Origin of the sequence: Paenibacillus sp. GM2FR, from assembly GCF_002803325.1 — a bacterium.
Lineage (GTDB): Bacteria > Bacillota > Bacilli > Paenibacillales > Paenibacillaceae > Paenibacillus_AQ > Paenibacillus_AQ lautus.
Genome location: NZ_MKZM01000011.1, coordinates 57,672 through 288,357 on the forward strand (window position 1 = coordinate 57,672; position 230,686 = coordinate 288,357).

General features: G+C 50.4%; 197 protein-coding genes and 3 riboswitches (2 of these 200 only partly in view). Of the genes, 37 read left to right on the forward strand and 160 right to left on the reverse strand.

Annotated features, from left to right (window positions below; genetic code table 11):
• Nucleotides 1–502 carry the 5' portion of an ABC transporter ATP-binding protein gene (locus PAEVO_RS28645; RefSeq protein ID WP_243390978.1) on the reverse strand. Its footprint begins 473 nt before the window's first position, so only the first 502 of its 975 coding nucleotides appear in the window; it begins with the start codon at nucleotides 500–502; the stop codon falls past the left edge of the window.
• Between the two features lie 161 nt (nucleotides 503–663).
• On the opposite strand from PAEVO_RS28645, the gene PAEVO_RS28650 reads away from it, so the two are divergent.
• Nucleotides 664–1,824 (forward strand): sensor histidine kinase, encoded by a 1,161-nt coding sequence (locus PAEVO_RS28650; protein WP_243390979.1) that lies wholly within the window; start codon nucleotides 664–666, stop codon nucleotides 1,822–1,824.
• Nucleotides 1,825–1,877: 53 nt separating this feature from the next.
• Nucleotides 1,878–2,528, forward strand: coding sequence for a response regulator (locus PAEVO_RS28655; protein WP_100540899.1), 651 nt, complete (start codon nucleotides 1,878–1,880; stop codon nucleotides 2,526–2,528).
• A gap of 80 nt (nucleotides 2,529–2,608) precedes the next feature.
• Here PAEVO_RS28655 and PAEVO_RS28660 read toward each other — a convergent pair whose 3' ends face one another.
• The 5 genes from PAEVO_RS28660 to ftsE form a co-directional block, all read right to left on the reverse strand.
• Nucleotides 2,609–3,931, reverse strand: a complete 1,323-nt coding sequence (locus tag PAEVO_RS28660; RefSeq protein ID WP_100540900.1) for a PDZ domain-containing protein — start codon at nucleotides 3,929–3,931, stop codon at nucleotides 2,609–2,611.
• Nucleotides 3,932–4,022: 91 nt separating this feature from the next.
• Nucleotides 4,023–5,492, reverse strand: a complete 1,470-nt coding sequence (locus PAEVO_RS28665; protein ID WP_100540901.1) for a S41 family peptidase — start codon at nucleotides 5,490–5,492, stop codon at nucleotides 4,023–4,025.
• A gap of 131 nt (nucleotides 5,493–5,623) precedes the next feature.
• Nucleotides 5,624–6,892 (reverse strand): murein hydrolase activator EnvC family protein, encoded by a 1,269-nt coding sequence (locus PAEVO_RS28670; protein WP_100540902.1) that lies wholly within the window; start codon nucleotides 6,890–6,892, stop codon nucleotides 5,624–5,626.
• Between the two features lie 27 nt (nucleotides 6,893–6,919).
• Nucleotides 6,920–7,828: a permease-like cell division protein FtsX gene (gene ftsX, locus PAEVO_RS28675; RefSeq protein ID WP_100540903.1), complete on the reverse strand. Its 909-nt coding sequence runs from the start codon at nucleotides 7,826–7,828 to the stop codon at nucleotides 6,920–6,922.
• Nucleotides 7,818–8,504: a cell division ATP-binding protein FtsE gene (gene ftsE, locus PAEVO_RS28680; protein ID WP_071219774.1), complete on the reverse strand. Its 687-nt coding sequence runs from the start codon at nucleotides 8,502–8,504 to the stop codon at nucleotides 7,818–7,820. Before ftsE ends, ftsX begins: the two co-directional genes overlap by 11 nt.
• Nucleotides 8,505–8,710: 206 nt before the next feature.
• Here ftsE and PAEVO_RS28685 point away from each other — a divergent pair, with 206 nt between their 5' ends.
• Nucleotides 8,711–10,147 (forward strand): VanW family protein, encoded by a 1,437-nt coding sequence (locus tag PAEVO_RS28685; RefSeq protein ID WP_100540904.1) that lies wholly within the window; start codon nucleotides 8,711–8,713, stop codon nucleotides 10,145–10,147.
• Nucleotides 10,148–10,221: 74 nt separating this feature from the next.
• Here the strand turns inward: PAEVO_RS28685 and PAEVO_RS34030 are convergent, their stop codons facing one another.
• Together PAEVO_RS34030 and PAEVO_RS28690 are read right to left on the reverse strand one after the other, a co-directional pair.
• Entirely contained in the window at nucleotides 10,222–10,368 is a 147-nt protein-coding gene (locus PAEVO_RS34030; protein ID WP_165789772.1) for a hypothetical protein, read from the reverse strand.
• A gap of 59 nt (nucleotides 10,369–10,427) precedes the next feature.
• Nucleotides 10,428–11,156, reverse strand: a complete 729-nt coding sequence (locus PAEVO_RS28690; protein WP_100540905.1) for a polymer-forming cytoskeletal protein — start codon at nucleotides 11,154–11,156, stop codon at nucleotides 10,428–10,430.
• 414 nt (nucleotides 11,157–11,570) lie between these two features.
• Between PAEVO_RS28690 and PAEVO_RS28700 the strand changes: the two genes are divergently transcribed.
• Nucleotides 11,571–12,344: an alpha/beta hydrolase gene (locus PAEVO_RS28700; RefSeq protein WP_100540907.1), complete on the forward strand. Its 774-nt coding sequence runs from the start codon at nucleotides 11,571–11,573 to the stop codon at nucleotides 12,342–12,344.
• 203 nt (nucleotides 12,345–12,547) lie between these two features.
• Here PAEVO_RS28700 and argH read toward each other — a convergent pair whose 3' ends face one another.
• From argH to fni, 83 genes are all read right to left on the reverse strand, one after another.
• A complete protein-coding gene (gene argH, locus PAEVO_RS28705; protein ID WP_100540908.1) occupies nucleotides 12,548–13,963 on the reverse strand; it encodes an argininosuccinate lyase in 1,416 nt (471 codons plus the stop codon).
• Between the two features lie 131 nt (nucleotides 13,964–14,094).
• Nucleotides 14,095–15,327: an argininosuccinate synthase gene (locus PAEVO_RS28710; RefSeq protein WP_100540909.1), complete on the reverse strand. Its 1,233-nt coding sequence runs from the start codon at nucleotides 15,325–15,327 to the stop codon at nucleotides 14,095–14,097.
• Between the two features lie 107 nt (nucleotides 15,328–15,434).
• Nucleotides 15,435–16,391: an ornithine carbamoyltransferase gene (argF, locus tag PAEVO_RS28715; protein WP_100540910.1), complete on the reverse strand. Its 957-nt coding sequence runs from the start codon at nucleotides 16,389–16,391 to the stop codon at nucleotides 15,435–15,437.
• Between the two features lie 58 nt (nucleotides 16,392–16,449).
• The gene (locus PAEVO_RS28720; protein ID WP_100540911.1) at nucleotides 16,450–17,670 is read right to left on the reverse strand and encodes an acetylornithine transaminase; all 1,221 of its coding nucleotides are present in this window, start codon (nucleotides 17,668–17,670) and stop codon (nucleotides 16,450–16,452) included.
• 237 nt (nucleotides 17,671–17,907) lie between these two features.
• The gene (gene argB / locus PAEVO_RS28725; RefSeq protein ID WP_100540912.1) at nucleotides 17,908–18,744 is read right to left on the reverse strand and encodes an acetylglutamate kinase; all 837 of its coding nucleotides are present in this window, start codon (nucleotides 18,742–18,744) and stop codon (nucleotides 17,908–17,910) included.
• Between the two features lie 31 nt (nucleotides 18,745–18,775).
• The gene (gene argJ, locus PAEVO_RS28730) at nucleotides 18,776–20,002 is read right to left on the reverse strand and encodes a bifunctional glutamate N-acetyltransferase/amino-acid acetyltransferase ArgJ (protein ID WP_100540913.1); all 1,227 of its coding nucleotides are present in this window, start codon (nucleotides 20,000–20,002) and stop codon (nucleotides 18,776–18,778) included.
• 18 nt (nucleotides 20,003–20,020) lie between these two features.
• Complete coding sequence (argC, locus tag PAEVO_RS28735) at nucleotides 20,021–21,076, reverse strand: N-acetyl-gamma-glutamyl-phosphate reductase (RefSeq protein WP_100541349.1); 1,056 nt, start codon at nucleotides 21,074–21,076, stop codon at nucleotides 20,021–20,023.
• A gap of 392 nt (nucleotides 21,077–21,468) precedes the next feature.
• Nucleotides 21,469–22,038, reverse strand: coding sequence for a GNAT family N-acetyltransferase (locus PAEVO_RS28740; protein ID WP_100540914.1), 570 nt, complete (start codon nucleotides 22,036–22,038; stop codon nucleotides 21,469–21,471).
• A 276-nt stretch (nucleotides 22,039–22,314) separates the two neighbouring features.
• Nucleotides 22,315–23,220 carry a YitT family protein gene (locus PAEVO_RS28745; RefSeq protein WP_100540915.1) on the reverse strand — a complete coding sequence of 302 codons (906 nt, stop codon included), beginning with the start codon at nucleotides 23,218–23,220 and terminating at the stop codon, nucleotides 22,315–22,317.
• Between the two features lie 26 nt (nucleotides 23,221–23,246).
• Nucleotides 23,247–24,360 (reverse strand): peptide chain release factor 2 gene (gene prfB / locus PAEVO_RS28750; RefSeq protein ID WP_100540916.1). Its coding sequence is split into 2 segments (ribosomal slippage): nucleotides 23,247–24,287 and nucleotides 24,289–24,360, totalling 1,113 coding nucleotides; the frame shifts between segments, so codons are not numbered across the junction.
• A gap of 380 nt (nucleotides 24,361–24,740) precedes the next feature.
• On the reverse strand, nucleotides 24,741–27,254 hold the full coding sequence (gene secA / locus PAEVO_RS28755) for a preprotein translocase subunit SecA (protein WP_100540917.1): 2,514 nt from the start codon (nucleotides 27,252–27,254) through the stop codon (nucleotides 24,741–24,743).
• Between the two features lie 715 nt (nucleotides 27,255–27,969).
• Nucleotides 27,970–28,533, reverse strand: a complete 564-nt coding sequence (gene hpf / locus PAEVO_RS28760; RefSeq protein WP_100540918.1) for a ribosome hibernation-promoting factor, HPF/YfiA family — start codon at nucleotides 28,531–28,533, stop codon at nucleotides 27,970–27,972.
• A gap of 198 nt (nucleotides 28,534–28,731) precedes the next feature.
• Entirely contained in the window at nucleotides 28,732–28,929 is a 198-nt protein-coding gene (locus tag PAEVO_RS28765; protein WP_009594275.1) for a cold shock domain-containing protein, read from the reverse strand.
• 361 nt (nucleotides 28,930–29,290) lie between these two features.
• Complete coding sequence (locus PAEVO_RS28770; protein WP_100540919.1) at nucleotides 29,291–31,861, reverse strand: fibronectin type III domain-containing protein; 2,571 nt, start codon at nucleotides 31,859–31,861, stop codon at nucleotides 29,291–29,293.
• Between the two features lie 135 nt (nucleotides 31,862–31,996).
• The gene (locus PAEVO_RS28775; RefSeq protein WP_100540920.1) at nucleotides 31,997–33,097 is read right to left on the reverse strand and encodes a glycosyltransferase; all 1,101 of its coding nucleotides are present in this window, start codon (nucleotides 33,095–33,097) and stop codon (nucleotides 31,997–31,999) included.
• Nucleotides 33,094–34,350, reverse strand: a complete 1,257-nt coding sequence (gene fliB, locus PAEVO_RS28780) for a flagellin lysine-N-methylase (RefSeq protein WP_100540921.1) — start codon at nucleotides 34,348–34,350, stop codon at nucleotides 33,094–33,096. Before fliB ends, PAEVO_RS28775 begins: the two co-directional genes overlap by 4 nt.
• 128 nt (nucleotides 34,351–34,478) lie before the next feature.
• On the reverse strand, nucleotides 34,479–37,634 hold the full coding sequence (locus PAEVO_RS28785; protein ID WP_165789775.1) for an IPT/TIG domain-containing protein: 3,156 nt from the start codon (nucleotides 37,632–37,634) through the stop codon (nucleotides 34,479–34,481).
• Between the two features lie 28 nt (nucleotides 37,635–37,662).
• Nucleotides 37,663–37,986 (reverse strand): hypothetical protein, encoded by a 324-nt coding sequence (locus tag PAEVO_RS28790; RefSeq protein ID WP_100540923.1) that lies wholly within the window; start codon nucleotides 37,984–37,986, stop codon nucleotides 37,663–37,665.
• The gene (gene fliS, locus PAEVO_RS28795; protein WP_243390980.1) at nucleotides 37,983–38,369 is read right to left on the reverse strand and encodes a flagellar export chaperone FliS; all 387 of its coding nucleotides are present in this window, start codon (nucleotides 38,367–38,369) and stop codon (nucleotides 37,983–37,985) included. Before fliS ends, PAEVO_RS28790 begins: the two co-directional genes overlap by 4 nt.
• A 32-nt stretch (nucleotides 38,370–38,401) precedes the next feature.
• On the reverse strand, nucleotides 38,402–39,862 hold the full coding sequence (gene fliD / locus PAEVO_RS28800; RefSeq protein ID WP_100540924.1) for a flagellar filament capping protein FliD: 1,461 nt from the start codon (nucleotides 39,860–39,862) through the stop codon (nucleotides 38,402–38,404).
• Nucleotides 39,863–39,875: 13 nt separating this feature from the next.
• The gene (locus tag PAEVO_RS28805) at nucleotides 39,876–40,223 is read right to left on the reverse strand and encodes a flagellar protein FlaG (protein ID WP_165789776.1); all 348 of its coding nucleotides are present in this window, start codon (nucleotides 40,221–40,223) and stop codon (nucleotides 39,876–39,878) included.
• 70 nt (nucleotides 40,224–40,293) lie between these two features.
• Nucleotides 40,294–41,136, reverse strand: coding sequence for a flagellin N-terminal helical domain-containing protein (locus tag PAEVO_RS28810; protein WP_100540926.1), 843 nt, complete (start codon nucleotides 41,134–41,136; stop codon nucleotides 40,294–40,296).
• Nucleotides 41,137–41,297: 161 nt separating this feature from the next.
• Complete coding sequence (csrA, locus tag PAEVO_RS28815; RefSeq protein ID WP_100540927.1) at nucleotides 41,298–41,534, reverse strand: carbon storage regulator CsrA; 237 nt, start codon at nucleotides 41,532–41,534, stop codon at nucleotides 41,298–41,300.
• Complete coding sequence (gene fliW, locus PAEVO_RS28820) at nucleotides 41,512–41,976, reverse strand: flagellar assembly protein FliW (protein WP_100540928.1); 465 nt, start codon at nucleotides 41,974–41,976, stop codon at nucleotides 41,512–41,514. The genes csrA and fliW overlap by 23 nt, the downstream gene beginning before the upstream one ends.
• A 69-nt stretch (nucleotides 41,977–42,045) precedes the next feature.
• Nucleotides 42,046–42,618: a DUF6470 family protein gene (locus PAEVO_RS28825; RefSeq protein WP_100540929.1), complete on the reverse strand. Its 573-nt coding sequence runs from the start codon at nucleotides 42,616–42,618 to the stop codon at nucleotides 42,046–42,048.
• Nucleotides 42,619–42,632: 14 nt separating this feature from the next.
• Nucleotides 42,633–43,526: a flagellar hook-associated protein FlgL gene (gene flgL / locus PAEVO_RS28830; RefSeq protein WP_100540930.1), complete on the reverse strand. Its 894-nt coding sequence runs from the start codon at nucleotides 43,524–43,526 to the stop codon at nucleotides 42,633–42,635.
• A gap of 13 nt (nucleotides 43,527–43,539) precedes the next feature.
• Nucleotides 43,540–45,114 (reverse strand): flagellar hook-associated protein FlgK, encoded by a 1,575-nt coding sequence (flgK, locus tag PAEVO_RS28835; protein WP_100540931.1) that lies wholly within the window; start codon nucleotides 45,112–45,114, stop codon nucleotides 43,540–43,542.
• An 18-nt stretch (nucleotides 45,115–45,132) separates the two neighbouring features.
• Nucleotides 45,133–45,633 carry a flagellar protein FlgN gene (locus PAEVO_RS28840; protein WP_100540932.1) on the reverse strand — a complete coding sequence of 167 codons (501 nt, stop codon included), beginning with the start codon at nucleotides 45,631–45,633 and terminating at the stop codon, nucleotides 45,133–45,135.
• On the reverse strand, nucleotides 45,630–45,926 hold the full coding sequence (gene flgM / locus PAEVO_RS28845; RefSeq protein WP_006213058.1) for a flagellar biosynthesis anti-sigma factor FlgM: 297 nt from the start codon (nucleotides 45,924–45,926) through the stop codon (nucleotides 45,630–45,632). The genes PAEVO_RS28840 and flgM overlap by 4 nt, the downstream gene beginning before the upstream one ends.
• Nucleotides 45,927–46,013: 87 nt before the next feature.
• The gene (locus tag PAEVO_RS28850) at nucleotides 46,014–46,424 is read right to left on the reverse strand and encodes a TIGR03826 family flagellar region protein (RefSeq protein ID WP_100540933.1); all 411 of its coding nucleotides are present in this window, start codon (nucleotides 46,422–46,424) and stop codon (nucleotides 46,014–46,016) included.
• Nucleotides 46,425–46,537: 113 nt separating this feature from the next.
• A complete protein-coding gene (locus PAEVO_RS28855; protein ID WP_243390982.1) occupies nucleotides 46,538–47,182 on the reverse strand; it encodes a ComF family protein in 645 nt (214 codons plus the stop codon).
• A 305-nt stretch (nucleotides 47,183–47,487) separates the two neighbouring features.
• A complete protein-coding gene (locus tag PAEVO_RS28860) occupies nucleotides 47,488–49,383 on the reverse strand; it encodes an ATP-dependent helicase ComFA (RefSeq protein WP_100540935.1) in 1,896 nt (631 codons plus the stop codon).
• 416 nt (nucleotides 49,384–49,799) lie between these two features.
• Nucleotides 49,800–50,222 (reverse strand): hypothetical protein, encoded by a 423-nt coding sequence (locus PAEVO_RS28865; protein WP_100540936.1) that lies wholly within the window; start codon nucleotides 50,220–50,222, stop codon nucleotides 49,800–49,802.
• A 404-nt stretch (nucleotides 50,223–50,626) separates the two neighbouring features.
• Nucleotides 50,627–51,349 (reverse strand): response regulator, encoded by a 723-nt coding sequence (locus tag PAEVO_RS28870; protein ID WP_071219809.1) that lies wholly within the window; start codon nucleotides 51,347–51,349, stop codon nucleotides 50,627–50,629.
• 4 nt (nucleotides 51,350–51,353) lie between these two features.
• Nucleotides 51,354–52,508, reverse strand: a complete 1,155-nt coding sequence (locus PAEVO_RS28875; protein ID WP_009594214.1) for a sensor histidine kinase — start codon at nucleotides 52,506–52,508, stop codon at nucleotides 51,354–51,356.
• Between the two features lie 45 nt (nucleotides 52,509–52,553).
• Entirely contained in the window at nucleotides 52,554–55,256 is a 2,703-nt protein-coding gene (locus tag PAEVO_RS28880; protein WP_100540937.1) for a phosphodiester glycosidase family protein, read from the reverse strand.
• Nucleotides 55,257–55,711: 455 nt separating this feature from the next.
• Entirely contained in the window at nucleotides 55,712–56,917 is a 1,206-nt protein-coding gene (gene metK, locus PAEVO_RS28885; protein WP_100540938.1) for a methionine adenosyltransferase, read from the reverse strand.
• A 224-nt stretch (nucleotides 56,918–57,141) separates the two neighbouring features.
• Nucleotides 57,142–57,429 (reverse strand): alpha/beta-type small acid-soluble spore protein, encoded by a 288-nt coding sequence (locus PAEVO_RS28890; RefSeq protein ID WP_100540939.1) that lies wholly within the window; start codon nucleotides 57,427–57,429, stop codon nucleotides 57,142–57,144.
• A gap of 187 nt (nucleotides 57,430–57,616) precedes the next feature.
• The gene (locus PAEVO_RS28895; protein WP_100540940.1) at nucleotides 57,617–58,102 is read right to left on the reverse strand and encodes a hypothetical protein; all 486 of its coding nucleotides are present in this window, start codon (nucleotides 58,100–58,102) and stop codon (nucleotides 57,617–57,619) included.
• A gap of 78 nt (nucleotides 58,103–58,180) precedes the next feature.
• The gene (locus PAEVO_RS28900) at nucleotides 58,181–61,141 is read right to left on the reverse strand and encodes an Ig-like domain-containing domain (protein WP_100540941.1); all 2,961 of its coding nucleotides are present in this window, start codon (nucleotides 61,139–61,141) and stop codon (nucleotides 58,181–58,183) included.
• 368 nt (nucleotides 61,142–61,509) lie between these two features.
• Nucleotides 61,510–61,854 (reverse strand): hypothetical protein, encoded by a 345-nt coding sequence (locus PAEVO_RS28905; protein WP_100540942.1) that lies wholly within the window; start codon nucleotides 61,852–61,854, stop codon nucleotides 61,510–61,512.
• Between the two features lie 252 nt (nucleotides 61,855–62,106).
• A complete protein-coding gene (locus tag PAEVO_RS28910) occupies nucleotides 62,107–65,745 on the reverse strand; it encodes an S-layer homology domain-containing protein (RefSeq protein WP_100540943.1) in 3,639 nt (1,212 codons plus the stop codon).
• 217 nt (nucleotides 65,746–65,962) lie between these two features.
• The gene (locus PAEVO_RS28915; protein WP_071219817.1) at nucleotides 65,963–67,087 is read right to left on the reverse strand and encodes a glycosyltransferase family 4 protein; all 1,125 of its coding nucleotides are present in this window, start codon (nucleotides 67,085–67,087) and stop codon (nucleotides 65,963–65,965) included.
• Nucleotides 67,088–67,200: 113 nt separating this feature from the next.
• Complete coding sequence (locus PAEVO_RS28920; protein WP_100540944.1) at nucleotides 67,201–67,959, reverse strand: WecB/TagA/CpsF family glycosyltransferase; 759 nt, start codon at nucleotides 67,957–67,959, stop codon at nucleotides 67,201–67,203.
• A 5-nt stretch (nucleotides 67,960–67,964) separates the two neighbouring features.
• Nucleotides 67,965–69,209 (reverse strand): polysaccharide pyruvyl transferase CsaB, encoded by a 1,245-nt coding sequence (gene csaB, locus PAEVO_RS28925; RefSeq protein WP_100540945.1) that lies wholly within the window; start codon nucleotides 69,207–69,209, stop codon nucleotides 67,965–67,967.
• On the reverse strand, nucleotides 69,185–71,203 hold the full coding sequence (locus tag PAEVO_RS28930) for a DUF5693 family protein (protein WP_100540946.1): 2,019 nt from the start codon (nucleotides 71,201–71,203) through the stop codon (nucleotides 69,185–69,187). The genes csaB and PAEVO_RS28930 overlap by 25 nt, the downstream gene beginning before the upstream one ends.
• Nucleotides 71,204–71,327: 124 nt before the next feature.
• Nucleotides 71,328–73,046 (reverse strand): phospho-sugar mutase, encoded by a 1,719-nt coding sequence (locus tag PAEVO_RS28935; protein WP_100540947.1) that lies wholly within the window; start codon nucleotides 73,044–73,046, stop codon nucleotides 71,328–71,330.
• A gap of 45 nt (nucleotides 73,047–73,091) precedes the next feature.
• The gene (fabZ, locus tag PAEVO_RS28940) at nucleotides 73,092–73,523 is read right to left on the reverse strand and encodes a 3-hydroxyacyl-ACP dehydratase FabZ (RefSeq protein WP_007133270.1); all 432 of its coding nucleotides are present in this window, start codon (nucleotides 73,521–73,523) and stop codon (nucleotides 73,092–73,094) included.
• Nucleotides 73,524–74,026: 503 nt separating this feature from the next.
• Nucleotides 74,027–74,227, reverse strand: coding sequence for a DNA-directed RNA polymerase subunit beta (locus PAEVO_RS28945; protein ID WP_009594210.1), 201 nt, complete (start codon nucleotides 74,225–74,227; stop codon nucleotides 74,027–74,029).
• 9 nt (nucleotides 74,228–74,236) lie between these two features.
• Nucleotides 74,237–75,061, reverse strand: a complete 825-nt coding sequence (locus PAEVO_RS28950; protein ID WP_100540948.1) for a flagellar hook-basal body protein — start codon at nucleotides 75,059–75,061, stop codon at nucleotides 74,237–74,239.
• A 57-nt stretch (nucleotides 75,062–75,118) separates the two neighbouring features.
• Nucleotides 75,119–76,000 (reverse strand): flagellar hook-basal body protein, encoded by an 882-nt coding sequence (locus PAEVO_RS28955; protein ID WP_100540949.1) that lies wholly within the window; start codon nucleotides 75,998–76,000, stop codon nucleotides 75,119–75,121.
• A gap of 270 nt (nucleotides 76,001–76,270) precedes the next feature.
• Nucleotides 76,271–77,269: a rod shape-determining protein gene (gene mreB, locus PAEVO_RS28960; protein ID WP_100541351.1), complete on the reverse strand. Its 999-nt coding sequence runs from the start codon at nucleotides 77,267–77,269 to the stop codon at nucleotides 76,271–76,273.
• 196 nt (nucleotides 77,270–77,465) lie between these two features.
• Nucleotides 77,466–77,750, reverse strand: coding sequence for a sporulation transcriptional regulator SpoIIID (gene spoIIID, locus PAEVO_RS28965; protein ID WP_009594246.1), 285 nt, complete (start codon nucleotides 77,748–77,750; stop codon nucleotides 77,466–77,468).
• Between the two features lie 263 nt (nucleotides 77,751–78,013).
• Entirely contained in the window at nucleotides 78,014–78,751 is a 738-nt protein-coding gene (locus PAEVO_RS28970; protein WP_100540950.1) for a M23 family metallopeptidase, read from the reverse strand.
• 60 nt (nucleotides 78,752–78,811) lie between these two features.
• Nucleotides 78,812–79,804 carry a stage II sporulation protein D gene (spoIID, locus tag PAEVO_RS28975; protein ID WP_207797552.1) on the reverse strand — a complete coding sequence of 331 codons (993 nt, stop codon included), beginning with the start codon at nucleotides 79,802–79,804 and terminating at the stop codon, nucleotides 78,812–78,814.
• A 903-nt stretch (nucleotides 79,805–80,707) separates the two neighbouring features.
• Nucleotides 80,708–82,054: a UDP-N-acetylglucosamine 1-carboxyvinyltransferase gene (murA, locus tag PAEVO_RS28980; protein WP_165789777.1), complete on the reverse strand. Its 1,347-nt coding sequence runs from the start codon at nucleotides 82,052–82,054 to the stop codon at nucleotides 80,708–80,710.
• 498 nt (nucleotides 82,055–82,552) lie between these two features.
• Nucleotides 82,553–82,807, reverse strand: a complete 255-nt coding sequence (locus tag PAEVO_RS28985; RefSeq protein ID WP_100540952.1) for a DUF1146 family protein — start codon at nucleotides 82,805–82,807, stop codon at nucleotides 82,553–82,555.
• 333 nt (nucleotides 82,808–83,140) lie between these two features.
• Nucleotides 83,141–83,425, reverse strand: coding sequence for a hypothetical protein (locus tag PAEVO_RS28990; RefSeq protein ID WP_100540953.1), 285 nt, complete (start codon nucleotides 83,423–83,425; stop codon nucleotides 83,141–83,143).
• Nucleotides 83,426–83,790: 365 nt separating this feature from the next.
• On the reverse strand, nucleotides 83,791–84,195 hold the full coding sequence (locus tag PAEVO_RS28995; protein WP_100540954.1) for a F0F1 ATP synthase subunit epsilon: 405 nt from the start codon (nucleotides 84,193–84,195) through the stop codon (nucleotides 83,791–83,793).
• A 99-nt stretch (nucleotides 84,196–84,294) separates the two neighbouring features.
• Entirely contained in the window at nucleotides 84,295–85,695 is a 1,401-nt protein-coding gene (atpD, locus tag PAEVO_RS29000) for a F0F1 ATP synthase subunit beta (RefSeq protein ID WP_100540955.1), read from the reverse strand.
• Nucleotides 85,696–85,813: 118 nt separating this feature from the next.
• A complete protein-coding gene (gene atpG, locus PAEVO_RS29005) occupies nucleotides 85,814–86,674 on the reverse strand; it encodes an ATP synthase F1 subunit gamma (RefSeq protein WP_100540956.1) in 861 nt (286 codons plus the stop codon).
• Nucleotides 86,675–86,860: 186 nt separating this feature from the next.
• Complete coding sequence (gene atpA / locus PAEVO_RS29010) at nucleotides 86,861–88,375, reverse strand: F0F1 ATP synthase subunit alpha (RefSeq protein ID WP_100540957.1); 1,515 nt, start codon at nucleotides 88,373–88,375, stop codon at nucleotides 86,861–86,863.
• 18 nt (nucleotides 88,376–88,393) lie between these two features.
• Nucleotides 88,394–88,939, reverse strand: a complete 546-nt coding sequence (locus tag PAEVO_RS29015) for a F0F1 ATP synthase subunit delta (RefSeq protein ID WP_100540958.1) — start codon at nucleotides 88,937–88,939, stop codon at nucleotides 88,394–88,396.
• A complete protein-coding gene (gene atpF / locus PAEVO_RS29020; protein ID WP_100540959.1) occupies nucleotides 88,936–89,424 on the reverse strand; it encodes a F0F1 ATP synthase subunit B in 489 nt (162 codons plus the stop codon). The genes PAEVO_RS29015 and atpF overlap by 4 nt, the downstream gene beginning before the upstream one ends.
• A 95-nt stretch (nucleotides 89,425–89,519) precedes the next feature.
• Entirely contained in the window at nucleotides 89,520–89,732 is a 213-nt protein-coding gene (gene atpE / locus PAEVO_RS29025) for a F0F1 ATP synthase subunit C (RefSeq protein WP_007128780.1), read from the reverse strand.
• A gap of 105 nt (nucleotides 89,733–89,837) precedes the next feature.
• Nucleotides 89,838–90,599 carry a F0F1 ATP synthase subunit A gene (atpB, locus tag PAEVO_RS29030; RefSeq protein WP_100540960.1) on the reverse strand — a complete coding sequence of 254 codons (762 nt, stop codon included), beginning with the start codon at nucleotides 90,597–90,599 and terminating at the stop codon, nucleotides 89,838–89,840.
• A 35-nt stretch (nucleotides 90,600–90,634) separates the two neighbouring features.
• Nucleotides 90,635–91,012: an ATP synthase subunit I gene (locus PAEVO_RS29035; RefSeq protein ID WP_100540961.1), complete on the reverse strand. Its 378-nt coding sequence runs from the start codon at nucleotides 91,010–91,012 to the stop codon at nucleotides 90,635–90,637.
• Nucleotides 91,009–91,239, reverse strand: a complete 231-nt coding sequence (locus PAEVO_RS29040) for an AtpZ/AtpI family protein (RefSeq protein WP_076323976.1) — start codon at nucleotides 91,237–91,239, stop codon at nucleotides 91,009–91,011. The genes PAEVO_RS29035 and PAEVO_RS29040 overlap by 4 nt, the downstream gene beginning before the upstream one ends.
• Before the next feature lie 175 nt (nucleotides 91,240–91,414).
• Complete coding sequence (gene wecB, locus PAEVO_RS29045) at nucleotides 91,415–92,572, reverse strand: non-hydrolyzing UDP-N-acetylglucosamine 2-epimerase (RefSeq protein ID WP_100540962.1); 1,158 nt, start codon at nucleotides 92,570–92,572, stop codon at nucleotides 91,415–91,417.
• Nucleotides 92,573–92,636: 64 nt separating this feature from the next.
• Entirely contained in the window at nucleotides 92,637–93,266 is a 630-nt protein-coding gene (gene upp / locus PAEVO_RS29050; RefSeq protein ID WP_006213103.1) for a uracil phosphoribosyltransferase, read from the reverse strand.
• A gap of 343 nt (nucleotides 93,267–93,609) precedes the next feature.
• On the reverse strand, nucleotides 93,610–94,860 hold the full coding sequence (locus PAEVO_RS29055; RefSeq protein WP_071218864.1) for a serine hydroxymethyltransferase: 1,251 nt from the start codon (nucleotides 94,858–94,860) through the stop codon (nucleotides 93,610–93,612).
• A gap of 90 nt (nucleotides 94,861–94,950) precedes the next feature.
• A complete protein-coding gene (locus tag PAEVO_RS29060; protein WP_100540963.1) occupies nucleotides 94,951–95,535 on the reverse strand; it encodes a TIGR01440 family protein in 585 nt (194 codons plus the stop codon).
• An 85-nt stretch (nucleotides 95,536–95,620) separates the two neighbouring features.
• Complete coding sequence (gene rpiB, locus PAEVO_RS29065; protein ID WP_071218862.1) at nucleotides 95,621–96,085, reverse strand: ribose 5-phosphate isomerase B; 465 nt, start codon at nucleotides 96,083–96,085, stop codon at nucleotides 95,621–95,623.
• A gap of 114 nt (nucleotides 96,086–96,199) precedes the next feature.
• Nucleotides 96,200–96,281, reverse strand: a riboswitch (ZMP/ZTP riboswitch).
• A 101-nt stretch (nucleotides 96,282–96,382) separates the two neighbouring features.
• Nucleotides 96,383–96,970, reverse strand: a complete 588-nt coding sequence (locus PAEVO_RS29070) for a low molecular weight protein arginine phosphatase (protein ID WP_100540964.1) — start codon at nucleotides 96,968–96,970, stop codon at nucleotides 96,383–96,385.
• A 54-nt stretch (nucleotides 96,971–97,024) separates the two neighbouring features.
• Nucleotides 97,025–97,588 (reverse strand): manganese efflux pump MntP, encoded by a 564-nt coding sequence (locus PAEVO_RS29075; protein WP_100540965.1) that lies wholly within the window; start codon nucleotides 97,586–97,588, stop codon nucleotides 97,025–97,027.
• Nucleotides 97,589–97,669: 81 nt separating this feature from the next.
• Nucleotides 97,670–98,830 carry an L-threonylcarbamoyladenylate synthase gene (locus PAEVO_RS29080; RefSeq protein WP_100540966.1) on the reverse strand — a complete coding sequence of 387 codons (1,161 nt, stop codon included), beginning with the start codon at nucleotides 98,828–98,830 and terminating at the stop codon, nucleotides 97,670–97,672.
• Nucleotides 98,831–99,027: 197 nt separating this feature from the next.
• Nucleotides 99,028–99,723, reverse strand: coding sequence for a stage II sporulation protein R (spoIIR, locus tag PAEVO_RS29085; RefSeq protein WP_100540967.1), 696 nt, complete (start codon nucleotides 99,721–99,723; stop codon nucleotides 99,028–99,030).
• A gap of 248 nt (nucleotides 99,724–99,971) precedes the next feature.
• Nucleotides 99,972–101,150 (reverse strand): FtsW/RodA/SpoVE family cell cycle protein, encoded by a 1,179-nt coding sequence (locus tag PAEVO_RS29090; RefSeq protein ID WP_100540968.1) that lies wholly within the window; start codon nucleotides 101,148–101,150, stop codon nucleotides 99,972–99,974.
• A gap of 309 nt (nucleotides 101,151–101,459) precedes the next feature.
• Nucleotides 101,460–102,647, reverse strand: coding sequence for an FtsW/RodA/SpoVE family cell cycle protein (locus tag PAEVO_RS29095; protein WP_100540969.1), 1,188 nt, complete (start codon nucleotides 102,645–102,647; stop codon nucleotides 101,460–101,462).
• A gap of 133 nt (nucleotides 102,648–102,780) precedes the next feature.
• Entirely contained in the window at nucleotides 102,781–103,671 is an 891-nt protein-coding gene (gene prmC / locus PAEVO_RS29100; RefSeq protein WP_100540970.1) for a peptide chain release factor N(5)-glutamine methyltransferase, read from the reverse strand.
• Between the two features lie 4 nt (nucleotides 103,672–103,675).
• Nucleotides 103,676–104,743, reverse strand: a complete 1,068-nt coding sequence (gene prfA / locus PAEVO_RS29105) for a peptide chain release factor 1 (protein ID WP_100540971.1) — start codon at nucleotides 104,741–104,743, stop codon at nucleotides 103,676–103,678.
• A 215-nt stretch (nucleotides 104,744–104,958) separates the two neighbouring features.
• Nucleotides 104,959–106,059 (reverse strand): redox-regulated ATPase YchF, encoded by a 1,101-nt coding sequence (gene ychF / locus PAEVO_RS29110; protein WP_015737759.1) that lies wholly within the window; start codon nucleotides 106,057–106,059, stop codon nucleotides 104,959–104,961.
• A gap of 185 nt (nucleotides 106,060–106,244) precedes the next feature.
• On the reverse strand, nucleotides 106,245–107,360 hold the full coding sequence (gene fni / locus PAEVO_RS29115) for a type 2 isopentenyl-diphosphate Delta-isomerase (protein ID WP_100540972.1): 1,116 nt from the start codon (nucleotides 107,358–107,360) through the stop codon (nucleotides 106,245–106,247).
• A gap of 310 nt (nucleotides 107,361–107,670) precedes the next feature.
• Between fni and PAEVO_RS29120 the strand changes: the two genes are divergently transcribed.
• On the forward strand, nucleotides 107,671–109,224 hold the full coding sequence (locus tag PAEVO_RS29120) for a phospholipase D family protein (RefSeq protein WP_243390984.1): 1,554 nt from the start codon (nucleotides 107,671–107,673) through the stop codon (nucleotides 109,222–109,224).
• Nucleotides 109,225–109,295: 71 nt separating this feature from the next.
• Here PAEVO_RS29120 and cls read toward each other — a convergent pair whose 3' ends face one another.
• The gene (cls, locus tag PAEVO_RS29125) at nucleotides 109,296–110,798 is read right to left on the reverse strand and encodes a cardiolipin synthase (RefSeq protein WP_100540974.1); all 1,503 of its coding nucleotides are present in this window, start codon (nucleotides 110,796–110,798) and stop codon (nucleotides 109,296–109,298) included.
• Between the two features lie 204 nt (nucleotides 110,799–111,002).
• On the opposite strand from cls, the gene PAEVO_RS29130 reads away from it, so the two are divergent.
• The 5 genes from PAEVO_RS29130 to PAEVO_RS29150 all read left to right on the forward strand — a co-directional run bounded on the left by PAEVO_RS29130 (nucleotide 111,003) and on the right by PAEVO_RS29150 (nucleotide 116,701).
• Nucleotides 111,003–111,599, forward strand: coding sequence for a TetR/AcrR family transcriptional regulator (locus PAEVO_RS29130; RefSeq protein WP_100540975.1), 597 nt, complete (start codon nucleotides 111,003–111,005; stop codon nucleotides 111,597–111,599).
• A gap of 97 nt (nucleotides 111,600–111,696) precedes the next feature.
• On the forward strand, nucleotides 111,697–112,038 hold the full coding sequence (locus PAEVO_RS29135) for a DMT family transporter (protein ID WP_100540976.1): 342 nt from the start codon (nucleotides 111,697–111,699) through the stop codon (nucleotides 112,036–112,038).
• A complete protein-coding gene (locus PAEVO_RS29140; RefSeq protein ID WP_100540977.1) occupies nucleotides 112,038–112,352 on the forward strand; it encodes a DMT family transporter in 315 nt (104 codons plus the stop codon). The genes PAEVO_RS29135 and PAEVO_RS29140 overlap by 1 nt, the downstream gene beginning before the upstream one ends.
• Before the next feature lie 151 nt (nucleotides 112,353–112,503).
• Nucleotides 112,504–113,457 carry a TetR/AcrR family transcriptional regulator gene (locus tag PAEVO_RS29145; protein WP_100540978.1) on the forward strand — a complete coding sequence of 318 codons (954 nt, stop codon included), beginning with the start codon at nucleotides 112,504–112,506 and terminating at the stop codon, nucleotides 113,455–113,457.
• Nucleotides 113,458–113,485: 28 nt separating this feature from the next.
• Nucleotides 113,486–116,701, forward strand: coding sequence for an efflux RND transporter permease subunit (locus tag PAEVO_RS29150; RefSeq protein WP_100540979.1), 3,216 nt, complete (start codon nucleotides 113,486–113,488; stop codon nucleotides 116,699–116,701).
• Nucleotides 116,702–116,777: 76 nt separating this feature from the next.
• Here PAEVO_RS29150 and PAEVO_RS29155 read toward each other — a convergent pair whose 3' ends face one another.
• A complete protein-coding gene (locus PAEVO_RS29155) occupies nucleotides 116,778–117,455 on the reverse strand; it encodes a TorD/DmsD family molecular chaperone (protein ID WP_100540980.1) in 678 nt (225 codons plus the stop codon).
• Nucleotides 117,456–117,796: 341 nt separating this feature from the next.
• Between PAEVO_RS29155 and moaA the strand changes: the two genes are divergently transcribed.
• Entirely contained in the window at nucleotides 117,797–118,801 is a 1,005-nt protein-coding gene (moaA, locus tag PAEVO_RS29165; RefSeq protein ID WP_100540982.1) for a GTP 3',8-cyclase MoaA, read from the forward strand.
• 145 nt (nucleotides 118,802–118,946) lie between these two features.
• Here moaA and mobA read toward each other — a convergent pair whose 3' ends face one another.
• Nucleotides 118,947–119,603: a molybdenum cofactor guanylyltransferase gene (gene mobA / locus PAEVO_RS29170; protein WP_100540983.1), complete on the reverse strand. Its 657-nt coding sequence runs from the start codon at nucleotides 119,601–119,603 to the stop codon at nucleotides 118,947–118,949.
• A 191-nt stretch (nucleotides 119,604–119,794) separates the two neighbouring features.
• Between mobA and PAEVO_RS29175 the strand changes: the two genes are divergently transcribed.
• On the forward strand, nucleotides 119,795–121,030 hold the full coding sequence (locus tag PAEVO_RS29175) for an MFS transporter (RefSeq protein ID WP_394059545.1): 1,236 nt from the start codon (nucleotides 119,795–119,797) through the stop codon (nucleotides 121,028–121,030).
• 152 nt (nucleotides 121,031–121,182) lie between these two features.
• Here the strand turns inward: PAEVO_RS29175 and PAEVO_RS29180 are convergent, their stop codons facing one another.
• Entirely contained in the window at nucleotides 121,183–122,901 is a 1,719-nt protein-coding gene (locus PAEVO_RS29180) for a glutamine--tRNA ligase/YqeY domain fusion protein (RefSeq protein WP_100540984.1), read from the reverse strand.
• 276 nt (nucleotides 122,902–123,177) lie between these two features.
• Here PAEVO_RS29180 and PAEVO_RS29185 point away from each other — a divergent pair, with 276 nt between their 5' ends.
• Together PAEVO_RS29185 and PAEVO_RS29190 are read left to right on the forward strand one after the other, a co-directional pair.
• Nucleotides 123,178–123,432, forward strand: a complete 255-nt coding sequence (locus tag PAEVO_RS29185) for a DUF2164 domain-containing protein (protein WP_100540985.1) — start codon at nucleotides 123,178–123,180, stop codon at nucleotides 123,430–123,432.
• 41 nt (nucleotides 123,433–123,473) lie between these two features.
• A complete protein-coding gene (locus PAEVO_RS29190; RefSeq protein WP_076323950.1) occupies nucleotides 123,474–124,022 on the forward strand; it encodes a GNAT family N-acetyltransferase in 549 nt (182 codons plus the stop codon).
• A 232-nt stretch (nucleotides 124,023–124,254) separates the two neighbouring features.
• On the opposite strand, the gene PAEVO_RS29195 is transcribed toward PAEVO_RS29190, so the two are convergent.
• The 11 genes from PAEVO_RS29195 to PAEVO_RS29245 all read right to left on the reverse strand — a co-directional run bounded on the left by PAEVO_RS29195 (nucleotide 124,255) and on the right by PAEVO_RS29245 (nucleotide 140,713).
• A complete protein-coding gene (locus PAEVO_RS29195) occupies nucleotides 124,255–124,914 on the reverse strand; it encodes an MOSC domain-containing protein (RefSeq protein WP_100540986.1) in 660 nt (219 codons plus the stop codon).
• A 221-nt stretch (nucleotides 124,915–125,135) separates the two neighbouring features.
• Nucleotides 125,136–125,633 carry a GNAT family N-acetyltransferase gene (locus PAEVO_RS29200; protein ID WP_100540987.1) on the reverse strand — a complete coding sequence of 166 codons (498 nt, stop codon included), beginning with the start codon at nucleotides 125,631–125,633 and terminating at the stop codon, nucleotides 125,136–125,138.
• 82 nt (nucleotides 125,634–125,715) lie between these two features.
• Complete coding sequence (locus PAEVO_RS29205; RefSeq protein WP_243390985.1) at nucleotides 125,716–129,075, reverse strand: GH36-type glycosyl hydrolase domain-containing protein; 3,360 nt, start codon at nucleotides 129,073–129,075, stop codon at nucleotides 125,716–125,718.
• A gap of 58 nt (nucleotides 129,076–129,133) precedes the next feature.
• A complete protein-coding gene (locus PAEVO_RS29210) occupies nucleotides 129,134–131,299 on the reverse strand; it encodes a glycoside hydrolase family 3 N-terminal domain-containing protein (RefSeq protein ID WP_100540989.1) in 2,166 nt (721 codons plus the stop codon).
• A gap of 200 nt (nucleotides 131,300–131,499) precedes the next feature.
• On the reverse strand, nucleotides 131,500–132,261 hold the full coding sequence (locus PAEVO_RS29215) for an alpha/beta hydrolase (protein WP_100540990.1): 762 nt from the start codon (nucleotides 132,259–132,261) through the stop codon (nucleotides 131,500–131,502).
• A 24-nt stretch (nucleotides 132,262–132,285) separates the two neighbouring features.
• On the reverse strand, nucleotides 132,286–133,287 hold the full coding sequence (locus PAEVO_RS29220; protein ID WP_100540991.1) for a LacI family DNA-binding transcriptional regulator: 1,002 nt from the start codon (nucleotides 133,285–133,287) through the stop codon (nucleotides 132,286–132,288).
• Between the two features lie 41 nt (nucleotides 133,288–133,328).
• On the reverse strand, nucleotides 133,329–134,147 hold the full coding sequence (locus PAEVO_RS29225) for a carbohydrate ABC transporter permease (RefSeq protein ID WP_100540992.1): 819 nt from the start codon (nucleotides 134,145–134,147) through the stop codon (nucleotides 133,329–133,331).
• A 52-nt stretch (nucleotides 134,148–134,199) separates the two neighbouring features.
• A complete protein-coding gene (locus PAEVO_RS29230; RefSeq protein WP_207797550.1) occupies nucleotides 134,200–135,105 on the reverse strand; it encodes a carbohydrate ABC transporter permease in 906 nt (301 codons plus the stop codon).
• A 111-nt stretch (nucleotides 135,106–135,216) separates the two neighbouring features.
• A complete protein-coding gene (locus tag PAEVO_RS29235; RefSeq protein ID WP_100540994.1) occupies nucleotides 135,217–136,470 on the reverse strand; it encodes a sugar ABC transporter substrate-binding protein in 1,254 nt (417 codons plus the stop codon).
• Nucleotides 136,471–136,919: 449 nt separating this feature from the next.
• Nucleotides 136,920–138,173 (reverse strand): MFS transporter, encoded by a 1,254-nt coding sequence (locus PAEVO_RS29240; RefSeq protein WP_100540995.1) that lies wholly within the window; start codon nucleotides 138,171–138,173, stop codon nucleotides 136,920–136,922.
• A gap of 464 nt (nucleotides 138,174–138,637) precedes the next feature.
• Nucleotides 138,638–140,713, reverse strand: a complete 2,076-nt coding sequence (locus PAEVO_RS29245) for a molybdopterin-containing oxidoreductase family protein (protein WP_243390986.1) — start codon at nucleotides 140,711–140,713, stop codon at nucleotides 138,638–138,640.
• A 484-nt stretch (nucleotides 140,714–141,197) separates the two neighbouring features.
• Nucleotides 141,198–141,393: riboswitch (cyclic di-AMP (ydaO/yuaA leader) on the forward strand.
• A gap of 163 nt (nucleotides 141,394–141,556) precedes the next feature.
• Here PAEVO_RS29245 and PAEVO_RS29250 point away from each other — a divergent pair.
• Nucleotides 141,557–143,383, forward strand: a complete 1,827-nt coding sequence (locus tag PAEVO_RS29250; RefSeq protein ID WP_100540997.1) for an APC family permease — start codon at nucleotides 141,557–141,559, stop codon at nucleotides 143,381–143,383.
• Nucleotides 143,384–143,524: 141 nt separating this feature from the next.
• Here PAEVO_RS29250 and PAEVO_RS29255 read toward each other — a convergent pair whose 3' ends face one another.
• From PAEVO_RS29255 to PAEVO_RS29285, 6 genes are all read right to left on the reverse strand, one after another.
• A complete protein-coding gene (locus PAEVO_RS29255) occupies nucleotides 143,525–144,397 on the reverse strand; it encodes a formate/nitrite transporter family protein (RefSeq protein ID WP_100540998.1) in 873 nt (290 codons plus the stop codon).
• 509 nt (nucleotides 144,398–144,906) lie between these two features.
• On the reverse strand, nucleotides 144,907–146,154 hold the full coding sequence (locus PAEVO_RS29265) for an MFS transporter (RefSeq protein ID WP_100541000.1): 1,248 nt from the start codon (nucleotides 146,152–146,154) through the stop codon (nucleotides 144,907–144,909).
• 115 nt (nucleotides 146,155–146,269) lie between these two features.
• Nucleotides 146,270–146,863: a TetR/AcrR family transcriptional regulator gene (locus PAEVO_RS29270; protein WP_100541001.1), complete on the reverse strand. Its 594-nt coding sequence runs from the start codon at nucleotides 146,861–146,863 to the stop codon at nucleotides 146,270–146,272.
• A 249-nt stretch (nucleotides 146,864–147,112) separates the two neighbouring features.
• Nucleotides 147,113–147,709 carry a DUF4352 domain-containing protein gene (locus PAEVO_RS29275; protein ID WP_100541002.1) on the reverse strand — a complete coding sequence of 199 codons (597 nt, stop codon included), beginning with the start codon at nucleotides 147,707–147,709 and terminating at the stop codon, nucleotides 147,113–147,115.
• 126 nt (nucleotides 147,710–147,835) lie between these two features.
• Nucleotides 147,836–149,197 carry an FAD-dependent oxidoreductase gene (locus tag PAEVO_RS29280; RefSeq protein WP_100541003.1) on the reverse strand — a complete coding sequence of 454 codons (1,362 nt, stop codon included), beginning with the start codon at nucleotides 149,195–149,197 and terminating at the stop codon, nucleotides 147,836–147,838.
• A gap of 499 nt (nucleotides 149,198–149,696) precedes the next feature.
• The gene (locus PAEVO_RS29285) at nucleotides 149,697–150,176 is read right to left on the reverse strand and encodes a glutathione peroxidase (RefSeq protein WP_100541004.1); all 480 of its coding nucleotides are present in this window, start codon (nucleotides 150,174–150,176) and stop codon (nucleotides 149,697–149,699) included.
• Between the two features lie 292 nt (nucleotides 150,177–150,468).
• Here PAEVO_RS29285 and PAEVO_RS29290 point away from each other — a divergent pair, with 292 nt between their 5' ends.
• Nucleotides 150,469–151,005, forward strand: a complete 537-nt coding sequence (locus tag PAEVO_RS29290) for a hypothetical protein (RefSeq protein ID WP_100541005.1) — start codon at nucleotides 150,469–150,471, stop codon at nucleotides 151,003–151,005.
• Nucleotides 151,006–151,029: 24 nt separating this feature from the next.
• Here PAEVO_RS29290 and PAEVO_RS29295 read toward each other — a convergent pair whose 3' ends face one another.
• The 3 genes from PAEVO_RS29295 to PAEVO_RS29305 all read right to left on the reverse strand — a co-directional run bounded on the left by PAEVO_RS29295 (nucleotide 151,030) and on the right by PAEVO_RS29305 (nucleotide 155,060).
• Nucleotides 151,030–152,283: a PH domain-containing protein gene (locus PAEVO_RS29295; RefSeq protein ID WP_100541006.1), complete on the reverse strand. Its 1,254-nt coding sequence runs from the start codon at nucleotides 152,281–152,283 to the stop codon at nucleotides 151,030–151,032.
• A 699-nt stretch (nucleotides 152,284–152,982) separates the two neighbouring features.
• The gene (locus PAEVO_RS29300; RefSeq protein WP_076323927.1) at nucleotides 152,983–153,333 is read right to left on the reverse strand and encodes a DUF3243 domain-containing protein; all 351 of its coding nucleotides are present in this window, start codon (nucleotides 153,331–153,333) and stop codon (nucleotides 152,983–152,985) included.
• 95 nt (nucleotides 153,334–153,428) lie between these two features.
• Entirely contained in the window at nucleotides 153,429–155,060 is a 1,632-nt protein-coding gene (locus PAEVO_RS29305) for a DEAD/DEAH box helicase (RefSeq protein WP_100541354.1), read from the reverse strand.
• A 194-nt stretch (nucleotides 155,061–155,254) separates the two neighbouring features.
• On the opposite strand from PAEVO_RS29305, the gene PAEVO_RS29310 reads away from it, so the two are divergent.
• On the forward strand, nucleotides 155,255–155,824 hold the full coding sequence (locus tag PAEVO_RS29310) for a hypothetical protein (RefSeq protein ID WP_100541007.1): 570 nt from the start codon (nucleotides 155,255–155,257) through the stop codon (nucleotides 155,822–155,824).
• Here the strand turns inward: PAEVO_RS29310 and PAEVO_RS29315 are convergent.
• From PAEVO_RS29315 to PAEVO_RS29370, 12 genes are all read right to left on the reverse strand, one after another.
• On the reverse strand, nucleotides 155,821–157,491 hold the full coding sequence (locus PAEVO_RS29315; RefSeq protein ID WP_100541008.1) for an ABC1 kinase family protein: 1,671 nt from the start codon (nucleotides 157,489–157,491) through the stop codon (nucleotides 155,821–155,823). The genes PAEVO_RS29310 and PAEVO_RS29315 overlap by 4 nt on opposite strands.
• Nucleotides 157,492–157,809 carry a phasin family protein gene (locus tag PAEVO_RS29320; protein WP_076323924.1) on the reverse strand — a complete coding sequence of 106 codons (318 nt, stop codon included), beginning with the start codon at nucleotides 157,807–157,809 and terminating at the stop codon, nucleotides 157,492–157,494. It abuts the gene before it with no gap.
• A 274-nt stretch (nucleotides 157,810–158,083) separates the two neighbouring features.
• Nucleotides 158,084–158,725, reverse strand: a complete 642-nt coding sequence (locus PAEVO_RS29325) for a PepSY domain-containing protein (protein WP_100541355.1) — start codon at nucleotides 158,723–158,725, stop codon at nucleotides 158,084–158,086.
• Nucleotides 158,726–158,849: 124 nt separating this feature from the next.
• The gene (locus tag PAEVO_RS29330; RefSeq protein WP_100541009.1) at nucleotides 158,850–159,476 is read right to left on the reverse strand and encodes a PepSY domain-containing protein; all 627 of its coding nucleotides are present in this window, start codon (nucleotides 159,474–159,476) and stop codon (nucleotides 158,850–158,852) included.
• An 89-nt stretch (nucleotides 159,477–159,565) separates the two neighbouring features.
• Nucleotides 159,566–160,918 (reverse strand): sensor histidine kinase, encoded by a 1,353-nt coding sequence (locus tag PAEVO_RS29335; RefSeq protein ID WP_100541010.1) that lies wholly within the window; start codon nucleotides 160,916–160,918, stop codon nucleotides 159,566–159,568.
• The gene (locus PAEVO_RS29340; RefSeq protein WP_100541011.1) at nucleotides 160,915–161,613 is read right to left on the reverse strand and encodes a response regulator transcription factor; all 699 of its coding nucleotides are present in this window, start codon (nucleotides 161,611–161,613) and stop codon (nucleotides 160,915–160,917) included. Before PAEVO_RS29340 ends, PAEVO_RS29335 begins: the two co-directional genes overlap by 4 nt.
• 35 nt (nucleotides 161,614–161,648) lie before the next feature.
• A complete protein-coding gene (locus tag PAEVO_RS29345; protein ID WP_100541012.1) occupies nucleotides 161,649–162,287 on the reverse strand; it encodes a ThuA domain-containing protein in 639 nt (212 codons plus the stop codon).
• Between the two features lie 110 nt (nucleotides 162,288–162,397).
• Nucleotides 162,398–163,213, reverse strand: coding sequence for a uroporphyrinogen-III synthase (locus PAEVO_RS29350; RefSeq protein WP_100541013.1), 816 nt, complete (start codon nucleotides 163,211–163,213; stop codon nucleotides 162,398–162,400).
• Nucleotides 163,214–163,445: 232 nt separating this feature from the next.
• Nucleotides 163,446–165,428 (reverse strand): methyl-accepting chemotaxis protein, encoded by a 1,983-nt coding sequence (locus PAEVO_RS29355; RefSeq protein ID WP_100541014.1) that lies wholly within the window; start codon nucleotides 165,426–165,428, stop codon nucleotides 163,446–163,448.
• 248 nt (nucleotides 165,429–165,676) lie between these two features.
• A complete protein-coding gene (locus tag PAEVO_RS29360; protein WP_100541015.1) occupies nucleotides 165,677–167,137 on the reverse strand; it encodes a catalase in 1,461 nt (486 codons plus the stop codon).
• Between the two features lie 189 nt (nucleotides 167,138–167,326).
• Nucleotides 167,327–168,145, reverse strand: a complete 819-nt coding sequence (locus tag PAEVO_RS29365) for a winged helix family transcriptional regulator (RefSeq protein ID WP_100541016.1) — start codon at nucleotides 168,143–168,145, stop codon at nucleotides 167,327–167,329.
• A complete protein-coding gene (locus PAEVO_RS29370; RefSeq protein WP_009590342.1) occupies nucleotides 168,121–168,516 on the reverse strand; it encodes a Fur family transcriptional regulator in 396 nt (131 codons plus the stop codon). Before PAEVO_RS29370 ends, PAEVO_RS29365 begins: the two co-directional genes overlap by 25 nt.
• A gap of 201 nt (nucleotides 168,517–168,717) precedes the next feature.
• Here PAEVO_RS29370 and PAEVO_RS29375 point away from each other — a divergent pair, with 201 nt between their 5' ends.
• The 4 genes from PAEVO_RS29375 to PAEVO_RS29390 all read left to right on the forward strand — a co-directional run bounded on the left by PAEVO_RS29375 (nucleotide 168,718) and on the right by PAEVO_RS29390 (nucleotide 172,857).
• Nucleotides 168,718–169,722 (forward strand): D-alanyl-D-alanine carboxypeptidase family protein, encoded by a 1,005-nt coding sequence (locus PAEVO_RS29375; protein WP_100541017.1) that lies wholly within the window; start codon nucleotides 168,718–168,720, stop codon nucleotides 169,720–169,722.
• A gap of 122 nt (nucleotides 169,723–169,844) precedes the next feature.
• Nucleotides 169,845–170,540, forward strand: a complete 696-nt coding sequence (locus tag PAEVO_RS29380; protein ID WP_100541018.1) for a response regulator transcription factor — start codon at nucleotides 169,845–169,847, stop codon at nucleotides 170,538–170,540.
• Nucleotides 170,533–171,630, forward strand: coding sequence for a sensor histidine kinase (locus tag PAEVO_RS29385; RefSeq protein WP_100541019.1), 1,098 nt, complete (start codon nucleotides 170,533–170,535; stop codon nucleotides 171,628–171,630). The genes PAEVO_RS29380 and PAEVO_RS29385 overlap by 8 nt, the downstream gene beginning before the upstream one ends.
• Before the next feature lie 114 nt (nucleotides 171,631–171,744).
• A complete protein-coding gene (locus tag PAEVO_RS29390; RefSeq protein WP_100541020.1) occupies nucleotides 171,745–172,857 on the forward strand; it encodes a diguanylate cyclase in 1,113 nt (370 codons plus the stop codon).
• On the opposite strand, the gene PAEVO_RS29395 is transcribed toward PAEVO_RS29390, so the two are convergent.
• From PAEVO_RS29395 to PAEVO_RS29410, 4 genes are all read right to left on the reverse strand, one after another.
• Nucleotides 172,854–173,804, reverse strand: coding sequence for an aldo/keto reductase family protein (locus PAEVO_RS29395; protein ID WP_100541021.1), 951 nt, complete (start codon nucleotides 173,802–173,804; stop codon nucleotides 172,854–172,856). The two genes, PAEVO_RS29390 and PAEVO_RS29395, sit on opposite strands and share 4 nt — an antisense overlap.
• A gap of 80 nt (nucleotides 173,805–173,884) precedes the next feature.
• On the reverse strand, nucleotides 173,885–174,994 hold the full coding sequence (locus tag PAEVO_RS29400) for a Ger(x)C family spore germination protein (protein ID WP_100541022.1): 1,110 nt from the start codon (nucleotides 174,992–174,994) through the stop codon (nucleotides 173,885–173,887).
• Nucleotides 174,991–176,100 carry a GerAB/ArcD/ProY family transporter gene (locus tag PAEVO_RS29405; protein WP_100541023.1) on the reverse strand — a complete coding sequence of 370 codons (1,110 nt, stop codon included), beginning with the start codon at nucleotides 176,098–176,100 and terminating at the stop codon, nucleotides 174,991–174,993. The genes PAEVO_RS29400 and PAEVO_RS29405 overlap by 4 nt, the downstream gene beginning before the upstream one ends.
• Entirely contained in the window at nucleotides 176,093–177,454 is a 1,362-nt protein-coding gene (locus tag PAEVO_RS29410) for a spore germination protein (protein ID WP_100541024.1), read from the reverse strand. The genes PAEVO_RS29405 and PAEVO_RS29410 overlap by 8 nt, the downstream gene beginning before the upstream one ends.
• Before the next feature lie 209 nt (nucleotides 177,455–177,663).
• Here PAEVO_RS29410 and PAEVO_RS29415 point away from each other — a divergent pair, with 209 nt between their 5' ends.
• A complete protein-coding gene (locus tag PAEVO_RS29415) occupies nucleotides 177,664–179,217 on the forward strand; it encodes an FAD-dependent oxidoreductase (protein WP_100541025.1) in 1,554 nt (517 codons plus the stop codon).
• A gap of 164 nt (nucleotides 179,218–179,381) precedes the next feature.
• Nucleotides 179,382–179,570: a hypothetical protein gene (locus tag PAEVO_RS29420; protein ID WP_100541026.1), complete on the forward strand. Its 189-nt coding sequence runs from the start codon at nucleotides 179,382–179,384 to the stop codon at nucleotides 179,568–179,570.
• A 125-nt stretch (nucleotides 179,571–179,695) separates the two neighbouring features.
• On the opposite strand, the gene PAEVO_RS29425 is transcribed toward PAEVO_RS29420, so the two are convergent.
• The 10 genes from PAEVO_RS29425 to cidR all read right to left on the reverse strand — a co-directional run bounded on the left by PAEVO_RS29425 (nucleotide 179,696) and on the right by cidR (nucleotide 193,388).
• Nucleotides 179,696–180,148 carry a hypothetical protein gene (locus tag PAEVO_RS29425; protein ID WP_100541027.1) on the reverse strand — a complete coding sequence of 151 codons (453 nt, stop codon included), beginning with the start codon at nucleotides 180,146–180,148 and terminating at the stop codon, nucleotides 179,696–179,698.
• A 197-nt stretch (nucleotides 180,149–180,345) separates the two neighbouring features.
• The gene (locus tag PAEVO_RS29430) at nucleotides 180,346–182,220 is read right to left on the reverse strand and encodes an ABC transporter ATP-binding protein (protein ID WP_100541028.1); all 1,875 of its coding nucleotides are present in this window, start codon (nucleotides 182,218–182,220) and stop codon (nucleotides 180,346–180,348) included.
• Nucleotides 182,217–183,944, reverse strand: a complete 1,728-nt coding sequence (locus PAEVO_RS29435; RefSeq protein WP_100541029.1) for an ABC transporter ATP-binding protein — start codon at nucleotides 183,942–183,944, stop codon at nucleotides 182,217–182,219. Before PAEVO_RS29435 ends, PAEVO_RS29430 begins: the two co-directional genes overlap by 4 nt.
• A gap of 11 nt (nucleotides 183,945–183,955) precedes the next feature.
• On the reverse strand, nucleotides 183,956–184,516 hold the full coding sequence (locus tag PAEVO_RS29440) for a MarR family winged helix-turn-helix transcriptional regulator (RefSeq protein ID WP_100541030.1): 561 nt from the start codon (nucleotides 184,514–184,516) through the stop codon (nucleotides 183,956–183,958).
• 120 nt (nucleotides 184,517–184,636) lie between these two features.
• Entirely contained in the window at nucleotides 184,637–185,734 is a 1,098-nt protein-coding gene (gene rsgA, locus PAEVO_RS29445; protein ID WP_243390987.1) for a ribosome small subunit-dependent GTPase A, read from the reverse strand.
• A gap of 413 nt (nucleotides 185,735–186,147) precedes the next feature.
• Nucleotides 186,148–188,436: an ATP-dependent DNA helicase gene (locus tag PAEVO_RS29450; protein WP_100541032.1), complete on the reverse strand. Its 2,289-nt coding sequence runs from the start codon at nucleotides 188,434–188,436 to the stop codon at nucleotides 186,148–186,150.
• Nucleotides 188,437–188,590: 154 nt separating this feature from the next.
• Nucleotides 188,591–189,385, reverse strand: coding sequence for a delta-lactam-biosynthetic de-N-acetylase (pdaA, locus tag PAEVO_RS29455; RefSeq protein WP_100541033.1), 795 nt, complete (start codon nucleotides 189,383–189,385; stop codon nucleotides 188,591–188,593).
• A gap of 142 nt (nucleotides 189,386–189,527) precedes the next feature.
• On the reverse strand, nucleotides 189,528–190,571 hold the full coding sequence (locus tag PAEVO_RS29460) for an oxidoreductase (protein ID WP_100541034.1): 1,044 nt from the start codon (nucleotides 190,569–190,571) through the stop codon (nucleotides 189,528–189,530).
• Nucleotides 190,572–190,766: 195 nt separating this feature from the next.
• A complete protein-coding gene (locus PAEVO_RS29470) occupies nucleotides 190,767–192,389 on the reverse strand; it encodes a catalase (protein ID WP_100541036.1) in 1,623 nt (540 codons plus the stop codon).
• A 108-nt stretch (nucleotides 192,390–192,497) separates the two neighbouring features.
• Nucleotides 192,498–193,388 carry a cidABC operon transcriptional activator CidR gene (gene cidR / locus PAEVO_RS29475; protein WP_100541037.1) on the reverse strand — a complete coding sequence of 297 codons (891 nt, stop codon included), beginning with the start codon at nucleotides 193,386–193,388 and terminating at the stop codon, nucleotides 192,498–192,500.
• A gap of 126 nt (nucleotides 193,389–193,514) precedes the next feature.
• On the opposite strand from cidR, the gene PAEVO_RS29480 reads away from it, so the two are divergent.
• The 6 genes from PAEVO_RS29480 (at nucleotide 193,515) to PAEVO_RS29510 (ending at nucleotide 201,284) form a co-directional block, all read left to right on the forward strand.
• Nucleotides 193,515–193,886, forward strand: a complete 372-nt coding sequence (locus PAEVO_RS29480; protein ID WP_100541038.1) for a CidA/LrgA family protein — start codon at nucleotides 193,515–193,517, stop codon at nucleotides 193,884–193,886.
• The gene (locus tag PAEVO_RS29485) at nucleotides 193,883–194,572 is read left to right on the forward strand and encodes a CidB/LrgB family autolysis modulator (RefSeq protein ID WP_100541039.1); all 690 of its coding nucleotides are present in this window, start codon (nucleotides 193,883–193,885) and stop codon (nucleotides 194,570–194,572) included. Before PAEVO_RS29480 ends, PAEVO_RS29485 begins: the two co-directional genes overlap by 4 nt.
• Nucleotides 194,573–194,838: 266 nt before the next feature.
• Nucleotides 194,839–196,698, forward strand: a complete 1,860-nt coding sequence (locus PAEVO_RS29490; protein WP_100541356.1) for an LTA synthase family protein — start codon at nucleotides 194,839–194,841, stop codon at nucleotides 196,696–196,698.
• A gap of 814 nt (nucleotides 196,699–197,512) precedes the next feature.
• A complete protein-coding gene (locus PAEVO_RS29500; protein WP_100541041.1) occupies nucleotides 197,513–198,865 on the forward strand; it encodes a hemolysin family protein in 1,353 nt (450 codons plus the stop codon).
• Between the two features lie 151 nt (nucleotides 198,866–199,016).
• Nucleotides 199,017–200,606: a PTS sugar transporter gene (locus tag PAEVO_RS29505; protein ID WP_100541042.1), complete on the forward strand. Its 1,590-nt coding sequence runs from the start codon at nucleotides 199,017–199,019 to the stop codon at nucleotides 200,604–200,606.
• 123 nt (nucleotides 200,607–200,729) lie between these two features.
• On the forward strand, nucleotides 200,730–201,284 hold the full coding sequence (locus tag PAEVO_RS29510; RefSeq protein WP_243390988.1) for a hypothetical protein: 555 nt from the start codon (nucleotides 200,730–200,732) through the stop codon (nucleotides 201,282–201,284).
• Between the two features lie 142 nt (nucleotides 201,285–201,426).
• Here the strand turns inward: PAEVO_RS29510 and PAEVO_RS29515 are convergent, their stop codons facing one another.
• The 8 genes from PAEVO_RS29515 to ade all read right to left on the reverse strand — a co-directional run bounded on the left by PAEVO_RS29515 (nucleotide 201,427) and on the right by ade (nucleotide 213,632).
• Nucleotides 201,427–202,461, reverse strand: coding sequence for a hypothetical protein (locus tag PAEVO_RS29515; protein ID WP_100541044.1), 1,035 nt, complete (start codon nucleotides 202,459–202,461; stop codon nucleotides 201,427–201,429).
• Between the two features lie 284 nt (nucleotides 202,462–202,745).
• Nucleotides 202,746–204,134, reverse strand: coding sequence for a class II fumarate hydratase (gene fumC / locus PAEVO_RS29520; protein ID WP_100541045.1), 1,389 nt, complete (start codon nucleotides 204,132–204,134; stop codon nucleotides 202,746–202,748).
• Nucleotides 204,135–204,368: 234 nt separating this feature from the next.
• Nucleotides 204,369–205,379: a DUF2332 domain-containing protein gene (locus PAEVO_RS29525; RefSeq protein ID WP_207797555.1), complete on the reverse strand. Its 1,011-nt coding sequence runs from the start codon at nucleotides 205,377–205,379 to the stop codon at nucleotides 204,369–204,371.
• Between the two features lie 197 nt (nucleotides 205,380–205,576).
• Nucleotides 205,577–207,373 carry a thiol reductant ABC exporter subunit CydC gene (gene cydC, locus PAEVO_RS29530; protein ID WP_100541047.1) on the reverse strand — a complete coding sequence of 599 codons (1,797 nt, stop codon included), beginning with the start codon at nucleotides 207,371–207,373 and terminating at the stop codon, nucleotides 205,577–205,579.
• Nucleotides 207,370–209,136 carry a thiol reductant ABC exporter subunit CydD gene (gene cydD / locus PAEVO_RS29535; RefSeq protein ID WP_100541048.1) on the reverse strand — a complete coding sequence of 589 codons (1,767 nt, stop codon included), beginning with the start codon at nucleotides 209,134–209,136 and terminating at the stop codon, nucleotides 207,370–207,372. Before cydD ends, cydC begins: the two co-directional genes overlap by 4 nt.
• Entirely contained in the window at nucleotides 209,136–210,152 is a 1,017-nt protein-coding gene (cydB, locus tag PAEVO_RS29540; protein WP_100541049.1) for a cytochrome d ubiquinol oxidase subunit II, read from the reverse strand. Before cydB ends, cydD begins: the two co-directional genes overlap by 1 nt.
• Nucleotides 210,139–211,542, reverse strand: coding sequence for a cytochrome ubiquinol oxidase subunit I (locus PAEVO_RS29545; protein ID WP_100541050.1), 1,404 nt, complete (start codon nucleotides 211,540–211,542; stop codon nucleotides 210,139–210,141). Before PAEVO_RS29545 ends, cydB begins: the two co-directional genes overlap by 14 nt.
• A 287-nt stretch (nucleotides 211,543–211,829) precedes the next feature.
• Entirely contained in the window at nucleotides 211,830–213,632 is a 1,803-nt protein-coding gene (gene ade, locus PAEVO_RS29550) for an adenine deaminase (RefSeq protein ID WP_100541051.1), read from the reverse strand.
• Between the two features lie 372 nt (nucleotides 213,633–214,004).
• On the opposite strand from ade, the gene PAEVO_RS34760 reads away from it, so the two are divergent.
• Nucleotides 214,005–214,136, forward strand: coding sequence for a hypothetical protein (locus PAEVO_RS34760; RefSeq protein ID WP_279300489.1), 132 nt, complete (start codon nucleotides 214,005–214,007; stop codon nucleotides 214,134–214,136).
• Nucleotides 214,114–214,215, reverse strand: a riboswitch (purine riboswitch). (Overlaps the previous gene by 23 nt.)
• A gap of 107 nt (nucleotides 214,216–214,322) precedes the next feature.
• Here the strand turns inward: PAEVO_RS34760 and PAEVO_RS29555 are convergent.
• The 5 genes from PAEVO_RS29555 to PAEVO_RS29575 all read right to left on the reverse strand — a co-directional run bounded on the left by PAEVO_RS29555 (nucleotide 214,323) and on the right by PAEVO_RS29575 (nucleotide 219,583).
• Nucleotides 214,323–214,901, reverse strand: coding sequence for an NAD(P)H-dependent oxidoreductase (locus PAEVO_RS29555; protein WP_100541052.1), 579 nt, complete (start codon nucleotides 214,899–214,901; stop codon nucleotides 214,323–214,325).
• 60 nt (nucleotides 214,902–214,961) lie between these two features.
• Nucleotides 214,962–215,552 carry a TetR/AcrR family transcriptional regulator gene (locus PAEVO_RS29560; RefSeq protein ID WP_100541357.1) on the reverse strand — a complete coding sequence of 197 codons (591 nt, stop codon included), beginning with the start codon at nucleotides 215,550–215,552 and terminating at the stop codon, nucleotides 214,962–214,964.
• A gap of 166 nt (nucleotides 215,553–215,718) precedes the next feature.
• Nucleotides 215,719–216,966 (reverse strand): MFS transporter, encoded by a 1,248-nt coding sequence (locus tag PAEVO_RS29565; protein ID WP_100541053.1) that lies wholly within the window; start codon nucleotides 216,964–216,966, stop codon nucleotides 215,719–215,721.
• Between the two features lie 128 nt (nucleotides 216,967–217,094).
• On the reverse strand, nucleotides 217,095–218,867 hold the full coding sequence (locus PAEVO_RS29570) for a sensor histidine kinase (RefSeq protein WP_100541054.1): 1,773 nt from the start codon (nucleotides 218,865–218,867) through the stop codon (nucleotides 217,095–217,097).
• The gene (locus tag PAEVO_RS29575; protein ID WP_100541055.1) at nucleotides 218,864–219,583 is read right to left on the reverse strand and encodes a response regulator transcription factor; all 720 of its coding nucleotides are present in this window, start codon (nucleotides 219,581–219,583) and stop codon (nucleotides 218,864–218,866) included. Before PAEVO_RS29575 ends, PAEVO_RS29570 begins: the two co-directional genes overlap by 4 nt.
• A gap of 141 nt (nucleotides 219,584–219,724) precedes the next feature.
• On the opposite strand from PAEVO_RS29575, the gene PAEVO_RS29580 reads away from it, so the two are divergent.
• A complete protein-coding gene (locus PAEVO_RS29580) occupies nucleotides 219,725–220,954 on the forward strand; it encodes a DUF418 domain-containing protein (RefSeq protein WP_100541056.1) in 1,230 nt (409 codons plus the stop codon).
• Between the two features lie 138 nt (nucleotides 220,955–221,092).
• Nucleotides 221,093–221,398: an antibiotic biosynthesis monooxygenase gene (locus tag PAEVO_RS29585; protein ID WP_100541057.1), complete on the forward strand. Its 306-nt coding sequence runs from the start codon at nucleotides 221,093–221,095 to the stop codon at nucleotides 221,396–221,398.
• A gap of 192 nt (nucleotides 221,399–221,590) precedes the next feature.
• Here the strand turns inward: PAEVO_RS29585 and PAEVO_RS29590 are convergent, their stop codons facing one another.
• Nucleotides 221,591–222,061 (reverse strand): hypothetical protein, encoded by a 471-nt coding sequence (locus tag PAEVO_RS29590; RefSeq protein WP_100541058.1) that lies wholly within the window; start codon nucleotides 222,059–222,061, stop codon nucleotides 221,591–221,593.
• A 134-nt stretch (nucleotides 222,062–222,195) separates the two neighbouring features.
• Between PAEVO_RS29590 and PAEVO_RS29595 the strand changes: the two genes are divergently transcribed.
• Nucleotides 222,196–222,327 (forward strand): DUF4023 domain-containing protein, encoded by a 132-nt coding sequence (locus PAEVO_RS29595; protein WP_009590359.1) that lies wholly within the window; start codon nucleotides 222,196–222,198, stop codon nucleotides 222,325–222,327.
• A gap of 92 nt (nucleotides 222,328–222,419) precedes the next feature.
• Here PAEVO_RS29595 and PAEVO_RS29600 read toward each other — a convergent pair whose 3' ends face one another.
• From PAEVO_RS29600 to PAEVO_RS29615, 4 genes are all read right to left on the reverse strand, one after another.
• Complete coding sequence (locus PAEVO_RS29600; protein ID WP_100541059.1) at nucleotides 222,420–222,761, reverse strand: DUF1801 domain-containing protein; 342 nt, start codon at nucleotides 222,759–222,761, stop codon at nucleotides 222,420–222,422.
• Between the two features lie 41 nt (nucleotides 222,762–222,802).
• A complete protein-coding gene (locus PAEVO_RS29605) occupies nucleotides 222,803–223,201 on the reverse strand; it encodes a VOC family protein (RefSeq protein WP_100541060.1) in 399 nt (132 codons plus the stop codon).
• Between the two features lie 121 nt (nucleotides 223,202–223,322).
• Complete coding sequence (locus PAEVO_RS29610) at nucleotides 223,323–224,585, reverse strand: RNA polymerase sigma factor (protein WP_100541061.1); 1,263 nt, start codon at nucleotides 224,583–224,585, stop codon at nucleotides 223,323–223,325.
• Nucleotides 224,585–225,016: a YciI family protein gene (locus PAEVO_RS29615; protein WP_100541062.1), complete on the reverse strand. Its 432-nt coding sequence runs from the start codon at nucleotides 225,014–225,016 to the stop codon at nucleotides 224,585–224,587. Before PAEVO_RS29615 ends, PAEVO_RS29610 begins: the two co-directional genes overlap by 1 nt.
• A gap of 196 nt (nucleotides 225,017–225,212) precedes the next feature.
• Here PAEVO_RS29615 and PAEVO_RS34035 point away from each other — a divergent pair, with 196 nt between their 5' ends.
• Complete coding sequence (locus PAEVO_RS34035) at nucleotides 225,213–225,359, forward strand: hypothetical protein (protein ID WP_165789778.1); 147 nt, start codon at nucleotides 225,213–225,215, stop codon at nucleotides 225,357–225,359.
• 83 nt (nucleotides 225,360–225,442) lie between these two features.
• Complete coding sequence (locus tag PAEVO_RS29620) at nucleotides 225,443–225,997, forward strand: P-loop NTPase family protein (RefSeq protein ID WP_100541063.1); 555 nt, start codon at nucleotides 225,443–225,445, stop codon at nucleotides 225,995–225,997.
• A 17-nt stretch (nucleotides 225,998–226,014) separates the two neighbouring features.
• Here the strand turns inward: PAEVO_RS29620 and cysK are convergent, their stop codons facing one another.
• On the reverse strand, nucleotides 226,015–226,929 hold the full coding sequence (gene cysK / locus PAEVO_RS29625; RefSeq protein WP_100541064.1) for a cysteine synthase A: 915 nt from the start codon (nucleotides 226,927–226,929) through the stop codon (nucleotides 226,015–226,017).
• A 664-nt stretch (nucleotides 226,930–227,593) separates the two neighbouring features.
• Here cysK and PAEVO_RS29630 point away from each other — a divergent pair.
• Both PAEVO_RS29630 and PAEVO_RS29635 read left to right on the forward strand, forming a co-directional pair.
• Entirely contained in the window at nucleotides 227,594–228,445 is an 852-nt protein-coding gene (locus PAEVO_RS29630) for a lipoate--protein ligase family protein (protein WP_100541065.1), read from the forward strand.
• 887 nt (nucleotides 228,446–229,332) lie between these two features.
• Nucleotides 229,333–230,686, forward strand: the 5' portion of a protein-coding gene (locus PAEVO_RS29635) for a PhoX family protein (RefSeq protein WP_100541358.1). The gene runs 272 nt beyond the window's last position; the window shows 1,354 of its 1,626 coding nt (coding positions 1–1,354); the start codon lies at nucleotides 229,333–229,335; its stop codon lies beyond the right edge, outside the window.

The following is a 230,686-nucleotide window of genomic DNA, read 5'->3' on the forward strand; positions in this document are numbered from 1 at the left end:
GCTTCGGACGGTGCGTGATCGAGCATGCAATATTCAGTCTTCGTTTCATCCCCCCGGAGAAGGTGGACGGCTTTTCCTTCGCCCGATCCTGCAAGCCGACAAACTCCAGCGCCTCTTCCACCCGTTCCTTCAGCAGATGGCCGCGCAGTCCGTACAATTTTGCAAAAAAAGCGACATTGTCCCAAGCCGACATTTCTTCATATAGAGCCAGATCCTGCGGCACCAACCCGATTCTCCGCTTCACCTCCAGCGGCTGCTCTTCAATTGAGATACCGTCCAACTTGATGCTGCCCTGATCCTTGGGAAGAAGGCCGCAGATCATACTGATGGACGTGCTTTTGCCGGCCCCGTTCGGTCCTAGAAGCCCAAAGATTTCCCCTTCGTTCACTTCCAGGTTCATATGATCCACCGACAGCTTGTTTCCATATCGTTTCACGACATCCCTCATCTGCAAAAAGACTGCCATATTCACCACTCCATTTCTCATATCTCTCGTATCCATTTGTTGATTTCATTCTATCCGGAATGGCCGGCTTTTTAAGGTAGAAGAAGTCACTTTATAGGGTGACGAAAGTCATCTCCTTGCCGAAAACATCCTTGTGATATAATGAAGCCAATCGTTTGAACGGTTTGATTTCACTATGGAAAAGGGTTTGATCGCACGTGACATCCCCACTCACCTATCTAAGGTATGGCTTCATTCTCCTTCCGGCCGCCGCGGACATCTTTTTGCAGCAGCTCGATGATTACGGGGCATATATGGTGTACATATTGCTGTTTCTGGCGATTACGGTGCTAAGCCGCTTTTTGCCATCGCCTGCTTATCTGAAGGCAGCCGCTCTGCTGGAAATTCTACTATCTCTGTGGCTATGCCATCAATTCGGCTTCATGATGGTGTTCCTGTCCATCTCCACCCTATGCGTCTATTTGCCCTTGTTCGAGCGGCCAGGCAGGCTATGGCTGGCGTTCGGTCACCTTGTGCTGCTCAACATGGCCATTACCGATTACGATGCGCTGCTGCTGACGACAGCCAATCTGCTGTTTCTGTTCATGGCGGTAACATTCAACCACATCCATGAAATGAATCAGAAAGAAGCGGATCATATTCAGTTATACGACGAGCTGAAAAGACTGCATTTCCAGCAGGACGAGGCAGGCAGACAATTGCTGCAATTCGCCCATCAGGTAGAGAGTGCGGCCCAGGCCGAGGAGCGTAACCGCATCTCCCGCCAGCTTCATGACGACATCGGCCACCGCCTGATTCGCGTTAAAATGATGATGGAAGCAGCCCTTCTTACCGTTCCGCATGATTCCGTGCGCGGTATAGATATGCTCCGTCAAATCCGTGACCAGCTGGGAGAGAGCATGGAGCAGATGCGAACGGCCGTGAAACAAATGAATCCGGCCCGGCGGATCACCGACGACTATTCCCTCGATCGGCTGCTGGAGGAGACAGGCAGACAGACCGGGATCGAGACCGAACTTTTATTGCAGGGCATCCCCTATCCGCTCTATCCCAGTCAACAGGTGGTGCTATACAAAAATGCCCGTGAAGCGATCACGAACGCCATCCGCCATGGCGAGGCTAAACGGATCCAAATCATCCTGGATTACGGAGACCAGGACGTCAGGATGGAGGTTTCCAACGATGGTACGGTTCGGGAGCCGATTGGCCACGAAGCTGCACGGGACCGTCAAGGAATCGGAATGAGCAGCATGCTCGAACGAACCCAAGTGGTGGGTGGGACGCTGGAGGTACGGAGAACCGTACCTTTTACCGTCATCACCCGGCTGCCTGTCTACCAGAAGCGTGAGATTATGTAATTTAACAAGACAAGATGTTGTATCTTATTTTATAGAAAAGGTCGTGGCCATCCATGATATCCGTTTTAATTGTAGATGATGATCCGTTCATTCGGGAAAGCTTGAAATTACTGGTGGGGATGGACCCGGATATCGAAGTATCGGCTGTCGCGGAGCACGGCGAAGAAGCGCTGGCTATGCTGGAGGGCGGACTTTCTGTTGACGTCGTGCTCATGGACATTCGCATGCCGGTATGTGACGGCGTTGAGGGAACGCGACGAATTCGTGAACGATATTCGGATGTACGAGTGCTTATGCTGACCACCTTCGATGATGATGATTATATCGTGGAAGCTCTGCAGAACGGGGCCAGCGGCTATCTGCTGAAGAACATTCCGCCGGACCGCATCATCCAGGGGATCAAAACAGTGCATGATGGAAACATGCTGATTCATCCCGACATCGCCCGCAAGCTGACTGGCCTGCTTCGTCCAACGGCGCAGCCCGTCCCCAAATCTGCTGAGCTTGAACAATTCGGGCTGACCCCTGCAGAGAAGAAGGTCGTTGTCCTTATTGCGGAGGGTCTATCCAATAAGGAAATTGCCGGACAGCTTTATTTAAGTGAAGGTACGGTCAAAAACTATGTTACCGAAATTCTGGGGAAGCTGAATCTTCGGGATCGAACGCAAATCGCCATTTTCTATCTAAAAAAAGTGCAGGGCTAGCTCCATATACAGCATTTCATCGCTTATGCAATCAAAAAAGCGGGTCTTTGTCCATATAGGACAAAGACCCGCTTCCAATATCATGATGAATGGAAACCTGCCTCTTCGGAACCGCCGGTCGTCGTGCTGCCGGAAGAACCCCGCTTGCTGCGAATATGAAGTTTATTTGCCAGTAGGGTGATCAAGCTTACAGGTTTTAACCCCACCGCTATGCCATCCCTCGGGTCGGGTGCCACGATAGCTCCCAATTGATGATGATCCCCTGCGTAGATCGCACGCTGCAGGAATTTACTCTCCCCTTGATGGTTCTGAACCTCCAGCTTACAGAAGGCCGAATTCTGACGAAGCGCGCTATGCAGCTGTTCCTTACTGTGAATCAGTTTACCGTTCACCTTAAGGATCGTCTCTCCTGCCAGAATGCCAAGTTCGCTTGCCGGACTATTCGGAAGCACCGCGAGGACGCGTAGTCCCCGAATCGGATGCACAAAGATCGGACTGCGCTGCTGCTCTTCGTAACGGCTGTACCACACCAAGCCTTCATGCAGCAATAATGCCGCTAATGCAGCCACGATCGTGAGTGGTGCCCACCACTCGGCCAGCAGGCTCAACGCCAGCACAATGGCTCCGTAGAATATGAGCCGCTTCGATGTGATCCCTGCCTTCTCCTGCGGGAGCATGCTCTGCGTCATTTCCCCGAAGCCGATCACGACCGGGAGTGCCATCATGGTAAAGCCGGTACTCCAGGCATCCCCACCGAAGAATGGCGTCCATGGCAGCACGCTGCCTCCACTTACTGCCGGAACAAGCAAGAACAAAGGTAAAGGCCAGAAGCTCTGCATGTGATAACCGCCAACGAGCTTGCCACGCTTCCCCTCAAGGAACAGCGGTGTAGCAAAACCCGAACCCTGTATTCTGACAAGCAAGGCTTCGGCAAAATGCAGAACGGCGGATAACGCCAGCAGCGCAGGGATGTCCAATCCAACGATCGTTGTTGTTACGTGACCAATCCAGCCTTCCGGCTGCCAATTCGGAAACCAGCCTAATACAACCTGAATGATCCCAAGAAGACCGATGGAATAGGCAAAGCATAAGTACCGGATATGAAACAGCATCAGGATCAGGGAAGTCACCCATATGCATATAATGGCTTCCAGGCTTAAGGATATGCCCAGGAAGGCCACCACGATCGATACGCCGATTCCTGCCAGCAGCCCGCCCAGAAACGTTCGCCATGTCTGCAATCCCCAGGAATGCAGCTTCACATGGAACAGCTTACGCTCCACCAACACCTGCCTTCGGTAAAACAGCATGACAAACAAAATCGAAATATAGTAAAAGGGCTGCGTCAGCAGTTGTATGCCTGCATCTATCCCATACATAAGCAGTTGTTTCAATGTCTCCAACAGCTTGCCACGCTCCTTTCGCTTCAAGATGCTTCGAAATGTATACTTTCTGATATCTCAAAAGAAAAAAGAAGGCTAACATTCAGCCTTCTTACTTGTTCGACGCTTTAGCGGCGATTTCCTTCCGAACCTCGGCAATTCCGCGATTCATTTGATTATCCTCTTTCGGATCCTGAATCTTCTCGATCAATGCGGCTTCCAATGCCTCGGCTGTAGCGCCGTTAAGGATACCGTCCGCTTTCAGCTTGTGCTTGCTCTGGAAGCTCTTGACCGCCTTCTCCGTATTCCGGTCGAAATAGCCGTCCGTACGCCCTGTCTTATAACCAACCGCTTCAAGCATGATCTGTGCGTTCTTCACATCTGTGCTATTCGTGTCGTACGTATAGGTTTTCTTCTTATCGATCGGTGCAACGGTAAAGTATTCTGGCTGTGACACCTTAATATCCGGCTCAATTCCCTTCTCATGGATCCAGGTACCGTTTGGCGTCAACCATTTGGCAATCGTTACTTTCAGCAGGCTTCCATCGCCAAACTGCTTATCAAAGCTCGTTTGCACGGTTCCTTTACCGAAGGAATGCTCACCCATCAGGGTAGCTCCCGCCGATTGCTGCAGTGCGCCTGCCAAAATTTCGGAAGCGCTGGCGCTGCCCTTGTTCATCAGCACCGTAATCGGATAGGATTTCGCCTCACCATTGGAAGGATGCTTCTCACGCTTCTTATCCTTATCCTCTACCTGAACGATCAACTCGCCTTTAGGTACGAACTGCTCTGCAATGTCAATGACAACGGACAGCACGCCGCCTGGATTGTTCCGGACGTCGATCAGCAGTCCCTTCATGCCTTGGCTTTCCAGTTTCTCGAGTTCCTCCTTAAAGCGTTCGCCTGTATTCAGCGAGAATTGGGAGATCTCAATAACGCCGATTCCGCCCTTCTCCATCCGTGCCGATACGGTTTCGAGATCGACGTCATCACGAACGATAACATACTCGATCGGCTGCTCGGAGCCTGCACGCTTAATCTGAAGAACGGCCTTGGAGCCCTTCGGACCGCGAATCTTGTTGACGGCCGCGTTCAGTTCAAGGCCCTGCAAGGATTCGCCATTGACGGAAAGGATGGTGTCCTTAGCCCGAATGCCGGCTTTATCCGCAGGAGATCCCTTGATCGGGGATACAACGACCACACTGCCGTCTACAGAGGACACCTCTGCGCCAATCCCCGAGAAGGAGCCCTCAATGCTCTCTTCAAACTGGGCCGCCGTTTCTTTTCCCATATAGTTGGAATATGGATCTTCCAGCGCTTCCATCATCCCGTTGATGGCGCCGTCGATCAGTTTCGACCGATCGATATCCTTGTAATAATTGCTCTCGATGAGGTCAATCGCTGTCCCCAGTTTTTTCGCTTCAGACTGCTCCAGTCCATTCCTGTTCGCTATACTGGCCAGCAGCCCCTCACCGTCTCCGGTCTGGCTAGGAGCGGGCAGCTGGGTCAAGGCCATCGTTAACAGCACGCCGCACAGCATGGCAGCTATGACCAGAAAGACAGCCGTTCGTTTTTTCAGCAAGTACTTCACCGCCTTTGTACGTTTCAACTGCTACACACATGGGGAATCCCGTCCACCTAGTATATGATTGGCTTGCCGGGAATATTTATACAGCGGTCTGAAGGTTATATGGTATAAGTCATGAAATTCTGTTACAGATAAGGCGAAGGATTCACCGGCGATCCATTGACCCGAACCTCAAAATGAAGATGCGGTCCTGTGCTCTGACCCGTGGAGCCTACTTCGGCAATCTTCTGCCCTCTGGACACCTTGTCGCCTTCGCTGACTTTAATGCCGCCGTTGCGGATATGTCCATACAAGGTCCATACGCCGCCCCCATGATCAACAATAACACAGTTTCCGTAACCGCTCCACCACTCGGCCAAAATGACCGTGCCGCTCTCCGCTGCGCGGATCTCCGTTCCCTGCGGAACGGCAAAATCCTGGCCTGTATGCATCTTGCCGACTTCACCCGTTACCGGATGAACCCGCGGCCCATAACCGGAGGACAGTCTGGCCCCGGAGACCGGTATTGCAAACGGTCCGCCGTTACCTGTATATCCGCCGCCACCTTTGCTACCACCGAGGGTGGTCGCCTTGGCTCTTTTCGCGGCAGCCGCTTTGGCAGCCGCTGCTTTGCGTGCAGCTTCCTCAGCGGCAAGCTTATTCTTTTCCTTCTGCAGATCCGAACGTTTGCTTGCCAGGGCAACCAGCATTTTATCCTGCTCTTCAGTCAAGATGTCCGCATCCTCAATTTCCTGATCATACTGGGCCAGTAGTACTCGCTTCTCCTGTTCCTTCTCGTTCAGGATGCTCTTGCGATCCTCCATTTGGCCATACAGGTCCTTGGCGGTTGCATACTGTCCTTCAAGTTCCTTCTTCTTGTCGATGACCAGCAGCTTGTCCTGCTTATGCTCCACCAGCAAATCCTGATCCTGGTTAACGATCGTCTTCAGGGAATCCGCACGCTCAATAAAATCGCTGAAGCTGGTCGAGGAGAGCAGCACATCCAGATACGATACTTGCCCATCCATATAGATGAGGCGAATCCGGGATTCCAACAGCTTCTCGCGGGAGGCGATACGCTCCTCCGCCGCTTCAAGTTCCTTGGTCGTTTTTCTCAGCAGATCCTCTGTCTCCTCGATCTTCATGGAGATTTTGGTCAATTCATTGCTGACGATGCTGATCTGTTCCATCACATATTTCAGATTCCTCGTTGTTTTCTTCTTGTAATGCTGGGCTTCTTGTTTATCTTCCGCTGCCTTGTTCTTCTGTGACCGTGCTTTCTTGACCTGCTCCTGAAGCACTCTCAGTTCTCGATCTACATCGGCTGAAGTCTTCTTCTCGGCTTGTCCGACAGTCGGTTGGATCATAACGGTGGCCAGTAATAAGGCTGCTACTCCTGCGGCGATCTTTTTCAAGTTTCGCTCCCCATCCTTTACCTAGTTTTATACTTTCAAAAATTTACGTATCGACATGGTGCTGCCCCAGATGCCAATGACGATGCCCAGCCCAACTATAATGGTGCCAAGCAGCAGCCACAAATCACCCAGCGGGATTAAACTTTGCGCTAACGTCAAATCCGTTTGCGATGCGGCGTACAGGCGATTGTAGCCTACAAACAACAGTGTGACCGTCACAATGGAGCCCATCAGGCCGATCATGGCGCCTTCTACGAAAAACGGCCAGCGAATGAAGTTGTTGGTCGCGCCGACAAGCTTCATAATGCCGATCTCGCGGCGACGGGCCAAAATCGTAACCCGAATGGTGTTCGAGATCAGGAACATGGACATCAAGCCGAGTCCCGCTACGAAAATAAAGCCGATATTACGCACCGTCTTCGTAATCTTGAACAGGGTTTCTACCGTGCCTTCACCATACTTGACTCGCAGGATCGGCTCCTCCGCATATTTCTGGTTCAGTGCGGTAATCTTGTCGGCAACAAAACCGACCGTGGTCGGTTGAATAACGGAAACCTCGAATGCATCCGGAAGCGGATTCTGGTCCGCCTCGCTGAAGCCTTCCACCCATTCGGAGCCCAGGCTTTCTTCAAGCTCCTTCATGCCCTCTTCCTTGGACACGAACTTGATGGCGCTGACCTCCGGCATGGCCTCGATTTCACCCTTGATGGTTTCGCGCAGCTTCTCATCCACATTGAGATTTAAGTACGTATTGATTTGCACATTGCTATCTGCTTTATCGGCTAAGGCGTTCACATTCATGACTAATAGCATGAAAACGCCCAGTATAAACAAAGACACCACGATGGAAGTAACGGATGCGACCGACATCCATCCGTTCCGGAAAACGCTCTTCGCCCCTTCCCGCAAGTGCCGCAAGAAGGTTCTAAAATTCATACCCGTAATCTCCTCTCTGCTGATCACGGACGATCTGTCCATGCTCAATCGCAAGAACGCGTTTACGCATGGTGTTCACGATATCCCTGTTGTGGGTAGCCATGACAATGGTGGTTCCCCTGAAATTGATTTCATCCAGCAGCTGCATGATGCCCCACGAGGTTTCCGGATCCAGGTTACCTGTAGGCTCGTCCGCAATAATGACGGAGGGGTTGTTCACAATCGCTCTGGCGATTGCGATCCGCTGCTGCTCACCGCCGGAGAGTTGGGAAGGTTCGCGGTTCGCCTTGGATTTCAGACCTACAAGCTCCAGCACCTCCATGACCCGTCTCTTGATGAGACGCTGCGGCGCTTCAATAACCTCCATGGCAAATGCTACATTTTCGTAAGCAGTCAGCTTGGGCAGCAGACGATAGTCCTGAAAAATAACCCCGATATTTCGGCGAACATAGGGAATTTTGCGCTGCTTCAGCTTCCCGATATTAAATCCGTTAACGGAAATTTGCCCCTTGGTAGGTACTTCTTCTCTATAGATAAGTTTCATAAACGTCGATTTGCCCGCACCTGACGGTCCGACAACATAGACGAATTCATTTCGATTGATTTTGACGGAAACTCCTTGAAGCGCATGAGCGCCGTTCGGATAAGTCTTCCATACGTCCTGCATTTCGATCACTTCATCACTTCCCAATCCTTAATTAGCCATTATACTTTCGACAGTTTCCATCGAATTCCTTTAAAATCCATGAAAAATCCTCACGACATCGTCTATTGTAACAAATTTGTTACCTTTTGAGTACCCGAAAGTTTAAGCCCACCGTGACATATACATGAACAAGTGCATGAACTGCGGCCAATACGAAGTTAAGAAGGTGGTTTCGAATGAAAAAAATTCATCTTGGTCTCATCATTGTCATCAGTTTCGGTCTTCTCCTCTCGGTCGGCTTCGGTCTATTGACGATGTACGTGAACCAGAAGGAACTCCCGAAGGGAGTCGTTCTCGCCGGTTGGCAGGTAGGCGGTAAACCCGCAGACGAGGTGCTGTCAGAGCTGGATCAACGGCTTCAGGCGATGACAGCGTTGAAGGTGGAGCTGCAATCGGACGCTCTCAAGGGACACACGGAAAGCTTCACTCTCCGGGAAGCCGGCGTTCAATTCAACGCAGCCGATTTTCGGGAAGCTATCGCCAAGCTGTCCGAAGGATCATTATGGGATCAGGTTCTTTATCGGCGTAACTTTCAGCTGGAGTGGCATATATCCACGGGCTGGGACCGCGATGTGTTAAAAGAGCGGCTGAACGAAGACTGGCAAAAGGAACGCTTTGGGGAACCCGTCAATGCGGTACGGAGCATATCCGAAGATGATGTTGTCCGGTATACCCCGGAGAAAACGGCATACCGCATCGATTGGCCGGCATTCTATGAAGGGTTCAGCGCTGCGCTTCCGAATGAGTCTCACTTCACCGAGCTGAATCCGGATGAGATCATTACGGTTCAGCTCCCTCTCATCCGTCAAAAGCCCCCCGTTACCGTAAAATCGCTGCAGGATGAGGGGATTGAGCGCAAAATCGTCGAATTTTCCACCAGTCTCGGATCCAGCGGTCCTGGACGCGTTCATAACGTGACCGCCGCTGCCAAAGCCGTAGACGGCATGATTCTGAAGCCCGGGGATGAATTCAATTATGCTCATATTATTGATACGGCAAAGAAAGAATACGGCTTTGAAGAAGCTCCCGTTATCGTGAACGGCAAGCTGGTTCCCGGTATCGGTGGCGGCATCTGCCAGGTATCCAGCACGGTCTACCATGCCGCTCTGCTCATCGGGCTGGAGATCACCGAACGGCGCAATCATTCCCTTCCGGTCAGTTACCTGCCCAAGGGGCAGGATGCCACCTTTGCCGAAGGTGCGATAAACTTCCGCTTCCGAAACAATACAGGCAAGCATCTGCTTATTTTATCGGAGGTATCGCACGGTAATTTAACACTAAAGATGTTCGGGACTTTCCCGGACAATACCGAATATGAGCTTGTGTCCACCACCATTGAAACCTTGCCGTCACCAGAGAAAATCATTCACAATAACTCGCTGCCGCCCGGACTCAAGCAGGTGGTTCAGAACGGGAAACCAGGTTATGTGGTAGAAACCTACCGAACCAAGAAAGTGAACGGGAAGGTCGTGGAGAATGTGAAAATATCCAAAGATACCTACCGTCCCCAGAACAGCATCGTTGCCATCAATCCGACGAATGAGGTCCCGCTGCCGGATGCGAATGAAACGCCGAAAGAGGAAGTGGTTGAGGACGGGATCAGCGCGCCATGAACCTGCAGATCACGTGGAACAGCCCGGATTCGCGAAAAGAACCGCGAATCCGGGCTGTTTGCCTTGCTGTTATTTTAATGTAATGTATCTATTTTATCCGTGTCGCCATGAATGACGCCTTCACCGTTTATCCGAAGCTTGCCGACAATACCGCCGCCAACGACACCGTCACCCGTTATGGAAACACCGGGTCTTTCTACGGCTGTTCCGTTATGCACCATATCGCTGCCTCCTTGCCATCTATTCGGCTTATGCCCGGATGCTTCGTCCGATGTCGCCCTTAAAACCGCCGCGATGCTCTGACCTGGGCTTCCGGATGCTGCGTCAATTCATCCCGGTATTCCACTTGCCGAATCTCGCACCCTGGGCCGAGGATCACCCGGTTGCCGCGAACGATATCGGCTTCGACATACTCTAGATCCAGGACATCACCTTCAATAATGCGTGCCTCCAGCCGCGTTCCCCGTAATGGCAGGGACAGCATCTCCCAGAGCCGCTTTCCTTTTTTGCGGATCGTGATCCGGTCTCCGACGATTTCCTGCGCAAGGCAGCGGCCCAACAGCCGAATATCCGCTGTTCCTACATGCAGGCGGCCATCGATCTTGAAGCCCCCATGAAACGTGGCCGTTTCACTCCGCACGTCACCATGGCTTCTCAGGTTTCCGGTTACATCAAGCCTCTTCGATTCGGAATCGCCGTGAATGCTGCAATGCCCTCCGATAAAAATGGACCGGCTGCGCACGCCTCTCTTCACACTCAGGCTGCCGGCTACATGCAGCTCCTCCGCGTCCACCGTTCCCTTAATGGTTCCCGAACCGTTCACGCGAATCGTGTTGGCAGCGACGTCGCCGTTCAAACTCATCGTTCCGTTGCCTGTTAATTCCCGGCAATCCAGATCTCCGTTCACCTGCCCGGCACCATCGATTCGCACCTTGCCGTATTGGCCGCCGCTTGAGCTTCCGGTTCCCGTAATCTTCAGATCAGACAGTTTATCGTCATGTGGTATCATGCACATACTCCTCCAGATTCACAAATATGATCATCATGCTATATCTTAACTGAACACTTGCTACACTTCTAAATTTATGCTTTTGAATCCTCCACCAGATGGAACCATAATCTCCCTCTAACATAACACAACGCAGCCCATCATAGAACAGCCCGATGGCTGAACCTCGCCTCGGTCTGAAGACCGAGGCGTTTTATGCGCTTATCCATCCCATCCGTTTCAATTCCATCCGGAGCCGCCTTTATATTCTGGAGGATTAGCATAGTACCCAAACGCAGCAGACTTAAAATCTGTTCTCGTCGAAACGATGGCTTTAGATTTGCTTGGAGCAAAGGAGAACGATTGTGATATGATCCTAGTAGGCTCGTCATTTTGATCTCTCATTTTCAAAAAATGAAAGGGGATACATAATCCATGGCTCTAATGCAATGTCACTTTTACTCGGAGGTGCTCGGTCTCAGCACATCCATGACCGTCATTCTCCCTCAGCAAACCTCTTCACAAATCGGCATGACCAATCATGCCAAAAGCGGTTTGCATCCGACGCTCTTCCTCCTGCACGGCCTGTCCGACGACGATTCCATCTGGCTGCGAAGAACCTCCATCGAACGTTATGTGGCCGAGATGGGCATTGCCGTCGTTATGCCGCAAGTGCATCGCAGCTTCTATACGGACATGGAATACGGCGGAAAATACTGGACCTTTATCAGCCAAGAGCTGCCGGCCATCGCCCGTTCCTTCTTCCCGTTATCCCACGCGAGAGAAGATAACTTCGTCGCCGGGTTGTCCATGGGCGGGTACGGGGCGTTCAAGCTGGCCCTTCGCTGTCCCGAAGCCTTTGCCGCCGCTGCCAGCCTGTCGGGTGCGCTCGACATGGCGGGTCATGTTAATAGGAACGAGGCTTTGTTTGAGCATCGTTTAGTCTACGGAGATCGGGACATTACCGGCACCGACAACGACCTGCTCTGGCTGCTTCAGGAAGTGGACCGCTCGGAGGGACCGAAGCCGCTGCTGTATCAATGCTGCGGAACCGAAGACTTCCTCTATGAAGACAATCAAGCGTTCCGCAAAGCCTGCGAAGCAACCTCCCTGGACCTCACGTATCAGGAAGGCCCGGGCGGCCACGATTGGGGATACTGGGATACCCACATTCAGGATGTGCTGAAATGGCTTCCGTTGAAAGCCTAATGAACCCATCATATGCACGCCATGAACGTGCCTGCGGTTCATTCGCGGTTCCATGGGGTGTACTGGGTGTACTTTTCTTCGTGAGAGGATTTTAGGTAATCCCTCATCCAACGAATCTCATCGTTACAAAACAAAAGGTGGATCAGCAAATGTAACGTTTGCCGATCCACCTCTATTTTTATCACGCCAAGTATTCTTTGCCGTTACTCAACATTCCCTTGGCGGAGACCCAGCCATTCTTCCGTGGTCTGAAGGGTCTGCACGCTGCGATCAATGGCCGCCTTCACTTGTTCGGTTGCCGTACCGCCGTAAACGTTACGCGCATTGACCACCGTCTCCGGTTGAAGCACACCATAAATGGAGTCGTCGAACAGCTCCGAGAACTGCTTGAATTCATCCAGCGTCAAATCCAGTAAATACTTGTTGTTTTGAATGCAGTACAATACGGTCTTGCCAATCACTTCGTGCGCCTGGCGGAAAGGAAGGCCTTTGCCAACCAGGAAGTCCGCGATGTCGGTTGCGTTGGAGAAGTCGGTGTTCACCGCTTCGCGCATGCGGCCTTTGTTGACCTTCATCGTGGCGATCATCGGTGCAAACAGCTGTAATGCGCCTTCCAACGTAGCCACTGTATCGAACATGCCCTCTTTATCTTCCTGCATGTCCTTGTTATAAGCAAGCGGCAGGGACTTCAGCACGGTGAGCAGGCCCATCAGATTACCGTATACCCGTCCGGTTTTGCCGCGGACCAGCTCAGGCACATCCGGATTCTTCTTCTGCGGCATAATACTGCTGCCTGTGCAGAACGCATCGTCCAGCTCAACGAAGTTGAACTCCGTGCTGCTCCAGAGCACCAGCTCCTCGCTCAGACGGGACAAGTGCATCATGATAATGGAAGCATCCGAGAGGAATTCCAGGATGAAGTCGCGGTCGCTGACCGCATCCAGACTGTTCTCGTAAACACCATCAAACCCAAGCTGCTCTGCCACGAAATGACGGTCGATCGGGAACGTTGTACCCGCAAGCGCGCCTGCCCCGAGCGGCAACACGTTAATGCGCTTATAGCTGTCGATCAGACGGTCGATATCCCGCTGGAACATGGACACGTAAGCCATCAAATGATGCGCGAACAGAATCGGCTGTGCACGCTGCAGATGCGTATACCCCGGAATAATCGTGTCCAGGTTATCCTTCGCTTGCCCAATCAACGCGGTTTGCAGCTCATGCAGCATGCCGGTCAACGCCACGACGCGGTTGCGCAGATACAAGTGCATGTCCGTAGCCACTTGATCGTTACGGCTGCGGCCTGTGTGGAGCTTGCCGCCGACAGGTCCGATTTCCTCGATCAGATTCTTCTCGATGTTCATATGAATATCCTCATCCGAAACGGAGAACTCGATGCTGCCCTCACGGATGCGCTCCAGCACCTTGTTCAAGCCAGCCTTGATCGTCTCCACGTCTTCGGCCGGCACGATGCCGCATTTGCCCAGCATGGACACATGCGCAAGGCTTCCCTGGATATCCTCCTCAGCCAGCTGCTTATCAAAACCGATGGATGCCGTATATTCCTCTACCAATGCGTTGGTCTGCTTCGTAAAGCGCCCTCCCCATAACTTGCTCACAACACTTGCCCCTCTCTGTTTAAGGCAGAGGGCCGCTTCCCGCTTAAGAAGTCCCGTTCATCCCGGTTACGCGAGAATCGGCGGAGCTCCCTAGCAAGAAAACGGCCTTCAGCCTGTTCATTATTGTAAACTTATTGATTCTGGTTCACGCCGGTTGCCACTTTCAAACGCAGTGCGTTCAAGCGGATAAAACCGGTCGCATCGCCCTGATCATAAGCTTGCGTTGGATCGGCTTCCATTGTAGCGATATCCGGGTTGTACAGACTAACCGGACTCTTCACGCCTGCACCGATAATGTTGCCCTTGTACAGCTTCACGCGCACCGTACCGGATACGTTTTTCTGGCTCTCGGTTACAAGCGCCTGCAGTGCCAGACGCTCCGGCGCAAACCAGAAACCGTTATAAACCAATGTGCTGTAACGGGTAATCAGGCTATCGCGCAGGTTCATCACTTCACGGTCCATCGTAATAGATTCCATTTTGCGATGAGCGGTGAACAGGATGGTTCCGCCCGGAGTCTCATAGACACCGCGGCTCTTCATGCCAACGAAACGGTTCTCCACCATATCCACGCGACCGATGCCGTGCTTGCCGCCCAGCTCGTTCAGCTTCTCCATCACTTGCAGCGGGCTCATCGATTCGCCGTTCAGCGCAACGACATTCCCTTGCTCAAACGTAAGCTCGAGGTACTCAGCCTCATCCGGTGCATCCTCAGGGGATACGCTGAGCAGGTACATATCCTTGCTGTCCTCCGCGCTTGCATCGAACCAAGGATCTTCCAGCACGCCGCTCTCATAACTGATATGGAGCAGGTTGCGGTCCATGGAGTAGGATTTGGCTGCCGATGCCGTTACCGGAATGCCGTGCGCTTCAGCATAGGCAATCATCTCTGCGCGTCCCGGGAAGGAGTTGCGGAACTCCTCGATGCGCCAAGGCGCGATCACTTCAATGTCCGGTGCCAAGCCGGCTACGCCCAGCTCAAAACGAACCTGGTCGTTTCCTTTACCGGTAGCGCCGTGCGCAATCGCCGTCGCGCCTTCGGCACGAGCGATATCCACCATGCGTTTCGCGATCAACGGACGCGCGATGCTTGTGCCGAGCAGGTACTGCCCTTCGTACATGGCACCCGCCTGGAACATCGGATATATGAAATCATTTGCAAATTCGTCGCGCAGATCGTCGATGTATACTTTGGAGGCGCCGGTCGCCAGCGCTTTTTCCTCAAGTCCGTCCAGCTCTTCCTTCTGGCCGATATCGGCCGTGAAGGCAATAATCTCCGCATCGTAAGTTTCTTTCAGCCACTTCAGAATGACGGACGTATCCAGACCGCCGGAATACGCCAGTACGATTTTTTGTTTTGCCATGGTTAAACTCCCTCTCTTTGTTACTAACAACCCTGTCCTTCATTATACTAAAGAAAACGTCCATTGACGCATTTTCATAGAGAATGTTCGCTCTGCAATGAATGGCCTTACGCCATCAAAGCAACCATCAAAGCCTTCTGGGCATGTAGACGGTTCTCAGCCTGATCAAAAATGACGGAGTTGGCACCGTCGATCACGCCTTCGCTGACCTCTTCGCCGCGGTGGGCTGGAAGGCAATGCAAGAACAAGTAATCCGGCTTCGCCGCCTTCACCAGTTCCTCATTCACCTGGTAGTCCGCAAAAGCGGCTTCCCGCTGAGCCTGCTCCTCTTCAAAGCCCATGCTTGCCCATACATCCGTATAGATCACGTCCGCATCCTTCGCGGCTTCGAGCGGGTCTTGGGTGATCGTGATTTTGCCGCCTGTTTGCGCCGCGATCTCCTCGCTCAGCTTCACGATGCTGGCATCCGCTTCATAGCCCTTCGGACTGGCCACGGCCACATGCATGCCCATCTTGGCACCGCCGATCAGGAGTGAATGCGCCATGTTGTTGCCATCGCCGATAAAGGCCATCTTGAGGCCTTTCAGCTTACCCTTGTGCTCCAGCACGGTCTGCAGATCAGCCAGCACCTGACATGGATGCGCCATGTCGCTCAGACCGTTGATAACCGGAATGGAGGCATATTTCGCCAAATTGACCACGTTGTCGTGCCCGAAGGTACGGATCATCAGGCCGTCCAGATAACGGGACATCACCTGTGCCGTATCGCTGATCGGCTCGCCGCGTCCAAGCTGAATATCGTTTTTGCTTAAAAAGAGTGCATGTCCGCCCAGCTGGAACATCCCAGCCTCGAACGACACCCGCGTCCGTGTGGACGACTTCTCAAAAATCAATCCAATCGTCTTGCCCTTCAGCGGCTGATAGACTTCGCCGTTCTTCTGCTTGCGTTTAATCTCGATTGCCGAATCGAGCAAGAACTGAATCTCTTCCGTAGAGTATTCGTCCAGCTCGATCATATCCCGCCCTTTCAGGCTTAATTCCTTCACTTGTCCGCTTGCGGCCATATCCTTCAGTCCTCCTTAACCATGCTGTTATTGTCCAAAATGCTGCTGTACGATTCTTCTATGCTTGGCTAACCGCCGTATGCTCATGTATAAGTTCCGTAACAATCGATACCGCCTGGTCGATCTCTTGTTTGGTAACGTACAGATTCGGAAGCAGCCGGATCACATTCGGTCCTGCCGTTACGAACAGCAGCCCGCGGCTCTGTCCTTTCAGCACCAGCTCGCCAACCGGTTCAACGCATTCGATGCCGATCAGCAGGCCTTTCCCCCGGATCGCCTTCACAAAAGGATGGCTGCCCAGACTCTCATTCAGCTTCGTCATCAAATATTCTCCAGCTTCGGCCGCGCGCTGCGGCACGTTGTCCTCCAGCATCGTCTCAATGGTGGCCTGGATGACGGAGCTTGCAATTGGTGTGCCGCCAAACGTCGTTGCATGGCTTCCTGCCGTAAAGGCTTCGCGTAGGTAAGCTTTACCCAGCATCGCGCCGACCGGGAACCCGGAGCCGAGTCCTTTGGCCACGGTGAAAATATCCGGCTCAATGCCGTAATGCTCGTGCGCAAACAGCTTGCCGGTCCGGCCCATGCCTGTTTGCACCTCGTCCACGATCAGCAGCAATCCGTTCTTCTTGCACAGCTCGGTAACGGCTTGCAGGAACTCCGGCTCCACCGGATGCACGCCGCCCTCCGCCTGCACCATTTCGATCATGATGGTGGCGGTGTTGTCATTAATGGCCGCTTCCAGTGCCGGAAGGTCATGCAGTGGAACGCTTTTGAAGCCTGCCGGAAGCGGAAGAAAGCCTTCCTTTACCTTATCCTGGCCGGTTGCCGTCAGCGTAGCCAAGGTCCGTCCATGGAAGGATTGCGTAAACGTAATGACCTCGTACCGTCCCGTTCCCTTCACCTTCTGATGGTAGCGGCGCGCCAGCTTAATGGCGGCTTCGTTCGCTTCTGCCCCGCTGTTACAGAAGAAGACCGCATCCGCGCAGGTGTTGGCTGTCAGCAGCTCGGCTGCTTTTTCCTGACCCGGAATGTGAAACAGGTTCGAGACATGCCACAATTCATCCAGCTGGGCCTTCAGCTTCTCTTTCACCTTTACCGGAGCATGGCCGAGGTTCGTTACCGCCAGACCGGCCATAAAATCAAGATATTTGTTGCCTTGATCGTCCCATAACCAGCTGCCCTCCCCTTTGACCAGGGCGATTGGATATCTGGCGTACGTTTGGAACAATGAGCTTTCATTAGCTGCTTTAACACCGCCTACTGCTGTTTCTTTTCCCATGACCTTCACACACTCCTTTGCATATGGACAAAACAGATTCATGAATATTCCTGAACTCTGACACCCCTGACACCACTTCGCATGTGGATTGTTCTTCCGATCGCTGTTGCCCCCAGATTTTTATTGAAAAAGTTGCAACGGTTAAAATCCGGGGGCAAAGGCGACCGCGTTGCTTCTCCAGAACAATTCCACCTTCTCCGTTGAAGCCGCTCTATTCGTACAAACTCAAATCTAAATCTACATCCGCACGATGCGCGTTCCCAGCACTTCGCCTCCAAGCACCCGGCTCAGTACATTCGGTTCGCTTCCGTCCACGATGACAACCTCGCTCACTTTGCCGTGAATGCAGCTGATAGCCGCTCTGACCTTCGGTATCATGCCGCCGTAGATTTCACCTGTCCCGATCATGTCCTCGATCTCCTGCACCGTCACGGTTGGAAGCACCCGCTTCTCGCCGCCCGATCCCTTCATGATCCCGGGCACGTCGGTGACCACGATCATCCGGTGTACCCCCAGATGGGAGGCCACGGCACCAGCTGCCGTATCGGCATTGATGTTGTAACGCTGACCGGACGGATCCACCCCGATCGGTGCTACCACAGGCATGTAGCCCATTTCCAGCACACCGTTCAGAATCGACGACTTCACCAACGTCACATCGCCGACCCAGCCAACCTCCGCATGGTTCGTCACCGGTTTGGCCTCGATCAGTCCGCCGTCCGAGCCGGACAAGCCGATAGCAGCGCCGCCCACGCTTTGAATCCGTCGTACAATCTGTTTATTGATGGTGCCCGCAAGCACCATCTCCACGACGTCCAGCACATCCTCTGTCGTCTTGCGCAGCCCGTTTACAAATTCGGTCTCGATGCCGAGTTTCTCCAGGTTGCTGGAGATGGCGGGTCCGCCGCCATGCACGATAACGGGGTTGACTCCCTTTTGCTGCAGATCCTTCAAATCCTCGAAGAAGCTGTCAGGAAGCGCAGCGAGCGTGCTGCCGCCGCATTTCATCACGAACGTATCTGCACCTGATGTTTTAACCGGCAACGTATCCTTTTGATCGATCGTGCTCTTCATATCCGTCTCCTCCGTCCCACTGAATATTTATCTACGTACGATAAGCCGCATTAATGCGGACATAGTCATAAGTTAAATCACAGCCCCAGGCCGTAGCCGACCCATTACCGATATGCAGCTTCACGTCAATATCCACGGTGTCGCCCTGAAGGTAAATCAGAGCCGCATCCTCGTCAAACGCAACGGGTCTTGACTGCTCCAGCACCGAAATCGGGCCGATGGCAATATCGACCGTCTCCGGATTAACCGGACGGCCCGCACGGCCAACAGCCGCAATAATGCGTCCCCAGTTGGCATCTGCGCCGAATACGGCGGATTTGACCAGGCTGGAGCCAATGATTGTCTTGGCAATCGCTTGTGCGTCATCGTCGCTTTCGGCACCGTCTACGCGAACCTCGATCAGGCGGGAAGCTCCCTCTCCGTCACGAGCGATCGCCTTCGCCAGCTGCTGGCATACATAATGGAAGCCGGCTGCGAATGCATCCCAATCCGGATGCTCCGGCGAAAGCATGTCGTGTCCCGCCAGGCCGCTGGCCATCGCAACCAGCATGTCGTTCGTGCTTGTATCGCCGTCTACCGTAATCATATTAAAGGTCAGGTTGGTCGTTTGGCGCAGCAGCAGCTGCAGTGCTTCCTGACCAATGACCGCGTCCGTCGTCATAAATCCGAGCATGGTCGCCATGTTCGGATGAATCATCCCCGACCCCTTGGCCGTCCCGGCGATGGTCACCTTCGTACCGTTAACTTGTACCGTGACGCAGGCTTCTTTTTTCACGAGATCGGTTGTCAAAATCGCTTGGCTGAAACTTTCAGCCCCTTCGCTTTCTCCGCTGAGCCTTGCAGGCAGGCCGGCGATACCTGAGGAAACGCGGTCCATCTTCAGCAATTCCCCGATGACTCCGGTTGAGGCGACGGCCACATCGTTCTCTTCCAGACCGAATTGCGCAGCCGTATTGGCACGCATCGCGTAAGCATCCTCTTCGCCCTGCTTGCCCGTACAGGCGTTAGCATTCCCACTGTTGACGACGATCGCACGAAGCTTGCCGTCCTGCAGGCTTTCACGCGTCACCTTCAGCGGTGCCGCTTGGAACAGGTTCGTCGTATATACAGCAGCCGCCACGGCAGGCACATCACATACAATGACGCCCAGGTCGTTACGGTCGGTTTTCTTAAGTCCACAGTGAAGTCCGGCAGCCTTGAAGCCTTGCGGCGTTACGATGCTGCCCCCATCGATAATCGCAAACATATTTTCTCCCATGTCTGTATCCCCAGACGCTTACGGATAAATCGGCGTAAACGTAAGTCCGAGGCTCTCCTCCCATCCCATCATCAAATTCAGGTTCTGAATCGCCTGACCGGCTGCACCCTTCACCACATTATCAATGACCGATATAATGGTCACTCTGTTCGTACGCGCATCCACCGCAAATCCGATATCGCAGTAGTTGGACCCGCTGACTTCTTTTGTCGCAGGCCATACGCCCAAGTCGCGGATTCTTACAAACCGGCGGTTCTTGAAATACTGGCGATACAGTTCGATGAAATCCTCTTCCGTGTAAGGACCATTCAACGTGGCATACATGGTGCTCATGATTCCCCGCGTCATCGGAACCAGATGGGTCGTAAAGGTAACCGTGATCGGTTCGCCCGCGACCTGCGTCAATACCTGCTCAACCTCGGGAATATGCTGGTGCTTATTCACCTTATAGGCTTTGAAGTTCTCGTTGATCTCGGCATAATGCGTCGTCAGGCTCGTTCCCCTTCCTGCACCGGACACGCCGGATTTGGCATCGATAATAAGGGAAGAGGCATCAATCCATCCCGCGCTGATTGCCGGAATGAGCCCGAGCAGCGTTGCTGTCGGATAACAGCCTGGATTGGAGATGAAATCTACATCACGGACCTCTTCGCCAAACACTTCGCATAGACCGTATACGGCCTTTTCCAACAGTTCCGCACTCGGAGCCGTGTGTTTATACCACTGTTCATAAACAGCTCCGTCCTTCAAACGAAAATCCCCCGAAAGATCTATGACCTTCAGGCCTGCATCCAACAGCTCCGGCACCAGCTTGGTACTGACGCCCGAAGGCGTAGCCGCGAACACCAGGTCTGCCACCTTAGCGATTTCCGCTGGATTGACATCATCCAGGTTCCGCGTCATGATATTCGTCAAATGCGGAAAACCGTCCGATATCGGTACGCCTGCAGTCGATGAAGAGATTACCGATGTAATCTCAACGCGCGGGTGTGCTTGCAGCAAGCGGATCAGTTCCACGCCACCGTAGCCGGTAGATCCAACAATAGCAACTCTTACTGTGTTTGTGTCCGTCATATCCTCATCCCTCTCCCCAAGGAACAGTTGAAGGACCTTATGCAAGGTCCCATTCATCCATCCTTCATGTCTACGCCATGCTCATCCGTTTAACTACTTCCGATCGATTCACCTTGTCTCCTGAACTCTGCCCTTGATGTGATAAGATATAGGAAAATCAAGTGACTGTTGATGCTCTTGATATGGCTTTCCATCGTAAGGCAATCAAGCTTGTATAAATCTTGTTTAAGAAGTCTTCTGTCTCCTGCGTTAAAACGACGCTTTCGTCATAGGTATTCATTGACTTTATCCGTCTCATAAATATGTATTATTATACGACCGTATTTATATAAATACAATGGATTATTCAAATTTGGTCCTAAATGCATGTGAATTCCATGTTCATCCAATGGCTAATAAGCGGATTCAAATTCTTCTTTTAGAATGGAATATAATTTAAGGTCCCAATGCTGACCTTTGATCTTGATCCCCTTCCTCAATGTTCCCTCATAAGTCATACCGATCTTCTCCATGACACGCTGAGAGCCGATGTTCCCTTCTATGCAACGAGCTTGGATGCGCACAAGATCCATTTCGCCAAATCCGAGTTTCAGTAAAGCGGAGGCCGCTTCCGTCATGAGCCCTTGTCCCCAACAATCCCGCGCGAGTACATAACCGATCTCGGCACTCTGCTGTTCGGGCTTCCACCATACAAAATCCACCGTTCCGACCAGACGCCCGTCCTCCTTCAGCTCGATCCCCCAAGGGGCAATATCATGCTTGGCATACTGGACCAGTATAAACTGGATGAATTTTTTACTGTCCTGAATCGTCCGATGGGTATCCCATGTTACGTACTTGGCAACCTCCTCATCAGAGGCATAGGCATACATATGTTCCGCATCCTGCATCGATATTCTGCGAAGCCGCAGGCGCTCGGTTTCCAATACCGGCAAATTAGCGTAGATCTGTTCGATTTCCATAATCTCCTACCCCCTGAATAATATTAGATACCATTATATGCTCTTTACTAGAAAAATAAAGAAAAATTCAAGCTCATCGATCAGCCCCCTACTTAAAAGTCGACGATCGACGCACTTCACAGATGACAGACCGCGCTTAGAGGACGTTTTGCTTGCGATTATCGAATGGTTAGCTTCGCTGAAACCTTATCGATTCTACAGTTCCACAAAAAAAGAGACGGTGATATACACCGTCTCTTCAAGTGTCGAGAACCTCTCGACACCGCTTTTATTGGGTTACGCCTTGATATTACGGAAACCTTCCCCCAATACCTCATGGGCATTGCTAATGATGACAAACGCATTCGGGTCCACCGATTGTACCACCGTTTTCAGACGGGGAATTTCACTCTGCCCGACGACAACCATCAGAACCGTCCGGTGTTCGCCCGTATAGCCTCCCTCTGCAGTCAGCTTGGTTAGTCCACGATCGAGATCCTCGAGAATCGCCTTGGTGATCGGCTCCGTATGATCGGATATAATGTAAGCTACCTTCGTGAAGCTAAAGCCCAGCTCAATTGCATCAATCACTTTGCCTGTCACGTACAATCCAATCAGCGCGTATAACGCCTGCTCCAGCGACAGCACGAGGGCTGCCGAAGAGATCACAATCGCATCCAAGAGCACGACGCAGAGGGAGAAGCTGAGGCCGCTGTATTTTTGCAAGAGCTGCGCTACGATGGTCAATCCACCGGTTGATCCCCTGCCGCGATAGACAAGCCCCATCCCGATACCGACGCCGATCCCGCCATAAATGGAAGCCAGGAGCGGATTGGAGGTTGGAATCGGCCAGTCCTTGGTCAAAAAGACGAACAGCGGCAGAATCACGCTTCCCAGCAGGGAACGGATGCCGTAATCGCGTCCAAGCAGCCAAAAGCCAAGCACAAACAAAGGGATATTCAGCGCCCACTGTGTGAAGGCCGGTTCAATCCCGAGCCACGCTTGCGCAAGAACAGACAATCCGGACACGCCGCCTGAGGCGATGTGGTTGGGCAGGAAAAACAGATTAAATGACAGCGCCATAATAAAGGAGCCGATGATAATAAAAACGGCGTCCACCGTTTGCCGAAGCGGACCGTTGATCGGAATCAGGGGTTCTCTTTTTCTTTTGTTAATCGATGGATTACCAGCGGATTGCGCCATAGTTCTTCAAATCTCTCCTCAACGTCCTACTCGACTTCCTGCTTGATCTGACTGCGCAAGTATCCATCGATAAAAGCATCCAGATCCCCGTCCATGACGGCTCCTATATTGCCGGTCTCCACCTGTGTACGATGGTCTTTCACCATGCTGTACGGATGGAATACATACGAACGGATCTGGCTGCCCCATGCGATGTCGGACTGCTCGCCGCGGATTTCCGCCAATTCTTTCTGCTGCTCTTCAATCTTGCGCTCATAGAGCTTGGAACGAAGCATGGTCATTGCACGCTCACGGTTCTTGATCTGGGACCGTTCATTCTGACAGGTTACGACCACACCCGTTGGCAAGTGAGTGATCCGTACGGCCGAGTCCGTCGTATTGATATGCTGACCACCGGCACCGCTCGCACGGTACGTATCAATCTTCAGGTCCTCCGTGCGGATATCCAGTTCAATCTCATCGTTAATCTCCGGAACAACGTCACAGGAAACAAATGAGGTATGTCGACGGCCGGAAGAATCGAACGGGGATATCCGAACCAGGCGATGCACGCCTTTTTCAGCTTTCAAATACCCGTAAGCATTGTAACCCTTAATGAGCAGTGTCACACTTTTGATTCCCGCTTCATCCCCAGGCAAATAATCCAACGTCTCTACCTTAAAGCCGCGTTTCTCCGCCCAACGCGTGTACATGCGATGCAGCATTTGGCCCCAGTCCTGCGACTCGGTACCCCCCGCGCCAGGATGCAGCTCAAGGATGGCATTCATTTTATCGTAAGGCTGGTTCAACAGCAGTTGGAGTTCAAACTCTTCCACACGCCCGACCAGGTCCTTGATCGTCTCTCCAATTTCTCCCGCAAGGGAGTCATCGCCTTCTTCATCCGCCAGCTCAATCATCACGACGGCATCGTCGTAATCCGCCTGCAGCTTCAGATATTGATCTACGGATGACTTCACGGCATTCATCTCTGCAATGAGCGCCTGAGCTTTCTCATTGTCGTCCCAGAAATCCGGGGCTGCCATCTTCTCTTCAAAGTTCTCAATCATCTCCTGCTTTAAACTTAAGTCAAAGAGACCCCCTAAGATTGGTTAGTTTCTTGCTGATTTCACGCAGGTCCTGCTTCACACTTGGATCGATCATGTTTCCTCGTCCTTTCTTATCTACACGTAATAATTTCAGTATACCCTCTCCAGCATGGAAAACGTTCCATTTTAGGAGAAAATCCACGTCACATCGCTTCACAACATGTTTCGCTGTTTATTCAGATAAACTCCCTTAAGCGCAGCAGTGAATTCGGATCACGGTGGAATAGACCACAATCACCCGGTTCATCTGCCGCTCTTAAGGGAGTTGAAAAGTCGCCCATAACCTGGACGGGCTATATAAGGATTATCGAAGTTTGTTGTGATGCTGAACAAATTCGATCATCGCAAGAAAAATATCCTCTAAACGCGGTCTTACTCTAAAAAGGCACGTCAATGGATGCTTTTCTTATATTCATCACCATTAGGCTGGATCGCTTAAGCGTTCTGTCCATGGCAGTGCTTATACTTCTTGCCGCTGCCGCAAGGGCATGCGTCGTTCCGGCCGATCTGTTCAGCCACTTGGACCGGACGCTTCTCGGCAGGTTCGCTGCTGCTGTTCGTGGAGACTTTATTCTCGTCCACAACCGCTTGGCGCTCCTGATTCGTCGCGATTTGGGCCTTCATGATGTAGGTCGCAACTTCTTCCTGGATCGTCGCGATCATGGCATTAAACATCTCGAAGCCTTCGAATTGGTATTCGCGAAGCGGATCGGTACCGCCGTAAGCGCGGAGGTGGATACCTTGACGCAGCTGATCCATTGCATCAATATGATCCATCCACTTGCTGTCCACCGCACGCAGGACGATAACTTTTTCGAACTCGCGTACCATTTCTTCGCCGATGGCTTGCTCACGCTCTTCGTACTTCTTCATGACGCGATCGAAGATGTACTCCGTAAGCTCTTCGGCTTCTTTACCCCACAGATCTTCGCGGGTAACGGCACCCTCGTCCAGCAGTTTGCTGTTCACGTAGTCTGCCACTTCCTGCAGTTCCCAGTTCTCCGGAATGTCATCGCTGCAGTGAGCCTGCACCACACGATCAATGACCGGCTTGATCATCTCTACAACGATTTGCTTAATGTCTTGGGACTCCAAAATCTCACGGCGCTGCTTGTAGATGATCTCACGCTGCTGGTTCATGACGTCATCGTATTGAAGAACGACTTTACGCATATCGAAGTTGTTGCCTTCTACCCGCTTCTGCGCGGATTCAACCGCACGGGTAATCATTTTGCTCTCGATCGGCTGATCTTCTTCAAATCCAAGACGCTCCATCATATTCAGCACGTTGTCCGTACCAAAACGTTTCATCAGCTCATCGCCAAGGGACAGATAGAACTGAGTTGATCCCGGGTCACCCTGACGACCGGCACGGCCGCGCAGCTGGTTATCGATCCGGCGTGATTCGTGACGCTCCGTACCGATAATGTGAAGTCCGCCAATATCCTGTACGCCTTCACCAAGCAAAATATCCGTACCGCGTCCCGCCATGTTCGTCGCGATCGTTACCGATCCCGGCTGTCCGGCGCGCGAGATGATTTCCGCTTCCTCCGCATGATACTTCGCGTTCAGAACTTTATGCTGGACGCCTTTGCGCTTCAGCATTTCAGACAATCGCTCGGAGTTCTCGATGGACACCGTACCCACCAGAATCGGTTGGTTCTTTTTATGGCGCTCAACGATCTCGGCTACTACCGCCTTAAACTTGCCTTCTTCGCTCTTGTAAACCACATCCGGCATGTCAATACGCTGATTCGGTTTGTTCGTAGGAATTTGCAGCACTTCAAGACCGTAAATCTTCTTGAATTCTTCTTCCTCCGTCTTCGCCGTACCGGTCATGCCCGCCAGCTTGCGATACATCCGGAAGTAGTTCTGGAAGGTAATCGTTGCAAGAGTCATGCTCTCGTTCTGAACCTCAATGCCTTCCTTCGCTTCGATCGCCTGGTGGAGACCGTCGCTATAGCGGCGTCCAGCCATCAGACGACCCGTAAATTCGTCAACGATGACCACTTCGTCATCGGTAACGACATAATCCACATCGCGGCGCATGATGACGTTCGCTTTCAGCGCTTGTACAATGTGGTGGTTCAAGGTTACGTGGTTATGGTCATACAGGTTGTCGATCCCGAAGGAACGCTCCGCTAGCGCCACGCCTTTTTCGGTTAAGGCCACGGATTTGACCTTAATGTCTACCGTATAATCCTCTTCCGGAGTAAGACGCTTCACGAAGCGGTCAGCTGCAAAATACAGCTCGGTCGATTTCTGAGCTTGTCCCGAAATGATGAGCGGCGTACGCGCTTCGTCAACCAGGATGGAGTCCACTTCGTCAATGATACAGAAATAAAGCGGACGCTGAACCATCTGCTCTTTGTAGAGGACCATGTTGTCCCGCAGATAATCAAAGCCGAACTCATTGTTCGTCCCGTACGTAATATCGCAAGCATACGCCTGCTGTTTATCCGGGTGTTCCATACCGCTCAGGTTAACCCCGACCGTCATTCCCAGGAAGTTATATATTTGCGCCATCTCTTGGCTGTCACGCTGTGCCAAATAATCATTGACGGTTACCACGTGAACACCTTTGCCAAGCAGGGCATTTAAGTAAACCGGCAGCGTACCTACAAGGGTCTTACCTTCTCCGGTCTTCATCTCTGCAATTCTGCCTTCGTGGAGGGCCATACCCCCGATTAACTGCACGTCATAGTGACGCTTGCCAAGTGTCCGTCTGGAAGCCTCACGAACGGTCGCAAACGCTTCAGGCAGCAATTCCTCCAGCGTCTCCCCCTTCTCGATCCGCGCACGGAACTCTTCGGTTTTGGCTTGCAGCTGCTCATCGGAGAGCTTCTCAAAATCCGGTTCCAGTTTGTTGATTACATCGACCGTCTTCATGAGACGTTTGACATCACGCTCGTTGGTGTCGCCGAAAATCTTTTTGACAAGTCCTAGCATGGTTAACCCCTTTCGTGCAAAACAAGTGATAGAATCAACTTCATTAAATGCCAAAGGGTTAAATGATGAAATCGATTCATTGATTCCTTATGATGGTCCCATTTCATGCAGGCTAAAAAGCCCGTCCCATAAAATGAGGGTTTGCATAAATTGTAACAGTTTGTAAGGGATGCCGCAACAATATGTGCTATTACAAGAGGTGTCTGTTACGCGAAGCCTTACTCTATGAGACGCGGAAAGGCTCAAAAAAGTTGCGTGGAGCATTTACCCAGTCATAATCAATGGAAGTATATTCATTTCGCGAATGAAACTCTACATCTAAATGGGTGCCAAATAATCATGTCTCATTGTCCGAAAATAATAAAGAACTTCGCCCCGGAACTATCGCTGAATCGTGGCTAACCGAACGTTAATCTTCTTATATAGGAAGTCCTCAAGACGTTGTACCTGAAGCTGTTTAAGAAACGTTCCCGAAGTCCCCTATGAGCCATGTCATTAAAATAATGGTTGCACTATTCAGCACACTTCGATGGGCTTACCATCAAATGCCAGCGTCTTTACGATGCCTACCGCGTCGAAAACGTATATATCCAAATAAAGAGCCCCACCCGCTTACACGGATGAAGGCTCATCTTACATTTCAATTTCATTTACCGTTTTAAAATTCGAATCAGGTCCAGCTGCTTCTGCATTCCGCTTGGAATATTACTAAAGCTTAGTCCCGCTCGATCAATCCGTACTTGCCGTCATCACGCTTGTAAACGACATTTACTTCTTGTGTGTCAATGTTGGAAAATACAAAGAAATTATGGCCTACCATGTTCATCTGCAGGATCGCTTCTTCCACGTCCATTGGCTTCATGGTAAAACGTTTCGTACGGACAACTTCGTAATTGTCCTCGTCATACTCGACTTGCTCTGCCTCCATCTGACTGGTTGCTGCTCCGTTCGCCGCAATGAGCGTCTTCAATCCGCCCTCTTGCTTGATCTTACGGTTCAGCTTGGTTTTGTGCTTGCGAATCTGACGTTCCAACTTGTCCACAACAGCGTCAATGGAAGCGTACATATCGTCGCTTCGGTCTTCCGCACGCAGTACCACGCCTGTGAGCGGAATGGTTACTTCCACTGTGTGCAATCCTCGAATGACATTTAGTGTGACATATCCTTCGGAGGTGGGGGGTGCATCAAAATACTTATCTAGCCTGCTGAGTTTCTTGTCAACATAGTCTTTCAAAGCATCGGTCACTTCAATTTGTTGACCTCGGATAGTGAATTGCATTGGGCACTCCTCCTTTGCACCTTCATTATAGCATTTTGTTAAGGCTATGTAAAAAGTCAGAATTGTGAATTTTAGCACAATATATTCAAGGGGATTGCGCACAGAAAAAAGACTCCGGACGAACCGGAGTCTTGGGCTAGCGAATCTCGAATTGTTAACCATCTATACCGTTTATGTAGGTCGGCTGTGCCGGGATGATTATAATTTGATTACGTTAGCTGCTTGCGGGCCACGAGCGCCTTCAACGATCTCGAATTCTACGGATTGTCCTTCTTCCAGAGTCTTGAAGCCCTCGGATTGGATCGCGGAGAAATGTACGAATACGTCGCCGCCGTCCTCAGTCTCGATGAAGCCATAACCTTTCTCTGCGTTGAACCATTTCACTTTACCTTGCATGCACTAACATTCCCTTCATTGTCAAATAAAGTGTGACACTAATTGTCCACATTTCCGACTATAGCACCCGACTTATCCAGTGTCAATTACCAAGGAAAAGGTTTTCTTTTGCAAAAAAACCGGAAAAATGTCGACTTGGCTTCAGGCCTGAGTTGGCGGGCGAAAATAGTTTGCGGACAAAATAGGTTTAGGGTTATTTACCCGGTGAGGAAGGGGGTGAACCACAGAATTTTGCAAAGGCTATTTTTTGTTTTTTCTATAAAACGAACGCATTTCTATATATCAGAGCTTTAATAGAAGAGAAAGGATCCTCATATTCGAGATGATGAAGATCCTTCTCTACTAAATTGGGTCTTAAAGGTTACAAAGCCGCTTTTGTTACGTAACTGGACCAATCACCTAAATTAACCCCATTAATCGCACGAATACGATAGGTCTGTCTAACACCTTTTACTAGACCTGTATGAATATACGTTTGTTGATCACCAACATAAAAAGAATGACCATTGATATCAAGTTCGTACTCGCTTGCATTTCCTATTGCACTCCAGGTGATCGTATTCTCGCCAACTCCAGAAGTAACAGTAATAGTTGGGGCACTTAAAGTAGTCCTAAAAGTAAACGGATCACTCCAGACGCCATCCCCACCTGCATTCTTCCCACGAACACGAATGGTATAATCTTGATCCGGTTGAAGGGAACTCAGTGTAGCTGTCGCCGTTGTTGGTGACGTCACAATCGTTCCGTTGCGTTCCACATCATATTTCGTTGCTCCCGATACCGCCGGCCAGCTTAATACGATTCGATTGCTGGTTGCGGTTCCTGTGATGACACCTGGCTTACTTGGAACCGTGTTTGCATTGACCACTGCACTCCACACGCTCACATTCGTGTCACTTTTTGCTCTGACTTTGTACGTATGCGCAGTTCCTGGATTTAAACCCGTATGGGTGTATCCAGTCCCAGTCACCGTTACCACCATGCCATCGGCTTCCACCTCATATGCTGTAGCACCTGCAATTTCTGCCCAGCTTAAGGTAATCTCCGTCTCTGCTGATGCTTTCGTGACAACCGGTGTTGCCAGCTGCGTCTTCACGACAATGCTGTCGCTCCAATCCCCATTGCCTCCGGTATTCTTCGCACGAACCCGAATCGTATAGTCCTGGTCCTGCTGCAATCCGGATAAGGTTGTTGATGCTCCGGTTGGGGATACAACCACAACCCCATTTCGCTCTACATCATAGCGGGTCGCTCCCGATACTGTCGGCCAGCTTAATACAATAGTTGTGCTGGTTGGTGCTCCTGTTACGACTCCTACTTTTCCTGGAACCGTATATGTCGTTACCACAGTACTCCAGTCACTGACATTCACATCACTCTTTGCTCTCACCCGGTACTTATGCGTTGTCCCTGACGCCAGTCCTGTGTGGGTATAGCTCAACCCATTCGCCGATACGACCACTCCATCCGCTTCCACTTCGTAGGAAGTTGCTCCCGCTATCTCGGCCCAGTTTAGAGTGATTTCGGTGTCCGAAGGAACATTGGTGATTACTGGAGTCGACAGCAGCGTCTTCACCGTTGCTGCATCACTCCAGACGCCAATATTAGTACCTTTCTTAGCCCGGACACGGATATCATAATCAGTATTAGGACTTAATCCATTTATTCTAGCAGTTGCACTGCTAACGCTTGTTTTTATTGCGCCATTCAACTCCACATCATAGGCTGTCGCACCACTTACTGGTGTCCAGCTTAATGTTATGCTGTTATAAAGCGAAGTTGTAGATATATCAAGAGGTTTACTAAATGGAATCGTAACCTTACCCTCAACGGACCAGTCACTTTCATTCCCAGCACTTACAGCTCTGACTTTATATACATACTCTTTGTTGGGTACGACATTATTCAAAATAAACTCGTTAGTATTTCCAACAGAAGTTGTTACTCCATCAATCTCAACCTCATATGAATTTGCACCATTAACTGCCTCCCAGTTAAGTTGAAGTGTCGATGAAGTTACAGTATGGGTTACTATAGGAGTTGTGAGTTTAGTCTTGTAATGAATATAATCGCTCCAAGGACCCTTTCCAATGCTATTTACTGCTCTTACGCGTACTTGCCCGCTAGTATCTGGCAATAGATCATTTAAGGTAATAGAATTTGAATTGTTGATAATTATATTACCGGCATGCTCAACTTCATACTCTATTCCGTATGGAATACTCCCCCAGCTGATAGTCACACTATCGCCCTTAGCCGTAGAGATGTTTAACTGCGGCTGTCCCGTGGGGGGCTGTAAATTAGTCGCTCCATCCTTAACTTCAAGAATTTCCGCCTTCTCTGCCCCACTATAGTAGTAGGGGTTCAACTTTGATACGAAATCAACAACTTGCCCATTGTCAGCATTAACAACAAGATACATATCACCGTCAAGTGGATATTCTTGATTGCCGTCATAATGCGTATATCGAGGCGTACTTAATCCAAATACATCTGTGAAATCAAATCTCCAACCCGTACCCCCATATGCAGGATCGGTAAATTGTGATACTGCATTGGACATGAGAACATGTCTTACATTTAGTAAAAACGCATTCGGTACTTCACCAGCGTATTTCGATTTGAAGCTTACAAAATTGACAGAGTCAAGTACACCAATGTCATTGATCAACTGGATGGTCTGAGTACGGCTAAATGATCCACCAACGTATGAGTTGTGAAGTTCACGTTTCCACGTTATACGGTTATTGTTGGTTATTTTCTGACCATTGACGTAGTACTGTCCAGTACCATCTTTAAGGAACACATGAGCGCCATCAGATGACATAAAGAGAATCTGCTCTCCTGCTGCATGTGTTTCTTTGATCCCTTGACAAGCGAATATTAAAACCAAAATAACTAAAAGCTTGCCCCAGTCTAAGAACTTCCTCATCCATGTTCCTTCCTTCCGATAATATAGGGAATATCATCCATTACATTAATAATTTCCCTCATACGGATTATCGGAAAGACATCAAAACAAATTAATAGTCTAATATATTATTTTTGGATAAGGATGGATGATCATCTAAACTAAGCGTTCATTTATTTTATCTAATGCAGGTGAGAAATTGTAAGTTGCACTCTTACTATAATATTCTAGCGCCAAGTTGTGGTCACCTAAAACTTCATAGTAAACTCCAAGATTATACAAAGCTCGATACGATCCCACTCCCTCCACCGTCTCGAAATCTCTAGACTTAACCTCTCCTAATTCATAACACATTTCAAACACTTCTTTTATTTCCTGAAACTTTTCAATGGCCCCTCTCTCTATCAATGAGACACCATATAGATAATATAAATCTGTATATTCTGGATAAAATTCAATAGCATCATTGATCAACATATCTAAACTCTCAAATTCTTTCTGGAACAATAAACAATATCCATATGAAAGAAACACAGTTGATACATACGAAGGTAATACTTGCACATTTGCTAATAATGTTAACGTGGATTCGAAATAATCGATAGCATGCTGATATCTCTTATTAACATAAAAGGTTTTTGCCATTTGATAGTTCAAATATGGAGAATCAGGTTCCGAAAGCAGTTGTTTTATTAATAAGTCTATATTTCTATCAATTTTCTTCTTGTTTTCAATCTCCTTGCTAGAGTAACCATAATGATGAATAATTAAATCTGTAAAAAACATTTGTTTGTGTTCCTGTCCCAAATGTAGCAATTGTTCATGAATTATCCCCGAATAACTATATTCTTTATTATTTGGAAAAATACGAACTACTTCTGAAATAACACAGCCTGTATCTATATGGTTTTTTAAAATTACTTTTGCTGGACTACTACTTTTATTAGAAATGTATTCACTGAGTACATTGAACGACTGATATTCAAGTACCTCATCAGCATCAATTACTAGAATATACGGTTGAGTTGCTAAACTTAAAGAGTAATTTCGGGCAACTGAAAAGTCATCATTCCATTTAAATTCGTGAAACTTAATATTCAACATTTCAAGAATTTTTTTCGTATTATCTTCAGAACCTGTATCCACAACTATAATCTCTTCAACAACTGGGAGTATGGACTTGATGCATTTTTCAACATGCTCGCATTCGTTTTTAACAATAATACACGCCGAAATTGGTAATTTTCCTTTATTCATAAAGCTGGATCCTTCATCATATGTTGTCTATCTTTCAGTAATGATGCTACATGTGCCAATGAAGTAAACCCATTTGAATCCATCATCTCCATGACATTATTCAAATAAGTGGCATTATGCTCTATTGACCGTACAAAGGATTGTATAATTTTGATCGCTAAATCTTGATTTAAACCTTTATAGTGACCAGAGATACCTATAAAATGCACTTTCAACATCGAAAAGATTATCGACATCTTTTTGTACTGTTTAAATATATCTCCACCATTAGGATGTGGAAACATACTTTCGAATATATAATTCACAACATAATTTTCAAAAATATACTCATTTTCCAAATAAAACGGCATAAAATAATTTTCGTAATTAAATAAGTAATTTTCCTCTAGATCTTCATACTTATATTCTTTCTGGTTTTCAAGTTTAAAACCTTTAACCATATCATTTAGACATTCAATATATCTATCGTTAGTTAGCCCTGCATTTTTTCGAATCGTAATTAACTTAATGATCGTCTGAATCTGAAGAGATATATTATCGTGTATTGTAGTTAATCTATTCATGTAATCTATATCGTTCATTTTATATCTAAATTCTTTAACTAATGATGGAATAGCCTCAAACTGTTGTTTAGATACGTGTTCTTGCATTTTATTAACAAATAACCCTAGTAAAATCAGTCTATCGCTTAATGGAACTTTGCGGTCTTGGACTACATCGATCGCAAATTCACGTACATCCCAAAATGAGTATTTCTCACTTGCAGTCCCTGCCAATCTACTCATCAATTGCCATTGCTCATTGATTTCCTCTTCTTTTCTTTCAAAATATATTCCTTCTGGATTTAACAGAGCAAGCCGTGCTGCCTCCGGACAAGATAATTTTGCAGATAATTCATATTCACGATCCCGCTTGTTAAACATTCTAGGATAGGTTGAGCATACTGGAGATAACATAGATTCTCCTAAATTCAACTGAATAGAACACAAATTGTTTTCTTCAAGCATTGGACAACGCTTATTCTCAACCATCTTGAAATAAGCATACTTGGAATCGCTGGATGAATCATTTTTTATACGTTTGATCCCTTTTTCTAGTTTTCCTTTAAGCTTCAGATTTTTAATATTTTTATAAGATTTATATGTCTTTTTATCTATGGTCACTTGCCAACCTATACAGCAGCTATCTTCACAAGCACTTCCGATACATGAAAATGAGTTCATGAATGTCGGCATTAGAACAATCTCTTTCATTTCTCTTTCCTCCCACGGTATACTGCTTTCTTTACACATATATCGTCTAATCTATTCCTTAATATTATAGTAGATAAAAAAAGGTATTATGGGATCAACTAGATCCCATAATACCTTACTCAAAGAATTTATTTATATTCAAAATTTACGGAGTTACTTACCTTCCCATCAGGGTTTACGACACTAACCTGAATGATACCAGGTGTTGGTGATGGAGGTACTGTTATTTTTAGACGGCTACTATTTACATATTGTGGAGTAATAATATTCCCACCAAAATCTATAGAAGCACCGTTTTGATAGGAGGATCCATCAATATACATTATATAACCGCCAGCTGTAGATCCACTCGTTACTGTAAGCTTGGTTATAGATGGTGCCGGTACTGGTGGGGGAGCATCGTAAGTAAATTGAGCCGCAGCATTTAACCCGGACGGATTCGTTAAGACGACCGGTACTGTTCCGGATACTGTTCCAGGAGGTGTAACAATCCGAATCCTAGTAGCATTTACATATGTAAATGCTAGAGGCTGACCATTAAATGAAACAGTCAATGCTGGGTCGAAATTTGTACCATCCACATATACCGAAGTATTTCCTGCCAATGGTCCATTGGATGGGGTCAATTTACTAATTGTAATTTGTGGTTCTTCATAGGTAAAGCCATTAGGTAATGTATTTGATTGCCCATCAGGGTTAATAATCGTTACATCAACCGGACCAGCTGTTGTTGATGCAGGTACACGAACCTTAACTCTAGAAGCACTAACATAAGAATATAAATTAAGCTCAACGGACCCAAAAATCACCTTGGCATTTTTTTGGAAATCCGAGCCATTTATATCAATAATATAATTGCCTGCCTTTGACCCAGAGTTTGGAGATATCGTTGTTATGGCCGGTGCCGGAATAATAATTGGTGGATCATATGAATAACCATTCAATTTTTCCGCTGAATTTTGGTCTGGATTAACTACCTTTACATTTACGTATCCTTCTACAATTGCAGCTGGGGCGGTAATCTGTAATCTGCTTGCACTAACAAACTTAGTTTCTATCTCCTGATCATTAAAGTATACCTTTGCCCCATCTTTATAATTTTGCCCATCAACATATACTCTATTTCCACCAGCAAAAGGACCATTACCAGGTAAGATAGAAGTTATGACGGGATCGGGTTCAGGAGGCGGAGTTAAGTATTCAAAGCCCTCATTCTTAACCGAAGATTGTTGATCTGGATTAATGATCGTTACATTTACCCTTCCAGGTACCGTCCACTGAGGAGTTATAACTCGTACTCTTGTTTCGTTAACAAATGTTACATTCGTAAGTTCGGTATCATTAAAAAATACTTTTACACCATTTTGAAAATTCAATCCATCAACAAAAACAGAATCCCCACCTATAAGTTTCCCTTCTGCTGGAGTTATTTTTACGATTGTTGGAGCTGGTGGCGGTGGTGGAGCAATATAGGTATAAGCAAGAGGTAAAATTACCGAGTAGCCATCAGGGCTTTCAACTCTAATATCGACTGTTCCTGCATCTGTTCGGGATGGCGCTGTAACTAACATCTTCACGATACTAGAATATTTATAATCAGATCCCTCAATGTCACCAAAGAAAACCTTTGTACCAGGTTGAATCAAGGTACCATTGACTGCTATCGTCTCTCCACCTTTTGTGGATCCTTGGTTTGGAGTAATAGAAGTAACCGTCATCTTTGGGGGTTCGTTGTAAGTAAATGACTGTGGTAAGCTAGCACTTCTCCCATCGGGATTTTCAACTATGACATCGACAATTCCAGGTTCAACCCCAGCCGGAGTCACTGCAGAGAGATACCCACTATGGTTAAACGTAACCATTGGAGAATAGCTTTCGCCAAATTTCACTTTAGCATCTTTTAAGAAAGAACTGCCCCTAATCTGAACAGTTGTGTTGCCATCAAGCGGTCCATTATTAGGTGAAATCAATGTGATCACTGGGTCATCATAATACGTATAACTATCAATAGCAGTCTGTCCATCAGTATTAATAAGTTTCAGTTCTGCGATACCTTGATATCCTGGAGGAACAATTGCTTTAACCTCGTTTGGACTGATGTACTGTACCTGGGAAGAATAGGTTCCTGCAAATGAAACTTTAGGGTTGTCTCTAAAATGTTCTCCTCTGATGGTAATCATATCCCCACCAGTTACCTTACCCTCACTAGGTTCAACAGAAGTAATAACCGGAGTTGGATATGTCACCGTAACATTGGGATTAGGTATGATCGTTCTCTTGGATGCGCCAGCATAATCCTTATATGTAATTTCGGAGCCTGTTGCATTAACAGGGAGTACACCCACGCTACTTCCAGTTTTGTGTCTGATTTTATAGGAGAAAGATAGTGTATCTAACTTTAGCTCTAAAAATCTCCAAGTTAAAGTGTTACCCTCAATAGTTGGCCGAGGTATGTTATGATTATAGGAGTCTGGGACAATTTCAAAATTACTTGAAATCGTATCCTTAACAACAACATCATATGCACTAGCAAGTCCAATTTCCCTTACGATAGCTGCATATATTTCAGATAAGCCCACGGAGCCCAGGACAAAATGATGATGGTGTGAAGTTGTAGCCATGTCCATTAGGAGCTTATTAGGTCCACTCGTATCTGGATTATCATTAGCTCCAAGTAGGGCAATGGTATAGAAAACAATTCCTGCTTCTTTTGCTTCATTGGCTTTATCTAATGCATATTGATACGGATTGGACGATGGGATTGTAGCATCCCCATCAGTAAGAAGGACAATTACTGGTTGCGCACCTTCACGATGGTTTTGCAATATCTCCTTAGCCTTAACAATTGCATCGCCTGTAGCTGTACCTCCTCTGGCATTAATAGTAGAGATGTAACTCTTGGCTGCGGCGGGGTCAGCAGTTAAATCAAACTGATTTGATGAATCACTGTAATCAACTATTCCTACTCGATGTTTAGTGAAATCCATCAAATCGATAAATCCTTTTGCAGCACTCTTGGCGTGCTCCATTTTTTCTGTCCCCATACTACCCGATCTATCAATGATAAGTACAACGTCATTAGGCAACACCACATTAACTGGGGGAGTTCCCGTAATATCCAGTTTTACTTCAACTTCTTCCCCTTCCAGTATCTTTGTAGGAGATACCGTTTTTGTTACTGTTACGTAATTATCAGCTGCATATGTTTGTAATGGTTGAACAGCAATCCCAGTTACAAAAATAATCATAACAAGCAAACTGATGAACCAGCGCTTATGATTCATATAAGCCCTCCTAATCATTTAAAATATTTCATCCTTTTTGATCGATATAAAAAGCATCATAGTTATATCTAGAAGAAGTATAATCTACATTTTTCGAACGATTCATCGCTATCTTTTTTCGAGAAACTATGTCAGTTAACTTGATATTCATTTCATATACCTGAGAGCAAAGAGCCTTCCATTCTTCTGAATTATGGATTTCATCCGAAATATCCAGATGAGTTAGCTTTTGAAAAAGCATCTCTATCTGTTCCATGTCATCCATATAAGAACTTACAGTAAAACCGTTGATATGTTTCTCGTACAACTCTTTCAAATTTCTTAAAATTTCAAACGCAGTTTTCTCCCTCATTGGGCTGTCTCACTTTTAACTATCTGTAAAGCCTGTTTCCAAGTACTGACCATGCCCTTTGAAAACTCAATTACTTCATCAATGACTTCTATTTCTCTACCTACTATAAAGTCATTCACTCTTCTCAGATAGTAATCGTATAACCGGTATAATTGATTAGATAAATCATACTCCATATTGAGGGTAACCATGAGTTCCAAGATAATTGCTCGAGAACGATGTAAATTCTCTCTGCATTGATCGAGATCGTTATTTACAAATTGATGTTTAGATAGGTTTAATCTACGATACAATTCCTCATATAAAATAAGAGTAAGCTCACCTGGACTTGCAGTTTCCACCTTTACTTTCTGATATTGAAGTTGATAATTCTGCTTGATCATTGTTATTCTCCTCAATATATAAGCTTAATCAATTATCCCAGTTGTTGAGATAACCACGAACCTTGGCTGTTTAGCTGTTGAATTGCCTTTTCCATTGCTGTGAACTGCTTATAATAGCGTGTTTCTATTCTCTCAAGCCTATCATCCATCGATAAAATTTTTGAATTTAGATCCTTTAACAGATTACCATAATAACTATTATCAACGGCTTCACTATTAGTTCCGTTACCAATTTTTTTAGAAATCTTGGAACTTTGGGTTTGTAGCGTCTGATATATCCGGTCTGCAAAACCAGTTTGAGCGAAACGCTCTTTAGGATTCGATTTATCTGCAGTAGGTACTTGTGTAAATAAATTAACTATCTCTTCAGGGTGATCAATAATCGCTTGTTCTAATTTAGATTCATCTATCTTCAATTTACCAAGCTCGGTAACCCCGCCATCCAAAAAAGATTTAAAATCAATGCCTATATCGCTTAGTGATTTAAATGAACCGGTAGATTCAAGCCCTTGCGCCAAAGCATTTCTAAGCGAATAAATTGTCTCTTCAATAATGCTATCATTTCTCAACAAACCACTTTTGGCTTTTGACTCCCATAGTTCGATTTGCTTTTCGGTCATTCCTGATTTCTCTTCATCTGTTAATGGCTTGTAGTCCCTAAACAATGTTTCCGATGTCTTACTACGAAGTTTATCTATAGTATCATTATAAAGGTTCACAAAGTCCATTATCGTATTCTTAACAGCAGAGATATCTTTTGACACATTGACAACAACTGGGCTTGAAGATATTCCCTTGAGTGAAAGTGAAACCCCATCTAGTTCCAAGTTGTTATTTGAAATCGATATAGATTGTCCATTAACGAGAACTTCTGCATTATTCCCTTTATTTACAACTCCACTAGCAAAGCCTAATGCAGCTGTATCACCTGTCAACTCGATCTCTGATTTTTCCCCCATAGTCTCCGATACTAGTGTTATCCTATTGTTCTTAGTATCATAGCTTGCACGGACGCCCAACCCTGAATTGTTAATCTCATTTAGAACCGATTTTATTGTCTTCGATCCTAATTGAATATCCTTGTCAGTAGTTCCATTTGAGATCGTTATGGTTCCATTGGCTAGAATGGTTTCATCAAATTTCGTACCAACTGGCAATTCATCGCCGATCAATGTTGCAGATGTAGCAAGTTTATTAACTTGAACACTATAAGACGCTGCTTTTGCCCCGGATTGAACAGTAGCACTCACAACTGACTCATTACTTGATGATGCACTTAATTTGGAAAAATTAGTCGAAAATCTCAATTTATCTGCAGAATTCATTAACTGAGATAGTGTTTTATTTACATTGCGATACTCATCTCTTGACCAAATCAAAGATTGTTTCTTTTGATACAGTTTTTGTGCAGGCAATTTTTCAGCTCTCATTAAATCCGTTACGATTTTATCGATGTCCATACCTGATGCCATTCCACTTATCCTGATTGTCATCTCTAATGCACCCCTATATCTTATAGTCAGTAAAAATGCCCGCAAGTTCACAGAGATTGTAAACTAAATCCACTAACTTTTCAGGTGGAATCTCTTTAAGTATCTCATGAGTATCTGAATTGATAACCTTAATCATCATTTGGTTTGTCCCTTCATGAAAAGAGACTTTCAATTCAGTATTGTTATCCTTTAATACCTTATTGGCTTTTGTTATTAACTCCTCAAATCCCTTTTCACTCATATGAATCCGGGTACGATCTTGATGTATAGGTGTAAGCAACGCTACCGATTCTACTCCTGCTGGCACTGGTACTCGATCCTGAATGAAAGGAAGTACAGAAACGTCATTACCTACTTTCATCATTCAGCTCTCCTTAGGATAAATATAGAAAAACCGGCCGGATTATCCGGCCGGCCTCATACGACTAAAATTATCTAAGCAGTTGCAAGATACCTTGTGGCTGTTGGTTAGCCTGTGCCAACATCGCAGTCGCAGCTTGAGTAAGGATGTTGTTCTTAGTGAAATCACTCATCTCTTTAGCCATATCTACATCACGGATACGAGATTCTGCTGCTTGAAGGTTCTCGGCTGTTGTACCCAAATTGTTAACCGTATGCTCCAGACGGTTCTGAACAGCACCAAGACCTGAACGAATTTCAGAAACTTCATCGATAGTCTTTTGAACTTTAGTCAAGTTCACTTTTACTTCATCATTCAATGTATCTGCGTCAGTGATCGTTGTAAGATCTTTCAAATCTTTAATTGTTAGGTCAGCAACCTGCGCAGATTTCAGAGTAAGAGTTATAGTGTCACCTTCGTTAGCTCCGACCTGGAACTCCAGATCTTTAGCATCAACAGCTGTCGTCAACAATTCTCTACCATTGAACTTAGTTTGAGTAGCAATACTATCGATTTGTTCAGTCAATTGCCCAATCTCATCCTGGATTTTCTTAGCATCCGAAGTAGTCAATGTTTCATTTGCTGCTTGGGTATACAGTTCACCCATACGTTGCAACATGGAATGAGTTTCATTAAGTGCACCTTCTGCCACTTGGATCATAGAAATACCATCCAGTGCGTTGCGGCTTGCTTGCTCTAAACCACGAACTTGGTTACGCATTTTTTCGGAGATTGCCAATCCAGCAGCATCATCAGCAGCACGGTTAATACGGTAACCGGAAGAGAGCTTTTCCAAGTTCTTAGCAGAACTATTATTGTTGAAAGTCAACTGACGCTGAGTGTTGTAAGAACTGATATTGTGGTTAATACGCATAATATAATTCCTCCTTGGAATGTGTTGGTGATTAGCATCCTTGCTTCACCCTATTTGTGATCGAGACATAGCATGCGGCCGTCACTGCCATGCCTTTCGACCCATATTATAGTTATCGGCATGATACTATATTTGTTTATAGCAAACTGAAATTTTTATTATTATTTTTTCAGCGGTGATGTAATCTTTTGTAGAATTGAATGAACATCATCATTAATTTCTATGGCCTCTTTGTTTTGGCGTTGTATCGCATCATAGATTTCTTCTCTGTATATCATAACATTAGACGGCGCTTCTAAGCCTATTCTAACCTGATCACCGCTAACTTCGATTACAGAAAGAACAATATTATCGTTAATAATAATTTTCTGTCCTTTACTTCTCGATAGGATCAACATGTTCACTCTCTCCTTTCACCTCAACTGCTAGTGAGTGTCGAGTGGAATATCTCCCATTATCTAAAACGACCTGTGCTGCCAGTTTATTTTGTTCGTTCATTAATAGCGGAGCCTTAAGGTTACATGTTATATCGTTTGCAGATCTTACCGTAACAATAACTCTAATACTAACATCCTTTTCGTTTTCAATCCCTAGAACATCAATCCAATGAGAATCAAGTTGAAATTCATAATCCGAGAAAAATAAAAATGGATCTACTATAACAAATGTCAAATCTTCGTCTTCTATAGATTGAAGATATTCAAACGGTCCTGATTCTTCTTGGAATAGTACATACCTTGATAAGTTAGAGAAGCCTAATATCGGTCTTGTAAAAGTTATGATTTGTTTCTCATAATCTATTAGCTTTACTTGACCAAATCTTTTTGTATTTACGATCATTTTATTACCTCCTAGTTCAAAAATAGCAATAGCTATAATGAACTTAAAGTTCATTATAGCTATGAATCGCTACACAACTGCGTCAAGTTGCTGCCCTGAAACTGACAAAAATATAAAATTCTGACTAATTAAATATGGATTAACCTTACCAGGATAATAATCAATAACCGGTCTATGAACTTCTGGTTGGAATGTCACTCCCCCTGGAATGTAATGCATTTGGATTTGTCCAGGTGTATAGGTAATATCAACGTTATCATACCCCGGCTCTCCAGCAATCTCAATTGGCCGTTCTTTAAATGCATTCTGTCGAGCAAGATCAGAAAATACATTGCCATTTTCATGGATAGCCATCATCCGGTCTCCATTTTGTGCTATCTCGGCTATGTTTTGCATAGAAATCTGTAAGGAGGCTTGTGCAATTCGATCTGTAACCTCCTCGAATCTCGCTTTACCTAAAGCAGACCAGGCTTTACGAGAGTCGATCTCGAGTTTCCCCTTCACACTTTCAATCTCGATTGAAACATGCTTCTGACTCATATTTAATGAAGGTCTTGGTTGTTCTATGCTTTGCTGACCTCTTGTCGTTTGAAGACCCAACTTTGAATACCCTTGTTGGATTTGAATCTGAGGAAACTGCATTTATACCCCCCGTCTCATCTTAAAAAATCAAGAAGACTTGGTCGTATTATACGTGCCATCGTATCCAAGGAAGCTTGATATATACTTTCAGAGGTTTTTAGATCAATGATTACTTTCGAAATGTCTGCATCCTCCACTTTAGATTGAAGATCCATATAATTTATATTCAGATCTCCAAGCCTACTTAATGTGAATTCCAATCGATTTTGTTTACCACCTATCTCTGATTGGGCTGTAATAACAGTTTCCAAATTATTCTGGAGGGACGGTATAGCCTTCTGAATTTCTGTAGTATCGTTTGCTAACAGCGCCTTTTTGAAATTATCTACCACTGCATATATACCCGATGGATCACCATAAGCACCAAATACTTGCTCCCCTAGCGTGTTTACAGATACGGTTATCCCTGCACCAACCTGATACTTAACCTCACCTTGGTCCAAAGTATAGGCTGTTTGTGACGGATCATCTGGAAATGGTTTTTGGTCGATTCGATCCCCATTAAAAATATACTTCCCTTTAAATTGAGAGTTACCGAGTGAAACAAGCTGTTCATATAATTCTTCGACTTCCTCAGCAATATTTTTACGGGCATCAGCTGGCACGGTATCAGTCCCACCTTGGACCGCAAGATCAGCCAACCGCTGTATAATCTGTGTTGTCTCGGTTAGAACCGTATCGCCATACTTAAGCCACGAGTCTGCATCCTCCGCATTTTGCTCAAACTGCGTTGTTGCAGTGATTTGGCCACGGTATTGGAGCGCACTGGCTACACCCACCGGATCGTCGGAAGGACGATTAATCCGGCGCTGGGTCATCATTTGTTCCTGGTATTTATCCAGTCTGCGATAGTTGCCTTGCAGGCCGCTCATCATGGAGCTAGTCATCATAGATTGAGTAATGCGCATGATTTATACCTCCCTATCTTCCGACGATGCCGGTACCATTGATTAATTTGTCCAACATCTCATCAATGGTAGTGACCACACGTGAGGATGCGCTATAAGCATGTTGGAAGCGGATCAGATCCGACATTTCTTCATCAAGTGATACACTGCTAATCGATAGACGGAGTGTATCTGCATGCTCAACCAACAACGTGCCGTTCTCCACCATCTTATTGGCATTGCTGCTGTCCGTACCCAATTTGGAAATAACAGACTGCAGGTATCCTTCAAAGTTCGTGATGTCCGTTACTGAACCACTGTTGTTATTCGGATTGAAGTTAAACGTACGTTCTGACAGTTGCGCAATCAGAAGCGCCATGCCGCCGTTCCCTTTCAGAACCACCTCGGAGGTCGTACCATTCGTCGGATCAGTCTTCATTTCTGTCCGCAGGGAAGCCCCGATGTTCTTCAGATCGGATTGGATCGTCTGGCTTAGTCTCATATTCCCAGCGGTAATTGGCCCGCCGTTAGCAGATACAAAGAAGTCGCCACCGGTGGTGGCCGGCTCATTGAGGGTATAACCCAGCTTATGTAATCCGTTGAGGCCATCAACCGTATGCTTCACATCCTGAGCAAGCTTGCGAGGATTATTTGCATCCATAACGGCATTCGGAATGTTCACGCCTGGCGGAAGAATCGTTCCAGCCGGCAGGGTCACTTCCACTTTGCCTGTAGCCAGTGTGTTCGCCATAATGTTTAACTGGGCGATATATCCTTGAACATGCACATCACGAGAGGTCACATAACCGGCGATCTCCCCGCCGGTCAATGCGCCGGCAATCGCATTCGTAATTGGCGTAAACGCCATATCATCAACCACGACCTGATTGCCAAACGTCACTTGATAAACGTCACCGGTCTCCGTTACATTTACGTTCCCTAGCAATGATAACTGATCAACGAGTAAATCCCGCTTATCGCGCAAATCGTTTGCGTTATCGCCAAGCCCTTCGATCCGCTTAATACTCTGAGTCAACTCCGCTACTTGCTCAATATAGTTGTTAGCTTCCGCTACCTTAGTGTCGATGCGAGAAGTCAGGTTACTGCTGAGGGTATCCAATTGGGAGTAGATATGGTTAAACGTCTCCGTCAATGCGATTGCTTTCTGCTGAACCGCCATTCGGGCGGACAAGTCGGTGTCGCTTGGATTCTTGCTCAGCGTCTGCCAAGCTGTCCAGAATTCCGCAATACTTGCGCTCAAGCTGCTGTCCGAAGGCTCGTTAAAAATCCCCTCAATATTAGAAAGCGTCTCTTGCTGAACGCTCCATGTCGACAAATTCGTGTTCTGATTGCGGTATTCGATATCCAATAAAAAGTCCCGTACCCGCTGAATGCTCTCCGCTTCTACGCCCATCCCAAGCTGACCTGCAGCCTGGGATCGCTGCATTCCTGGAAAAGCAATCGGATTCGATGCAACCAGGCGGGTAGTCTGACGAGAATACCCCGGCGTATTGGCGTTCGTAACGTTATGACCAGCTGTATTAAGCGCAGCTTGCTGGGCGATCAAGCCCCTCTTTCCGATTTCGAGCAAATGAAATGTGGATCTCATCTACATTTTCCTTTCTGCTTATGCCCTGGTATCAAACATGCTTCGGCCTTTGCCCGCCGGATTCTGATGTTTCGGATGCTGATAGAGCAAATCATCCTCCGGACGACTGACTAACAAATTCAAACTGTAATCAATGAACGCTAGGGATTGCTCAATTAGCTCCCGGTTAATCGCATTCAGCTCTTTGAGTTCTATGAGCCTGTCCATTAATTGCTGCTGCACATCCTGCAGTTCTGTTTTTTCCTCAGGGTTAAATACAAGACGAGTCATTTCAGTAACCGTCAGCTGAAGCTGGGAGCGGATGCCCTTCTCACGCAAAAAATCATCTGCGGCACCTTGACGCAGCGCTTCCGTTTCCGCCACCTGCTTCAGCAGGCGGTTCTCCTTGGTCATGACCGCTGTAAGACGTTCCACATCATTATCCAAAATGGCTTGCCTTTTATCTTTCCCTGCCTCTATGAGCTGCTGATGCAGCTCATCCTGACGCTTCATATATTCGATTATAGACCTAGCACTCACTTGGACTCACCTGATTTATTGTAGGATTGAAAATACGGGAGTAATTTGTCTGCCAAACGGTCGACTGGTACTTCATAAGTACCATTAGCTACAGATTCCTTCAAACGCTGAATTTTCTCCGCGCGTTCCGGATCCTGTACTTTACTCTGTGCACTCAGTTCCATCGCCTCCGGGGAGATTGATACTTCATCCTTGCGGCGTTTCTTCTTATCGATATGCTGCATCTCCCGAGATTCAATATTCCGTTGATACGAATTGATGCCGTTCACACGTCCCGATTCGTTAATCTTCACGCCCTATTCACCTCACTTAAAATAAAAGACCGATAAGCTTTACTAAGTTTATCGGCCGGATATGAAACATTGTTAATAGTTCAAAAGTTAGTATTTGCGCAGTTTATCGACTGCACTATAAGTCTCTCTGTCTTTTCTGGACCCAGGCTGATTTTCCTGGTCGCCAGCAGTCGCCTGCCTTAGCTCCCTCGTTAATCGCGTTCGACAAGATTCGCACATATTGCTCTCGCGAATCAACGTTCCGCACACTTCGCAAGGATATGCCAGGTTTGGCGCGTTCGCAATCGAGATCCGGCCTTCCTTGATGAACTTCGTAATTTGCCGCACAGATACTTCCGTAGCCTCAGATACCTCATGAATCGTTGCACCTTTTTGCTCACGAAGAAAGGTTGCGCATTTCTCATATTCTTTCTCAATAACCTTCATGCATTCAGGACACAATTCCCGAATATTCACCGTATATAACTTGCCGCACCGAGGGCAATTCCCCAGATTCATGCTCAACAACCTCCATGCCACATAGAACCTTTGATACCCCTAGATTACATTATCTTAGGCCATACGTCTATCATTCGGTAACAGAATCCACACATTTTTCCTATTTTAATCATTTACGAACGAGCCCAGGTTAAACTATAGATCTCGATGTGCATTTCCACAATGGATTCATATCTCCGCAAAACCTGAGAACAAGCCTTAATCGTACTCCCGGTTGTGTAGATATCATCAATCAAAAGTATACGGAATGGTCCTTTAATTGGCGATGTCTCCACTTGGGAACGAGTATGCTCTGCGGCCTGCCTACTTATAGACCTCAGCACATCGGGTACAGCCTGCAACGCACCAAAAACACCATCCATATCCTTCAGCCGGTCCATCCGGCTCTTAAAACTCTGTTTATCCGTGTGACGGTTACGTTCCAGCAGCCGAACACAAGGCACCTTAATTCTATGCGCAAGCCCCTGTGCGAGCACCTCTGCTTGATTGAACCCCCTTTCCTGAAGTCTTTCCTCACTGACCGGAACCGAAGTGACGACATGTACACTCCATGGTGTGTTGCTAGAATTGTGCGACCCCTTATAGCGTAAATGGATGTTCGCTTCCCGATGAAGCATTGCGTATGCCCGTAGCATCATTTCTATCAAAAGTGGAGCATAACGCTCATTCCCCCTATATTTGTACTGGGCCAACCACTCTCTCATCTGCACATCATAGTTAACCGCACTCCGATTCAAAATAAAGCACCGCTCGTTCATGCCTGATCGAATACAGTCGGGACAGCCAATCCCCCGCCCGCATCGTAGACATTTGGGTTTCATGATCCATGGGATATTCCGATAACAGGCATGGCATATTCCCGGAAGTTCCCGGGTGAATGAACCTGTTTTTCCACAAGTGAGGCAGGTTTCGTCAATCGGTTTAAGCAAACGATGCATATGCCCGAGCAGATGGCTAAAGACCTTTGATATCAAATATGCTCCTTCCTTTCTCAGAGAGGTAGATTAAAGAACAACACTCAACCGGAAAATAAGACTACAAAACACTGTTATGTCATCACTATTCATTCAACAATTCCTGAACTGAGCCGTAAATACCCGCCTTTACGCGCGATTCTGTTCATCGCTTTGATTTGCCGGACTGCCGAGCTTTGGCTCCGAGTCCATTGAAGTGCAGCAAATACCACTCGTCCTGCCGGATCATCCTTGGATCGACCCGCGCGGCCAGCCATTTGAATTAATGCAGCTTCATCAAAAAGCTCACTGTCTGCATCCAAAATGAACACGTCACTCTTAGGAACCGTTACCCCGCGCTCGAGTATGGTCGTTGTCACGAGCAAGCGAATCTCACGGTTACGAAAGGACATCACTTTGCTTGCCCTTTCCGGATCGATGGATGAAGTCCCTTCAATCGGCATATTGGCAATGGCCTTGCGAAGCAGCTCCAGAATAGGATCAATATGCTTGATGCGGGAAACGAACAGGAACACTTGAGCACCACGGGAAAGAGATGTGCCTAGACTACGAACCAAGAGTGGGGGAAGCTTTTTTTCCTGTAGATAGCGGTTTACCGTCAAAATTTTCAGCTTTTGTGGTACGGGTAACGGATGACCATGGAAGCGTGCGGGGACTTTGGCATGTGGCAATCGGCCTGCAGCTGCCTCACGCTGTAACGGCGTTGGCGGAGTGGCTGACAGGTAGATATACTTACCTCCTATTTTGCAAGCGCCTTTGGCCGCGTAATCCAGCATCGGATCATTATGATAAGGGAATGCATCAATCTCGTCGATCACGACCAGGTCAAAAGCTCTCTTGAAACGCAGCAGCTGATGCGTTGTTGCCAATGTGATGGTCCCCCGCTTCCATCGATCCGGACTTCCCCCGTATAACGTGACCACCGTCTCCTCGGGAAAAGCTTTAGATAAACGTGGTGCCAGCTCCAGCACCACGTCCCGTCTTGGCGCGGCAACCAGCACGCGCCCACCCGCATCCAGAATAGACTGCAGCAGCGGAAAGATCATTTCGGTCTTTCCGGCACCGGTCACCGCCCAGATGAGAAACCGGGCGGGCCCCGCGGAGCCCCCTGCGGGCGGCTCCGCCAAAAACCGCAGCGCAGCGCCAGCGGCGGCGCTCTGCGCTGCGCTAAGCCCCCACCGGCCCAAGGCCTCGGTGGGGGAACCCCCGGCCGTGCCCCGCACGGCCGATCCTGCTGCGCCATGCAGCAGCAGGGCACAGGCGCGGCTGCGCCCCATCGCGAGGCAGGCCTCGCAATAGACGCAAGCCGCCGAGCCGCACGCGGCGCATGCCGTGCGGCTTCGGGCCTCGCTGCCGCATCGTCGGCAGCGAGGGGCCATGGCCCGGCGGCGGAGCCAGCCGGGCGCACCCCGCGGGGCAGGCTTTGCCAGCCCCGCTTCCAATCGCAGGCGGCCCAGCAGGACGCCAAGCTGAGCCGCAGAGCGCCAGTCGCCGGTGTCCCCGGCGACCTCCGCCAACAAGGCCTCGACCTCGCCGGCAAGCAGGGCTCGTCCTGCCATGCACTGAATCAGCAGCTCTGCCTGCTGCATCGACAAAGCCCAACCCTCTACCACGTTCCTCTTTTCGATAAAGGAATTTATATACGATCCGTCCAACAGCTGAATCTCCGTCAACAAAACACTCCATTGCGATCTGCTTCCTTCAGGCTCTTCGAGTAAAAACGGACTTAAGCTCTGGTACAAATACTTTTGCCAATCCGATTTCCCCCACTGATCCATGTCATGGTTGGATCGGAATCTCTCTTGAATGACTACGGCCCATCCTAGGGGAACCTGTGTTGATAACAGCACCAATGAGCAAGCGCGCTCGTTCTCATCCGTCCATCTGTTCACTCCACACCACCATTGAAAATCCACCTGCATTTCCAGCGAGAGACAACACTTCCATTTCTCTAATGTTCGAATGGCATATATGGCAATCCGCATGACATCAACTCCAATTTCGAGACATATAAGCTGTGGTACGTTATTAGGCACATGTTCCAAGATTTTATATCTACAACTTACCAACTCCATGCTGAGACCACTACACTACGAAATAGATCCTTCTCACGGAGTCCTATGTTGAAACCTGTCATAACCACTCTTGCTGGCTTATTCCCACATCAACTGGGCGGGTACAAGTACCACTGCAAAAGATGGGGAATTAGACGGAACCAAGCTCGGAGTCGACTGTAGGTGGTTCAGCTGTAGACAAAACAAGAACAAACACATTTGGATATTGGAAAGCTGCCCTACTCCCCAGAAATGCAAAAAACACACCCCTCGCTTACGCTAGGAGTGTGCCTCACACCTTTAACAATATGAATACGATCCTGGTAACCAAAACAACTTGCAGATGTTTATCCCTGTACATATGGAATCCGAACAGCCTCCATCGGGTTTCTTAGATCGATCCGTATCACTTCTTCTTCATTCTGATCTGCATCCTTTTCCCGTGATGCCGAATCATCGAACTTCCAAGTCCCATATACCAATTCAATTCCAGACAAATGAGTCAATCTCTGGACAATTTTCAGTGTATCATCGTACGACTGATCATCAAGGACGGTGACACGCACGCGCGTCCCGCTTAGCAGGGCATACCATGAAAGGGCTCTCAAATGCCATTCCACCTGCCGCTCATGGTTGGACGTGATCAGCACGTAATGCCTGCGCCGCCCCGTACCTTCACCGGCTCTTCTGAGATGACGGGCATGCACGATATGAACCAGAATAACAGCAATCCCGTACACCGCGAGTATCCACAGCAATTGGGCAACCATGAGACTCACCTCCTTCTCTTATCAACAATATATGCTGATCGGGAGGGGACGGTGACAGTGATGTAACCAGGGCCCACACGGAACTTAATGGGAACGGCTCAAACACCATAAGAAGAACATCTATCGGGGCGTACCTTCACAAAAGACTGATCGCCTTTTGAAATATGTTTTATTGCGACATGGATAAAACCCACTTCGTAGTTTATACGTGCTGATATCTTAAGAAGAGCATCATCGGTTTCCTTTCACGAAAGACAGACAGCGTTTCGAATTATGTTTTCTTGCGATTATGGAGTTTGTTCAGCTTCGCTGAAAATTTATAAACTCTATAATCATAACAAAAAGGAACCGCCCTTGGCAGTTCCCTCCCTATGTAAGACGCGTCCGTGCATTCGGATCGGCGATTACAACGTCACCCAGCCATATTTGATCGAGTTGATAACCGCTTGCGTACGGTCGTCCACTTCCATCTTCTGCAAAATGCTGCTGACGTGGTTTTTTACAGTTTTTTCACTAATGAACAGGTACTCCCCTATCATCTTGTTGCTCTTGCCTTCAGCCATTAGTCTAAGCACTTCCGCTTCGCGCCTTGTCAATGGGTTATTCTCGCCTGCCACAAACTTGACTCCAGCCTCACGCGAACCGCTCTCAGCCATAGCGCCTGCTTCGTTTACATAAGTCATCCGGCGGAGCTGTTGAATGAGCTTACCCGTAACTTTCGGATGGATAAATGCATATCCCTCATGTACCGAACGAATCGCATTAATCAGTGACTCGGCTTCCATATCCTTCAGGAGGTAACCGTTCGCTCCCTTACGGAGCGTTTCAAACACATAACTTTCATCGTCATGAATCGACAGAATGATAACTTTGATTTCAGGAAACATTTCACGTAGTTTCTCAGTTGCTTGAACGCCATTTTCGGTAGGCATGTTGATATCCATCAGCACGATATCCGGCTTCACTTCATTACAGAACTCAAGTACTTGAATTCCATCGCCGCATTCACCGATTACGTCAATGTCGTCCTCCATATTCAGTATACGCTTCAGACCCTCCCTAAACAGCTGGTGGTCATCCGCTAATAATACTTTTATAATCGTGTTCTCTTTTTCCAAATGTTCCATCCGATTACTCCTTTCTCTTTTCTACGTTCGTCGGGATATGAATCACGATCTTGGTTCCTTGATTCTCAGCGGAATCGATCTCCATTCTCCCTTCGAGCAGCTCAACCCTCTCCCGCATGCCAATTAACCCAAAGTGGTCCTTGCTTTTCTGCTCCAGCAAATCGACATTGAATCCCAGGCCATTGTCCTGTACAACGATTTTGACCAATTGCGCCTGGTACGTGATTTCAACAAGCACATAAGTCGGGTAAGCATGTTTTGCAGCATTCGAAAGTGCTTCCTGCACCAACCGGTAGATGGCAGCCTCCATCGCAGAAGAGAGACGATGCTCTTTTCCCCGTGTCTCGAAGATCGTGCGGATTTTCGATTTCTCTTCATAATCATGCACGTATTTACGCAGTGTGGGGATTAATCCTAGATCATCGAGTGCCATTGGACGCAGATTAAAAATGACTTTTCGCATTTCCTCCAAGCTCGATCGAACCTGGCCCTTCAAATCTACTATTTCGTCCTGCACCATCTTAAATTCCTGCTTTGCGAGCATTCTTTCTACAATTTCCGTCCTAAGAACCAGATTCGCCAGCAATTGTGCAGGTCCATCATGAATCTCTCTGGAAATGCGTTTCCGTTCCTCTTCTTGCGCCAAAATAATTTTGAGACCAATGACCTGTCTGTTTTTCGCAGATTCGATGATTCGGGATACCTGCCCCAGCTCTCCGGACAAGTATTCCAATACCACGCCCATCTGAGATCCGATCGATTCTGCACGCTCCACGGAGTTCTCGACATTACGAACCCGCTTCTGCAGCTCATCTCGTCTTGCCTTCAGATACATTTCCTTCTCCCGGTAGATCATGAGGTCAAGCTGAAGCTGCGTCGCTTTCTCATACGCCTGCTTGATGTCCTCTTCCTTGTACCGGACAAAATCCCGGCTGACCTCGGTCAGCCGGATCCGGGAACGGCGGTAGTTCAGCTCTAGCTGGTCTACCTTCTCTAAGGTTTCCGTCGTTTCTTTTAATGTCCGCTGCAGTTCATGATTGAGAGACGCGAGCTCCTGCCGCGACGCCTCCAATATTTCGAACATTTGGTATTTGCTGTCCTCCATCACTTTGATGGCATTTTTTATGACACGGTCGATGGCATCGGCTTGATAATCCACGCACTCTACTCCATTTCTAACGTTTCATATACATATCATACCATATCATGATTCGATCGTAACGGTCTTCGTGTTCTTGTCCCATTTTACTTTAAGGCCTAATTGCTCGGAAACGAGACGAAGAGGGACCAAAGTCCTACCACCTTGAACCATAGGTGCTACAGCCGCCGAACTGCGCTTACCGTTTAGAATGAATTCTTTCTTGCCAACCGTCAGTTCCATGAGCATACCGCCCCTCAGGACGCCTACCCGCTGAGCGGATTGGTTCCAGGTTGCTTGCCCGCCGAACGCGTCGAGCACGTGCTTAATCGGAACGTAGGTCGTTCCATTTTTCAAGATTGGCGCCGAATCGATTGCCACTTTCGAACCATTCAGCATCAGCGATTTTTGCCCAATGGTCATGACCGCTTTGCCTGTTGGAAGTCCTTCATTCCCTGATAGAGACGGCATTGTGAAACGGATATCATCAAAAGATACAGCTCCTGTCAATGCACGCTCGTCCTGGCCTTCTTCCACGTTTACCACATACAGCCGCTTCATCTGTGCCGGGAATGCAATGTTATATCCGCTGAGATCGATGCTCAGTGTTTTCCAACCGCTCCAATCCATTGCTTTTGCCAAGTCGACGTAAACGGTTTTCCCGTTATTGTCTTGGAGTTCAGCGCGCAGCCAGTTCAGGCTGTTATCTCCCTCCACATCAATCGTCATGGCCGTAGCCTGCGCAGGAATCGTTTTACCTGTCGTGCCATTCAACTCGGCGTAAGCGTACATTTTTTGCCCTAATCCGCCTGTCATATCATAGGTCAAGTTCAAGACTTTAGATGATGCTTTTGCTCCGCTGCCATTTTTGATCGCTGCAGTCCCGGTAACTGCCGGCACATTGGTCGTGAACTTCACCGGGTAATTCACATTCTCGAAGTTCTCCCACGTGCTCTCGCCCGCTGCCGATAAAATAACGACCGTGCTAAAGCCGTCATAGCGCGCGATGGCATAACCGACTTTCGAATTGCTGTTCACGGAGGATACGGTCAATCGGCCGTCTTTCACGCTGCCTTTAAATCCGATAAACTCCCATTTCAGCGCACTGCTCGGAACCTCCAAACTCTGGCCGCTGCCCGTTACGGCCGTCACCGGCACGGAAACGCTCGTTCCAGCCTGCAGCGGTGCACTTGATACGCCGGTAGTCAAAGCAACAAGATCATCCGCGCCCAGCACCTTGACTTGCATCGTAGCTTTTGTACTGCCGCTTACTGCCGTCAGTGTTGAGGTGCCCGGCTTCGTCGCTTTAATGCTTTGTCCGTTGACCGCTAGGTTGCCATTGCTGGACTTCCAAGTCGGTTTAATCGAACCAGCTTCCATTGGATTATAGTAGGTATCGTAGCCCTTCAGTTCATACGTGCCGATTTGCCCGATCAGAAGCGTGTTGCTGCCGCTTACTTTCAAGCCCTTCAAGCTGCCCTGAGGTGCTGTGGAGAACACGCCGAGTGCGTTAACAATGCTGCGCTGCGTGGTACCGTACTCCGTGTTGAAGGTCAGCTGGGTATTCATCTCGGCTAACGGACGGTTGACCATCGTTGTTGATCCGCCGCCGTCGAGGTTCATTCCCTTCCATACTCCAATCTTCGTCATGAAATCCTGAAGCTGCTGCAGTGTCATGCCTTTGCTGTTATCGTTGCTCTCCGTAGCGATCAGGTACGCGTAACGTCCGTCTTTGGAGTAGCCTACGGCTGTACGTGCCCTGCTCCCTCCAATCGAATTCACGTTTCGAGAGAATGACGCCGCCTTGCCGTTATCCACCAGAATGGTATGGCCTCCAATCATCATTTGGAGTGTAGATGGGTCCAGTTCTTTACCTGATTTTTTGGACACCAAAGCATAATCGGCTTCCAGCCTCTGTCCAACTGCCAGATTTTGTTTCACGAACTCTGCCGCAGCACCATGGGTTCGTAAGATGTAGCTTCCCTCCGGTATCGCTGTTGGCAATCCTGCCATTACTGAAATATCGGTTATGACGCCATCCGTTACCATAACCTCCGTTGGCGTTGTCGAGCTGTTCTTAGGACGCTCAACAGCCTTCCATGCGCTTGTGTAAATATAAGCTGCATTCGCATGGCTATACGTTGATCCGGTGCCCTCTGGCGCATAGGATGTTTTGTTCATACCCGCGAGCGGGAATGAGGCCCCATTCTCAGCTGTAATGCTCCCCGAGAAAGCAAACTCATCCAGAATTGGCGTTCCATCGTTCGTTACTCCAAAAGCATACATGCCTTTAAGTTCCGAGGGGGTTGACATCAGCTGACCGTTTGATATCTGAGCACCCATCGGAGCCCCTTCGCTGCCGGTATTAAAAAAGTCACCATTAATAGCAGCTACCGCGCCGTTCTCCTTCGCCATTCCGCCCGTGCTTTGTCTCGTTGTAAATTGATTTCCTTGGCCAGTCATGACGTCCAATTTCACATATTTGTTGTTCAGATCCACCCGAATGACATTCGCCAGCGATTTTGCGCCAGCACTGTTGATATACTGATATTTCATCAAAACCGCACCGGAAGTAATGATTTCCTCACCGAGCTTCTTAGCCGATGTTGATGCCGCATAAGCTACCGAGGATGTTGATAGATTCCCTATCACTGGTATTCCGCTGCTCAGCACAGGACCCACCCAGATGACTCCTGCCAATGTAATAATCAACCATTTCTTGCCTACACCAGATGTTGTAGACTTCAGTGTTTTCCCCTGACTAACCATGTAATCGTAACTCTCCCATCTCTCGTTCGACACAGATGCCGAACATATAAAGTCTCTAATTAATAGACTTCATTTTTTAGGAAAAGTTACGATTTTGTTATAAAAAAACACTTTTGCGTATCGTACACTAAGTCTTGTACAATTTGTACCGGCATTTTTTGAGAGTCTATGTAATTCAATCCTATGTTACTATATTATCGTGTAAAAGTAACTAGTTTGTCATAAAGTTTATTCCTATATTACCATTTATTCATTAAAAAAGCTGATACCTATTGTGGATGCCAGCTTTTTAAATTATTTCATTTTTGTCATATTCTCAGGTTCAATTGAGTTACATCTCTACTCATAATTAGAAAGAGAGAAACAGAAAAAAGGCATGCACCGATTTTTTTCAGAAGAAAAATTAAATCAGCACATGCCTAAATTTTATATCTGCAACATATCTTAAAATTACCTTAGTTTACGCCAGCTTGTTCTTTCAACGCTTCCGCTTTGTCTACGCGCTCCCAAGGAAGATCGAGATCTGTACGACCAAAATGTCCGTAAGCAGCGGTTTGTTTGTAGATCGGACGACGAAGATCCAGCATGCGAATGATTCCAGCCGGACGCAGGTCGAAGTTGTTACGCACAAGCTCAACCAGCTTCTCTTCGCTCACTTTACCTGTTCCGTAAGTATCTACACTAATCGACACTGGGTTAGCGACACCAATAGCGTAAGCCAATTGAATTTCGCACTTGTCCGCAAGTCCTGCAGCAACCAGGTTTTTAGCCACGTAGCGAGCCGCGTAAGCAGCGGAACGGTCAACCTTTGTAGGATCCTTACCGGAAAATGCACCGCCGCCATGACGAGCGTAGCCGCCATAGGTGTCCACGATGATTTTGCGGCCTGTCAGACCAGCGTCCCCTTGAGGACCACCGATTACGAAACGGCCGGTAGGGTTAATGAAATATTTAGTTTCCGCGTCCAGCAATTCAGCCGGTACGACAGGAAGAATAACTTGTTCTTTAATATCCTTCTGGATTTGCTCCAGCGTTGCTTCTTCGGCATGTTGAGTCGATACTACGATCGTATCCACGCGAACTGGCGTATTGCCATCATACTCAACCGTTACCTGGGTTTTACCGTCCGGACGCAGGTATTCCAGCGTACCATCTTTACGAACCTCGGACAACCGACGAGCGATACGGTGAGACAATGCAATCGGAAGAGGCATCAGTTCAGGGGTCTCATTGGTTGCAAAACCAAACATCAGACCTTGGTCCCCAGCACCGATGTTCTCAGTTTCCTTGTCCACTTGGGAAGGATCACGATTCTCCAGTGCAGCGTTTACCCCCTGTGCAATATCGGCAGATTGCTCATTCAGCGATGTCAACACCGCACATGTATTAGAATCAAAACCGTATTTTGCACGGGTATACCCGATTTCCTTCACGGTATTGCGTACGATGGATGGAATATCCACGTATTCAGATTTAGTGCTAATTTCACCAATGACCAAAACAAGACCAGTCGCCACGGAAACTTCACAAGCTACGCGTGCGTTCGGATCGTTAGCCAAAAAAGCATCGAGTACCGCATCAGAAATCTGGTCACAGATTTTATCCGGATGTCCTTCAGTTACAGACTCAGATGTAAATAAACGTCGCCCTGTTAAAGACATGAGATCAACCTCCCATATGAATAGTATGTGATATATCAAGAGGTCCTACACAAAAAATGAACCTTTTCCGACAGGAAAAGGTTTGAAATGTACAATCCTCAACATGCATATTAACTTATTTGTTACCAGGTGTCAATCCAGTAAGTAAGCTGTTTTTCAAGGATTTTCTTGGGTTTTTCAATCATTTTAATCAAGAATAAGTTCCACTTGTAACTGAAAAACGACTACAGTCTACCGAAGAGACTTTGTTCAGCGTTTCGAACCAACCGTTTAGTGATCTCTCCACCAACAGATCCGTTCTCACGGGATGTTAGATGTCCCCATCCAGGACGACGGCTGGAAGACCCACCTCCGATGGTTCCTAACTCGGAACCAAATTCCGTATCGGCTCCATTGGAACCGCTACCATAACCTACAGGTAATCCAAACTCTGCTGCAATTTCGTATTTCATTTGCTTCAGCATTTCACGACTCTCCGGTACAACTTGACGGTTACGACTGCTGCGTGCCATGAACATACACCTCCTGTATTGGTTTTTACAGAAGTATTATTTGTCGATTTCAAAGCACTCACACGTATAAAACGTTGTCACAACTGGCAATAATTATAAGAGGAATAAGCCGGGCAAAAGTCCTCGCCAGACCACTCTAGGATGAAGCGGTATCAGCAAATGTCTAACGCACCCTAGTTGCCGATCATTACTTAATGGTGTAGCCGCCGCGCACCATGACAATCAAATTACTTGTCTGTCCTTCTTTCACCTGGATGCCGCGACCTTCACGTGGGAAGGAAAGCAGATGGTTCTTAGGCGCTGTTTCGCCGTTTAACAGGTCTTTACCGTCCGTCAGATCTGCAACGCCGCTAGCGACTTCTGTGTAGATCACAGCGTTTCCGGAACGCACGATGAACTCCGTTCCTGCATCGGCAATCAGAATCTTGCCTGGCTTCAGCGCAACGTTCTTGACTTCTTCAGCACCTTGGGATGGCTGCGTAGGATTCGTTGGGTTGGTAGTCCCTAGTGCTTGCTGGATTTGTTGGTCTACGTAGCTTTTGGTGACGACTGGATCGTCGGTGGTGCCTGGGGTGGTGCCGGCGCCGGTTACTTGGAAATTTAGAAACGAACCAACAAGAATACTGCTTCCTACAATTAATACACCGAGTCCCATTTTGTAAGAGCTTTTCATGATATTCATTTCTCCTTTAACGTATGTAATAAAAAACTGCCCGGAAATGATTCCGGACAGTTCTTTTGAACAAATAAATTACTTCTTGATAATTTCTTTGTAAATAGCGTCTGCAGCGTTATTGTTTGTATCGACGATATATTTACCTTTTGCAACGGAAACTTGACCGCCAACAGTAGGGTTGTATGGTTTTTCAAGTTGTACACGAACAACTTTCGCGCTAACTTTTGTAGCACCTGTTACAGTAACTGAGTCGCCGTCAACATACACTTTAAACGCATCTGGAGTGTAGTATACAGCAACTTCTTCATTGAATTCAATGTCTACATAAGTTGCACCTGTAACCGTAGTAGCTTCAACTGCTTCTGGTGCGATACCGTCTTCGATTGCTTTATTGCTTGCAACTGTGAGCGCCTCGATTTTGTGACCGAGATTATCAGAAGTTTGAGGTTTCTCAACAGTTGTCAAGAGACCCAGATTTGTTGCATTCAATTTGCTATCCAAAGTGAATTCAACAGTTGTCACACCGTTATCAAACTTAGGCTCACCTGCAGTACCTTTGATGTTACCAGCGAAAGTGAAGTCGCTCGAAACAACCGAAGTAATGTTACCGTTAAATTCAACTTTCACTTTATCAAGTGCAGTTGCTTTAACAGATTTCACAGGGATTTGTACGCCTTGACCAATTGCAATTGTCGAATCTGTCAAATAGTTACCGTTAAGATCTGCAACGTTGACTACGCGCAAGTCTGCTTTATCCAATTCAGTAGCCCAGTTCGCGAAGTCTTTCTTAGGAATAGTCAAACGAACTGTTTCAGCATTTCTCAATGATGGTTTTGGAGCGTTTTTAGTAGGGAATGCTTTGTAAACATTACCTGTAACATATCCGTATTTGTTGATTTCCAATGCATCGCCGTTTCCATCAACTGCAACAGCTCTGTTAAATTGAACATCAATGTACAGATCGTCATTGTCGGAATCAGAATCAACCCACGCTCTCACAAGTTTAAGTGCAGATGTGTTAGTTACATCAACAGAGAGAGTTTGTGGCAACATTGTATTTCCGATGGAAGCAGTATCGCGAATGTTAGCAACATCCAAAGTGTACTTGCCTGCTGCAAGAGTACCAATGGACTTAACAACTACACGATTTTTGTATGTTTTACCGTTTTTGGTTTCGAATGTTGGTACAGTAACAGGTTTACCGCTATTGAAACCTTTCTCAGTCACAACTTCACCTTTAGAATTTTTCAGGACGAAGTTGTCACGGTTTTGGATATCAGTCAAGTTTACATCTTCGGAGAACTCCAAAGTGAAGATTGTAGTGTTGTTTTCAACATCTACTTTTACATCGGAAACAGTTGGACGCTCAGTATCAAGTACTGGTGTAACTTTAGCTTCACGGTTTGCAGAGTTGTCGCTGTAATCTCTTACGCCTTCAAGGTAAATAGTGTTTTCACCCAGGCTCAGTTTTTTGCTGTCAGTGCTGAAAGTCAAAACAACAACGTTGTCTTTAATTTCTACTTTGTCAGCAGTTTTGCCAGCGGATGTATGGTAAGCCTTGTCAACCGATTTCACGGACTCGTTGAATTCAACTTCAACTTTAGTCAGATCTTTCGTTTTAACGGATACCACTTCTGGAGCTGTTTTATCTTCAGCTACTGTGAACTTAACATCTGTTGGGCTAACTTTGAATTTAGCAAAGTCAGTTACGCCTTGAACGTTCAAAGTATGCTCGCCTACAGCAAGATCAGTAGTGATGAAGGCAATGTTAGGGTAAGTGAATTTCACCCAACCGGATACTGCCTTACCGTCGATTTTGTAGTTGGAGATGTTAGAAGCAGTTGTAGATTGAACAGGCTCGGAGAACACTACTTTGAATGCTTTTGTTCCGAGACCTACAACTTCAGTTACTTCTGGAAGTTGAGTATCAACCGCTCTTAATGTTACAGTTTCTTTAAAAGTTTTGGAACCGTCAGAGTTTTTAACGCCATTAATTTCAAACTTAGCGTCTTTTTGCTCTGGAAGGTTAGCCGACTCTTGAGCAACCAACAAAGATACACTGCGCTTGTCTGCGGACAATTTAGCAGATTCGAAAGTCACACCAGTAACTTTGTAGTTATCTTCGTTCTCTGCAGTTTTAGCTTCAACTTCACCATCGAATTTAACTGTAACTTCTTTGTAGTTGGAAGCAGATACAGATTCGATCTTAGTAGCTGCAGTTACAACCCAAGTTACACTTTCAGTGTACTCGTAGTTGTTATGTGTAAATTTAACTTCTGTAGCTGTGTTTGCTTTCAAAGCAGTTTCCAAAGTTACTTTAACAACTTCGTTGTTAGCAAGTTTGAATTCAACTACTTTGCCATCTTCTTTCACTTCGTAAGAAACCACTTTTGGTTTTTGTTGAGAAAGGTAGATGGAGTAAGCAACGTCAACCAGTTGGGAACGGGAAGCGTTCGCTTTAGGGTTAGCTTTAGCGTCTACCAAACCAGCGTTGATTGCCGCTTGAACATAACCTTTAGCCCAGTCAGAAGCGTTGTTGTTAGTTTCTGTTGGAATTTCGAGTTTTTGTGCAGTAACGAGAACCTTCGCCATTTCTTGAACGGTGATTTTACCGTTGAAGTCGAAGATCATTTTCGTTGTGTTTTTACCTTCCATCAGACCAGCAGCGTAAACTGCTTCTACATAAGGAGCTGGCCATTTGCTAGCCTTGTAGTTTTTGTCTTTGAAAGATGCTTTGCCTTGGATTGGCTCGAGACCCATGATGCCAACCAGAACTTTTGCAAACTCAGCACGAGTCATGTCTTTTTCAAGACCAGCAGTTCCGTCTGGGTAACCAGTGAAGATCCCTTTTTCTTTCAGTACATCAAATTTCTGTTGTGTGTTAAGCGCATCGTCACCGAATGCAACAGAAGCAAACATGGAGAATGCCATTGCTGTAGACAGTGCTACGGATAAAATTTTCTTCATAACCTTTTTTTCTCCTCCTTGAATCATCACTTGATTGTTTTCTTTAATTTGGTAGCTCTTATCACTCATTTGTCCTGCACCTCCTTTCTCGAGTTGAGCATAAATCATAAATGATGTCTGTGACGATATCACAGAATCTTGTTAACGAGAGAACACTACAAACTAGAATAGATTCCTAATCCTACCTAGGTATTATACAACGAGTCCCCAACACCGTAAAGAACATTTTTCTAATTAATAGACAATCTTCTTGCATCGGATAATCTTGGTTACCTCGTTGGGCTCTACATTATAAACGTTTGATTTTCCAAAAAGTTGCGGTAGTTGCAAAGTTTTTTTAAAAAAAATTTTAGAAGTTAACTCGTATCCTATAACAACCCCTCTTTTACATATTACGACAACAAAAAAAGACGCCCTCTGGGCGCCTTTGTAGAATACTAGCGAATCTTCATAGCAAGCTGGATAATTCGCGCACGCATCTCTGGATTGCTGTGCAGCGTGCTGTACATCTGATCGATCTCCGTTTTATTCGTACGATATGTCTTATCATGTTTAATTGTAGTATGTGACCATTGGATCAACGCATTCTCAGCCGCTGTCATTTCGTTAAATGAATCATGAAAGCCTGTCTCAACAACGAGTCCCTCCATGACTTCCTGAGTTATCTCATCATGAGCGGCACGAGCCAGCTCAATCTTCTTCTCCATCACTTTGGCTTTTTCCTCGAACTTGGTCTTCGCCTTCATGTAGTCGAGCTGCGCTTTTGATAATATCGGCTTCATAAATTCATCTTCACCCTCTAAAAATAGTATGTGCTTCCGCTATTGTAGCGTATTCTACATGAAATTACAAAACAATAGATATTGGTAAACGGTTTCCGGGCCTCTGATAATACCCATAAGATCTTGCTAATTATGCCATTAATAACCTTATTCATTATAAACCGCGCATGAAAAAACGAGAGCACTGCCATTAGAAATTGGGCATCTGCTCTCGTTCCTTTTGTCATGCAAGTCCTTGCTTATTCATGTTTCTTACAGCATTTTGAGCTTGCTCATCATGCGTTTAACGACAGTTGCTGTATCTGCACGATTCAGCACTGCATCCGGGTTAAAGTTGTAGGTTGGTTTTTTCTCTCCTTCTTTCAAGCTGTTCGCTACACCGGTTAGAATACCGGCTTTGCTTACCGCAAGAATGGCTGGATAAGAGTAATTCGACTTGATATTGCCTACATCTTCAAACTGCTTCTGAAGCGCTGCTTTATCTTTTTCGATTTCCCCCATCTTCAGGTTCAGTGCGCGTGCAATCATGTTGGCCGCTTCTTCGCGAGTCAGTTCCATATTAGGAGCAAAGCTCCGTGGCGCAATGCCACGAATAATTCCTTTTCTGGCAGCCGTCTCGATGTAACGGTAATCCCACTGCATGCTGTTGACTACACTTTCCTGATAAATGTCATCAAAAGTGAGCTTGTTTTTATCCGTATCGTAATCCAACGGAATATCCAGCAGCTTCACTATAATAGTAGCTAATTCACCGCGAGTCATTGGATCATACACGCCGAATGCATCTGTCTTGGATGCCTTCATATATCCTCTGGCCAGCATCAATTCAATATCGTTGCGGGCCGTCTTATGCGAAATCGCATCAGAGTAGCTATAACGTAAGGATTTAACTGCGTAATAACCAAACCCCTTGAATGGAGCCGTAACAGTTTTCTTCTTGGCGTCTACTTTCCCGCCGATGTTGGTCCAAGTTCCTTGGGACGGGTTATACCACCAAATGCCCAAGTTGCTTGAAGCCGAATTCACCAGTGCTGAATCATATTTCAAGGTAATTGTACCCTTTTGAGACAGCTCCATCCAATTCTGCGGAATCAACCGTTGATGAAATTCGTTGCCTTTCGCGTAAGGATGCGCTGCTGCCTTTACATTAAAGTCCTCTATGTTGCTGCTGTAGGCATTAAGCGAACCTGCATCCAGCCAGTAGAGTGGTGATGAATATCCGAAATGGGCAGCCGGGGTGAACCGGAACGCATTGTTATTATCCCCTGGAATCAGGGACAGGCGTCCGTCCATTTCCACGCCGTTCTCGATTTCACCGATCCGGTTATAGGCTTTAATGGTCCGTCCATCGATCTGGTTGGCAATGCCGAACAGAATGTCATGCTCGCCAAGAAGGTTGATCGTAGGTACTTCTGCGGTAGGACTTGATTTAGCCTGTTGAAGTACGGTACCTTTCGGCAAGGACAGCGATACGCCGCCTTTAAATACGGACACTTTGCCTGACTTCGAAATATTGGTTTTAAACTGAGATCCTTCTGTAGCATCATCTGTGTAAGTTACAACGAATTGCCCGCTTGTCTTTTTGGTGCCTTGTTCGATCGTGAACTTGATTGTGTTTTTACCGTTTTTCAGGTTCTTGACTTCAAGGCGGAAAATATCGCTGATTTCAGATTTCACCATTGGCGTTTTGCCAATCAGAATGGAGTCAGCTCCTTCAGCCTTGATGCTTACCTCTACAAAGTTCTGTTTCAGCACGCCTTCGTTCGGCAGTTTCGGAGACAGCACTTGGTAAGGTGCACGTTCGCGCGTGATTTCGATAGTATCGGTTGTTGTAACCGACTGATAACGCGAACCGATGCTGATGGCCTGCAAACCAACCTCTGGTAGTGCGAGCTCTTTGAACACCACGCGAGCCGAGCTGGAGTTTGCGCCATTGACAATGGTAAAGTACCGGTCGTACTCTGCCGGATTAATGGGATCCAATTGGGTCTTCAGGGCACCACCCGAGAGAGTCCAGGTTCCTGCGTTGTTTTTGGTAAAGACTGCAAAGATGGTTGGCGTCGGATGACTGAGGTTCACCGTAATCTCATCCGTGTATTCCACTTCAAAGCGCAGACCCAAAGCTTTTTCATATGTGTTATAAGCATTCTCAGCCGTTTCTCTGAACAATCCGTCCGGATCGGATTCCGTTGCGGAGCCAACCGGGAATGGGATCATGTTTTTGATAACTGAACGGGTATCGCTAAAATAAAGCAGGGTCAGCTTCGTCGAGATTTTCCCGCTCTTGTCGGCGACCACCAACGTATTCGGACCTGGAATCAGCTGCAAGAACGTCGTATCCGTAAAGCTGAATTCCCCGTTACCGTTCACGTTCAGATCGCGAGTGTTACCGTTCAGGGAAATCGTAAGTCCTGTAGTCCCTGTGTAGTTGACAATGCGTCCTGTCACTTGGTTGAATTCTGAGCTGTTCTTAAATACCTGGTTGTTGTACAAATTGAAAATATCAATATAAGAAGAAGACAAGAACGTCACCGGGATGACTTTGGTATCGGAAACGCCCGATCCATTGCTGACCTTGATGATCAGATTTTGCTGACCTGTCGGCAGGTTCGTGATTTTGAAAACCGTGTGGCCGTTGTAGGTAAACTTCTGGGCGATCGTGCCGCCGCCCTTGCTGGATTCAATCTCCACATTGCCTGCGTTGACTTGATCGACCATTAGATAGATCGGCAGTTCATTCAGGACGGTATCATTACCGCTTGGGAAAATGGATTGGGAGGTAGCCGATACCGTTCCCCCGCTCTCCGTTACGCCGTACAATTGGTACACCTGCTTAATGGTAGGCGCACTGACATCGCGGTAAGTAAAAGAATTCTTCACATCAAAGCCCGTAGTAGCATCCTTAGTGAGTACAAAATAATCCCCACTCTGAGTGATGCTGGTAGCGCCGGTCGTTGTAAAAGGATACATCAAGGTATTGCCCAGCAAGCTTGCCGCACCTACGGTTGCCGGCGAGGTCGTGATCGGATTAGTGGATCCTACCGGAAATACGGATACTTCAAGAATCGGGGGAACCGCTGGGGTACCAGCCGGAGGAGCATCCACGATCACATAACCGGAGATGACGCCGTTAACCGTACCGGTTACAACCGCCTGTCCATCAATATTTGTGCCGCCAATCTTCAGTTGATTGACAGTTATGGAACCTGTCGGATGATAAACGACCTGTCTATTGATGGTCTGGGATTTCGATTCGGAGTTCACGACGATCACCAGATCGTTGACACCCTTCTGCAGCAGGATCCCTGCGGAGTAATACGTATCGCCGCCGCCGGCATACATATTCTGCCCATTGACGGTAACACCCTTGGATCCATTCGTCGCTTTGACGGAAATGCTGATGGTCTGCGTAGTAACGACAACCGGCTTGGAGGCATTCTCTTCCAGAACGCGTCCATCACTGAGCGCTACTTCATAAACAGCCGGTACATCGGAAAACTTCACATAAGCCGTGGCACTCATCTGCTGACCTTGCGTGCTCATACCGGACACGATGATTTTGTTTACACCCTGGTTCAGCTGCACATTCAGAAATTGGAACGTATTCGCTGCTTCGTCCAGGATCGGCTTGACGCCAGTGCCGCCCGTGGTCGTGTCATCGAAGCGTTTAATCTCATACGAGATGGTATTCGGGTTAATGCCATTGTAGGTACCCGAAACCGTAATGGAGCTCCGGTTCTCCGGCGTTGGAGAATTCGGATCCGTACTTAGATTGGAAAAGTGAAAAAACAAGGCTCCATTTGCAGCTGAAGCCGGTAATGCCGGAATAAGGGAAAAGAACATAGCAATGGCCAATAACAGGCTTGCTATTGTACGGAAATTTTTCTTCAACGGTTGTGCCTCCTTGATCATTCGGACGTTGGCGTCCGTTTTGGGTGTTACGTCGTTCACTGGGTCCCCTCACTTTCACTGACAGATTGGTTCTAGCGCATAGTTCATATATCGGTCCCAGACATTCAATTATTTAGAAAAAATCACAAAAAAGCCTCACCCTTTTTGGGTGAGGCTGGCATGTCCGATCCGGACACATGATGAAAAAGAATAAGTTCTATTTGGTGCGGCTTTCGGGATTTGCCTTCATTCGCATCCGGTTGATTAGACCCAGAATCGGCCGTTTGGTCTTGCCGACCAGTCCGATGATTTCCGCACCGATCTGCATAAAACACATCATGACGCAGATGACGACAAAGGTTACCCAGTTCGCTTCATACATGGCAGCCGAAGATTGAATGACGGCCAGTACGCCGAAAAACGCGGCAATGACATAAATGATCAACACCGTCTGACGGTGACTGAATCCAAGCTCGCGCAGACAGTGATGCAGATGCCCCTTGTCCGGAGCAAAAATCGGTTTCTTCTGGATTTTGCGGCGAATGATTGCGAAAAACGTATCAGACAGCGGAACGCCGATAATGATCAGCGGCGTAATAAAGGATACAATCGCAATCTGTTTAAATCCAAGCAGAGACAGCATGGCCAAACAGAATCCAAGGAATAGCGAGCCCGTATCCCCCATAAAAATCTTGGCCGGATGGAAGTTGAAGAACAGGAACCCGATAATGCTGCCGAGCAGCAGCAGACATAGCAAGGCAACGGTGGTGTTGCCCATCAAGACGGCCATGACCAGAATCGTGCCGATTGCAATGCCCGATACACCAGCTGCAAGTCCATCGAGTCCGTCAATGAGATTAATCGCGTTGGTTACGCCGACAATCCAGAAGATTGTCAGTGGAATCGATACCCAGCTCTCCAGCATGGAGTATCGGTCCTGGAACGGTATATTTACAAAGTCCACGGTAATATTAAATCCGAATACAACTACGCAAGCAGCTGCAATTTGCGCCAAAAACTTCACTTTGGCCGAAAGTTCAAAACGATCATCCAAGGCTCCGATCAATACGATCATGGAACCGCCGATCAGAAATGCCTTCATAAAGTTGGCATCGCGAGGCGACAGGCTATCCGGAAGAAAAGGAAGAACTGCAATCAGTCCAAGAATAAAAGCCAGATAGATGCCGAGTCCCCCGAGTCGGGGCATGATCCGGGTATGAACCTTGCGGGCATTTGGAACGTCAACGGCACCAATCTTAACGGCAAACTTCTTCACAAGCGGCGTTAAGAGCAGGGCGAGCGTCAGCGATACGATAAACCCGATGATGTATATCATTAACATGTAATCATTCGACCCCCAATATTATCTACCGGTTGAATTATACTCCCTTCGGGTCCAAAAACCAATACCAATTTCCGGTGAAATCCCGGATTTCCCTCACAGAAATGAGCCATTTAGCTCGATTTCGTTACGTTTTCTTTCTCGCGCAGCACTTTCACTACGAATTTCGGCAGCGCAAGCATTCTTTTGTAACGGGTGGGCTCCTTCAGAAGGCGGTAAAACCACTCGAGACGCAGCTTTTGGAATACTTTCGGTGCCCGCTTCAGTTTGCCAGAGATAATATCGAAAGATCCCCCGACTCCCATAACAACCGGAACTTGAAGGGCTTGTTTATGCTGCGCAATCCAAGGCTCTTGGTTGTCCGCACCACGGGCGACAAACAAAATATCCGGTGAAGCTGCCCGAATCTGCTCGATCACGTCGGCATCTTCATCAGGTCCAAAAAAACCGTCCCGGTAGCCGCATATAATCGCAGCCGGATATTGCATTTGTAACCTTTCGGCAGCTTCCTGAATCACTTCGGCAGTGGTTCCCAGCAGAAAGAACTTCCATCTATAGGTTTCCCCGACCTTCAACAATTCATGTAACAGCTCAAAGCCGGTAACGCGCCCCTCCAGCGGTTCGCCGCCCACACTGGCAGCCCAGACGATCCCCGTCCCATCCGGAACGATAATTTCGGCACTTTGCATCATCTGTTTATATTCCGGATGGTTGACGGCCGTCATCACCATGATCGGATTCGCCGTTATGACATGGTGGGGCTGCCTTGACTGAACAGCCTCTGTCAGGAATTTCACCGTATCTTTCATACTAAGCTTGGAAAAAGGAATCTCGAACACCGATACGGTAGGAAATGGATAGGTCTGTTTCATGTTTATCATCCTCTATGGCGTAAATATTGGGCAATGTGGCGTGCAGGCATAGCAGCCTCTTGTTTCAATACGGTAATCTGCTCGCCGTGCTCCGCCTTCCATGCCGCTGCATCGTCCAGCAGCTTCAGCATTTGATCCTTTAACGTATCTGCGTCAAGGGATTCACTGCTTCCTACAGGTTCGCTGCCAAGCCGCTTCAAAAAGTGATTGATTTTCGGATCATAGGAAATTCCGAGCAACGGCACGCGCTGATTCGCAGCATAGATCAGGCTATGCAGACGCATGCCCAATATCATATCACAACGGCTAACCTCTCGCAGCATGTCCTGCGGCTGCTTCTCATCACGATAAAAACTGACTTTAGAACCATTTTTGGAAATATCGCCAATGCCACTAGCAATAAACTGCGAAGCCTCAAGATCATCCGGCTGATGAAAAGGGAGAAAACGAAGATGTACCGGACGTTGTGCGGCCAATGCCTTTAAACCTTCCGCAACAGCTTTCAACTCTTTGCGTTCCGAATGCCAATATCGAACCGAAATCCCAATGACCGGCAGAGAACCTTCCCCTTCTGTCTCGCGTTTGGATAACGAAGACCCAGCTAAAGGTTCTTCGGATGATTCACGATGATCTTCTATAGAAGAAACTGATGCAACATCGTTCTCTTCAAGCGCCGATCCCGGGTTAGAATCAATATGAACATCCCCGCCTTCCGGCAGCGGCAAGCCCATCACCGGATCCGGCACAACGTGAATGGCTTCCTCTGATATCCCCATCGATTGGAGCAGTTCGCCTGATTGAATGTCACGCACCGAGATGTAGGTGCATTTACGGAAGATCGAGCGAATCATTGGATAAAACAGCTTACGGTTGACCGGACCTACGCCCTGCGCATAAATAAAGGTCGGTTTACCAAGCCACTGCGCGATCTTGAGAACGCCCAGGTAATACGGGATCGTCTTCGGGCTGGTGGCATCCTGCAGCAGGCTTCCTCCGCCGCTGATCAAGCCGTCGCTGTCCTTGATTGCCTGACGAACCTCCCCCAGCTTCATCCGGTGTACAGACTTTACCCCATAAACCGCTGAGGTCCATTCGGGATCAATGGAAAGAACAACGGGATTGATCACAATCCCCGTTGCCTTGCTTTCTTGCTCCAGCGCGGTCAGAATCGATTTTAGGACCGCTTCGTCACCGCTATTTTTAAATCCGTAATATCCGGAAATGACTATTGTCTTAGAAGTGGAGACCATCGTTTCCAGATCCTTTCTGCCACTTGCCATACCAATATCGCGATCAATCCAATAATCAGGCCGAGTCCAAGACCCAGTACGACGCGAATGGCCGAAATATAGAGTGGCGTGTGAATATGCGTGAATGTTCCGACCATCGACAGCTGCCCCATAACCCCGATAATAAGCAGATAAACGGCATGACGGTATTTAAATGACAGGAACACGCCGAGTACCATCATCGGATGGGCTAGCAAAATTTCTTTGTTGCGCGGACGTACGCCAAACGTATTTTCCAGGAATGTACGGAATGTCATTTCGATCGAAGACACAGAACCTGCATTACCTGTACGGGTGAGATAGTACCAACCGACGATAGCCACAATACCGGCTGCGATAACCCATGTCAGTGAGATCGGTGCTTTAAGCAATTTCAGGATTGAGCTATAAGTCGATCCACCGCGGTACAGAACCACGTAGATCGCAATAAGCCCGATCGGAGCCGCTGCCAGCAAGCTTACGCCTCGGAACTGATCCAGAACGAGCATGTACGTCACATTGTTCAATAACGCGACAACGATCGGTACAGCCGCAAGCGACAGAATCGAGGTTTTGATCAGCAATACGATCGAATGGGTCACTCTTCTGCCAGAACTCATGTCCGGTATGCTTTGCTGCGTTTCATTGACTTTGCGGATGGCCAATATGACGGCAACCGTTGGAGCACTGATCGCGGCAAATAAAGCCAAGGCCTGTTCAAGCAATGTCGGCTTCAGGACATACAATCCCGCACTGCCCAAAAGCCCAATCAGGAAAGCGGCAATTGTAAGGAACGGAATGTAATAGGAGATCATGAGCGAAATCAGAGCTACAGCTCCCACGACAGCCCCAAGCTTGAAGTAACGCTGCAAGGAAGAGTCGGTCACCTTAAACGGCTCTGCAGGACCCATGGTGAAACCATTGTCCTCGATCTGTTTAATGGCCTGACCGGAACCTGTCAAACTGTCAATCAGATTATCCAGCGGGTGGGTAACGGACGCTTTGGTCATATCCCGGCTCGGCTCCGCGTTTAAATAGAACATTCGAATGTTACGGTCTTTGGAAGCCAGAGCAAAACGCTCCCCAATAACCTCAGGTTCCAGATTAGCATCCCGCTCGCTTAAGGAATAAATACGGGTTACATTGTAATCTGTTAGATAGGCAAGCTTCGTAAATCCTTTTTGCGGACGCTTGATATTCTCAATCGCCACAAGGCCGATACCATGCTGGTTCAAAAGCTCGCCAAAGGAATCCAAGCTTTTCATGTCTGCATCATCGTTGAAGCCTCTTGCGGAGTCACCTTCAAACAGAATTCGTTTTACGCCGTTGTCCGCGAAGTACGCCATCAGCTTCTCCATATAGGCCTGGTCATACGGAAGACTGTCCGACAGACGCGGCACAATATTAAAGCCCTTCTCTCGCAGCATGCTTATGGTAATAGGATCTGGAGACAGCGGCTTAATCACCGCGTTGGAACGCGGAGTTTCCAGCACCAACCCATCCACTCCACGATCGAACTGCCAGGAACTTACCGGAATACCCAATCTCGTGTAGGTTTCTTCGATAATGGGTTTAATTAAAGTCGCGCTTTCCTCGTTCAGGAATGAAACATACGTAAAATTCTCGTTCGGGGAGACCGTCGTGCCTGTCAGATCGGCGACCTGCTGCCCGTCATATACCGATATTCGCCGCGATTTCACCAGCTCGTCCAGCGTGCTTTCATAAAGCGCCATACTGATTACGCCGGCTTCTTTCAGGCGATCCAGCTGCTCGGATAAAAAATCCTGCGGCTTGGATTGATACGCCGCGACATCCAACAAATCCCGATAATCAAACACCAGCTCTACATTCTTTGATGTTGATTCTGTTTGCAGTCGGTCATAACCTACCGGCAGGGCCGCTGCAACGCCAAGAACAACCAGAATCCACAGCCACTTGCGGGCTGCTGTGTTCCAGCGTTTCCAATTCTGAACCACGAAAGTACCTCCTCATCGAACCTATGGAAATTTACGATGGAGGGCAACAGCCCTATTGAGTTGAGCCTTGCAGCAACCATCGTAAATTCCCTTCGTTCTCTTCTCTCATTAAATGTATCTATGTTTAAGCGTCTACCCGGGCCATGACTTGATCCGAGAGCGATTGAATTTTGGCCTTTGCATCGGCGAGAGATTCACCGCGTACGGCAAAATACACTTTGATCTTCGGTTCGGTACCGGAAGGTCTCAGGCAGAACCAAGATCCGTCTTCAAGCAAATACTTCAACACATTTTCCTTTGGCAATCCGTCCAGGCCTTCCGCATAATCAAGCACCTGCTTAACCGACACGCCTCCGACTTCCCCAGGTGGATTGTCGCGCCAATCGGACATCTTCGCTTGAATCTGGGCGACGCCATCCTTGCCCTTGAGCGTCCGGGACTCCAGCGTCTCGAGGAAATAACCGAACTGCTCGTACAGCTCTTGCAGCACATCGTACAGCGTCTTGCCTTGTCCTTTATAATAGGCGGCGGCTTCGCATATCAGCATCGAGGCCAGCACGGCATCCTTATCGCGCGCATAATTGCCTGCCAAATAGCCGTAGCTCTCCTCATAACCAAACAGATACGTATGGCTGCCGGACTCCTCGAACTGGGTCATTTTCTCACCAATGTACTTGAAGCCAGTCAATGTATTCAACACGGTGGCACCATAATGCTCGGCAATCGCCGCCCCCATCTCGCTTGTGACGATTGTCTTGATGACAGCACCGTTATTAGGCAGCTTGCCCGCTTCCTTCAATTGACCCAGCAAATAGTGGATCATAATCGCGCCGGATTGATTGCCTGTCAGCACGACGTATTCGCCCTGGCTGTTCTTCACAACAGCCCCCATGCGATCCGCATCGGGATCCGTCCCGATCAAAATGTCAGCCCCTACTTCCTCACCAAGCTTCATCGCGAGCGTGAAAGCTTCACGCTCCTCCGGATTGGGAGATTTGACGGTGGAGAAGTTTCCATCCGGCTCTGCTTGCTCCGGAACGATATGAATATGCTTAAAACCGATGCTCTTAAGCACGCGCTCTACGGGTTCTTGTCCTGTCCCATGGAGAGGCGTAAATACGATTTGGATATCCTCGCCAAGCTTGGATGCGATAAGATTCCGATTCACGCTGACATTCGCCACTGTATCCGCAAAAGCCTGGTCTTCCGCTTCGCCCAGCCACACCAGCAGGCCTTGAGCCTCTGCGTCTGCCTGAGACAGCCTCTTGACCGCGGAGAAGGAATCCACCTCCTGAATCCGGGCAATTACATTCTCTGCTTCGTCCGGTACCAACTGGCCGCCTTCACGGTTGTACACCTTATAACCGTTATATTCCGGCGGATTATGGCTTGCCGTGATGACAATCCCTCCGGTAGCACCCAAGTGACGAACGCTGAATGACAATTGCGGCGTTGAACGCAAGGAAGGATAAAGCTTCGCTACAATCCCGTTTCCGGCCAAAACCAAAGCTGCCTCTAACGCAAATTCCGGCGAGAAATGCCGGGAATCATGGGCAATAACGACAGAAGGCTTCCCCTCTGCGGTGCCATGAGCCTCCAGAATATATTGTGCAAAGCCTTGCGTTGCGCGGCCTACCGTATATTTATTAATCCGGTTGCTGCCTGCACCAATAACGCCGCGCAGACCACCCGTTCCAAATTCCAGATCACGATAAAACCGTTCCTCCAGCTCTTTGGTGTCGTGCTCGAGTGAACGCAGTTCCTGTTTCGTCTCCTCATCTACATAAGGATCATTCAACCAACGTTGTACCGTATCGATTGTTCTCTGACTCATCTCTGACATGAAAAAAAGTCTCCCTTCCTCATCCAAACAAGAATAGTCTGATCATTACTCCTTATCCGCGAGAGCAAACATAATCTCTCCCTCGGCAACAACACGTCCATCCACAGTTGCGGTTGCTTTCCCTTTTCCAATCATGCCCTTCAAGCGAATGATCTCGACTTCCAGCCGCAGCGTATCTCCCGGTACCACTTGCCCACGGAAACGGAAACCGTCAATGCCCGCCAAAAAGCCGAGCTTTCCCCGGTTGCTCTCTACATTAAGAATCGCGACAGCACCGACTTGCGCCAAAGCTTCTACAATCAGGACTCCCGGCATAACGGCATATTCAGGGAAATGGCCGACAAAAAAAGGTTCATTGATCGTCACGTTCTTGATGCCGACCGCTCGTTTGCCGTCCTCAATCTCCACAATCTTATCGACCAGCAAAAACGGGGGACGATGGGGAATAATTTCTTGAATCTGTTTGATGTTCAACATAGTATTAAAATCCTCCTTATGTACGTACCCGCCAAGCACAGCGTTTGAAAAGGGGTGTTCATTCCATTTGCTGCCGCTGTGCCGCTTTCTCAAGCCGCGGGAGGTATTATTTACGGCTGTATCATGCTTTCTCTTGAGGTTTTCTTAACGAATTTCAGATCCTATGCATAAAAAGAAGGATCTGCGGAAAAAATGATGGATATCCTTCACCGCTGCAGAAGTGAAGGTTTTAGATAAGGGGCTTTCTCCTACCGGACACTTGTGTACGAGGAGAGGGCCCTTTTACAAGTTTTTTGGGGTCCCCGCAAAGTATTTGGAATAAGCATCGCAGCATAGGCTCCACTTTGTGGGGTTATTTTACATAAATCCGTCCATTGTCATGAAATGACAAAGTTAATACGCAAGTCCCATCCCATTATACCGTTTAACCCCAAAAAAAGAAAACTCCCTTAAAGGGAGTTTGGCATCTTATCACAAGACATTGTGTTCACCCTGACCTCTCGTCACGGTGCGAAAATCAAATCAAAAACATGCTTCCATGTGCCCCATTCAAACACTTCACTGAGCTCCTGATCGCCGAGGACAACATATCCGAAGACCATGCCTCCGAATAATGCCAATACGAGCAATACAGGAATCATGATACGGACAGCGATTTTCCATCCGGATGTCTTGGAACGTTTCTTGGCGTTTGATTCACTCATGATGCCCACCTACCCTCGCATTGTGTTGGCAAGGTTCATCATGGTATCGCTTGAACTAAGCGCACGTGCCGTCAGCTGGTAGGCCCGCTGTACTTCCATCATTTTGGTCATTTCATCGGTCAAATTGACATTCGATTGTTCCACAAATCCGGAAAGCACCTTCGATTTAAGAGGCTCGCCCGGAGCCGCCGGTGCCAAATCGAACACATCGCCTTCCGTCAAGCCGTTTCCTACGACAAACAGGTTATCGCCGACAGCGACCAAGCCCTCCGGACGCTCAAGCTCGACCAGCTTCAAAGTTGCATAAGGAGCCGTACGACCCGTGGGGGTCTCCACGATAATCTGCCCCTTCTCGTTAATGGCAACTTTCCCTTTGGCCGGAAGCGAGATTGGATTATTGTTCACGTCAAGTACTGGATAGCCTTGTGAATTGACCAGCAGCAGGTTGTCTGGATTACGGGCATCCGGAGATACATGAAATCCGCCTTCGCGGGTATATCCAATCGCGCCATCTCCCTGAACGGCAAACATGGCTTCTCCATCAATCATCAGATCGAGTGGATTTCCGGTTTCCTTCATGGCTCCCTGCTCCATGTTCTGCACAACGGAGGATAGTCTCATGCCATACCCGAGTGTATAGCCAAGCGGTGTCGCACGGCCCGTCCGGTCGAAGTCCTTGTGATGCTGCTGAACCTGCGTCAGCACATCTTCAAAGGAAGCCTCCTTTTTTTTATAACCAGCCGTATTGGCGTTTGCTATATTGTCCGCAATGACATCCAACCGCTGCTGGAGGGCATTCATCGACACCATGGCGCTAATCATCGAGTTGTTCATCACTTACCTCCCGTGGGCTCACATTTTCATCAGCTGCTACCTACTTACTTACACAGCTTAGACTCGGCCAATCTCATTGACCGCCTTCTCCAGCGTTCTGTCGTAATACTGAACGATTTTTTGGTTCGTTTCATACGCGCGCAGCGCAGCGGTCAATTCCACCATCGATTGCGTTGGATCCACGTTGGACCCCTCAATAAATCCCTGACGGATGACTCCGTTATCACCGGGTGCCATAAACCGCACTTCCCCGTCCGGATCAGCCATACGGAACACGCCATGACCTTCACGAATCAGTCCATGAGGCTGGCTCACGATGCTGACTCCAAGGATGATGCCTGTCCCTCTGCCAGCTGCGTCCATGATTTCTCCTTGCTCATTCACTGTAAAGTCACTCGCCGGACCTGTCAATACAATCGGTCTGTTATTGTTATCCAGAACCTGATAGCCGCTCTCGCTCAACAGGTTGCCTTCGGGGCTAACCCGGAAGCTGCCGTTACGGGTGTACCGAACATCCCCATTCTCATTCTGAACGGTGAAAAATCCTTCCGGCCGGTAAATCACCTCGCCGTTCTCATCCACGTACCTGCCGGATGCATCAAACGGATAAGGTTGGCCCGTTGCCGGATTCTGTACCGTAAAAGAGGATACCAGCGCAAAGTCCGTTGTTTTGCCCGTTTCCCGGAGCGCGCCTTCGGTATAAAGCGATATACTCTCCTCAGCGTAAACGCCGGTGTTGAACTTGCCCAGCTTCCGTCCCGCATTCGTCGAATCATTGCCGCCGATCATGGAGACAAGCACTTCGGGGAACGAACGCTGTACGCTGTTCGTTGCCTTATAGCCTGTCGTGTTGACGTTAGCAATGTTCTGCGTCACCGTATTATGTCGCTGCTCCTGGGTCATCATCCCTGAAGCCGCTGTATATAGACCTCTTAACAATGAAGGCACTTCCCTTCCAAAATAGATCCGTGAATGGCCGCTTCGCTGACGGATTGTATTTCCAATCGCTGTTGTTTTCGGATTTCTCGTTAGAACTTCTCAAAATGTTGAAATCCGAAATCAAAGGCGACCACTCCGTTTTTCCAATACAATTCCGTCCTCTTCGCTGCTGTTCAGCCTGACCATTGTATACTGCAGACTTATGTAGCTGCATCGTATGGATACAGATTTAAAATCAAATATCACGTTCCTATCATCTATATCGGAAGGTTAGAACTTTTTCTTTACGACCTTGTCCAAATTATCCAGCATAATTCCCGTTCCCTTAACCACACAGTGCATCGGATCCTCCGCAACAAGCACCGGCACCCGCAGCTCGTCCGTCAACAGCTCGTCCAAACCATGAAGCAGTGCGCCGCCGCCTGTCAAGATGACGCCGCGATCGATAATGTCCGCCGACAGCTCCGGTGGCGTCCGCTCCAATACGGATTTGGCTGCGAGTACGATCGATGACACCGGATCCCATAGAGCTTCCTGTACTTCTGCGGAAGACACCGTTACGGTAAACGGCAGTCCCGATACCATATCACGTCCGCGAATATCCATCTCAGCTTGTCTACCACCTGGACGAACCGTTCCGATCGCCATCTTCAAATCTTCTGCCGTCCGTTCCCCGATCAGTAATTTATATTTTTGCTTCACGTACTTTGTAATCGCTTCGTCGAACTTGTCCCCTGCCATTTTAATCGAAGAAGCGGTGACAACATCGCCCATGGACAGGACGGCCACATCCGTGGTGCCGCCCCCGATGTCCACAACCATGTTACCGCTCGGTTGGAAAATATCCATCCCTGCGCCAATTGCCGCTGCCTTCGGTTCTTCTTCCAGGAACACATCCCTTGCGCCGCTGCGCTCAGCCGCTTCCCGGATCGCCTTCTGCTCTACCGAAGTAATGTTCGTCGGTGCACAGATGAGGATTCGGGGCCGGCTGTGCCAACTGCGCGCGCCCACGCGATCAATAAAGTACTTCAGCATGGCTTCCGTAATTTCGAAGTCGGCGATGACCCCGTCCCTCAGCGGGCGGATCGCCGTAATGTTGCCGGGAGTACGCCCGACCATGCGCCGTGCTTCCTCACCGACGGCAAGGACTCGTTTGGTGTCGGTCTCAATAGTGACAACGGAAGGTTCGTCTAACACTACCCCCTTCCCCTTTACGTGAATGAGCACGTTCGCCGTTCCGAGATCGATTCCAATATCCTTGCTCAACATCATGAAAAGCCCCCAAAGTGTTATTTTATGGTAAAAGAGTCTGTTCGCTGTACCGAACCATTCTTCGACATAATCTAGCAATCGATGATGATCTTCGGCAAAACAGGTCCCATATTTCGATCCTATACCAGCTTTTAACATATCATACTTTAGGGGAGGGATTCAATGTCAATCTAGCGACCAAAGCCCTAAAAAATCAGGATTTCGCCGTGGCCACCGGTTCGCGGTTGCTGCCGGTTTTTTTGTACTTGATCTTGGTAGCTTCCCCGCCTCTCAGATGGCGGATGGATTTGTGGTATTCGAGAATGTGCTTCACCTGATCCGCCAGGTCCGGGTTGATCTCCGGCAGACGTTCGGTTAAGTCCTTATGCACCGTGCTCTTCGACACGCCAAATTCTTTGGCTATAGTTCGAACCGTATGCCTCGTTTCCACGATACAGCGTCCGATCTTAATGGTCCGCTCTTTGATGTAATCGTGCACGCTCCCGCCTCCCTACTGTGTGGATAGTTTGGTACATTATATGAGGAGCGTGACGGGATATTCGCGGTTTCAAGGGCTGACAAGCTTACTTGGACCCATTTATTTTCTGGACATGCCGGTGAGGGATATGTGTAAAATGTCCAAAAAACAAGGCGCAGCAAGGGTTGGACTTGCCGTCCAAACCCGCAATAAAAAAAAGACAGGATCATAAGATCCTGCCCTCTTCAAGTGCGCGGTGGGCGCATGACTACGAAGAAATGAAATTATTTTTGCGGAAGCACGCTCACAGGGTTGACCAGTTTCCCGCCCTCGTACACTTCGAAGTGCACGTGGTTGCCGAGATCCTTCTCAAGCTCACTGCGTCCTGCAGTCGCGATGGAATCGCCCTGCTTCACTTCAGCGCCTTCCTTCACTTTCACTTCGTTCAAGCTTTGGTACACGGTTTTCGTGTCACCCGATGTAATTTCCACAACGTTGCCGTTAACCGGATGATTCTCGACACGGGTCACTTTACCTGTCAGTGCGGCACGAACTTCAAACATCGTGTCATCCGCAGCGGCCAAGTCGATTCCCAAATTCGGCGTAAAGGTGTCGTTATATTGCACCATCGCCTCTTGATGCGTTTCCGGGTTCGTCTCGTCAAAGTAAGGTTTGACGATGCTCACTGCCACGTCGTCCGCCACCGGCCAGATCATCGATTGCGCATTGGCCGTCACTTCTACAGCCTCTCCGTCATTGCCTTCGGTTGCAGCAGGCTTCTCAGAGCCTTGAACCGATTCCGATACCGTTGTTTCCCCTTGTGGCTCCAGCGTTTTTTGGCTGGCGTCCTGGTAGACCCACACGAGGGTTAGTATAATTGCCGCTGCTGCTAAGTATGCTGCCGGGAACACCCACCGTTTGGATAATGCTTTCTTCCACGAAGATGACGTTACCGCCGAATCTCCTTGCACAGTTTTAGGAGTTTCTTCGTGGGGTTTACTATTTTTGTTCTGTTCATTCATTTGCAATCACCTCAGTAACCATTGTTACCGGGGTCAACTCTTTTATACGTTATCTCACTATTATTTTTTTGAAGAGAGAAGATTTGAAGTTTTGTCAAAAGAAATATTCGTATAATAGTGCTCCAAAATCTCTTTCGCTTCATATCCTTCGCGGGCCATGCCTTCTGCTCCGTATTGGCTCATGCCCACGCCGTGGCCGTTGCCGTAGGTCGTTATCTCAATCTCGCCGTCTTTCATATGAAGGGTGAATTGGCTGGATCGAAGCCCCAGCTTCTCTCTCACCTCGCGACCGGTAAACTTCTTGCCGCCGACCCGTACGCTCTCAATGCGATGGCCTTGGGTATACGAGAGTACTTTCAAAAAAGAGGCCCCCCCATCCCCGCCTGCCGATACCGGTACGGCTCCATCCGCCAGCGCCAGTTTTCCTATGAACTCCGAACGGGGCATCGTGATCGTTGTCTTGTACTTTGGTGAAATTTGTTTATCCCATGGACTCTCCACACTGCGCAGGTAGGGAATCTCGTTCCTCCAATAATCCTCTGAATTTTCGGTATACCCGTTACTGGTGGAGAAAAAAGAAGCCGTAATCGGCTTACCCTCATACGTCATTACCAAACCTGCCGTTTCCTTTACCGCCCGCTGAAGCTTCGCCAGCTCGGCTTCCTTCCCCAGCCGCTGCCATTCCTTCGTCAGTTCGTCTTGGGCGATATATGCCTGGTGACTGACCGTGTCGGTCACCACGGCCTTGCCGTCCGGCACGCCGCTGCGGTCCCCGGACGCGAGCCGCTGCACGATATAGGTCCGTGCCGCAATGGCCTGGGCCTTGAGCGCCTCCAGCTGGAACTCGGCCGGCATCTCGGCGGCCAGGACGCCGACGAGGTATTGTTCCAGTGGCAGCTCCTCCACGGTGTCCGTCTTGGTTACATAGACGGACACCGTGGGCTCTTCCGCCGCCTGCGGCTCGGCGGAAGGCAGCGGGGCCGGCCCGGGCGGCAGCGGCTCCGGTGCGTTGTTGCCGGGGGCAACCACCAGCAGAGGCAGCGCGAGCGCCAAGGCCAGCAGCACCGCCACCGCCCAGACGGCGGGGTGCACCCGCACCCGCCGCCTGCCGGCGGCCGGGCGCCGCGCGGCAAAGCCGCGGCGCCCCCAGCGCGCAGGCCGCACACGGAACGTGCGGCCGCCGCGCGGCACGCGGCCCGTTGCCGCTTGCGCGAAGCGCTGCGGCTCGGCCGCGGGATGCGGGCCCTGCGGCATCGCCGCTGGCCCGCCGGGGGCTGGCGCGGCGCCATGCACAGGCGCGCCAGCAGGGCGTTCGGGCGGTGGCGTATGCGCCGCCCGCGGGCCGTGGCCGGACTCGCCGAAGGCGTCCGGCGCCCTCCCCGGGCCGCGGTGCCCGCGCGGCCCTTCCTGAATATCCTTTTTATCCGATTTCGAATCATGGTTATGTTCTTCAGTCGATCCGACTTTCTTCTCAAGTTCACCGGGAAAATCCCACTTCAATACGGGAGCGGCCGATCCTTCGGATGGCACCTGGTATGATTGAGTATTTCCCTCATTCAGAACATCTTTTGCATCGACCGCTCGTTTTTTCCCTGCAGTACTCACATTCACCCGAACCTTTGAATCTTTCATTGCATTTCCCTCCTGTGCCTTTTCCCCTGGTATATGCCTCTTGTTCATGCTCCATCACGCTCTACTTATACTTATGAGATACGGGCTTTTGATAGAACTATTCTAAGAGAAAGGAAAAAGTCACATGGATGAAGAAACGCTGACGCTGAATGCAAGCAAGCTAGCAAAGAGTCTCCTAGTCATCCGGAATCTCAACGTGAGAGAATGAGGGATAGCCGCCATGATGATGACATACAAAAAAAGGAGCTTCGCCCTTATCGGCAAAGCCCCTTCCTCTACATTCTATTGTGGTCTATCCTGAATCATCATGATTCATCGTGCTGTTTACACCCAGGTAGGTTGAACTTTGAAAACTTTTGCGTCTTCTGTTTCGCTTACCGCTTTTTTCGAAGCCTTCTCCGAACTCTGGTCCTCCGTTGAAATACGCCAGATATCCGCGCCCAGTCCAGATAGCTTTTCCGCTAAATGAACATAGCCGCGATCAATATGCTGTACGCCGCCCACTTCGGTAGTCCCCTCGGATACGAGACCGGCTAATATCAAGGCTGCACCTGCACGCAGATCCGTTGCCGTTACTTTGGCGCCTTTAAGCTTAGCTCCGCCCGTAACGATAGCAGAACGTCCCTCAACTTTGATCTCCGCATTCATGAGCTGGAATTCATCTACATGCATAAAGCGGTTTTCAAATACCGTTTCGGTAACAACACTTGTACCTTCGGAAACCAGCAAAAGCGCCATCATTTGAGACTGCATATCGGTTGGGAATCCAGGATAAGGCAAAGTTTTCACATCAACCGACTTTAATGGTTTGTCAGCGATAACGCGAATCCCATTCTCGTCCGGTTCAATGGTAATCCCCATCTCTTCCATCTTGGAAATAACCGGTCCAAGGTGATCTGCAATGGCTCCTTCCACATACACATCCCCACCCGTGATCGCAGCCGCAGCCATAAAGGTGCCTGCTTCAATCCGGTCAGGTATCACGTTATGCTTGACGCCATGCATCTGCTCAACGCCCTCGATACGAATCACACCCGTGCCCGCACCGCGAACTTTGGCACCCATCGCATTCAGGTAATTCGCTAAATCGACAATTTCCGGCTCTTTCGCCGCATTTTCGATTACCGTAATCCCTTCAGCCAAAGTAGCAGCCATCATAATATTTTCAGTAGCACCTACGCTGGCAACGTCCAAATAGACCTTCGCCCCACGCAATCTGCCATTGCTTTTAGCTTCAATATATCCTTGTCCGAGGCTAATCTCAGCCCCAAGAGCTTCAAATCCTTTTAGGTGTTGATCAATGGGTCTTGTGCCGATAGCACATCCTCCGGGAAGCGAAATCCGGGTTCGTCCACAACGTGCCAATAAAGGTCCCATGACCAGAAAAGACGCCCGCATCTTCCGCACCCATTCATAAGGCGCTTCACATGTCGTTATGTGCTCTGCATTCACACGTATCACTTCATCTTGATATGTAATGCCTGCACCAAGCGACTCCAATACTTTACTGATTGTAATTACATCGTCAAGAGGAGGCGCATCAATAATAACACTTTCCCCAACTTCCCCTAGTAGAGAGGCAGCGATGATCGGAAGAACTGAATTTTTTGCTCCGCTGACTTTGACGCTTCCGGTCAGTCTTTTGCCACCGCGGACGATAAATTTGCTCATCATGGTTTCCCTCCGCGTCCATAATTTTCCTGATTGCGTGTGTTAGTGATTAGTTGTTGCTAATTCCCTAACTTTCATCTTAACATTAGTGATTTCCGCTCAACAAGCGATTTTCGAACTATTTATGACATCTGATTCGGTGTCTACATCAGGTATCAGAAATCCATGATGCCACCTTAGGAAGCATCTGTTATCCGCAGTATGGACCTACGAAAGGTACCATGACCGACCAGCACTTGTCAATACATAACAATTACCGGGTGAACATTATAGTCCGGAAGTCATACCGTCCGCCCGATCAAATTCTTATTTTAAGTGTTAACATAATAAAATGCGTTTATTCGACATCTTCTTCTGAAGCAACCTAACAGAGATATAACCATTCATGCTGCAATTAAAACAGACGAGTAAAATATCGCCAAGCACATAACCATCATGCAACAAATGTTTTATTACTAGCTGCAGCACCGTGTGTTATGTATGACGCTCATTCCCGCGTTAAAACATATATCGGATCATTTGACTCCATGTAATATAGTCAATTAGGAATTCAGCCACGAATCGTCCAAGCACCACCGCCAGCAGCAAATGCAACAGCTTTCCCTGCGGCCCTTTTGGATGACGGACAACCAAATCCAGCTTTACTTGTTGTAATGCCCACCAAGCCAGTGCGATACAGATCAGCGAAACGACAATGGACAACAATCCGTTAACACCGACGGCACTGATTGAATTAGATAAATCCTGGTTCATACTCCCTCCTCCTTCATAAATTATCCTGTCCTGTTCAGGACCGACTCTTCTATAATACTTGGCTGGAGGCTAAGAATCCAGCACTTTCTATACGACATTTCCTCGGAAATAATAAAATTTATCGACATCGCTCGAAAATGATTAATAATACGCCATTAGCAGAAGTCTAAATTGCCGTTCCTAGCACAATTATGAACCAATAAAAAGCCAGGAATGGTTATAGTTTCATTCCCATGCTCCTATTATACTTATTATATTACAAAAAATTACCGGACCCTAAGTTAGGGTCCGGGTAAAGCTTTGAACATATTCAGGTCGTTATAACCCCTCATTTTAGAAGTCCGAGGTTACTATTTGAATCGTTCCAAAAACCGGCAATGCACCCGACAGGAGAGCAGCAACCAACAAACGCTCCACAGACAGCGTAAGACTGTTTTCCGCTGGAATGAGATAAGTTACGACAGGTGCATTCACACGGGTAATAACCAAGGATACAGGCGCATTCGAGAGGTTATTAACGGTAACGGACGCATTCACGCCGCCAGCCAGATTCTCGTAATACGATTTACCGACATCCGGTGCCAGCGTGAAGATTTGTTCCGGGAGTAGAATAGCCATAGGGATGACCTCCCTTCTCTCTTAGATGCTATATGTTATGCTGCGAATCTATTAAAGTTCTAGTTAGATGATATACGATAAACGTACATTTAATAGAGTAGCGACCTGCTAAAATGCTTCGTAGACCTCAATGTAGAGAGCTATCACAGAGAGAAGATTCTACCATTCTGACCCTAAAACGAGATGAAAGAATCATAATAATTAACACAATTTACCGGAAAACAGAACACGTTTATGTATTTATAGGAAGTTTTTCTTCCAATTGAGCAGCAAAATGGTTCAGTTTTGCAGAAATCCCCGTATGCTCTAAACGAAAAAAGACAGCTTGGCTGCAAGATTGCAGCAAGCTGTCTTGGTTCAAACGATTAGTTCCGCGTCACTTTAATCCGGTTCATCGCTCTTTGCAGAGCCATTTCCGCGCGACGATGGTCAACTTCATCTTGTCTTCCCTTCGCATTGAGGCGAGTTTCAGCTCTTTCCTTCGCGGCTTCCGCACGCTCCAGATCGATTTCTTCCGCTTTCTCTGCGCTTTCCGCCAGGATGACAATTTTATCTTTGCGGACTTCGACGAAACCGCCTTGTACCGCAAACGGGGTTCTCTGGTTGCCGATCTTCACATAAACTGGCGCTATCTGAAGCGGCGTAACAAAGGAAATATGACCAGGCAAAATGCCCAGTTCTCCCTCGACCCCACGCACCGTAACACTGTTCACCTGCTCTGAATAGACCAGGCGGTCCGGCGTCACGATTTCCAACAAAATGGTGCTCACTTCCATCCCTCCTCACCGTTTTCCGCAGAAAACTCGCGCAGCAGACCTCACAGTTTCACACAGTGTACTGTGCCGGTCTGCCGATCACGGAGCGTCAGCTTACAATGTTTTTGCTTTTTCAACTGCCTCTTCAATCGTACCTACGAACAGGAAAGCCGCTTCCGGAAGGTGGTCGTGCTTGCCTTCCAAAATCTCTTTAAAGCTGCGTACGGTTTCTTTAACCGGTACATATTTACCCGGGATGCCGTTGAACTGCTCAGCAACGTGGAAAGCTTGGGAAAGGAAACGTTGAACACGACGGGCACGTCCAACAATCGCTTTATCTTCCTCGCTCAGCTCATCCATACCGAGAATCGCAATGATATCTTGAAGCTCGTTATAACGAGCCAAAATTTTCTTAACGCCTTGAGCAACATTATAGTGCTCTTCACCAACGATTTCCGGAGCCAAGATACGGGAACTGGATGCCAGCGGATCTACCGCAGGATAGATACCCATCTCGGAAATTTTACGCTCCAGGTTCGTCGTTGCATCCAAGTGAGCAAACGTTGTAGCCGGAGCCGGATCCGTATAGTCATCCGCCGGTACATAGATAGCCTGGATGGATGTAACAGAACCTTTTTTGGTAGAGGTAATCCGCTCTTGCAAGCGTCCCATTTCGGATGCCAGCGTTGGCTGGTAACCTACCGCGGAAGGCATACGGCCCAGAAGGGCGGATACTTCGGAACCCGCTTGAGTAAAGCGGAAGATGTTATCGATAAAGAGAAGAACGTCTTTGCCTTCTTGATCGCGGAAATACTCCGCCATCGTCAAACCGGTCAACGCTACGCGAAGACGGGCACCCGGAGGCTCGTTCATTTGACCGAATACCATTGCGGTTTTGTTGATAACACCGGAATCGCTCATCTCGTGGTAAAGGTCATTACCTTCACGAGTACGCTCACCTACGCCGGCGAATACGGAAATACCACCGTGTTCTTGGGCAATGTTGTTGATCAATTCCTGGATCGCAACGGTTTTACCTACGCCGGCACCACCAAAGAGACCGATCTTACCGCCTTTTTGGTATGGAGCAAGCAAGTCGATGACTTTAATACCCGTTTCAAGCATTTCTGCTTGTGTGGAAAGCTCATCGTATGCAGGAGCTTCACGATGGATCGGGTTATTAATTTCGGATACTACGGCACCTGCATTATCGATCGGCTCACCCAATACGTTAAATACGCGGCCGAGTGTAGCGGAACCTACAGGAACCGTGATCGGTCTGCCCAAATCCACAGCTTCGATACCGCGAATGAGACCGTCCGTGGACGACATTGCGATACAACGAACCAGATTATCACCCAAATGATTGGATACTTCCAAAGTCAAATCAACCGAGCGGCCGCCTTCCAGCGTTGCTTCAATCTTGACAGCATTAAAAATCTCGGGAAGATGACCGCGCTCAAATTCAATGTCAACTACAGCACCTGTAATGCTGACAACGCGTCCTTTTTTCATTGATTCGTTTTCCCTCCTACCCGCTCACCTCTAGCGGTGAACGATGATCGTAAAAGCGGCTATTCATGACATGGCCGCATATCCGTTAAAATACTAAGTTAAGAATTCGAAGCGTGCATTATTGCTGAGCGTTTGCTCCGCCCACAATCTCGGAAATTTCCTGCGTAATGGCAGCCTGACGAGCACGGTTGTAAGTAAGGTTCAACTCGTTGATCATCTTGCTTGCATTCTTCGTTGCAGCTCCCATTGCAGTCATCTTCGCACCCAGTTCACTTGCCTTCGCATTCAGCATCGCACTGAAAATCAATGTTTCCGCATATTTCGGAAGCAAAACCTCAAGCACGCCTTCAGGAGACGGTTCATACTCATAACCCGTCAGGTTCTCGGCGCTACCAATGTTCTCCATCGGCAGAAGCTTGGAGATCTCCTGGAGCTGAGTCAAGGCATTCACGAATTGGTTATAGCACACGTATAACTCATCAATCTGACCCAGCTCATATTGATGAACCGCCGCGTTAGCGATGGTCTTAATATCTGCATAGGTCGGACTATCGGATAAATCGGTGAGCTCCTCAACAACCGGAAGTCCACGACGGCGGAAATAATCCCGACCTTTACGTCCGATCACAAACAGGCAATACTCGTCCTTGGACTGATGGCGTTCTGCGATAAAATTCGATACTTTTCGCAAAATATTGGAGTTTGATGCACCAGCAAGACCGCGGTCTGAAGTGATCACCAGATAACCGGTTTTCTTCACTTCACGCTTCTCCAGCATCGGGTGGCTGATTCCCTTGGTTCCAGCAGCAATGCTGCCAACCACTTCTTTCAGCTTCTCGGAGTATGGAAGCGCGGAGGTTGCCTTCTCTTGAGCTCTTCTCAGCTTGGCGGCAGCAACCATTTCCATCGCCTTGGTGATCTGCCTCGTGTTCTGAACACTCTTGATCTGCCGCTTAATATCACGTAATCCTCTTGCCATGTTTTCACCACCTTAAAGCTTTGGCGAAGCCAAAGCCAACTTCGTACGCGTAGACTAAGCTTTGGCTAGGACCAAAGCCGTACCTTTTGTAAAAACCACTTTGGTCACAGCCAAAGCTACATTCCATATGATGAAAGAGGATGCCGGGCTTACCCCGGCTCCCCTCCTATTACTTACCTGAGGAGCTTAAACCGAAGCGGCAAAGCCCTTCTTAAATTGATCGATTGCCGCTTTCAATGCGTTTTCGTTGTCGGACGTCAAATCCTTCGTATCCGTAATGGATTGAAGAATTTCCGGTTTATTGCTTTCAATAAACGTGAGGAACTCGCTCTCGAAACGACGCACGTCAGCAACCTCGATATCATCGATATATCCTTTAACGGCTGCGTACAAGCTAACCACTTGTTGTTCAACGGACAACGGCTGGTTTACACCCTGTTTCAGGATTTCCATCAATCTTGCACCACGGTTCAAACGAGCCAAGGTTGATTTGTCCAGATCGGATCCGAACTGGGAGAACGCCTGGAGCTCACGATATTGCGCAAGATCCAGCTTCATGCCGCCCGCAACCTTCTTCATCGCTTTAATCTGCGCGGAACCACCGACACGGGATACCGAAATACCGACGTTAATCGCTGGACGTTGACCGGAGTAGAACAACTCAGACTCCAGGAAGATCTGTCCATCCGTAATCGAAATTACGTTGGTTGGAATGTATGCAGAGACGTCAGAAGCCTGTGTTTCAATAAATGGCAGCGCGGTTAATGATCCACCACCAAGCTCATCGTTGAGCTTCGCTGCACGTTCCAGCAAACGGGAGTGCAGGTAGAATACGTCACCCGGATATGCTTCCCGACCCGGAGGACGACGGAGGAGCAAGGACAACTCACGGTATGCTGCCGCTTGTTTCGACAAGTCATCATAGATGATGAGTGCATGCTCGCCTTTGTACATGAAGTACTCACCCATTGCGCAGCCTGCGTATGGAGCGATGTACTGCAGTGGAGCCGGCTCAGAAGCCGAAGCCGTAACAACAATCGTATACTCCAGTGCGCCATGACGGCGAAGCGTTTCAACAACCTGTGCTACAGTGGATTGCTTTTGGCCAATGGCTACATAGATACATTTAACGCCGCTGCCCTTTTGGTTCAGGATCGTATCGATCGCAACGGTGGTTTTACCCGTTTGGCGGTCACCGATGATCAACTCGCGCTGTCCGCGGCCGATAGGTACCATCGCGTCAATCGCTTTAATACCTGTCTGCATAGGCTCATGAACGGATTTACGGTCGATAACGCCTGGTGCGCTGCTCTCAACCGGACGATAGGCTGTCGCTTCGATCGGGCCTTTTCCGTCAAGCGGTTGACCCAGCGGATTGACAACGCGTCCAAGCAGAGCTTCACCTACAGGAACCTCCATGATACGTCCTGTACGCTTAACCTGATCGCCTTCCTTGATTTCGGAGTAAGGTCCCAGGATAACGACACCGACATTGCTCTCCTCAAGGTTCAGCGCCAGACCGAACACGCCGTTCTGGAACTCCAAAAGTTCCCCGGACATCGCGTTCTCCAGGCCGTACACGCGAGCAATACCGTCACTTACTTGAATTACCGTACCTACTTCAGAGACAGTGATATCGGATTTATATTCTTCAATTTGACTTTTGATTAAAGTACTGATTTCTTCAGGTCTGATACTCAACGTTTTCACCCCTATCTACTATGCTCGTCTATTAAAAGACTTTTCAAGACGTTCCAGCTTCCCGGCAAGGCTTCCGTCATAAAGCTTGTCGCCAATGACGACTTTCAGGCCGCCGAGCAAACTCTCGTCCACAACATTGGTCACTCGGATCTTCTGATGGGCTAACTGCCCGAATTCCGAAGCTACCTGTTCTTTTTCCTGATCGCTAAGCGGGTAGGTGGAGTACACAGTGGCGTCCGCCAATCCTAAGCTCGCACCTTGTATCTTCACATAACTGTTCAGCAGTTCAGCGAACATTTCTGCACGCCCTCTGTCGAGAAGCAATTCGATCGTGTTCAATACAGGCTGCGATACCTTCCCTGCCAACGCCTGGCTGATTACGTTCATCTTCACGGACTGGGGAACATTCGGCGTGGAGATGAATTTCTGAATGTCGGCATCGCCTTCAATGGCATGCACAACAGCGCGCAATTCCTCTTCCACTTCCAGACCCTTCTGCTGCTGAGCCGCCACTTCGAACAGCGCCCGCGCATACCGCTTGGCTGCTACTGTATTTTGGCTCATGGTCTGCCTCCTACCTCTTTAAGGTATTGATCCACCAGTTCTTCTTGAGCTTTATCATTCTTTACTTCCCGTTCAATCAGCTTGGTAGCGATTTTCACGGAAACACTGCCGATTTCGTTGCGAAGCTCTTCGACAGCTTTCTTCTTCTCATTCTCGATATCACGAACCGCCTCGGATTTCAGGCGAACCGCCTCTTCCTTAGCTTGTTCCATAATTTGCTCTGCTTGTTTGTTGCTAGTTTGTCTGGAACGCTCGATGATTTCGTGAGCATCTTGACGCGCTTGCTCCAGTGCCTTCTTCTGCTCTTCTACATAAGCAGTTGCCTGCTGACGGGTCTGTGCCGCTTCGTTCATCTGGCTCATCACCAGCTCACGACGCTGCTCCATGATGCCGAACAATTTGCTGAACGCAAACTTCTGAAGCAAAAAGTAAAGAATAAGAAACGCAAGAATAGTAATTACCATATTTTCCCATAGAATTGTCATTGAGGTCACTCCTTTCCATCAACACGAAGTGCGGTGCCTAACAAAACGAAGGCGCGGATGGCATCGGCCCTCCCCGCCAAACCGTTGTATTGTTATTAAGAGAACATGATCAAGAACGCGATAACAGTAGCCGCCAAAGGAATAACCTCTACGATACCAACACCGATAAACATCGTTGTTTGCAATTGACCACGTGCTTCTGGTTGACGAGCGATAGACTCAACTGTTCTGCTTACGATCATACCGTTACCCAAACCTGCGCCAAGGGCGCCCAGACCTACTGCAATAGCTGCTGCCAAAAATTCCATTGTTAAATATCCTCCTTAAATTGTTTCAAAATTGAAATTTGGTGAAACTATAGAAAATATCTCTTTCGAAAAACACCGCTGTTACGGCGGATTCGTCCGAGTTGATCAATGTTCTTCGTGAATCGTCGTTTGCGAGATGTATACCATTGTCAAAATCGTAAAGATAAACGCCTGCAATGCACCAATGAAGATACTGAAACCTTGCCATGCGGCCATAAATGGAATGCCCCAGAAGCCGGTTTTCAGAATCACCGTGATCAGTACCTCACCGGCAAAAATGTTGGCATAAAGCCGGATTGCCAGAGCGATAGGTTTTGCCAGGTTCTCAATGATATTGAGCGGCAAGAAGATCGGGAACGGTTCGATGTAATGCTTCAGGTAATGCTTGCGATTCAGCTTCAAGCCCAGGTAGTTCATGAGCACGAACACAACGATCGCAAGACCGGCCGTAACGGAAATGTCCGCTGTTGGCGACTTCCACCACAATACGTGAGCATAGTGGCCATGTTCAAGTCCGAGCGTAGCCAGGATTGGCTGGCCAAAGACTTCGAAGTTCTCCGGTAAGTCGGTGATAATTGAGAACGGCAGGCCCAGCAAGTTCGCTACAAAGATGAACAGGATCAGAGTAAGCCCCAATGATATGTAAGCTTTCCCTTTCTTCAGATCCATCGCACTCGCTACGACGCCTTGCACAAATTCCACTACCCATTCCATGAAGTTTTGCAGTTTGGAAGGGTTTTCGACAGATAGATTACGTACCGCCAGTCGACATAATACGAACACCACCACACAGGTGACAAGAAGCATTAATATCGCTGAAAGATCAATATTCAATCCGCCAAGTTTGATAATCGGTGAATCATGCATAAAATTGTTTTCACCCCTTTCCAAGTTAGCGCTGATCAATGATTGTTTCTCAAACTGAACACAATGCTGACAGGAATGGTCAACAATTGGGGTATGAACAGACCGGCGATTGCACCGCCGAAGGATACCTGCTCGAGTTTTACGGCGAAGATAGCAATCAGAAGCCCGATGCACAATCTCGTAATGAAGCCGAAGTTGTACTTTTTCGGTTCCGGATCGACAGCCAATTGCGCCAGCTGCTGCACTTTCATGGAGAGGAAGCGTACATTAAACAATCCCGCCGCCATGCCCATGATCAACCCCATAAAAACCGGGCGGAATTCCGGATAGAGAGCCCATCCGAGAAACAAGGCAGACAATAAGAGTAAGGATACTCTAAATACAGCGTTCACAATGGAAGTCAAATCATTCACGCCTGCGCCCCCAAAAACTTTTTAATGAGAAGAGCGATATTCAAAATCCCTACAAAGAGCCCCGAAAGCGTACCAATGGCAAGCCACACTCTGGGCCCGTCCAAATGATTCATGAGCCATCGCCCGGTAAAAAAACCGATGAGAATGTAAGCGGCTAGCAAACCGCCAGCCCCGCTAATGTATAGCGCTATCAACCAAGGGTTATCTTGACTTTTCGGATTTTTCATATGAACCTCTAATCCCAACTCATTTTACTGAATATAACAAGAGTTTGTCAATGAATCGATTTGATGGATTTACCGTGTAAAATCGGCGTTTTGAGCAGTCTAAATTGCGCAAAACGCCGCGGTAACCGTACAGTTCAACTGTATGCTGTCTCCTTGCCCATCAGAATACGGTAAACTATACCTTTGTGAACATTCTGTGAAATTCTTCAGGACGCTCTTTTCGGATGCCGAAATGGTGCAAAATCGCATTGACAATTCGCTGTGAGGCTTGTCCATCGCCATACGGATTAGCAGCTTTGCTCATCTTTTCGTAGAGCTCCTGATCGGTCAGCAGAACCTTAATGCGTTCATACACGTTCTCCTCCTGGGTGCCTACCAGCTCCAGGGTACCGGCCTCAATGCCCTCCGGACGTTCCGTCGTATCCCGAAGCACCAGCGTCGGCACACCGAACGACGGAGCTTCCTCTTGCATGCCGCCGGAATCCGTAATGATGAAATGCGTATGGGTGTAGATATTGTTCATGTCCACGACATCCAGCGGATCAATCAGCTTGATGCGCGGGTGATCTCCCAAAATGCGATGAGCCGGCTCTTTAACGGCAGGGCTCGGATGCACAGGATACACAATGGCGATATCCTCAAATTCATCGGCAATGCGCTTTACCGCTTCAAATATTTGACGATGCGGCTCCCCTTGGGATTCGCGGCGGTGTGCCGTCATCAGGATCAAGCGTTTGCCCTGCGCCCAATCCAGAACCGGATGGGTATAACCTTCACGCACCGTGTACTGGAACACGTCCGTAGCCGTATTACCCGTTACATAAATGCGGGATTCCGGCTTGTTCTCCTTGCGGAGATTCTCGGCGGACCAGTTCGTCGGCGCAAAGTGAAGATCAGCAAGCACGCCGGTCAGCTGACGGTTCATCTCCTCCGGATAAGGGTTCAGCTTGTTCCATGTCCGCAGACCCGCCTCTACATGGCCGACCTGAATCTGCTGCAGAAAGGCTGCATAGCTGGCCAGGAACGTTGTCAGCGTGTCGCCGTGCACCAATACGATATCCGGCTTGGCTTCACGCAGAACAGGCTCAAGACCCTCCAGAACGCGGACGGTGATCTCGTTGAGCGTCTGACGGTCCTTCATGACATCCAGGTCATAGTCCGGAACAATCTTGAATACATCCAGCACCTGATCCAGCATTTGCCGATGCTGCGCAGTAACACAAACGACCGACTCAATATGCTCGGGGTGACGTTGAAGCTCCAGAATAAGCGGCGCCATCTTGATCGCTTCGGGGCGGACCCCAAATATAGTCATCACTTTCACTTTTGACATGTTTGAAAATACCCCTCTTTGCTTGTTTTCAAATATTCAAGACGTACGAATGACTGGCTTGGCTCTATTTCGTGCCGTACAACCGATCCCCTGCATCACCAAGGCCCGGTACGATGTAACCATGGTCGTTAAGACCCTCATCGAGAGCAGCAACATAGATGTCCACGTCAGGATGGGCATCATGGACAGCCTTCACACCTTCCGGTGCAGCCACGAGGTTCATCATCTTGATCTGGGTACAGCCGCGTTTCTTCAGCACGTCGATCGCAGCGATGGCGGACCCGCCTGTCGCGAGCATCGGATCGATGACGATCAATTCCCGTTCCGTAACATCGGTTGGAAGCTTTGTATAATATTCAACAGGCTGAAGCGTTTCGGGGTCACGAAACAATCCGACATGCCCTACTTTTGCAGCAGGAAGCAACTTAACAACTCCGTCCAGCATGCCTAGACCGGCGCGCAGGATCGGTACCAAGCCGAGCATGCGGCCGGAAATGACTTTTCCTTGGGTTTCAGCTACCGGCGTCTGCACGGATATCGATTCAAGAGGAACCTCCCGCGTAATTTCATAAGCCATCAAAGTCGCGACTTCGTCTACCAATTCGCGAAAGTCTTTTGTGTTAGTCCGCATATCGCGGATAAATGTAAGTTTGTGTTGAATCAACGGGTGATCACAAATCACCAATTTTCCCATGTCTGGTCCCTCCGGTTTGAGTACAAATGTTATTTCAATATGGGCGTAAATATTTGTGAGCTCCATAAATCCTGTCTATTATATCATTCCCTCTAGTCAATTGACACCTGCACGGGTCATGTTTTATTCCATGAGTTTTTGACCTTATAATCGAACCGGATCTTCTTCTGCCCTGAACCTAGGTTTTCCATTCTCGCCTATATTGATGCTAACCGGGAAGCAACCTGACTGGGAAAATGAGAGCATAGCAATCTGGCCAGAATGTTTATAGCTCCTAAAAGGACCCCACCTGCATCAGGCGGGGTCCTCTTATCATAGGCTTCTTATGCAAAGGAAACTGTGATTAATATTTCATTTCAGCATAGAGAGGATATTGATCTGTAAGCTCAGCCACCAAACGGCCTGCTTTTTCAAGCGTTGCCTCGTCTTTCGGCTGCTTCAATGTCATGGCTATAATTTTCGCGATGGTCACCATCGCTTGCTCATCCATACCCCGGGAAGTAACCGCAGGGGTACCGATACGGATACCGCTGGTGACGAACGGGCTGGTCGGATCAAACGGGATGGCATTCTTGTTCACGGTAATGCCGATGGAGTCCAGAACTTTCTCCGCGTCTTTACCGGTGATGTCCAGATTACGGGTGTCCACAAGCATCAGGTGGTTATCGGTTCCGCCGGATACGATGTTCAGACCTTCCTCGATCAGGGTATCGGCCAGCACTTTCGCGTTCTTTACGACGTTCTCTGCATACGTCTTGAAGGACGGATCCAATGCTTCGCCAAGCGCAACGGCCTTGGAAGCAATGACATGCATGAGTGGGCCGCCTTGGGAGCCGGGGAATACCGCTTTATCGATCGCTTGCGCCCAAGCTTTTTTGCACAAAATCATACCGCCTCGAGGTCCGCGAAGCGTCTTATGCGTCGTTGTCGTTACAAAATGGGCATGCGGAACCGGATTCGGATGAAGTCCTGCCGCAACGAGACCTGCAATATGGGCCATATCGACCATAAACAACGCACCAACATCGTTCGCGATGGCAGCAAGCTTTTCAAAATCAATGATGCGAGGGTATGCACTTGCACCCGCCACGATCAGGCGAGGGCGATGCTTGAATGCCGCTTTGCGGACTTCGTCGTAATCGATAAGGAACGTGTCTTCTTGCACGCCGTAGGCAACGAAATTGTACAGAAGGCCGGAAGCGTTAACCGGGCTTCCGTGAGTCAAATGGCCGCCATGGGCCAGGTTCATGCCGAGCACGGTATCTCCAGGTTTCAGGGCTGCCAAATATACCGCCATGTTCGCTTGGGCACCGGAGTGCGGCTGAACGTTGGCATGCTCGGCTCCGAACAGTTCTTTGGCACGGTCACGGGCGATATCTTCCACGATATCCACACGCTCACAGCCACCGTAATAGCGTTTGCCAGGGTAGCCTTCCGCATATTTATTCGTCAGAACGGTCCCCATGGCTTCCATAACCGCTTCGCTGACAATATTCTCAGAGGCAATCAGTTCAATGTTGCTGCGTTGACGCTTCAGCTCCAAATCCATCGCTTCCAATACAGCCGGGTCACTCTTCCGCAAATGTTCCATCATGTTCATATCCTCCCATAATCAATCATTATTTTTTCTTGCAAATTCAAAACTACAAGTTGTCATCATTAAAAAAGCGAGTTCTCATTCGAATCAATCGCACAGCGTGGAATCATCCCTCTGCTCAAGCCGGTACACCGCGCGTTCTCCGCCAATCAGCTTCGGGCGGGTATAAGCCGCGGTTACGCGCGCCTCTCCGATATAACGCTCGCTCGGCCTGAACGGAACCGCCACTCTCCGCAAATGCATGCCGATCAGCGTCTCGCCGATATCGACACCCGCATGGGCTTCAATCGATTCCGCAAGGCAAGGCTCCTTCATGCTGCGGTAAGCTGCGGAAGCCATCGACCCGCCCGCTCCCGGAATGGGAACAGCCGCCACTTCCGTCAAGCCCAGCCGCTCAAGCAGCTCGCGTTCCATGACAAGCGCACGGTTCAGATGCTCACAGCATTGATAGGCCACAGCAAAACCGAATTCCGTTTGAACCTCGGCAATGCCCTGAAGGAGCTGCTGAGCCGTTTCTAAAGCGCCTCCTGTACCGATCCGTCGTCCGACCACTTCACTGGTACTGGCTCCGATGACCAGCACTTTACCAGGGCCTAAGACGGCCGCTTCGGCCAGTTCGCGGACAATACGCGCTGTCTGTTCGTTCAAGGAAACCTTGGAGATATCCGTCATGTCACAGTCCTCCCGATGATTTTTTCACAGAAGATGCTTCATTCCCCTATCACGATAGCCGCAGCTGCTTTACGCGCGCGTTCACCTATCGCGATTCATTCTTCAGGTAACGCTCCTCGATGGCCTTGATCTTGTTCACGCGGCCGACATGGCGCTCGCCATGACTGAAATCCGTTGTCAGCCATGCGCTGACGATTTCGGCGGCAAGTCCGGGACCGACGACACGCTCACCCAGCGCAATCACGTTACTGTCGTTATGCTCGCGAGTCGCTTTGGCTGAGAACACATCATGGGTCAGCGCGCAGCGAATACCCGGCACCTTGTTGGCCGCAATGCTCATGCCGATGCCCGTGCCGCAGATTAGAATGCCGCGATCCGCTTCACCCGAGACGACCTTCTCGCACACCGGTAGGGCATAATCGGGATAATCCACGGAATCGGAACAGCCGCAGCCCAGATCCTCCACCTCGTGTCCAAGACCCCGAATGACTTCCACGATTTCCTCTTTCAGACGAATGCCGGCATGATCCGTACCCAATGCAATTTTCATCTATGAAAAACCCCCTCGTATGTTCGCTTTTGCGTTTTAGCTTGTTTCATTATAACCCAAACTCCACGCAAAAGACGAAAAAAGAGCAGTCGGCGCACGTATTGTGCTCCAAATGCTCTTTGCCCAGGCGACCGGCCGTATATTCCGATGCTCCATCGTGGTTTCATCCACTTCGTCGCCAGTTACACCGGATCTTTTGTTTTTCACCTTCATCTTAAAGCAATACCTTGTGAAAGGCAAGCGGCTTTTTTAGCCATTTGAGCACGGATGTACTCTTCGATTCCGTCTAAGCCGACCCTATTTATGCTGATCCGCTTCCAGCTTGTCCAAGAGACGAAACAACGCCGTCCGAATCTCTGCAGCCGTCGCTTCATATTCCTCCCGCGAGCCTCCAAAAGGATCGGAGATATCGAAGCTCGGGATACGCTGTCGCAGCTCAATCAGACGCTCCCGGTCACGGTCGCTGACATCGCGGCCCAGAGATCTGGCCAGCTCAAGCGCTGCATACAGACTATCCTGTTCCCGCAGATCATCCAGCACCCGGCGGTCATCCTCAACAAACTCTTTCAGAGTGTGCATCTTGTCTGCAGCATGCGGGAACTGCCTTATCGCATACTGCTTATGCGACTGGGTCAGCGTCAGAATCAGGTCTGCCCACTCCACCAGGTTCGCGGTCAATGGTTTGGACACCAAGCGTTCTTGGATATCCTGGTCTCGCAGTATGGATTCCGCATGATGGGACACCGGCATTCCATCCACGGCCGAGACACCGGCGGACTTCGTTTCCAGCGGGACGCCCCGTTGTTTGGCAAGCTTGCGCAGCATGCCTTCAGCCATCGGACTGCGGCAGGTATTTCCCGTGCAGACAAACAGTATATTTTTCACGGTCCCATTCCTCCCGTTCGTAGGTTCTTTGGGGTTATTGTAACAAATATAACGTCAAAAGATAAACATCATGCCAAAGATGACCAAAATCAGCCCGCCCAGCATTTCACCGTACTCCCCCAGCTTGTTGCTTACCTGACGGCCAAGCAGCAAGCCGAGAATGGACAGCAAACCGCCCACGATCCCGAAGGAAATCACGATCAACAATACATCATCCACAAACATCCCGAGCGAAACGCCTACCGAGAAGGAGTCGATGCTGACGCTAAGCGAAAACAGCAGCATACCTAAAAATGCGGTAGGATGGATTCGCTGTCCTTCTCCGCCCCGCAGGGCGTTATACATCATATGCCCGCCGAGCAGAAGCAGCAGCCCTCCGGCCGCAAGCCCTGTGACGTGACCCAGTAACATGCCTACATAGCGGCCGGCAAATAAACCCAGCAGCGGCATCAGCATGTGAAACAACGCGATCATGAAACTGATGCCCAGCATATGGCCTAAGCGCATACCGCCTCTCATTCCAACTCCGATTCCAAGCGAAAATGCGTCTAGCCCGAGTGCAACCGCCATCAGCAGAATCGCCGCAAGCTGTCCCGATTGGACAGACGCCTCCAGCATGCCCATTCCCCCAAGTCCCATGGTCTTGTACACCATATGCGGACAAGGGGTAAATGATGCCAAAAGCGTTCATTCGGCAGCTCAATTCACATCGATGATGTGGTGTCCCGCGGCCTTCAACAGCCGGTTCATGACGGCTGCTCCGAGGCCTTGCTCCGGACACGCTTCGGCCAGAATGAAGGTCGCGCCTTCGTCATCGAACCGGCGCAGGCCGGCGTACAGACGGCGGGCCACCTCCTCCGGCGCGGCCAGGCTGCCGAGCGAGACGGCAACGTCCGCGCGGTAGTGACCGATGTGCTCGTCGAATGACAGCACGCCGGTCACCTCCCCGCGCCGGGCGGCCGCCTCAAGCTCGGCCGCGATGCGTGCCGACACGGCGTCGGCACGCGGGCCCTGCACCACGCACATCGCACCCTTCGGTGCGTAGTGCGTGTACTTCATGCCCGGCGAGCGCGGCGCCGGGCTCTCCGCATCCCCGGCGGCGCGATGCAGCGCCGGGTCCATGCGCACGCTTGCCGCTACGGCGGCAAGCTGCTCGGCCGTGACGCCGCCCGGGCGGAGCACCGTGACGGCGCCGTCTTCGCCGACTTGTACCACCGTCGACTCGACGCCCACCCCGGCAGGGCCGCCGTCGAGCACGCCGTCGATCGCCCCGGCCAAATCCTCCAAGACATGGCTGGCCAGCGTCGGGCTTGGCCGACCGGAACGGTTCGCGCTCGGCGCAGCCAGCGGACGCCCGGCGGCGCTGATCAAGGCCAGCGCCACGTTGTGATCCGGCATCCGCACGGCAACGGTGTCGAGCCCTGCCGTCACACGTGGGGATACTGCTCCCGGTTTAACGGGCAGTACCAGCGACAGCGGCCCAGGCCAGAACCTTGCCATCAGCGCCCGTTCCGTCTCATTCACATGACGGACCAAGCCGTCGAGCTGAGTTAGCTCCGAAATATGCACGATCAATGGATTGTCAGACGGCCGGCCTTTCGCGGCAAAGACGCTCTCAACCGCTTCGGTATTGCCGGCGTCTGCGCCAAGCCCGTAGACCGTTTCCGTCGGAAAGGCCACCGTTCCGCCGAGCTCGAGCACCTGCCCCGCTTCCCGCAATGCCTGCTTCGCTTCCTTCTCCGAGCCCAAGCCCTCCCTGGAAAGCGAGTTCGAGACATGCCACACTTGAGTTGATTTTGCAGCAGCATGGCGGAAGCCGTTCTCCCGCTGCTGGTTAGGTTCCATGCCGTTCTGTTCCATACCTATCCCAATCTTTCTGTATATGAAATATATAAACTTCAATGCGAGTTTTGCCTATGTCCCAAAATAAAAAGCGCTTTTCGTTCTTCAGTCCCGTGCCGGTCCCCATTCAAACCAGTCGCGCCAAAGAGAAAGCACTCTTCTACATTAAAGTTTATCATACCGGGTCAGGATTGAAAATCAGCTCGCTCATAATCCTAGAACAAGCTTACCACCCAGTTCCAAATGCCAAGGAACATATCCCACAAGAAGAAGCGGACCTCCGGTTCGCTATCGCCTGCATTCTTCGGTGCTTCCTCTCGGGAAGTTTCACCAGCCTCTGCAGAAACCGTTTGGATACCTGTGTCAACAGGCTGCGCCGCCGCATCCCCGCTGCCACCATCGATGAAACAAAGCGGCGGGAACAAGACGCACCACCAGTTCTGCCCTTGACCTTCCCCTAATGTGATCCGCAGCGCATCGTAATCGCCGGCCGGATACACCGTGCCCCCGTATAACTTCGTCGGGAACGGCACGACGCCAAGCTCTACGGTGTAACTGTACGTAATTCCTCTTTTCTTCAACTCTTCACCCACCAATTGGCGGATTTCCGGAAGATGCTGCCGGGTTAATTCTTTGGCGTCTTCCAGGCTTTGCGGGTTCTCCAGCTGCAGGACCCAGAGCTGCATTTGCTCAACAACCGAATCACGAATCTCTCGTTTGACCAGCTGATCGGACGGGCTATCGGAATTCGCCAGAATGCGAAGACGTATCGATTCCTGGGGGATCGGACCGCCAACAACGGAAGCGTCAATCTGCTGTCCTTCCCAAGCCATGATGACCATAAACATACAGGATAAGAGCACAACCATTTTTTTCACGATAATACGGAGGGTTTCACTATAATTTTTCATCTCGGACAACCGCCTCTCTATGACGAAACTCTATGATGCTATCAGTATGTCCGCCGGAAAAAGATATAAACGTAGAATCTAGCAATTTGATATAAAAATCATAGATGGGTGCGGCACGAACCAAAAAAGATGCGATCCCCATTCGGAATCGCATCTTCGCCAAGCTCGATTATTTAGATTGTCTGTTTTTCATGCCCACATTTTTAAACTAGAATGGAGCGGTTATTGAGCTTCCCGCAAGGAAAAGTTTAGGCCTGCTTAGAAGCCGCCGGGCGATATGCATGCGGATCCGGCATATCTTCCTCCACTTCCTGTCCATGCAGCTTCACGCTCATGGCTACCCCCAGACTGGCCATACTGATCACAAGGGAGGTTCCCCCGTAACTGATGAAGGGCAGCGTGATCCCGGTCAGCGGCATTAAGCCGATAAACATGCCGATATTCTCGAAGATCTGATATAAGAACATAGCCACGATCCCTATAATGAGAAACGGTCCCGCACGCTCCCGAGATTCCAAGGAAATCAGGATCAGCCGATGGATCAGGATGAAATATAACAGAAGCAGAACGGAAGATCCGATAAAACCGAATTCCTCGGCAATCTGCACAAATATGGAATCGGAGTACGCATAAGGAACTCTGCCCGACTGGATCGACGATCCCTGCATGTAACCCTCGCCGCTCATACCGCCCGAGGCGATGGCAAGCTTCGCATTCGTTGTATGGTAGCTTGCCTTGGCGGTCGCCTTCTCCGGATAGAGCCACGGATCAATCCGTTCCACCCAGTGCGGCTTCAAAATTTTCGATTCCAGCAGCTCATCATGATAATGAATATAGGCCTGTGCGCCGCCGAAGGCCACGCCTGCCACAAGCGCAAGCCCAATGAGCGCATGGGAGAACTTGACGTTCCCGATCCAGAGCAGCCCCAGCAAAATCACGACATAACTGAGCGCGTTACCCAAATCATTCTGGGCCATGACGAGCACAAAAGGCACAAATGCCAAAAGTCCAATCGGAACAACGTCCTTCCAGAAGGACAGCAGCGGTTTGTTTTTGCGCACCAATACAAAGGAAAGAAAAATAATCAGGATCAGCTTGAACAATTCAGCAGGCTGTATACTTAAACTGCCAATGTAAATCCAGCCTTGGGCGCCGTTGATATCCTTACCGATAAACATAACGAGGACCAACACGGCCAATCCGCCCAAGTAAATATATTTAGCATATTTAATCAACAACCGGTAATCCAGCAGGCTTATTCCAAAAAAAGCAATGAAGCCGACAATGTAAAAAGCAATCATGCGGAGATGAGAGCCCTCGAATTTGGTGTCAACGGTTGTGCTGTATATCGACGTAATGCTGATACCCATCATCAAAACCAGTACGAAAACAATAACGTAATCCATCTTCTTAAATTTCTGAAGCATGCTTTATGGTCCCCCTGTGCCCGGAGCTTTTAGCCCCCCGGTTTGCCTATACAGGCATATAACGATTATTCGGAAAGAAAGTTTGACAAACGCTTATCGTTGATACAGATGATATCCGTTAAAAACGTCTAACGGCAGCATTACAATGGAGCGTTTCAAGGAGTATGCCTACTGGCCCCTAATGAATTATTCTAAAAGATTTCCTTCTCTAATACAATTCACGGGCCCTCCTGTAGATACCAACAAAAAATACAAAAGAGATGCTGCTTTCGATAGCATCTCTTTTGATTCTAAATCCGATAAATCGAATCAAGCCTGTTTAGGTGGTGCGGAACGGTACGTTTGAGGATTAGGCATATCTTCCTCCACTTCTTGTCCATGCAGTTTTACACTCATGACGACCCCGAGACACGCCATGTTAATGATGAGCGAGGTCCCGCCATAACTGATGAAGGGCAGCGTAATCCCTGTCAAAGGCATCAATCCAATAAACATGCCGATATTCTCAAAGATTTGATACAGCAGCATGGCAACAATACCGATGATTAGAAACGGCCCCGCTTTGTCCCGGCTTTCCAATGAAATCAAGATCATCCTGTGAATGAGGATGAAATATAACAACAACAGAACGGAAGAACCGATAAAGCCGTATTCCTCTGCAATTTGCACAAAAATCGAATCCGAATACGTATAAGGTACACGTGAGGATTGTACGGAGCTTCCCTGTAAGTACCCTTCTCCGCTCATACCGCCTGAAGCGATGGCCAGCTTCGCGTTGTTTGTATGGTAACTCGCTTTCGCCGTTGCTTTCTCCGGTATTAGCCATGGGTCAATCCGTTCCATCCAGTGGCCGCGGCTCTCCATGATTTTTGATTCTTTAATCTCATCATGGTAGTGAATATAGGCCTGTGCTCCACCAAAAGCAATACCTGCTACAAGCAGCAGCCCGATAAGAGCGTGCGAAAACTTCACATTACCGATCCATAACAACCCAAGTAATATGACAATATAACTTAGTCCATTACCCAAGTCATTCTGAACCATGACAACGGCAAACGGGATAAACGTCAAGAGCCCAATCGGTACGATGTCCCGCCAAAAAGACAACTTCGCTTTATTCTTACGAATAAGAATATAGGTAATAAATATAATCAGCACTAGCTTAAACAATTCCGCCGGTTGAAAATCCACGATACCGAGATTAATCCAGCCCGTGGCATTATTTTTGGTCTGGCCGATGAAGGACGGAAGCAAAAGGGTTAATAACCCGCCGATGTATATGTGCAGTGCGTATTTATTCCATAACCGATAATCAATCAAACTGAGCCCGAAAAAGGCTGCAAATCCGAGGATATAAAAGATCGCCATCTTGATATGGTGTTTTTCGAATCCAGTGGTGTCGAGCGTGGCACTATATATCGATGTAATACTGACAACCATCAGCATCAACAGTACAAAAACGATAACAAAATCAATCTTCTTGAATTTCTGAAGCATGCTTTGGTCCCCCTGTGCCCGGAGCTGTACACACTGATTTGCCAATTGAGGTAGTGTAGCGATCTGAACAACAGCAATAATGTAATCGGCTCAGCCCATCATCTATTTTAAAAGAAATCCACCCAGAACACAATTAACGGGATATTCCCAAGACATGCCTGTCAATCCCCGCCAAATCCGGCACCGTGACGATTTCCTCCCAGTGCCCTGCACTTCGCAGAAGCTCCGCCACTTCCTCGGCCTGACCCATACCCAGCTCAAAAGCGATCAGCCGTGGCGGGGCTGTCAGCAAGGGCAGCTGCGCCATCATGATCCGGTACGGATTCAATCCGTCCGGCCCGCCGTCCAGTGCCGTTCGCGGCTCATAATCGCGGACTTCCGGCTGCAGCCCCTCAATATCCTCCGCCGGAATGTACGGCGGGTTGGAGACGAGGATGTCCGGGGCCATGCCCGCGAATGGCTCCAGCAGGTTCCCCTGCCGGAACTCGACATCGGCGTTCAGCTGCTTCGCATTCCGCGCGGCAACTTCCAGCGCATTAGGCGAAATATCGCTCGCATGCAAATCCCATCCTTTTGACTGCAATGCCAACGTGATGGCAATGGCCCCGCTGCCGGTGCCAATATCGATGGCCTGTAGCCTATCGTTTGATCGCGGAGTGAGCTCCTGCCCATGCTTCAGCACCGCTTCCACCAGCAGCTCCGTTTCCGGACGCGGAATGAGAACCGCTGGCGTAACTTCAAACGGCCGGCCGTAAAATTCCTGTTCGCCGATAATATACTGCGCAGGAACGCCTCGGGCTTTGCGATTGATCGCTTGTTCCAGGGCGTGGCGGCGGTCCGCCGGAAACGGCTCCGCGAGCGCCATATAGTATGAGGTTCCCGACAATCCCAGCACATGCTCCAGCAGCAGCTGCGCATTCCGCTGCGGTTCCATTACCCGCATGCCGTCTAAAAAAGAAGAAGCCTCTACAAAGGCTTCTCTTATGCTGCGCTGCGGCGTTAATTCGAATATCGTCCGCTTCAAAGCGTTATACTCCTTTTTCCATCATCTCAGCCTGCTCCGCAAGGGTCAGCGCCGAAACGATCTCTTCAATCTCCCCGTTCATCACTTGATCCAGCTTGTGAACGGTAAGTCCGATCCGGTGATCGGTTACACGGCTTTGCGGGAAGTTGTACGTACGGATCCGCTCACTGCGGTCACCTGTACCTACCTTGCTCTTCCGCTCCCCGGCATACTTCGCTTCTTCCTCTTGGCGCATCATATCAAAGATACGAGCACGAAGCACCTGCAGCGCCTTATCTTTATTGGAGTTCTGCGATTTGCCGTCTTGACACGTAGCCACAATCCCCGTCGGGATATGCGTTACGCGTACCGCCGATTTGGTGGTGTTAACGGACTGACCGCCTGCACCACTGGAGCAGAAGGTATCCACGCGGATGTCCTTGTCATGGATTTCGATATCCACTTCTTCCGCCTCCGGCATGACCGCCACGGTGGAGGTGGAGGTATGGATACGACCGCCGGATTCCGTAGCCGGAATACGCTGCACACGGTGCGCACCGCTCTCAAATTTCATTTTACTGTAAGCGCCGCGGCCATTGATCATGAAGATCACTTCCTTGAAGCCGCCCAGATCGTTCGTGTTGACATCCATCAGTTCAACCTTCCAGCCCTGGGTATCCGCATAACGGGTATACATCCGGTACAGGTCGGAAGCAAACAGTGCCGCCTCGTCGCCGCCGGCCGCGCCGCGAATCTCGATGATGACGTTCTTATCATCATTCGGGTCCTTCGGCAGCAGCAAGATCCGAATCTTCTCCGCCAACTCGCGCTCGCGCTGGGTAAGCTCATCGATCTCCATTTTCACCATTTCGCGCATGTCGTCGTCCAACTTTTCGCCCTGCATGGTTTTGGCAGCTTCGAGTTCTTCAATAACATTTTTATATTCAACATAAGCCTCATAAGCAGGCTGTAAATCGGATTGTTCTTTGGAATAATCCCTGAGCTTCTTGGAATCATTAGCGACATCAGGATCGCACAGCAGCTCACTTAACTTCTCGTAACGATCCGCAAGGGATTGTAATCGGTCCAACAAAGGAATTCACCTCTCTAAGATATATTCCTGAAGATATGTCTTTTTGCACTCCATTTCGCATCAACAATGAAGTGTAAACGACTTTTTATTTTACCATGAAACGACGTATTTGACTAGCAGGCAGTTGACCGGACGATAAAGGTTCTCCCCTTCAAAAAAACCACGGTCCCATGCACAAAGTGACATGGAGCCATGGCCTTTGAATCGTTCAATTGCTACACATTGAAACGGAAGTGCATAACATCGCCGTCATTCACAACGTACTCTTTGCCTTCCAGACGAAGCTGTCCGCGTTCCTTCGCGCCGTTCATCGATCCGGCCGCAACCAGGTCATCGTAAGCTACGACCTCCGCACGAATGAAGCCCCGTTCGAAGTCGGTATGGATCACGCCTGCCGCTTGCGGAGCCTTCGTTCCTTTGCGGATCGTCCAGGCACGTACTTCCTGCACGCCTGCCGTAAAGTAGGTGTACAATCCCAGAAGACTGTAAGCCGCCTTAATGAGACGGTTCAAACCGGATTCTTCCAGCCCCAGCTCCTCAAGGAACATCGCCTTGTCCTCGCCCTCAAGCTCGGCAATCTCAGCTTCAACCTTCGCGCTGATCGGAACCACGATCGCGTTCTCCGCAGCCGCGAAATCACGAACCTGCTGCACGTAAGGATTGCTGTCGGCTTCCGCAACGCCGTCCTCGCTCAGGTTAGCCGCGTATAACACCGGCTTCAATGTCAGCAGGTGCAAATCACGAACAATCAGCTTCTCATCATCGCTCAGCTCCACGCTCCGCGCCGGTTGATCGTTGTAAAGAGCTTCCTTCAGGCGCTCCAGCAGTTCTACCTCCTGAGCATACTGCTTGTTGCCGCCCTTCATGTTCTTCTTCGCGCGGTCGATCCGCTTCTCCACGCTGTCGAGATCCGCAAGGATCAGCTCCAGATTAATCGTCTGGATGTCGCTGACCGGGTTCACTTTACCGTCAACGTGGGTAATGTTCTCGTCTTCAAAGCAGCGAACAACATGAACGATGGCATCCACTTCACGAATATGGGCAAGAAACTTGTTCCCGAGACCTTCCCCTTTGCTTGCCCCGCGAACCAAGCCCGCGATGTCCACGAATTCAAAAGCGGTCGGTACCGTTTTGTTCGGCTGAACCAGTTCGGTCAGTTTGTCGAGGCGCTCATCCGGCACTTCCACGACGCCGACGTTAGGATCAATCGTACAGAACGGATAGTTGGCCGATTCGGCGCCCGCTTGCGTGATCGCATTAAACAATGTTGATTTGCCGACGTTTGGCAAACCGACGATTCCTGCTTTTAAAGCCATTTATGTGACAACTCCTTATCAGGTTTACTTCTTTATGGGTAAGTATTACACAGCTTCGGTTCTTATCGCCGGAGCTACTAATCGCCTGTTAAACAATCTTATTAATTATAGCAGATACCCGATAGACTTCAACACGAATATACTGCCATCACTTTAATGTGGATCCCGCCAATCACCCCGGCCATTTAAACACGAATCAGCCGTTTGGTTGACTTCAGCGCATCGATATTCGCCGCGCCGATTCCGAACATCGCCGTCCGCAGCTCCAACTCCACCTGGGCGAGCCGCTGATCCAGCGCTTCCACCGAATCGACCGCCGATCCCAGGAGTCCACGCCCGAAGCCAGCCAGATCGGCGCCAAGCGAGAGCGCTTTGGCCGCATCGACGCCGCTCTGCAGCCCGCCGCTGCCGATAAGCGCACAGGTTGGCGCAGCTTCGCGCACCTCCACGATGCATTCCGCGGTAGGATTGCCCCACCCGGCGAAAGCCTCAGCCGCAGCGCGGCGAACCGGATCCGGGCTGCGGAATTTTTCAACCTGGCTCCATGAGGTACCGCCCGCACCAGCCACGTCGATGAAGGCCGCCCCGACATTCAGCAGGTTCCGCGCCGTTTCACCATCGATTCCCCAGCCGACTTCTTTAATGCCAACCGGTACCGAAAGCGTACGGCACAGATCCTCAATTCGCCCAAGCAAACGGCCAAAACGGGTATTCCCTTCCGGCTGAAACACCTCTTGAAGTCCGTTTAGATGAAGAACCAGCATGTCCGCGCCCGCGATATCCACCGCCCGCTGACAATCGTTAAGGCCAAAACCATAGTTCAGCTGCACCGCTCCAAGGTTGGCGATAACCGGGACGCTCGGCGCACTCTCCCGGACACGGAAAGTAGGAGCAAGCTCTTCCTTCTCCACCGCGGCGCGCACGGAGCCTACCCCAAGGGCCCAGCCGCGCCGCTGCGCGGCTTCAGCCAGACGTCTATTGATCTCTCCGGTGGCTTTGCTTCCGCCAGTCATGGAGCTGATCAGAAAGGGTGTTCGTACGGAAAAATCAAGAAATGTAGTGTCCAGCTTAATATCGTCAAAATCGATTTCCGGCAGTGCGGAGTGACGGAAGCGGTAACGTTCAAAACCTGTGGTTACTCCCACGGAGCCTACTTCCTCATTCAAGCATAAACGTACATGCTCTATTTTCCGTTCGCCCGTGGACACTTCCGGCATCAGCCTGCCCTCGGGTCTTTCCAATCCTCTGCCTGAAATGGTTTCAGCAGGTTTACCCGCAGTCTCTTTATGTTCTGAATTCATCCCGTGCCTCCTTATCCACTTCGCTCATCTTTTAAATTAACCATATATAAGCATATCATTGGCATCACAGGTTGTCCCGGCTGCATGGATATGCACATCATCCTTAAGCAAAAATATAAACCACTCGATCCTCACCCATTCTACCGCATGTTTTGAAAAAACAAACCCGAATATCATTCTACCCCGGCTTCCTAGGATCAACTCAGGCTCCAAATCTCACACTTTCTGAATTGCAGAAACGAAGAGTGCGTCAGAGCAGGACTTTCATGTTAATTAACGGTATATGACAGCGATAGGAGGATGGGCTATATTGGGTTTCCACCATTTCATTCATCACCGCAATTCAGAGGATCTACATACAACCGATGCAGGCGATCCAGGCACGCAGCTCGTACCAGGGAAACCGAATATCAAAAGCTCCCGAACGCGAACAACGATTTTCATCTGCCTTGTCCTTCTTATACTCTGGCTCATCGGCGTAATGGTCTATCAGACTCATAAGCCGCTACCGAAGGGAATCTCCTATGAAAGCCCGCTCTACCAGAGCGACGTTAAAATGTGGACCGACCTGACCTATCCCGGACCGGACGGTCAACCGGTACATGATCGTGAAATCGGACCACGCATCGGTCAAATTATCGATGAATCCCGAAAGTTCCTGGTTATCGATATGTTTCTGTTCAACGGCTACACCCATAAAGGTCAGGAATTCCCCGAAGTCAGCGAAGAGCTTGCCCATCGCCTTGTTGCCCATAAGAAGAAAAATCCCGACATGGATATCTTCTTTATTTCCGATGAAGTGAATACCGGGTATGGCTCCTATTCGCTGCCGGAATTCGAGGCCATGAAGGCTGCCGGCATTCATGTGATCATCACCGATGTCGACCGGCTGCGGGACTCCACACCCGCCTATTCCGCCGTATGGCGTACGTTCGTCCAGTGGTTCGGCCAATCGGGCCAGGGGACACTCCCCAATCTGATGGCAAGCGAAGCACCTGATATTACGGTCCGCTCCTATCTGAAGCTGCTGAACGTGAAGGCCAATCACCGTAAAGTCGTCATCAGCGAGAACACCGCTCTGGTCACTTCGGCCAACATCCATGACGCCAGTGCGTTCCACTCCAACATCGCCTTCGAAACGAGCGGGGACATCATCGGGGATATGCTTGCAGCCGAGCAAGCCGCCGTTAACCTTACAAGCCCCATCAAACTGCCGGAGTATGAGCCGGGCTCTAAGCCACCCGTGCAACCTTCTGATCAAGCAAACGATGTCGATGTTCGTTATTTGACGGAAGGGAAAATCTATAAATATGTTCTGGAGGCCATTGGGCAATCACAGCCCGGGGACACGCTCTGGATGGGGATGTTCTATCTGGCTGACAGCAACGTCATGGACCAGCTTCTAAAAGCCTCGGACCGCGGCGTTGATATACGCCTCATTCTGGATCCGAACCAAAACGCCTTCGGCCGGGATAAGATCGGCATCCCCAACCGTCCGGCTGCCGCTGAGCTCATCAAGAAATCCAAGGGGAACATCTCCATTCGCTGGTACAACACCGGTACAGAGCAGTATCATACCAAGCTCATGTACATTGCCAAACCGACAGGCAAGTCCGTGATTACCGGCGGGTCAACCAATTTCACAAAGCGGAATCTGGCCGATCTCAATTTGGAAAACAACCTGTGGATAGCCGCACCTAAGGATCATCCGCTCGCCCAGGACCTGGACCGTTACTTTCATCGGATATGGTTCAATGAAGGCGCAGCCTTTAGTCTCGAAGCCGAGGCTTATCAGGGAAAAACGACATGGATGAAGGACATCCTGTTTAAACTGCAAAAATGGCTGGGTTTCACTACCTTTTAAAATTCTTTCAATATTATGTATGTGCGCGCATAAAGGGCCGGTATGTATCGCCAGTTACCCACCTCCACCGCTTACAGCAGAGGTGACATCAGCCGGGCAGCCGACTCCAGCAGCCGGGTCATGATTCTTTTTTTACGGGTATGATTGCGGTCGTACAGGATGGCGGATTCCAGGTCCTGCTCGAAATCGGATACCAGCCTGCCTACGCTTTCCGTATGAACGAGTAAAGCATTAACCTCAAAATTAAGGTGGAAGCTCCGCATGTCCATATTAGCTGTGCCAATGGTTGCGACTTCGCCGTCAACGATCAGCAGCTTTGAGTGCATAAACCCTTTTTCATATTCATATACCCTTACCCCGGCATCCAGCAGAGCCGGAAAATAGGAGTGGGAAGCCAGGAAGGGCAGCCATTTGTCCGGTTTCGACGGAAACAGAATCCGCACATCAAGACCGGACAAGGCGGCAACCCTGAGCGCGGTGAATATGTCTTCATCCGGTATAAAATACGGCGTAGCCAGCCATACCGACTTGCGAGCCGACACAATCATGGAGAAGAAGATGTTTTTCAGGGCTCTTCGCTCATTGTCCGGTCCGCTTGCGATAATCTGGACGGCACCGGCACGGTTCTCCAGCAAATCCGGTGAATAATAGATCGGCTCACTTGGCTGCTCCCCCGTCATGTACTGCCAATCCTGCAAAAAGACGACCTGGAGCGTTCGGACAGCCTCTCCGCGAACAAGCATATGGGTATCGCGCCAGAAACCGAATGCCTTACTGCGGCTTAAATACTCATCCCCCACATTCAATCCGCCCACGAATCCGACACTGCCGTCAATAACAACGATTTTGCGGTGATTACGGTAATTCACGCGGCTCGTGAAGAATATCGTCTTGGGACTGCCAAATACGGCAACCTGTATGCCCGCATCCCTCATCTCCTGCAGAAAGGTAGGCGGCAGCTGCAAGCTGCCAACGGCGTCCACCATGAACCGCACGGCAACCCCTTTTCTCGCCTTCCGTATCAAAATTTCCTGGATCTGCGTTCCGATGGCATCCGGCCGGTAAATGTAATATTCCATATGGATATGATGCGTTGCCTGTTCCAGCTCCGCGATCAAGGCCTCGAAGGTCTCTTCCCCATCGGTCAGCACCCGCGTTTCGCTTGAGAAGGAAATCGGCGTACGCGCCAGCCGGGCAGACAGCTGAAGGAGCTGCTGCACTTCCGGCTTGAAGCAGGAGACGTCCGGAGTGCTTTTGCGAAGGACCTCGCTGGTGTATACCAGGCCGTCCTTCCGTGCTTTTTTGTCGTACTTTCTCCGTTTGAAATAATTCTGTCCAAACAAAAAATAAAAGACAAGCCCGACAATCGGGACGAGTGCCAGCAGCAGAATCCAGGCCATGGTGCTGCTGGGATGACGATTCTCCATAAAAATCATGAATCCGATGGATACTACGGTTAAGGTGGAGAATATCCCGATAATGGTCCCGGTCGTCTTCCCGAAATAATCCATGCCAAAATAATAAAACGCGAACAAAAGCGCGGTGATCAGTACAGCCTCAATTCCCTTTCTCATGTCCGTTTACCCCTTGTTTATTCATCGTTTTTCGTCTCTTTTGTATGTACGATGCCGATCACCCATATTCTACATGATCTCCCCCAGGAACTAAAGACTGTTCTCTATGAGACGACAAGGCTCGATGCTCAAAAATAATATATTGACAACACTAAAACTATTTGCTAAAAATTAAACTAACGATCGTTAGTTAGGAGGATGATTATGAGTGCCGCCAACATTAAACAATCCGCCCTTGCCCACTTCGCCAAGAACGGTTACGAAGGGGCATCGCTGAAACATATCGCTGATGATTGCGGGATTAAGAAGCCCTCGATTTATGCTCATTTTTCAAGCAAACAGGATTTATTCCTGCAGGTGCTTCAGGACGTATTCCAGCGTCAAGAGGACTTGATGGTGGCGTATTTCCTCGACCATGCGGATTGGCCGCTGGAGCAGCAGCTGCACGGATTTCTAGAAAGCCGTCTGCAAGCTTATCGCCTGGATGATGAAGTCCGGTTCTTCTTGCGGATGGCCTTCTTCCCGCCAAGCGCGTTGTATGACGAAGTGATGGGGATGGTGTATCCATTGCTGGACCAGCAGGAAGAGAACCTGTCCAAACTGCTTGCCGCAGGTTGCCCGGTGCACGGACGCATCATCCGTTATCCGCGGAATGCCGCAATTGCCTATATGACCTTGCTGGATGGAATCCATCTGGAGACCGTGTACGGCGGAGAAGAACGGGCCATGAGACGGCTCGTGGCCGCTTGGCCCGTGTATTGGTTAGGAGTAACGAAACAAAGGTATACCCACAAGAGTTAATGTCTCCTGTTCTACGCATGATAAAGAGGCTTAAGGAGAATAGGAATTGGTAGCCGTAAGGGGTTACTGTGTTTTCATAAAAGGAGTGACAATCATAATGAATCGCAACTGGGTTTTTGTGCTGCTTGCTGGATTGGTTGAAGTGATATGGGTTATGGGTTTGAAGCATTCCTCTAACATCTGGGAATGGCTTGGAACCGTAGCCGCCATTGCAGTCAGCTTCTATCTTATTATCGAGGCAGCCAAACGGCTGCCGGTCGGAACGGTGTATGCCGTCTTCACGGGAATCGGCACAGCCGGAACGGTCGCTTCCGAAATGCTGTTCTTCGGAGAACCGTTTAAACTGCTTAAGGTGCTTCTAATCTGCGTGCTGCTGGCAGGGGTGATCGGCCTTAAGCTGGTTACGGCGGATCATGCAGAACCGGAGGTGAGTAAGTAATGGCCTGGGTTGCTCTTGTATTTGCCGGATTATTCGAAATCGGCGGCGTCATCGGCATCAAAGGCGTGTCGGAGCGAAAGGGATGGCGCTATGTACTGATTTTGGCCGTGTCTTTTGCCGCCAGCTTCTCCCTTCTCTCCTACGCCATGACCGTACTGCCTATGGGGACTGCTTACGCTATCTGGACGGGAATCGGGACCGCGGGCGGCGCGATCACCGGGATGTTCCTGTTCGGGGAACCAAAGGAGTGGCGGCGGGTGCTGTTTATTGCCATGATTCTGTGCTCAGCTGTTGGTCTGAAATTGATCAGCTAAATAATTTCTACAAATTTCATAAGTTTTCAGAACCCATGAAAAGGGACGACCGTAGTAAAGTTGAAACGGTCGTTCTTTTTCATATATAATAATTCTTGACCTAATGGTCAATCCAAGAACCGTAAAGTTCTCAAGCGAGGTGAGCTTTTGATTGGCTGATAAAACGGCAGAAAAACGACAGCAAATTCTCATCACTGCGATGCAGCTGTTTTCCGCGAAGGGCTCTTCGGTTACCTCCATGCAGGAAATCGCCGAAGTATGCGGGATGTCGAAAGGCAGCCTCTATCTTCATTTCAAGTCCAAAGAGGAACTGGAAAAGAGCATTTACGAGCATATCGCAAGCCGGATAAAAGACGAGATTCTCCGGGTCGACCACGATCCGCTCCTTGCGCCTAAGGAACAGCTGCGCAAGCAGACGGAAGTGCTATTGATCCATTTTTTGGAAATCCGGGAATATCTCCTGAAGCAGTTCCATGATCAGATGCCGGGGAAACCCCCTTTTGACAAGGAAAACATGCGGCAGGAAATGCTCGCTGCATTGCAGTGGTTTAACAATAAGCTTAAAACCATTTATGGACCGGACGTAGAGCCGTATACGATGGAGATCGGCATGTTTATGGCCAGCATGCTGGGTTCGTATATCCGCTTTCTGTTCATGCCGGGATTTCATTTGAATGTTGGAATCACGGCAGATCACCAGATCCAGCTGCTCGATGACATCGTAGCCAGCATTCTTCGCAGACGGCCGGAGCCGCTGATCCCGATGGAGGCGATTGGCCAATTGGGACAATTATGCCAAACCGACGTTCGCAAACAGCGCCATCCGCTGATCGTCATAAAGGCGATGAAAAACGAGCTGAAGCAGATCCAGGGCGAGGCGGAGGACCGGGAAGATGCGATGGAATCCCTCAATATTATGGAGAAAGAGCTGCTTGCCCTCCAGCCCAGCAGGGCCGTTCTGAAAGGAATGCTTGCTAACTTGGAGGGGATCGAAGAAATCGAAACATTGTATACCGAGCTCAAAGGCACTATTTTGACTGTGCTTGAAAGCTATCTTACGCCCGGCGGCATGATGCAGGGAAATTCGTTCAAATTAGAGACATAGAGTTATGGAGAGGAGAGAGAATCGCCTAATGAAAGGAATTATCAATTTCTCGCTGCGCAACAAGTTTGCGATCTGGCTGCTGACCATCATCGTCAGCTTCGGTGGGTTATACAGCGGACTGACGATGAAGCAAGAAACCATTCCGGATATTAACGTCCCGTTCTTAAGTGTCACCGCGATCTATCCCGGTGCAGCCCCTGAAGGTGTTGTGGAGGATGTCACCAAACCGCTTGAGACGAGACTCCGCAATATCGACGGCGTCAAAACCGTAACCTCCACTTCCATGGAGAATGCAGCCAATGTCATGGTTGAGTTTGATTATGGTAGTGATCTGGACAACGCCACGGCTGCTGTTCGTGAAGCCATTAACGAGGTAAAGCTGCCCGATGACGCCCAGAAACCTACCATATCTAAATTCAGCATGAGCTCCATGCCGGTTGTCTCCCTAAGTATTGCGAACAAAGACAACATGGCATTGGATGAATTGACACGCATTACAGAGAATGACATCGTTCCGGAGCTGGAGGATTTGGACGGAGTTGCTTCCATCCAGGTAGCCGGACAATTCGTGAACGAAGTGCAGCTTAAGTTTAATCAGGACAAACTGAACGAGCTCGGCCTGACGGAGGATACCGTCAAAGGTATCGTGCAGGGTTCCGCGCTGTACGTTCCGCTCGGCATGTTCGAAATGGAAAAATCCCAGAAGGCTGTTGCCATTGATGGCGGCATCATCGGCATTGACGATCTGAAGAATATCGCTATTCCGGTTATTCCGGGTGGCGGCGGCGCAGATGCATCTGCCGGAGCGGGTGCTCCGAATGCCGGGGCAGGTCAACAACCATCGCAGCAGCCTACCGGTGACGCAGCTGGGGCAGGTCAACAAGGCGCTCCTGGAGCCGGTACGGCTGCCGGAGGACCAAGCGGTGCTCCGGCCGTTCCAACCGGCATTCCAACCGTAAAACTCAGCGAGATCGCCAAAATTGAAGTTATCGGAACCTCGGAATCCATCTCCCGCACCAACGGGAAGGAATCGATCGGTATCCAAATCGTGAAAGCCAACGACGCCAATACGGTTGACGTTGTCAATCAGGTCAAAGACAAGGCCGAAGAATTGAGAGGCCTTTATCCGGGCATGGATCTGACGATCATGCTGGACCAAGGCAAGCCGATTGAAGACTCTGTTCATACGATGCTTTCCAAGGCATTATTCGGCGCGCTGTTCGCCGTTCTGATCATTATGGTCTTCCTGCGCAACATCCGTTCGACGATTATATCGATCATTTCGATTCCATTGTCCTTGCTGATTGCGGTTCTGTGCCTGAGACAAATGGATATCACCCTGAATATGATGTCGCTCGGTGCCATGACCGTTGCCATCGGCCGGGTTGTCGATGACTCGATCGTCGTTATCGAGAATATCTACCGGCGCATGTCCCTCTCGACCGAGAAATTGACGGGTCGAGCGCTCATTAGCGCCGCTACACGTGAAATGTTTGTACCGATCATGTCCTCCACCATCGTAACCATCGCGGTATTCCTTCCGCTTACCCTGGTCAGCGGTATGGTCGGAGAGCTGTTCATGCCATTTGCATTGACGATGGTCTTCGCACTGCTCGCTTCCCTGGTCGTGGCGATCACGCTTGTGCCCGCCATGGCGCACAGCCTGTTCCGCAAAGGCTTGAAGAACAAACATGATCATGCAGAGAAACCGGGCGCAATGGCCCGCGGATATCGTTCCATTCTGAAATGGACGCTCAATCACAAAGCCATTACATTCCTGGCAGCCATCGTATTATTGGCAGGAAGCTTGTTCCTGACGAAGTACCTTGGAGTTAGCTTCATTCCTGAACAGGAAGACAAATATGCCATGGTGACATATTCCCCTGAACCTGGCGTCATGCTGGAGGATGTAGAGGAACGCGCATTACAAGCAGAGAAATTGATCCTGGATCAGCCTGGCGTGCAAACGATGCAGTACTCCATCGGGGGCAGCAATCCGCTTGGCATGGGATCGGCCAATTCCGGATTGTTCTATATTATGTATGACCCGGACACGAAAAACTTCGAAGATGTCAAAAAAGCGCTTGTCGAGGATCTTGCTAAGGAAGTACCTGATGGTACTTGGTCCAATATGGACATGGCGGCCGGCGGCTTTGGCGGCAGCCAGTTAACGGTTAACGTCTTTGGCGATTCTCTGGAGCAGATCAAGCCGGTGGCTGATCAAATCGCAGAGCTCGCAAACAAGGATACCGCAACCTTTGATAATGCAGAAACCAGCTTGTCCGATGCGTTCGAGCAGTATACGCTGGTTGCCGACCAAGAGAAGCTAAGCTCCCTTGGCCTGACAGCAGGACAACTCGCGATGAAGCTGGCTCCTGTACGGGAACGTCCGGTCTTGACCGAAGTCAAAATTGAGGACAAGACTTACAATGTTTACATTGAGACGGACAGCAAAACCTATAAGAGCATTAAGGAAATCGAGAACGAAACCGTCACCTCTCCGCTCGGGATCGAAGTACCGATCAAAGATGTGGCCAAGGTGGAAAAAGGAACGACTCCAGATTCCATTATGCGCATCGACGGGAAAATGGTTGTGACCGTCACAGCCGATATCTTGTCCAGCGATGTTGGTTCGGCCTCCACCAACCTGGAGACTGAAGTGAACAAGCTTGAGCTTCCAGACGGCGTATCCGTCCAGTTCGGAGGCGTCACCGAGCAAATCAACGAAACCTTCGGACAGCTTGGACTCGCTATGCTGGCAGCCATTGCGATTGTATACTTTGTGCTTGTGGTTACATTCGGTGGCGGTCTCGCACCGTTCGCCATCCTGTTCTCACTGCCGTTCATTGTCATCGGAGCCATTATCGGCTTGCTCGTCACAGGCGAGACATTGAACGTGTCTGCACTCATGGGCGTACTCATGCTGATCGGTATCGTCGTGACCAATGCGATTGTATTGATCGACCGCGTGATCCATATGGAACGCGAAGGAATGAGCACCCGCGAAGCCCTGCTAGAAGCCGGGGCTACCCGTCTTCGTCCAATCTTGATGACGGCACTCGCAACCATCGGCGCTCTCCTGCCTCTCGTATTCGGCTGGGAGAACAGCGCAGGCATCATCTCGAAAGGTCTCGGCATTACGGTTATCGGCGGTCTGATCAGTTCGACGCTGCTCACGCTCGTAGTGGTACCTATCGTGTACGAGTTCCTGATGAAGTTCAGCAAGAAAAGAATCGAAGATTAAGTAGAACACCAAAGCCCCGGCTTCCTACACTAGGAGACCGGGGCTTTTTTTGATGACGATGATGTTGTCTTGCTCGCTAATGTACCAGCACAGCTTCCCTGGAATGCTTCCACGTCTTCAGCATGTTCAGATCCTGTGCGAGGAACTCCTCCAGCAGACTGAATACCGACTGATACAGCGGACTTTTCGTGGATTCCTTCAAATCTTTGCAGAGAGATGGCACCCATGACAACAGATGCTCCTCCAGAAACTTCTCTTGAACCTCCATCAATTGCAGCATGCTATGTTCACAATACGTATTGTTCAGCATACGGTCATGAAGCAGTGTCATAAATTCCAGTTCAATGGCTATATGATCGTCCGCTTCGCCGTGCAGTTTATTAAAGGCAACACCGACGGATGCATAACAATCGGCTAAATCCTGAGCGCATCCATCCTTCGTATAATGAGACTCTGCCGCCTGACGCTGTTTGGACTGCTGAAGCAATCGACGGTATTCCGCCCCTTCATATTCGCAAATCCGAACCAATTCCTCAGGTGAGCGTCCACATAAATATGTCATCAGGTCCGTACCGGCCTTCGAACATTCCGCAGCCTTGCTAATTCCACTTCCGCGGCTCCATTCCGCAATCATAGACAAGCTGGGCCAATTGCCCAAAAAATCAATCAGCAGCTCGTAGACCGTCCCCCGGTTTTCAAGCCATCTGTGACAGACGTCAGGCACCTCCAAAGTTTGAACAGGTGATATCGCCATATCGAACCTCCTATTGGTAACCTTTCTTGTTGGATGTGATATCCTTGACAGTATATCTTAGATGAACGTCTAATGAAAGCAGTTTGAAATGATTTCCGAAAATTTCGGAAAAATCAGGAAACTTTCGGAAATCTAGAATGTCACTACTCGCTTTCAAGGGGAGAAAGCTTTTGTCCACAGCTTCAATATACTGGATCCCGAAAGCGTTTTCTGTGATTCTTCTCACAAAACAATGGCCGTTTTGCCGCAGCTTGTCCTGCCGGCATGACCCAAAAGGTGCATTGACTCCCGTACGGGGAATAGCTACAATGTGACCATGCATGCTATAAAGGGGGATTTCCATGATCGAACCGCTTAAAGATTCTTTCGGTCGGGTCCATGATTATATTCGTATCTCAGTGACGGATCGATGCAATCTTCGTTGTGTCTATTGTATGCCGGAAGAAGGGGTGGAATTCCAACCTCACGATCAGATTATGAGCTATGAAGAGATCGCAGCGATCATGCGCGTCCTTGCCCCTATGGGCGTCTCCAAAGTACGCCTTACCGGCGGCGAGCCGCTGGTGCGCAAGGATCTGGAGTCCTTGGTCCATATGATTGCTTCCATTGATGGAATTCAAGATATTTCCCTCACCACCAACGGGATCATGCTCCCATCCAAAGCTCGTCTGCTTAAGGAAGCGGGACTTACCCGAATCAACATCAGCCTGGATTCGCTTCATGAGGAGCGATACGCCCGCATCACGCGCGGCGGTCAAGTGCGCAAAGTGCTGGAAGGCATTGAAGCCGCTTATGAAGCCGGCCTGGATCCCATCAAACTGAACATGGTGTTAATGAAGGGCTTCAACGAAGACGAGATTCGCGACTTTATCGCGCTGACGCTCGATCGTCCCCTTCATGTCCGCTTTATTGAATACATGCCGATCGGCCAAGCATCCGATGCCTGGCGAGATTCATATATGCCGCTGAGCCGGGTATCCGAAGTGTGCCAGGAGGCGGGTTGGACCATTCAAGAAGAGCAGGGGCCATCCGGCAATGGGCCCTCACAAAATATGAAGGTGGTTGGAGCTACAGGAACCTTCGGTCTGATCCATCCGGTCAGCGATCATTTCTGCGATTCCTGCAACCGCCTCAGGCTGACGGCTGACGGCCACATCAAAGCTTGCCTGTACTGGTCCGACGAATTTAACGTGCGCCGCGTCGTCGATGATCCTTCCGCGGTGGCGAACCTGTTCCGCAAAGCGCTGGGCGCCAAACCGCTGAATCATGAAATGGCGCTCGCGCTCGAGAAAAAAACGCAAAGCCATACCCCCACCGTCCGGCGTATGTCACAGATCGGCGGATAAACCATCTGCTGTGCGTATAATAGCCGAAGGCAGTCGTTTTATCTATATTAAAATCCCCGCCAAGCATTTAGATGGCGGGGATTTTTTTAGGATGAGTACCGGTTTCATCAACCTTTGCACCTTGATGCTGCTATGAGAAACTCTACTATTGTTCCTCAGGAAAGTCCGAGTTCAGCAGGCCGCCTGCTGCCTCGTATTCCCCAGGCGTGTTCATATTAAATAAAATCCTGCGCGGATCAAGGCCCGTCATTGCCTCTAATTGCTCCTCGTGCACGAAGACGGCATCCAGCTCCTGCACCCACTCTACCATGCGCAATTGTCCCTTGATCAGCCTGCGTTCAAGGCCTTCTGCGGTTTCTTTGCGATAAGCCGCCAGCAGCGGATGCACCCTACCATCTACAACGGGGATGACCGCGGCGGCTGTGTGCTGCTTGTTCGCCAGATCCAGTAGTCCCCGAAGGAAACGCTCATGGATATGGGGCATGTCGCACGCAGCAACCATGTTCCATGTGCTTTGGGATGACTTGAGCGCTGCATGGAGTCCCGCCATCGGGCCTTGCCCGACATAAAGGTCGGGAACGCATTCCAGTCCGAGAAATGGATAAGAGTCCGGGGCATTGGTGGATAGGATTACCCGTCCGCTAACCTTGCCAAGCGCCTGAACGGTTCGTTCGATTAGACTCATTCCCTCTATGGGCAGCAGCGCCTTGTTTCTCCCCATTCTCCGGGAGGCTCCACCTGCAAGCACGATACCCGTCACCTGGTCCGGCGGAAGGCCGACATCTATGGGTTGACCGCTCATATGCTCTACCAGCCTTTCTTACACGTTGTAAAAAAACTTGATTCAGTTTATAGGTTAATAACCAGAATAATGGAAAATCATTTAAAAGATGGTTTGTATCCCTTTTCAATGCGTGATACATTGAAAGGAAAGCGGCTTATTTTTCGTTGCCGCGATTTTGGATTGCATTCGGTTTGAAAGGAATGACCTACTTGCGGAATATGGACAATGCTCAACCTTCGCTGACATCGCTCAAGCTGTTCAACTTCTTCATTTACGGAACCATGGTCATCTTCACCGGTTTCTTCCAGTTATATTTGCAAGACATCGGCATGAGCAAAATCGAAATCGGCAGCCTGATGGCCATCGCGCCATTTGTGTCCATCTTCGCAAATCCGTTCTGGGGATTCTGGGGTGATCGGGCAGCCAACATTAAACGCGTGCTGCTGATCATGATGACCGGTACACTGCTGCTGGTTCAGTTCGTATTTCAGGCGAATACCTACGCAATGATATACATGACGATGATTTTCTTTTATTTCTTCCAGACTCCGATGTTCTCACAGACGAATTCGCTGATTCTAACCTATATTGAGGGGACGCAGCAAAAATTCGGTTCGTTCCGGCTATGGGGGTCCCTGGGGTGGGCGCTGACGGCAATTGCTGCAGGACCTGTCATCGACCGGCTCGGATCGGGACGCATCTCCATCGTGTTCTCGATCATGCTGCTGGTGGCGGCGTTGTTCATGTTCACACTGCCCTCCATCCAGAAAACAACGGCGTCGGCATCGGTTAACCTTAAAGGACTCAGCAGGCTGTTCCTGAATTCCTATTTTGTCTGGTTCATTCTATTAGGCATCATGGTATCCATCCCGAACACAGCCAATAACACCTTTATGTCCCTATACATTCTGGAGCTTGGCGGTACCAAGCAGATGGTGGGCCTGGCGATCTTCTTCTCGTCGATATTCGAAGTGGTGATCTTCATTCTGTTTGACCGCTTCCTGAAGCGTAAAATCAATGTCCTGGTCGGCTGCTTGACGATTGTCAGCCTGCTCTTCGCCCTCCGCTGGCTGCTGATGGCGGAAGCCAACAGCGCGCTGGAGGTGGCCTTCATCCAGCTGCTGCACTGCGTAACCTTCGGCGGCTATTTCTATGTCGGCGTACAGCTGACGATGCTGTTTGTTCCGACGCCGTATCGCGCTTCCGGACAAGCGATCTATACCTTAAGCTGGAGCGGCATATCCGGCGTCATCGGCGGTCTCGCCGGCGGCTGGATGTTCCAAAACTTCGGGGCGCAGATCATGTACTGGACCGGCACGATGCTTGCCATTGTGGGGGCCATCGGCTTTGGCTGGATGTGGTACAACCTTCGCAAGCACGGGTATCAGCCGCTGCATCCGGACGATCCCGAAGGCGACGAGATCGAGGAGTACGCGGCGAGTTAGAACGTGGTTTGTACGCAAGCCATTCCAATTGCAAGCTGGTATCACCGTAATATAACAAGACTCGAATGAATCCTGTAACGGATCTTCGAGTCTTGTTTACGTTATAAGGGCGCGAGAGACATCTTCTACGCCGTCCATGCGGTTTATGTTGATTAGCTCTTCGGAAGCTGGAACGAGCTCTTCAGGGAGACCACGCGGTTAAATACCGGACGTCCTGGCTGCGAATACTTCGAGTCGACGTTGAAATATCCATGGCGGAAGAACTGGAACTTGTCCTGCGGTGCAGCATCCTTCATATTCGGTTCCACGAATCCTTGCACGATTTGCAGCGAGTTCGGATTGATGTCGTCCAGGAAAGACTTCTCGGCAGTTGCTTCTTCCGCTTCGCCTGCAACCTCCTGCACCAATTCGGCTTCTTCCTCTTCGTCCTTGAACAGCGGTTCGAACAGGCGGAATTCGGCAGGCACGGCCTGCGTGGCCTCCACCCAGTGAATCGTTCCTTTCACCTTGCGTCCGGTAAAGCCACTCCCGCTCTTCGTCTCCGGATCATACGTACAGTGGATCTCGATGACCTTGCCGTTCTCGTCTTTGATCACGTCATTGCACTTGATGAAATACGCATGCTTCAAACGCACCTCATTGCCCGGGAACAAGCGGAAATATTTGCTCGGAGGATCTTCCATGAAATCCTCTTGCTCAATATAAATCTCGCGCGAGAACGGAATCTGGCGAATCCCCATCTCTGGATTCTCCGTGTTATTCTCGGCATCCAGCCATTCGATCTGACCTTCAGGGTAATTCGTAATGACCACCTTCAGCGGGTCCAGCACAGCCATCGTACGCGGCGCCTTCAGCTTCAGATCCTCACGGATAAAGTGTTCCATCACTTGGCGGTCCACCGTGCCGTACGCCTTCGAAATCCCCGTCTCAAACACGAAGTTGCGAATGGCTTCAGGCGTATACCCCAGTCGGCGAAGTCCGGAGATCGTCGGCATGCGCGGATCATCCCAGCCGTCCACAACATTCTCGTCTACGAGCTGCTTCAGCTTGCGTTTGCTCGTAACCGTCTGCGCCACATTCAGACGCCCGAATTCATACTGATGCGGCGTGCTGTCCATCTCGCATTCCGCCACGACCCAATCATAGAATGGGCGTTGATCTTCAAACTCCAGAGAGCATAGGGAATGCGTAACCCCTTCAATGGCATCCTCCAGCGGATGGGCAAAAGCGTACATCGGATAAATGCACCACTTGTCGCCTGTATTGTGATGATGCGCGTGAGAGATACGGTAGATGACCGGATCCCGCAGATTGATATTCGGAGAAGCCATATCGATCTTGGCGCGCAGCACGCGTTCGCCGTTGGCGAATTCCCCTTTGCGCATCCGCTCGAACAGATCCAGATTCTCTTCCACGCCGCGATCCCGGTAGGGACTATTTTGCCCAGGCTCGGTCAGGGTTCCGCGCGTTTCGCGGATTTGGTCGGCGGATTGGTCATCCACGTAAGCTTTCCCTTTCTTAATCAGCAGCACCGCACGGTTGTACATCTCTTCAAAATAATCGGACGCGTACCGCAGCTCTTCCCAATCGAATCCGAGCCACTTCACGTCCTCCTTAATGGAGTTCACATACTCAATGTCTTCCTTCACGGGGTTCGTATCATCGAACCGCAAGTGCGTCCGTCCGCCGAATTCATCGGCCAGCGTGAAATTGATCCATATGGCCTTGGCATGTCCAATATGCAAATAGCCGTTCGGTTCCGGCGGAAAGCGGGTAACGATTTCCTTGACTTTACCGGACTTCAGGTCTTCGGTAATAACATTTTTTATAAAATTGGAGGGGGTGCCCCGATGGTTCTCCACGTTGATCAACCTTTCGTCCTGTAATTTCTGTCTATCTCCTGTATAAACGTGTTTCCCTTAAATATACCTGTAATGCCGCGATTGTTCAAGGAATTCGGCACTTCCGGACCGCAAGCTGCCGACTTGGGATGAGGATTCATATAAGCAGCCCGCTCCCAGCTTTAAACCTGCGCACAGAGATCCTCCCACAACCGAAAATGCCGGTGAGAATCGTTTTGACGGGGGCTTTTCAATAAGGTAGCATGGAGAGAAAAACAGCGATGGAAGGAGGCCTGCAATCATCTTATGAAACCTCGTAAATTCCCCAAAGAACAACGTGAACAGCTGATTGAACTGGTTCAGGAATACTTTGAAACGGAGCGCGGGGAAACCCTCGGCCATCTGGCAGCAGAAGGGGTTCTTGATTTTTTCATGGAAACCTTAGGGCCGCATCTATACAATCAAGCGCTCAGCGACTGCAGAACGGTTGTTAATCAGCGTATGATTTCCATTGAAGAAGATATTTACGCATTGGAGCAAAAAGTGAAGCGGACACGTTAAAGCTACATATACTTCACGATGGAGAACAAAGGAGATACCGTATGTTTGGATACACTTTAGATGACCATGTTGAATTGCGCCCGCTTGCCATCGAGCATGCACGGGCGATGTTCGAAATTACCGATCGGTCCCGGGACCGTCTTCGCAAGTGGCTTCCGTGGGTGGATGCTGTTACCGAGGTCAACGATACCGTCAATTATATCAAAGGCGCCATGAAGCAAGCGGCCGAGAACGGCGGCTTTTCGGCTGGCATCTGGGTCCGCGAGGAGCTGGCAGGCACCATCTCGTTTCATGAGATTGATTGGAGCAACCGCTCGGTCAGCATCGGATATTGGCTGGATCAGCATTTTACGGGGCAAGGGTTGATGACAAGCGCATGCCGGGCGTTCACCGATCACGCGCTGATGCGAATGGGCCTGAACCGGGTGGAGATTCGCTGTGCAACGGCCAACCATCGCAGCCGGGCCATTCCGGAACGGCTGGGGTTTGTCCTGGAGGGAGTCATAAGGGAAGCCGAGAAGCTCCCCCAAGGCTATGTCAACCATGCGGTCTACGGCATGATTCAGAGCGAATGGAAGCGGATGAGGTAATGCGCGATAACGTTCTAAGAACGTCCCATCGGCGCTTTTTCGCAGAACACAGGCCGCACTTAAAAGGATGTTTTTCCTGCAATTATTGAAATTGTTCAGCTTCACTTAGCACTAGAATCCCAACAAAACCGGCTTGTATCCTACGATCAGGACGCAAGCCGGTTTTTGTTGTCTGTATATGTTCCAGGACGTAGGATAACCTTGGCTAAGTGCTTGGCTGGGAGCCCGCGTCTCACTCCTGATGGTCCCGCAGGATCTCCAGCCATTTGCCGAATTGCGCCTTCAGGCTGGCTGACAGCGCATCGATCTCCAGCATGCGGGACAACCCGCGTTCATCCTTCCGCCCATCCTTCATCATTCGAAGCACGTCCAGCACCGTGATGCCGGAAGCATGGGACTCAAGCTGAGCGACCACGGAATCGGCATGGACGTCCCCTTCCTCCAGGACTCGAAAGTAAAACCCGCTGTATCCCGTATTCAATACTCTTGCCGGCATGTCTTTAACGCCATGCTTTTGCGACAGCTTAAAGCAGGGATATCGAGGCTGGCTGACCTGCACCACCGCGTCGCCTATCCGGTATACATCCCCGATGCAAACCTGATCCTCCAGCATCCCCCGCAGCGTCAGGTTTTCGCCAAATGCAGCATACTCCATCTGTTTGCCCAAGGACTGTTCCCAATAGGGATAATGCTCAGAAGGATACGCGCACACCGCCTTATCCACGCCGCCGTGATTGACGAGATCGGCCTGACCATCCCCTTGGAAATTCAACGCACTTAGGAATAAGGGGCCTTCCACAGGCTGCTTATAAATTCCGGTAGACAGGTCCTTTCCCTGGTAATCAACCGTTACAGGCTTTCCCACATTCAGCGATACAATGCCCATGGTCATGGAAAATAACCTCCGCCTTCTTTTCTTTTCATCTACTATATGCAATAGCGTGTACCCTTGTCCAGAAGCCGTTTTAAGTGGCGGGCCAAATAACATAAGGCCAACCAGAAATCCCTGATTGACCTTAACATACGAAACAGCCCGGCAAGCTGCCGGACTGTTCAACCCTATGACTCCTCTCTGCCGCACGTTAACCGGCCTAGAGGGATATCATGATGCGATCATGATAAGAAGCAGCACATTAAGATATCATCGACGTAACGTCCATCCACGTAAAACTCCTGAATCAGCCTGCCCTCTTCCTGAAACCCGCAGTTCCTGTAAAAAGAGAATGCGCCCGGATTGCTGGACAGCACCCGCAGCCTCAGCTTCGAAATGCCTTCCACGCGCGCCATATCCTTCACGGCTTCAATCAGCCGCTGCCCGATGCCCTGCCGTTGATAGGCAGGGTGAACCGCGATGTTCAGCTCCAGCACGTGACGATTACTGCGAAGGCTTGTGGGCGACCGGAATCCGATGTAACCGCACAATTCTCCCTCATGCAGCGCCACGAGCTGTGTGCCTGGCGGACAATGCAGAAGATACTGATCTCTTGAGGTCCACTCCAATGGGGCAGGGGCCGTATTGCGATCCCATACCAGTTCGTCGAGTTCCATGAGTGCAGCAGCATCCTTCATCTCGGAGAACCGGATGGTCAATGTCTCTTGACGGGTCTTCATCGCCATCCCTCACTTTGATAACCATTCTCTCTATTATATCAGACCGGTTTGCTTCTTGCAGACGAGGTTCACGGGTTAGGAATTATTGTTCATGAATAGAGGTGTAAATATCCACGACACAGCCGGTGTCGCCCTCTCCGGCCAATCGTTTGAAATCCGCACCCGCAATACGAACGCCGCCTGCGCGGTATCGGTTCCGGATAGCATCCACTGCCACATCCTGCCCGTTAATCGTGATACGGGTCTGCTCGGCGCGAACCACGTGATAAATGAACGTTACCGCTATCCCCGCATAGTTGAATTGGAACTCCAGGCCATCCAGCGTCTTCGGCAGGACCGGATCAATCACCAGGTCTCCTCCCGCTTCGCGAATGCCAAGCGCATTGGAGATCAGCTGGTTCATGTAGATCCCCGGACCGCTGGAATAAATCCGCCAGCCGCCTTTGACAGGCACGCGTCCGCTGCGCAGCGCATCAAACGATTCCTGCGCTTCATAACGCGTGTTGAACTTCCCGTCCGAGCTGCTGAAATACGCATTGCTCTGACGCAGTTCCGCATTCGGCACAACCTCGGTAATGCCGATCGGGTTGATGCGCTCCAGCCCGCTCCAAACCTCGCTGTTCTTGCCGAGCTTTGCCATCGCCTCCACATAACGGATGTGCGCATGCACATATTGAAGGCCAACCTCCCGGCCAAAATTCGCCGCCTGCTCCGCCCGCTTAAAGTGCGTACTGACGCCGCCGGCATATACGGCCGGGCGGTTCATCAATCTCACGCCGTCCGGACAGAACAGCTGCTCACGGATAATTTCATAATGGCTTGCTGCCTGCTCCGGCGTCAGCAGCTCGCTGATCATGCTGCGCGTCATCGGAAGCAGCCGGTACTGGATTCCCGTTTCCTCATCGGACGGATGCAGCAGGAATCTGCTTTGCTCCTTGCTCTCCATATAGACAAAGCCCGGAATGACTTCGGAGTTCAAGATATACGTATTGAAATCCCGCTGAATTCCTTCCGCGAGTTCCCCCATGGCATCGGACATCACTTGGTCCACACCCTCCATAACGCGGGAGAACTGGTTCAAGGTCTGATAGGTCAATGCCACCGTCCAGCTGCTGACCATGAACTGCTTCAGCTGCGCGTTAGCCGGCTGAAGCGTATCGTCCCAATCCCCGTCTCCATATGAAGACAGATAGGTGTCATGCAGGAAATGATTTTGGATATAGGCCATTTGCTTCTTCACATGCTCAAGCACGGTATACGTCTGCTCCGTAAAATCAAAGCTGTGTTTTCTTGTGTAAGGAACAACCGACTCCAATATGCTGTAATCATGCGTAACGGCCAAGTAATCGCCCAGCACCTTAAGCGGCCATACGATAATATCGCCGTGGCTCTCTTCCTGCTGAATATGAGCATATTGATCAAACATGAACCATTGCGGCCAATTTCCGTCATCCTCATACTGGTGGGAATACACTTCAAGCAGGATCTCGCGTACCTGCTCGTATTTATGCGTAGCCATGAAATATTCGACAGGCCCTTGGCATACATCGCGCGTTCCCCACGCTGCGCCGCCGTATTGTTCCAGGCCGTGCGGTACCGAATAGTGAACGAGCATGTTATGCGTATACCACCAGGCCAGCGCATTTACCTTGAACAAGCCGTCTTCCTGCCCATTCTGCCGGCTCAGATGAAACCCGTTCATGACGGACGCATAGAATGAGCGGTAGCTTGCAATCTCTTCATCGGCTTCCCGCGCCACTAGCGGAGCGCTCGCTGCATCAAGGCTGCCTTGTACCGTCATGGTCCATTCCGTACTCTCGCCAAGCTCAAGTACCGTTAGGGAGGCACTGCCGGGCGCGATATGGCTTGCCAGACAAGTTTCGTCCTTAACCTGCATATCGGCTCCCGTCACGCCAAGACGATAATGCAGTTCCTTGTACACGGAAGCGCTGAGCGATGCCGAATCGGCACGGAAAGTCAGAATGCCGTCTTCCTGAACCATTTGATACGGCACTTCATATTCATTGACATCCATCGTGATCTGCATGGTGACCAGATAACGATAAGCCCTCCCGCTCTCGGAACGGACTTGAAGCGTAACCTCCGGAGCCGCGGCAGACGTGAAATTGGTGATGATCAGCATGTCGCTTTCGGTCTTATAATACCACCGTACATAGTTAAAGCCGATCTCGAACACGGACGGCATCGTCAACAGGCGGTACTCTCCGTCCATCTCGACATAAATCCGCTGTCCGGATGTCTTAGGCACGTTCAGTGCGTTTCGCGCATGACTCATCATTTTGTTAAAGTTCGTGTTCCCCGTCACCAGCTGGGAATTAAACACGCCGTACATGTAAGAGGTTGTCGTGATGACAGGACTGCCCAGCTTTACATTGTTGCCGCTCATCAAGATATGGCCGTGCGGACGCTCTACGCGGAGCTCCTTCTCCTTCATGACGATATGCTCATAAGTATCCGTGAAGAACGAGAGCAGTTCTTCCCCGTCACGCTCCTCTTGGCGGCGTACAGGGTACAAAGCGTTCAGCTCGTCTTCCGTCAGCGGCAATGTGCGCAAAGGTTCCCCGAAGCGCTCGGATCGCTCGATCCGGGGCAGCGAATTGCCCGTCTCCGTCAAGCGGCGCGCTTCAGCCTGCTGCCACGCAGCCTGCAGCTCATCCTGGAATTCAAGCGTTGTGACCGCATCCGGATGATTCTCCTTAAACAAGCCGTAAAATACGAACCGTGCCGTGCCATTCAGCGTTACGCGAGGGGACTGCAGGGCGGTATAGGCAAACTCATATTGATAGACCTCATTCGGCAGGCTCTCCTTGGATAAAGCCTCAGCCCGGTTCGTCTCTTTATAAGAAAGACCAAAGAACTGAAAGCCATCCGTTGCATACCCGACGGCAGAAGTCAGCGCTCCTTGTTGAAGATAAGGGAATACGCCTCCCTGCGGCTGATTTTGACGGGAGCATACGACATACCCCAGATCTTCCTTCTCGAACACAGCATGGTCGATGTATTGGGACAGATAGGCTTCATTGTTTCGAACGGCGCCCGGATGGGCGATGCCGATATCCTGCCCATACACGACGTCGGCTTGAATTCCTTTCCCCTGGAGCTCGACGTCCCAGAACCATGCGCCGGTATCCGTTGGGGTAAACAGAACCTTATAATCCACTCCCTTGACGCTGCCTTCCCATATCACCCGGTTATCCGCATGAGTGACCGCGCTGTTAGAGTGTACCCCGAGCATAGGAACGGCCTCGATGCCGCTTTCGGTATGGATTCTCAGAAACAAATTGTTGAGGGCGCCATCAATCGAATTGGAGAGCAGCTGATTGATCATCGTCGTACCGTAAGTGGCTTGATAAAGATCACCGCTAGGCAAAAAGGAAAACGTCAATTCTCCCGCCTGGAGTACAACTTTTGCATCGTTCATTACATGATTGGCTGTCACAAGTTTCACTTCCTATTCTGCGTAAATGATGTGAGTCGTGTTATTTCCGAAGCCGAAAACGTCTGGTCTCCGTGTCCCGGCTGTTCTTTCCGACCATGATGTCGAACTCGCCCGCATCGCTGGTGAAAGACAAATCCGAGTGATGATAGCGAAGCTGTTCTTCGGTCAGCGTAAACGTGATTTCCTGGCGTTCGCCCGGCTGCAGCAGCACCTTGCGGAAAGCCTTCAGCTCCCTGACAGGTCTAACGACCTCACCGGATCGGTCTCGGACGTACAGCTGAACGACTTCTTCACCAGCCCTGTCGCCGGCATTCGTTACCGAAACCGTGATTTCAAGCGGGTGATCCGGGGACATTTCTTCCGCCGACAGGCTCATGCTCCCATAGAGAAAATCCGTATAACTGAGGCCGAATCCAAACGGAAGCAGCGGCTCATTCGGAATGTCCAAATATTGCGATACATAGCGTTCCTGCGCATCCGGCGCATCCTTTGGCCGCCCGGTATTATAATGGTTGTAGTATACAGGCACCTGTCCGACGGAGTAAGGGAACGACATGCTCAGACGTCCGGAAGGGTTCTGCTCCCCCATAAGCAGTGCAGCTACGGCCGCTCCGCCTTCACTTCCCGGGAACCAGGCTTCCAGTACGGCATCGACCTCATCCAGCACGCCGTGCAGATCCAGCGGGCGCCCGTTGAACAATACGGCAACCATCGGCTTCTCCAGCGTTTTCAAATGCCGGATCAGCTCGAGCTGCGGCTGCGGCAGGGTTATAAACGCACGGCTGCCGGCTTCTCCGCTCATCTCGGAATCCTCGCCCAGCGCCAGCACGATCACGTCGGATGCCTTCGCAGCCTTCATCGCCTCATCCAGCTGCTGTCCGGTCATAGCGCTCACGCTGCAGCCCTCGGCTACCGTCAGCGCGCCGGAAGGCAGCTTGGCGTGCAGTCCCTGTTCCAGGGTTACCGCATCTTCCTTGGAGCCTGTCCATGACCATGGCCCAAGAATATCACCGCTGGTGGCGAACGGACCGATCAATGCCACATGCTGCTCACCGCGCAGCGGCAGTAGCGAGTTGTTTTTCAGAAGAACGCAGGATTTCGCCGCGGCCACCCGGGCCGCCTGGCGGTGTTCTTCGCAGAACACAATCTCCCGCTCCGCCTGTGGATCGGCTCCCCGCACAGGGCGGTCGAACAGTCCAAGGCGCTTTTTCAATGACAGAATACGCAGCACCGCTTCATCGATCAGGCTCTCGTCTACCCGGCCTTCTCGTACCATGTCCGGTAAATGATGAACGTAGCTGGACGTCATCATCTCGATGTCCACGCCCGCTTCGATGGCTCTTAACGCTGCCTCTGCCTCGTCCTCCGCTACCCCGTGAGGGATCAGTTCTTTGACCGCTCCCCAATCGGAGATCAGCACGCCGTCAAAGCCCCATTCGCGGCGCAGCAAATCGCGCATCAGCCGTTTATTGCCCGTAGCCGGTATGCCATCCACGGTATTAAAGGCGGTCATGACCATCTCGACACCCTCATCCAGCGCAGCCTTGTATGCAGGCAAGTAATATTCCCGCAGCTGACGCTCGGACATGTCCACCGTATTGTAATCGCGGCCGCCTTCGCCTGCTCCATACGCGGCAAAGTGCTTCACGCAAGCGGCCAGCCGGCTGAGATCCCCGCTCAGGTCATCCCCTTGGAAACCTCTGACAAAGGCTCTGGCAAATTCACTGTTTAAATAAGGATCTTCACCGGTCGACTCCATCACCCGTCCCCAGCGGGGATCGCGCACCAGGTCCACCATCGGTGCAAAAGTCACATGCAGGCCGGATACCGCGGCTTCGCGCGCAGCGATTTCCGCACTCCGCTCCGCGAGGCTAGGGTCCCACGAGCTCCCCATGGCGAGCGGCACCGGGAAGATTGTTTTAAAGCCGTGAACGATATCGGCCATCATCAGCAGTGGAATTTTCAATCGATTTTTACGCAAATGTGCCTCTTGGACGGCTATCACTTCCTCCGCACCCGCCAAACCCAGCACGGAGCCGGCATTACTTACGATGTCATCGGTGATGCCAAGCGATTCCATCGGTCCTGTAATCTGCCCCGATTCTTGAGCACCTTCGAAAAAAGGGACGGCCAGTTGTATAAGCTGCGCAATTTTTTCCTCCAGCGTCATCTGCTCTACCAGAGAAAGTAGTTGTTGATCTGCCATTTCCCATCCTCCTTTGTCATTGCCATTCACTTTATCGTTAATTCGAAACGTTTTGATTTTCTGAAATCAATCATTATTTGTTATATAATCATATATTCCATAAAGGTTTTTTGCTTACTAATCAACCATTTAAAAAACGATGAAATCAGCGCTAATTCGTGCATCTAATCGAAACGTTTCAATAGATGCGGACAAAAAATTCAGGGCAGGGGCAGCCAATCCAGCACACGCTGAATTTTGCGATCCCAATATCCCCATTCATGACCACCGGGTTCTTCCTCATAGGTGATGTGAAGCCCCAGGCTGTCCGCATATCGTCTAAAGGTTTGGTTATCGTTATACAAAAAATCTTCTGTCCCGCAGCACTGGTACAACGTCGGTTTATCCCCTGTATATGCCGCGAATTCCGTGGCCAAAAACAACAAATCGTCCCGGCTCCCCCGTAAACCGTCGATATGGCCGAAGAGGGTTCGAATTTCTTGCTCCTGAAAGCCCGGTCCTGCAGCACGACTGGCGAGATCCAGCCCACCCGATAGGCTTGCGCCTGCCGCATAACGATCCGGATAACTCATGGCCAGCTTGAACGCTCCGTAACCCCCCATCGAAATTCCGGCGACAAAGGTATCTTCCCTTCGTCCGGACACCGGAAAAAAGGATAGAACGAGCTGTGGAAGCTCCTCGCTCAGGAAGGTAAAGTAAGGCAAGCCGTTTGCCATGTCCATATAATAGCTTCGTCCGACTCCCGGCATCACGAGCGCGATGCCTTTATTCTCGGCGTATCGTTCGATGGACGACCTGCGCATCCATTCGGTCTGATCCGCTCCTCGGCCGTGAAGCAAATAAAGCACCGGCAGTTTCGAAGAAGAACCGTACGGCATCAAAGCGGCTTGCGGTAGAAAAACCTCGATGCCTGTAGACAGTTTCAGTGTTTCGGAATAAAAATTACACGTGATCCATGCCAAGTTCCTCATCTCCAATCCGGTCCGTTAATTCTCTACTTTGCTCTTTCCTGCAGATGCCCGTTCCATCATCTCGGTCGTCAGCATATAAGACTGCTTCACGGATTCACCGCCCAATATTTGAAACAGCAAATGGGCTGCAAGCGATCCCGCCTCGCTCTTAGGCTGCTTGATGGTGGTTAGCGGCGGATTCACGTATTCGGCTAATTGAATATCGTCATATCCGATGACGGATACATCATCAGGCACCGATATGCCGCTCTCCTCAAAAGCCTTCAATCCTCCGATGGCCATCTCGTCGTTGCCGTAGAACACCGCCGACGGGAGCGACCCCTGCATAATCATCATCTTGGTCGCATTGTAACCGCCCTCGCGCACGAAGTTTCCGCTGAGACGCCATTTCGACTGTTCCTCCAGCCCTGCCTCGGCAAGTGCCCGTAAATATCCCTGATAACGCAAATGGTTATCGTACGAATCCGGCGAGCCGCTGATGTATGCCACATGCCGATGGCCGTTCTCAAGCAGATAACGGGTGGCCGTGTATCCTCCTTGTTCCCCATCGACCAGCACATTGACCAGGTATTCGCTGCACAATGGACGATCCATCACGACAATCGGAAATTGGGGACCCGAGGTCTCGATCAGAACTTCATCCCGGATATTAGGTGCAAGTATGATGGCACCGTCCGCCCTTTTCTCTCTCAGAAATTTAACCGCCGTTGAATCTCTGCCACCCATCGAACTGCAGGCGATCAGATCATATCCGTTGGTTAAAGCGACTTCCTGTACGCTTCGGATCAGCTCAGAATAATAAGGCCCGGATAGATCCGTCAGAATAAGAGCGATTGTCTTGGTGCGGCTCCGCTTCAAATCCATGGCAAATCCGTTCTTCCGATAATTCAACTGCCTTGCTGCATCGAGCACCTTTGATCTTGTCTTGGAACTCACTCTGCTGTCGCCGCTTAACGCGTATGAAGCCGTTGACAAGGCGACTCCAGCGAGCTTTGCCACATCCTTTATCGTTGCCATTTCCTTTCGCCCCTTCTACTACTTATAAAACTCTATCTATTTTATTTCATGCCAGAGATCGTATATCCTTCAATAATATGTTTTTGGAAGAAAGAAAATACGATGATAATCGGAACAACCATAAATGCAGCGCCTGCCATCTGGAGGCCGAAATCAGATCCGTGCTGCCCTTTCAGAAGCTGCAGACCCACCGAAAGCGTATAAAGCTTTTGATCGTTTGCCATAATGAGAGGCCACAGGAAGCTGTTCCAGGCGCCAATGAACGCCAAGATTCCCTGTACAGCAAACACGGGTTTCGTGATCGGAACGATCAGTTGGAAGAAGATCCGCAGTTCCCCTGCTCCATCAAGCCTCGATGCTTCAATCAGATCCGTTGGGATGGTGGACATAAACTGTCGGAATAGAAAAATACCGAAAGCCCCGACCAAGCCAGGCAGCACAATGCCTGCCATCGTGTTGGTCAAGCCCATTGCATTGATCAGCAGATATACAGGGATCATGGTAACTTGCCCCGGAATCATCATCGTTGCCAGCACCAGATAGAAAAGCTTCTTATTGCCGGGGAACTCGTATTTAGCGAATGCATATCCTGCAAGCGCATTGAGGAACAGACCGACAAAAGACCAGAACACAATGATAAGCGTATTTTTCAGGTATACGATAAAGTCCAGCTTCGTAAATAAATCCACATAATTTTCAATCGTAAATTCTTTCGGTAATAACGTCGGCGGAACCGCCGTAAATTCATTTTCCGGCTTGAATGAGGACGTGATCATCCATATAAACGGAATCATCATCAGCAGTCCCCCTGCAATGAGCAGCACCGTCATGACTGTTTTCTCAATTCTTTTAGCTGCCATACCCTGAGCCTCCTTCAGTTACGATACGAAAACATTACCTTGAACCTGAACCTTAATATTCGACATCTTTCTTCTTGACTGCGAATTGTACGACCGTTACAGCGATAATGATGATGAAGAGCACAAACGATCCTGCAGCCGCATAACCAAAATTGCTCAGCTGGAAGCCATTGTTATAAATAAAGAGAGCCATCGACATCGTGGAATTAAGCGGTCCGCCCTTGGTCATAACCAGCGGCTCTTCGAAGAATTGAATCCAGCCGATCAGCGTCGTAATGGTGACAAAGAAAGTCGCAAAGCTAAGCAGCGGAACCGTGATATACAACAGTTTCTTCCACTTGCTCGCACCATCGATCTCCGCTGCTTCATAATAGGAGCGTGGAATGCCCTGCAGCGCAGCAAGGAAAATGATCATATTGAGTCCGATGGATTTCCATACGGCCAGCAGAATCAGCGATAGCTTGGCTAGTGCCGGATCTGTCAGCCACTGCTGAGCCGGAACCCCGAACCAGGACAATATATGGTTAAAGAGGCCATAGTGGCTGTTATACAAGTAACCCCAAACAACCGCGACCGCTACAATATTCGTAATGGAAGGCATATAATACACGACGCGGAATGTCTTAAACAACCATCCCGTGCCATAGTTAAGTAGCAATGCAGCGCCCATGGCAAGCATTACGACAAGCGGAACTCCGATAATAACATAGAACATGGTGTTAAACATGGATTTCAGAAAGACCGGATCTTTAAATACATTCATAAAATTATCGAAGCCAACGCCTTCAATGTTTGAATAATTAGCGAGACCAGCAAGGTCAATATCCGTGAAGCTGATGACAAGCGCAATGATGATCGGAATGATTGAAAACGTCAGAAGCAGGACCAGTGCGGGCGCAATAAACATATAAGGATACTTATATTGGTTAAAGCGCTTGATAAAGTTCTGCAATGTCATTCACCTCCTGCAAGTGTGGGTTTCCTCAATTAGAGAATAACGCTCTTTGGAAGCAGTCAGGCTTGTTTCATCCTTCGGAGAAACAAGCCGGGCTGCGTTAAGACGCACTCTTTATTTTTTGTTTAGAATTTCAGTAGCTTTCTGATTCAACAGATCCATTTCTGCTTTGATGTCAGCTCCGCCAAAGGTAATTTTCTCAAATGCCGCAATGGCTTCTTGGGAGATAGCATCCCACTCCTTAATGAACGGAACAGGCTTAGCGCTTTCGAGCTGTTTTCCGAAGGTAGCAAAAATCGGATCTTCAAAGCGTTGGTCTTCCCATGCACTCTTAACAGCAGGCAGGTTTTTGGCCACATCATAGTTGGTCAGCTGCGATTCTTTTTCACTCATGAAGGATATGAATTTAACGGCTTCATCTGCATTTTCGGTTGTGTTGAATACCGACATGTTCGCTCCGCCGAGGAACGATGCATTGTTTTCTTTAGCTGGAAGTGTCGTCGTAGCCCATTTGCCTTCAATCTCAGGCGCTTTGTCTTTAACGCCCTGAATCATCCAAGGACCGCTGATAAACATCGGGAATTGCCCGTCTTTAAATGCGGCAAACAGATCCAAATCGCTGGCAAGCGGCGTCATACCCGTATCGTAGAAGCTCTTCAGGTATTCCATGGCTCCCATGAATTCCGGCTCGTTAAAATGCGGGGTCCGGTTCTCATCGATCATATCGCTTCCATTCTGCCAAGCAAACATGGACAGATAGTTCATGTCTTTAGCATCAACGGTAATAGCGTAATTGCCGTCTCCTCTAGCTGCCAGTTTCTTGCCGGCATCCTTCATTTCATCCCAAGTCTTAGGACCTTCCGGATAGCCTACTTCAGCCAAAATGTCCGTACGGTAGAACAGTACGCGCGTTTCCACATACCATGGGATGCTGACAACCTTGTCATCATAACTCATGGTTTGCACAGCACCGTCAAAATAATTTTCCTGCTTCAAGTTTGGATACTGTTCAAGATACGGCGTCAGATCGAGCAAAGCTCCAGCCTGAGCAAATTCTGGAATCCAGGTTGTTCCCATCTGCACGACGTCCGGGCCGCTTTTGGATGCAACCGCTGTAAGCAGCTTGTCATGGGCACTGCCCCAAGGAATCAATTGAACGCTTACCTTAACGCCTGGATTCTTCTCTTCATATTGCTTAATCAAGGTTTCGTCAGATGTGTCACCCATCAGCCAAACTTTTAGTTCCTTCTTGCCTCCGCCGCCTTCGCTACCTCCGTCTGCTTTCTCAGACCCGCCCGAGCATCCGGCTAATACGACGGAGAACACCAGCAATGCTGCCAACGTCCACAATATTGATTTTTTTCTCATTCTACATTCACCCCGTTTTTAATGTTTACCACCATGCGAAACGTAATACAAAACCGAATTGAAAGCACTTACTTCGAAACGTTTCGATTTTATTCGAAAAAATAAAGACGCCGGATAAAGGTTGTTTCTATAATCCTACTGTCTCTTCATTCCCCCTATAAAGCACCTTTCCATGGTCATCCTAGGGATAAACATGCTCTTGTGTATTCATAATAAAAAAATTGCTTGCTTGATATCTTCAAAAAACGCATTCTGTTTTGAAACGTTTCGACAAGTTCATTATAGCTCCCTCTGAGAGCGATTTCAATATCCTTTTTATTTTTTTTGTAAGGCGTTTCTTTGACAAGGGGTGTAAGGCTTGAACCGCGGACAAAAAAGCAGCAAGCTCCGAAGTAGGCCTGCTGCTTCATCCTATATCCTGGAATTATTTCAGCTTTTAAAAACTTGGGCTAGGCGTTAAGGTGACCTGCATTCTTGTCATGACCGTCATGATGCAGCGGGATGTGCTTACTAAGCCGGGCATGTACCGCAAATGACAGAAATGACAACACGGCAACACCTGCAGCCAACCATGCCACCGGCGTCAACCCGCCGCCGTCATACATCGTTCCCATCGCATATGGCCCAATCACCCGGCCCGCGGCACCCAAGCCGCCTGTCACGCCGATATAGAACGGAGCGGCTTGCCCTGCGCGATCCGAGATAAAAGCCGGGATCGCAGGCGAAATCAACATCTCGCCCAATGTGGCCAGCACCATTGCGAGGATCATGCCTGGATAACTGTGCACCGTCACGATGACAACATAAGCTGCCAGATAGAACAAAGCGCTTGCCGTCATCTGACTGCTCTCTGTACGGGCCGCCCAGCGCTTAATGGCATTCGTGACCGGCTGCGCGGCAAAAATCAAGATCCCGTTCAGCGTCCATAAATAACCGTATGCCGTCTTGGACATTCCCTCCGAGATGATAAATGGAGACACCCCTGTGTTCCAGATGGAATTACCAAACCACAGGAAGAGCGAACCCAATCCCATAAAGAGATAGATTCGGGTGTTCCCGAGCAATGCCCAAGCCCCGGGGCCCGCCGGCAGCGGACTCTTAGGCTGCGGATGATGGGCTTCTTGCGATACGCCCGTTCCCCCCAGCTTCGTCAAGTAGGACAGGAAGAAAATCGCAAATCCGAAGGACGTGACACCGTTTAAGATAAAACTTAAATGATAGGATATCTCCGCCAGGAAACCGCTCATGGCCGTTCCCAAGGCTACGCCGATATTATTGGCGACATAGATGACATTAAACAGTTCTCCCCGCCGATCGGCAAACCGGAAGCCGATAAATGCCTGAATGGCCGGCATCGATACCGCGTTACAGAATCCGATGAAACCCATCATCGCGATGAACAAACCCCAAAGTCCATTGATGAACGGAAGGGTGAACAACCCGAGGGCATTCAGCAGCAGCGAGCCCACAATGAGCTTTTTCACCCCGACCCGGTGATACAGAGCGCCGCCAAGGAGTTGACCGGCGATCCCCCCCATCGACTGAATCAGAATGACAAAGCCTGCATCCTTCATGCTGCGTCCCAGTTCATCGAATACATACATCGTTGTCAGCGGCCACATCAAGGACCCGCCTGCAGAGGCAACGAGACTTGCAACAAGAAAACCTTTTACTTCCTTAGGGTACTGCTCCAACCATTTCATGTTTATTATCTCCCAGCAGCCTCGTTAGCAGTATATTTACGCATATAACCTAAAATAGCCCCACAAAGTGGAGCCTACGCTCCGATGCTTATTCCAAATACTTTGCGGGGACCCCAAAAAACTTTATAAATTCTAATATGTTAAAAAAAAGCCCATGCGGGCTTTTTCTAATTCTTCTTGAATAAAGAGGCGAACGCCATCTTTTTGATGCTCCAATAATTCTGTAAGAATGAACATTGCTTGTCATTTCTTATCGCCCAAATCCTAGTATCGCTTGATAGATCCATTGTTAGCAAGCACACTCATTGACGCTTTACCATAACAGCGAATGCCGGGCCGCTGCTGCCATATCGGCCCTTCTCTAACGAATCTCGGGCGCTCACTCCATTTGCCGGCTGCAAGCAACGAGCCCCTTCTTTTAAACACATTCGGAAGAAGGGCAGCTCGTCGAGGTATATCAAGCATTAATGTCGCTTCACCTCTACCACCGTTGAGAAGAAGGTAGCGCCTTCGCCCATATCCGACAACCTGTCGGGCGTAAGGGTATTGGCGCGCTGCTTCCTGCCTTCCCCTTCCCACCACAAGCCTTGGCTGACCACGGTGCCAGGCAGCATTTTATCCGTCACCTTGGCCCGGACTTCGTAAGTACCGCGGTCGTTATACACCGTAACCATGTCGCCGTCCTCTACACCGCGTTCCTCTGCATCCTCCGGATGGATCTGCAAGGCAGGCTCCTTCTCCAGCTTCTGGTGCTTATCCACATTCGCAAAGGTCGAATTCAGGAAGTTGTGGTTCGGCGGCGAAATGAACATGAGCGGGTATTTGTGCCCGCGACCGCGCCTTACGCCGTCATATCCTTCCTTCAAAGGCACGTAGGTTGGAAGAGGCGGAAGACCTGCTTGCTCCAACTGCGCGGAGTAAAGCTCAATCCGGCCCGATGGCGTCGGCAAACGATCCAGATATGCTTCAAGCGGTGTCATGTCAAGCTTCACATGGCGGTGTTCCTTTAGCTTGTCCAGCGTGACGCCGTTCAGATAAGGGTTGTCCGGGAAGTCGAGCGCTCTTGCCATCATCTCCTCTTCCGTCTCGCGGAAGGCAGTGTCGGTGAAACCCATGGCCCGGCCCAGCAAGGAGAACAGCTCCACGTTGCTCTTGCTCTCCCCGAGCGCCGGAATGACCGGCTCCTGCAGCTGGATGTACTGATGCCAGTAAGAAGCGAACAGATCCGTATTCTCAAATGAGGAGGTTGCCGGAAGCACGATATCCGCATACTTGGCTGTATCCGTCATGAACAGATCATGTACGACGGTAAACAGATCCTCCCTTGCAAACCCTTCGCGTACCCGCCCGGTGTCAGGAGCGACCACCAGCGGATTGCTGCAATAGACAAAAACCGACTTAATCGGCTGTTCGGTCATGGCAAGCGCCTCGCCGATCCGGTTCATGTTAATGGTCCGGGCATTCGGATTCGGCCGGAGATCCGGACGCTCCAATGCATCGCTATCCATGCTGTTGTAGCCGCCATTCGACTTGGCAGCCCCTCCGCCCCGCTTCAGCCATTGTCCGGTCAACGCGGGAAGCGCAGCGATGCTGCGCACCGTCAAGCCGCCATTGTCGTGATGCTGAAGACCGTTACCGATATGAATATAGGAAGTATCCGCCCGACCGTACAGTTCGGCCAGCTTCTCGATATCCCCTGCTGGGATGCCGGTAATGGAGGATACATGCTCCGGCGTATAGTCTTTGACATGCTCACGCAAGGCTTCATGCCCGTGCGTATACTGCCGGAGGAACTCCTCGTTCACCATCCCGTCACGGAACATGATGTGCATGAGACCGACGGCAAGTGCCGCATCCGTGCCCGGAAACAGCGGAATGAACCAATCCGCCCATTGCCCCGTTTGGTTCTTATGAACATCGATCACAACGACCTTGGCACCGGCCTTGCGCGCTTTCTCCGCCAGCACGACCTGGTGCATATTGGTGCTGACGATGTTGCCGCCCCAGACGATGATGACATCGGCATGAACGGTATCCTCCGGGACGGTTCCTCCATTAAACCCCATGACGGATTTCCAACCCTCATTGCCTGCGGAATTGCAGATCGACTGCTTCAGGCGGCTGGCGCCCAGCCTGTTGAAGAATCTCCGATCCATGCCGTCCACGCTCAATATCCCCATGTTGCCGTAGAAGCTGTAAGGCAGGATGCTCTCAGAGCCATGCTCCTCGATCAGCTTCTTGTAGCGCCCGGTAATCTCTTGAATCGCTTCATCCCAGCTGATTCGCTCGAAAGCCCCCTCGCCCTTGGGCCCTACCCTCCGCAGCGGATAAAGCACGCGCTCCGGATGATACACCCGATGTGCCATATTGCGGACTTTATTACAGATGGCTCCCTGCGTAATCGGATGATCCGGATTGCCGGTAACCTTCACGATTTTTCCGTTCTCTTTATGCAGCAGCAGGCCGCAAGTATCGGGACAATCCAACGGACATACCGCCGGAAACACGCCATTTTCCTGATGTATCATCGCTTGAGTCATTTCGTTCATTCCCCCTTGTACACGCTGAATCATATCCCCTTATCTTAAAAGAAAATCAGGGCTCCAGTAAAGTCTTACATTTTTTTCTGCAGCGGGTGATTCACTCTACTTCACTCCGGGTATATTCCTATCAAGAGCAACGAAGAGGAACCCAGACCCTTTCTCTTCCTTGCCGAATCATGGACCACTCCCAAAAAATTCGCCATGCCAATGTCTCCTCCCCCGAGACCGGCATGGCGAATTTGTTTGAATTGGCGTTCTATCGCATCACATTCGAGCTACCTGCAACTTACATATCATAGAAAGTCATGATTTCTGTAGCAAACCTGCAAAAAACAAAGCCTGTCAAAGCCACATAATTATGTAAGCGCTTATCTGTCATTTTTTATAAATAATTCTGCTTAATTTTTCGTTGGAGGGTGTTTTACAAAAGATTTGAGCAGGCGTAATATACTATTCAGCTTCGATATCATTCTTCATATTCACATGATATTCGCTTAATTTCCAATTTGGAAAGCGGGGGAACCACACGTATGGATGGATACCTATAGGATCTGTCAACCATACTATGGGGTGAATCCTGATGCAGCGCGAACGTACGCCGCGACTATTATCAGGTAGGGCGACTCTCACCGCCCGAATCCGACAGCTAACCTCGTCAGCGTTGATTGGGAGGGTTGTGAACTTGTGATCAAACACAGGGTTCTAACCTGTGTTTTTTGTTTGCCAAAATCCAGCATAGGAATGGTGACCGTTCGTATGTCCAGCCTATGAAACACACCGATTGAAGTCCATTCAGTCAGCTTCCATCATGAACGTAATCTTAATCGGCGGTGAAAAACCATGTTATCTTCAATCAAGCGATTCCTCATTGGAAGACCGCTTAAATCAACGGAATTGGGCGAGCAAAAGCTGAACAAAACCAAAGCGCTGGCCATCCTTTCATCCGACGCCTTGTCGTCCGTGGCTTATGGACCTGAACAAATTCTGATCGTCTTGATGACCGTTGGCGCAGCTGCCTATTGGTATTCCATACCGATTGCCGTCGGGGTCCTGGTCTTATTGCTGGCACTTATCCTATCGTACAGACAGATTATTTTCTCATATCCGCATGGCGGCGGAGCCTACGTGGTTTCCAAACGAAATTTAGGCATGTATCCGGGACTGGTTGCCGGCGGCTCCCTGCTGGTCGACTATATCCTGACGGTTGCGGTCAGCGTATCGGCGGGGACGGACGCGATCACGTCGGCTTTTCCGGAATTGCACGCCTATAATCTGCCCATCTCCATCGTGTTCGTTCTGTGTTTGACCGTACTCAATTTAAGAGGGGTTACGGAGTCGGCCTCCATATTGGCCTATCCGGTTTACTTGTTTGTACTCGCGTTGTTTATCCTGATTGGCGTCGGAGTATTCAACATTGCTACAGGCCATGCATCTCCGGATCTGCATACGCCGATCGGCACGCCTGTCGCCGGGCTAAGCTTATTCCTGCTCCTGCGGGCATTCGCCTCGGGCAGCTCTGCCCTGACCGGCGTTGAGGCCATTTCCAACGCCATCCCGAATTTCAAAGATCCTGCTCCGAATAATGCGGCCAAAACCTTGGTGGCGATGGGATCCTTGCTGGCCCTGTTATTTTCGGGCATCGTATTCCTGGCCTATTACTATGGGGTTAGCCCCAGCGAGCAAGTCACTGTCGTTTCCCAGATTGCCGAGCATACCTTCGGACGAAACTTTCTGTATTACTTCATCCAAGGAACAACGGCCCTCATTCTGATTCTGGCCGCCAACACGGGATATTCCGCTTTCCCGCTGCTTGCCGTAAATCTGGCGAAGGATAAATTCATTCCCCGAATGTTCACCGTCCGGGGAGACCGTCTGGGATATTCAAACGGAATCATCATACTGGGTTTTCTCTCGATTCTGTTGCTGCTCGCTTTCGAAGGCAAAACCGAGCATCTGATTCCGCTGTATGCCGTCGGCGTGTTTATCCCTTTTACCCTCTCCCAAACGGGGATGATGGTGAAGTGGATTCGGGAAAAGCCCGAAGGATGGATTGTCAAACTGATCATAAATACCACCGGCGCATGCATCAGCTTTATCGTGACGATGATTTTCTTTTTCACGAAATTCGCCCAAGTGTGGACCGTCTTGATTTTCCTGCCGCTGATCATTTGGATCTTCACCCGAATCCATAAACATTACGAGGCCGTAGCAGACCAGCTGCGAATTACGACCTGTGAGCCTGTTAAGCCGATTGAGGGAAATGTTATTATTCTGCCTGTGGCGGGAATCACCCATGTGGTGGAGAACTCGCTGAATTATGCCAAATCGCTGGGAGCAGGCCAAATTATCGCGGTGTACGTGCCGTTCGAACGGGAGGACGAGGCGGCCTTCCAGGAAAAATGGAAGAAATGGCAGCCGGACATCCGGCTGGTGACCCTGCATTCGCCTTATCGGAGCATCATTCAGCCGCTGACCAAATTCATCGATACCGTGCAGCGGAAGGCTAGCGAATCCGACTACCAGGTTACCGTTGTCATCCCGCAGTTCATCCCCAAGAAGGGCTGGCATAACTTCCTGCACAATCAGTCCAGCTTGCTCATTCGCGCACATTTACTCTATCGGAGAGATGTGATTATCACCACGGTACCTTACCATTTAAAAAAATAGCGGGTTTATTCCTTCTGCGACTTATACAAGGAATCCACTCGCCAACAACGTTAAAAAAGCTGCGATCATCCGATCCCTATCCTTAAGGGTGCGTGACGATCTCAGCTTTTTTCCTCCACCTTGGCTTACCAGGCTTCGGTATTACGAAACATTCTGCGCGGAGTGAACCTGTTGAGCAGTACCGGTAGCCGGCGCAGACGGCAGCGCCTTATCTTGTTCGCCGCGAGGGATGACCTCAGCTTTATCATCCTTCTTCAAATACACGGACCCGTAGGCAGCTCCCACAAACAGCGCACCTCCGACAAAATTGCCCAGCCAAACCGGAATGAAGTTTACCAGATAATCACCCCAGCTGTAATATCCCTCAAATATCGCTGCCGGAATGAGGAACATGTTGGCCACCACGTGCTGAAAGCCGATGGCTACAAACGCCATCGTTGGAAACCAGATTCCGAGAATTTTGCCGCTCATCTGGTCGGATCCGTAGGACAGCCACACGGCGAGCGCTACGAGCCAGTTACAACCGATGCCCGACAAGAATGCTTGCAGGAAGCTGTCGTCGAGCTTATGACCCGCCATATCCACCAGCTTCTCCAAATAAACGCCGCTGCCCGTCAGACCGGTCACATGGCCGAAGAAATAAGCGACGAACAGTGCCCCTGCCATATTGCTTATCGTGACAAGAGCTAAATTCCGCATCATGTCCTTCGTGGAAATCCGCTTCTTGAATCTGGCCAGGGACACGGCCATCATGTTGCCCGTCAGCAGCTCTCCGCCCGCTAGCAATACAAGAATCAGTCCGACAGGGAATATCGCCGCGCCTATAAAACCGGCAATGCCTCCCCAAGCCTCAGACGCTCCGGCAATCACGCGAATATCCAGCAAAAAGCCGAGCGCGATAAAAGCCCCCGCCAAAAATCCTAATATCATAACGTTCATGACGGAGTTATGCGCTTTTTTCACCCCGTTCTCCACGGTGATCTCCGCAATGCGATCAGGTTTGTAATAGGCCATGGCCGCTCCCCCATTTCTCCCGCATTCCGTCCTGAAATCTCTCGAATGCAGCGTCTGATGTTTCTGTTACAGTTACAGTTACAGTTACAGTTACAGTTACAGTTACAGTTACAGTTACAGTTACAGTTACAGTTACAGTTACAGTTACAGTTACAGTTACAGTTACCCATATTGTACCGCAGCCTCCAAAACAAGAACGTGAATTATATCACGAACGTATGCATCAGGAGTGGACATCCTTGTGTCCTGGCTCCTCTTGATCATCTTTGAGTGTACTGTGGTCATTTAACTTCATATGGATAATATAATCACAGTACCTTGTCCAAGGGTGAATCTTGGGGTCCTCTAGAGGACCCCGATCATTCGTCCGATCCGAGCGAGCGGTACATGTAAAATAGCGGTGTCGGAGATGATCCCGACACCGCTTGGTTTATTGCTTATACCAACCACCATGCTCAAAACCTGCAAGCCTTCGCCTGTTTACCACCATTACATTCTAACCTGCAAGCCTATGCCTTGGCGGCAGTCTCTACGGTTACAGGCGTTTCCTTTTCCTGAACCGGAACGTTCGAGATCGGAAGTTTCATGCTAATGAAGGACGACAGCAGGAAGAGCGCACCTGCCGTGAAATACACGACCACAATGGAGGTTGTCGACATATACCATCCTGTAAACCCGGAGCCGATGAGCAGCATGCCGGTAAAAACCGGCGTCATCACGCCGTTCAGCCGGCCGATAAATTTCTCTTCCACCTGCTGCATCATCACGGCCATCAATACCGTCTGCGCCATCGCCATCAGCACCCCGGTTACGAAACGCATCGTGCCGGTCAGGATCGGCCACTGGGACAGCACCTCGACAAAGGTTGAGAGTCCAAGGAAGGCAAGGCCGGCGAACAGCAAGTAGGAGCCTTTCACTCTCCCTGCAATCACGGCGGCCAGCACGCCGCCAATCAACATGCCCAGACCCTCTAACGCGGTGAACCACTGAACGCTGGACATTGCCAGCTGTAGACGCTCCGTGATGACAAAGATATCGAGCGGCTGAACAAGTCCGCTGCCGAGCGCCATTAAAACGTAAACCACCAGCAGCACCTTCAGCAGCCGACTGGAGCCGATGTAAGTGAAGCCTGCCTTCATGTCCTTCATAAAAGAACCGGTCGATTCCGAATTCTTAGCGGGTTCATCCACACTGGAAGGGAGAAACGCCAGCACGATCGCCGAAGCTCCGAATAGAACCAACAAGCTGATTAACGAGGCCTGCAATCCAAAAGCTTGATAGATCGTCGTGCCGACCATCGGTCCCAAAATGATGAACAGCGACATCGAGGTCTGGGACAAAGCCGTGGCCGCGGGCACATGCTCATCCGGCAAGCAGCGCTTGATGATCTTCATGGACGAAGGCTGCGAGAATTGGGATACAACGGCCGAGACCAGGGTCACCGTAAACACGGCCTGCCAATATCCTGCATACACAACAAACAGGATAAGCAGTATGGATAAAAAGCTTAGAATGTCTCCCCAAATCATCGTTCGCTTGGGACGCCAGCGGTCTGCCAGCACGCCGCCAATCATGGAGATCACAAAAATGGGCGCGTATTCAATTACGGTAAGCAGCGATACGGCGACCGGGTCATGGTTGCTCTTCTCCATAATGAAGAACAAAAGCGCCATGTTGCGGATCCAGATCCCGATATTTTGCATAAAATCCGAAACCATCAGCAGCACGAACGCGCGGTTGCCAAACAAATGCCTCATAGTTCATCCCCCTACTAAAACCGACCATTCGGTTTAATTATATATATGAAAACGCCAGCTCCCGCTTGTAAACCAAGAGAAGCGTTTCCGATAAATCTTCCTATCGTTCACTACGCTAAGAGCCTTGACCTGATAACACACCGTTTAAAAAGTACGTCACTCCTTTACGGTATAGTAGCCTCGATTCCTCCTGAGAACGTTCAAAGTGCAACATCGACATCCCATCGAGCAGCGATGCGAATATGATGGATATTTCCTCTACATCCTCTGCCGGTATTCGCCCTTCGCTTACTCCTTCAGCAAAAATTTCGCGGTAAAGCGTGCGCGGACCTTGCAGGATGGCCAGCATCTCGCCCACAATCGTCTTATTCTCCGGCTGATTGATATAGAATTCCTCCGCAATCTTGGTCAGCGGATTCTGGAAGTCATCGACCATATGATCGGCAATGCCGTACAGCTTCTCCTCGAAGCTGGCGTAACGGGCTTTTTTATCGTTCCAGGCTTCCATCCATTCCTGATTCTGCTTAGCCAGCAGCTTGACGAACAAATCTTCCTTGCTCTCAAAGTGATAGTAGATGCTTCCCTTGCTGGCACCCGTATACTTGACCAGTTCATCCATGGATGTTGCCGCATACCCGCGCTGGATGAACAGTTCCTTCGCTTTATCCAGAATCAAATCCCGCTTTCGCTGCGCTTTTTCTGAAGACATCGGTGTAAGCACTCCTTGTTTGGAAATAATAGTCCGCCATCACAAACGGAAACCTGATTCCCTTACTAAAAATGAATCCAAAGTTGATGAACGCTACTCACGATAAAAAACCGACTGTACGGTTTAATCATACTGAAAACATTCCCGCATGTAAAGCGACGCCTTGGCCATCACATAGAAAAAAGGACTTTGCCTGCGCAAAATCCTTTCCTCATTCGTTAATCCCGAAACAACCATGCTAATTATTTTTTATTCCACTGACCAAATGGCTCTTCCTTCTTTCATCGGATCGCCATAACTCAGCTGCAGCCCCTTTACACCCTGCTTCACTTCGTACGGAATTTCACCTGTCAGCTCGCCGCCTGGGGCAACGGTGCCGTCCAGCATCTTTACATCATCCGTAATGGGAACCGTATAGTTAAGATCGCTCGAATCCGTCAGGGAAAAAGATAGCGCGGAAGAGATGACCAGCGGCTCCTGGCCATTGTTCTTCACGGTAATCTCAACCACCTTAAACGTATGGCCCGGCTGGGGCTTTAAGTACTCGTCCCCTTCGGACTCACGTACGCTGTTCAGCGTAATGACCGTGCCATGATAATCCACCGTATCGCCTACCGCGGCAGGTTCGCCGATCGGCTTCACCTCTGCATTGTCGGCAGGTTGATCCTCCCCTTGGGTTGGTTCTGCAGGCGGCTGCTCTTCCGATGCCCCCGTCTGACCTGTCTCCCCGCTATCCACAACAGCCGGCGGACTCTCTGCTGGCGGATCCGCCTGATCATTGGAACAAGCAGCCGTCAGCAGCATGGAGAACAATGCAGCCGAGGCCAGCATTACTTTTTTATTCATACTTTATCCTACCTCCTGAAAGTCGATATCTACATGTCCGGATATTTTCCAATTCGCTGTCAAAATCCATAATCCTTCAAAAACAAGAAAAAGACCCCCGATTCAGGGGTCTTCTTGATGAATGGATTAAGAATGCACCGGTGCTTTTGTCTCGACCGCCGGCAATGCCTGCAGTCCAGCCGTGTTAAGGAAATTCCACGGTTTGTTGTAATGCGGCTGGAAGAAGAAGTCGATGAAGGCCAATTGATCAATCGTCATCCGATTCTGTATGCATACCGACAGCGTATTAATGGATTGCGTCATATCCGCTTTGGAAATGACCTGTGCCCCCAGCATCCGGCGGCTTTCCTGCTCGTATACCACCTTCAGCGTAACCTCTTCGAAGGTAGGCATGAATTCCGGACGGTAATGATCCGTAATGGTGACCTTCTCCACCTTCAAGCCTTCGTCCTTGGCGGCTCCTTCGGTTAATCCCGTCGAGGCAATGTTGTGCTCGTATATTTTCAATCCCGACGTACCTTGCGTTCCCATATATGGGGTCGTCGGCTGCACAAGGTTGCGTGCAACGAGCGTACCCATCCGGACTGCGTTAGTTGCCAGCGGAATGTACATCATTTTACCGGTCGGGTTATAGTGAACGGAGCAGCAATCGCCTGCTGCATATACATCCTGCTTGCTGCTTTGCATATATTGATCCACGACGATGGCGCCGTTCTTCAGCATCTCCACCTGCCCCTTCAGCAGCTCCGTATTCGGACGGAAGCCGATGCAGAGGATTACCAGATCCGTGTCGATCTCACCTTTGTCTGTGATGACCTTATTCACCTTCCCATCCTCGCCTTGGAAAGAAGTCACGGTCTGACCCATGGCCATCTCGATCCCTTTTTCACGGAAGGATTTCTCGATCTTGCCACTGAATTCAGGATCCAGATATTTGTTCAGAATGCGGTCGGCACTATCAATCAGCGTAACCTGCTTGCCGTTCTGCTGGAAGGCTTCGACAAGCTCCACACCGATATAACCGGCGCCGACAACCGTAATGTGTTTCGCTTCCTGTGCTTTTTCAATGATCGCATTGGAATGATTGTAGTTTTTGCAGAGCAAAATATTATTCAGATCGATGCCTTCAAGCTTCGGTACGATTGGCCATGATCCGGTTGTGATAATCAGTTTGTCATAGGTATCATCAAAAGTTTCCTGTGTGACCAGGTTCCGAACTTTCAAGGTTTTCTTGTCCGTATCCACCGAGATGATCTCATGCTTCATCTTGGTTTCGACACCCAGCTCGTCGAGCTTCTGAGGCGAAGAATAGAACAAACCGTCAGGGTCTTTCACAACGCCTCCGACGTAAAGCGCGATGCCGCAAGACAGGAATGAGATGTTATCATTACGTTCATAAACGGTGATCTGTGCATCCGGGTAAAGTTTAGCGGTATTCACGATGGCGGACGTTCCTGCATGGGTACAACCGATAACTGCAACTTTCATGGTTTTTCCTCCTCCAAGTATGAAGCTTATATTTGATTAAGATGAGCTCTTTTGCCTGGATTCATGCTTGGTAACGCTTGTTGAGCATGAATGTGGTGACGGGTAACATCTCTTGTGAATGTTTTCACTTCATGTCCTTATTATAATGTGATAAATTTCACAGTTCAATAGGTAATTGTGTTATTCACAGATTGTTCATAATTTCACATAGTTAAGATGATAAAAGTTGTTGACCTAAACAGTATGACGACCCCAGCGCCAATGCCCTAGGTTAAACCAAGAATATAGGTTCGGTATCAGGGTAAGCTATATGTGTCCGGCCTCACGGAGTTAATTCAAGCGATCTTCCCTATCTTATTACGTGCTGCCTTGAAGGATCTTGCTTAGGCTGATTCTAACGGAATGATGCAATGATATATCCAAGAAAAACAGGACTGTTCTCTTCAGAGGAATATCCCCAAAGAAAACAGCCCTGTTATGTTATCGTTGCTGCCTGCCACTAACCAAGCAGGGATTCAATGGCACCCTTCATCGATTCCGGTGTATCTCGCGGTTCGAACCGCTGAACCACCTTGCCCTCGCGGTCTACCAGAAACTTTGTGAAATTCCAAGCGATCTCTCCGCCTTCATTCGGTCCTGGCTGCTCGGATTTCAAATATTGAAATAACGGATGCGTTTCTTCCCCGTTCACGTCAATCTTCGCAAAGATTGGGAAATTCACGCCATAATTCAACTGACAGAACGATTCGGCCTCTTCACTTGTACCCGGCTCTTGTCCGCCAAACTGATTGCACGGGAAGCCAAGAACCTGCAGCCCTTGCTGGCTGTATTGGTCATACAGCTGCTGTAGCTCTCCATACTGCGGCGTAAGTCCGCACTGGCTTGCCGTATTGGCAATAATCAGAACCTTACCGGAATACTGATCGAGTGAGACTTCCTGCCCTTTCGGGTTTGTTGCATGGTATTCGTAAACTGACATCTTCGAATCTCCTCCCCGGTCTATATGTATTGGATGCATGGCTTTCCAAGCTCTACAGCCTAGCCAATCTCCCTCCATCATACCGAATAAATGGCCCTAAACCAAATTTCGGTTCCAACGCCTCTACCCTGTCGCCCGCAAATCCTTTATGATGAATGCATAACCTCTTCAAACAAGAGATAATACATAGGCTAATAACAGCTGTTTAATCAGCAAGTAAGCAGGGTAATGATTAAGGTTTGGAAAAATATCGAATGGTTCTTATTTCAACAACAGTAAGTGAGGAAAAGAAATGAAACTGTATCCCGAAATGTTTGTATCCCCATGGCATCTCATTGTCATTGTGCTGGCACTGATTGCCTTCATCGGTTTAATAAAAGGGGGATATGACCGAAAAACCGTGCTTCGCAGCACTGGGCTATCAACGCTGGCCTTCTATTTCATACTGACGATCCCCATTGGCCTTATCAGCCAGGAATCCCTGTATAAAGAAGAAACGATGCTGGCCGATTTGGATCAGAATTATGAGGACAAGAAGGCGGGTTCCGAGCTGCAAAGCTTTAAAGACTACATCGTGGTCCATACCGGAGCCTATAAAAACGAGGATGATGTAGACATTGTCATCTATGCCGGCAACTACCATGAGAGCCAAACATTTCATGGTCACATTACCCTTTTCGTGTACGATAAGAACGATGAGGAAGTCTTCACCGAGATGTATAAGAACGTAACCCTTGCTCCTGGTGAGAAGAAGAAGCTCGACAGCACCTTTACCAGCCATCCTATGGAAACCTACAGGTACCGATACGAAACGCACCCCCAAATGTGAAGGGTGCGTTTTTCTCGTCCCGTTTTAAGTTGACAGATGGTCTCCGGGCTGGATCCCCACCTTATCGTTATCGGAAAGAGGCTGACACGGCCCCGGCATCGGGGGCAGGTTCTTCGCATCCCGACCTTTGCGCACATACCGGATGCCCAAATAGAAAAGACCGACCACAGGCAATGACAGCATGGCTATAGCAAGGAGCATGCTGGACATTTGGTACGAGGGATCCGTTTCGATCTCGGAAAAGTCCAAAAACATAAACGATATAAAGGTAACCAACGAGAACATGATGATCTGGAGCCAGCGCATCCATTTCACCAGGAAGAAGAACAGGATCGCCGAGAATGCAACAAGCAGAATTGGGAATAACGGCTGCTCGGGATCCGCGTTACCCAGCTCTGCCTGACGCGTCAGCCAAAAACCGATGGCGAACTGAATCGGGAAAATCAGCCAAGCAAGCAAACCGGTTCCACGAAAGGCCGATCTTCTCTTTTGCAGCACCTCTTTGTATTCGAGGAGCTTCATCTCATATTCCAGTTGATTAAGCTCCTCCTCGGTCAATTCCCGGTCTTCCTCCTCATTCTCCTGTACCAAACGGTCCAGGTACGGCCGGAACTGCCGCTCCATATTGCCGTCAAATTCGGCACGCTCCAAATCCTCGTCCTCGCGAAGCAAAGACGCAACCGATTCATCGCTCAGATCTTGAATGATGATGGACGTCAGGTATAGGGGAATATCCCTTCTGCCGATAACCTCCAGCCAACGATTCGCCTCCATCGGATCCGTGAATGGAATGGCAACCGCCCGTTCCATCTGCCCTTCTCCAGCGACGAGGTACATAATGGGCATTAACTCCGCCATAGGCACGGATTCGGTCATTTTACTCTTCTTATAGGCATAACTGAATTGAAAGATATATCGCCCATAGTATATTTCCTTGATGTCACCGATCCTAAGGCTCCCCTTCAGGGAGTCTTTCGTTTCCGGGTCCCATCTCTCGTATTCAATATGATCTTCGTATAACAAATACTCGTCCAGATGCGTATTGTTCCAGATATGCCCTTTCAGGCTTCTGGACAGACGAATCATCATGAAGATACCGGCGGGTATAGCAGCCAAACTCATCCAGGTCCAGACATTGGTCCAGAGGTACAGCAAAATCAAGGGACCCAGTGTCAGCGCCAGGCCAAGCAGTATTCCCAGCACGTGCATTTCAAACGTAATCACCCAATAAAAAGGCTGCATTTTGGGCTTTCTCTGCTCATGAATCACCAGAGACATTCAGGCAACTCCCTCCTCATATTCTTTCGTTGTTTCTAAAGCTCTCATGAAAAAGACATTGGAGATCATATAAGGAGCAGTTCGCACGATCACCAAATAGTATGTTAGGCCAACGATAGAACGCGTCCGGCAGTGCGACAGAAGAGCGGTAATCGTAAGTCTTGCCGAGTGATGGAGCAGCGTCCTGCGTTCACTCGAAGTCTAACGGACTCAGGAGACCTTATTTCGCAGAAAATGGGTTTTGGAGCGAAACGAACGGACAGGAGATCCGTTATTCATCTGAAAAGGCGATATTTGGGCTGCTTCCAGGCTAAATAACGGCTGTGGTGTCCGTTGAACGATAAATGGACCCCCTAACAGGGAAATAACGTATCTGATGTCCGTTAGCTTCGGCGTTCGGCGGGGTTCTGGTCATCGTCATAGCCATTTCGTTGCACATAGATACCACTTCGTTGCACCTAGAATACCATTTCGTTGCACATAGATACCATTTCATTGCTCCTAGATTCCATTTCGTTGCATCTGGATTCCGAGGACGGGCGCGCACAAGCCGATCTAGATTGCATGTATATTATGTATAGAAATTTATATCCATCCCTACATCCTTACATCCTTATAAGTATGTTAATTACTACTCTTAAACCCAAAAATCCTTCCGCGGCAGGTCGGCCGGGAAGGATTTCCATCTCACGCTTTGCCTTATGGAGCCGTACGTTTCTGAGCCAGCTTCACAAGCAGATGAGCCAACTGATGCTGCTCCGCTTGGGTTCCAACCTTCCATAACTCCTGCAGAAGTTTCTCTTCGGAATTGCGGGGCTCCTCGTTTGCAGCCAAATAGCCAGCTACCTTCTCTGCTGCCTGCGCCAGCTGCTCTTCATTCAACCCAATGCTCTCGGCAAGCTGAATTCGCTTGTTCAAATAGGATTGGAAGGCATCAAAATCGGCCAGGATTCTCTCCTTCTCCCCATCATCAATCCGGTCCATTGCGTCACTGACCTTACTCACATCCAGCTCACCGTTCTTGTTCACTACATGATTATGTTCAGACATGGTAACGCCTCCTTGTCATTGACTGGGTAACGCTCTCTACTTAAACGGGATCTTCCGGCTTGAAACAGATGCTTTCCAAAAATCTCCTATACCTGCTAGCGGCTGCGGCCACCGCGCCGGCCACCACTCTGGCCTCTTGCACCGCGGCCTTCGGAAGATCGTGTACCGCCTTGTCCACCGCGACTGCCGTGATTCCCCCGACCCTCGGTTCTGGACTGTCCACGGCTGCTGCTGCCGCGTGTTCCGGCCTGTGACTGTCCACGGCCTTCGCCTGCACGCCCGCCGTCACGACTGCCGCTGCTGCGACCTCCAGCCGACGATGGTCCGCGTCCCTCGCCTGGACGGCCGTCACGGCTTCCCGTCCGTCCGGATCCACGCTCATCTCTGCGTGACGATCCGGCTCTTCCTCTACCCTGCTCGCTACCGCGGCTCCGCCCGGAACCCGTACCGCGATCTGCCCGGCTTCTGCCTTGACCACGTTCTTGATCAGATTCAAGCGAAGAGACGTTTCTTGCTTTTCCCGGTCTGCCCGTATCCCTGCCTGAGCCGCCGGTGCTTTCCCGAAGGCCTCCAGCACTGGAATCATAGCGCACGCGCTTCAAGCGAAGGGAGATTCCTTCCTCGATACGCTGTAGATCGTTAAGATCCTTACCGGCAGCGAACGTGATCGCCATTCCGTTCCCACCGGCCCGTCCGGTCCGTCCGATACGATGAATGTAACTATCAACATCATGAGGCATATCGTAGTTAAAGACATGGGTCACGCCTTCGACGTCAAGCCCTCTCGCGGCAACGTCCGTTGCCACCAGCAGCTGCAGCTTAGCTTCCCGGAATCGCTTCATTACCGCTTCCCGTTTTGCCTGGGACAGGTCCCCGTGCAGCTCGTCCGATTGATACCCATGGGCCAGCAGCGCCTCATTCAGAGTAGTTGCTCTGCGTTTCGTCCGGCAGAAGATAATCCCGAGAAAAGGGTTATGTTCCTCGATCATCGCTCGCAGGGCATCCTGCTTGGAGCGGTCCGTACACTCGACCACAACCTGCTGGATCTGCTCCAGCGGGATTGGGGAAGCCCCTTTGATGACGATATCGACAGGTTCATTCATATAATTGCCGGCAAGCTGCTTCACACCGGCAGGCATCGTGGCCGAGAAGAGCATCGTCTGGCGCCGATACGGAAGCGCGTGGATCAGTGCTTCGACCTCATCCAGAAAGCCCATGTGCAGCATCTGGTCGGCTTCATCCAGCACCAGCTGCTTCACGCCGCCCAGCTCAAGCGTGCCCCGGCGTAAATGATCCAGCAATCGGCCCGGTGTACCGATGATCAAATGCCGTCCGCCTTCGAGCTTTCGCAGCTGTTTCTCCACGTCCTGACCACCATAGACCGCCAGGATTTTGATCCCGTCCGGCTCTCCGGCTGTCAGCTTCTTGGCTTCTTCCGTAATCTGCAATGCCAATTCCCGCGTCGGCGCAATAATGAGCGCCTGCGGATACGCCCGCTTGGGATCGATATGCTGCAGAATCGGCAGCATGAACGCCAGCGTTTTACCTGTGCCGGTCTTTGCCCGGGCGATAACGTCCTTTCCTTGCAGCAGCAGCGGGATACTCTCTTGTTGTACCGGAGTCGGCACGGCAATCCCCTGCTCCTTCAGTTTCCGTACTCTTTGTTCGTCAATGCCCAGTTGTTGAAAGTTCGGCAAACGTTCCACCTCATTTAAATTATTTAGCATCTGTTGCGTCAAATCGATTGGATATAGCAAACCAACAAACTTACATAATAAGTCCGACAAAATGTCATTCGATTTCGTTCTAAGAAGAACGAACGTTTTCGTTGTATTTCTTTTCAACTGACAAAAGTCCCTGACTTTGGTAATGTCAATGATATAGATATCCAGTTTGCACCAGCGAAGGAGGTGTCCCCGATATGCATACCCTACAGATCATCCTGTCAGCACTTATCCTGATGATCCTGTTCGGCCTTATCAATCTGATGATGAATTATATTTCAAGACGCGACGGGGAGCCTATCGTCCCCTTCCGGAAGAAGCTGTGGCTTATCCCGCTGTTGTCGGCCTTTATCATTATACCGTTAGAGCTCTTTGCGATGTTATATGCAAGGTGGTTTCCCATGTCTGATCCATCAGGATCAGGTGAAATCCTGGCTTACGACGTTCAAGGCGCATGGCTCGGTTTCTCGCTCACGCTCCTGATTGGGCTCCTGATCTTCGAAGGTATCATTCATCCCTTGGTTATCGCCCTGCTAAGGCTGCTGCTTCGCAAGGATACCTCCATCTATATCAAACAGGCGGTTACAGTTGTAACCGACACGGTTCTGCTGTACATAGCGTCTCTGATTGTGCCCGGCATTCCTGTCGGCGGCTGGAAGCAAGCGCTTCTCATTGCCGTATTCTTTCACCTCATAGAATGGATCCTCATCGGAGTCCAGACCTGGGTACAGCAGCGCAAGCGGGCAAGAGGTGAGTCTACCGGCTAGAACCTGCCGGATTTGAAAATGGCATACAGCAGCCATGCAACCATGAGCAGGGCTACGATGAATCCGACTTCAATCACCGGGAAGCTCCATATCATCATCGGCTCCCGGCTGAGCGACGAACCGATAATCAGTCCCACCATGATGATGCTGAAAGCCAGAAGCACGATGCTGAAAGACAGCCGGTTACTGATCTGATCCATCTTGCGCATCAGCGTTTGCAGTTCTGGAACGCTGATCTCCACCCGCAGTTTCCCTTTGCTGATCAGAGCCGACAGCTGCCTGGCTTGTCCAGGCAGATCAAGCAAACTCTCGGCAAGCCCTGTTACCCCATCCAGCACCTTCCGGCTGATCCGGCGTGTATTATACCGCTTCTTCAGAAGCTTCCGTCCAAAAGGCTCCGCCATATCGATAATGCTCAGACTCGGGTCCAGCATCTCGATGACCCCTTCCAGGGTCAGCAATGATTTGCCTAGCAGCGTCATGTCCGGCGGCAGCATAATCCGGTGGCGCTGGGCAACGGCAAACAGATCGGTCAATGCTTTGCCGATGCGCACTTGAGCGAATGGCACGTCATAATACTCTCCCCGCAGACGGTCCATATCCGACCGCAGCGAATCCATATCGCAATCGTCCGGGATCAATCCCATTCTGGAAATCGCCCGGATCATCCCTTCCGAATTCCGCCGCATCAATGCAATAATGAGTCCGGACAGATGATCCTTCATATCTTCGCTGAGGTGACCCACCAGCCCGAAATCCAGAAAGACCAGCGTGCCGTCCTCCCTGACAAGCAAATTTCCCGGATGAGGGTCGGCATGAAAGAATCCCTCAATAAAGATCTGCTGCAGCATCCCATCGATCAAATGCTCGGCGATCGCCTTCAGATCATGTCCCTTGTCCACGATCTCCTGCCTCCGGCTTAAGGTGAGGCCATCGACATACTCCATCATCAGCACTTTGGATGACGTGTACTCCCAATAAATCAGCGGAACGCGGATAAATTCATGCTCCGGCATCTGGGAGGCAATCTTCTCTGCGTTTCGGGCTTCATGGCTGTAATCCAGCTCCGCCATCATCGCTCTGGCAAATTCGTCAACGATCCGGTCCACACGGTACTGCTTCACCCAGTCCCAGTGACGCTCAGCAATCGAGATTAAATCCCGCAATATCTCCAAGTCACGACCGATCATTCGGGCTACCCCAGGCCGCTGAACCTTGATCGCTACATGCTCTCCGGACTTGAGCTTCCCAGCATGGACCTGCCCGATCGAAGCGGCGGCCAACGGTTTATCTTCAAACTCACTCAACACTTCGTCGATCGGCATACCCCACTCTTGCTCAATCAGCTCCCTTGCACTCGCGGAAGAAAAAGGAGGCACCCGCTCCTGCAGCTTCACCAATTCCTGGATAATGTGGTCTGGCAGCAGATCCGATCTTGTACTCGCCAACTGTCCAAGCTTCACAAAGGCGGGGCCAAGATCCTCAAGCACTCGCCGAATGCGTTCCCCTAATGTAATCGTCTCCGGCTGTTCCCTGGAACTCCAGCGGACAGGCAGCGACAGAACATGGAACAGTCCCATCTCCTCCACCATATAGCCAAAGCCATGACGCATGAGCGCCATGGCGATTTCCCGGTAACGTCCGGCATGTCGGATTCGGACCGCCATCTATTCCTGCCGCGATCCTTCCAGTTCTACAACCTTCTTCTCCAGAGTAGCAATGCGCTGTTCCAGGCTGGCGACATCACTCTCTTTGGGAACATCCAGATCGGACAACACGCGCTGCACCTGCTCATAAATATATGTCTTGATCTGGGATTGCTCCTCTTCGCCGCGTTCGACAAGACGGTTCACCAGCGCTTTGGATTCCGCAGGAGCAAGCTCCCCGCGTTTGACCAGATCATCCACGATTTTCTCTACTTTTTCCTTGCTGACCACGGTAAGGCCCAATCCTAACGAGATGGCTTTCTTAAAAAGATCACTCATATATATCCCTCCCGGTCGTTGTCTGGTTCCATTATAACCTTTAACGCTGGTAAAAACATCTATCCTTGGACTTGCTTTCATAAGTATAGAGAAGCTCCCCTATCAATTTCCCCTGATTTCACATGAAATATGAGGGCAATCCGGAATCGGATAACAAGAAATTGCATTCCATCCATGCTTGTTATGTAAAATACAATGCAAAAAGCGAACAGGCGGGGAGAAAGTGATCCCGCCTGTTCGCTTATGATGCTATGCCATGCAGATGAAGAATGGCTTAGTCGTCATCCCCATCATGATCGTCTTGATCATCATGATCCCAATCATGATGGTCATCATCGTCATCATCATGGTCGTCGTATTTCTCAAACTCTGCCTTGATCACTTTCCCGCTGACCGCATGGACCTCAACATCGGATGATCCGTTTGCTGTCTTCACTTCGACGTCGTACACCCATCTGCCGTCATCTTGGTCCAGATCCACTTCCACAGCCGTCCCGCTCTTAACGTGTTTAACGGCAATAGCGGAGGCCTTGCCGGCACCGATCAGATTGCCTGGAAGGTTGTCACGATCATCATCGTCATCATCCCGGTCTACTCTTACGCCAAGGGATTTGCCTGTGTAGGCATCAATCCATACATCGACATCCCGGTTATTCTGCTGAATCTCCACATCGTAGACCAGCTTGCCCTTTTTGCGGTCGATATCCATGCTCTCCACTTTGCCGTTGGCAGCAGCCAGTGCCAATTGTTCGGCTTTTTCCATACCGATCAGCTGCTGCTGTTGCTTGGCCGCTCCCTGGGTTCCTGCTGCAGCTGTCTGTCCTGCTCCTGCCGCCTGTACGGCGTTATAGCCGTATACTCCACTTGCCGCGATAGCTACGGACAGTGCGCCTGCCCACCATATTTTCTTCTTCATCATCTTAGGCCTCCTCAATATTCTCTCCTGTTGATCTCTACAAACCCAATATACCCTCTCAACATGAGAGCTTTCGGAGAGAAAGATTAGAAAACGATGAGAAAACACGAACAAGACCTCTCATCTATTCATCGTCGTCCTCATCATCCCAAGTCACCGTCATGATCTTACCGGTAATCGCATGGACTTGAATGGTCGCTTCACGGCCGTCTTCCCGCTCAATCTCCACCAGGTAGTAACGGCTGCTCTTACTCTCGCGATATTCCACGTCTTCTACCGTTCCCGGTACCTTCTCTAAAGAAAGCTTGATCGCATACTCTTTGGTAATCATCGTTGCAGGCGGTTCCGAAGTTCCGCTTTCGCCATCGGTTGTTCCCTTCTCGCCATTCTCATTGGGCTTCGTGGGAGGCGTGCTCGGATCGTCAGTCGGCTCCTTGGTTTCGCCCGGCTCCGGCTCTGGCTTCACTGGCGCTTTGTCCAGCGGTTTGATGGACACGATATCCCCTTGACGGGCATCTACCGTCATTTCATACCTCCCGGAATCGGATTGCAGCTCCATCCGGTACATCTCACCTTCCAGCGTTGCCTTTGTAATCTCACCATCCGGATATTGTTTCAATACTCCACTAACGGCTTCCTCCTGCGACATCGCCTCCGTCGAACGGTTAAACGGACTCCATACCGCATTCACGATGATCATAACGGCGACCACGATGATGACACCCAGCAGCACACTCACTTTCTTACGCATTGAATCACCTCGCAAACACATTCTGTCTTTACCGTCAGTATAGCGCAGCATGGTTAGAATTCGATGAGAAAACAGTGGGCTGCTGCAGTTTATTTCGATTCTTTAAGCCGAATGGTGGCCGTTGTGCCCACGCCGGGCAGGCTGTCCAGCTCCAGATCAGCAGAGATGGCCTCTGCGATATCCTTCGCCAAGGACAAACCAAGGCCAGCGCCCCCGCCCCGGCGGGTACGAGCCTCATCCACCCGGTAGAAACGGTCGAAGACGTGCTCCAGCTCATCTTTGGCAATGCCGATTCCGCGGTCGATGACCCGAATATAAACCTCCGATGGCTTCCTGCCTACCTGGATGACGATATGTTCGTCACTGTATTTGCGCGCATTATCCAGCAGAATGAACAAAAGCTGCTTGAGCCTGCGGCTGTCCGTCCAGCCGAGAACCCCGCCATCGGCTTCGACCTCCACCGTGCGGTTATAAGCATCGCGAAATGCGCGTGCGGAAGACTCCGATAATGCCACGAGATCCACCTGCTCCAGTTCGACCTGCCATTGATCCTGATTGCGTGCTTGCAGCAGCAGCTGCTCCGTCATCTCCTTCATCCGGATCGCTTCCGAATGGATCGCTTCGACGGACTCCATGAATAGCTCCGGCCGGTCCAGACCCCGCCGCTTTAACAGACTTGCGTAGCTCTCGATGATGGTGAGCGGTGTCTTTAACTCATGGGAAGCATTGGACACGAATTGCTCCTGCCTCGCATGATTGCTCTCCAGCAGCGTGATCATGTCGTTGAACGCAGCCCCCATCTCTACCAGCTCATCCTTGGATTTTTCCTTCAGCTCGATTCGCCGGAATCGTCCGCTCTGCCGAATCTCCCGCATTGTACGGATTAAAGCCGTAATCGGCTGCACAATTAAACGCCCCAATATCCGCGTCGAAATGATGACCGGAACTAAAGCGATTGCGGTTACGGCGACCAGCACGATTCGCAGCACCTGCAGCGTCTCCATCGTGGCGGCAAGACTGCGGGAAATTTGGATGTTGTATACAGCCCCGTCGCTCCAAATGACCGGCAGTGAAACAAGCACATAACGCATTCCTTCATATAGGATCTGCTCTACCTGCTTATTCGTGTTATAAGGAAGCTTAAGCTCATCCATATCCTCACCGGAGGAGGTTACGTAAGGAGACTTCGCCTTGCTGTCAGCCGGGACGAATTGAATCTTTCCGTCAGCCGGGACATAACTTCGCAGCAGATCGTCAATGGGAATGGTCGCAGCAGAATGCGCGATACTTTTGACAATGCTTCCCGCCTCGGCTTCCGCTTGCTCCAGCTGGCTGTCCACCGTCATTTTGCTAAACACATAGTATACGGATAAGTTCATGACAATCAGAATGGCCGCCATCAGCACCGACGAATAGAGGTGGATTTTACTGCTCAGCTTCATGGGGTCTCTTTCAGCACGTAGCCGACACCGCGGACGGTGTGAATGAGCTCCGATGTGCTGTCATGATCGATTTTCTTGCGGACGTAACGTATATATACATCGACGACGTTGGTATCGCCGTAATAATCGTATCCCCATACGGCAGCGAGAATCTGCTCGCGGTTCAACACCTGCCGTTTGTTCTTCAGCAAATAGACAATTAAATCAAATTCACGAGGCGTCAGATCGATCCTTCTGCCATCGCGAATGACTTCCCGCGTACCTTCGTTCAATTTCAAATCCGCTGCCGTAAGCCATTCTCCTGCCGCCGGCTCTTCCGGATCCTGCTTCCCCTGGAGCCGCAGCGCAGCACGAATCCGTGCCAGCAGCTCTTCGATCTGAAACGGCTTCGTGATGTAATCATTGGCTCCAAGATCAAGCCCCGATACTTTATCCTCAACGGAACTCTTGGCTGTCAGCAGCAGCACGGCTGTATGGGAATCATGGGCACGGATCCGCCGCAGCAGCTCAATTCCGCTCAAACCGGGGAGCATGACATCCAGCAGAATTAAATCCACGTCCTGACTGCGGTATGCCTCGAGCGCATCCAGCCCGTTATCCGCCTTGGTGACCTGATAGCCTTCACTCTCCAGCTCGATTTCAAGCAAACGGGATATTTTCGCTTCATCCTCAACAATTAGTATCTTCCCGCTCACGCGCGTCCCTCCTACCGATCATTTCGAAATGGCTGTTAACCCGGAACTCGCGCAGCCCACTTGGCCGCTTGCGTAATCATCAAACGCAGCTGGGGCTGGAGAAAGGACGGCTCGTGGTGACCCGGCATCAAGAAAACCACGCGTCCGATGCCATACGTATGGCACCAGGCGGCAGGCCACTGCTTACCTTCGTATTCATAATGCAGCAGCACCGTTTTTTCCGTAAACGGACTGAATATGAACCGGTAAGGCTCCTCATCCAGCACAAAAGGCTCCACGCCTTCCGTAATATCGTGTTCGGTCTCTCCCGGAACGAAATACAGCTTCTCCATGGGCGGGTGTCCGTCAAAACGGGCACCGATCAGCTGCGCCAGCTCATAACGATTGGCCAGCGTAACGCCGTTATGGATCACGAGCAAGCCGCCGCCTCCGCTTACATAGGACAGCAGACCTGCGGTCTGCCGTGGCGAGACTCGCTCGTCCCATAGGTCGCTGTAGGCGATGCAGAGTTCGTAAGGGTAGAGATTGCTTTCATGCAGCATTTTATGATTTTCCGTGCACTGCACGGTGAACATGTCGTTCAGCAGGTGTGTCACTTGTTTATCAATGCCTTGCAGCGGATGAAACTTCGGGTGGGTGTAGCTGCCAAGCAGCAATGCCTTTCTTTTATCCATCGGTCATCCTCCTATTTACTACTCAATATTTCACATGATCCTTAGGAACATGCATGAAGAAGCTGGTCTGGAATGAAATCTCCCCAACTTCATTACGTTATATCATGACATTATTCTTGATTTTGAGCAAAGTAGCGGCCAAGCGCCACCATCATGCTGCCCATTCGCTCTTCCTCGGGAACCACCATGCGTTCAATGCCTTCCTCGCGAAGCCCCTGAGCCGTAACCTTGCCGACAGCCGCTGCCAGGACAGGCCCGCGGAACGCCTCAAGCACAGCCTCCAGCTTGCCATGGGCACGTGCATAATCCGCAAGGAAACGAAACTGGGGCGCGCTTGTAAAAGCAACCGCGTCAACCTTGCCGCCAACAATTTCGTCAACGAGTTGCGAAACATCCTCCTCCAGCGGCTGAATGTGCTTATACGGCAGGATCTGCTCTACTATCGCCCCGCGACTCTCCAGCCACTCCACCAGCTTAGGGGCAGACTCGCCATGCAGCTGAAGAATGACACGTTTGCCTGACAAGTCATGCGGTTCCAAAGACCGGATCAGCCCCGACGTACTGCCGTCATCATCTCTGACGATCGGTGCCAGCCCGCGTTTTTTCAGCGCATTTGCCGTTTTGTACCCTCTTGCCGCAATCGAGGTGCTCTGCAGCGTTTCATTCAATGTATCCAAAAGGCCCATCTGTTCGGCCGTATCATAAATGGCCTCCAGGCCGATTCCCGTTGTAAAAATCGCCCACGGCGCAGGCGCTTTGAGCCAAGCTTCGATCGAACGACGCAGTACTTCATCATCCAAAAATACGGTTCCCTGGGCCGGGCGAAGGAGCGCAGTGCCTCCCATCTTCTCCACCAGCTTGGCCATGTCTGCCGCCTTGCGCGGACCAGCCAAAGCGACGATCCGATCTTTCATATGCTGTGCCATGTTATATGCCCCACTCTCATCATTTCTAGCTTGTTCATCGTTAATCTTACAGCTTCTAGCAGTTGACTCCAGTATAAAGGCCCGGCTCCTATAGATAAAGCCACTTTGGTCTTATTCTTCAAAAAGCCCCCCTTTCCTGCCACAAACAAAAAAGCAGCAAAGGAATATAAGTTCCTTTGCTGCTTCAACATGAAATATCAGGGCATACTGCACGCCATTGAATCTATTAAATCTAAATCTTAAAGCGTGTCACCATCTCCTGCAGTTCTTCGGCTAACCGGCTTAAATCTGAAGCAGACGCACTCACTTCTTCCATGGAAGCAAGCTGTTCCTGAGAGGCTGCCGATATCGTCTGAGTCTGACTTGACGTTTGCTCCGACACCCCGCGGATATCCTCAACGGACTTTTTCGTGGAAGACGTATCTTGAGCCAATGCCTTAGCCGCCTTCGAAGTGGATCTTACCTGGTCGGACACCGTATTCACGGCCTTTTTGATCCGGGAGAAGGAGCGTCCGGTTAGGTCCGCTGCATCAACGCCGTCCGACACCTTCTGCTTGGCGGCTTCCGTCACCTCAATGGTTCGTTCCACTTCTGCCAGTATCCCTGTAATCAGCCCCGATATGTAATCTGCCGAGCTTTCCGACCTTTGGGCAAGCTTGCGGATTTCCGCGGCAACAACCGCAAATCCTTTCCCCTGCTCCCCGGCTCTCGCAGCTTCGATAGAGGCATTCAGCGACAATAGACTCGTCTCCTTAGCAATGTCGGTAATGGCCGAGGCGATACCGCCGATCTCCTCAGTCCGCTCAGACAGCTGATGGATAACACCATTCAGATCGTTCATCGCATGATCGATATCCTGCATCGTCGCTGCTGCGGTAATCACCGTCTTGTTCCCTTCCTGGGCCAATTCCTCCGTCTGGTTCATGGCCGCTGTAACCTTCTCCAATACATCCGCAATATCGTCCGCATGCCGGGATACCTGAAGGATGCGCTTCAGAATCTCCTCCGCAGCGTTCAACTGGCGTTCGCTGCCGGCCGCAACCTCCTGAATGGAAGACGTGACATGCTCGACAGCGCTTGTATTTTGCAAGGCGCTTGCGGACAATTGCTCGGAAGATGCGGAAACATTCTCCGTCATGGACTTGACCCCGTGAACCATGTCCCTGAGACTATCCACCATCTGCTGGAAGTGATCGGCCAGCTCTCCAATCTCATCACGCTTGAAGCCATTCAAACGAAGCGTTAGATCCCCCCCGCTAATGACTTCGGTCGCTTGGCGCATACGGCGGATCGGTTTAATCACAGAGCTTACATTCCAAGTCACCAGGATTAAGGCGGCTAGCAGCGAAACGCTCATGACCACCATCAGCGTATGGCGGATGCCACTAACAGAGTCGTCGACTTCCTTAACATACATGGTCCCGGCAATTTTCCAGCCGGTTCGTTCATTCGTAATGTAATTCAATTGTTTCTCGATACCGTTATGGACATAGTCAAAATGACCGGTCGGCTCCTCATACAGCTTGGAGATCCAGGTTTCTTCAGCCAACGCATCCGTCCCCGCATCATAATCGGGGTGAAACAGATATTTGTGATTTTGATCCAGCACCATCGTATAGCCTTCTTTACCTACCTGCACTTCGACCAGGCTCCGGATGCTATGGAGGTTGAGATCAATCCCCACGACGCCTTTGCCATCAGGCAGCGTCTGGGATATCGTTACTACAATCAGTGAGCCTGCGTTCGATGCATAGGGGGCAGTAATAATCGGTTGGCCTGATGCATTCATTGCGTCTTGGAACCATCCGGTTTGTCTAGGATCATAGTCCGCCGGCAGCTTATCCCCCGATGCCTTGATAATTCCGCCCTGGTCTGTACCGATAAATACGTCCACTGTATCCGGATGTAGTCCCAAGTACTGCTTCAGTGCATTGATGGTTGACCCCGCTTGGGCTTCAAGTTCCTTGTCGATTTCCGCGGACTTCATCGTTGTACTTAAATAATTCAGATCATCAAACTTCGATTGCAGCGTGTGATTAATGATCTCATTCGCCGTATCGACGCTCTGCGATGCACTGCGCAGAATTTCATCCTCGACAGTTCCCTTGGCGTCACGATAGGTGATAATACCGATGGCGCAGCTGGGCACAAGAAGCACGAGGAGGAATGTGAGGATCAGGTTTCTTTTAATACGATTAGCTCTTTTTTTCTTCATGGGTTTCTTTCCTTTCTAAACTGCAGTGACTCTCGCCTGTCTTCTACAAAAATACTCCCTTCAACTTATCGGCATCTCTTGAACCATTCATTATGTAGTGTGTATAGGTAATTAATTCCATAAAAAGAGGGGCGCCCTTGTTAAAAAGGCACCCCTCTTGGCGGCGATCAGAGATCACCGTCTATATAAAGGCCATCCATCCTGCACAGCGGAAACAAAGATGGCTGGCTCTTATAGTTCTGATTACGTTACTTCGACTGATTGGAAGGTATGAATCCACTCAGGTCTACACCAAGCCCGGCAGCGAGTCTTGCGCCATATTCGGCGTCGGCACGGTAGAAATTGCATACGGCACGGAGCTGAATATCAGATTTGACCTGGCTCAGGTCGTCAACCAGATTGCGGAGCAGATGATCCTTCTCTTGCTCCGTAAACGAACGGTACAATTCCCCGGCTTGGGTGAAATCATCCGTTTTCTCGATGCGCTGGCGAACGACATGACCGGTCAGCGGAGCTTCGCTCTCATTAACGGAAGGGTCTTCCACAGGGCCCGTTGTATAGCTGTTCGGCTCATAGTTCACCGGCGACGGATCTTGATTCACATTCATCAAGCCATCACGTTGATGATTACGCACAGGAGCATATGGACAGTTGATCGGGATCTGCAAATAATTGGCTCCCAGTCGATGACGCTGCGTATCCGGGTAAGAGAATAGCCGGCCTTGCAGCAATTTATCCTCAGACGGCTCGATGCCTGGTACCAATGCACTTGGGGAGAAAGCGACCTGCTCAACCTCTGCAAAGAAGTTCTGCGGGTTGCGATTCAAAGTCATGGTGCCGACCGTCACGAACGGGAAGCGATCCTCCGGCCAGGTCTTTGTAGGATCCAGCGGATCAAAGGATAATTCATCCATTTCCTCCGGGGACATCAGCTGCACCTGCAGGCGCCATTTCGGGAAATTCCCGTTTGCGATGTGCTCACGAAGATCACGGGTGGCGTGATTAAAGTCCTTACCCTGGACTTCGACCACTTCGTCTGCATTCAGCGTATTCACGCCCTGTGCGGATTCCCACTTGTATTTAATGTAGCTCACTTTGCCTTCGCTATTCACCCACTTGAAGGAATGGACACTGAAGCCATCCAACTCCCGATAGTTTGCTGGTGTGCCATGATCGGAGAACACCCAGGTCATCATATGCGTGGATTCCGGAGACAGCGTCATGAAGTCCCAGTACCGGCCGGGCTCCTGGATGTTGGTCTCCGGCGAAGGTTTCAAGGAATGCACCATATCGGGGAATTTGATTGCGTCCCGAATAAAGAAGACCGGAATATGGTTCCCTACAATGTCATAGTTGCCCTCCTCCGTATAGAACTTCACGGCAAATCCGCGCGGGTCGCGTGCCGTTTCGGGTGACCCTGTTCCATGAATCACCGTGGAGAAGCGAACGAACACAGGCGTTTCCTGACCGATTTCCTGCAGAAAGGCCGCTTTCGTATAAGGCTTCATGTCATTCTCCACAACAAATGTGCCGTGTGCACCTGCCCCGCGGGCATGAACGACCCGCTCCGGAATCCGTTCACGGTCGAAATGGGCGATTTTCTCGATCAGATGATAATCCTCAAGCAGCGTCGGTCCGCGGCGCCCTGCCGTTTTGGAATTTTGGTTATCTCCAACTGGAGCCCCTTGATTGGTTGTCATTCTATCCATATATGAACCCTCCATCATTTCTATAATTGATTTTAGACTGAATCTAAATTTATGAATTGATTGTATCATTGGAGAATCCATTGGATCATGATTGTCGCATGAGTGTTATATGACCCTTCTATGATCGTTATATGAAGTTCGGATGAATCCATTTTTGAGTTCGTGAATGGACAAAAAAAAGGAGGGGGATTAGTCCGCCAGGCGGTATCCCACTCCTCTAACCGTTGCAATGTATCGCGGGGCTCCCGCGTTGTCGCTCAGCTTTTTACGCAAGCTTTTGATATGGACGTCAACCACATTGCTGCCGCCCATAAAATCTGTATCCCAAATTTTGCACATCAGGTCCTCACGCGTGCATACGGCTCCTTCGCTGTCCAGCAGGAGCATCAGCAAATGATACTCTGTCTTGGTCAAATGAATAGGCGTGCTGCCCCGGTGGATGGTCATTTTATCCCGATCAATGGATAAATCTTTATAGACGAGGCCACGCATGACCTCTTCCCCACCCGACAATCCGGCAGCCGGAGAGAACAATCGAATGGTTCGCTGCACCTGATACATCATCGTATCTTTGGAACGGGCCGGCCATACCATAAGCTCTTCATTCAACAGGCTGGAGCCCGCTTTGCTCATGAGCTCCTCGCCAACCAGGTACAAGATCGGAATCGAGGAATGTTCCGGCAGCAGCAGCTCCTTCTCCTTATTGAACGCCGCCATGTTCCGGCAGCCCGTCATATCGGCGATAATCAGTCCCGTGTTCAGGGCTGACTGCAGACGCGGTTCCCATTTACGGAACATCATCACCTCGAAGCAGTTCTCCGTCAAGGTCATGAACATTTCGTTCACCCGTCCCGGGGAACGGCTGATCAATGCAGCCCGCAGCGTTGTGGGACAAGCATCCCCGATTGCCATCGGCGACTCCGGACGAACATACAGATTGCCGGATTGGAAATCCGGAAACGCATAGACCTTTCCCAGTTCCGTCATTTCTTCCGTTTGATTTGACATTCTGGACACACCCCCCCGAATACGACGTGAGCATGATGGATAACGTAGTTGGTTTCACCGGCTACCGTAGCAGCCCAATCCTCTGGCACCTCCGTCATGACCTCGTCCACTTTCCCGCAAACTTCACAAATAATATGTTGATGCTCGTCAGTACGGGCATCGTACCGACTCGCGCTCTCGCCCAGCTTCAATTCTCGGATCAGCTGCTTATCCGTCAAATAACGCAGGGAATTATAAACCGTCCCGTACGCCAAATTATAACCTTTCTCCACCAGTCGGTTCATGATATCCGCAGCAGTCGGATGATCATGCGATTCCCGAAGGACATCGTACACCGCTTGGCGTTGTGTCGTCAGATTTAAAGATTTCAAGGTATTCACCCTTTTAATTTATTTTTAGATCAAGTATAAATCCTATTCTCTCCAAGGTCAACAACCCGTGCCGAAATCGCTGCTGGTAATCTTTAAGATTTCTTTAGATTCAATTAAAAATTCCTTTAGCTTGTTTGGCTAGAATTAGAACATACATACACGATGAATTGTATAATCCGCCAAAGGAGGCGATCGAGCGCCATGGATTCCATAGCCAAGCATCCCCGTCAATTTCCGTCATCCCCTGATTTATCCCGGAAGCAAACCGGCACGCTTCGAACCAAACGAATACGCCGCAAGGGGCACGCACGTTTAAGTCTGCTCCTACTACTGTTTGTCGCCATTCTGTTGGTTGTGTTCATCGCAAGGATATTTATTCCGCCTCCCATCAAAGCCAGTTCGGCCATCCTGATTCATGCGGATACCGGCCGCGTGCTCTATGCGATGCATGCCGATCTCCCCTTACCTCCCGCGAGCATGTCCAAAATGATGACAGAGCTGCTGGTGCTGGACGCCGTCCAATCCGGGCAGCATGCTTGGGAAGAGAACGTACCGGTCAGCCGCTATGCGGCAGAGGTGCCCGGTTCAGGCATCGGTATGCATGAAGGCGAACGTTACACGCTGAAGCAGCTGTTCGAAGCACTCATTATCCATTCGGCCAATGATGCGGCCGTAGCTATTGCGGAGCATCTCAGCGGGTCGGAGGCCCGGTTCGCGGAGACCATGAATGAACGAGCGAAGGAAATCGGCCTTTCGGACCGCACCGTATTCGCCAATGCATCCGGTTTGCCTGCCGCTGACCTTCTTCCCTTTGCCGAAGCGGCCTCCGACGGCGATACCGTCATGACGGCCAGGGATTCAGCCATGCTGGCCAGATGGCTGGTCAACAAACATCCGGATCTGCTCGAGGTAACCAGCCAGCGCGATTTGCCTGTTCCGCAGAAGAAGCTTTCCCTGCATACCACCAATCTCATGCTACCCGGCGAACCGCATTCTTACGAAGGTAATGACGGATTTAAGACCGGATACACCCGCTCTGCCGGTTATTGCTTTACCGGGACTGCGTCGCGTGGCGGAAACCGGCTGATTTCCGTCGTGATGGGGACCGGGAATGCCGATCAGCGGTTTACGGAAACTCGGAAACTGATGGATTACGGATTTGAACGTCAAGGTATTCTTTCGAATCTCCTATCCGGCCTTTTTTAATCATCGTCATCATAGAACTCACGATTTTGAAGGCCAAGCTGCACTTTATGGGCTCCATTTAGGGTACACTGTTCGTAAGGAATGATCATTTCCAATGGGCGGATTTACTGGAGGATAATTTAATGAGAAGTATATTAATCGTAGATGATGATAAGGAAATTTCCGGGCTGATCTCCATCTATCTGGAGAATGAGGGTTACCGTGTGATCCAAGCCCATGACGGGGAGGAAGCACTGCTGGCCATGACCACCAATAACGGGACGGTGGATCTCGTAATCCTGGACGTCATGATGCCTAAGCTGAACGGGATTGACACCTGTCGCAGAATCCGGGAAACCTCGTCCATACCCATCCTGATGCTGAGCGCCAAGAGTGAGGACATGGATAAAATACTGGGGCTGATGACCGGCGCGGATGATTATATGATTAAACCGTTCAATCCGCTGGAGCTGACGACGCGCGTCAAAACACTGCTGCGACGCTCCACTCTGTACAATGCCGAACTGCATCGGGAGGACAGCGAGCGGATCGAGATTGATGGGCTCGACATAAACCGGACAACGCATGAAGTAACGGCCAATGGCAAAGCAATCTCTCTGACGGCAAGAGAATTCGAGATTCTGTATTTGCTTGCCCGCCAGCCGGGGAGAATCTTTAGCGCCGAGGATATCTTCCAGCAGGTCTGGAAGGAGAAATATTACGTATCCAATAATACAGTCATGGTTCACATCAGCAACCTGCGGGACAAGCTCGAGAGGGAGCTGGGTTATAAGCTCATTCAAACGGTATGGGGCGTCGGGTACAAAATCCATGCGTAAGCTGCAGTGGAAGATCATTACACTGTTCTTTGCCAGCGGAGCCCTGACCTTGGCCATACTGTTCATCGCGCAGCAGATCTTCCGATTGATCGGCCGGGAATACTGGAAGGAGCCCTGGGTAAACACCCTTTTCAGAGTTGATCGTACGTTGGAGGATTTCTTCGGTTTCCCCATCATCCCGACGATCATCGGCATCGTGCTGTTTATCTGTATGGTGCTCCTCCTGAGTCAAGGCACCATTCGTCAAATCAATCAGTTAATGGAGGGTACAAAGCGTTTGGCGAAGGGCGAATTGGATCAAGAGATTATCGTTAGCTCCAATGACGAACTGGGCCTGATGGCAACGCAAATCAATCAAATGGCCAAGCAGCTCAAGCTATCGCTGGCGGAGGAACGCATGGCCGTCCAGTCCAAGAACGAGCTTATCAGCAACGTATCGCATGATCTGCGGACCCCCCTCACCTCCATCATCGGGTACTTGCGACTGGTCAATGAAGACCATTACAAGGATGAGGTCGAGCTCCGGTATTATACCGATATCGCGTACGATAAGTCGCTGCGCCTAGGCGGACTCGTGAACGATTTGTTTGAATACACACGGATGGGATACTCCCCGATGAACCGGGTTGACATTAATTTGGTGGAGCTGCTCGCACAGTTGGCCGTAGACTTTTCATTAACCGGGCAGCAAGAAGGAGTTCAGGTCGTCTTCACACCTGAAACGGAGAAAATCATGATCTCCTCGGACGGGGATAAACTGATGCGCACCTTCGAGAATCTGCTGTCCAATGCGGTACGGCACGGACGGGATGCCGGGCGGGTGGATTTGAAAGTATCTCAGGACCCGAATTTTGCCGTCGTACAGGTCATCAATTACGGTCCTCCGATCCCTCAGCACGCAATCCCCCATCTGTTCGAGCGGTTCTACCGGGCGGATGAATCGCGCACTGATCAAACCGGGGGCTCCGGGCTTGGCTTGGCTATCGTAAAAACCATCGTGGATGCCCATCACGGCACGATTCAAGTGACCAGTACTACGGAGCTGACGATGTTCGAGGTTCGTCTACCTTTAGAGGCTCCTGAGAATTAACAAAATAAAACATTTAATATTCGACATACAATTCCATTTTCCGATAAAATAGGGGGTGAATGTCTTCATCGCCTTGCCGCCCTTGCGCAAGGTACATGAAAGGAATGATCCCCCATGACCAATATACTTTTTACCAACTTTTGTATATTTGTGACTTTCTTATACTTATCCGGACTGCTGTCCAAAAAATATGTAGCAGGTGTTGTGACACCGTCCATCCACGTTAAGATCAACGCCGGCCTCCTCTTTGGCATTTACGGGATCATCTTGATGTACTATTCTTTCCCGATTGACCCGCGGTTTTTTGCGGACTTGCGGCATCTAGCCATTGTCGTGATCGCCAGCTACTTAGGCTGGCTTCCCTCCCTGATTGCCGGCGTGCTGATTGCACTCGGGCGGCTGATCCTGTTCGGCATGTCAACTTCCTCTGCCATTGCGGGAGCCGGCATGCTGCTGATCGGCATCATCTGCGGGATGCTTTCTCGTATGCATTGGGAACGTTTAGGCAAAATGCTGCTCATGAGTATGTCGAGCATGCTGGTGCTCCTATGTATTATGTGGATGAATATCCCGGACCACCACAAGGTGTATACCGTCTTCACGCAGCACCTCATCATATCCATGCTCGCCACGGTGGTCATCTACATGCTGACCGAGTATATCAACACATCCAATCAACTATTTCTGCAGATGAAGAAAAATGCGGAGACGGATTACTTGACCAGTCTTCACAATCTGCGCCAGTTCGAGCAGCTGTTATCGGAACGTTTTCTCGAAGCCCAGCATTTCAGCGAACGGCTGGGTGTTCTTGTCGTGGACATCGATCATTTCAAAAAAATAAACGACACCTACGGCCATGCGGCCGGAGATGCCGTTTTGCAGCAGCTCAGCAAAGTGCTGAGGGAGCATTCCCGTTCTTTTGACGAAGTGTCCCGCAACGGCGGGGAAGAATTCTCGGTGCTGGTCCCGGAAGCGACCATCGACGAGACTGCCGCTATTGCAGAGCGAATCCGGGCGGCCGTAGCGGATCATATCTTTGTCCTGGAAGACGGAACCAAGATTCAGATCACGGTGTCGATCGGAGCTGCTGTGCACCCCGATACGATCCGGTCGAAAAATGCCAAGGAGCTGCTGCAACAAGCGGACCGCGAGCTGTACCGAGCCAAGGACAGCGGGCGTAACCGCGTATGCTCCGCCCCCGAGATCCATGATCTGATTCTTTCTTAATTCGGATCCGCCTTCAGTATTTCTTCAATGGCAGTCAGCGTATCCGGAGACAGCTTCATACCGGAGGCCTTCACATTCTCTTCCACCTGCTCCGGACGGCTGGCACCCACCAGCGCACTGGCTACATTGTTCTGACGCAGAATCCAGGCCAAGGCCAGTTGGCCGACGGTCATACCCAACTCGCTTGCAACGAGGCCCAGTGCCTGCACCTTCTGAATGCGGTCTTCACTCATTTTGAGCCGGTCGGCTCCAATCTTCGATGCGCGGCTGTTCTCCGGCACGGCTTGCTTGGAGGCGTACTTGCCAGTCAGAAGTCCTTGAGCAAGAGGAGAATAGACCACTTGACCAATGCCCTTCTTCTCGCCTAACGGGATAATTTCCTCTTCGATCTTGCGCTCGAACATGTTGTACAGCGGCTGATTCACCACGATGCGATCCAGCAAATAGCGATCCGCAACGGCCAGTGCCGCTTCCATCTGGGCAGCGGTCCACATACTGACTCCTATATAGAGCACCTTGCCTTGGCGGACAAGGTCATCCAGCGCCCGCAGCGTTTCCTCTAGCGGGGTTTCTTCATGATATCGATGACAGTAATAGATGTCGACGTAATCGGTACCCAGCCGCTTCAGACTCGCATCGCACTGCTCTCTAATATGTTTGCGGGAAAGTCCCTGATCATTGGGTCCGTCCCCCATCTTGCCGAATACCTTCGTGGCCAGGACATAGGATTCCCTTGGGAAGGCTCTTAAGGTTTCCCCGACAACCACTTCAGCCGCCCCCTGGGCATACACATTTGCCGTATCAAAAAAATTAACGCCGAGTCCATATGCGGTTTGAATCGATTTCACCGCATTCTCCCGTTCCACATATCCCCCGTACGTCAGCCAGCTCCCGAGACTGATATCGCTAACCTTCAATCCGCTACCGCCCACTCTTCTAAACTCCATATGTGAAACCTCCTTCATACAAGATAGATGCTTATTCTTTATTGTAACATCTTCCAGTACGATAGACAGTTGTGCCTTGTTTAACGTTTATAACCGGTCGACTTTATTTTAAACTTGACCGATACATTAAACTTGGCATGGGGATAAATGGTGCGCCACTCCTCCATCTCCGTCTGGTTGTTCCAGTGCGTACCTCCATACCGAAGGCCGAAACCTAACGGGTCCAGACCCGTTTTCTGAATTTTCTCCAACACGTTTTTCACAGCTTGCGATAGTTCCTTGCTAAACTGCTCTTCGATCTTACGCAGATCCTTCGGATCTAATTGCGCAGGGTTTTCTTTCTCTTCCAAAATCGCGGTTATCCGAATCTTGTAATCAATGGTTTCCTCCCCTGGTTTATCCGTTACGATCTTGTATCTTGCTCGGGTTCTATCCGTGTTGACTTCAAGCAATTGGCCGTCAATTTTCGTCCCGAAATTCGTGCTTAGATTACGACGATCCAACAGGTTAAACAGCCTGGTTTCATCCCGCGTCAGAATCACCTTCACCTTGTTCTTATCCATCAAGGCTAATTTGTCGATATTCAGGATCTTGTCAGCGGTAGTTTCCACAACGGGCAGGACCGGATCTTCCCCTTCCTCTAACATTCGGCGGGACAAATCGAAGGAGTATGCCTTAATAATGAAGGGAGATTCCGTCCCCTCCTCGCTGAGCGCCAGAAATATTGCGTTTCCGGCAATCCGCTCCGTTGGAGGATCCGTCTTTAATACGGCTTCTGCCGTAGGTACTGCGACGGCTGGATACATTAAGAGCTGCATGTCCCGCCTCCGAACGGTCCAGTCCTGGATTTTGCTGATATTTTTCCGTGCATAGGCCTCGCCGTACATGACCCCTTTGCAATGACCAAAGTCCAGCTCCTTATCCACCTTGGATTTGACCTCCCTGATCGCTTCCGCAATACTTGTCGATTCCTGCGTAATAAGCAGTGATTTTTTATCCCCGGTTTTCGGGTCTCCCGAAGGAATTGCCATTTTGAAGGTAAATCGGTTCATATCGGGGCTTTTCTCAGAGACGTCAATACCGATGGACACAACAAAAAGCCTCAGATCGATATCCCTAAAATCACATCCCGACACCAACAAAAAAGAGCAGCACATGAGCCAGACCAGCCAGCGTTTTAGGTCTTTCATGCCTTCTTCCTCCTTTTCCTCCATACCGCATAGAATAACAGGGCAATGAGCAGAAATTCACCCGCGAACCGGACGTCCAGAAAGACAATCGCCATATCATTTAATATGTATTGATTCACGATAAACGACGTGCCGAAGGTAATCAGGGAAAAGAGGAGCAGCACCCACCATTCGATTTTCCTCCGTTTAGACATCGCTTCCCCCTTATCGACCTTTAATCCGAAGCTTCCCAGAATGAGTTCCTTACCCACATGCCAGTGGATGATGGAATTCACGAGGGAGAGACACATATACACCACGTAGAAGACATATATCATCCGTTCAATGATGAAATAACGAATCCGCAGCGAGTCCACCGTCGAGAAGGCAGGGTACACGTGTCCTCCTGCGCCCGCAGCGCCTAATATGCCAATGGGTGCAAAGATCGAAACCAGAAGGGTAATTATACTGACCCCCACAATTGCCCAAACATGGCGCACTCTGAATCGGTGAAAGATCCGATTGAATATCACCATGTTCACGTAGCCCGTAAAAATAAAGGTTGCGGCCGCCACCGTTTCGTAATTGGGCATATTCCATGCATAGGTAATGATCTGCCTTACGGCATCCCAGCTGAAATAGGGGTTGCTGAAGATACGCCATGACATGTAGGCGATAACAGGAACACAGATGTACAGAATCATCTCCAGGGCATATATAATGGACTCGGAGTCCAGTCTGGCACTAAGTCCAACCACCACCAGAAATCCTATCAGAACGATATAGGGAGACACATCCGGACTAATGTAGCGAGAGGTAATATCAACGAAGCTTACCAAGGTAATGACGCTGGAGAAAAACCACGCGAGTCCGTATAAAAAAAGCAGGATACCCGATGTCCACTTGGACATAACCGAGCGAAAAATCTCCGGCAGCCCTTGCCCCGGAAATTTCTGAATCAGTTTCACGAAGGTAAACATCAGCAGCGTCCCAATCGGAATGGACACGAGAATCGACATCAGCGCACCGTCAAAGCGGTCCGTAATTAAAATCCGGGGGACATAATTAATCAGATTGATGGTTGCATTGAGCAGGAAGAGGTAATAAAAATATTTATTTCTAACCACTTCGCTGATCTCCTTTCTTCTTCCAATCCATAGCAAACATCTTTAAGTAGGGTTTGCCGAAGGATCGGAGGCTCGTAAGGTACATAATCATCGCCACCATGCCCAAAACGATGCCGACCAAGCCAAAGAAGGTGGCCAGGACAATGAACAAATACTTCGTGACGCGGATGCCTGAGCTCATCATCGTAATCGGGATCACGAAATTCGTTATCGCGACGGCGGAAACCAGAATGATCATGATGTTGCTGACTAATCCCGCCTCTGTTGCAGCGGTCCCCAGAATGAGACCCCCTACCGTCGTTGCGGTCTGACCAATCGCTTTGGGCAGACGGACACTTGCTTCCGTCAGAAATTCCATCGCCAGCAGCATGAAGATCACTTCGAAAAAGGATGGGTACGGCACCGTAGCCCGGCTTCCCGCAATAAGCAGCGTAACCTGCATCCTCAATATTTCCGGATTATACGACGTGAATGCCACGTACAGACTCGGCATAAGTACGGTCGTAAACAAGGCGATATACCGGATCCCCTTGAGAAACCAGCCGATCGGGGGAAGCTGTATTTTGTCATCCATCGCCGTAAAGAAATCATTGAAAATGGCTGGCAATAGAAGGGCATACCCCGTTGAATCCATCAACACGGCAATTTTTCCTTGATTTATATTCAATACGGCCCGGTCAGGACGCTCGGTCAGCATGAGTGTTGGATACAGACGAAATTTAGGATGCATCGTATGTCTCTCGATTTCGGCAGCCGATTGCACGATGTCCGCTTTGAGCTCGGACAATCGCTTTCTAAGCTCCTGCAATACCGTTTCTTCCACTTTGCAGGCATCATACATAATGATGATTCGGGTCTGCGATATTTTCCCGACGGTCATGAATTCCGTCTTCAAATTCGCAGTTTGGTAACGATGGCGGATCAGGTTCAGGTTCACCTCGATATTTTCCGTAAACGAATCATCGGGACCCTGAATGACGTTCTCTGTACTGGCGGGTTGAATGGGGCCTGCATTAACCAGTACGGCGTCAAACAGGAGCACGTTTTCCCCAATGAATATGGCTACGCAGCCCCTAAGCATATTACGAAGCAATTCCTGCTCATCTTTCGGCTCCAGGCTTGAGGGAAAGGATCGGATGAATTGGTCGTATAAGTCCAAGGAGTTCAGCTCATAGAAACGGTTAATCAAATTATCGTTAATCATGATAGGGTCACACATGCTTTTAAAATAAATCAGTAACGCATGGCCACCTTCATTTTTCAGCTCTCGATGTTCTATATCCCCGATATCTTGGAAATGTTCTTGCAGACATTTCTTGGCCTGATCCGCATTTAGATGCTGTTCGCTGGTCATGATATACCACCCCTCTTTTTCACATAATCCCAAATCTCCGCGGTTTCTTTAGATTCTGCACAAATGTCCCAAAATATTTACAATCCTCCAGGAAACTTATGAATACCGAATGGAATTCTGCTCGTTTCTAATCATTCCCAAGTGGTAATAATGAAGACAAGAGTCTGTGTTTAAGGGCAACGCCCGTAGAAACTGAGGAGGAATCGTGAATGAACCCAACCAATTCATCGCATCAAGAACTACCGCAATATCCGGAGTCGCTGTGGAGAGGGACAACCGAACTGCCCGCTTTCCCCCGCTTAGCCGAGGATATTGAGACGGATGTAGCCATCGTCGGAGCCGGCATAACCGGCATTACGACCGCTTATCTACTTGCCAAGGCTGGTAAGGATGTCGTGCTGATCGAAGCAGGGCAAATCCTGAACGGAACCACCGGTCATACAACAGCTAAGGTTACGGCACAGCATGGGCTGATCTATCATGAGTTCATGAATCATTTTGGAGAGGAGAAAACGAGGCTCTACTACGAAGGAAATCGGGAAGCGATTGAATTCATTAGAGATATTATTGGCGGAGACGAAGAGAAATTTGGGCTGAAGCTGGAGGATGCCCATATTTACGCTCAGCAGGAGGACAAGTATCTCTCGAAGCTGGAAGACGAAATCAAGGCCTATGAGAAACTCGGCATTCCGGGAGAATGGCAGGAAAGCCTTCCCCTCCCTATGTCGATTCGGGGAGCCATTAAGATGCCCGGGCAGTATCGGTTCCATCCTCTGCAGTATTTGAAGCATCTGACAGAAGAGTTCCTAAGGCTTGGAGGACGGATTTACGAGAACACGACCATGGACGAAAAGGCCGAAACCGATGGACCGATCACGCTGCTGACCAAACGGGGCGGTCACCGGATTACTTGCAATCACGCAGTATCCGCGTCTCATTTTCCGTTCATTGACGCCAAAGGATTGTTCTTCACGCGGCTGCATGTGGAACGCTCCTATGCCATTGCAGTCAAACCCGAAACCGCTTATCCGGGAGGAATGTACCTAAGCGTGGATCAGCCTACACGTTCCTTGCGGTCAGCATCTTATAACGGGCAGGAGTTGGTTATCGTCGGGGGCGAGAATCATCCGACGGGCCGCAGCATCTGTACCCACCAGCATTACGAAAACCTGGAGCTTTTTGCAGGAAATCTATTGGGCGCTTCCGCGATTCCTTACCGCTGGTCGGCCCAGGACCTGATTACATTGGACAATATGCCTTACATCGGGCCGATCACGTCCAATCAGGACCGGATCTTTGTTGCGACAGGCTTCCGGAAATGGGGTATGACAACAGGAACATTGGCCGCGAACATCATCGCGGATCAAATCTTGGAGAAGGATAACCGTTACGCCGACGTCTTCGACCCCTCCCGCTTCCACGCGGACCCGAGCATCAAAACGTTTGTCGTGCAAAATGCTTTGGTTGCCAAAGATTTCGTTGCCGGCAAGGTGGAGATGTCCCACGCCGATATAACCGAGCTGAAGGCCGGCGAAGGCGCCGTCGTCCGCCATAACGGTCAGCGTGCCGGAGCTTACAAGGATGATCAAGGGAATCTCCATCTCGTGGATACGACCTGTACCCACCTCGGCTGCGAAGTGGAATGGAATGAGGGCGAACGTTCATGGGATTGCCCGTGTCACGGATCACGCTACCGCTATAATGGCGAAGTGATCGAAGGGCCGGCCATTGAACCATTGAAGCAGTTGGATCCGGAGAGCTGAGCGGACGCAATCGCCTGACTCCTAACCTAAAAAGAAGTGAAGCCCATGCGAGCTTCACTTCTTTTTTATAACATGGGACTACACACCAGTTGCGGCCTAAATTCAACCAGAAATAACATATTTCTGGTATAATAAGCTTACAAATCGTTACGGGAGGGAAAACCATGGTTCTAGGCCTTGAGTATTTGGATCGAATTAAAGAGGACGTCTCGGAGAAAAAAGCACAGGAGAAGCTGCGCGGTATCCGGCAACAGAGCCTGCTTACCGATTGTTTAATGACCCTTGCTGCTGCAGGTGCCTTCATTGTGGTGGCTGCCATCTTTGGTTTTATCTTGTATCACATACGATATTAGAAGCCATCTCCATGCCTCCCCCGATGGGAAGTCTCTGGAGTTTATCCTTTCTTACAATTTCAAAAAGGCACCCTGACGGGTGCCTGTGTCATGTTATGACCTGGGACTGGATTGCCTTTGTAAGCCTAGGCGATTTCCGGTGCCGGCTCCTCGCGGTAGGCCGCAAGCGACTGATCCACGATCACCTGTATGAAATCGGGATCGATATCCTGGATCCAAGGTATGGCGTTATTCCAAGCATTTTCCTCAATTTGAAGCGCGATCTGCCTCTGATCCCATTCATCCATCGTTCGATCCATCCGGTCGCACAGCTCTGTCAGGGTCATGTCCATCGAATGGCCCAGCTCATGTGCAAATACCACCGCAAAATAGGCGTGGAACGGCTCAAGCGTGCCAAACAGCTGCAAACACTGCTGGCGTATGACTTCGGTATACATCGTCACGCTGTGCGAATGCATGACATATTTTCCGCCGATTAACCGGCCCCCTGGAAAATACGCCTCCATCTCCACGGTGACACTGCTGCCCGACCGACGTAGAAGCTCTTGCGTAATTCGGTTCAGTTCGGACTTATTCAATAATGATCATGGCTCCCTTTAAAGATATAAACATAAACATCATTATAAAAGAACCATATGAAAATGCAATATCAAATATGCCTGCCAGCTTACTCTCAACCTACCAAAAACCATTCATTAATCTAAAAAAAAATCTAAAAAAAGAAGACCCACTCCGCACTCGAATGGGTCTTCTTGTGATGACAATCCTCGCCTCGCTATCCAGCCTCATGCTGGTCGCTGAATTGACTGTTATACAGGTCCGCATAGAAGCCGCCCTGAGACAGCAGCTCTTCATGGTTCCCCTTCTCGATAATGCTGCCCTTGTTCATGACCAGAATCAGGTCCGCATCCCGGATCGTGGACAACCGATGGGCAATGACAAAGCTGGTCCGGTCCCTCATCAGCTCATTCATCGCTTTCTGAATATAGAGCTCCGTCCGCGTATCCACGCTGCTGGTTGCCTCATCGAGGATCAGAATCGATGGATCGGCCAGAATGGCGCGCGCAATCGTAAGAAGCTGCTTCTGTCCTTGCGATATGTTGGAGGCCTCCTCGTTCAGAACGGTATCGTAGCCCTCCGGTAATGTCCGGATGAAGTGATCCGCGTGGGCCGCTTCCGCCGCCCGGATGATCTCTTGCTCCGTGGCGCCTTCGCGCCCATACCCGATATTCTCCCGGATTGTCCCGTTAAAGAGCCATGTATCCTGCAGCACCATCCCGAACAGGCTGCGGAGTTCACCGCGCCGAAGAGCGGTAATATCGGTGCCGTCAATCGTAATCTTGCCCTTATTCAGCTCATAAAACCGCATCAGCAGATTAATGAGCGTTGTTTTCCCTGCGCCGGTCGGTCCGACGATGGCGACCGTTTGCCCGTGCTTCACGTCCACATTCATATCCTCGATCAGAAGCTGGTCCGCTTTATAGCCGAAACTCACATTCTCGAATGACACATCGCCAAGCGGCTTCTTGAGCGCTGCCGGAGCTGTATGCTCCGACACTTCTTCTTCCTCATCGAGCACTTCAAATACGCGCTCTGCCGATGCTATGGTGGATTGAATGACGTTCGCGATATTCGCAAGCTGGGTAATCGGCTGCGTGAATTGGCGTGAATATTGGATGAATGCCTGAATATCCCCGATCTCAATCGCTCTGCGGGTAACCAACACACCGCCGACAACACTGACGATCACATAACCGATATTTCCGACAAAACCCATCAGCGGCATAATGGTACCCGATATAAACTGGGCTCTCCACCCCGCATCATAGAGCTTGTCGTTGACCTCATCAAATTGCTCCATGGACTGTCGTTCCCGGCCAAAGGCCTTCACGACTTTATGGCCCGTGTACATTTCTTCCACATGTCCGTTCAGCTCACCCAAATGCTTCTGCTGCGCCACAAAATGCTTCTGCGAGCGCTTGGCGACCACAATCGTGACCACCACGCTAAGCGGCAGGGTCAGAATAACCACCAACGTCAGCAGCGGACTGATCGTGAGCATCATCACGATGACGCCGACCAGCGTGACCACGGAGGTAATCATTTGCGTCAAGCTCTGCTGAAGCGTGCTGCTGATATTGTCCATATCGTTGGTCACCCGGCTCAGCGTTTCCCCATGCGTCCGGGCGTCGAAATATTTAAGCGGCAATCGGCCGAGCTTGTTGTAAACATCTTTTCGCAAATCATACACGGTACGCTGGGCCACACCGGCCATAACATATTGCTGGATGTAAGCAAACAGCGAGCTTAAGAGATATAGTCCTGCAAGCCAGAGCATGATCGTCCGAATAGCGTCAAAATCGATGCCGGCCCCCGGCACGCCCTGCATCTTGGCCATGAAGCCTTTGAACAGGATCGTGGTCGCATCCCCCAATATTTTCGGGCTCACGATGCTGAATATCGTACTGAGAATAGCTGCGATCAAGACGATCAGCAGCTTGCCGGTATGCGGTTTGAGATATCGTGTTAACCGGCGAAAAGTGCCTTTGAAATCCTTGGCTTTCTCCCCCGCCATTCCAGGTCCGTGTGGGCCGCCGCCAAAGGGACCGCCCGGTCCCCGAGGATGTCCTCCCCGTTTCTTCTCACTCATGCGATCTCCTCCTCTGACAGCTGCGAAGTGACGATTTCACGGTACACATCGCTGGAAGTCATAAGCTCCTCATGCGTGCCGATGCCGGCAATGCGTCCCTCATCCAGCACGATAATCCGATCAGCGTCCATGACAGTGCTTACCCGCTGAGCGACAATCAGAACGGTAGCTTCCGTCGTTTCCTCGCGGAGCGCTGCGCGAAGATTGGCGTCCGTCTTGAAATCAAGCGCCGAGAAGCTGTCGTCAAACACATAAATCTCGGGTCTCCGAACCAGCGCCCTTGCAATCGAGAGCCGCTGCTTCTGACCTCCGGATACGTTGCTGCCGCCCTGCGAAATCTCGGCATCGTACCCGCCCTCCATGGACGAGATGAAATCGGCCGCCTGGGCAACCTTCGCTGCATGCCGGATCTCCTCGTCTGTTGCATCCTCTTTACCATAGCGGATATTCTCCGCGATGGTACCGGTGAAGAGCAGCGCCTTCTGCGGCACGAATCCGATTCGGCTGCGCAGCTGCTCCTGAAGCATGTCCCGAATATCTGTACCATTGACAAGAATCCGTCCCGAGGTTACGTCATAGAAACGAGGGATCAGGCTGATGAGCGTTGATTTTCCTGAACCGGTTCCGCCGATAATCGCGGTGATTTCACCCGGCCCGGCACGGAAGGAAATATCGGATATGGCCGGCTCCTCTGCACCCGGATAATAGAAGGTTACATCCTGAAATTCAATCGAGCCGTGCTCCACGCCGGTTTCGCCCGGCTGCTTCGGATCATGGATCTCCGGCATCATGTTCAATACCTCATTGATCCGAACCGCCGATGCCTGTGCACGCGGAATCATGACAAACATGACGGATAACATGATGAGGGAGAACATGATCATCATCGCATATTGGAGAAATGCCATAAGGTCACCGACCTTCATATGCCCGCCCTCTATGCGATGGGCTCCGAACCAAACAATCGCCAGTGTCGCAAAATTCATGACCAGCATCATGACAGGCATCATCGCACCCATGATTTTATTCACTTTGATGGAGGTGGCAGTCAAATCCTCGTTCGCATCATTAAAGCGGGCGGTTTCATGATTCATCCGGTTAAATGAACGAATGACCCGGATTCCTGTCAGATTCTCCCTTAGCACGCGGCTCAGCGTATCGATCTTCACCTGGATCGCTTTGAAGAGCGGAATCCCCTTTTTGGCGATGAGGAAAATGGCCAGCGCCAGAATAGGGAGGACGATCAGCAGCACCGTGGTCAGTCCCGGGTCTCTCGACACGGCCATCACAATGCCCCCGATACACATCATCGGCGCAATCGCCATCATGCGAAGGATCATGATCGTGACCTGCTGTACCTGCGTGATATCGTTCGTTGTACGGGTAATCAGGGATGCCGTACCGATCTTGTCAAATTCCTGCAGCGTGAAATTCTCGACATGGGAGAAGACGCGGCCCCGAACAATCTTCCCGAATCCCGTAGCTGATTTGGATGCCAAATAACTAGCGGCAATGGAGCACACCATGCCCCCTGCTGCTACGAGGAGCATAAAGCCGCCCACACGCCAAATGTAAGGCACATCTCCCTCAACGATGCCATAATCCACGATGTCTGCCATCAAGGTCGGCAGGTAAAGATCAGACAGACACTGGAAAAATGTGAACAGCAGGACAAAAATGACCGCTGTCCGGTACGGCTTCATGTAGTGAAACAGTTTTAACAAATCCCCCACCCCTACTCGTTGTCTGATGTCGTTTCGCTTCGTTTGCGTTTTTGCTCGTGAAAATGATACACCTTCGTTAACAGCTCGGTCAGTTTGACGCTGTCCTCTTCTCCCAGAAAATCCACCAGTTCGTTAAAGTTGTTCCTGACGTTCTGGTAGGTTTCCTGGACAACGCGGTTCCCTTCCTCGGTAAGCTGTACGCGCACCGCACGTCGATCCCGTGCATCCATCACCCGTTCCACCAAACCTTTGCTCTCCAGAGCGTTGATAAATTGAGTGATCGTCGGTGACGTAACATTCATCATGCTGCTGATTTCGGACACTTTCATGCCGGGACCATCAGGCTCGATATGATGTTTGATTCCCATCAGAACGCGAATCTCGCCGGGCGTGTAGCCGGAAATCAAGTGCTGATCCCATTCCTGCTTGTGGAACATGCGAATGCTGTACAAGAGCCTGCCGGCGACGCTATCTTCTCGCCTGCCGCCCTTCATGCACAGTCCTTCTCGCGAAGCCCTTTCCTCTGACCGGTTGTTCTCTTTATGTAAATCTGGATGTATATCCTCTTCCATGGTCCACCTCTTTTCTGCAACCTCTCGAATAAATAGATAGCCTGCCAATTTAATTGGTTACCTAACTATATACCCGGAGAAGACCGAAGTCAAATCGACTTCGGACCTCCGTAACATCCATTATTCGTCATCGTACAGAAGCTGCTGGTACGTCCCTTTGCGGTCTCTGTCGCTCTTCCGCGAGGACTTGCCTGAGCTCTTATTCTGGCGGCGGGTGCTGACCTTCTCTTTACGGGCGATATGGGCCAGCTCCCGCTCCGTCTTCTTGTAATTCGCATATCGTTTCGCATCCAGGGTTCCGTCCTGCAGCGCTTCCTGAACTGCACAGCCGGCCTCCGTCTCATGGCGGCAATCATGGAACCGGCACTGCTGGGCGAGCGTGGCAATGTCCGCAAAGGTCGCCTCGAACCCTTCTTCCGAATCCCACAGCTGCAGCTCCCGCATGCCCGGCGTATCCACCATAATCGCGCCGCCCGGCAGCACGAAGAGCTCCCGGTGCGTCGTGGTATGCCGTCCCCTTGCATCCTCTTCGCGTATCCCTTGAACTCGCTGCATCTCCTGGCCCGACAACCAGTTCAGCAGGGTGGATTTACCCGCCCCGGAGGTACCCGTAATGGCAACCGTCCTCCCTTGCACCAAATAAGCCTGCAGCTGCTCCTTCCCTTGATCCATCAAGGAGCTTACCGCATGGACCGGCACACCTGGAGCAACCGCCTCTACCTCCGCGACGTACGCTTCCGGCGATTCACATAAGTCCGCCTTGGTAAGGAGCACGACCGGTGCGGCTCCGCTCTCCCAGACCGCAATCAGATAGCGTTCTATTCGGCGAACATTAAAATCCTTATTGAGCGCGTTAATGATAAACACGGTATCCATATTTGCGGCAATGATCTGCTCATCCGGCACGCTTCCTGCTTCCTTACGCGTCACCGCCGACTTTCGGGGGAGCAGCTTATGAATGACGGCACGGGATTCCCCTTGCAGCGGCTCCACCATGACCCAATCGCCAACAGCGGGAAAGTCGCTTTTGCTGGCTGCTTCGTATTCGTATTTGCCCGTGACAACCGCGGACTGCTCTCCCTCTTGCGTAATAATGCGGTACTGCTTCGAGAATTGGGCCGTGATGCGTGCGGGTACCAGCGCTTTATCGTGCTGGGGCATCTGCTCTGCCATCAAACTCCATTCTTCATTCCATCCATAGGCTTGTAGCATGGTCATGTCTTGTTTAGTCAAATTCGTTATATCCCCTTATCGTTATTGGATTGGTTGTTATCAAACACAAAAAAAACCGCAGATTTGTATCTGCGGCTGATCTGAATCTACGCAAGAAGAAGGCATTAATCCCCATCAGCCAAGCCGATCATGGTCATACCACGCCCCTTGCATAGACACAAAAAACCCGCAGGATACCAAACACGGTCTCCTGCGGGTTCTTAGGTATAGAGATAAAGACACGTAAGGTCACATGCCTTACACCTCTGCTACCATTAGAATTTCCCGTCCAAAGAGACCAACGTCAATGCGACCCATCCACTATGCATCATAACCATCTGACATCAGCCTCCTTCAGCTTATTAATATATCCGTATTATAGAGTTCGTATTTCCAAGTGTCAACATCTCAAGAAAAAATTAGATGCGCCTGTAGTGCCTCCACTCCTCCGGCAGCAGCATCCCGTACTGGCGATTCAGAAAGCGGTCATCCACGAGCGTCAGCGTCCCGCTGTCCTGCTCCGATCGGATCAAGCGACCACCGGCCTGCAGCACTTTGTTCATGCCCGGGTACACATAGGCATAATCGTATCCCCTCTTGCCGGTGCGATCAAAATAATCCTTGATGATATCATTCTCGAAGGATAACTGCGGTAATCCAACGCCGATGACCACAACGCTCGAAAGCCTTTCTCCTTTCAGATCGATGCCTTCGGAGAAAATACCGCCCATCACGGCAAAGCCGATCAGCGGATCTTCCGCATCCGCCTGAAAAGCATTCAGGAATGCCTCCCGCTCCTCCTCGCTCATCCCATGCCCCTGAAGCAAGGTACGCGCTCCCGGATTCATTCGGGCAAACGACTCATGAATATCCTGCATGTAGGGATAGGACGGCAGGAAGATCAAGGTATTGACCGGCTTCTCCTGAACCAGTGCACTCAGCATCCGGACGATGGCCTCGCTATTGCGCTCCCGATCCTTAAAGCGCGTCGATAACGGCAAAATTCGAACATCCAATTGCTCGGAAGAGAAGGGAGAAGGAATCGAGAGGCTGTAGTCCTCTTCCTCCGCTCCCAGCATGTCGCGATAATATCCGAGCGGCATGAGTGTTGCCGAGAAGAAGACGCTGGAGCGGTAGTTTTTTCCCGCTTGCTGGAGCAAATAAGAAGGGTCCAGACAAAACAGCTTGAGAAACACCTCGCTCTGACTCATCTCCGCATACGTGACAAAGCGGTCGTCATACAGCTTGGAGATGCGCAGATACCCCTGCACGGCAAAATAGCATTCCAGAAGCGCATCGGCCTCATCCCCGCTCTTGCCGGTCATCAGCTCGGCCTCTGCCTGGAGCGAGAAATCCTCCAGCAGCTCAACCATCATCTCCGGCTGCTGGGACCCGACAATCCGCTCTTCCTCCTCACTGACCTTGCGCAGCACTTTAAAGCGGTTATTCACCCGCTTCGCCGCGTTGTAAAGCGCGGGATTACTCTCCTTGTATGCTCGTTGCAGTTCCAGAAAAGCCGATTTATTCAGCTCGGCCGAGAACATTCCCCGCGCACGGTCTACCAGATTGTGGGCCTCATCAATGAGCAGCACACTGCGTTTCTTCAGATCCTCCGGCATCCGCTTGAAGGATACGCGCGGATCAAACACATAGTTATAATCGCAGATGACGGCATCGGCTGCGTACGCGGCATCCAGCGAGAACTCAAACGGGCACACCGTATGCTTCCGGGCGTACTCTTCAATAACGGGCCTCGTAATCATCGTTTCATTTGAGAGCAGATCCAGTATGGCGCCATTAATCCGGTCATAGTAACCCTCTGAGAACACGCAGCCCATCTGACCGCAGCCCTCGGCTTCACTGAAACAAATTTTGTCCTTCGCCGTCAGCGTGACCGTATGCATGCAGAGTCCTTGACGCTCCATACGCGCCATGGCTTCTTCCGCGGTCGTTCGGGTGATCGTCTTGGCCGTCAGATAAAAAATCCGCGATAACAGGCCTTCGCCGATCGCTTTAACCGAAGGAAACAGCGTGGATATGGTCTTGCCTATGCCCGTCGGCGCTTTGGCAAACAATCTTCTGCCTTCACCGATGCTTTTATACACGGCTCCGGCCAGCTTGCGCTGCCCCTCGCGGTAGGCGGGAAATGGAAACTTCAGTTCGCGGATGCTCCGATCCCTCCGCTCGCCATGCTCCCGCAGCAGGTTGGCATAAGGCGCATACGCCGCCACGACCTCCAATACGAAGGATTCCAGCTGAGCGAAGCTCCATTCCTGTACGAACTGCTTCCGCTCTCCGCTCGGGACCTGGAAGTAGGTCAATCTCACCGCCATCGTCGGTATCTCATGCAGCTTCGCGTACATATAGGCATACATTTTGGCCTGCGCCCAATGAACCGGGTACGTGTGCTCCGTAATCTCACCCAAATCGCCGGAGGTCGACTTGATCTCGTCAATCATGATCCGCTCTTCCTCTTGAATCAGACCGTCGCAGCGGCCTTCCACCACAAACAGCAGATCTTCGTAAGGAATCTCTACTTCAAGCTGAACTTCCTTTTGATCGTTCTCACCATAATCACGCTGTACCTGTTGATGCGCTCGGGTCCCCTCAGTAAGGGATGTCGCCGTGCGAAAACCGGAAGTAATGCTGCCGCTGCGAAAGACGTATTCCACCAGCGGCCTGACGGATATTTGAATAGTATGAGGCATGATGGTCTCCTTCGTTCATGTTCTATGAAGGATATTATACCAAACATTCGTTCCTGAAAGCGAAGCATCCAACTTCATTCAGCAACAAAAAAGCGTGCAGAAGGCATCCTGACAGGATGGCGTTCTGCACGCTGTACGCGTAAGCAGCATGTGCTTACGGGGCTTTCTTCTGCATCTGATCCAAACTCTTGAACTCATAGCCCCGGTTCCTGGCTTCGTCAATGATCCGCCCAAGCGCCTCGGTGTTGTCCTTGGAGATCGAGTGCAGCAGGATCACAGCGCCCGGGTGAAGCTGCGCGGTTACCTTATCATAAGCATACTGCGCACCACGCTGGGACTTCACGTCCCAATCCATATACGCGAGCGACCAGAAGACATTGGTATAGCCCAATTGTTTGCTGGTCGCCAGCGACCGCTCATCGAAAATGCCGCGCGGGGTACGTAAATATTTCATATCCGGCTGGCCGGTTATGCGCATAACCTCTTTCTTCACCCGCTCCAGTTCCTCGGTCAGCTTCTCTGCCGAGATCGTGGTCACATCCGGATGATTCCAGGAATGGTTGCCGATAATATGGCCTTCCGCCGTCATCCGCTTCAGCAGATCTTCCTGTGTCTTTACGTAGTGTCCGGTCACGAAAAAGGTGGCGGGCACCTTCTTCTCTTTGAGCGTATCCAGGATACGGGAGGTATATCCGTTCTCGTATCCGTTATCAAACGTAAGATACAGCTCCTTCTGCTCGGCATCGCCCATAAAGATCGCGTCGTATTTTTGCAGGAGCTCCTTAAAACCCTCCTCGTTGATGGAGGGCAGCTGGCCATTGACGCTTTTTTTGAATCCAAAATGAAACGGACCGCTTCCTACCGCCAAAGCCGCCCCCGATATGGACAGCATCACCGCTAAGCACACCAGAAGCGATAAGGCCGGCCGAAGGATATCACGTTTCTTCATATCCGTTCTCTCCTTCTTTGTTGTGATATGGATTGATTCCCCCTCATGAAAAACGTACAAGGGTTGCATCACCTAATATCCCACAATTCGGAGTAAACTATGTGTTAATCAACGACGACCTGGGGACCAGATGCAGCGGCTTTTACGTAATCTTGATCAATCGGCCCTTCTGATAACTCTGCAGTGCATACTCAATCATGCGGATGACATTACGGGCTTCTTCAGGCTGAACGGGTAACGGGCCATCCTTAAGAATCGCTTCGGCCAAACCCTGATAAAAGGCCTGATAGCGTCCCGGCAGCGTCTCAATCTCGCCCTGAACCGCCAGCCCGCTCAGCTCGGTAGCAAGCTCCCCGTACTGGTCCGGCTGGTCTTCGCCCCAGCCCGCATCCCCCGGGTGCATTCCCTGCTTCAGCTGGCCTTCCTGAGGGTCTGTTCCATATTTCAGGAAGCTTCCTTTATCTCCGTGCAGCTCGAATTTCGGGCCGGCTTGCCGTACCAGCGAACCGGAATGCAGAATAACGCGAAACGTTTTGTAACCCAGCACCAGATGAAAATAATCATGGGTTTTGGACCCTTTGCGCTCCGTTCTCAAATCCGCCCACAGCGTCTCCGGCAGACCGAACAGGAACAGCGCCTGATCAAGCAGATGCGAACCCAAATCATACAGGATGCCGGACCCGGGAATTCCCTGCTCCCTCCACCGCTCCGATTGCACTTCCGGACGGTAGCGGCTGAACTGCGACTGATAAATCGAAAGCTTGCCGAGCGCTCCCGTCTCCAGCAGATTGCGGACCGTCAGGAAATCATTGTCCCAGCGGCGGTTGTGATATACCGTCAGCAGGACTCCCTTCTGCTTGGCCAGATCAATCAGCTGGTCTGCTTCTGCGGATGTTACAGTAAACGGCTTCTCGACGACCACATGCTTACCGGCCTCGATGGCTAACCGGGTATATTCGTAATGTGTTGCATTCGGACTCGTAATGATGACAACATCAATATCCGGATTAGACAAAAGCTCATCCACGCTATCGACAACCGCCGTATCCGGCAAATCCTTGTGAACCTTGTCCGGATCTGATGATACAATCGTGTGGACTTCGTAATCCGGCACGCTTCTCAGGATAGGTGCATGAAACACCGACCCGGACAGGCCGTAGCCGATGATTCCCGCTTGTATTGTCATAAAGCAAGCCTCCTCTTCCCATGGTTCTATGTTGATTCGATATGTATCGCTTGGTTTCCTTGCAACATCTTAACATTCCGCAAATATTTTACAACCTCAAATGGTAAAGCCGCCTGCACGTCCATCGCTGTGCAGGCGGCTTTCTTCTTGCCATTGTAAAAAATAACCTGGAGACCTCTTTCGACCTGGCAGATTTTAGTAAGGATCCGCCTCATGGCCCATGCGGTTTGCATCCTCTACCGCCTGCTCCCGGACCGTCTCGTTCGAGCCCTTTCTGGCCTGCTCGAGTCCTTCCCGCACGCGGCGTCCATAATCCTCATCCGCATTCGTAAAATATTCCACCATCTTGTCTTGAATCCGGATATCGCATTGGATGAGCGCACCCACCAGATTGCTAATCAGGTCGTTTCGCTCCCAGTCCTCAAAGGCTCTGTACGTATCCCCTGCCTGCTTGAAGTCCAGCGTACGGTCCAGCTTCTGCCGGACGAGGTTGGCATCATAATGGGGCTGATGCGGCTTCGCTGTCTGCGCGGCTTCCACCAGACCGTCGGTCATGGATGGCTCGTAATCCACATGCGGGCTTTGGCCTGGTGCCTTATCCACGTAATACGACATCTGTCCGCCGCGCTGGTTGGTAGCGACCCGCTTCTTCGGCGCATTGATCGGCAGCTGCAGATAGTTGGTGCCTACCCGATGCCGCTGGGTATCCGAATAAGAAAATGTGCGACCTTGGAGCATCTTGTCGTCCGAGAAATCGAGTCCATCCACCAGCACGCCCGTACCGAAGGCCGCTTGCTCCACTTCGTTATAGTAGTTCTCCGGATTGCGGTTCAGCACCATTTTGCCTACCTTCAGGAACGGGAATTGATCTGCCGGCCACAGCTTGGTTGCATCAAGCGGATCGAATTCCAGCTCCGGATGCTCATCATCGCTCATAATCTGAACGCATAGCTCCCATTCCGGATAATCCCCGCGTTCAATGGCCTCATATAAATCCTGTGTTGCATGGCTGTCATTCATAGCCTGGATCTTGCTTGCTTCTTCCTGCGTAAGGTTCTTAATGCCTTGCTTTAGCGGCTCCCAATGGTATTTGATCAGCACACTATCGCCATCTGCATTGACCCATTTGTATGTATTCACACCAGAGCCCTGCATTTGGCGGTAGTTAGCCGGAATGCCCCATGGGGAGAACACAAACGTGATCATATGCGTCGCTTCCGGGGAACGGGATACAAAGTCAAACATGCCGACAGGCCCCGGAACGTTGGATACCGGATCCGGTTTGAACGCATGGACCATGTCCGGAAATTTGAGCGGATCGCGGATAAAAAATATTTTCAGGTTATTGCCGACCAGATCCCAGTTGCCTTCTTCGGTGTAAAACTTCACGGCAAACCCGCGCGGATCCCGAAGCGTTTCCGGTGAGCCGGAACCGTGGATGACGGTTGAGAACCGGACAAACACCGGCGTGCGTTTACCTTCAACCTGAAACAGCTTGGCCCGGGTATATTTCGAAACAGGCTCATCGCCCACTTTTCCGTAAGCTTCAAAGTAACCGTGAGCTCCAGCACCCCTAGCATGCACGACGCGCTCCGGAATGCGTTCCCGGTCAAAATGCGTGATTTTCTCCAGATAATGATAATTCTCCAAGGTCATCGGTCCCCGATTCCCTACCGTTCTCACATTCTGATTATCCGAAATAGGATGTCCCTGGCGGTTCGTCAGCGTATCCTCCCGCTCCGTTTCGCCGCGGTTCTGGGCAAAATCTTCCCGTCCTGGGCTCGTTCCATTATTACCATCATGTTCTTGGTTACTCACGAATGTCATTCCTCCTTGGATATAAGGCTTGTAAAATGGGTTCTCTTACTATGGATATTATGTCCAAGTCGTGAAAATGTATGAAATGTCCATTCGTTTAAAACAAACTTAATCCTGCTCACCCAGCAGGGCGCGGGTAAAGCTGATCCATTCCCTGACGGCAAAGGACAGGTACCGGTCCTTCCTCCAGATCATTCCAAGCTGCCAGGGGATCGAGGGATTATCCAGTGGCAGTATCGTCACGCGAGAAGAATCGATTTCCTTACAGATCGTCTCCGGGAGCAGTGCAATACCCAGATTGGCGGCCACCATGCCGCTGATGAGATCCCACTGTGAGCTTTCATAGACCACCCTTGGCTCAAAGCCGGCGCTGACGCATTCGCGGATAATCCGGTCATGCAGCGTAAAGTCCTCTCGAAACAACACAAATGCCTCGTCCGCAAGCTCATTCAGGTGTACATGCTCTCTTCCTGCCAGCCGATGGGACGGATGGAGAAGCAGATTCAGCTTCTCTTTCACAAAGGAATAATAGTGGAATACGTCTTCATTGACCGGCAGCACCGCGACGCCGATATCCGTCTGACCGCTTTCCACATCCGCTTCGACCTTCTTGGCACCATCCTCAATCAGCTGAATGGTAATCTTCGGATATTCCCGGTGGAACTGCCCGATCACCTCAGGGAAAAAGCTTGAACCTACCATGGGCGGAAGCCCGATACGGAGATGGCCGCGCTTCAGGTTCATGAGATCCTCCAGCTCGGCCGATACCCGCTGAAAGGAATCCACCATCTGCTGCGCCTGCTGATACATGATATGACCCGCATCCGTCAGCTCAATCCGCTTGCCCTGCCGGTAAAACAAGGTTACGCCCCACTCGTCCTCCATGTTGCGAATCGTTTTGCTGATCGTTGGCTGCGTAATATACAGCTTCTCGGCGGCTTTGGTGAAGCTTTGGTTCCTCGCTACCTCAAGAAAATACTCCAGGTGCCGTATATCCATCCGATACTCCCTCCGGTTTCTTGTATGTATAGATAAATGGAATGCATATCATTCGATATATGCATTTTACCTATGAAAATTATCGTTGTAAAATTTCAATACCAATGAAAATAAAGGAGGCCGGTCATGATCAACATGCTGAAAGGAACGCTCCAAGTGGCCGGTTTCATGCTTCTCTCCTTAGGGATGGATCAACTAGCCGCTTGGCTGAATATAGGGATTCCGGGCAGCATTCTCGGAATCGTTGTTGTGTTTATACTTCTCGAAACCAAAGTCCTCCGCCTGGAGTGGATCGAGCTTGGCGCCAATTGGCTGCTCGCCGAATTGCTGCTGTTCTTCATCCCTGCTGCGGTTGGCATCATGAAATATTTTCCGATGCTGGAGGCCGAAGGGCTCCAGATTCTGGCCGTGGTTTTGTTCAGCACCGTCATTGTGATGGTCAGCTCTGGACTGACTGCCGGCTTCATCTCATCCAGAAAGGAGCGAAAAACACCATGAACATCCTGTTGACGTTCATTCTCGGCTTGTTATTGACGGTCGGGATTTACGGGGGAGCCAAAAAACTGTATCGCCGTCTGCCAAAGGTCTATTTATCGCCGCTCCTTATCACCCCTGTACTGATTGTCGTGATATTGACACAAACGGGGATATCCTATGAATCATACAATGAAGGGGCGCAGTGGATCAGCAAGCTGCTCGGACCGGCTACGATCGCTTTTGCCGTGCCTTTGTACAAAAACTTCCAAACCCTTAAAAAGCATGCAGCCGAAATTATGCTCAGCGTGCTGACCGGATCGGTACTGGCGATGTTATCCTCTGCAGTTCTCGCCAAATGGATGCATCTGAACAGCTCGCTGGCCACCAGCCTCGTGCCGCGCTCCATAACAACCCCCATTGCCATGAATGTCTCCGAGGTCATTGGGGGCGTGCCGAACATGACGGCCGTCTTTGTCATTATGACCGGGATTCTGGGGTCCATGATCGGACCGGCGGTCATGCGAATTTTCCGGATTCGGGGCGATATCGCAAGAGGCGTGCTGTTTGGGACCAGCGCCCATGGAACCGGCACCTCCAAGGCATTTGAATTCAGCTCCCTTTCGGGAACAATCTCCAGCATTTCGATGATCGTCGCCGCTCTCTTCACCCTTGGAACCGCACCGCTGATCATGTCTTTTCTTTATTAATATGCTAAGGCCCTGACAAAACCGGCGATGGCCGGTTTTGTCACTGTCTTTTTCATGTTGTTATAAGAAGCTTAAGGACTTACTTTAACTCTTTGACAACCTCCTCCGAAGAGGTCATAATAGTTCTGTTCATTCATTTTGTAAAATAAATGGTATACGGAATGTATATCAACAGTAAGAATAACGTCTATCGATTCTTAAATAACGGATCGCCGCTGCAGTTCTCAAAAATGGTGTACGGCGGCATTGAAAGGAAGGCGATACAGGTGTTCTCCACCTCGCGGTTTCGGTTAACGATTACGAAGCCTTTTATATTTTTCTCTGTCATTATGCTGCTCAAAAGCTACGTAGCCTGGATGGTCATTTTTGATGATGTCATGCCATGGAAACCGCTCATTACGGAAATTCCTTTTATTTGGCTTGTGTTCAGCTTGATCGAATGGTTCGCTTCCAAGCGAAAGCTCGCTGCCTATATGAGTGTTAACTTATTGCTGACCGCCATATTCTTTGCAGCCATTATGTATTATAAATATTACGGTGTCATTGTTACGTATCATGCGCTGGAGCAGGTCAATCAGGTAACCGCGGTAAGCAATAGCGTGTTCTCCTTGATGGACCCTTACTATCTGCTGATCTTCACGGATATCATCGGTATGTTTTTTCTATTATGGCGCAGTGACCGCGTTAAAAAATGGAAGATTCGGCATGCCAAGAAAGAAAAGCGCAAGATTATTCCTATCGTTTTTGTCGTTTCTTTAATGCTGTGCCTGTTCCAGATTATGCCGAACCGCGCCAGCATGAACGAAATCGTGAAGGCTCAGGAAATGGGCATTCTTAACTACGAAGCCTACACGATTTTCCAGCAGGAGAACAAAGAGCTCGTGGATGCCAAGACCATCACGCAGGATAAAGTCAATGAATTGAAGGGCCTCGGAGCGGCTGATCAGGAAGCCTTGCTCTCGGGTGCAGCCAAAGGGAAAAACCTGATTATCATCCAGATGGAGTCCTTCCAGAAGTTCTTAATCGGTTTGAACATTGATGGTAAAGAAATTACGCCTAACTTGAACAAACTCGCCAAAGAGAGCTTATACTTCCCGAACTTCTACCAGAATGTCGGTCAGGGGAATACCTCGGATGCCGAGTTTGTGGTGAATACGTCATTCTACATTCCGCCACGTGGTGCGGCAACGCAGCATTATGCAGACAGAGTTCTGCCAAGCCTGCCGAGACTGCTGCAAGGGGAAGGTTATGATACGGCCACTTTCCACACCAATGTAGTGGAATTCTGGAATCGCGGAGAGCTGTACAAGGCCCTCGGTTTCAACCGTTATTACGATAAAGCGTTCTTCGGTGATGAAGATAAACTGTTCTTCGGTGCCTCGGACGATGCCCTGTATTCCAAAACGGCGGCCGAGCTGAAAAAGATGGACGAAGCCGATAAACCATTCTATACCCAGGTCATCTCCATGTCGGCTCACCATCCGTTTACGATTCCCGAAGATAAATATCGGATGACGCTGCCGGAGCGATATGAAGGCACCTTCGTCGGCGACTACATCCGCTCGCAGAATTATGCCGATGATGCGCTTGGTAAATTCATTGAGCAGCTGAAGAAAGACGGCGTGTGGGATAACAGCCTGGTTGTTCTCTACGGCGACCACCTCGGACTGCCGATTTATTCCTTGGACAACAAGGATAAAGAGCTGATGCACGAAATTTATGGCCGTGATTATAACTCCGGAGATATGATCAATATCCCGCTTATGATCCATGGAGAAGGTCTTCAGCCGGAAGTGAAGGAGCAAGTCGGCGGGCAGATCGACCTCTTGCCGACGGTGGCCAACCTCCTCGGCGTATCGATGGACCATCAGCTTCATTTCGGTCAGGATCTGTTAAACCACACCGATAATAACTTGCTGCCGGAACGGTACTACCTTCCATCCGGTACATTTATCAACAATACGACCCTGTACATTCCGGGAATCGGCTTTGAGGATGGGACCAAGCATCCGCTTCCGAACGCGGACGAGAAGAAGACCCAGGCGACCAAGGAAGAATTCGAACGCGCGCTGCAGCTGCTTCATCTGTCGGACAGCTATATCAGACAGCTGCCATACCATAAATAGCCCGTTGCTTAATAGGACAACTCTTTCGGATAATCGGAGGGTTGTCCTATTTTCACTTGGTAGAGTATCGCCGGAATCCCTTGATGTATAAGGGTTTATACAGCCGAAGGCAACGGTTATTTGACATAGTGGCTTACTTTTTCTTATGATTAATAAAATAGCCCCACAAAGTGGAGCCTATGCTTCGATGCTTATTCCAAATACTTTGCGGGGACCCCAAAACTATAAATGCGATTAAAGAGTTGCTTACGCTTCGCTGAAACTTGTAAATTTTATCATCTTAACAATATACCTTGTTTTGAAACCCGCATTCGTGGTGAAATTACGTACAACAACTCGAAAGACTTCATACTCATACGCTGACAATTAAGCCATATATTTTTTATGAACAAATCGATTATGAATTGTAGGAGTGACGATCCGACTTGGACCCCATACGAAGGATAAACAGAATTATATGTTCAACACTTGGCCTTCTTCTGATTGCTTTATTTACGAATGTTCCTCTGGTGGACATCACGGATTCCGCTGCCGCTACGCAGGGAATGGAAGCGTCTGAAGGGACTCTTCCATCGCCAACGCCGGTACCCAAGAGCCCGGAACCTGTTCGGTTGATGCCGGAGTCAAAACGCCATGTGTCTCTGCTTTCCTTGCATATCGTTACATTCCGCACGGATACCGGTATGTTTCTGCTCCTCAAGCACATGATGCTAGACCCTTTAAAATTCCGGTCGAATTATGTTGGCAGCCATGCATAGTAAGTGATGGTTATTAAAAAACTAATTCGGATCAGATAAAAAAGGATGTGTTTTGTTTGGAAGACAGTATAGGCTTAAATTTATTCTTAGTCGCTGTGCTTATCGCAGCTACCGCTTTTTTCGTTATGACGGAATTTGCTATTATAAGACTTCGTCCCAGCCGGGTAGACCAATTGGTAATGGAAGGTCGCAAAGGCGCGCTCGCCGTCAAAAAGGTAACTTCGAATCTGGATGGATACCTGTCTGCGTGTCAGCTGGGAATTACCATCACGGCACTCGGTCTTGGTTGGCTCGGGGAACCGACCATCGAGAAAATTCTTCACCCGGTGTTTGATAGCTTTTCCATTCCTGCCGCTATCGCATCGCTCATCTCATTTTTGCTTGCATTTATTATCATGACTTATATTCACGTCGTTATCGGTGAACTTGCACCGAAGACGATTGCTATTAATAAAGCGGAAGCCGTGTCGTTCATCTGTGCGACACCTATTATCTGGTTTAACCGGATCATGTACCCGTTCATCTGGTTGCTGAACGGATCCGCCAACAAGATCGTTCGTCTGTTCGGCATGCATCCTGCCAGTGAGCACGAAGAAGCTCACTCGGAAGAAGAACTCCGCATGATTCTGAGCGACAGCTATGAAAGCGGAAAGATCAACCAAGCCGAATACGGTTATGTAAGCCGAATTTTTGCTTTTGATGATATGCTTGCCAAGGAGATTATGGTACCCCGCACCGATATGATCTGCCTGTATGTGGATAAGCCGCTTGCCGCCAATCTGCAGATCATCAAGCGCGAGCAGTACACCCGTTTTCCGGTTGTACGCGGTGACAAGGACCAGATCGTCGGTATGGTGAACACCAAGCAGTTCTTCCTGGAGTTCGATGACAATTCCAACATCGACTTGACCAAGCTGATTCATCCGGCCATGACGGTATCCGAAGCGATTCCGATCAAGAAATTGCTTCGCAAAATGCAGCAGGAAGGCACGCATATGGCCATCCTGATCGATGAATATGGCGGCACTTCCGGGATGATCACCATCGAGGATATTCTGGAGGAGATCGTCGGGGAGATCCGCGACGAATTCGACGAGGATGAAGAACGCGAGTTGACTCAACCTGAGCCGAACCGGATTATTGCCGACGGCAAGGTATCCATCAACCGGATCAACGACCTGCTTCACACCGACCTGAGCACCGATGACCTGGATACGATCGGCGGCTGGTTGTACGGACATAACTCCGAGCTTGCCAAAGGCGATACATGGAGTTACGGTGACCTGACATTTACCGTGATCGAGAAGAAGACTCACCGCTACACGAAGCTGCAAATCGTTAAAGAAACACCCGAAACAGCAGCGGAAGAAGCAGCTGCCGTTGCGGCCGCAAGCGAAAACAACGAATAGATACCAAATAGCCAAGCCGCCATGCAGCCCTTACCGGGTTATGCATGGCGGCTTTTCGCATGACGGCAAAACATTTTAACACTTTAACAAGTTATAACTCTGCTGTAATATAGAAATAATCTAATTTCATACATATGGGGGGCTGCAAGTCATGAATCGTCAAATCGCTATCATTGGAAGCAGCGGCGGCAATCTGTACAATCTCGGCGGCAAAGACCCGCGCAAGCTGCTGGATGAGATATTGATGCAGCTGGAGAGCGCAGGCCTGTCCTGTGGGGCACTGCAGTTTATCGCTGCCCAGGTCTCCATGGATGCAGCTAAGGATACAACGCCTGCTGCTCTTTACAGCTGGAGCATGTCTCAAGGGGAGCCGGTCATTATCGCGGAAGGTACGCTTCGGCAGGTCAATCAAGCGGCTGAACGTCTGGACCTAGAGATTGCCGAGCAGATTGAACTCGGCGAAATTGACGGCATTATCGTCATGAGTGCCGACCCTGAGGGCAGCAACCGGCACGCCATTGAGGCTGCTGCTAAATTCCGACTGCCAGTGACCGGTACCGGCGGAACTTCCATGGCCATCATACAGACCAAAGGCGCGCATGTCATCGCCGCCTCGGGTACAACCGGAACAACCAACCGAACCCGCGCGGTCACCTTTGTTACTTCCCTCAGCAAGCATTGGCGGCTTACGTACCGGCCGGTCATCGGAAATGCAACCGCGAACCTTCACGGGGCGCCAGGAAGCTCGTCGCCATGGCGGAGAATCAATATTCGGGGCATTATGATGGCATCCCTCCCCGGTTTCATCGGCATGGCCCTGATCCTGGCAGTCAGCAAAATTCCGGGGTTATCCTCGCTGACCGAGGTGTTTGATCTATTGATCAAGGCGCTGCCGGTCATCGTCGCTGTTATCGCAGCCAAGCAGGTGTCCGAACTGGACGAGGTATCCATCGTGGCAGGCATCGTGGCAGGTGTCCTCTCCGTGGAAGGGGGCATTATCGGAGGCATCATTGGCGGAATTGGCGCAGGGATCATCGTCCATTACGTGTTCCGTCAATGCGTGGAGTGGCGTTTCCCCGCAACCACGGTCAACATCGTGGCAGGCGGTATATCCGGACTGATTGCCGGGTTGCTGGTTTACTTCCTTATTGCGCCGATTGCGCTGAGTGCAGGACAAGGCATCCGCTTCCTGATCGAAACGCTTGTTTCTTGGAGCCCGGCCATAGCCGGTTTGATTGCAGGCCTGCTGATCTGGCCCGCGATCATTGGCGGCGTCTATCATGCGGCCATCCTGCCGATTGTACTGCTGGAGATGGAGACGACAAGCAACAGCTTCCTCGGGGCAGTCGATATGGTTGGTCTGGTGATGGTGTCCGCAGGCATCACGCTGGCCAACATTATCGCCCCTCGGGATAAGGGAGAGGCGGCCGTAGCGGCTCCCGGGTTTGCCATCAATATGGGTTTTGGCACCTTCGTTGAAGCCGCCTATCCCTTCATGTTTTCGAACAAGCTTGTGTTCGCTGGAGCGATTGCTTCCGCAGGTCTTGGCGGCATGCTCGTCGGTTTATTCGGCGTTCGGGGAACCGCCTACGTGCCTTCCTTCATCGGTCCCATCACATCGAATAACACCATTGGCTTCCTGATCTCCATGGCAGCCAGCATGCTCTGCTCGTTCCTTATTACGTTCTTCGTAAACAAACTGTCCGGTTATCGAGATGCGAAGAACACCGTCAGTATGTAGTACATGGTCAGTTCCAATATGCAGGATTTTAGCTAACCAATTGGCCTGAAAAAGAGTTTATATTATAGATAGGCTCCTGAATTCGATGCCTATACCTATTCGAAATAACGGAAGGAGGTTATTATGATCGTGAAATTCAGAAGAATATCGCTGTTCGCGCTGACAGGTGTCCTGCTAGCCGCTTCGCTAATCTGGAACAGCGAACAAGCAGCCGCTAACGACGCGGAAGGCTATTCCGTGAAGGCGGCAGGCACCCTCATGACGGACGTGCAAGTTCACAAAGGCAAGGCGTACGTTCCGCTCAAGTCCTTAGCCGATGCAGTAGGGTATGAAATCTCCTATACGCTGAAGAAGGAGTTGGACAACTTTCATCAGTATGACTTGAAGGCTGCGAACAATCCCTCGGTATCGGTATGGGGCAACGACAGATGGGGATATACGATCGTCCGGCGGGCAACGCAAGAGATGAATGTGAACGATATCGACATTTATAAGCCGGCCAAGCTATGCCCTGAAGAATCGGACCATTGCAAGCTCGATGAGAGTAAGTACGACGGGCCCCTCTTCATAAAGAACACCCTCTACGTACCTGTCCGAGACATGGCTACAGCCTTAAATCTGAAGCTGACCATGACGAAGACCCAGAGAGGGCGCACCATTCACCTGTCCCTGCGCTGAAGCCCCCCATATATCTACTCCCCTTACGAATACTTAAAAAGCCAGGCAGAGTCACAAACTCCGCCTGGCTTTTAATCTGATTGGAGGCAATCCAATCTTTCAATCTTTTCAATCTTTCAATCTTTCAAAACCTTCACATTCTTCATTCCAGTCCTCTGATTTCAATGTCATCCGTGGACGTGATTTTCGAAATATCAAACTCTCTGAAAATATGGGTGCTCTGTTTCCCGTTCATATCCAAATCCTGCTCTAGCTTCTTCACACGGTCCGGCGTCTTCAAATCCGCCCCATAATATTCAATGTGAAGGTCCGTCTCCCCCGGCACCGTCACCGAAGGCAGCCGCCGAATCAGCTCCAGCACCCGTTCCTTCTCCTGCGCCAAGTTATTCGCCGTCAAATCCGCGAATACGATTAAACGGATATTCTGACTGACATTTCCGTCGGCAATTGCGAGTTGGTTATAATCACGCTCAACCGTGTCGAAATCGGCGTTGACATAGGCGTCCGCAAACGCCTGGTCCGGATAAAGCTCAGCCAGCAGAGGTTTCAGCTGGTCTCTCAGCTGTTGCCCCCACAGCAGGTTCAGATATATATCGTTCGATATGGTTGGGGGGCTGCTATCATTACTGCTAAGGGTGAATACCAGCTCAGGCTCCTGTTCCGGATGGGCTCGAAGTTGATACGAGCTGGTGGCCCAGGTATAGTCCACGTCCGTTACCTTAAAGGGTTCGTTGTACTTCTGCTCCAGATAGGACTCTGCCGCTTCTTGAACCACCCGTTTCTCAGCAGCCGTCTTCATAAACGGAGCAGATCCCGAGGTGTACCCCGCGTATACGGCCCCGGCGAACAAGGCCAGTCCGATCACCGTCCGCACGATGATTTTCCAAGGAGAGGATAGTTGGCGCCGCCGCTTCTCGTCGAACATCGGTTTCTTGGGCGATCGGTAGTTGAAGTAAATAACCGGTATAATCAGACCTATAATATGAAGCCCAATAGCTATTGGACCAATCAGCATGCCCAAAAATCCCAATGTCATGAAAAAAATAAACAAAGCCGCTCCCTGAAGCGCCATAAGCAGCGTTCCGCCTATCATCATGCCCGGCGTCCCGATATAAAACATCCCGAGCCCGGTGCAGATCAGAGAGAGCAGCGTGGCAATCCATTGATGTTTCCTCAAGTTATCATCCGTCCTTCATGCATATGGTTTGTGAATCATGGTCAAATCCTGACACCCTATTATAACCGCTGTGGAGCTTGGGAGAAGAAAAATTTCTATCGATGTTCTCTCACAGAAGGCAGACCGCGTTTAGAATAAGGTTGCCCTGCGATTATCAAATATGGTTCAGCTTCCCTGAAACCTTATCATTCTATCATCTAAAAACCAAAACCCACTTCACCGTGGTGAAATGGGCTGGGGTTCAACCGAGGCCTGTTTTCCGATCAAGCTCTAAACATTGGGCCTTACTCCTTCGGATGGATCATTTCTTCCGGACGAACGATCCGGTCAAAATCCTCTCCGCTCAATAAACCGCTTGCCAGCGCGGCTTCGCGAAGCGTTGTCCCTTCTTTATGTGCCTTTTTCGCGATGGCCGCGGCATTCTCATATCCGATATGCGGATTCAGCGCCGTCACCAGCATCAGCGACCGCTCCATGTTTGCACGGAGAACGTCTAGGTTGGCTTCGATGCCGACCGCACAATTCTGGTCGAACGAGTCCATGGCATCCGACAGCAGGCGTACGGACTGCAAGAAGTTATAGATGATGACCGGTTTGAATACGTTTAGCTCAAAATTACCCTGGCTTGCTGCAAAACCGATCGTGGCATCGTTGCCCATCACTTGGCAGACCACCATCGTGAGTGCCTCGCTCTGGGTTGGGTTCACTTTCCCCGGCATGATGGAGCTGCCCGGTTCATTGGCAGGGATCGAGATTTCACCAATCCCGGAACGCGGACCGCTTGCCAGCCAGCGAACGTCGTTGGCGATTTTCATCAAGTCGGCAGCCAGCGCCTTCAGCGCCCCATGGGCAAATACAATCTCGTCATGGCTGGTCAGCGAATGGAACTTGTTGCTGGCGGACGTGTAGCTTTTTCCGATTTGCATGCTGATTTCGGCAGCCGTCATTTCTCCGAATTTCGGATGAGCGTTAATGCCGGTACCGACGGCAGTACCGCCAATAGCCAGCTCACGCAGCGGTTCTACGGCGGAAGCCAGCATCAATTCACACTTCTCGAGCATCCGGTGCCAGCCGCTGATTTCCTGTCCTAGGGTCAGCGGTGTGGCGTCCTGAAGATGCGTACGGCCGATTTTGATCAGGTCCTTATATTCATCGCTTTTCTTCTCGAGCGTTTTCTTCAAGCGGCGCAGCGCGGGCAGCACATAATCTTCCACGGCCACGACCGCGGCCATGTGCATCGCTGTCGGGAACGTATCGTTAGAGCTTTGGGATTTGTTAACGTCGTCGTTGGGATGAACGCGCAGCGCGCTGTCTTTTTGCTCAAGCAGTTGATTCGCACGGTTCGCAATGACTTCGTTCACGTTCATATTGGACTGTGTGCCGCTGCCGGTCTGCCAAACCACCAACGGAAAGTGCTCATCCCACTTGCCGGCCACAATCTCGTCGGCGGCAGTCGTAATCGCATTCACTTTGTCTGCATCCAGCTTGCCGAGCTTGCCATTCACAATGGCTGCGCTTTTCTTCAATATCGCAAACGCCCGAATGATTTCCTTCGGCATCGTTTCGGTTCCAATCCGGAAATTCTCGGAACTGCGCTGTGTCTGCGCTGCCCATAGCTTATCCGCAGGCACTTTAACCTCACCCAGGGTATCCTTCTCAATACGATAATCCATCCCAACTTCCTCCTTTGGCTTCCTTGAATTTAAGCGCTTTATATTCCATCTCTCCTATTATGACATAGACTTGCCCAAGAAAAAAACAGACGGGATGAACAGCTGCGACTTCCATGCTTAAAGCCTTGGCTCGGCTGCCTCCTGGGCTCGCTTACTCACCGCCGCCTCGCTTGAAACAGCAGAGGTATCACACGATTCGCCGTGATTATTCAAGCTACCGGCAATATTCCCGCTTCACAACAGCCACTCAAACCAGCGAGCATGCCCATCCGTCCGGGCGACCGTAAACTCGCTTCGCACGCCCCCGAGGATATAGTCCGCATGGAGATCTTCATCCTGCATATTGTTATAGACATGCACGATATCGCGGATGCTTCCGATTTCATTTAAGTGATGCCGCAGTGTTTGCTTGGACGCCTCCGGAATCTGATTGGCCACATGCGTATGAAATACGCAAATGACGGCCTCCTCCGGGATGCCCTTCACGATATCGGGAAGCAGCGCGGTCCCATCCCCTTCCCGGAACTGGAGCCCGGACTGCTGCTTCAGCACCTCTGCCGCATGTTCCAGCATGGATACCCTGTCGTGATTACCCGGCCAGATTAAAGACCGCAGCCACAACAAATGCTCCGGGTTTCGCACATCATTCACATGCAGATCGATCCCCATCCGATAGACGACCGGAGGACTGGAAGCCAGCAGGAACGGCGTGCGCCCTCCCTTGATCTCCGATGTGATATGAACCTTCGACCCCGCAAGGCCGTAACTCGCCGCGTCTCCATAGGAATAGCTGTATCGATCCCACAGCAGCTGCAAGCCGGCGCTGGTTCCAAGCTCCACCAAGGCAAGCGGCTTACGGACCTTGTCATAGATCGAGCAGAACACCGGATACAAATACGCACAGCGGCGGACTTCATTCGTCTGTACCCGCTTGCTCTCCAGTATTCCGATAATAGCCGTCTCATGCCTCAGCACAAATGAACGAAAATGGGGATAACAGGAGCTCATTTCCTTCGGATGCTCCACAAGGCCGGGGTAATATGCCCTCAGCTCCGCCCCCTCACCCTGGAGCAGCAAATATTGAACGGCGCCAAATAGCATATTGGGTACAGGCTGGCCTGCAGGAACAAAAGCAGCGACTTGCAGCACCTCTTCATCATCGGCTATATGGCGCGCCAAATACTCATAGAACACACTGGAGCCCGGACATTCCCGTTCAGCAAAATGACGAAACACGTTGACCATCCGCTTATGAACCACCGTACATCACACCCCTAAAGTTGTAATTACCCTTTATCCTGCTTAAGACTAATGTTACATCTTTCCAGGATGCGCGTGGATTTTGATCTTTTATCGGGCTGATTAAGAAAAATAAGATGAAGACAAAAAAAGAAGAACCGACCCCAAAGGCCGGTTCTTCTACTAAAAGATGCTGTTGTTGTCTAGATTGCCGGACGATCCAGCAGGTACAAGTTCCGATACCGCGGATAGTGCTCCATCAGCTCATCGTGCGTACCCCGCATAACGATCTGACCGTGCTCCATGAATAGGATCTCATCCATGCGCTCCACGCCAACCAGATGATGGGTTACCCAGATCAGAGTCCGGGCCTGCAAACTGGCGAACATGGTGGATAACAGTTCCCGCTCGGTTTTGGGATCCAGTCCGACCGTCGGTTCATCCAAAATGACGACCGGCGTCTTCTGCAGCAGGATCCGGGCCAAAGCCACGCGCTGGCGCTCTCCTCCGGAGAAACGCTGTCCGGCTTCCTGCATACGGGTGAGTAGCCCTTCCGGAAGGGCTGCCACCAACGGTTCCAGCCGTGCCCGGGCAACCGCATCCCGTATTTCGGCCTCCGTGGCATCCGGCTGTCCGAGCCGGATGTTGTTGGCTAGCGTCGTATCAAACAAGTGCGGACTCTGATTCAATACCGAAATAACGGAAGAAATCTCATCGCCAAACCGCGCAGAATCCACTCCGCCTAGGGTAAGACTTCCCCCTGAAGGTGCCAGCACACCCTGAATCAGCTGCAGCAGGGTGGATTTACCGGCACCGGAACGCCCTATAATGGCTACCTTAGCCCCAGGAGGAATATCCAGGGATACATCCATTAATGTAGAACCATCCCTATTCACACGGGATCGGTCCAGCCCGGATTCGCCGCCTGGGGCCTGATCATAACGGAAGCAGACGCCATCCGCCTTCACATGAACACCGCTGTTTATGACAGATTCGATCTCTCCCTTATTCAGCTGTTGCCCCCGGTTCTGCTTCCCTTCAGACGTTTCGGCGCTTTCGATCGCCTGAAGTCTCGCGACCGATTGGCCGTACTGCGGAATCCGCTCCACGGCTTCGGATACCGGCAGGAATGCGTCCATTAACGGGAACACAACCAGTACAAAAGCCGCGATCAGCGTAACATCGATCGAGCCGTCCGCATACTGCCGTCCTGACCAATACACCATCGATACCACCGTCACGGCAACCACGCATTGACCGATAAAAGCCCGAAGACGCGACCAGCGCTTGAGCGAGCGGTCGGTCCGGTCGACCTCGGCTTCATCCGCCTCATAACCGGTCAGGAATTCCGTCTGCCGGCCGCTGACGTACCATTCATGAATGCCAAGTACCGCGTCGGTCAGCTTCTGGTAGAGGTTGCTGCGGGCCTGCTTCATCTCCCGGTTCTTCCGTTTGGTGAGCAGCAGGGAAACCAGCGGCAGTACCAGAATCAGCACCGCTACATACAGCGCAAGCAGAAGGGCAAATGCCGGGTCAAACAGGCCGACGGCCAGAATAACACCGGCGTATAACACAAGCGCAACAATCGATGGAAAGACCGTTCGGATATAGACGTCCTGCAAATACTCGATATCATCGGAGAGCACGCCAAGCAGATCCCCGGTGCGGTACCGGGAGGACAAGCGGAGGGCTTGCGGTTCCAGAATTCGGTACAGCCGCAAGCGCATCTGGGACAGGATGCGAAGAATCGTGTCATGCCCCACCAGACGCTCCACGTAATGGATGACCGCGCGTCCGATGCCGAAGGTACGAACCCCTACGGTCGGCACGTATACCATTAGGATATTTTCCGGTCGCAGGGCAGACTTGGAGATCAGATACCCGGAGGTGAACATCAGCATCCCGGCGAACAGGATCGTGAGCACGCCAAGCATCACAATTAGCAGAAAACGCCAGAAGTTTGCCGTTACGTATGGCCGAAACCACGATTCCTGCTTCATTGTAATCCCTCCATCTGCGATGTAATTAAGCCATAATAGACGCCCTGCAAGGCCATAAGCTCCTCATGGGTTCCCGTTTCCGCCACCCGCCCCTGATGCAGAACGAGGATGTAATCCATATCCTGCATCCAGTGCAGTCTGTGCGTCGCGAGGAATACCCACTTATCTTGAAACAGGGACAGCATCGTCTCCTTCAGCTCGTATTCCGTCTCAATATCCAAATGGGCCGTTGGCTCATCCAGCAGCAGAACCCGCCGGCCGCCGAGCAAAGCTCTGGCTAAGGCCACGCGCTGTGCCTGACCGCCGCTTAAAGCGCGTCCGCCGCCGCCGATCATCTCCGCGAGTCCGCCGGGCAAGCTCTTCACCAGATCCGACAGACCCGCCGCTTCGACCGCTGCTTCGACTTGCGCTGTTGACGCCTCCGGCGCATAAAAGCGCACATTATCTGCCAGGGTAGTACCGAATAAATACGGCTGCTGCGGCATATAGGTGACCTCGGTTCGCCACGCCCGCCGGTTCCAGTCCTCCAGCTTCACGCCGTTCAGCTCCATCATTCCCGATGTTGGCGCCATGAATCCGCCTAATAGCTCGATGAGCGTGGATTTGCCGGCCCCGCTCTCCCCCACGATACCGATTTTGCGTTGACCCGGTATCCGGAAGCTGACATTCTCCAAGGAAGCCGGCCCTAACTCTTCATGCCTGAGGCCGATTCCGGACAGTTGCAGTACACTGTGGTTATCCCATTGGAATCGCGGCTGCGGCGGATTGAGCTCTGGCGAATTATCTTCAATTTTAAATGTTATATCGCCGGAACGCCCTTTCCGGGCCTCCAGAATTATCGATTGCATCGCTTCCCCTGCCTGCTTACCGTCCAGCGTGGCATGAAAGTCCGCCCCGACCATGCGCACCGGCAGGAAATACTCCGGTGCCAGGATCAGGATAAGCAGTGCGGGCAGAAGCTCCAGGCTGCCGTTAATGAGGCGCAAGCCCAGATTTACCGCAACAGATGCCACGGACAGCATCGTAAAGAAATCCAGCGCGAAGGACGACAGAAACGCCACGCGCAGCGTCCGCATGGTAGCTGCACGATACCCCTCGCTGACCTGCTGTATGCTCTCGCTGTGCTTGCGGCTCTGTCCCAGAAACTTCAGGGTAGTCAGACCTCTCAGCGAATCTACAAAATGATTGGACAGCATCCGGTAGGAATCCAGCTGCCGCTCGGTTTGCTTTTTCGCGGCAAGTCCCACGAGGATGAGAAAGACGATCAGGATCGGCATGGTCACCAGCAGAATAATGCCCGAAATCCGGTCCGTCATGAACACGTACAGCCATATCAGAGCCGGGGTAATGCCCGCCCCCATCATGCGCGGTATGGTCAGCTCCGCATATTTGCGGAACTTGCCGATGCCCTCCAGCACAAGCGTAACCACATTGCCTGTTCCTTCCGACCGGACAAAGGACGGCCCATTCCGAAACAGCTCATCCAGCAGCTGCTTCCTCAGGCTCGTGCCCGTCTCCTCGGCAAAGCGCTGTGCGATTCCTTGCTGCACGGCCGAGATGCCGTGGCGTGCCAGAAATGCAAGCAGGAACAAGGCAATGGTCTCCCCCTGCTCCTGCAGCGTTGATCCCGCAAACAGGGCGGATACGGCTTCCGCCAGCCACTTGGCTTGCAGGAGGATGGCCATGCTCTGTGCCAGGGTACATACGGCGACAAGGAAGAATACCGTCTTGGCGCCTTTGTATCCCAGCAGGTCTTTTCCCATCAGTACTCCAGATGCTCCTTCTCATGTACCCGTTTGTGGAAAACGAAGTAACTCCAAATTTGATAGCCTAATACGAATGGCAGCAGCGTTACCGCCACAATCGTCATAATCTTGAGGGAATACGGTCCGGAGGCCGCATTATAAATAGTCAGATCAAATGCAGCATGGATGGAGCTGACCATCACGCGCGGGAACAAACCCACGAACACGGACGTTACCAGCAAGGCGATAACCGCCCCGGTCATCCCGAAAGCCCAGCCGTCCCGCTTGATATTCATGAAATATCCGCCCAGCAGGAATGCGAGCAGAGCCAGCACCAGCAGCACGGTTAACACCACGCCACGCTTCTCGAAGATATCGGTCATGAAATACGTCATCACACCAAAAGCCACGAACAGGGCCGCTACGGGAAGCAGGAGTCTCCGGGCCATACGGCGCGCGCGTTCTTGAAGATCCCCCATCGTGCGCAGTGTTGTGAACATCAAGCCATGCAGCAGGCAGAGCATCACCATCGTCAGTCCGCCAACAACAGTATAGCCATTCACAACATCGAACAATCCGGCATGCAGCTGCATCTCTTCGTTAATGGGGAGCCCCTGAATCAGGCAGGCAAAAACAACGCCGAGCAGGAATGGCGGAAGCACGCTGCCGGTGAAGATCGCACCGTCCCACACCCGTTTCCAGCGGACATCGCCCACCTTGCCGCGGAATTCAAAGGCCACCCCGCGGCCGATCAAGGCCAGCAGAAGAAAGACAAGCGGAATGTAGAACCCGCTGAACAGCGTGGCATACCAGTTCGGGAAGGCGGCGAACATGGCGCCGCCCGCCGTCAACAGCCAGACCTCGTTGGCATCCCAGAACGGGCCGATCGAGTTGATCAGCACCCGGCGCTGGGTATCATTTTTGGCCAGCAGCTGCGTGGACATCCCGACCCCAAAGTCGAAGCCCTCCAAGAAGAAGAACCCGATAAACAATACGGCAACAAGCACAAACCACAGTTCGTTAAGAGACAGCATTGTAGCCCTCCTTATTAAACGGATCGCTTGCGTGGTGGTCGTCTTCCTCCGCCGCATACGGTCCTTTCTTAATGACTTTGATGAACAGATACGCCATGACGGCTGCCAGCACCGCATAAATGGCGGTAAACATGATGAGCGAGAACAGAATCGAGCCTGCGCTCACGTTCGGTGAAACACTGTTCTCCGTAGTGATCAGCCCGAATACCGTCCACGGCTGTCGTCCGATCTCCGTCATAATCCACCCCGACGTGTTGGCGATGAACGGCAGCGAAATACCGAACAGCATCAGTCTGAGGAACCATTTGCCAGCCTTCTCGACCTTTTTGCGCAGCATCAGCCATGCTCCGTACAATCCCAGCAGAATCATGATGCTGCCTGCGGCCACCATAATCCGGAAGCTCCAGAACGTGGTACGGACCGGCGGGATATAGTCTCCAGGGCCATATTCCTGCTCATATTGCGCTTGCAGCTCTTTCATTCCGATGACTTCGCCGGAAAATTTGCTGTAGGACAAAAAGCTGAGCAAATACGGGATTTTGAACTCCATCGTGTTCTCCTGCTTATTTGGATCGATGGCTGCAATGACCGTCCAAGGCGCAGGATCGTCACTCGTTTCCCACAGGCTCTCCGCAGCGGCCATCTTCATCGGCTGCGTATCCACCAGATACTGCGCCTGCTGGTGACCGAATACCGCAACCAGAATGGAGGTAATGAGGCCAATCACAATGGCGATGTGAAATGATTTTTTAAAGAAATCCAAATCCTGCTTCTTCATCAGCTTGTAGGCACTCACACCTGCTACAAGGAACGCCCCGGTTGCCAAAGCTCCGAAGATCGTGTGCGGGAACTCCACCAGCAGCTGACCGTTCGTAATCAGTGCGAAGAAATCGTTCATCTCCGCCCGCCCATTGTTCATCTCGAACCCGACGGGACGCTGCATAAACGAATTAGCTGCCAGAATCCAGAAGGCGGACATCAGGGTGCCGAAGGACACCAGCCAGATGCTGAGCAGATGGACCTTCTTCGATAACCGGTCCCACCCGAATATCCACAGCCCAATAAACGTCGACTCAAGGAAAAATGCCAGCAGAGCTTCGATCGCAAGCGGTGCGCCAAACACGTCCCCGACAAAGCGCGAGTAATCCGACCAGTTCATGCCGAACTGGAATTCCTGCAGAATCCCAGTCACAACCCCGACCGCAAAGTTAATCAGGAACAGCTTTCCCCAGAACTTGGCCATTTTCTTGTAGACTTCCTGGCCTTTGACAACATACATCGTCTCCATGATGGCAATCAGAAACGCCAATCCGATGGACAACGGTACGAAAATAAAGTGAAAAATGGTTGTCGATGCGAATTGAATTCGCGCCAGCATAACCGGATCCATATCAGATACCCCTTCCTTTAGCTCACGTGATCACTTCAAATTTGATTCTTTTTGTATTGTCGCAGACCGCGATGCAAAGGATTGTGATAAACATCACAATATCAGGACTGAAACCGGGGCGAAAAGTTATAAATTTGTGACGAAAATCACTAAGTGAACAACGGTAAAACTGAGCATCGAAAAAAGGGAAACGGCTCGCTGCCTCTGCCGGCGGTCAAAACGTTGTATTTACAATACAAAAAAGCAGGTTCGCCATCAGGCCAACCTGCTTCGGTATGTCTGCAACCTTATTGAACCGGGCCAATCTCGGTCTCGATGAGCTTGAATTCCGTTACGTCCGCGATCCCGCGGTTGGTAATGCGGATTTCCGGAATCACCGGCAGCGCAATGAGCGAGAAGGTCATGAACGGTGCATGGATGTAGCATCCAAGCTCCTTCCAAGCTTCCTCCAAAGCAGCGACTTCCTCCGCTACGATCTCAACCGGACGGTCCGCCAGCAAACCGGCAATCGGCATCGCCACCTTCGCCAGCACCTTGCCGTCCCGTACCACGATCATGCCGCCTCCGCACGCCGCCAGCTCATTCGCCGCGAGTGCCATATCCTCGGCATTCGTGCCCATCACGAGCAGATTGTGGCTGTCGTGCGCAACCGTGGAAGCAACCGCGCCGGTCTTGAGTCCGAAGCCGTTCGCAAAACCGAGCGAGATTTGCCCGGTTGCGCTGTGGCGCTCGATGCATGCCAGCTGAACCACATCTTGATTCAGGTCCGGCTGGATGACGCCTTGCTCCACAGAGAGCACCGCGGTCATTTTGGCGGTACGGGCACTGTTCTCGATGACGCGCACCACATTCACTTCCGTACGCGTCGCATCGAACTTGCTGCGCTGCAGAAAGTCATCAGCGGTAAGCGAACGCTGCAGCCGAACCGATTGAAAGGCTTTTTCCGGGTATTGATATACCGGGAACTCCTTCACGAGCCGGCCGTTCTCTGCAACCACTTCGCCATCCGTGATCACGACTGAAGGTACCATGCTCAACAGATCATCAATCAGCAAAATATCCGCCGTTTTGCCAGGTGAAATGCTGCCCAGCTCCATGTCCATGCCGAAATAACGAGCCACGTTGATCGTTCCCAGCTGGATCGCCGTAACCGGGTCCACGCCCTCTTCTATAGCGCGGCGGACCACATGGTTCATGTGACCGAGCCTCAGCAGCGTCTGTGGATACACATCATCCGTAACCAGAGAAATATTGTCTGTTCGCACCTTATCTTCCGTTATGACCTTAACAACTTCCTTTACATCCTGCCAAGCCGAACCCTCGCGGATCATCAGGTGCATGCCGAGACGGACCTTCTCCAGGGCCTGTTCTCTCGTTACCGTCTCATGGTCGGAGCTTACGCCGGTTGCCATATATGCCTGCAGCATCCGGTCATCCTCGGCCGGAAAATGCCCTGTTACGGTCTTGCCTGCACGCAGCGTAGCTTCAATCTCCCCGCTCATGGTCGGATCGCCGTACACGACGCCCGGGAAGTTCATCACTTCGCCAAGCCCGGCGACGCCAGGCCAGGTCAGCCCTTCCTCGATGTCGGCTACGCCCAGCTGCGCACCGGCATCCTCCAGATCAAACGTCGCCGGTACGCAGGAAGGAATGGTGGTGAACACCTTCATCGGCAGCTGCTGCCCTTCCTCGTGCATCCAGCGCACGCCCTCCATGCCGAATACGTTGGCGATCTCATGGGGATCCATATAAACCCCGGTCGTTCCGCTAACGATAGCCGCCTTGGCAAACTCGGTCACGGTGAGCATCGTGCTCTCCACATGCATATGACCGTCGAGCAGACCAGGCGAGATAAACCGGCCATTCGCTTCGATCACCTGCGTCCCTTTCCCGATCGTATGATCGGCGTTGCCGATATAAGCGATGCGCCCGTACGCCATCGCCACGTCTACCCGTTCCTGAAGCTCACCCGTAAACACATTGACCAGCGTGCCGTTTTTGATAACCAGATCGGCTGGCTCTTGTCCTAACGCAACCTTCCCCAGCTGCCGGCTGACCTCGTATCGTTTCTGTCTTTTAATTGAACTCATGATGAATGCACGCTCCCCTTTTTTTAGATATCAGAACGTATAAACTTCGAAGCTCGTAACTTCCTGATATCGCAATAAAAACTTCATCTAATCGCGGTCTGTCATCTGTGAAAGTGCGTCGATAGACGTTTTTCTTATAGATATCAGAACGTATAAACTTCGAAGCCTGTAACTTCCTGATATCGCAATAAAAACTTCATCTAATCGCGGTCTGTCATCTGTGAAAGTGCGTCGATAGACGTTTTTCTTATAATGAACCGGTAAAAATACAAAATCGATCCGCTCTATAACACGCCAAACACCCCGGGCAGCGTATCTGCCCGGGGTGCCTGTACTATATCCATAGAGGAAGAGAAGCCCTGTGCATCAGCAATGTATGCTATCAGTCTGCACATCACCTCAGCCGTTAAAACCTGCCGGATTCCAATCAAGGTGATCTTCCAGCCCGGCTTCCATCATTATGCGAAGCTGGGCGGGGGGGTGGGATTCTCAACCTTCATGTAGTCAAGTCATTTACGGTAACCTGGTAGAAACGCCTGGGCCCTATTCCCCGGCATATACATCAAGATTTGATTTTGAACAACATTACCCTTCGATTCTTTGGTCGTTTCATTTGTTGTATGAATTATAATCCTCCTGCCCGAGAAGTCAAGTCATTGGAAGGAACTGTACATCGCCGGCACTGTCCAATCACGCCAGTTTCCGTCCCATTCCTTGCACACGCTCGAGCCATTGCTTTCTTGCGGCCTCGGGCATTTTGCGAAGCTGGGTAATGTTCGTGGAACGGACCGTGCCTACGCCGCAGAACTTCAGAATGGAATGCTTCATCATCTGATGCCCCGGCTGGCCGAGGTAGAAACGGTAGTAAACGTAAGGCGAATCCATCGTGACGATCAGACGGGCCGTTTTCCCTTTGAGCAGCTGCTCCGGCAAAGGCGAGTTCCGACGGTACTTAAACGCAAAGCCCGGCAGAAAAACCCGGTCGATGAACCCTTTGAGCAGCGCCGGCATGCCGCCCCACCAATTCGGATACACAAACACCAGGTGATCCGCCCAAGCGATCAGTTCTTGCGCTTTTTGCAGATCGGGTTCGAGCGGTTGTTTACCCTTATAGCCGCCGGACAGATTCAGGTCGAACTCCATCTCCGCAAGCACGAGCTCACGCACCTCCGCCCCGGATTCGGCCGCCCCCCTCGCATAGACCTCTGCCAGTTGACTGCCATAGCTGTTCTCAATCGGATTGCCTTGAATAATTAAAACCTTTTTCATATATTTCTTCCCCCTCGTAATTTGGTTAACGATCACTAACCTGATGGCAAAAAGAAAAGGTCACGCCGGACCTTTTCCCAAACCTGTTAATGCCAATAGATGCGCCGTCACTTCAGGTGCCAGCAGCGACAAAGGTTCCTCCAGCTCCCCTTGCATCGTTGAGATCGCCAGCTGGCTGAAGGCACCGATGATCAACACGGCGGTTAAACGCGTATTCTGCGGCGGAATATCCCGCTGCAACACCGCCTGCTCAAGCAGATCATGCAAAGCGTCAAGCGGCTGACGTCCCCTGCTCTTGAGCACCTCCGTAAACAGCTCGTGATGCTGGGACAAGAGCAGCAAGCCGTATTTATCCTCGTCATACGACGCCAATACTCGGATGACGAGCGCCGACAGCCTCTCTGCAAACAAGCCGGGCCGGGACGCATAATCATCCACCAGACGCGTATAGCTGCTGCAGTATTCCTCGAACGCTTCCGCAGCCACGGCATCCTTATTCGTAAAATGCTTATAGATCGCCGCATCCGTTACACCCGCCGCGGCGCCGATCTCCTTCACCGATACGCCGTCCACGCCCTTCTCGGCGAAGAGCTTCATGGCAGCCTGCAAAATATCCTTCTTCTTGCTATCGAAATGTGGTTTCTTTTTCATGCTCATATCATAAGTGAACGCTAACCAAATTGCAATCACCAACGCAAAAAAAGAGGCTCCCCCTTACTTAGAGTGCCTCTTCCATTCCTATTCTTACGCCTCCCGCAGCTTAAGGCGCGCTCCACCTTTGTTAGCCTTTGCCATGGGTTTAATCTCCATGCAGAAGCTAAACTCCGGCTTCGATCGGAGCTGCTGCCTTTACCTTTTTGCCATACAGCAGCATAAGCGGGATGCTGATCACAAATGCGCCGGCAACAAGCAAGAACGGAATTCTCGGGTCGATGCCATATGCCCAGCCTCCAATGATGCCGGAAGGCGAAATGACAATAAGAATGAGCACCTGGAGCAGGGCGAATATTTTGGCGCGGTTCTCATCGTCGATGGCATTGGCCACCGCCGTTTCCAGATACGGATACGTCATCATCGTGCCGATTGCGGCAATGACGGTGCTCAGACTCAGCACCAGCAGATCTCCTTGCGGCGCAAACACCAGTATGACATTGGACAATACCGATATAACAAATCCCCATACCATCGTCCGGTGTACATGCTGCTCCCCGATCCGGGGCATGATCCACCGCATGAATATCAGCATAATGACGGAGGAGAATGCCGGAAAGACCGAGATCAGGCCGCTGCCCAAATGCAGATATTCCACCATGAAGATGGAGACGTAGGTTGTCTTCACCGTCATCTGAAAATTAAACAAAATATAAACGCCGAAGATCATCAGCAGCAGCGGATTTCCGAGCATGCTCTTCATCACCAAAGCATAGTCGGTCATCCCTTCCCGCAGGCTCATCGCCTTCGTTTCTTTCATCTTGCGGTATCCGATATCCGTCTCCCTTGTCGCATAGTGACGCCCAATGAACTGGATCGTCATCAGGATACAAGCCAGCACGAACATGATGCGCACTCCGGGCACCAGCGTGAAATGATACACCAGCAGCCCGCCGATCGGTGCAAACAAGCCGCCTACGACGCTAATCAGCTGCAGCAGCGTAAAGACATAGGTTCGCTCCTTCGGTGCGGTGTCCTCCACCAACAAACAGTAAAAGGCGGTATGCGGCACCTTCTGAAAGCCGTTGATGACGGCCGCGATCACAAAAAACCAGAAGTTCTGCGAGACCGCCCAGAGCAGCGTTGCTACGGTCCAGCTTAGTACGTCGAAGTAGAGCAGCGCCTTTTTTCTGCCTAAACGGTCTGTTAAATACCCGCTGAGAAACGAAGAAAGCACCTGTACAAGCAAACCGATGGAGGTAATCCAGCCGATACCCGTCTCGGTTACCCCGAGTTGGTACATGTAGATGGAGGTGTACGTCGTGAACATGCTGTAAGGGATAAGAAACAGCGGCTCATAGACGAGACAGCCCCGCGCGTTGCCAGTCAATTGCCGAAACGAAGTTGAACCCATAATATCCTCCGGACCTAATGTTATCGTTGTTTAGCCATTATAGCGCAACCGGGCCGGCAGCAGGATAGGAATCTTGAAGGATTTTTTGAGATCATTCCGCTCATGACAATCCAAATCCAGGAAGAACGTCAGCCCTTATCGCGTTGAGCAGCCCCTTCACCTTCTTGTGCGGCAGCCTCAGGCAATAGAACGGTGATGGTCGTCCCTCGACCCACTTCAGACCACACATTTACCCGGCCACGGTGCGCTTCGACAATCGCCTTGGCGATGCTCATCCCGAGTCCCGAGCCGTCCATGCTCTCTTCGGTATTCGTTCCCCGATAGTAACGCTCGAACAGATTGCAGCGGGTCTCTTCGTCCATCCCCACGCCTTGATCCGCCACCACGATTGCCGCACCGGCAGGGCGTCTCTCCACCCGGACCTCAACGTTTACCCCATCCGGATTATGCTTCACGGCATTCGTGATCAGGTTATCCATCAACCGCTGCAGCCACTTGGCATTGCCGTCGACGAGTAGCGCCCCTTCGCCGCCAATATAGTTAAAATTCGCATCCAGCGTGGCATCGTTGACGTATTTGAGCACGCAGCGGCGCACCAGCTCATTCAGGTCAAGCCGGGTAAGCTCCTGGGGGCGGATCTCGCTTCTCAGACGGAAGACGAGCGAGAAATCATTGATCAGCTCCAGCATGTAGTCCCCTTTTTCCCGAATCACCGTTCCCATCTCCCGCAGTTCCTCCTGACTCCAATCCTGCGGTGCATTCTCAAGCATATAGCCGTAACCCTGGATGGAGGACAACGGAGTACGCAAATCATGCGATATCCCGGACATCCATTCTTCCCGGTTACGATCCAGCCGCTCCCGTTCCCGTTCAGTTTCGGCAAGCTGCTCCGCCATCTTGTAAAAAGAATGAATCACTTCCTTGTACAACTTGAAGCGCGTGCGCAGCTTTCCGTTCTTACGGAATACCCGCTTCCGGTCCTTCGGCGTCAGCACTTCCTCGTAAGCTCCGCTGCCCATCCGCTCAAACCACCCGGTAAACAGCAGCAGCGGCCGGCTGTATCGATATCCATGCCATATGGCGACCCCAAGTGACAACACAAGCACGCAGACCATCGTCCATAACGCCACGCGGATCAGTTCGTTCATCATCGGCCTTTTCTCCAGCGCCTCGTCCTGCGGCGTATGATATACCCAGGTGTTGCCGCTGGCCGCATCGCGATAGACCGCGATATGCGTGGAATACGTGCCCGGCTGCTCCTGCATCGTGATGATCTCCAGCGGGTGGTAGCTTACCTTATTGTCTGAATCGGTTCCAATCGCTTGGACAACGCGGCCCTCCCGGTCAATGACATGCAAATAACCGCCTAGACCGGCTAATTCGCGTTCGAGCTCCGCTTCATCCTCCGGCCTCACCCTGCCGCCGTTCTGATAATGGGCATACCATTCCCGAAGATGGTCCGAACCCTCATCAATACGTCCGATCAGATACAGCAGCGGTTCTTCATAGGTCAAATCCATCTGCCAATCCATCGTATACTCGCCGAGACGGCGCTCCTCCTTGATCTGAAGCAAGGTGCTTACCGAGTACTCCGACGGAACATCCAGAGCCGTATTGGTGGAAAGAATCACGTTTCCGTCCATATCCACCACTTGCAGCCACATATCCTTCTCTTGAAGCAGGAGCTTCCACTGTTCTTGCAGCAGGACCTCCCCATTCTCCGTCACCGTCTCGGTCACGATGCTGTTCAGGACACCTGTCGGAAAGTTCCGTTTGATTTCATCGTCGCTGATATGTTTGATCAGGAAGAATAAGAGCACGATCAGGAAGCAAAACATAAACGCCGAGAACGCAATTAATTGGTACGTAAAATGAAAGGCCAGCCTTCTGCGCAGTCTCATCGGCCTTTCTCCTTAACCAGCTTGTAGCCGAGCCCCCGAACCGTCAGCAAATATTGCGGGTTGCTAGGATCCTCCTCGATGCGTTCACGGATGCGACGGATATGTACCATGACGGTGTTGTCCTCGCCCATGCCGTCGATGCCCCACACGGCTTCGTACAGCTGCGACTTGGAGAATACGACCCCCGGATGCTTGCAAAAATAAAGCAGCAGTTGAAAGACCTGAGCCGGACAAGGCACAGGCTCTCCCAGCACCGTAAGCTCCCCGGCGGATTCATCGACCTTAAACCGGCCGAAATCCCATGCACGCTGGATCACCGGCAGCTCCGCCGACACGGTCGCCCCGATGCCGCCACGACGCAGACGCGCCTTGATTCTTGCGGCAATCTCCAGCGGATTAAAGGGCTTGGTGACATAATCGTCCCCGCCCATCGCAAAACCGGTCAGCACATCCAGATCCGACGCTTTGGCCGTCAGAAACAGAATATGCGGACTGCCATAGGAACGGATCTGCGGACAGAGATCAAATCCCGTGCCGTCCGGCAGCATGACATCGAGCAGCACGATATCCGCTCCGTGTGCAGCGATTTCGCTGAGCGCCTCCTTACAGCTGGAAGCCGTATATATGCGGTTAAAGCCTTCCTTGCGCAGCACCATCTGCAGCATTTTCACAATGGAAGGTTCGTCGTCTACAATTAAAATTCGTGTTTGATCCATTTTATCCTCACCCGACATTTATGCTAGCACAACAACCTTAACAGGAGTTAAACAAATGCGGGAAGAGTTAAGAAAAAGTTAGGTTGCCGTTTCCGAGTTATTTCATTTCGAGCTTTATACTTGGTGTCAGAGGTGATTGACATGAATTCAAATAAACGTTCCACGGCCGTGGATGCGATTCGCGGTTTGAGCTTGCTTGGCATCCTGATGGCCAATATGCTTATTTTTCAATACGGCATGTTCGGCAAAGACGAGCTGCATTTCTTCCAGCCATCCACGCTGGATCTGATTAGCCATGACATGCTGAAAGTATTCGTAGAGGGCAGCTTCATGCCGATCTTTACGTTCCTGTTCGGTTACAGCATGATCAAGATGCGGGAAAGCCTGATCGGCAAAGGGCTCAAATACGGACGCAGCTTTTTCCGCAGGTCCATGCTGCTGATCGTTCTCGGTTTGCTCCATTCGACATTTATCTGGGAAGGCGATATATTGCTGTTTTACGGAGCGATCGGACTCTTCCTGGTGCTGTTTGTGAAACGGAAGCCCAAAACGATTCTGATCTGGGGGATCCTCTTACTCGCGCTGATGTCCCTCCTCGGATATGGCTCCATGGAGCCTACGGCAAGTGAAGCCGATCGTATGGAGAATTATGTGAAGCAGTCTATTGAGGTGTACGGCAATGGCACGTACAGTGAGATTCTGAGCTTTCGTTCAACTGAGGAAATGCCCATCGACCTTCCGGATTGGTTGATGCTGCTGGTCATTCTGATTGCTCCGCTGATGAGCGCGCCGATGTTCCTGTTTGGTATGGTCGCCGCCAAACGCGGGCGCTTCCTCCATCCCTCCATGGAGATCAAGCTGTATCTAAGATGGTCACTGCTCATACCGGTCGGGCTTGGACTAAAGACCGCAGGGGTTATGCTCGGATCCACCCACGGCTGGAGCGGCATCTTTACGATGCTTGGCGGACCTCTGCTCGCGCTGGGTTATATACATCTGTTCGCTTCCCTATATGCCTTCTCATCTAAACAATCGGTCATCATCCGGGCGTTTGAAGCGGTTGGGCGGATGTCGCTAACCAACTATCTGACGCAAAGCGTTGTGTGCGTACTGATATTCTACGGATTCGGGCTGGGCATGTTCGGCAAGCTCGGCGTGCTGCAAGGAGCGCTGCTGGCCATCCTGATCTATGCTGTACTGGCAACGGGCAGCCTGCTCTGGTTGAAACGATTCCGCAGCGGCCCGATTGAACGGCTGCTGCGCATCGGCACCTATTGGTCATGGAGCGGCAGGGCGAAACCCAAAGCGGTAGTGCCGGCTGCCGCCGTACCAGCGGCAGAGTTTCCGGCGGAAGGTCCTCCGGCGACCTGAGAATTCCATAGCTTTCGGCATGAAGCACGGTTCCTCCCAAGATGAAATCAGGACGCTCGTTCATGTATAATGGACATATCTGCAAGGGGCTGAACATTTCCGGAATTTATCCGGTCATCACCGAAGGAGGAATCAAGCATGCTGGTTGTTACCAACTCGATTAAGATTAAACCGGGCTTCGGACAAGAAATTGCGCAGCGATTCGCTGAAGCGAAGGGCGTACAGGAGATTGAGGGATTCGTGCGGATGGAAGTATGGCACGAAGCCAAAGAAGGCGCAGAGGCTGAGGAACTGAAGGTCTCTACGGTATGGGAAGACGAGGAGGCGTTTAAACGCTGGACTTCCAGCGAATCGTTCCGGCAATCCCACGGTCAGGGCCGCAACGAGAATATTTTGGGCGCATCCTTGAACAAATATGAGTTGTTAATCAGTCATAAGAAGTAATATATAAAAACGTCTATCGACGTACCCGGTATGAAAAAGAACCTAGTTCCGAGATCGTCATACCATTATACGGGGTCCCCATCATAAATACCCTGCCCGGGCGTTTGCCTGTGGCAGGGTATTTTTTTGCCGTGATATGTCACACGCCTTCTCCGTTCGTTCACGATCCCTGTGATACCAAAGAGACCTACCTCAAGGCTCCTGATCGTTTATCGTGTAACCCGGCAGCAATTCAGGGTTGTGGGAGCGACCCAGCTCGACCATGTAGCTGTTCAGATCGTTCAACTCGGGACCCGTCAGTACATACGATTGTCCATCCACCTCAAACTCGTTTGCCACGCGAACCTCCTGCTCACCTTGCACGACGTCCATAAAGAACAGAAACCCCGGTTTCTCCTTCCCTGTGATCCGCTTGGCTTGAAGACTGTCCACTCGCTTCATAACCGGTTCTATGTCCTGTTCCTGATCCAGCACCATTCGTGTGCCATCCCCGTAAACCACATGAATGGCCCTCACCTTCGCTGCATCCAGCTTCATCAGTGTCATGACGGAGTACAGGCTTTGGTCTGCAGACTCCGCATCCTCGTCGAATCGGCTGCAGCCGGCCATACCCAGAACAACGATAATTGCTACCATCATGATGAACGCGAGCTTACTGGACATCCTTTCATCCCTCCAAACGAAAATCTCACCATCCGTATCCGTTCCAAAGTCACCAAATATGATCACGCCGAAATGGTTATATTAAGCACGATCAGGCAAAGCCATACATTCTGAGCAAAAGGAGCTTACGTCCTATGGAAAGCACGCACGATTTTGTGGAAAAAATGAACGAGAATGCGGAGAAGGCCCGTCGCAACAAAGAAAATCACGGCAAAGGAACGCCAAGCGACAAGCTGCCGACCAAGCAGCACGGCACCAAGAAGTAAAATGAAACATACCGCGATCCTCATAGGATCGCGGCTATTCTATCAGGAACGCTTCGAACACCGGTTATCCGCGCTTCCCTATTCCATATGATTTACAGTCCTTCGGATGCCTGCTTCAGCAGAGATCCAAGCGCATCATAATCGACCTGCTGCCCGGATGATATTTTGATGGTCTTTCGTTCAGGCGGTCCTTCAAACAACGCTTCAGGCCAATCCAGGCCATCCGCATTGAAAATCGTAAAGCTCAGGGCGCTCTTCGCGACGCTGATCACCGCCGCATATTTTCCATTCTTCAGAAAATGGGGCTTTTTATATTGAAGCCGTTCCGAAACATCCGGGATCGTGCCGTGCACGAGCTCCCGAAGCTGCTTGCTGACCTCCACCTTCCAGGTATCACTGATGGCTGCAATGTAATCCGTTACTTCTTGATTCATCTTATGGACTCCTTCTGTATCATAGTATGGTATTTTTCAGCTCAGCCCTGATGAACCATCTGCCAGGTCATGCCGTACCGGTCCACCACTTCACCGTAGTAGGCTCCCCAAGGCTGCAGGGCAAACGGATATTTCTCGGTACCCCCATCGCTAAGATGGCGATAGGCGGCGCGGGCTTCTTCCTCGTTATCAAACGTGATGGCCAGACCCATGCTCGTGCGCTTGCCGGTTTCCTGAAAAGCGTCGGTGAGGATTAGCTTATTGCCGTCAGCCAGCGTTAATGACATATGCATAACCTTATCCTGATGGGCTTCCGGTATGCCCGGCATGTCCTTGAAGGTAGTCAACAAACCGATCTCTCCACCCAGCGCTTGCATGTAGAAATCAGCCTGACCTCTTGCATCCTCCGAAATAATAAAAGGTACCATTTGTGCTTGCATGTTCATCTTCCTCTCGGTTTATTTTTTTGGTTTATATCTAAATGACGAACGAGATTTTATGTAATCGACACATCTTCATATTTTTCCGAAAAAATTTTTAAAAAATTTTCTCCAGCTTGTCTTAACACTCCGCTGACAGGCATTCTGCCGCACGGTCAAGCAGCAGAGAACGTTCCCTCAGGTTATCCGTCAGCGATGCGGCCAGCTTGAACTCCGCGCAGGCTTCGTCCAGGCGCCCCACCTTAAAGAGCAGGTCTCCCCTTACGCTCGGGAGGAGATGGTATCCCTTCAAGGCGGGCTCGCCACGTAAAACATCCACGATCTCAAGCCCGATCTCCGGACCGAAAGCCATGGAGAGGGCCACGGCCCGGTTCAACTCCACGATGGGCGAAGGAGAAACCTGGGCCAATGCCTCATACAGTGCGGAAATTCGAATCCAGTCGGTCTCTGCGGCACTGGGCGCTCCGGCATGACATGCGGAGATGGCAGCCTGTATGGCATAAGGACCCGTCATTCCGCCCAACCGCTCGATCCGATCCAGAGCGGCAAAACCGCGTCGAATCAATAAATAATCCCACAAGGCCCGATTTTGATCCATGAGCAGGACAGGCTCCCCCTCCGCGTTGACCCGGGACTTGAATCGGGAGGATTGAAATTCCATTAACGCAACCAGTCCATGCACCTCGGCTTCCGTCGGCGCGATCTCTGCCAGCACCCGCCCGATACGAAGCGCTTCCTGACACAGCAGCGGACGAATCCACTGGCTGCCCGATGACGCTGCATACCCCTCATTAAACATGAGGTAGATGACCTCAAGGACCGATGACAATCGCGGTTTAAGCTCGGCTCCCTGAGGAATCTCGAATGCCACCCGGGTCGCGGACAGCGTCCGTTTGGCACGAACGATTCGCTGCGCGATCGTCGGTTCAGGCACAAGATAAGCGTGGGCAATCTCCGCTGTCGTTAAACCGCCGAGCAGACGCAGCGTCAGGGCCACGCGGGCTTCAGGGGAAAGAACCGGATGACAGGTCATGAAGATCAACCGCAGGAGATCATCGCTCACTTCCCCCGGCTCCGGTACCTGAATATCCGATTTCATCCGGGAATCCATTTCGCGTCCCAACAGCTCATACTTCTGATCGCGCACTTTATTCCGGCGCAGCAGATCCAGTGCTTTGCGCTTCGCAGCGGTCATGAGCCATCCACCGGGATTGTCCGGTATTCCGTCTATCGGCCAGCGTTCCAGCGCAGTGATAAGCGTATCCTGAGCAAGATCCTCGGCGATCCCGACGTCACGGACCATTCGAGTCAGGTAGGCAATGATTTTAGAGGATTCGATTCTCCAGATGGCCTCGATCGTACGATGGGTATCTGCCGCTGACATTACGGATTCTGCCTTTGAATGTGTTCTCGCATTTCGTATTGTTTGGCCTGTGCTTCAGGGTCCTGCGTTAAGTCAGTCGGTTCAAACACCTGGCGAAGCTCAATCTGGCCTGCACCGAAGCCGTGTGGATCCGGCATGCGTTTAGCCCACTCGATCGCCTCTTCCCTCGTCTTTACTTCGATCAAGGTATACCCCGCGATCAGTTCCTTCGCTTCCGTAAAGGGGCCATCGGTAATTTTCGGCTTGCCCCCCGGCTCCGGATAAGATATCCGGATGGCGCCCGAGCTTGGATGGAGCCCATCGGCAGCAAGCAGCACGCCCGCTCTGGCCAGCTCCATGTTGTACCTCATCATGGCATCCAGCTGCTCTGCGCTTGGCAGCACGCCTGCCTCGGAATCCTCGGTTGCCTTTACAATCATCATAAATCTCATTCTTATTCCCTCCTGGTTATCGAGACTAAACTTAAAATTTTCGTTCTATGCTTAATCAACGAATAGAGAATCCCCTAATCGACAAAGACGTCAACATTTACAAAAAAATAATAGGTTACAATCATTTCGTTACGGAATCGTTTATTCCTGTTGGAATGATTCGGCTCTATAAAAAAAGACCAACCAAGGCAAACACTTGATTGGTCGATGGAGGGGCGATGATCCTAATCCAAGCCCGTTCCTATGGCAGGCAGTTCATCCCATGGACTTGGCTCGCCCCATTGCCGAGCAAATCGCGGCATTCTTCAAGCAGCTTTGTGATACGCCGCAGGAAGCACTATAATTTTACGACTAACGAAACAAGGACATCTCCGCTCCGGTACCGAAGTGATTAGCTACCATTTCTCATGAATGCGGTGATCTCTTATGGACACTAAGATCCCGAACCGGATCCATATTATCGGCTCTGTCGGCAGCGGCAAAACAACGCTTGCCCGGAAGCTGTCCGCCCAGTTTAATCTCCCTTATTACGAGCTCGACAATGTCGTATGGGAGCGGGCCGAGCCAGACGATATTAGAAGGTGTGAGGCGGATCGCGATGCGCTATTGTTAAGTATCGTGAACACGAATGGCTGGATCATCGAGGGCGCTCATCTGAAATGGGTCAGCCCCAGCTTCCACCATGCGGATCTTATCGTTTTTCTGAACCCGTCCTACTCCACAATAACCTACCGGATCATCACAAGGTTCATCAAGCAGCGACTGCGACTTGAAGAAGCGCACTATACCCCCAGTTGGGATATGTTCAAAAAAATGTTCGAATGGAGTGCCGCCTATCAGCGGGAGGGTAGGTATCAGATTCAGGACACGCTTGCGGATTATCCCGGCAAAGTGGTCGTCGTGAAGAGCCATGAACAACTCATGCAGGAGCTTAAGCAGCGGATGCCCGCCATAGAACAGCAAGAAAGGACCTCCGGTTAACCGGAGGTCCTCTTCTCTTAGAAAATATCCATGCTCAAATACCGCTCTCCCGTGTCCGGGGCAATGCAGACAACCCGTTTCCCTTCCCCCAGCCGCTTCGCCACGCGAAGGGCCGCGAATACCGATGCGCCGGAGGACGGTCCTACCAGTATTCCTTCCTTGCGGGCCAAATGCCGGGCGGTCTGTAGTGCATCCTCGTCGGCGATCTGGATAATCTCGTCATAAACGCCCGTATTCAGAATCTTCGGTACAAAACCGGGGCTCGTGCCCACCAGCTTGTGAGGTCCCGGCTGTCCGCCGGAGAGCACGGGCGAGCCCTTCGGCTCGACCACCGCGATATGCAGGTCCGGCAGAGACTTCCTCAGCTCTTCCCCGGTTCCGGTTACGGTGCCGCCCGTTCCCGCCGTTGCCACAAAGGCGTCCAGCCGCCCTTCCATCTGCTCCAATATTTCCGGCGCTGTCGTCACCCTGTGTATGTCCGGGTTGGCCGCATTCTCGAACTGCTGCGGAATGAAGCTTCCGGGAATCTGCTCCCTGAGCTCAAGCGCTTTGGCAATGGAGCCCGGCATGCGTTCGCTGCTCGGTGTCAGCACGACCTCCGCACCGTAGGCCTTCAGGATGTTAATCCGTTCCTTGGACATGTTATCCGGCATAATCAGGATGGCCCGATAGCCCTTGGCGGCCGCAATCATCGCCAGACCGATGCCGGTATTCCCGCTCGTCGGCTCGATAAGGGTGCCCCCAGGTTGGAGCAGACCCTGCTCCTCCGCGGTATGAATCAGATTGTAGGCCGCGCGGTCCTTCACGCTGCCGGAAGGATTGAATCTCTCAAGCTTTACATAAACGTCTGCTGATCCTTCCGGGACTAGCCGCCGAAGTTTCACCATTGGCGTCCGACCGATCATATCAACTACACTATTATAAATCTCCATGATGTTGATCTTCTCCTTTTATATATGAAGTGAAGTCATTCTCCGCTAAACCATATGACTCACAAAGACAATAAGCTTACTCGGATTATAACAAAAACGTTGATCGACGTACATTCGCAGATGACAGACCGCAGTTAGAGGAAGTTTTTCTTGCGATATCAGGAAGAACATGCTTCGAAGTTATACCTTCTGATATCTAAACAAAAACGTTGATCGACGTACATTCGCAGAAGACGGCCGCGTTTAGTCGATGTCTTTCTTGCGATATCAGGAAGAGCATGCTTCGAAGTTTATACTTTCTGAAATCTAAACAAAAACGTCGACCAACGTACATTCGCAGATGACAGAGATCGACGTACATTCCCGAAAGACCGCCGCGTTTAGTTGATGTCTTTCTTGCGAAATCAGGAAGAACATGCTTCGAAGTTTATAATTCCGATATCGAATGGGGGTTCCTCGCTCACTGACAATGAACCCTCGTTAAGCGCTATTAAGCTGTCAGGCTGACGCCGCCGATTGCCGGATGCTAGCTCAAGGAGCGAAGCCCTCGCACTGCCAGGCTAGGCTCGCCGCTTCATTATGAATTTGTGGTATGCTGTTCATTGAAAAAGATTCGATCGGGCTTTACTTTACCCTACCCCTATTTCAAGGAGGCGCAACAAGCGTGAACATTCCGCTGATACTACCTGAAGACCAACCCGTCCTGCTGCTCGACCGGACCGATAATTTATCGCATCAGGACGTGCTGTATCATTTTGCGCTGGACGAGCTATTATGCAGGCTGACCGGAGAAGGCGGGCCCGCCATCTGCCATCTGTGGCGGCATCCGCGCGCCTTTGTCTTGGGCGTGCGGGACAGCCGTCTGCCCGAGGCGCCGCAAGGGGAAGCCAACCTTCGCTACCTCGGCTATGATACCGCCGTGCGCCATTCGGGCGGTGCCGCGGTACCCTTGGACGCCGGCGTGGTGAACCTGTCCCTCATCCTCCCCTTTTTCTCCGCCGGACCGGCGCCAGATTTTCATCAAGACTTCGAGATCATGGTGGAGCTCATCCGGGAAGCCCTCCGGGACACCGGGCAAAGGGTGGATACCGGCGAGATTGCCGGCGCCTTCTGCCCCGGAACGTTTGATCTAAGCATCGGCGGCCTCAAATTTTGCGGCATTGCCCAGCGGCGGCAGCGGAAAGCCTTCATCATCCAGGCTTTCATCATTGCCGAGGGTTCGGGCAGCGAGCGCGCCCGGCTGGTTCGTTCCTTCTATGATATCGCTGCTGAGGGAGCCGATCCCAAGCAGTACCCTCTGGTAGAGGCCGACAGCACGGCCAGCCTCGAGGAGCTGACCAACATCGGCAGCGGCTTCGAAGCGGTACGTCAATTTACGGCAGCCGTCAAAAAAGTCATTCGAGGATGGCAAGCAGGCAAGGATTTGGCCGAAGCAGCTTCCAGGTTTACGATGCCTGGGGACGAGGATATCCGCTTTATGGCTGACCAGATGCGTCAGCGGTATAACCTTAATTAAACATAATAAAGAACCATATAGGCTGATTCATCAGTCTATATGGTTCTTTATACTGAAAGGGGAGTCCCCTTATTGTTATATATTGGACCCGCACTTAGTGTGGATCCTCCGTCCTCAAAACGTTGCACCAGTCCAACACAAGCCTGTACCTATAAACTCCGCTTGTATTGCAGTTCTGCCGGGAGCATGCAACAGTTCTTGCAATTCTTGCAGTTCCTGCAGTTCTTGCAGTTCTTACTGATATCCAAGAGACGAATAAACAAACTAATGGACAATAGATCCGTTATTTCGAAAAAACAGCAACTTTCCCCGGACTTCCGGACTCAGAATCCGCTATCTACTATAAATACCACGATTAACAGCCATATTCTATGTAATAACGGATCTGATGTCCTCATTAAACCCCAAACCAACCAATCGAGACGTAATAGCGGAACCTCTGTCCTCAAATCATTACAACAGTCAACACGCTCAAGCAGCGCCTGGTATTCCGCGGACAAACAAACCTCGCCCTATCGATACAATACGTCCATCAATCCATTCGCGTCCTTCGATTCATTCTATCCGTACGACACAGTAGGTTAATCGTTACAAATCGGACGGTCGGACGGTTCACACAATCCATCCATCCATCCGTCGATCGATCCACACAATCCATCAATGCAATCCAATCAATTCACCCTAAAGCCCAAATAACTGAATCTGTTCATTTTGGCACCATCACCTGGCAGCTAGGCCAAGTATGAAAACGAGAATCGTGTACCATACCAAGATGACTTTATTTTTACATTTCCACCATTCACCGATGATATTGCCATAACATTTCCCCTATAAACTTGTCCTGATGGCAATTTATACATTAGGGGTGGATAAGCTTGAATAAAACGATGGACCGCAAAACGTTTCTGTCTTATCTGGGTACGGGCGCAACTGCATTGGCAGCCGCCTCCGCAGGCTTAGGTGTATTGGAAGGGAAGGCTTCGGCCATGTCCGGAACCGCAAATCATCTGTTCGGCTTCAAAACGAATCGGGTCAGCGGCTACTTCGACCCAATCGAACCAACCAAAGCAGACCAGCTCGTCCTGCCTAAAAACTTTAAATATGATGTCATTGCTGCTTTCGATGACGTGATCAACCCGGCTGGCGAAAAGTTTGGCTCCGGCTGTGATTACAACGCATTTTTCCCGCTTAAGGGCTCCAACGTCCGCGGCCTCCTGGTCAACAATCATGAATACTCCACCATCTTCTCGATCGGACCTGTGAAGGACGGGAAGATGACGGCGGATCAAATACATAAAAACCTCTATTACCAAGGCATGTCGGTCATCGAAGTATACCGTGACGAGAAGGGTGTGTGGAAAATGGACACCACCTCCACCCATGCCCGCCGCATCAACGGCTTCAGCAAATTCGATATCACCGGCCCGGCCAAAGGCATCCCTGCTCTGAAAGGCGCAACGACGGCTACCGGCACGTTTGCCAACTGCTCCGGCGGCGTAACGCTTTGGAACACGGTCTTATCTTGCGAGGAGAACTTCGAGGACACCGCGGCAGTCTCGAACCTTCCGGATACCCATTACGGCTGGGTGGTTGAGGTCGATCCGTTCGATAAATCCTTCTTGAAAAAGCATACCGCCCTCGGCAGATTCAATCATGAAAACACCGCCATGGGCCTTGCCGCAGACGGCCGGATCGTTGTCTATATGGGCGACGATAAGAAGGATGCCTGCGTCTATAAATTCATCAGCAAGAACAAATATGACAAGAGCAAGGGCCGCGCCAACTCCGCGCTTCTGGAAGACGGAACCCTGTATGTCGCCAACCTGAAGTCGGGCAAATGGATGCCGGTCACCTTGGAAGCCGTAGCCAAGGCCGCCGCAGAGGATAAAGAGGCCCAAGCTAAATTCAAATCCCAAGGCGATGTGGTCACTTACTGTCAGGAAGCTGCACGTCTTGTCGGCGGAACACCAACGGACCGTCCGGAGGACATCGAAATTTCGCCGTTTGATAACACCGTGTTTGTCTGCCATACGAACAACGACAATCACGGCAACATCCACGGTCATATCACGCGTATCTTTGAAGCGGGCAACGATCTGGCCGCCATGGAGTTCGACTTTGAGATCTTTGCTGCAGGCGGACGCCAATCCGGATTCAGCTCGCCGGACAACCTCGCGTTCGACTCGAACGGCGATCTGTGGGTCGTAACGGACATCTCCAGCAGCAGCCAGAACAAAGGCG

Coding starts and splice junctions, on each gene's coding strand:
- PAEVO_RS29505 (WP_100541042.1), top strand. CDS start 199,017: ATGAATCGTCAAATCGCTATCATTGGAAGCAGCGGCGGCAATCTGTAC.
- PAEVO_RS29400 (WP_100541022.1), bottom strand. CDS start 174,994: ATGAAAGACCTAAAACGCTGGCTGGTCTGGCTCATGTGCTGCTCTTTT.
- PAEVO_RS29385 (WP_100541019.1), top strand. CDS start 170,533: ATGCGTAAGCTGCAGTGGAAGATCATTACACTGTTCTTTGCCAGCGGA.
- PAEVO_RS29585 (WP_100541057.1), top strand. CDS start 221,093: ATGCTGGTTGTTACCAACTCGATTAAGATTAAACCGGGCTTCGGACAA.
- atpD (WP_100540955.1), bottom strand. CDS start 85,695: ATGAAAAAAGGACGCGTTGTCAGCATTACAGGTGCTGTAGTTGACATT.
- PAEVO_RS29485 (WP_100541039.1), top strand. CDS start 193,883: ATGAACATCCTGTTGACGTTCATTCTCGGCTTGTTATTGACGGTCGGG.
- metK (WP_100540938.1), bottom strand. CDS start 56,917: ATGTCTTTAACAGGGCGACGTTTATTTACATCTGAGTCTGTAACTGAA.
- moaA (WP_100540982.1), top strand. CDS start 117,797: ATGATCGAACCGCTTAAAGATTCTTTCGGTCGGGTCCATGATTATATT.
- PAEVO_RS28860 (WP_100540935.1), bottom strand. CDS start 49,383: ATGCGGATTGCCATATATGCCATTCGAACATTAGAGAAATGGAAGTGT.
- argJ (WP_100540913.1), bottom strand. CDS start 20,002: ATGGGAGAAAATATGTTTGCGATTATCGATGGGGGCAGCATCGTAACG.
- PAEVO_RS29265 (WP_100541000.1), bottom strand. CDS start 146,154: ATGAGGCATTTGTTTGGCAACCGCGCGTTCGTGCTGCTGATGGTTTCG.
- PAEVO_RS29245 (WP_243390986.1), bottom strand. CDS start 140,713: ATGACTCAAGCGATGATACATCAGGAAAATGGCGTGTTTCCGGCGGTA.
- PAEVO_RS29345 (WP_100541012.1), bottom strand. CDS start 162,287: ATGGATAAAAGAAAGGCATTGCTGCTTGGCAGCTACACCCACCCGAAG.
- csaB (WP_100540945.1), bottom strand. CDS start 69,209: ATGGTCTCCACTTCTAAGACAATAGTCATTTCCGGATATTACGGATTT.
- fliS (WP_243390980.1), bottom strand. CDS start 38,369: ATGATCAAGCAGAATTATCAACTTCAATATCAGAAAGTAAAGGTGGAA.
- PAEVO_RS28920 (WP_100540944.1), bottom strand. CDS start 67,959: ATGAAACAGACCTATCCATTTCCTACCGTATCGGTGTTCGAGATTCCT.
- PAEVO_RS34760 (WP_279300489.1), top strand. CDS start 214,005: ATGTATGCTATCAGTCTGCACATCACCTCAGCCGTTAAAACCTGCCGG.
- PAEVO_RS28720 (WP_100540911.1), bottom strand. CDS start 17,670: ATGGGAAAAGAAACAGCAGTAGGCGGTGTTAAAGCAGCTAATGAAAGC.
- PAEVO_RS29195 (WP_100540986.1), bottom strand. CDS start 124,914: ATGACCATGGGCATTGTATCGCTGAATGTGGGAAAGCCTGTAACGGTT.
- PAEVO_RS29325 (WP_100541355.1), bottom strand. CDS start 158,725: ATGAAGAAGAAAATATGGTGGGCAGGCGCACTGTCCGTAGCTATCGCG.
- PAEVO_RS29280 (WP_100541003.1), bottom strand. CDS start 149,197: ATGAAAGTTGCAGTTATCGGTTGTACCCATGCAGGAACGTCCGCCATC.
- PAEVO_RS29055 (WP_071218864.1), bottom strand. CDS start 94,860: ATGATGGAACATTTGCGGAAGAGTGACCCGGCTGTATTGGAAGCGATG.
- PAEVO_RS28905 (WP_100540942.1), bottom strand. CDS start 61,854: ATGAAGCCGATATTATCAAAAGCGCAGCTCGACTACATGAAGGCGAAG.
- ade (WP_100541051.1), bottom strand. CDS start 213,632: ATGAGTTCAATTAAAAGACAGAAACGATACGAGGTCAGCCGGCAGCTG.
- PAEVO_RS29375 (WP_100541017.1), top strand. CDS start 168,718: ATGGATTCCATAGCCAAGCATCCCCGTCAATTTCCGTCATCCCCTGAT.
- ychF (WP_015737759.1), bottom strand. CDS start 106,059: ATGGCTTTAAAAGCAGGAATCGTCGGTTTGCCAAACGTCGGCAAATCA.
- PAEVO_RS29290 (WP_100541005.1), top strand. CDS start 150,469: ATGAAACTGTATCCCGAAATGTTTGTATCCCCATGGCATCTCATTGTC.
- PAEVO_RS29595 (WP_009590359.1), top strand. CDS start 222,196: ATGGAAAGCACGCACGATTTTGTGGAAAAAATGAACGAGAATGCGGAG.
- PAEVO_RS28945 (WP_009594210.1), bottom strand. CDS start 74,227: ATGAGTGAATCAAACGCCAAGAAACGTTCCAAGACATCCGGATGGAAA.
- fni (WP_100540972.1), bottom strand. CDS start 107,360: ATGAATTCAGAACATAAAGAGACTGCGGGTAAACCTGCTGAAACCATT.
- PAEVO_RS29295 (WP_100541006.1), bottom strand. CDS start 152,283: ATGTCTCTGGTGATTCATGAGCAGAGAAAGCCCAAAATGCAGCCTTTT.
- PAEVO_RS29225 (WP_100540992.1), bottom strand. CDS start 134,147: ATGGCAGCTAAAAGAATTGAGAAAACAGTCATGACGGTGCTGCTCATT.
- PAEVO_RS28745 (WP_100540915.1), bottom strand. CDS start 23,220: ATGGCGCAATCCGCTGGTAATCCATCGATTAACAAAAGAAAAAGAGAA.
- PAEVO_RS29430 (WP_100541028.1), bottom strand. CDS start 182,220: ATGAGTGAGAAGAAACGGGGAGGACATCCTCGGGGACCGGGCGGTCCC.
- cysK (WP_100541064.1), bottom strand. CDS start 226,929: ATGGAGATTTATAATAGTGTAGTTGATATGATCGGTCGGACGCCAATG.
- hpf (WP_100540918.1), bottom strand. CDS start 28,533: ATGCAATTCACTATCCGAGGTCAACAAATTGAAGTGACCGATGCTTTG.
- PAEVO_RS29255 (WP_100540998.1), bottom strand. CDS start 144,397: ATGGCCTATTACAAACCTGATCGCATTGCGGAGATCACCGTGGAGAAC.
- PAEVO_RS29615 (WP_100541062.1), bottom strand. CDS start 225,016: ATGAGATTTATGATGATTGTAAAGGCAACCGAGGATTCCGAGGCAGGC.
- PAEVO_RS28825 (WP_100540929.1), bottom strand. CDS start 42,618: ATGCAGTTTCCTCAGATTCAAATCCAACAAGGGTATTCAAAGTTGGGT.
- secA (WP_100540917.1), bottom strand. CDS start 27,254: ATGCTAGGACTTGTCAAAAAGATTTTCGGCGACACCAACGAGCGTGAT.
- PAEVO_RS28765 (WP_009594275.1), bottom strand. CDS start 28,929: ATGCAAGGTAAAGTGAAATGGTTCAACGCAGAGAAAGGTTATGGCTTC.
- PAEVO_RS28855 (WP_243390982.1), bottom strand. CDS start 47,182: ATGAACGAGCGGTGCTTTATTTTGAATCGGAGTGCGGTTAACTATGAT.
- fabZ (WP_007133270.1), bottom strand. CDS start 73,523: ATGTTGAACATCAAACAGATTCAAGAAATTATTCCCCATCGTCCCCCG.
- PAEVO_RS28740 (WP_100540914.1), bottom strand. CDS start 22,038: ATGGAAATCGAACAGATCTACGCTAATTTGCCGGTATTGGAAACCGAG.
- PAEVO_RS29480 (WP_100541038.1), top strand. CDS start 193,515: ATGATCAACATGCTGAAAGGAACGCTCCAAGTGGCCGGTTTCATGCTT.
- PAEVO_RS29075 (WP_100540965.1), bottom strand. CDS start 97,588: ATGCTGGAGGCGTCTGTCCAATCGGGACAGCTTGCGGCGATTCTGCTG.
- PAEVO_RS29275 (WP_100541002.1), bottom strand. CDS start 147,709: ATGAATAAAAAAGTAATGCTGGCCTCGGCTGCATTGTTCTCCATGCTG.
- PAEVO_RS29605 (WP_100541060.1), bottom strand. CDS start 223,201: ATGCAAGCACAAATGGTACCTTTTATTATTTCGGAGGATGCAAGAGGT.
- PAEVO_RS29040 (WP_076323976.1), bottom strand. CDS start 91,239: ATGAAAAATCCGAAAAGTCAAGATAACCCTTGGTTGATAGCGCTATAC.
- ftsX (WP_100540903.1), bottom strand. CDS start 7,828: ATGAATTTTAGAACCTTCTTGCGGCACTTGCGGGAAGGGGCGAAGAGC.
- spoIIR (WP_100540967.1), bottom strand. CDS start 99,723: ATGAAAAATTATAGTGAAACCCTCCGTATTATCGTGAAAAAAATGGTT.
- PAEVO_RS29600 (WP_100541059.1), bottom strand. CDS start 222,761: ATGAATCAAGAAGTAACGGATTACATTGCAGCCATCAGTGATACCTGG.
- mobA (WP_100540983.1), bottom strand. CDS start 119,603: ATGAGCGGTCAACCCATAGATGTCGGCCTTCCGCCGGACCAGGTGACG.
- atpB (WP_100540960.1), bottom strand. CDS start 90,599: ATGCATGATTCACCGATTATCAAACTTGGCGGATTGAATATTGATCTT.
- rpiB (WP_071218862.1), bottom strand. CDS start 96,085: ATGAAAATTGCATTGGGTACGGATCATGCCGGCATTCGTCTGAAAGAG.
- PAEVO_RS29575 (WP_100541055.1), bottom strand. CDS start 219,583: ATGGATCAAACACGAATTTTAATTGTAGACGACGAACCTTCCATTGTG.
- mreB (WP_100541351.1), bottom strand. CDS start 77,269: ATGTTGAGCAAGGATATTGGAATCGATCTCGGAACGGCGAACGTGCTC.
- PAEVO_RS29355 (WP_100541014.1), bottom strand. CDS start 165,428: ATGAAGAAAAAAAGAGCTAATCGTATTAAAAGAAACCTGATCCTCACA.
- PAEVO_RS28970 (WP_100540950.1), bottom strand. CDS start 78,751: ATGAATGAACAGAACAAAAATAGTAAACCCCACGAAGAAACTCCTAAA.
- PAEVO_RS28785 (WP_165789775.1), bottom strand. CDS start 37,634: ATGAATCATAAGCGCTGGTTCATCAGTTTGCTTGTTATGATTATTTTT.
- rsgA (WP_243390987.1), bottom strand. CDS start 185,734: ATGACCATGCTACAAGCCTATGGATGGAATGAAGAATGGAGTTTGATG.
- PAEVO_RS29080 (WP_100540966.1), bottom strand. CDS start 98,830: ATGGAACAGAACGGCATGGAACCTAACCAGCAGCGGGAGAACGGCTTC.
- PAEVO_RS28890 (WP_100540939.1), bottom strand. CDS start 57,429: ATGGCACGCAGCAGTCGTAACCGTCAAGTTGTACCGGAGAGTCGTGAA.
- PAEVO_RS29545 (WP_100541050.1), bottom strand. CDS start 211,542: ATGGATCCGGTTATGCTGGCGCGAATTCAATTCGCATCGACAACCATT.
- PAEVO_RS29300 (WP_076323927.1), bottom strand. CDS start 153,333: ATGTCTGAACATAATCATGTAGTGAACAAGAACGGTGAGCTGGATGTG.
- PAEVO_RS28950 (WP_100540948.1), bottom strand. CDS start 75,061: ATGAACAACTCGATGATTAGCGCCATGGTGTCGATGAATGCCCTCCAG.
- PAEVO_RS28805 (WP_165789776.1), bottom strand. CDS start 40,223: ATGAAAGTAGGTAATGACGTTTCTGTACTTCCTTTCATTCAGGATCGA.
- argB (WP_100540912.1), bottom strand. CDS start 18,744: ATGAAGAGCACGATCGATCAAAAGGATACGTTGCCGGTTAAAACATCA.
- PAEVO_RS29240 (WP_100540995.1), bottom strand. CDS start 138,173: ATGAAATGGTTGGAGCAGTACCCTAAGGAAGTAAAAGGTTTTCTTGTT.
- PAEVO_RS29155 (WP_100540980.1), bottom strand. CDS start 117,455: ATGGCGATATCACCTGTTCAAACTTTGGAGGTGCCTGACGTCTGTCAC.
- PAEVO_RS29420 (WP_100541026.1), top strand. CDS start 179,382: ATGGTTCTAGGCCTTGAGTATTTGGATCGAATTAAAGAGGACGTCTCG.
- PAEVO_RS29270 (WP_100541001.1), bottom strand. CDS start 146,863: ATGTCTTCAGAAAAAGCGCAGCGAAAGCGGGATTTGATTCTGGATAAA.
- PAEVO_RS29185 (WP_100540985.1), top strand. CDS start 123,178: ATGAAACCTCGTAAATTCCCCAAAGAACAACGTGAACAGCTGATTGAA.
- atpE (WP_007128780.1), bottom strand. CDS start 89,732: ATGGAATTTTTGGCAGCAGCTATTGCAGTAGGTCTGGGCGCCCTTGGC.
- PAEVO_RS29015 (WP_100540958.1), bottom strand. CDS start 88,939: ATGAGCCAAAATACAGTAGCAGCCAAGCGGTATGCGCGGGCGCTGTTC.
- PAEVO_RS28850 (WP_100540933.1), bottom strand. CDS start 46,424: ATGAATCTGGGGAATTGCCCTCGGTGCGGCAAGTTATATACGGTGAAT.
- PAEVO_RS29410 (WP_100541024.1), bottom strand. CDS start 177,454: ATGACCAGCGAACAGCATCTAAATGCGGATCAGGCCAAGAAATGTCTG.
- PAEVO_RS29620 (WP_100541063.1), top strand. CDS start 225,443: ATGGACACTAAGATCCCGAACCGGATCCATATTATCGGCTCTGTCGGC.
- atpF (WP_100540959.1), bottom strand. CDS start 89,424: ATGACAATTCTATGGGAAAATATGGTAATTACTATTCTTGCGTTTCTT.
- PAEVO_RS28900 (WP_100540941.1), bottom strand. CDS start 61,141: ATGAGTGATAAGAGCTACCAAATTAAAGAAAACAATCAAGTGATGATT.
- PAEVO_RS28985 (WP_100540952.1), bottom strand. CDS start 82,807: ATGAACCAGGATTTATCTAATTCAATCAGTGCCGTCGGTGTTAACGGA.
- PAEVO_RS28770 (WP_100540919.1), bottom strand. CDS start 31,861: ATGAGGAAGTTCTTAGACTGGGGCAAGCTTTTAGTTATTTTGGTTTTA.
- PAEVO_RS29560 (WP_100541357.1), bottom strand. CDS start 215,552: ATGAAAAAGAAACCACATTTCGATAGCAAGAAGAAGGATATTTTGCAG.
- PAEVO_RS29380 (WP_100541018.1), top strand. CDS start 169,845: ATGAGAAGTATATTAATCGTAGATGATGATAAGGAAATTTCCGGGCTG.
- PAEVO_RS29395 (WP_100541021.1), bottom strand. CDS start 173,804: ATGGAGTTTAGAAGAGTGGGCGGTAGCGGATTGAAGGTTAGCGATATC.
- PAEVO_RS29330 (WP_100541009.1), bottom strand. CDS start 159,476: ATGCGTAAGAAAGTGAGTGTGCTGCTGGGTGTCATCATCGTGGTCGCC.
- PAEVO_RS28990 (WP_100540953.1), bottom strand. CDS start 83,425: ATGGCTATTCTACTCCCGGAACAAATCTTCACGCTGGCACCGGATGTC.
- PAEVO_RS29525 (WP_207797555.1), bottom strand. CDS start 205,379: ATGGTCAACGTGTTTCGTCATTTTGCTGAACGGGAATGTCCGGGCTCC.
- murA (WP_165789777.1), bottom strand. CDS start 82,054: ATGAGCAAATTTATCGTCCGCGGTGGCAAAAGACTGACCGGAAGCGTC.
- wecB (WP_100540962.1), bottom strand. CDS start 92,572: ATGTCAAAAGTGAAAGTGATGACTATATTTGGGGTCCGCCCCGAAGCG.
- PAEVO_RS28685 (WP_100540904.1), top strand. CDS start 8,711: ATGAAAAAAATTCATCTTGGTCTCATCATTGTCATCAGTTTCGGTCTT.
- fliD (WP_100540924.1), bottom strand. CDS start 39,862: ATGACAATCAGGATAAGTGGAATGGCATCAGGTATGGACATCGATAAA.
- fumC (WP_100541045.1), bottom strand. CDS start 204,134: ATGGATTATCGTATTGAGAAGGATACCCTGGGTGAGGTTAAAGTGCCT.
- cidR (WP_100541037.1), bottom strand. CDS start 193,388: ATGGATATACGGCACCTGGAGTATTTTCTTGAGGTAGCGAGGAACCAA.
- PAEVO_RS29140 (WP_100540977.1), top strand. CDS start 112,038: ATGGCCTGGGTTGCTCTTGTATTTGCCGGATTATTCGAAATCGGCGGC.
- PAEVO_RS29210 (WP_100540989.1), bottom strand. CDS start 131,299: ATGGCAGATCAACAACTACTTTCTCTGGTAGAGCAGATGACGCTGGAG.
- PAEVO_RS29580 (WP_100541056.1), top strand. CDS start 219,725: ATGAATTCAAATAAACGTTCCACGGCCGTGGATGCGATTCGCGGTTTG.
- PAEVO_RS29350 (WP_100541013.1), bottom strand. CDS start 163,213: ATGGCACAGCATATGAAAGATCGGATCGTCGCTTTGGCTGGTCCGCGC.
- PAEVO_RS29200 (WP_100540987.1), bottom strand. CDS start 125,633: ATGAAGACCCGTCAAGAGACATTGACCATCCGGTTCTCCGAGATGAAG.
- PAEVO_RS28690 (WP_100540905.1), bottom strand. CDS start 11,156: ATGATACCACATGACGATAAACTGTCTGATCTGAAGATTACGGGAACC.
- cydC (WP_100541047.1), bottom strand. CDS start 207,373: ATGAAGCAGGAATCGTGGTTTCGGCCATACGTAACGGCAAACTTCTGG.
- PAEVO_RS29415 (WP_100541025.1), top strand. CDS start 177,664: ATGAACCCAACCAATTCATCGCATCAAGAACTACCGCAATATCCGGAG.
- PAEVO_RS28880 (WP_100540937.1), bottom strand. CDS start 55,256: ATGGTTAGTCAGGGGAAAACACTGAAGTCTACAACATCTGGTGTAGGC.
- cls (WP_100540974.1), bottom strand. CDS start 110,798: ATGAGAAAGGGAATTGAGGCTGTACTGATCACCGCGCTTTTGTTCGCG.
- PAEVO_RS29310 (WP_100541007.1), top strand. CDS start 155,255: ATGCATACCCTACAGATCATCCTGTCAGCACTTATCCTGATGATCCTG.
- PAEVO_RS28865 (WP_100540936.1), bottom strand. CDS start 50,222: ATGGTTGCCCAATTGCTGTGGATACTCGCGGTGTACGGGATTGCTGTT.
- PAEVO_RS29320 (WP_076323924.1), bottom strand. CDS start 157,809: ATGAGTGATCTTTTTAAGAAAGCCATCTCGTTAGGATTGGGCCTTACC.
- PAEVO_RS28790 (WP_100540923.1), bottom strand. CDS start 37,986: ATGAGGGAGAAAACTGCGTTTGAAATTTTAAGAAATTTGAAAGAGTTG.
- PAEVO_RS28935 (WP_100540947.1), bottom strand. CDS start 73,046: ATGTCAGAGATGAGTCAGAGAACAATCGATACGGTACAACGTTGGTTG.
- PAEVO_RS34030 (WP_165789772.1), bottom strand. CDS start 10,368: ATGGTGCATAACGGAACAGCCGTAGAAAGACCCGGTGTTTCCATAACG.
- PAEVO_RS29130 (WP_100540975.1), top strand. CDS start 111,003: ATGAGTGCCGCCAACATTAAACAATCCGCCCTTGCCCACTTCGCCAAG.
- PAEVO_RS28895 (WP_100540940.1), bottom strand. CDS start 58,102: ATGAAAAGCTCTTACAAAATGGGACTCGGTGTATTAATTGTAGGAAGC.
- PAEVO_RS29190 (WP_076323950.1), top strand. CDS start 123,474: ATGTTTGGATACACTTTAGATGACCATGTTGAATTGCGCCCGCTTGCC.
- flgK (WP_100540931.1), bottom strand. CDS start 45,114: ATGAGATCCACATTTCATTTGCTCGAAATCGGAAAGAGGGGCTTGATC.
- PAEVO_RS29315 (WP_100541008.1), bottom strand. CDS start 157,491: ATGGCGGTCCGAATCCGACATGCCGGACGTTACCGGGAAATCGCCATG.
- PAEVO_RS29335 (WP_100541010.1), bottom strand. CDS start 160,918: ATGAAGCTGAGCAGTAAAATCCACCTCTATTCGTCGGTGCTGATGGCG.
- PAEVO_RS29555 (WP_100541052.1), bottom strand. CDS start 214,901: ATGAAAAAGGTTTTAATTATTCAAGGCAATCCGATTGAGAACAGCTAT.
- PAEVO_RS29510 (WP_243390988.1), top strand. CDS start 200,730: ATGATCGTGAAATTCAGAAGAATATCGCTGTTCGCGCTGACAGGTGTC.
- csrA (WP_100540927.1), bottom strand. CDS start 41,534: ATGTTGATCCTATCGAGAAGTAAAGGACAGAAAATTATTATTAACGAT.
- PAEVO_RS29095 (WP_100540969.1), bottom strand. CDS start 102,647: ATGCTTCAGAAATTCAAGAAGATTGATTTTGTTATCGTTTTTGTACTG.
- flgL (WP_100540930.1), bottom strand. CDS start 43,526: ATGCGCATTACTCAATCTATGATGACTAGCTCCATGATGAGCGGCCTG.
- PAEVO_RS29205 (WP_243390985.1), bottom strand. CDS start 129,075: ATGAACGATGCAAAAGTTGTACTCCAGGCGGGAGAATTGACGTTTTCC.
- PAEVO_RS28810 (WP_100540926.1), bottom strand. CDS start 41,136: ATGCGTATTAACCACAATATCAGTTCTTACAACACTCAGCGTCAGTTG.
- PAEVO_RS28775 (WP_100540920.1), bottom strand. CDS start 33,097: ATGAATAAAGGAAAATTACCAATTTCGGCGTGTATTATTGTTAAAAAC.
- PAEVO_RS29365 (WP_100541016.1), bottom strand. CDS start 168,145: ATGTCAAATCAAACGGAAGAAATGACGGAACTGGGAAAGGTCTATGCG.
- PAEVO_RS29460 (WP_100541034.1), bottom strand. CDS start 190,571: ATGACAATACAAGCGGGAATCATCGGCTACGGCCTGTCCGGGTCGGTG.
- PAEVO_RS29390 (WP_100541020.1), top strand. CDS start 171,745: ATGACCAATATACTTTTTACCAACTTTTGTATATTTGTGACTTTCTTA.
- PAEVO_RS29590 (WP_100541058.1), bottom strand. CDS start 222,061: ATGTCCAGTAAGCTCGCGTTCATCATGATGGTAGCAATTATCGTTGTT.
- PAEVO_RS29440 (WP_100541030.1), bottom strand. CDS start 184,516: ATGGAAGAGGATATACATCCAGATTTACATAAAGAGAACAACCGGTCA.
- upp (WP_006213103.1), bottom strand. CDS start 93,266: ATGGGAAAATTGGTGATTTGTGATCACCCGTTGATTCAACACAAACTT.
- argC (WP_100541349.1), bottom strand. CDS start 21,076: ATGACGGACACAAACACAGTAAGAGTTGCTATTGTTGGATCTACCGGC.
- PAEVO_RS28915 (WP_071219817.1), bottom strand. CDS start 67,087: ATGTTAATGATATACATCATCGGGTTTATCGTATCGCTGACGCTCGCC.
- PAEVO_RS29360 (WP_100541015.1), bottom strand. CDS start 167,137: ATGGATAGAATGACAACCAATCAAGGGGCTCCAGTTGGAGATAACCAA.
- PAEVO_RS29450 (WP_100541032.1), bottom strand. CDS start 188,436: ATGCCTCATACTATTCAAATATCCGTCAGGCCGCTGGTGGAATACGTC.
- cydB (WP_100541049.1), bottom strand. CDS start 210,152: ATGCTGTCTCTTAACGAACTGTGGTTTGTGCTTGTTGCCGTATTGTTT.
- atpG (WP_100540956.1), bottom strand. CDS start 86,674: ATGGCAAGAGGATTACGTGATATTAAGCGGCAGATCAAGAGTGTTCAG.
- PAEVO_RS29570 (WP_100541054.1), bottom strand. CDS start 218,867: ATGAGACTGCGCAGAAGGCTGGCCTTTCATTTTACGTACCAATTAATT.
- PAEVO_RS29305 (WP_100541354.1), bottom strand. CDS start 155,060: ATGCTAAATAATTTAAATGAGGTGGAACGTTTGCCGAACTTTCAACAA.
- PAEVO_RS29060 (WP_100540963.1), bottom strand. CDS start 95,535: ATGACGGATATCTCCAAGGTTTCCTTGAACGAACAGACAGCGCGTATT.
- PAEVO_RS29565 (WP_100541053.1), bottom strand. CDS start 216,966: ATGGGTTCAACTTCGTTTCGGCAATTGACTGGCAACGCGCGGGGCTGT.
- PAEVO_RS29285 (WP_100541004.1), bottom strand. CDS start 150,176: ATGTCAGTTTACGAATACCATGCAACAAACCCGAAAGGGCAGGAAGTC.
- PAEVO_RS28870 (WP_071219809.1), bottom strand. CDS start 51,349: ATGGAACATTTGGAAAAAGAGAACACGATTATAAAAGTATTATTAGCG.
- argF (WP_100540910.1), bottom strand. CDS start 16,391: ATGGCCGCAAGCGGACAAGTGAAGGAATTAAGCCTGAAAGGGCGGGAT.
- cydD (WP_100541048.1), bottom strand. CDS start 209,136: ATGGGAAAAGACCTGCTGGGATACAAAGGCGCCAAGACGGTATTCTTC.
- PAEVO_RS29230 (WP_207797550.1), bottom strand. CDS start 135,105: ATGACATTGCAGAACTTTATCAAGCGCTTTAACCAATATAAGTATCCT.
- PAEVO_RS29235 (WP_100540994.1), bottom strand. CDS start 136,470: ATGAGAAAAAAATCAATATTGTGGACGTTGGCAGCATTGCTGGTGTTC.
- fliW (WP_100540928.1), bottom strand. CDS start 41,976: ATGATCGTAAATACAAAAAGATTTGGTCAAGTAAAGCTAATAGATTAT.
- PAEVO_RS29090 (WP_100540968.1), bottom strand. CDS start 101,150: ATGCTTCAGAAATTTAAGAAGATGGATTACGTTATTGTTTTCGTACTG.
- PAEVO_RS28655 (WP_100540899.1), top strand. CDS start 1,878: ATGATATCCGTTTTAATTGTAGATGATGATCCGTTCATTCGGGAAAGC.
- pdaA (WP_100541033.1), bottom strand. CDS start 189,385: ATGAAGAAACGTGATATCCTTCGGCCGGCCTTATCGCTTCTGGTGTGC.
- PAEVO_RS29610 (WP_100541061.1), bottom strand. CDS start 224,585: ATGTCAGCGGCAGATACCCATCGTACGATCGAGGCCATCTGGAGAATC.
- PAEVO_RS28700 (WP_100540907.1), top strand. CDS start 11,571: ATGGCTCTAATGCAATGTCACTTTTACTCGGAGGTGCTCGGTCTCAGC.
- PAEVO_RS29250 (WP_100540997.1), top strand. CDS start 141,557: ATGTTATCTTCAATCAAGCGATTCCTCATTGGAAGACCGCTTAAATCA.
- PAEVO_RS29150 (WP_100540979.1), top strand. CDS start 113,486: ATGAAAGGAATTATCAATTTCTCGCTGCGCAACAAGTTTGCGATCTGG.
- PAEVO_RS28710 (WP_100540909.1), bottom strand. CDS start 15,327: ATGGCAAAACAAAAAATCGTACTGGCGTATTCCGGCGGTCTGGATACG.
- PAEVO_RS29135 (WP_100540976.1), top strand. CDS start 111,697: ATGAATCGCAACTGGGTTTTTGTGCTGCTTGCTGGATTGGTTGAAGTG.
- PAEVO_RS29220 (WP_100540991.1), bottom strand. CDS start 133,287: ATGGCAACGATAAAGGATGTGGCAAAGCTCGCTGGAGTCGCCTTGTCA.
- fliB (WP_100540921.1), bottom strand. CDS start 34,350: ATGAAAGAGATTGTTCTAATGCCGACATTCATGAACTCATTTTCATGT.